The sequence below is a fragment of the Sphaerochaeta pleomorpha str. Grapes genome (assembly GCF_000236685.1).
GTDB classification, from domain to species: domain Bacteria; phylum Spirochaetota; class Spirochaetia; order Sphaerochaetales; family Sphaerochaetaceae; genus Sphaerochaeta; species Sphaerochaeta pleomorpha.
Map to the genome: position 1 here is coordinate 1,093,940 of NC_016633.1, position 230,686 is coordinate 1,324,625.

Here is a 230,686-nt window from a genome sequence, read left to right on the forward strand (position 1 = left end):
CTAGGAACACCACTTGGGTCAAGGACAACCATTGAAACATTCCTTTTGGCCCAGCCTCTCTCTGATTTTCCCCATTTTTCTTGCACTGCCAATATTACCGACACTGACAACGCATTTGCACTGATGACCGGGATCAAGACCAGCCTGACGCTCTTCAAGGATGCCACCTTCAATCCGATGGTACAAGCCAGTCTCGGACAGATGATCATCGGCAATCTCGAGCCAACAGCAAACTATCCTGAGCTCTCGTATTATTTCTATAGCAGCATAGCCACAGGGTTTGCATTGAACTTCTTTGAATCCTTTAAGATTCTCATCCTTTCCGGCTATCGTTTCGCTCCTCATGATCAAGTCATTGGTCTTGAAAGCAATGCACTCTCTTCAAAATTTTGTTCAATAAGCTTCAGGGCAGATCTAGACTGATTACGACAGCCGCAAAGGCTGAACAAGAAGAGCCAACATTGGCTGAGAACAAGGCAGGGCATATGGAACAACCATCTTGCGCATCAAAAAAATTCTTTGGCATGAATACAGAAATAGAATGCAAACTGTTCGGAGAACATGCTAAAGAGGCAATGCAGGCGATTCAATTGGAACTACACCTTCTGGAGAACCTGTGGAGCCGATACCTGCCTTCCAGCGATATTGGGAAAATCAACACAGCTGCAGGCAAAGAATTTGTTACGGTTGCTCCTGAGACATTTGCCTTACTTTCCCAGGCCAAGTCTTTCTCAAAGCTATCAGAAGGGGTTTTCAATGTGATGGTTGGTCCCTTGGTTGACCTGTGGGACTACAAACATGCAGTTAGGCCGCCTACTCGGTCAATGGTCAAAAAGGTTTTGCCATTGACCGACCCAGATGATTTGGTACTCACAGCAGACAGCTCTAGGGTGGGTCTGCGCAAGCTTGGCCAATCGATTGATGTAGGAGGTATCGCTAAAGGGTGTGCCACAGATTATTGTGTAGGCATACTCGATGCGTACGGGATTTCCTCCGCTTTCATCAATATCGGTGGAAATGTTGTAGTACGGGGAACAAAACCTGAGGGGAACCCATGGAAGGTAGGAATACGGCATCCAAGGAAACCTGACTCGATGCTTGGTGTTTTGGATGCCTGTAACACCTCAATAGTAACCTCTGGTGATTACGAACGATTCTTCATAGGCCCAAAAGGAAAAAGATGGCATCATATTCTGGATTCAACAACTGGGTACCCTGTACAATCGGCGTTCTCCAGTGTTACCGTTGTGTATGGCAATTCCCTGGTCGCGGATGCCCTTTCGACACTATTGTTTATGTCAGGGATAGAAACCGGATTGGAAATCCTGTCAAGATTCCCTGGCGCTGAAGCTGTATTCGCAGATTCCCGACTATGCGTACTGATTACACCAAACCTTGTTTCAAAATTCCATATCGCTGAACCGATGGAACTATCTGTGGTTAAAAGGAAAGAAAAAAATGAAAAACACAACAAAAAAAAGGAGTAGGAAGATGTTTTGGATTCTCATGATTATTGTATGTGCAATAGTGGCTGTTCTCATTGCCGGAATGTTGCTTGATGCACCGGGACGCAAAGAAATCGCAGAGCTGACTTTTTCTTCCATCGATTTCGATACCTTGCAGGATGGAACGTATGTGGGAGAATTCAAAGGAACAAAATCACATATGCGCGACACTCAGGTTGCAGTCGTGGTTTCCAAAGGTATTGTTTCAGATGTAAAGATTAAAAAAGGCGCCATCGACAAAAACGGAAAAGCGGTACCCCTGAAGGGGGACCAAACCATCGATCAGCTTTTTGATTCTGTACTGCAAAAGAAAACCTTCGATGTAGATGTAATCAGTGGCGCTACCCTCACTTCAAAGACACACTTGAAAGCAATGGAAAACGCCCTGATGCAATCACAGGGAAAATGAGTGCAGAAAGCGAAGTCGCGACTTTAGGCCTTCACCAGGACAGAACTTCCCAGATGGCTTTTATTGACTACGATCTGCCTGTCCAACCGTTCCTTGAGTTCGCTCACATGGGAAATGATACCCACCAGACGATTTCCCTGGGAAAGAGAGACCAAAGTCTGTATGGCCTGCTCCAACGATTCCGTGTCCAAGGCTCCGAACCCCTCATCAATGAAGAGTGTATCTATCTCCACTCCCCCGGCATAGCTTTGGATTACATCCGACAATCCGAGGGCAAGTGAGAGAGAGGCCTTGAAAGACTCTCCCCCTGACAAGGACTTAGCCGGGCGAACCCGTCCGGTATAGTGGTCAAGAACCACTATTTCCAACCCAGCCTGGGATCGGAGATCAGACGATTCCTCTTTTCTCAACAAGGCAAATCGGCCGTTTGCCATACGATTGAGCCGCTTATTGGCCTCTGACAGTATTTGATTGAAATAGGCGGCCTGCACATAGTGTTCGAACGCAATTTTCTGTTTACCTGACAACTCACCGCTTGCCGTCTTGGAGAGGTTACTGACCAGCAGATAGGTATCGCGGCTTGCCTGAACGTCTGCAAGCTCTTTGGCCAGAAAAGAGGATACCTTCTCGTTTATCCCTAGACGGGAAGACAGCGTCTGCAGATGTGCATCGAGTTGGTGCTGTTGTTCCTCTCCACCCTCCTTCTTTTGTATCAGTGCTTGCAGGTCCTCTATCCTTAGGTCTTTGGTTTCCCTCTCCAGCCGTTCAATATCCTGTTGGTTAGCCTTCAAGGCATCGCTGAATTGTGCAATGGATGTTTTCAGCTCTCTAATCTCCTGCTCACTTTTCAAAGCTGCTTGATAGGCGTAAGAATCTTCGAAACCTGAGGCCTCCACTTGCCTGGAAAAAGCCTCGCTTGCCTTCGTTTCTTCCTTTCGTGCTAGTTCCAACCGCTCTTTCTGGTCAGAAAGAAGCATCTGGTTGCCATGCTGTAGTTCCTTACATTTTTGGTAGGCTTCTGAACTTTCTTTGAATCGCTTTTTCATTGCATCCAATACCGATTGCTGTTTTGCAATCACCTTGTTTACTTCGTCTGTAGTATTGTATTCCAGTGATTGTCGCATTGTCGCCAATTCGCCCTGCACCATAGCTACAGAAGAACCGAGAACAACAAGGGCTTGCTCCTGTTTTCTCAGTTCATTCGCTTTGTTTGCCAACGATATCTCCAGTTCGGCAAGCAATGTTTTCAATTGTTTTTTCTGTTCTTCCTGTTTTCGTAATTCTGCAATAGCCTTTTCGTTTTCACTTAGTTGCAGACCTATTGTCTGCAATTTCGCTTCCACTTTTGAAAAAAGCACGGAGAGATCAGGCTCTGTCTCTTCTTCGATACCCACTACCGTGGCCATTTTGGTTACCAGAGCCCATGATTCCCTGATTTCCGTGCGTTTTGAAGACATCGATTCACTTGCGTCCTGCAAACTCTGCCTCGCCTTGTCACTTGCCTGTTTCATAGCCTGTAGCTCTGCCTCACGGGGAGCTTCAAATAACACCTTTGCTTTGTCCGGATGGATGGTAGAACCACAGACAGGGCAAGGCCTCCCCTCTTCCAGCTGAGCAGCCAGGATTCCCGCCTGTTCCCGGAAAAAGAGAGCCTCAGCCTCAAGATACGTTGTATTGCTTTCTTTGAAGGCCCCTTCCAATGCCAGGTAGCTTTCTCGAATCTTTGCATATTCCCCTATTCGCTTTTCCACTGTCTCCAAAGAAGATTGCATTTCAAGCAGATTGCATCTTGTACTCGTGAGGTTTTTATGTTCCTGAAGGCAGGATGCCAGGGCAACTTCTACATTTTCTCGTTTCTGCAATGCTTCCTGAGTGGTTTCTTTCTCTGTTTGCAACCCTTGCTGGTTGGTTTTTAGCACTTGCAGGTCAAGGTTTCCCTGCGTTTGACTAGAAACCAATGCATCCAATTTCTTCTGTTTTTCCTCCATCTGCGCATAGAGCGGAAGCGTCAGGGAAAGTCGTTCGATCAAAGAGGAGAGAGCCTCTCTGTTTTCCTCTTTTTTCGTTTCTTTTGTATAATCCTCAAGGAGGGTTTCTAGCTCCTGGTTCTGGATAACCAAAGCTTTTTCTGTCTTTTCGATTGCAAAAAGAAGCTCCTTCACGTTGGCAACTGACGTTTGGTAGGCATCCTGTAAGGGCTTGAGGGAATACAGGGCAATCTCGGCAGAACGAAGGCATACTTCATTTTTGTGGTAATCCTCGACAGAATCGAGCAAGTCCTGTTTGGTTGTCTCAGCCTTTTTTAGGTCTTTGAACTTCTGGTTGGTATATTCTGCCTGTATCATAGATGAAACTAGCTGGGAATGGTGTTGCTTGAGCTCACCTGATAGCGTCCTTACTGTCTGTAAGGCTTCCTTGTCACTTTGCACGAGCGCATGCAACTCCATTAAAATGGCAGGAGCATCATGGATGGAAGAAGTACGGCATTTCTCAGCCGATAGGATAGAGGTATCATCTTCAGGACAGGAAATACCGGCTATGTATTGCAAGATACGCAAGTCGGTATCTTCGCATTGTCTTTTAGCTTCACTTTCCTTCACTTTCAAGAGTTTTTGCACAGTCTGATAGAGTTCTGTATTGAAAACCCGCCTGAATATCGCTCCCCTGTCTTTGCTGTCTGCAAGTAGCAACTGGAGGAATTCACCCTGGGCAATCATGGAAATCTGCTTGAATTGCCCATAGGTAATGCCAAGGATGTCCACGATTTTTGCAGTCACGCTCTGGTAGCCTGTGACTATGTCGCCACTAGGGAGTTTCAATGTTGCGTCGGCAGTCTCGGTTGTAAGGCCCTCCCCTGTTTTCTTTGGACGCTCATAGCGAGGATTTCTTTCCAGTACATAGAGAAGATTTCTATGTAAGAATGTTAAGGTTACTACTGTTTTAGTATTTGCAGTGGCAAAATCACTGCGGAGCGTGTCGGCAGTACGAATTGATCCGCTTGCCTCCCCATACAGCGAGAAGGCAATGGCATCGAAAATCGTGGTCTTCCCAGAGCCTGTATCGCCGGTGATCAGAAAAATCCCTTTTCCCCCGAAAGGCGTGAAATCGACCTCAACTTTGTCAGCATAGGGGCCGAAAGCGCTCATACTCAGATGCAATGGTTTCATAGCTCTTTCCCTCCTGCCTGGGCAAACACGTCTTTTAGAACTGCAAGACCTTCGGCTGAGAGTTCTTCATTGTTTTGTTGCAGGTAAAAATCAGAGAACAGCTCGATAGGCTGTTTTCGTTCGATATCATCCGAGCAAATGGCAGTAGTTCCATTGGTTTGGCTTGTCTTGCTGTTATCAAAGTCCAATGCCATGAGGTTGGGATAGATTCTGCGCATTTGCCCTATGGCATCGTAGAGTTCTTCCTCATCAGTCAAGATTGCATGGATATAATCCTGGTTGCCGGAAACATCCTCGGTCCCCATTTGCAGTAAATGGGCAAGGGGCCCTTTGATCTCCCTCACGTCATGCAGGGGAAAAAGGTCCACGGTCCTGATTTCCCTCGTTCCCTTTTCCTTGAGTTCCACAATGGTAACCGATTTCTTCCCCCTTGCCTCAGAAAAGGAATACTTGAGGGGAGACCCGGCATAACGCAACAAACCGTTGGCCAAGGTTTGTGGTCTATGGAGATGACCAAGGGCTACATAATCAAAAAGGATGAAAGCTGAGGCGTCTACATTATCCAACCCCCCGACAGAAAGGTTTTCTGAGTCCGAATGCTCGGGCATTTCCAACCCATTGGTCACAAACTGGTGGGCAAGGAGGATATTACGCTCTGACGTATCGATCTTTGCAGTATCGAGGACCATTCTGGCTGCCTCGTCGTAGGTTTCTACCGATTGGTCCAGATAGTGGGACACCACTGCTGGTTTGATAAACGGCAGGAGAAACACATGGACGTTCCCATAGGCATCTTCCAGCAACGTCTCCTGCAGGGAACCGGTAAAGGCCCCAGCAATGAAAAGACGGTTTTTCCCAAGGATCCGGCTTCCGAATCCCAATCGCTCGGGAGAATCGTGGTTCCCGCTTATGATATAGATTGCGGGGCCCATCTCAGTCAAGCTCGTAAGAAACTCGTCAAGAAGCTCCACAGCCTCAATCGAAGGCTGGCTTTTGTCATATACGTCCCCGGCAATGAGAACAGCCTCGGCTTTTTCGTCTCTGACGATAGTGAGGATCTGGGAGAGAATGTGACGCTGGTCTTCGATCATACTGAATTCATTGACGCGCTTTCCAATATGCAAGTCAGCTATATGTAGCAGTTTCATGCTCTTTCCTTAGGTTTTGATACGAATAGGTCCATTCTACCACTTCCCCACCGATTGGCAAAACACTTACGCAATGGGGGATTGATTTCCCCCTGTAAGCTTCTGTCCGTTTTCTATACGAATACCGGGAATTGCTACATTCGCATAGATGCCCTTGGCAATGGGTATTGACCGATGAAACCAATATTCCACCACCCTGATAATCGCTGGTTTTCTCTTTTGGTACATGGAAGCATTGCAGAACGCACCGTTGACTTTTTTCTGCCTCGATTTTGAAACATTGATTGCAGTCATATGGTTAAGGAATCCTGGTCTACGATTGTACCCAGTTAAAACCTAGGCTCAGTTTTGGTGTAAATAAAGTTTCTTCTCTTGTTTTACAACCTGGTTACCAATGCATGCAAATACACACCTGTAAAAAGAATCCTTCGTAGCTGTAACATGGTTCCGAAAAGCGCATACTATGCAAAGCATACAAATCAATCAAATTTCTTCTTGACGTACCTACTCCTAGTAACAGTAAAATAGAATCCATGTATCTTTAGATAGATACCGTAAAGTACAAAGATTATAGAAAACGATCATTTCTCTATAGCCGGGTTGGTTGCCAGAAAAACGGTAACCAAGGCATAGGTATACGCAAAAAAATAATCGAAGGATTGGGAAAACAGATGGACACAAACGTACCTGCACGAGAAAAGATCGCATATACCGGGGGGCTTCTCGGACAAAACATGTTATACAATTTCATGGCAATGTATATTATGTTTTTTTTCACCGACCTTCTTAAAATCCCTACGCAAAGCGTCACTATCATTATTGTGATTGCAAGTCTGTGGGATGCTGTCAATGACCTGCTAATGGGCATGGTGGCCGACCGGACAAGCACAAGATGGGGTAAATTCAAACCATATCTGGTAATAGGACCAGTTTTGATCAGCATTACAACTATTCTCTGTTTTACCAATTTTGGCGGGTCAGCTTCGAATACCGTAATCCTAGGCGCTGTTTGCTATATCCTGTGGGGTATGTCCTATACTGTATGTGACATCCCCATATGGGCAATATCGTCTGTCATCTCTCCAGACCAATACCAAAGGAACAAAATGGTCACGCTTGGGAAGGTCGGGGGTACAATCGGTACGGTCATAGTCTCAGTCGGTAGTGTACTGCTCTTGAACGCATTGGGGGGAGAGAGAACGGCAAACGCATATACAAAATCTGCAAGCATCATCGCTCTTGTGGGTTGCATCTTGATGATTACCACCGGATTGACCGTAAAAGAAAGGATTCTCCCCGCAAAAAAGGGTGTTCCGTTTAAGAAAAATATTCATACAATCATCGATAACAAACCCTTACTTGCCTTGATGGGGTCGTTGCTTTTGGTAAATCTGGTCAACAACCTGCGTCAGGTAAGCCAGATGTACTTTGCCCTCTATGTCTGGGGCGATGCCGGTTATATCACCTTTATGGGGTTGAGCTTGGTCATCGGGATGTTGTTTGGCATGATTATCTCCCCAAGACTCATACAAACCTATGATAAAAAGAAAATATTCATTGTAGCCTGTGTTTTAGGGAGTTTTTTCAGTGCCCTGCCCTTTATTGTAGATGCAACAAATGTGGTGTTAGGGCTTTTGTCCTTGGGTTTCAGTTTTACCTTTACCGGGATTACCACAATTGTGAGCACTTCCATGCTTATGGATGCCATTGATTATTCGGAATGGAAACTGGGATTCCGGGGGGAAGGTATCGTGTTTTCGACCAATACGTTCCTAAACAAATTAAGCGGAACCATCGCAAAATGGTTTCTTGGCCTCAGCATGATCAGCATGCACTATGTCGAAAATATGCCAATTAACGATACCGTACAGAAGGGATTTGGCTTCATCATGTATATGTTACCGGCAATCTGCTTTTTAGCTACGATTTTACCGATACTCTTGTATAAAATGAAGCCCAAGGAAATTAATTCAATACGCGAAGAACTAATGCTGCGAAGAAAGTAACAATCATACCAACTACAAGGAAGGACAATAAGAATGGATATAAACCAATTTTTTTCCACCCCTGACATCACCAGAATGAAACATATTCTGTGTATCCAGCCCCATCCGGATGACAATGAGATCGGAATGGGAGGAATCATTGCAGCGCTTGCAAAGAAAGGATGTACGATTGAGTACCTGACGGTAACCAATGGGGATTTAGGACTCACCGATCCCACTCTTACCTGTGAGACGCTGGCCAAGTTACGAAGACAGGAAGCAATTGCCGCAGGAAAAAAACTTGGGGTTTCCCAATTTCATTTTCTCGATCACGGTGACGGATCGTTGGAAAGCATCCCCACCCTTGCAGCGGAAATTGCCAAAGTGATCCGTACCATTCAGCCAGAGGCGATTTTCTGCCCCGACCCCTGGGCACCCTATGAAGCACATAATGATCATATTGTTACCGGAAAAGCAGCCAGCCAAGCATTTATCAGTTCTGCTTTACTGCAGTATCCGCGGGGAACAAAGACAAACAGCTGGCAGGTACAGGCCATAGGGTTTTATTTTACTAATAATGTAAACACAGTAATCGATATTACCGATACCTTTGCCTTGAAATTCGAGGCGATTGCAGAACACAAGACACAGATGAATGACCAGATGCTGGCTTTGTTTACCGCCTATTTCCAGATGCGTGGGCAAAAACTTGCAAGTGGCCACGACTTTTCCTTGGGGGAAGGTTTAAAAGTACTGCGTCCAGAACATATGCACTGCTTCGCAGAGGCAAATGATATCTGACTAAAAGACTGTTTCTCCAAAAAACTATCGAGCTACGAATCAAAGAGTTGGGATTCTCCTGACTCTTTTGTGCTTTTTCTTCACGCTTTAGATTCCCCCATCTGAGTGAATAACCCTGGTGTTTCCTTTACCACTACTATGGCCTCTGCTGACTTCTGCGACCGACCAGTGCACGTCGCTTTGACACTCCGTGTACCTTGTCCCCGTCATCACCGATATTGCAGGCTGGGAGACAGGCCGCAGACCTCCCCGGTTAAGAACAATAACTTTCATCCCATGTAGCCACTGGATTTACCAATTTGACTTCGCGGTCGGACTTCATCACTTTGTGCAGACTCGTCCTGCCAACCGGCCTTGTATCCAGTTTCTGTTCGTTGGCCCGGGATTTTGCCTCCGGCTTCCTTCACACAGTCACTCGCATGATTGCACTTGCCTTTGGCTAGTAGTTCTGATATTTCCCATGACCCAGTTATTGCCCATGCCGGGCAAACCAAAAAAGGCAAGCATTCCATTTCTGGTCTGCTTGCCTTTGGGCGATATTGGGTTTGAACCAACGACTTCCACCATGTCAAGGTGGCACTCTCCCACTGAGTTAACCGCCCGTTGTTCGCGATGCGACAAGACGGATAATAAAGGATATTTCAAAATCTGTCTAGAGGGGTTCTGAAAAAAAGTAAATCACTAGCCTAAATCCCAGCAATTCAGTATGTTATCAACAAGGAGTAATAAACCTATGAAAACCGAAATTTTGACTTCAGGTATGCATTGTAATGGATGTGAGAATAGAATGGTCAAAGCCCTCAAGGGCCTTGAAGATATAAAGGACGCAAAGGCCGATGCAAAAACCGGCAAGGTCGTGATAAAGCACTCCAAGGAAGAGACAATCACGGAGGCAAAAACCTTGATCGGGGAAATTGGCTTTGAGGTACTGAGTACATGAAAGAAGTAAACGTAGGAATAGGAGGTATGGTATGTGCCTCCTGCAGTTCTGCAGTGGAGAAGACATTGAACAAGTTACCTGGCATCGATATTGCCCAGGTAAACCTTGCAACGGAAACTGCCTCGATCAAATTCGATGAGGCCAAATTGACGTTTGAGCAGATTAAAAGTGCTGTAGACAGAATCGGGTATTCTATCATCGAAAAAGAAACCGAGGCTGAAAAAACTGCAAAAAAAGCACAGGAACTCCAAAACCTAAAGAATCGTTTGATCATCTCTTCGATCCTTACGGTATTCCTGCTTTATTTTGCAATGGGACCGATGGTAGGCATCAAGGTCCCGTTCACGCCCATAATCCAAGCCTATATCCAGCTGGTGCTCTGTATAGGTACTATGTTCAGCGGTTCAGCCTTTTTCACAAAGGGCTTTAAGAGTCTCTTCAAGAGAGAACCGAATATGGATAGCCTGGTTGCAATCGGGACGACTGCAAGCTTTTTGTACAGTCTCTGGGGAATCGTGCAGCTTTCGATGGGAAACCATATGGCTGCCCATGCACTGTATTTTGAAGGCGCAGGGACTATCCTCACCTTGGTCATGCTCGGTCGTTACCTGGAAAACCGTTCCAAAGGTAAAACCGGCGAAGCTATCCGGAAACTTATGGAACTTGCACCTTCCAAAGCCACGATACTCAAAGATGGCAACCAAGTTATTGTTGACGCTGCCTCTGTGGCAGTCGATGACATCGTACTGGTAAAACCCGGGGAGAAGCTTCCAGTCGATGGGGTTGTCCTTTCCGGTGCTTCCTCTATCGATGAATCGCTGTTAACCGGCGAGAGTCTTCCCGTTGAAAAATCTTTGGGTAGCAATGTCTACGCTGCGACGATTAACACCACCGGGACCCTGCAATACAGGGCAAGCAAGGTAGGATCTGACACTGCGTTGGCAAATATCATCAATCTTGTCCAGGAAGCCCAGGGCTCGAAGGCTCCTATTGCGCGTGTTGCAGACAAAATTTCCGGGGTTTTCGTTCCCGTGGTCATGGGAATTTCAGTACTGACTTTTCTTGCCTGGATGCTTGGTGGTACGTCCTTCGACACTGCAATTATCAGGGCAGTAAGCGTTCTGGTCATAGCCTGTCCCTGTTCTCTCGGCCTTGCAACCCCGATTGCCATCATGGTTTCTTCGGGCAAAGGTGCAAAACTCGGCATTCTGTTTAGGCATGCCGCTGCAATTGAGCAACTCAAAACGGTACAGACAGTTCTTTTCGATAAGACGGGGACTCTCACCGAGGGTAAGCCTGTGGTTACCGACATGATCGGTGATGACACAACCCTTCTACTCAGGCTTGCTGCCAGCGTAGAGAACAACAGCGAACATCCTCTTTCCAGGGCTGTTGTCTTGAAAGCCGAACAAGAACACTATGAACTGTTTGAAACCAAAGATTTCAAGGCTACTATCGGAAAAGGTATCGAAGCCACAGTTGAAGGAATGCAGATAAAGATCGGTAACCTGGCAATGATGGAAACCTATGGCATCATTATCGATGCAAAGGCTAACCAACAGTTGCTTGACCTTTCAGACCAAGGGAAAACCCCTCTTCTCGTAGCTAAGGACGATAAACTTTTCGGTATCATTGCCGTAGCCGATACCTTGAAAAAAGAAACAGCACAGGCAATCGAGATGCTCAGGAGACAAGGCATTAAAACGGTTATGCTTACCGGCGACAACGAACGGACTGCCAGGGCAATTGCCAAGCAGGCAGGCATAGACGAGTACCTGGCTGGCCAGCTTCCTGGGCAGAAAGAACAGACGGTAACCGAATTTGCCAAAAAAGGAACGGTAGCCATGGTTGGAGACGGTATCAACGATGCCCCGGCCCTGGCAAAAGCTGACATTGGAATAGCTGTGGGTAGTGCCACTGACGTAGCAAGGGAGACTGCCGATGTTGTATTGGTCAGGAACAACCTCCAGGACGTTGGAAAAGCTTTCTTGCTTTCAAAGGCAACGATGCGTAATATCCATCAGAACCTCTTCTGGGCGTTCTTCTATAACATATTGGGAATCCCAGTGGCAGCAGGGCTGCTTACCCTCTTTGGCGGTCCGCAGCTCAGCCCGATGCTTGCAGCCTTTGCTATGTCCATGTCCAGTGTGTGTGTGGTAACCAACGCCTTGAGACTCAACAGGTTCAAGTAGGAAGAAATACCGATAGCTAGCATTCTGATGCTAGAAAAATTTGAACCGAGAAAAGCAACTTCTCTCACAAAAAAGACTTTCAGAACCAGCCCTTGGCATTGCCAGGGGCTGATGTCTATCTGAGCGAAAGTAGAAAGCTTGAAATCTCACTATTTTCATTTATACTAAAAGTCATATTTGTATATTTTTATTACAGGAGGCCACGTATGTACAAAAAGATTTCATTAGTCGTGTTCATCGCAATTATCATGTTTCTCTTTGCCGGTTGTGACCCCAGCATTGGACTTGCCTTCGACGACATCAAAGGGGAATGGGAATTTCCAGCAGATGCCAGTGACGATTACGGACCCCATATCAGCATAATGGAATCAGAGGGAGACAAAATGCTGGACATTTCCTGGTATGATGGATCTGATTTTTATTTTTGCTATGGAGACGGGTCTTATGACAATGGAACGTTTTCCTTGACCTATGGCTATAGCATCGACTACTTCGATCCATTAATCACAGATACCTCAGGCAGCGGCGCTACCGTAACGGTGACTTTCACCTATGCCAATAGCAAATTGAAAGCTGTTTGCTCAGGGACAGGCCCTCTGAATGGAAAGACTTTCAACCTTGGGGTATTAGCTCCGTAATCGAGACTCAATAGTGAATCTTATACACAGGAAATCTTTTTCAAGAAAGGTTTCCTGTTTTTTATTCTATTTTCATACTTTCTACCGAAACGCAGCAAAGTGCCCCAGAGTTTATACTGGCATGCCATCAGATAACAAAACCACCTAAAACAGATATCTGCAGTAATATGCAGCATATTGGTTCTCTCTGTTTCCTCAGGTTCTGCTCTCCTTTGGTAATATCCAATACCTTGGCCCATAAACAATTGGTATTATACTGAAATATGGGTTCATAGAAATTTTGTTTAGGAGGAAACCTCTATATAAGAATCATTTTATTGATAAGCATCGTATGTGCACTAGCTTTTTTTACCGGTTGTGACTCGAAAATTGGCGGAGTCAGTTACGACGACCTCCTTGGAACCTGGGTCTTCCCGCCCTATGTACAAGACTGTCCTTTATCTTGGTACAAGAGACTGCAGGAGACAAAACGCTAGATATCACCTAGTATGTTGGAACCGATCGCCAGTACTGTCAGGTAGAAGGGACATACAGCCAATGTGAATTCACGGGAACCTATGACTACAAGATAGCCAACAACAGTTTGCTATCGATCGGCGATGGCCAAGACCAAAGCATCACAGTAGTCTTTACTGTTTCCGTAGACGAACTCAAAATAGTCTGTTCCAGATAGGGGCCACTCAATAGGAAAACCTATGGGAAAAAGACACTTTCCCCATACATTTGACGTAGTATTTTGAAAATCGTACGTATCTCACAAACCTATCGAGTGTGCCTGATAGGTTATTTTTTTTTGCTTCACTCAGTCCAAACAGGTTCCTAACCCCATTATTCCCCAGCAATTCAGAATAGAGCGAGTAGTTTCCAATTTCCCACCGGATACGACCAGCCAATATTGAGGGCGAACGATGCATAGCCTCCACTTCTTGCCTAATCTTCTCGGTCGTCCAAAGGGAACTGTCTGCCAGTTCTTTATCCCTCCCCTTTCCTAATGGAGAGAAACAAAATTCAGCTATTTGCTTTTGATTTGCATTACATTTGCCTTATGGCTGGCTCTCCCCACTCGATCTTCCTGCCCTGTAGACGTTCACAGAAAGCAAAAAACCAAGAAGCAATAACAAAGAAGACAGTAACAAGGCAAGTTTCAAACTGTATGACTCTGCAATGATTGCAACCAGATAGGGGAATACCATCCTTCCTAAGGTACCACACAGGATATAAAAAACGGAAACGAATGCAGTGTTGGCAGGAAACCAGGAAGAAGCTTCAACAATGAACAAGGGTATGGTTGCCCCTGCGCCAAATCCACTGAGCGCGATGGCTCCATAGGCAATGGCCACATTGGGGGAAAGCAAGGCACCGCATAAGGCAACAAAGGATAAGGCCATCCCTCCGGCTGTAAGCAATAGCGGGTGTAAACCCCTATGGAGCAAAACAGGGGCAATCAGACGCATACAGGCAATTCCAACCCAAAAGCTCATCATTGTGGCTGCCACCATAGACGGAGTTGCATGAAAAGAGGTTTCTATATAGAGCGGGAGCCAACTGGTACAGGTCTGTTGACTTGCCATATACAGCATGAGCACCAGGCAATAGAGGAGAAACCTCTTGTTACGAAGGATTACCTTGGCAGGAAGTTTTTCCCGGTTTTCATGCTGGTCTTGGATCTCTTGTTGCCCTTTTAAGGATCCTTTGTCCCTTTGCAAACCTACAAGGAGCAACATAAGCAACAGAAACCCACAGATAGCATATCCAAAATGCCAGGACGGGCCCTTGAATGGAAGTATCAGATACCCAGAGGTGAGAGCCCCGAGGCTATAGACAAAATGAAGGATGGGAATATAGGTAGAGCGTTTATCGGGAAAGCGGCCTGCAAGGTAGGCATTTGACCCGCTATCGACATAAAACCCACCAAATCCCAGACAAGCAAAAATGACAAACAGCATGCTCTTCGAGGGAAAAAAGACAAGGGTCCCAAGCGCGAGGCCCATGACTATAACCCCGAGCCGTAAGATGGATGCTTCCTTGAGTCTCTTGAGCACAACAGGAGAAAGGATTATTCCCAAAAAGGCACCTGCTTGGAGGATACTGAGCAACGATCCCATTTGAGAAAGGGGTAAGGCTGTTGTGTCCATAATCGCACTAGCCAGTGTCCCGAATATGGTAACCGAAACGGAATACACGAAGAACCCCAGAAAAATGATAACCGGTGTCATGCTACCTCCCCAAAAAAAGTGGCCCTTGAGGGCCAACAGCTACAGTGAAAATGGCTGCACCCCGGTTTTTCCGGGATGCAGTGGAGATTCACAATCCTAGAATACAGAATCCTTGTCGTAGAACTGGCTGACATTACTCTTGTCTACCAATACGGAAGGAAGCACAACAGCCGTCGGTGCCTTGGCGGTATTGAAGTCAGAGGATTTCTTGCCTTCGGCAACATCAAGACAGTAAGCGATTGCATCATATACCATGCTCGGATGGTAGGTTGCAGTTGCTTTTACCAGAGGATCATCATGCATGATCATCTCATAGGCAGCCTTGGAACCGGCTCCGCCGAATACCAGTTTGATATCCTTGCGTCCGCTTTCTTTGATAGCCTGCAAGACACCGGTCATGACATCGTCGTCCTGACAGAACACTGCATGGATCTCAGGATACTTCTGCAGATAGTTTTCCATCAGCTCGAGACCTTTCTGGGTCGACCAGTCAGAAAAATCATAGGCACGGCCACCGGCGAGGTTGACCAAGGAAGCATCCTTGCCCATCTCGTCGAAGAAGGCATTCATTCTCTCGCCGTCGATAACAACAGGCATTCCGCCCATCGCTACATACTTGGTGAGGTTGTTCTTCTTCATATAGTCGCGTACATAGATTCCGGAGACTTTGCCCATTTCCTTATTGTTTCCAGCGAGGTTGATATACCCAAAGGAAGTGTCAGTCAAACCACGGTCGACAACAATAACCTTTACGCCAGAATCGTGGGCTTCTTTTACCACTGGGGTAAGAGGTGCTGATTCATGGGGAAGGATAACCAGATAATCCATGCCCCAGACCATCAAGTCTTCGACATCGGAAAGCTGTTTTGCATATCCATCAGCATGCAATACCTTGAACTCATACTTGCCAGGATACTTTGCTTCAAAATCTTTTACTGCCTTTTCAGCCCACCAGCCGACACCACCTGTCCATCCATGATCGGGGGAAGGAACTGCGATACCAATTTTGGGAATGGCATTTTTTGTTTCCGCAGCACCGGCTGCGAAAGCAAAACCAACAGTCAAAACTAAACAAAGCACGAGTAAAAACGCTTTTTTCATCCTTTTTCCTCCAAAATTCCTTTTGTTATTTACCATTGTTGTTGTACTGAAGCAGTACAGCAACAATAATCACAAGACCCTTGACAGCCTGCTGCAGGAAGGCACTGATACCTCCCATGACAAGCATGTTGTTTATGATACCGAGCATAACGGCACCCATCATGGTCCCGATTATGCTACCCTTTCCACCGCTCATCAGCGTACCACCGATGACAGCTGCGGCAATCGCATCCATTTCATAGCCCGTGCAATCACTGGGGTTGATACAATTCAATCTACTCGACCACATCAAGGCAGTTACCCCAACAGTCAATCCGGTTATGATGTAGGGAATCATTTTTACCAGTTTGACATTTATCGCAGAATACTTGGCTACCTGCTCATTGCTACCCGTTGCACAGATGTACCGTCCAAAAGCCGTGTGGTTGAGCACCACATGCAAGAGTATACCGACGGCAAAAAAGCACCAGACAGGAATAGGCAACCGCAAGAACACCCCACTCCCGATTCTCCCATAGAGCGTATTCTCAGAGAGAATATTGCCGGCATTGGAAAAATACTGGATCAAGGACCTAAAAATGGACATGGTTCCCAGTGTCACGATAAACGGAGCCATCTTGAACTTGGCTACCATGATTCCGTTCAAAGCACCACAGACCATACCCAGAACCAAGCTGAATAAAATGGTAAGGGCAATTCCCAGAATTGACTCAGGCCCAAAGAGGTTCAGAAAATAAATCGATATGCCCCCTACAAAGGCGCACATGGAGCCGACACTTAGATCAATCCCCCCCGAAATTATTACCATGGTCATTCCAAGGCCAATTATCCCCGTATAGGAAATCTGCCGCAGAATATTGGTAAGGTTCCTGATCCTCAGAAAATTAGGCCATCCGACAAAGGCGGCTATGACAAACAGGACTACAAACGCCATTCCCAAAGAATGATCCTTTATTTTGAAATCCTTGAAGTAGGTTGCTACAGTCTTCTCACCCATCTTGTTAATTCCCCTTCTTGATCCCGGTAGCATTGAACATAATATTCTCTTCGGTTATTTCGTCGCCTTCCAGGCAATCGGCGATGTGACCTTCCTTCATTACATAGACTCGGCTGCAAAGTCCGATAATCTCTTCCATTTCTGAGGAGATCAAAATGCAACTTATCCCCGACTCAGCCAACGCATGGATGAACTCATAGATTTCACGTTTTGCGTTGATATCGATACCCCGGGTGGGTTCATCAAGTATCAGAATCTGGGGTTCAGTATCCATCCAACGGGCCAGATACACCTTCTGTTGGTTCCCTCCGCTGAAATACTTGAGTTCCATCTTTTTGGAAGCCGCCACTACCTTGAATTCATCTATATAGTGGTTAGCCGACAGATCCTCGGCTGCTTTGTCTATGAAACCATGCCTTACATATTTATCAGGCAGGGAAATCAAGGAAATATTTTTAGGGATATCAAATCCTTGGACTATTCCCTTTCCTTGCCGGTCCTCGCTGATGTATCCAAGCTTATGGTCGACTGCATCCCTTGCATTCTTGATTTTCACTATCTCGCCATTCAGCAAAACAGTACCCTTTTCCAGCCTCCTAAGCCCCATAAGGGCTTCCATCGTTTCGGTCCGCCCAGCCCCTACAAGACCTGCAAAGCCAAGGATTTCACCTTTACGCAAGGTAAAACTGACATCCTTGAGCAGGTTGGCAATACAGAAATGGCCTACCTCGAGGATTACGGTATTCTCTGCCCGTTTCAATTTGGGAGGAAATACCTGGCTGAAATCCCTTCCTACCATTTTCCTGGCAAGGTCATGCTCATCGACCTCTGCAATATCGTCAACGCTGATAAGCTTACCATCGCGAAATACCGTAACCCGGTCACAAATGGTTTTCACCTCATGGAGTTTGTGGGAGACAAACACCATGGTGACACCCTTTTCACGCAGGTTCCTCATGAGGTCAAACAGAATTTCTACCTCATGCCCAGTCAAAGTGGTCGTAGGCTCATCAAAAATGAGGATTCGAGCATCGAGGATCATGGCCTTCGAGATTTCGACCATCTGTTTTTCAGCGACACTCAAGTCACTGACCAGCTTATCTACGTCAACAGGCATTTTGAGCCTGTCAAGCTGTTCCCTCGCTTTCAATCGCATCAGTTTCTTGTCGAGCAATAGTCCTTTATGGATTTCATTGCCGAGAAATATGTTCTCATACACCGTCAGTGAATTGATAAGGTTGAATTCCTGCGGAACAATGCCGATACCCAGTTTCTTCCCGGTTATATAATCAGGAATATCTACCAACTCGCCGTTGAGCAGTACCTGACCCTCGGTCGGTTGGTAGATTCCGCAGATTATTTTGATAAGCGTGGACTTTCCCGCCCCGTTTTCCCCGATCAGACCCATTACTTCCCCTTCGCGGATACCAAAGGTAATCTGATCCAAAACACGGACGGAAGAAAATTCCTTGCTGATTCCATCGAGATAGAGGATGTCTCTTGAATCGACGATTCCTTTCATCAATTCTCCATGGCTCCGTCGAAATCAACGTTCGAAGGATCGAAGTTAATCTTCCGGGACAAAGCCAAAGCCTCGGTAGCCCCGAAAATCCTATCCATCCCGTTGTCTTCCCATTCTACTGACAAGGGTCCCTTGTACCCGGCGGCATTCGCTTCACGGATGATCATGTCAAAATTGACATCCCCGTGTCCCGGCGAAACAAAGTTCCAACCACGGCGTAGGTCACCGAATTGGATATGGGAACCCAGAATGCCACTTCTGCCGTCAAGCTTCACATAGCAGTCCTTGATATGGACATGATAGATGCGTTTTGCGAAATCCCGGAAGAAGAGAGCCGGGTCCAAGCCCTGCCACTGCAGATGACTGGGATCGAAGTTGATACCCAAAGCTGCACGATGCGAGAATTTCTGCAACAATCGTTCGGTCGAATAGTAATCATAGGCTATTTCGGACGGATGTACTTCAAGGGCAAATTTGACGCCCTGCCTGTCAAATTCGTCAAGGATGGGGGTCCATAGTTCATAGATTTCCTGATACCCGGCCTCTACCATCATTTCACTGGTAGAAGGGAATGAATAGAGAAACTTCCAGATGGGGGAACCCATGAATCCGGTAACCACCGAACATCCCATATTCTTTGCAGCCTGGGCGGTATACATCATTTGCTGGATACCCCAGTCCCTGATCGCCTGGTCATTGCCACTCAGTTTCTTCGGGGCAAAGCCTGCAAGCCGCGGATCACCAAAGGCGTCGCCTACGCACTGGCCACCAAGATGGTTTCCCAAGGCAAAGCACTGCAGGTTGTATTTCTTCAGGATTGCTTTTTTCTCTGCAATGTAGGAAGGGTCCTTTGCCCCCTTCTCGACATCCATATGGTCTCCCCAGCAAGCAATCTCGACACCGTCATAGCCAATTTCGCTTACGGTCTTACAAACCTGTTCAAACGGAAGGTCTGCCCACTGTCCGGTAAAAATCGTTATAGGTCTAGCCATTGCAAATACTCCTTCTTTCCAAATTTTAGCCCAAGGTCACCCATGAAGCGCCCTGGTTGCTGCTCTCTACACACTTGTTGATAAACACAACCCCATCAAGCCCCATTTCGATACTGGGGAAATCGAGGTCGGAAGGAACAAGGTTTTCACCGCTCAGTTTCTTTGCCAAAGCACGGATGTAGGCCTTATAGATATTGGCAAAGGCCTCGAACAACCCTTCAGGATGCCCTGCAGGGATTCTGGAATAGCTCTGGGCGCTCTCACAGAAAGCATCCCGGCCCCGGCTCCATCGTTGCTGGGGACCATCGGATGGGGTGTAGAGGAAATGGTCGGGGTCTTCCTGGAACCATTCAAGGCCACCTTTCTCCCCATAGATCCGTACACGTAGGCCATTGTCATTCCCAAAGGCAATCTGGCTGGACCAGTAGAGGCCTTTTGCCCCTCCCTTGAATTCCACCATGACCGAGGCATTATCGTCCAGAGTCCGTCCTTCTACGATTCTATCCAGGCGGGCACAGACACGCTCGATTTTCAAACCGGTAATATTTGCCACCAGATTCTCTATATGGCTTCCGATATCGCCGAGGCAATTGGAAATACCGGCAACCTTTGGATCCATCCGCCAGGGAGCCAGTTTGCTTGTTTCATCAACCGGGGTACCAAGCCAACCTTGGGGATATTCGCCATTGACAAATTTTATCTTGCCAAGGACCCCATCACTGACCATCTGCCGCATTTGCTTGACAGCGGGGTACCCGCTATAGGTGTAGGTAATACCAAAAAGCAAATCTTTTTCCTTGCAGATGGTTACCAGTTCCTGGCTCTGTTCGATCGTCCAGGTGAGGGGCTTATCGCATACGACGTTGATGCCATTCATAAGAAAGGCCTTGCACACTTCATAATGCGATATGTTCGGGGTAACACAGACGACAAAGGAAATGCCGTCTTCCCGCTTCGCTTCCTGTTCTGCCATTTCGAGGTAATTGGTGTAAAGCCTGTCAGGAGCAACACCCAATTCGGCTCCGAAGGCTTTCGACTTCTCCGCATCGCGGGAAAAACAACCGGCGCAAAGCGTTGCCAGACCATCAATCCTGATGGCTTTCCTGTGCACATCCCCGATAAACGCCCCGCTTCCTCCTCCTACCATCCCATAGTTAAGTGGTTTCATATTGCCTCCAATGCACGCGCGTGCATAATTAGTAAAAAAAACAAAAAGGTAATAAACTCAATAAAACTATGGTACCACAAATCTGAAAGTTCGCAAGTGTAAAAACAAGGTAACGGTAACGATAGATTACCCCTGATACCATTGCAAGGGAAAAAGGACAGCCGTCATCTTTGCCTATAAACAGTAAGGATTGCAGCTGTCATTAGTAACACGTGAGCGAAACCAAGACCCTCTCGGTAGAGGGAAAGTGGCAAATCATAGGTTAAAAATTTTCGTTATCACCATGTCCGGCAAAATATAAATTATTTGTCTTCCACCTTTCCAGTCTACAGAATCCCCAGGGAATATAGATGCCTAGAGTGATTATACAAAGAATGATTATCAATAACCAAGTTCCAAAAAGCCCTCCCCCAGTACCTTTGAAAACCAATTGCTTATTCTCAATATATGTATTCTTTGCTTTCCATTTCTGGACTGCACATTCTGCCCAAGGATAAAAAAGTCCTAGCGTAAGCGTGGTTAATACCGTTGTCCAAATGCAAAGCCAAAAATACGAACCACCGGTACCTCTGAATTCAAATCTTCCAAATGGCATACATTCCTCCAAATATTTATGAAGCTATTATTCTATGCTATCAGAGATATTCGGTAAAAACAATGAAACTATAACAGATTTCAGACACGGATTTCTGGCAAGGTACGATTCTCAAGGGAATATACTCTGGGGCATGTTTTTTTAATAAAAAGCTTATCATTCCGAACTGTGTTGCTTTGAAGCCTTTTACGCCCAGGGATTACTTGTACATTTTCAATAGGACCCAAATCTATTGGAATTGCTGTACGTGCCTATCGTAAGACTTCCCTATGATGAAAAAGCCTCTGGGTTCAGTACTTCCCCTATAAGGGGCGACTTACTGCCATAGGCTAGTTACTAACATCGTCATGCAAACCTATAAACAAGTATTACTTGACCTTAGGGGAACCCTACAAGCCAGGCTTACCGATCAAGGTTCAGTTCCGATCACATTGCTGCAAATACCGTAACGAATCCAATTTTTGTTCATACTTATTGAAAAAGGTAGTCTCCATCGACTCTATGTCGATACAGCCTTCATACGCATCCTGCGTCAAAATAGCCTTTATGGAAGCCCAATCGGTATCACCCAGGCCGGGCAGAACCGGGGTTATGGCTTTTCTGGATGAGTAGATGCCAATCTCAGAAAGCAATTGCCTGTTAACCGTGGCATCCTTGCCATGTACATGCTTCACTTTGCCCTTCCATCGCAAGAGTTGGGCCAAAGGGTCGAGAAAAGCTTCCACTTGGTGGCAGGGTTCCCATTCCAGGCCCAGTTTCCCGTCATCCAAGGCATTGAACATCAAAGACCAGGCTTCATCGTTGATCGCTATATTCCAGTTTCCCCGTTTCCAAAGGTCTCCCATGCGGCAGTTCTCAAAAAGCAGACCCTTGCATTCTTTCTTATATGCTATCTCAAGAAGGGAAGAAAAGGTTTCTTTCCAAGCTGACAGGGAGTGTTCGACACTGTTACCGGGGACCCGCCCGGCGAACCCGGTTACATATGGTGACCCAAACAGCGAGGCATGGCTTATGAGTTCTTTCCAGGCAGTGAGCGTCTCTTCATTTCCTAAAGGGTTTCCAAATATGGAAAGGGCTGAAACCTCTAAAGAAGAGGCTCTAACCAAGTCGGCAAGGTTTTCCAGGTCCACAGGACCAAGGCTTCCCCAGAACGAAATGGCAAGGGTTTCGAAACCGCTACGAGACAAAGCAGAGAGGGAATCGGCAGTGATCTCCTCAATTTTCAACAGAGCTCCAATCTTTATTGGCATTGCAGCATGTCCTCCAAGACGTTTTGGGCGAATATCCCGTCAGCAAGGTCAGGATGGGCCGAAATCCCTGTATCTACCCAACGGGTAAACAGCTCGTAGGTCGAGAGAACAGCAGGTCCTGCGAGCGTTTCTTCACGTCCGTCAGTATACACCACAGTGACCGTATTGCGGGATAAGGTTGAATCAAAACGAACAGTAGCCAACGAACCGTGGACAACCAAAGAGAGCGCATCGTCAAACCCTGAAGCTACCTGGGAACAATGCAGCTTACAGGGAATGGCATCTCCTACAAGCAAGGTTCCCTCATAGTCGACCAGAGCGGGAGGAAGGTCGGGGGAGGATTCCAAAAAGAAGGTGTCGAAGAGGCTTGGTTCAAGGGAGATGGTTTTTGTATCAACGAGGTCTTTGAGAGTCACCAAGCGTCGGCTTTCCTGAAAGCTAACTTGGTTGAAGACAAAATGGAGCAGATCGATCAAATGACTGCCAAGGTCTGCAAGGCAACCTCCCCGGCTTACGGAAGGCTGGAGGCGCCACATCCAACGCGGAGTGGTTCTCCAATCCCCCCAAGCGGAGGTAAGCACCCAGCTTTGCAGGTAATGTATCTCAACAAGCAAGATATCACCCAAAGCCTTAGATAAAACAACGTTTCTAAGAGCATGCATTGCCCCTATATTGCGTTTAGAGAAGTTTATCATAGCAGGAACCCTTGCTTTGCCTGCAGCGTCTCCTATGGCGTTTACGTGGTCTTTGTTATAGCCAAGTGGCTTCTCGCAAAAGAGTGCAAACCCATGATCAAGTCCTTCCAGGCAACAATCTTTGTGGCTGATATCGGAAGTGGCACAGGAAATGGCATCTGCCAGCCCGACAAAGGCAGAGAGATTCTCAAAAGAATCAGAGGAGTGTGTAATTCCATATCGTTCACAGAAGGCTTTCCTGTGTGCACTGTTATGGTCGACCGCCCCAACTATTTCTGTACCTGACTCGATAAACTTCTTGGCCTGGTAGGAGCCCATGCCGCCACATCCGACTATGACCAGTTTCATTGAAAACCTCCACATACAGCGGTAGATTTCCTTATCATAAAACCTGTATCTACCCAACGCTGCTCTGGAAGGGTACCTTTTTGGATCATATCTATGACCATATTTGCGGCAAGCTTCCCCATTTCGGTAATCGGATGGTCGACTGTGGTCAGCGGAGGGGAGCTGGTTCCTGCAAGTTGAAAATTATCGTACCCGATAACCGAGATTTCCTGGGGGATCTTTATCCCGTGTTCAAGGCAGGCCTGCATGAAACCGAAAGCCTGGCGGTCACTGGCGGTCATGACCAAGGAAGGACGTCTACCAAAGGAGGAGAGGGCTTCGAATCCGGAACTCCGTGAAAAGTTACCTTCGACTATCTGAATATCAAGATGGTATTGCGCTGCGAGGGTTTCGAAAACTGCAAGTCTGTCCTTTCCGTTCTTGAATCGCAAATCCCCGGTTATATATCCGATAGAATGATGCCCGAGAGTTACTGCATGTTCAAAAGCCAGGGCCATTCCCTTGTCTGGCCGGGCATACACACTTGCTGCCCCGTCATGGTAGTTGTTTACCAGTACCAAGGGGATTTTGTGTTCGAGCATCGAATCCAATTCCGGGAAATCATCTTTGGTGATGGCGAATACCAATCCGTCATAACTATGGGAGTTTATCAGTTCATTGTAGGTCCTATATTTCCCTAGGTGTTTCTCAAAGACTATGCCGATGTTATAGCCCCGATCCATCGAGCCTAAAAGCAGACCATCGAGCAGAGAGGGGAAATAAGGACGGGTAAAGGGCATGATGTTTCGGTAATAGGGGACAACGAACCCGAGGGTAAAGCTTTTGTTGCTCGCAAACAGCGTAGCGGTACGGGAGGGAAAATACCCGAGTATTTCTGCCTGTTCCCGTACTTTCTTCTTTATTTCCTCACTGATAAGGGGAGAATCGTTGAGTGCACGTGATACTGTCGATTCCGACACCCCTGCACTCTTTGCAACTTCAGCCCTTCCTACTTGTTTTCCCATACTACCTCGTCAGACCCAGTTTCTAGGTCATTGTATAGGGGTAATGGGGAATTAGCAAGAAAAGCAAGAAACGGCCAATCAAATCGAGGTGACGGCATAGGACATTCTTCTCAAATGGACGCAAACGCCACAACCTTTGATACGGCTTTGCACTTTTTACATACGTTGGCTAGTCAATCCTGACAAACCCAAAACGCAAAACATTCTAGCACCCCAGCCAGGGGTAAGAGTGGTATACTTTTAGCACAAGAGAAAGGGGTCTCAACCGTATGGATATACAAGTTGAAAGAGTTCCATTAAAAGACAAACCAATTCTGGATAATTTGCTATCCATGTATTGCTATGAATGGTCCCAGTATGACAAGTCCGACGTTAATTCCCAGGGCTCCTATGGGTACAGGATTGGTGAATATTGGGAAAATGAAAAGTTCCATCCTTTTGTTATAAAAGTCGACGGTGTACTTGCAGGGTTCGTATTGGTAAATAATGAATTCGATATCCATACAGACTACGACTATGCAATGGCAGAGTTCTTCATCATGTACAAATACCGCCATTTAGGAATAGGCCGATATGTAGCACATATGATATTTGATAGATTCCCTGGTAAGTGGGAATTGAAAAGGCATCCCCATAATCTTGCCTCGGTACTGTTCTGGGATAAAATCGTTGCAGCATACACACAAGGTAATTTCGAGATCATCAGGTCCTGTCCCAACGTACTGTACCATGACGGGACGTGTGCCGACATCCTCTCCTTTGAGAATTGATCAAGCCAATTTGAAAAGAATATTCACTCAGCGAAGAATATGGGCTTTCTTGGATGCTTCCAAAAATGAATCTACTGTATATGAAATGAGAATTGAAGCTATTACATCCAATGCCAGATCTTCAACTGTCTTGAACCGTATACAGGATTTTCCCATGTTGAGTTTCTTTCCAGCCTTGGCAAAACCCTCGACAATCAATTTGGTATTTTCCTCACTGAGATAGGCAGCGGTAAGATACAGCGAACAATGATGCTTCTGGGCTGACAGGGCCGCATACATGAGTGGTTGCCTGTTATAGGTTGAAGGGTTGCGCTTGATAGGGACTTCATAGGTTATCATCCCCCATCTTATGTTCTCTTCGATTCCAGAAGGTATGTGGGCGAGAATAAACTCCCTGACAGAGGATAGGACTTCCTTCTGGACAGGAAGCTGAGAAGCCAGGTACTCATCGACTGTAGTTGCATCTGAATGCATAGAGTCCCTCCCCTGCAAGCAGGATACGACACAGGGCGAGGATTATCAAGCATAAGAAATTATATGGGTCATACCCCTATAATGTAAAAGTGACCCATCAACGATGGGCCACTCATATTAACAGGATTTAGAAACCAGAAGACTGGTTACTGACTCTGTCTTTAGGAAACTAGAATGTGATTTTTACAGAAGGAGTCAAGGTAAAATCGCCATCGATGACATAAGCGCCATCAAGAGCATACTTTACACCACCCATGGTGTAATTTGCACCTGCACCAATTTTGGTGGAGATGTTGGAAAGGTCAGTGAGAGTAACAGAAGCGGAAAGACCGACATTCTCGATACCAGCATAGGAAGCAGAAACCTTAAGGTTGCTAGTTCCGTCGAAGAGCTGATATTCAGTCCAGCCACTTACGTCTCCATAAGAAGCACTCAAAGCAGCAAGCAGGTTGTTTTCTTTCTGTCCGAGGAAGTATGTGTCAATGGCTGAAGCCTTGAGACCGAAGTCAAGACCGGCAAGAGCTGCAACATCTACACAAACTGAACCGCCAATAGCACCATCTGCATCAATTGTGGAAGTCCACTTGTTTTCTGCATAGTTGGTATAAGCAACAGCAGCAGATACACCATCAACTGGAGCAAACTTTGCACTCAAACCGAAAGGTTTGTTGACCTTGTCGGTAGGATCTGCAGTTGCATTAACAGTAACCATAGAACCATAACCAACAGTTACAGAAGTGGAGTAAGCACCCTTCTGGCGAACCTTGTAACCTTCGTCACCAACGGTACCGTTAGGATCAGAATATACATTGAGGCCACTCATGGTGCCACTGTTTCCGATTGCCAAAGTAATGGTTACATCACCCATGTCAGTTCCCTGAGCAGCAAGAGCTTTGTCAAGGTAGATAGTACCAGTGCCTTTAACAGCATTGTCATCACCAAAAGTAAAAAGATCACTTGCAACAGCAACTTTCCAGAAATCACCAGTAATGGCAAGACCATCAGTATTAATTTCAGGGGTGTTTGCAACAGTGATTGCTGATGTCCCTGAAGTATACGTGTAGCCAGCCTTAAAGGATCCAGTCAATGTGACAGGAGCAGCAACCAAGGAAGCTGCAACTATGAGAGCCAGAGCCAGAGTCAATACAAACTTTTTCTTCATGACGTAAATCTCCATTTTTTTTGCGTGAGAGTTAATTTGTAACATCAGTATGTCGATGCAATTTGTAAGTAGAATGGAAGAAACTTGACGGAATTGTGTATTAATGTGGGTGGAACTTGTATAATATAGAAGTAATGTGAACAAATAGGTAGTATATGTAGTTATTGTGTTCGGATACCCTATTTATGAAGAAAATGAGAAGGTTACACCGACATTATCAGATACTCTGTCAAGATTCTTGAAGTCCTTAACTGGTTCTATTATCATATAATTATGATATACCTTATAGCCTCTGACATCCATGGAAGTGCATATTTTACGCATAAACTCATCGATGCCTACATGAAAAATGATGCTTCCCGTTTAATCCTCCTTGGTGATATTCTTTACCACGGCCCAAGAAATGACCTACCCCTCGAGTATAACCCCAAAAAAACATATGCGCTACTAAATATGTACAGAGATTCTATTCTTTGTGTGAGAGGCAATTGCGATGCAGAAGTAGACCAGATGGTATTGGAGTTTCCCCTCATGGCAGACTACGCTACCCTTTTTCTGGAGGAATTGGGAGGAAGGATGATCTATCTTACCCATGGTCATCATTTCAATGCGGATAACCTCCCCCCTATGCAAAAAGGAGACATCCTCATAAATGGACACACACACCTACCTGTGGCAAAGGAAGAGAATGGATTTGTTTTTTTGAACCCAGGTTCAATATCGATCCCCAAGGGGGGATGGCCAAACAGTTATATATTATATAAGGATAGAACCTTTACGGTCCTTGACTTCGAAGACAATGTACTCATGAGCCTTACCATTTCAGGGTAACAACAACTGTTTTTCCCTTCTGCTCAATGGTGGCTTTGCCACCGTGGAGCCTCATGATTTGATTGACAATAGGCAATCCAAGGCCGCTTCCACCAGTGCTGCGTCCTACATCGCCCCTCGTCCAGGGTTCAAAGAAATCGACCCCTTCACGGAGAACCCCGTCGTTGGAGATGATCATAGAGTTTTCCCTGATTTCCCACACAATAGCCTTCGCCCCTGACTGAATGGCATTGGACAGCAGGGCTTGCGTTGCCTTCTGCAAAAGCGCTTCATCACCCTGAAGAGCCGGATTGCCATACTTTACCGTGACAAGATTGTTCTGTTGTGGAGAAAATTGATCCAACACGCTCTCTACAAACTCCTGCGAGTCGAAACTCCTGACTATGGCCTTTGCATCGGGACTCTGCAGATTTGCATAGAGCACCACTGAGGCAATCCGTTCCGAAAGCTCATCGTTTTCCTTCTTGATCATCGCAATAGTCTCTTCATTGAGGGGAAACACCCCGTCTACAATACCATCGAGGGCCAGCTTCATCGAAGTAACCGGCGTATTGAGATCATGGCTGATCCCTCTCAGCCAAACCTGCCGGCTTTCCTTGTTTCTCAATAGCGTATCGTCCAGCTGCCTGATCGATTCGTTTATAACCAATTGCTCGTCAATCTTTGTATCAGGGAGAGAAACTCCGTTCTCCCCGCTACTGAGCCTACCCAAGGCAGACTGGATCCCCTTGGTGTACTGTTCACCTTTTCGGGAAAGCGAAGCTGCCATCATGAGCGAAATAAGCACAGCCAACGGTATCGACCATAAAAAAGGTCCCATCAGGCCAAAAAGCAACCTGCTCGTACTTTTATAGGTGAAAGGAGTGAAGGTCAAAACATCAACATTGCAGATTGTCTCATTGTTGTAGATAACATTGAAGCTACCGGCAATATCACTGGCCCGTACCTCGGGAGGCAACAGGATAGTTTCCGACTTCTCACTCTTCTGCTTGGTTTTCATAGTCGAGACAACACCGTCGAGATTGATAATCTTCAACGAATAGACCTCGGACTGCTGCTTCACCGAGGTGAAACCATCCTTGTCTACCATTTTGCTAGCAGGGGACAGGTTCCCGAAATAACTCGAACCATCATGGAACATGACCTCAGCAGGAACTTTGAAACCGATGGAATTCTGAGGCAGGTCATCCCCTCGCCGGGTCTTTCCGAAAGCAACGGCCACAGAACCATCGGGATTCCGCAAATATAGGCCGCTAACCCGGTCATCGGCAGAACTGACCAGGACCCTTATGATATTGGCGATAGACCATCCACTTTCAGGCATTTCCGCTTCCAACCGGCTGGAAAACGTTTCGAGATACTCCTGGAATACGGTGTCGGTCCATTCCTTGCGCTGCCTTTCCCCATTGAAAAAAAACACAGCAATCTGGATTGCCAGAAATACTGCGACTACAGCAACAAAACCGAAAAACAGCCTGAAGAATTGTTTTCTCATTCCACCACACTTTCTTTGCGATACCCGATGAACCGATACCCGTAGCCCCTGACTGTCTCGATCCATTGGGCCTCGCCCAGTTTGGAGCGGATATTCTTGATATGGGTATCGACGATGCGTTCATAGGAATCAAAATTGTAATCGAAACACTGCTCGAGAATCTGGGCACGGGTAACCAAATGATGGGAATTCTTCACCAGGTAGCCAAGGATACGCCATTCTGCGGCAGTAAAGATCACATCTACGCCATCTACGGTAAGCCGGTGCTCCTTGGTGTCGAACATCATGATATGGTCGCCACTGTAAAGCAGTCCATCGTCAGCACTCTTCGCCTTGGTATGATTGAATCTCCTAATCACAGCTTGGACGCGCAAAACCAATTCCTTGGGCGAAAAAGGCTTTGAAATATAGTCATCAGCACCAAGCTCGAATCCCATGATCCTATCGCTTTCCTCGGTGCGTGCGGTCATAAAGATGACAGGGCAGTCATACTGGGCCTTGATCTGTTTGACAAAAGAAAAACCATCTCCGTCAGGAAGCATGACATCCTGGATCAGAAGCGCTGGCACAAAACGGGCAAAAGCTTCCTTTGCAGCAGCCAAGGTTGAAAAACCCTGGACTTTATAGCCGGAAAGCTCCAGATATTGCTTAACCCCTTCGCGGATCAAATCATGGTCTTCAACCACATAGATTACGTTCACGTTTTCAGAGGATGCATCCATTCCTTATTACCTATTCCTTGTCTTCAGAGGCTACTACAGCATGGGAAGCTGTGCTATGGCCGGCAAAACGATATCCGTATCCTCTGACCGTCTCAATCCACTGGGATCCAAGCGGCCCCATTTTTGCCCGCATATTCTTCACGTGGGTGTCTACGATTCGGTCATACGATTCAAAGCTATAATCAAAACAATGCTCCAAAATCTGGGAGCGGGTGATGAGAATCCCGCTATTGCTCACCAGATAACTCATGATCCGCCATTCAGCAGCGGTGAGGGGAACCTGTTTGCCATCGATGGAGAATAGATGGGAAACCTCGTCGAGCTGCATTATGGAATTCCCCATTACCCAGGTCGAACCGCTGCGGAAAGCAGAAACGCTCACATCGATACGCCTGAACAACGCATGGACCCTCAGCACCAGTTCCTTGGAGGAGAAAGGCTTACAGATATAGTCGTCGGCTCCAAGCTCAAAGCCCAGGATCCGGTCGCTCTCGGCAATCCTTCCTGAGACAAAAATGACCGGGAATACATAATTCTGCTTCAACTTCTTGATATAGGAAAAACCATCGCCATCGGGAAGGTTTACATCCAACAACAACAAATCGGGCACTTGCCTGGCAATTGCCAACTGGACCCCATGCAGCTCCTCAAAGGCCTGAACCTCGTACCCCGACAATTCCAAGTACTGTTTCATTCCCTCTCGGTCACTGGCATTAGCATCTACGATATATATCAGTTTCATATTTGTAACGTCACCATACCTTTCATATTCTGGCAAGAGTCAGCCAGTACTCAACATATTACTACACAATTACCACTTATACTCTATAAATAATCATCACAGTGTGAGGATTGTGTCAAATCATTCATAGATTCTTTGGGCACAGACTTATCCTTTCCAATCTATTCATTAAAAACTGATACTAACGGTGAGCCCCCTCCTTGTTGCAAACGAATTCCCTGCACGGTACACTGGCAACGTGAAAAAGAGACACCCCACCCTTATCGTGGATTTAAGCATATTCTTGCTCTGCATTGCCATTCTCATTCTGCTTTTTGCAAACCAACAGAGCAAAGGAGGCGGGTACCTGCAGGTCGAAAGCCCAGGCGGAACCTACCGGTATAGCCTGGCCACAGACACACATTTCCATGTATCAGGCCCGCTCGGGGAGACCGAAATCGAGATCGCAGGGGGGAAAGCCCGGATCGTAGACTCACCCTGTCCCACTAAAAGCTGCACCCGCCAACTTCCCATCTCAACGGGAAACGGTTGGGTCGCCTGCCTGCCCAACCAGATACTCTTGACCATCGTCTCTTCCCCAGACCAAAGTGCGGAGGTTGATGATGTCGCGAATTGAACGAAAAATTGCTTTTGTCGCAGCTACCACCCTCCTGTGTGCAACCTTGGAATACCTTATTCCAAAACCCCTGCCGTTTCTCAAGCTCGGGCTGGCGAACTTGCCGTTGCTCATCTGCCTGGAGTTTTTTACCTTCAAGCAATTCTTCATCCTATTGCTACTCAAATCTATCGGGCAGGGGTTTGTGAGCGGGACATTGTTTTCGTACCTCTTTCTCATATCACTTGCCGGCACGCTATCCAGCGGTATCATCATGAAGGCTTTGAAAAGCCTGTTCAAAGACCGAATCTCCCTTGTAGGCTGCAGCCTGGCAGGGGCAATGGCCAGCAATTTCGCCCAGTTGCAAGTCGCCTCCGTCGTTGCCTATGGGAAAGCTATCTGGGTGGCTGCCCCCCTGATGCTCTCAATCGGTCTTGCAAGCAGTTTTGTCCTCGGCCTTCTGGCTCAAATCTATCAACAAAGGGGAACGATACCCGCTCTGTTGCAAACAGATACGCTCGAACTCTCGCTCCCGCTTATGCAGGAACGGGAACACAATGCATCGGTAGCGATTGCTTCCCTACTGTGCATATTGGCAATCTTGCTGGTTGACCAATTCCCGGCCCTTGCCCTCATTACCCTGCTTATGTATGTCCTGCAATTTATCGCCCACCGCAGGATACTGGTCATCCCCCCGTTGATGCTGCTGTTTTCCATGGTCCTGCTCAGCCTGTTTGAACCCAACGGCAAAGTCCTGCTGTCCATCGGATCGGTTGCCCTCACCGATGGTGCGCTCAACCTTGCCCTGGTCAAGGCCCTGCGCTTGGTATGCCTGCTCAGTGCAAGCCAATGTATCAGCGCAAGCAACCCGAATCTCAAGGGCAGGCTGCTTGCCTATATTCCTTTGACCTTAGGGTATTTCAACCTTCTCTCCTCCTCGTTTAAAAGCGGAGGAGGCTCGCTTATCGAACGAGTCGATAGAGCCCTTATAGCTACTGCAAGTGGGGAACATACCGTTACGGTACGCGGGAAAAAAGCAGCAAGGACCATTTCGAAGCCACTTTTCTCCCTTGTTTCTTTTTGCGTATGTTCTGTAGCAATTCTCAGTAAATTCTTGTTTTAAGTAATTTATTTCACATTATTTAAACATAATAGTATTTTATTTACAATTAATTCAAACTTTCTTATCATTGTTATTTCTAATCATGCAATCTCCACATGCTATAGTTTAATATTTATATTTTTTTATCTATTTCATATTGACCTTATTAGATAAAAATTTATATATTCAAGCCATCTAACAACCAGGAGCTTAACCATGGCAGACAAAGAAAAAAAATCAGAGCCATTCGAAGGACAAGCAGACTTGCAAAACTTGATCGAACGCGTAAAACGCGCCCAGATCAAATTTGCTACCTATTCACAGGAACAGGTTGACGCTATTTTCAGGGCAGCGGCCATCGCTGCAAATGATGCTCGGATCTCCCTAGCCCAACAAGCCGTAGCAGAGACAGGCATGGGAATCATTGAAGACAAAGTAATCAAGAACCACTTTTCCGCTGAGTATATTTTCCATAAATACAAAGACGATAAAACCTGTGGCATCATCGAGAAGGACTCAGCGTTCGGAATCCAGAAGATTGCAGAGCCAAAAGGGGTCATCTGCGCTATCATCCCTACAACCAATCCTACCTCCACAGCTATCTTCAAGAGCCTCATCAGCCTCAAGACCCGTAATGCAATCATCTTCAGTCCCCATCCCAGGGCGAAGAACTGTACGTGCAATGCGGCGCGCATCATCCTGGAAGCCGCTGTGAAAGCCGGTGCTCCCGAGGACATTGTCGGCTGGATCGATGCACCCTCGATGGAAAAAACCGACTACCTCATGAAAAGCCCCTTGGTAAACCTCATCCTCGCTACCGGCGGCCCTGCCATGGTGAAAAGTGCCTATTCCTCCGGCAAACCGGCTATCGGCGTAGGACCTGGAAACACCCCTGCCCTTATTGAAAAGAGTGCGAATATCAAAATGGCTGTCAGCTCGATCCTTATGTCAAAGACCTTTGACAACGGCGTCGTATGCGCCAGCGAACAATCCATAATCTGCCACAAAGATATCTATGAGGAAGTAAAGAAGGAACTTGCCGACCGCGGAGCTGCTTTCCTTGATAAAGAGCAGGCTGATAAACTCGGTTCGGTTATCATTGACAAGAAAAGGGGAACGGTAAACCCGGCAATCGTTGGACAAAGCGCCTCCACTATCGCCAACCTTGCAGGTTTCGCTGTAGCCGCGAATGCTAAGGTCCTTATCGCTGAAGTCTCTGACATTAGCGAATCAGAACCCTTTGCCCATGAAAAACTCAGCCCGGTGCTTGCCATGTACAAGTGCGATAATTTTGGCGATGGGACCGACAAGGCTGCTAAACTGGTGGCTTTAGGTGGCTTTGGGCACACCAGCGTCCTGTATATCGATGAAACGGAACAGGATAAAATTGATACCTTTGGCAAAACGGTAAAAACCAGCAGGGTCTTGGTTAACATGCCGGCAAGCCAGGGAGCTATCGGGGACATCTACAATTTCATGCTCGAGCCTTCCCTTACCCTCGGTTGTGGATCCTGGGGAAACAACTCCATCAGCGAAAACGTCGGTCCAAAACACCTTTTGAACATCAAGACCGAAGCCTGCAGGAGGGAAAACATGCTCTGGTTCAAACTGCCTCCCAAAATCTATTTCAAATTTGGTTGTCTGCCCATTGCATTGCAGGAACTGAAAGGCAAGAAACGTGCCTTTATCATCACCGATGCCTTCCTGTTCAACAGCGGCATGGTAGAAAAAATTACCTCTGTCCTTGAACCGCTCGGAATCGAATGCGAATGCTTCCACCAAGTCAAACCCGACCCGACCCTTGCCACTATTACCGAGGGAATGAATATCATGAATGCCTTCAAGCCTGATGTGCTCATTGGCCTTGGCGGCGGATCCCCGATGGATGCCGCAAAGATCATGTGGTTGCTGTATGAACATCCCGAGGTAAAATTCGAAGGCCTTGCCCTGCGCTTCATGGACATCCAAAAGAGAATCTACGCCTTCCCCAACATGGGCAAGAAAGCGGAATTGGTATGCATCCCCACTACCAGCGGAACTGGTAGCGAAGTCACCCCGTTTGCCATCATCACCGATGAAAAAACCGGCATGAAATGGGCAATCGCCGACTATGCACTCACCCCCACGATGGCAATCGTGGACAGCGAGCTGGCTATGGGACAACCTAAGGGCCTGACTGCAAGTTGCGGTGTTGATGTCTTGACCCATGCCCTGGAAGCCTTGGCTTCAAGCATGTCCACCGATTTTACCAACGGACTCTCACTCGAGGCTGCCAGGATTATCTTCAAGTATCTTCCGACCGCCTACCGTGACGGCACTGACAAAAAAGCAAGGGAAAAAGTGCACGATGCCTCCACCATGGCCGGCATGGCCTTCTCCAACGCTTTCCTCGGGCTCTGTCATTCGATGGCACACAAGCTGGGGGCGGCCTTCCATGTACCCCATGGGATGGCAAACGCACTGCTCTTGACCAACATTATCCGCTATAACGCTACGGACAACCCGATCAAGCAGGCAGCATTCCCCCAGTATGAGTTCCCTTCGGCAGTAAGCCGGTATGCCAGGGCAGCAGACTACATTGCCATGCAGGTCAATGACCAGAGCAACACCCCTTACATTTCGGTAAGGCAGGATGCGAATCAGGATGAGAAAGTTGAGGCATTGATTGCGGGCATCGAAAAGCTGAAAGACGAGCTCAACATTCCCAAGTCTATCAAAGACTGGGGTGTGGACGAGGCATCCTTTTTGGCTATGGTCGATGAACTGTCGGTACGGGCATTCGACGACCAATGTACTGGAAGCAATCCCCGTTACCCACTGATCAGCGAGATCAAGCAACTATACCTTGATAGCTTCTATGGGAAAAAGTGGACCGAAAACAGATAGAAAAAGAACATAATCACCTTACTTGGGCTATCGCAGGGACATCCTTGCGGTAGCCTTTTCTCTGCAAGCCGTTACAGAATCCCAATCGAAAAAAACATACTGAAAAACTTAGTCAGGTAACATAAAACTGACTATCAACATTTTTTGCTACGGAAATACAATTTCTATGATTGCCTTGCACGTATATATAGAAAGCAGGTACCAGGTAAGAAATCCTCAAATTCCACGCCCTTTTGTACAGCCATGTTTGCCCAACATGGTACAGCTTTCTTTTTGTGCACGTAAATGATTCGAAATATGTTGAATAACAGCCTCATTTCGAAAAATGTCTAGCACTTACACTTGGCTTCATCCTCAAGACCGTAATGAAAGACAGGCGGCGGCGCAAGTATTGAAGCTCAAATTTTCCCAAAGCAACCTAGAACCAGGATGTCCCTTTCCAATCAGCAATCCTTCCCTACTCAATTCCGCTTCTGTACAAACCCTCCCTTCTTCAGCTACTATAGTCCCATGTTTGACTGTAAGCTCATTTGCACCGATATAGACGGAACCCTCCTGAATAGCGAACACCGCATCAGCGAAGAAAACAAGAAAGCCATCCAACTGGCAGTAAGCAAGAATATCCTTGTCTCTTTGGTGAGCGGAAGAATTGCGGGAAGCCTTGCTGTACTGCAGAGAGAACTTGGCATCACTGGCCCTTTGGGGTGTTATAGTGGCAGCCTTGTGCTTGATGGAGAAGAAATCTTGGCCTCCCACCCCATTACCAACGACCAGGCAAGAAGGATTCTCGCTTCCCTTGCCTCTTCAGGTCTGCAAGCCATCATTTTTGGCAAAGACCAGTGGTTTATCGACACAAGAGGAAAATGGCATGACAAGGAGGCGAATGTATCCCAGTATCCGGGAAAGGTCTGTAATTTTGCCTCTTTGTTGGATACTTGGGACAAGGAAGGAAAAACCCCCTATAAAATCCTATGCATGAGCGAAGACACGACACTAGTGCAAGAAGCGGAATTGCGATTACATCCTCTTTTCTCTTGTGAACTGAACATCTTCCGATCCTCTCCGCACTATCTGGAAATCTCTGCAAAGGGAATCGACAAGGGACATGCAGTGCATGCAATCTGTAAAAAATATGGGTTTTCTCCCTCGCAGGTCATGGCAGTAGGTGACTTCTACAATGACCTGGGCATGTTCCGTGAGGCAGGCTATTCTGTTGCCATGGGCAATGCCCCTTCAGATATCAAGAGCCAGGCAGATACGGTAACCCTCTCGAACAACGAGCATGGCCTCGCTGTCGCAATTCAGGCAATCCTATGAAAAAGAGCATCTCACTTTCACTCTACAAGGGACTGCCTCAGCCCATCTATGTGCTTTTCTTCGCCACAGTCATCAATGGCATAGGCATCTTTGTCTATCCGTTTCTGGCCCTCTATTTGACTCAACGCCTCCATTACTCTGCCTGGGAGGCGGGTCGGTTCATGACCTTTGCCTCGGTACTCTATATTCCGGGTTCCTTTATCGGAAGCAAACTTGCCGACAGTTTTGGGCGAAAACCCGTTATGGTGGTATTCCAGCTCTTGATGGATTTCTGCTTTATCCTTTGCGGCTTTTTAGAAGGCTCTGCGATCGTACCCTACCTTGTTCTTCTGGGCCTGTTCTTTGACGGGGCTGTCGACCCAGCCCGGGAAGCGCTTAAAACCGATGTGACAAACCAGGAAAACAGACAGGTTTCCTTCTCGCTCATCTACCTGGGCCACAACCTTGGGTATGCCTGCGGTCCGGTTATCGCCGGATATCTCTTCTACAAGGCTCCCCAATGGATATTCTGGGGTAATGCCCTGGCTGGAATCTTCTCGATCATCCTGGTACTAGCAAAGGTAAAGGAAAGCAACCCAACCCACGAACAGCTCGAGGAAAGCAAAAAATCCAATTCCACAGAAAAAGCAGAGGATGGCGGATTGCTCAAAGCCTTGCTCACGCGGCCTACCCTGTTGCTGTTTGCTTTTTTCGTGACCTTTTACAGCTTTGCCTACAGCCAGACGCTCTTTGCCCTTCCCCTCTGGACCACTGAGCTATTCCAAACAAACGGAGCAACAATCTATGGCCTGATGATGACTGTCAATGCACTTGTGGTAGTTTTCTTCACGCCGCTTTTCGTCAGTGCCTTACGGTCGAACCATCCTTTGCTCAATACCGCTATCGCAGGTCTGCTCTACGCCCTTGGTTTCTCGCTTCTGGCATTGGCAAAGGTACCCACTGCATTTTATCTGCTGGCTGTGGTTTTCACGTTTGGTGAAATCATATCTGCAACCAACGAACAGTTCCATGTGGCCAACAACACCCCGATGAGCCATCGAGCGCGTTTCAGTGCAATATTGCCAATTATCATGGGAACCGGGCATGCAATCGCACCCATGGTTGCAGGCACAATCATAGAAAAGTATTCGATGGGATGGGTATGGATAACCGCAGGAGCATCGGCGCTTTTCGGCGCGCTCGGGATCACCTCGCTCTATCTCTATGATTGTCGCAAGAAAAAGAAGAAAGCCCTGTGCTAAAAAGAAGCCCCTGGAAGTATCCAGAGGCTTTTCAATTCCTTAGCTGAGCAAAGCAAGTAATGTTTCAACTGCTTCTTTGGGAAAGAGCTCACCCTGGTCCTTTTCAAGCAACCCCTGCAAAAAGGCTCTGACCTCCTCACTCTGGGGCAACATGAACCCTGCCTCCCTCAGGCAATCCTCTGCCATAATCCTATTCGATTTCTCGAAAGCCTTTGCCAATTGACGTTCAAGCGGATTGGACGAAGTCTTTGCAATTACGGCGGCAAAGTGTTCCTGGGCAACCTTGTTTTCTGCCATCACACGCAAAAAAGCTTTCATTTCCCTGCTTTTCTCCTGCGGAGGCGCATAGTTGTCATACACAAAATAGAGGGCATGGGAAGGACAAGCATCCACACAAAGACGGCAACCATCCAGGCATTTTGTAAAATCGACCTGTCCATCCTCAGTGTCGGTAGCCCCGGTGGGACATACAAACAGACATAGACAGTCTTTGGTACAAAGGTTGATATTTCTCGCTGCATGCATTATTGGGCCTCCCTTACTACTTGAGAGAATCGAGACCGGGGAGCTTTGCAGATTGGGCAAATCTCAGGCGGTGCATCGGAAACGGTAACAAACCCGCAAATCTCACACACAAAGACTTTCGTGTCCTGCAACAACTCGTCTTTCATTTTCTCCTGCCTATCCAAAAGCGATTTCAAGAGTTTTGAGACTTTCTCACCCCAAACCAAAGCCCTGAGCGCCCCTCGATCACCTTCAAGGGTGGCCTGTTCCTTTCCCTTTGGGTATCCTGCCGACAAATCCTTCATGACCAAAGGCATCAAATCCTGCATTTGCTGGCTTTCCGGGGGAATGACCCCTACCAGATAGAACTCTGCCAATTGGGTAAAAAGGAGTTCCTCCTTCTTTCGCAACTGCTTTGCACACGCCTTGGCAAGATTAGAACAAAGGGCTCCTAATTCACTGCGAGACATCTCATGTAATGTTTCCATACGGCAGTCTCCTCTTACGTTCTCTTGCTACCAGTATATCACACATAAAGTTACCTGATAAAATAGCATTTTTCTTAAAAGAAGCCCTTCCTCCAGGCACAACAAACCTAACAAAAAACCACAAACTGGATTATTTTGTCCATATGTTGCATTTCTAACATATTTTGTACTTTTTTACAAATAATTCACTATAAGTGACAATATTTCGACACGTGTCTAATTTGTATTGCTATGATTTCCTATGAACATCCCACAAATTGGACTGATAATCAAAAAACTCAGAATTGAACTGCATATGACCCAGCAGGAATTGATAGAAAAAGCGTATTTAACCAGAAGCCAGATTTACTATATTGAAACCTGTAAAAAAATACCCCGAAAGCCAACCTTGGATAACATCTGCCTGGCTCTCGGGATAAGTTATTGCGAACTGATCAACTATCAATACTCGTTCGATTCTTCGACACCAAGCATATCTTCAATGGAAGCCCCCGGGGCTACCATAGGGTAAACCTTGTCGTCAAGAGGTATCTCACAATCGATAACAACAGGCTCATGCAAATCGAACGCAGCCTGGAGGATTGCCAAAGGGTCATCCTCCTTATGTATATGCATACCATGGACCCCAAAGGCCTTGGCAAGCATAACCCAGTCTACAGGTGTATCGAGAGTGGTTTCGCTATAGCGTTTATCAAAGAACAACGTCTGCCACTGGCGTACCATCCCAAGGGTCTGGTTGTTCATCAGCAAGATGATTACCGGCAATTTATACCTGGCAATGGTTGCCAGCTCATTGCAGTTCATCCTGAAACAACCGTCCCCGGCAACGTTCACGACCCTGCTGCCAGGATTACCGCATTGCGCCCCGATGGCAGCCCCTGTTCCATAGCCCATGGTCCCCAGTCCACCACTGGTCATAAAATGACCAGGCAATTCATGCTTGAGAAACTGAGCCGCCCACATCTGGTTCTGCCCTACCTCGGTTGCAACAAACGACCCCGGGGGCATAACCTTCTGTAACGCGCCAAGGATTTCCTTGGGCCGTATGCTCTCGCCCTCTACCCTTATGGGATAGCGCTTCTTATAAGACTGGACCTGCTCCATCCATTTGCCATGTTCAAGCGTCTTTTCGATGCGCTTGTTGAGCTCAGTGAGAACAACCTTAACATCGCCCACGACATGACAGAACGTCTTTATATTCTTGTCTATCTCTGCCGGGTCGACATCTATCTGTACAATCTTAGCATTACGGGCAAAGGCGCTGGCCTTGCTTACCACACGGTCGCTGAACCGTGCCCCGATAACAATAAGCAGGTCGCAGGCAGAAACACACATATTGGACACTTTCGTCCCATGCATACCAACCATACCGGTAAACCGTTCGCTGTAGGAGCTTACGGCGCCGCAACCCATCAAGGAAACACAGGCAGGGGCATCGATCAAAGAAAGGAACTTTTCAAGTTCATCCGAAGCCTTCCCCCTGATTACCCCGCCACCTACATAACACATAGGCCTTGCAGCATGCTGTATCAGATCGAGGGCCTGTTCGAGGCTTTTCTCGCTGAGCCGTTCCGTCCTAGGCAGGATCTCTTTGGGGACGGAAGGTTCATAGTCACACTGGTGCTGGGTAATATCCTTGGGAAGGTCGACAAGCACAGGACCTGGCCTTCCTTCCTGGGCAATCCTGAAGGCAGAGCGGATTGTCTCGGCAAGCTCACAAACATCCTTCACAATGAAATTATGCTTGGTTACCGGCATGGTAATACCGGAGATATCGACTTCCTGGAAACTATCCCGTCCCAGCAAAGGTACCGGAACATTTCCGGTAAGAGCAACCAGGGGAACACTGTCCATATAGGCAGTGGCAATACCGGTTACCAGATTGGTCGCCCCCGGTCCGCTCGTGGCAATACAGACGCCGACTTTCCCCGTTGAACGGGCATACCCGTCGGCAGCGTGGCTGGCCCCTTGTTCATGGGCGGTCAGGATATGGGTTATCCTGTCTTTGTTCTTGTACAACGCATCATAGAGGGGCAATACCGAACCACCGGGATATCCGAATACGGTATCGACGCCCTGTTCCACCAAACATTCAATAATTATCTGGGCACCGGTTATCTGCATGGTATGTTCTCCTATTTTTTTAAACGATCAATCCTTGAATACTGCACCGCTTGCGGCACTGGTAACCTGCTTGGCATAACGGGCCAAGTACCCCGTCGTAATCGGTGAAGGTTTGCACTTCCACCGCTCTTTTCGTTCAGCCAGAGTTGCCTCGTCGACCAACAATTCGAGTTTTCCCTTGGTGATGTCTATGCTGATACTATCTCCTTCCTCAATCAGTGCGATAGGCCCGCCTTCAGCAGCTTCAGGGCTTACATGCCCTATGGAAGCTCCCCGCGTAGCCCCACTGAACCGTCCATCGGTAATGAGCGCCACTTCCTTGTCCAGGCCCATACCCGCAATGGCAGAAGTCGGGGAAAGCATCTCTCTCATCCCCGGGCCACCCTTTGGCCCTTCATAACGGATAACCACGACATCACCGCTTTTGATCTTTCCACCGAAAATAGCCTTGATGACATCCTCTTCGCTTTCAAAGACCCTTGCAGGCCCCTGATGCACAAGCATCTTGGCATCGACGGCACTTCGTTTTACCACGGCCCCATCGGGGGCAAGGTTGCCACGGAGCACTGCAATGCCCCCGGTTACCGAATAGGGGTTGTCAATCGGCCTGACGACCTCTGGGTCATAGTTTTTGGCGCTGCCATACAGTTCCCCGATTGTCCTGCAACTAACGGTAGGGAGGTCAGGGTTTAGCAATCCCTTTTTCCCCAGCTCATGCATGACTGCCATAACGCCGCCTGCTCGGTACAAGTCCTCGATATGGTGTTTGCCTGCCGGGGCAAGGTGGCAGAGGTTGGGAACCTTTGCACTTATCTCGTTCGCCAGGAAAATATCGAGATCGACATGCGCCTCATGGGCGATTGCAGGGATGTGGAGCATGGTGTTGGTACTGCAGCCAAGGGCCATATCCACAGCCAGGGCATTCTTGAATGCCTCGAGTGTAAGGATATCCAACGGCCTGATGTTCTTTTTGAGCAATTCCATGATCATGTACCCGGCTTCCTTGGCCAGACGGTCGCGTGCACTGTACACAGCCGGGATCGTCCCGTTGCCAACCAAGCCCATCCCGATAGCCTCGGTAAGGCAGTTCATGCTGTTTGCCGTGTACATTCCGCTGCAAGACCCGCAGGTAGGACAGGCGTTGTCCTCATAGCTGTGAAGCTGTTCATCACTCATGGTCCCGGCAGCATGGCTTCCTACAGCCTCGAAAACCGTAGAGAGGCTCATGCCACAGCTATCGCCCCCCGGTACATGGCCGGCGAGCATAGCCCCGCCGGAAACAAAAATGGAAGGGATGTTCATACGGCAGGCAGCCATCAGCATCCCCGGGACTATCTTGTCACAGTTAGGTACGAATACCAGGGCGTCAAAAGGATGGGCGGTAGCCATTATCTCGATCGAATCGGCAATAAGCTCGCGGCTTGCCAAAGAATATTTCATCCCGGTATGGCCCATCGCGATGCCATCGCATACCCCGATAACCGGGAAGGAAACAGGATTCCCCCCAGCTGCTCGCACACCACTCTTTACTGCATCTACGATGCGGTTCAGATGGACATGCCCCGGGATAATCTCATTTGCCCCGTTGACGATGCCTATCATAGGCATATGTATCTCACGGTCAGTCCACCCAAGGGCCTTCATCAAAGACCTGTGTGGTGCTTTTTCGACTCCCTCGGTCATCACTGAAGATCGTTTCTTGCTATCGTCCATGCTTTTTCCTCCCCTGTTACAGGGCCTGGGCGATCAAGTCACCCATCTCTTTTGTACCGACCTTTTTCATCGATTCGGTATAGATGTCTGCGGTGCGGTACCCCGCATCGAGAACTTTCGAAACAGAATCTTCGATTGCCGCTGCCTCTGATTCCATCGAAAAAGAGTAGCGGAGCATCATCGCCACCGAAAGGATGGTGGCAATGGGATTTGCGATATCCATCCCTGCAATGTCGGGGGCACTGCCATGAATAGGCTCGTACATGCCGAAACTATCGCCACGCAGGGAAGCCGAAGGCAACATCCCGATCGAACCGGTAATCTGCGAGGCTTCATCACTGAGGATATCGCCAAACATATTCTCGGTCACGATGACATCGAACTGCCGAGGGTTGCGCACCAGCTGCATGGCCGCATTGTCCACGTAGAGGTGGTTGACCGCAACATCCGGGTATTCGCTTGCAAGGTGTTCCACAATCTCCCTCCACAGCTGGCTGGAATTGAGAATGTTCGCCTTGTCGACGGAAGTCAGTCTCTTCTTGCGTTTCTGCGCGATTTCAAAGCCCTTGCGTACGATACGCTCGATTTCAGCTGTGGTATAACTCATCGTGTCATAGGCCTTGTCACCATCACGGCCGCGCTCGCCGAAGTAGATTCCGCCGGTGAGTTCACGCACTACCATAATGTCCAGGCCTTCGCCGACAATCTCATTCTTCAGGGGACAGGCATCGGCAAGCTGTTTGTACAGGATTGCCGGACGGAGGTTGCAGAACAACCCCATCCCGCCGCGAAGGCCCAAAAGGGCTTTTTCCGGACGGAGGTCGCTCGCTACCTTGTCCCACTTCGGACCCCCGACGGCGCCAAGGAGAACACTGTCACTCTTGCTGCAGCCGGCCAGGGTTTCCTCGCTGAGGGGTTTCCCGGTCGCATCGATGGCACAGCCACCTGCAAGGTAGGTATCATAGGTAAAGGTATGGCCGAACTTTTTTCCAACCACATCGAGGACTTTGACTGCCTCAGCGACAATGTCCGGTCCGATCCCGTCTCCGGGAACCAATGCTATATGTTTTTTCATTTTGCACCTTCCTTGGCTTGTTTGGAAATATAGCCTGCAAGGCCACCGGCAGCAATCAAATCCTGCATAAAGGGAGGAAAGGGCTCAGCCTGGAAGGTCTTGCCACTGGTCTCGTCGGTAATCTTACCGGTAGAGAAATCCACCGACACTACATCACCTGCCTTGATCGAATCACAGGCTTCGGGGCACTCAAGGATCGGGAGCCCGATGTTAATCGAGTTCCTGTAGAAAATGCGGGCGAACGTGCGGGCGATGACGCAGGAGATGCCGCTTTCCTTGATGGCTATCGGGGCATGCTCACGGCTGGACCCACAACCAAAGTTCTTGTCGGCTACGATGATATCCCCGCTTTTCACCTGTTTGATAAAATCGGCATCGATGTCTTCCATGCAATGGCTTGCAAGTTCCTTGTGGTTGGAGGTATTGAGATACCTCGCAGGGATGATGACGTCGGTATCGACGTTATCCCCATATCTGAAAACGCTACCTTTAGCCTGCATTATCGTCCCTCCTGTACTTTTTTCGGGTCTGCAATGTACCCTTCGATGGCACTTGCCGCGGCTACAGCCGGACTTGCAAGATATACTTCACTCTTCACATGGCCCATGCGGCCTACAAAATTCCTGTTTGTCGTGCTCACTGCCCGCTCCCCATCGGCGAGGATGCCCATATGCCCGCCGAGACAAGGTCCGCAGGTCGGGGTAGAAACAGCACAGCCACTATCAATGAAAATATCGAAAAGCCCGTCGTGCATGGCTTCTTTCCAGATTTTCTGGGTTGCCGGCAAAATGATGCACCTGACCCAAGGGGCGATTTTCTTTCCCTTGAGAATCGAGGCTGCCATCTGCAGGTCGCTGAGGTGCCCGTTGGTACAGGAACCGATGACAACCTGGTCGATTTTTACCTCACCCACATTATCGATAGTACGGGTATTGGAAGGGAGATGAGGAAAGGAGACCGTACTCTTGATGGTTGAAAGATCGATATCGATAACCCTGTCATACTCGGCATCGCTGTCTGCCTCATAGATTACCGGTTTGCGTTTGCAATGGGCCTCGAGATATGCAAGGGTGGTCGCGTCAACGGGAAAAATCCCGTTCTTGGCCCCGGCCTCAATGGCCATGTTGGCCACGGTGAAACGGTCATCCATGCTCATATTGGCAACGCCTTCGCCTACGAACTCCATGCTCTGGTACAAAGCCCCGTCGACCCCGATCATACCGATAATGTGCAAGATAAGGTCCTTGCCACAGATATACGGGGAAAACCTTCCGCTGAGGTTGAATTTAATGGCGGTGGGGACTTTGAACCAGGCCTTCCCGATTGCCATGCCACAGGCCATGTCAGTAGAACCGACACCAGTGGAGAAAGCCCCGAGGGCCCCGTACGTACAGGTATGGCTATCGGCCCCGATGACCAGATCCCCTGCACCTACCAGTCCTTTCTCGGGAAGCAAGGCATGCTCGATACCCATCTGCCCGACATCGAAATAATTGGTGATTCCCTGTTCTCCTGCAAAGGAGCGCAGACATTTGCACTGCTCGGCCGCCTTGATATCCTTGTTAGGGGCAAAGTGGTCGGGAACCAAGGCTACTTTCTCTTTGTCAAATACCTTGTCCTGCCCGAACTTTGAAAATTCGTTTATGGCTACGGGAGCAGTGATATCGTTTCCCAGCACCAAGTCAAGGTTTGCCATGATGAGCTGTCCCGGTCTGACCGAGTCCAGGTTTGCATGGTGTGCCAAGATTTTCTGCGTCATTGTCATGCCCATATTAGAAGGTCTCCTTAGTTGCTATCGTCCGAGGGTACGATTCCGTCGGCGATTAATTTGTATTCGATACTATCACTCAAAGCCAGCCAGCTGGCCTCGATTATGTCCTTGCTTACCCCGATTGTCGACCATGTCGATTCCCCGTCTGTGGAATCAATCAGAACCCTAACCTTGGAGGCGGTCGCCCCTGCGGTATCGAGTACGCGAACCTTGTAATCAGTGAGGTGCACGCTTTTAAGTGTCGGGTAGAACTGTTCCAAAACCTTACGCAAAGCCTGGTCCAGCGCATTGACAGGACCTTCTCCCTCTGCCGCGGTTATGGCACTTTCCCCTTTGACCTTCACTTTTACCACCGCGGCGTGGGAAGCGTCGCTGAGCGGATCCAGATAGGGACTGCTCCCGATGGTCTGGTAGTGGACCAGGGTAAAGAACGGCCGGTACAGCTTCAGATGCCTGCGGATAACCAAGTCAAAGGAACTCTCGGCTCCTTCGAACTGGTAGCCTTCGGCCTCAAGTTTCTTCAGCTCCTCCATCAAAGAAATGGTCAGGGGATTGTCTTTATCCAATTCAGGGGCCACTTTGTGTATTCTCTTGAGCATGAGGGCCCGGCCTGCTACCTCGCTCATCAGAAGCCTTCGTTCATTACCAACAGAGGTAGGGTCGATATGCTCGAACGAAGAAGGACTCTTGCCAACCCCGTCGATGTGCATGCCGCCCTTGTGGGCAAAGGCACTTACTCCGATAAACGGCGCAGTGTGGGGAATCCTGACATTGCTTATCTCGGCAACTTTGCGTGAGATTCCTGTCAGTTGTTCCAGACTTTGCCCGTTGAGGCAATCATAGCCCATCTTGGCAGAGAGAATCCCGGCTACGGAAAACAGGCAGGCGTTGCCACAGCGCTCACCGAAACCCAGCAGGGTTCCCTGGACCTGGACGGCTCCTGCCTGGACTGCAGCTATGGAAGAGGCGACGGCACAGCCAATGTCATCATGGGTATGGATTCCCAAGGGAATATTGGGTAACAGCTCCCCCACTTCACGAGTTATGCTGCCGACAGTCTCGCTAAGGGTGCCGCCTCGGGTATCACAAAGGACCAAGGTCGTTGCACCGCCTCGCAGTGCAGCTTTCAGCGTCTCCATGGCGTAGGAAGGATTGGCAAGGTAACCGTCGAAAAAATGCTCGGCGTCGTAGAAAACCTCACTTCCAGAATCACAGACAAACCGGACACTGTCCTCGATCATCTGCAAATTCTCCCCCAATGAGGTCTTGATGATATCAGTTACATGGAAATCCCAGCTCTTTCCGAAAATTGAGGTTATCTCTGTTTTGCTAGCAATCAGGGAGGCCAGGTTGGCATCCTCGCTTGCAGCTATGTTCTTCCGTCTCGTGGAACCGAACGATACCAGTTTTGCATGCTTCAGCTTCAGATCACGGGTCCGTTGGAAAAATTCAAGGTCTTTGGGGTTCGAACCTGGATTTCCAGCCTCGATGTATTTCACCCCGAGCGTATCAAGGGCGAGTACAATCTTGACTTTATCCTCAACGGAAAAGCTGATCCCCTCCCCTTGGCTTCCGTCACGAAGCGTGGAGTCAAACAAGTCGATTATATTATTCATGTTCGTCGCCCCTTTTCTTGTCACTATGCTCGCTGAGCATATCGTTCTCGAAAGAATGCAATGCAGAAGCTGCTTTCACTCCGATACCGGAAGGGGGAAGGGAATCATCAAGCATCCTGTTCACGGCTGCAAGGCAGGAAAGGATGGAAGCCTCGATTACATCGGTACTGACTCCTCGCCCACGGTAACATCCCCGTTCGTCACTGATTTTCACCAACACTTCGCCAAGGGCGTCCCTGTGCTCGGTAACGGCCTGCAGGCTGTAGTCTTCCAAGCCGAACGGATGGCGGATGATTTTCTCGACAGCCCGCAGGGAGGCATACACAGGGCCGGTCCCGCAGGCAACTTCCTGATATTTCTTCCCCCCTTTGCGCAAGGTAACGCAAGCGGTGCTGGTCATCATGTTGCCACTGTTGACAACAAAGGAATCGAGTTCCCAGGTAATGGAAGAAGGAACATTGGTGCTTTCTACCAAGGCAATGAGATCTTTGTCAGTAATGGTCTTTTTCCGGTCGGCAAGGTTTTTGAATTCGCCGAAAAGCCGTGTGACTTCCTCGCTTGAGAGGGCGTATCCCAAATCCTCAAGCCGTTTCTCGAACGCATGCTGGCCGCTGTGTTTGCCCAGGACCAGGGAGGTGGTGAGGACCCCGACGCTCTCAGGGGTCATAATTTCATAGGTAAGGCTGTTTGCCATCATCCCATGCTGGTGGATACCGCTCTCATGGGCAAAAGCATTGGAGCCGACAATAGCCTTGGACGGCGAAATCTTAACCCCGGTTATGGAAGAAAGAAGCCTTGCAGAGCGATAGATTTCCTCTGTCTTTATGGCATTTACATAGGGGTACTCGTCATTACGGGTCCGCATTATCATGGCCAGTTCCTCAAGCGAGGCATTGCCAGAGCGTTCCCCGATGCCGCAAAGCGTGCATTCGGCCTGCCTTGCCCCGGCTTTGAGGCCGGCGAGCGTATTGGCTATGCCCAAGCCAAGGTCATTGTGGCAATGGACAGCAATGATTGCCTTGTCAATGTTGGGGACCTTGTGCATGACGGTGCTGACCATCTTAAAGGTATCATCGGGAGTGGCGTAACCGACAGTATCGGGAAGGTTGATAACCGAAGCCCCGGCTGCAATGGCCCTTTCCACGACCCGGCACAGGTAGTCGAGATCGGTCCTAGAGGCATCCTCACAGGAGAATTCTACCTCCGGGCAAAGGTTGCGGGCATAGGCAACCATTTTCTCGGCTTTTTCCAGAGCCTGCTGACGGCTCATTTTCAATTTGTATTCCAAATGGATATCGCTGGTAGCCAGAAAGGTATGGACCCTTGGCCTCCTTGCTTCCTTTATCGATTCCCAGGCAGCATCGATATCCTTGGGCAGCGCCCTGGCAAGGGCGGCTACCGTCACGTTTTTTACCGCGCGGCTGATAGCCTGCACACTTGCAAAGTCCCCAGGGGAAGCAATGGAAAAGCCCGCTTCTAGGATGTCCACACCAAGGGATTCAAGTTGCATTGCCATACGAATTTTCTCGTCAAGGTTCATGCTATAGCCAGGGGCCTGCTCGCCGTCTCTCAATGTAGTGTCAAAGATGTAGATTCGTTCTTTTTCCATTCTGTCCTTCCCTGTGGGTATGTAGATTATGCTGCCTTATTTTTTCAACCAGCTCATCAGAGAGCGGAGTTTCTTGCCGGTTGATTCAAGCAGGCTTTCAGATTCGATACGCTTCTTTGCATTGAAATAGGGCCTGTTAACCTGGTTTTCCAAAAGCCAGTTGCGGGCGAACGTACCTTCCTGGATATCAGTAAGGACTCCTTTCATGGCTTTCTTGGTATCCTCGGTGATAATCTTGCTTCCGGTAATATAGTCACCATATTCGGCTGTATCGCTGATGGAATAGCGCATATAGGAAAGACCGCCCTGGTTGATCAAGTCAACGATGAGCTTCATTTCATGACAGCATTCGAAATAGGCCATCTCAGGCTGGTAACCGGCTTCCACGAGAGTATCGAATCCTGCCTTGATAAGGGCAGAGACACCACCGCAGAGTACTGCCTGTTCACCAAAAAGGTCAGTCTCAGTCTCTTCCTTGAAGGAAGTCTCGAAAATTCCGGCCCTACCGGCCCCGAGTCCCTTTGCATAGGCCAAGGCAATTTCCTTTGAGTCTCCGCTGGGGTCCTGGTGAAGGGCGATGAGACAGGGTACTCCCTTTCCTTCCTGGAACTGGGTGCGAACCGTGTGACCTGGGCCCTTAGGGGCAATCATGATTACGTTGACATCGGCTGGGGGTTTGATCTGGCCAAAATGGATATTGAAACCATGGGCGAAAGCGAGGTATTTGCCCTTGGAAAGGCCAGGGAGAATGCTTTCATAATAAATCTTTGACTGTTTTTCGTCGGGAAGCAGCATCATGATGACGTCTGCCATCTTTGCAGCTTCGGCAGCGGTTGCAACCTGCAAACCGGCTTCCTCGGCAATTGCCCAGCTGGGTGAACCCTTATACAGACCGACAACAACATCAACGCCACTTTCGTGCAGGTTCAATGCATGTGCATGCCCTTGGCTACCATACCCGATGATGGCGACCTTTTTCTTCTCAAGCCTCGAGAGATCTGCGTCAGAATCATAATACATAGTGCTCATTGTTTCCTATCCTTCGGCCTTCAGGCCTTGATATCTAAAGCGCCTTACTGGCGTTGCGTACTAGTTGTCATCCTCACTGAAACTGATGGAACTCAAAGGACGGGCCCCGCGTTCAAGGGCAGTTATACCGGTGCGGGCCATCTCCACGATACCATAGGGTTGCATGAGATCGAGAAAGGATTTGATCTTGTCAAGGCTACCTGTCATCTCCAACGTAACCGTTGTTGCAGTCACATCGATAATCTTGGCCTTGAAAATCTCGGCAAGCTCGACTACCTGGGTCCTGCTGGAATCTTTGGTATTTACCTTCACCATGACCAATTCACGTTGCAAGGACTTGGTCTGGGTCATTTCATAGACCCGTTTCACATCCACAAGCTTGCCGACCTGCTTCTTGATCTGGTCTACGACAGCGCGGTCTCCGCTGACCACGATAGTGATGCGGCTGAATTCCTCGTTTTCCGTTTCACCGACGGAGAGACAATCAATATTGTAACCCCTGCGGCTAAACAACGAAACAACTCTCATCAAGACGCCCGGATGGTTGTTTACCAGTATGGCTAGGGTGTAACGTTCTTCACTATTATGCATTTTTGACTCCTTCGTAGTGATATCTGGGTATAAGCTATTGCTCCCTCAGGCGGGGAGTTCTCCACGGACCATACGGAAAATATTTCCGCTGCCGTGGTTATAGAATAATAATGCTTACTAGAATTAGAATAATTACGAGGGGGAAGACGAGAAGGAGGAGGTTGGAAAGAATGGTATCGCAGGCTAGAAGGGAGAGCAAAGAAGAAAAAGATGACGTACGGGACGCATATGTCATGGCACAGGTAGTAGAACTATCCTGCATCATCCGATTCCTTTTTGATGTCCGGTGTTTTTGGAACACCTGCCTTGCAAACGCTTTCACGATACACTCCTCAAAAACCGACAACGAATGCCGTTCTCTGTTTTTATCCCTCTTTCGCTAGTCGTGTCAACCCTGATATTCCATAAATGGAATGTTTATGCAAAAAAAATTCTAAAACATCGACATATTGAACCCTTTCCGCTTTGTAAGTACAATTCGCCCTATGGAAAAAATGCCCCGTAAGAACAAAAGGAAGTCGCTTTTCACCAAATTGTTTTCCAACTTCATGGTCGTCCTCATCATTCCACTAGGTCTCTTTGCCTCATACTATACTCTTAATGGGGATAGAAACCAAGCTCGCTATCTGAAAGGCCAAACCAGTACCATTGTCAAATCGGATGCCGATACACTTTCCTCTGTGATTGAAGCTTACCGGCACAAAGCATATCTGCTTTCCACCGACCCCTTGGTCATATCGATACTGCAGGAAGATTCCCTCGATGCAAATTCACCCTCTTCGCGCAAGCTTTACCAACTCCTGTTCGACGTAATGAAAGGTGACACGTACCTTGCCAGTACACACATTATCTCCAACTCGGGAAAAGTCAGGGTCTCGACCCATGAATTTCCAGAGGTCTATGACCTGCGCTACCAGGGAAACGACTGGGACCTCGGAAACGTAATCACGCAAAACGAAAAAGCTTCACCCACCGCCTCGACAATAAGCATTACCAGCCCGCGAGTGGCAGAGACCGGCAGATTGGTCATTGCCTCGATTTTACGGCGTGTATACGACAGAGAGGGAACAGTCTATGGCTATCTGGTGGTAGATATCTATTCTGATGCTCTTACCGCAGACATAAACAAAAGCCTTCTGCTCGGCGAGGAACTGCTGTTTGACACCTCTCATTACTATGCAACCTCTTTGATCCACTCAGAGAAACACGGAACCTTCGAACAGTTCCCGCTCCTTGCCGAGCTCAAGGGTAATTTCTCGCGCAATGTCAGCCAGTTCAACGATACGATCCTCGCCATAGAACCCATAGAGGGAACAAGTTTGAGCCTTGCGGGCTCCATATCATCTGTCCCCTTCCAGCAAAACCTCAACCAATGGCTCTTTGCTTTCGGTATCATGATGGGAATCGGAATCGTCCTCGCAGCCTTTTTGTCCTACTTTTTCTCCAGGACCATTGCCAGGCCCATCGGGAATCTCGCCTTATCGATGAAAGCGGTGGAAGAAGGCAACTTGAACACAAAGGGTGAAGATATGGCAATTTTGGAATTTGCCCAGCTCGACCACTCTTTCAATGCCATGGTGCTACAGATTATAAGCCTTTTGCAGATAACCCGCGAAGAACAGGCAAACCTCGCAGAAGCGGAGCGTCAAGCCCTGGAAAGCCAGATGAACCCGCATTTTCTCTTCAACACACTCAATACGATCAAGGCTCTTGCAAAGTTGCACGGGGAAGAGGAGATTTACACCATTACGATCAAACTGGGAAAACTCTTGCGTTCAACCATCGATAACCACAAGAGTGAATGCAGCCTCAAGGAAAGTATGAGCCTCGTTGATTCCTATCTTACTATCCAAAAAATCCGTTTTGGTGATAAACTGCATGTCGAAACACAAATAGAGGAAAGTTGCCTTGAGGTAATGACTCCAAAGCTCATCATCCAGCCTTTGGTCGAGAACTCAATCGTACACGGGCTTGAACCGAAGGCGGGCGAGTGGAATATTTCAGTCAAGATCAGGAGAGAGGAAAGCATGGTTTTCCTCTGCATCGAGGATGACGGTATCGGATTTCCACCGGGAAGTCTTCCAACCAACCTCGATGACCTTGCCAACTCAACCCACGTTGGTGTATACAATGTATATCGGCGTCTTGTCTTAAAATATGGAAAACAAATGACGTTTTCCTTAACCTCACAAGAAGGGCTGGGAACACTCGTTACCATGTCATTTCCAGCCGGGCAATAAAGAAGGGAGTACATCATGAGTTATAGTGTTATTTTCGTTGAAGACGAGCAGATAGTCCGTGAGGAAATCATCTCATCCATCCGTTGGAAACTCCTTGGGTTGGATTTAGTCGCCACTGCCACCGATGGAATCGAGGGAGAGAGGCTGATCAAGCAACACGAACCCGATATTGTACTCACCGATATCCGGCTTCCTGGCATCGACGGACTTACCATGCTTTCCCGGTGCCCGATCAATCATGCAATCATCCTCAGCGGACATACAGATTTCAATTACATGAAACAGGCTATCCGACTCGGCGTGTTCGATTACCTGCTTAAGCCGGTAGACAACGAAGAGCTGGAAGAAACACTTGCAAACCTTGTAAAGAAAATGGAAGAGGAAGACCGCGATTACGAGCAATTGAAAAAGTCTAAGGAAGCAACTTCCTCCGAACTCATTCCCTTGCCCCGCGGCGTGAACAACCATGTCATTGACAGTACTATCAGTTTTATCGCTGAAAACTACTCTTCCCCTGTTGGATTGCAGGAAGCAGCCACATTTTTGGAATTGTCAGAGAGCCACCTTTCACGCCTCTTCAAGGAAGTGACAGGCCTTAATTTCCTGCAATACCTCAATGCTTGGAGAATCAACAAGGCAGTCGAGTTAATGAAAGACCCCAAGCGGAATATCGGTGAGATTGCCACGAACTGCGGTTTCCCCACTCCCGGGTACTTTGCCAAGATTTTCAAACGCTTTTCAGGGGTAACCCCAACCCAGTACAGGGATGAGCATAGTTCGAAATAGGCAAGGAAATATCCTAATTATACGATTGGTAACCTATACGATGCTTACTGCTCATTTTTACGGTAACACCCCATAAAGAGACAGGGTCCGGTTTTCACCGGACCCATTCTTTTCATGCATTGCTTTATCAAGTTTCTTCAAGACCCAAAGACCTCGTTCAGTTTTTCACTGGCACTCTTTGCATAGCCATCCACATAGAGCAGGCATTTTATGCCAAGCTTTGATGCACTCTCGATGTTTTCCTCGTAGTCGTCAATGAAATAAGCCTTGGAGGCCTTGCACCCCTCTTTTTCAAGTATGTATTCGAAGAACTGTCGTGCAGGTTTCGAAACACCCATCTCGTGGGAGGCATAGGCTTTGTCAAAAAGGGCAAGGGCACCCATTCTCTCGATTATCTCCCAATGGGGTGCAAAGGTATTGGAACCGCAAACTACGCGCTTTCCCTCCTTTGAAAGCCTTTTGAGCAAGGCAACCATCTCCTCATTGAATACAGGGGTAAACTCCTGGGCAAAGGGCTCTCCCTCGACCGTGATGCCGAACTTATGTTTGACATGGCCCCAGTAATCGCTTGTTGAGATAAAACCATCCATCATTGGGGAATTGTAACTTTGATAATCCTCAATGAACTCTTTCTCATTAAGATGCCATTTCCTTGCGACTTTCTTGAGCATATGGATATTTTTTATTACCACATTTCCCATATCGAAGATAAACAGGGTGCAACCCTCGGTTTTGTCACTCCAAGAAGTAAACAAAGGACGGTAAACACTTTCGTCTTCCAAAGAATCTGCACAATAGTCAGCTTTCAAGGAAGTGCCTACACCAAAGGTCCCATACCCCATGCGTTTGGCCTCGTCAAGTATTTCCTGTTTATCGGAAAACAACAGGCATCGATTCATTGGAAGGTTCCCCGTTTGAAGGGGGAACTTTCCAAGGGGGATCTTCTCGCTTGCAAGTCTCTGCTCAAACGATGGCAGAAGCAGGCAGGAAGAAGAAAAAGCTTCACAACAGATATCAAACATGGTCACCCCTTTCTGGATTCAAATACGGCAGAGCCACCGATAAAATATTTCGTCAAAGACATAAACAATATAAACATAGGAATGGAGGCAAGGAGGGCCGCTGCCATCATGGCACCTTCATCAGTGCTCCGTTCCTGGGCAAAGGTAGAGATATACTGCGGAATCGTCTTCATCTTGTCGCTCTGGCTGACCAAAAGAGGCCAGAGCAGGTTGTCCCACTGGCTTCTGAAGGAAAGGATCGCCAGCGTTGCAATAACCGGTTTGCAGTTTGGGAAAACGATTTTCCAGAAAATTCCCAGTTCGCCCATCCCATCAACGCGGGAAGCATCGAGGAATTCGGTCGGGAAGGTGGTGAGATATTGCTTCATCTGGAAAACCCCGAAGGCACTTACCAAAAACGGCAGGATCAAACCGATATAGGAGTTCTGGATATGGAGTTTCATAACGACCATATACAAGGGAATCATAATGGCTTCGAACGGAATCATCATGGTCGCCATGATCATCATGAACACCGTATTACGTCCCTTGAATCTGAATTTGGCAAGACCATAGCCGGTAAGGGAAGCGATGAGTACCGTGGTAATGGCAACTGCTATGCTGATGATCAGGGAGTTCGAAATATTGCGCACGAATATATATGTCCCGTCGTTCCCTTGGATTGCCTTGGCAAAATTCTCCCAGTGGAATTCTTTTGGAACCCACCGGTAGGGCATCTGCAATATTTCCTTGGAAGTCATCACTGAAGCGGTAAGCATGAAAAGAATCGGCATCAGGGTAAAAATGAGCATTCCCAGGAGAACGACAAATATAAGCACTTTTGGCAGGGTAATTTTCTTTTGTATCTGCATTCTGATCTCCTAGTATTCCACGCTGTCGCTGTTGGTCGTCTTGAATTGGAACAAGGTAAGGATCAACATCAGGATAAAGAGCACGACACTCATTGCACTTGCCCGCCCAAGGTATTGCTGCTGGATACCAGTTACATAGATGTTAAATGTAATGACATTGATAGGTGCACGGGGAGCTCCATTGGAATAGAGCATATACTGAGTGCTGAAGGTCTTCAGGCACTGCAACATTGCCATGACCGAAACAAGGACAACTGTCGGTTTGAGCAAAGGCAGGGTGATTCTCCAGAAACTGTTCCATTTATTGGCCCCGTCAATCGTGGCAGCCTCATAAATTGTAGGAGGAATAGAGGCAAGGCCCGTGATGAAGAGAATAACAAAATAGCCTATATATTTCCAGAAATATATAACCATGGTAGATACCTGTTCCATAATCGGGTCTACCAGCCACTTATGGTCGACTCCCGGGGTGTTCAGCAGGTTGTTCATCCATTGGTTTCCCAACCCGCGGGGATCGAAGATGATCATCCAGATTGCAGCTGCGACAACCGAGGAGAGAATAGCCGGGCAATAATAGGCAATCTGTAAAAATCTCTTGGTTCCATTTTTGGAAAGGTTGCTGATAAAGACAGCCAGCAACAAGCTGATAATCAAAAGGGGAATAAAGGTACCGACAGTAAAGACCAGCGTCGACTTCAAGGAATTAAGGAATGATAATTCATTGCCTGCTGTTGCCGGATTGAAAAGCCGGGCATAGTTTCCCAGTCCCAAAAAATCGGGAGCCGCTTTGCTTAAAGCCTTCTTGTTAAAGAAACTGGTATAGAAAGCATTGATTATCGGGTAAAAACTGAATACTGAAAAGAATAACAGGGAGGGAACGACAAAGGCAAAACCCCAGCGCGCCTGTTTCTTTTCGATGCCGTAGCTCTTCTTTGAACCCATGGTGGTCTACTCCTAGGAAAAGGACAAATCATGTCCTGATAATAATGTTGGATGTAAGGTTAAACTTGAATGCCCTTAAGACGAAGCAATCAATAATAATAATAAAAAAAAGGGGGGGGGTGTTGAAGGAAAAAGAGAAAGCATCTGCCGGGATTACTCCCGGCAGAATAGGAGAACACGATACTACTGCTCGTCAATGATTTCCTGTGCGGAAGCCTTGAGGGTAGCCAGAGCCTTTTCAGGACTGACACCACTGAGCATCACTGATTCAACGGCATTGCGGATCAAAGTCTGGATTTCTGCAGAATTCTCGCCGAAATAGATCATGTGGGAACGGGCCATGTCATTGATAAATACGTCACTGTAAGGCATGTTCTTGAGCGTATCGGAAGCAAATAGAGCCTTGGTAGGCTGAATGATGTTTCCACCACGGGTCAAGTAGTCTTCACCATGGCTGAGCAAGAATCCTGCGAGTTTCCAGGAGGCCTTCTGCACTGCTGCCGATGAATCGACATTTACCATGAAATAGTGGCCATAGAAGCAAGAAGCAACATCTTTGACTGCATCCTTGAAGGTTGGGAAAGGAATAACCATCCATTCGCCGCTCTTGAAGAATTCGGGATTGTCAGCTTCGATACGACCTTCCTGATACAGACCGGAATGGGCCATTGCCATGTCATTGTTGTCCAGATCGAACAATTTACGTGCATTCTTGTAGGTAGGGGAGCCGAGGTTGCGACCACTTGGGCCCCATTCCTGCATAAAGGTAAGAGCTTTGATCCAGGCATCGTCGCCTACGATTGCAGTCTTGCCGTCGGCACTGAGAAGTTCGCCACCAAGCTGTTCTACCATAGGAACAAAGAAAGTCAGATAGTACGGATACCTGAAGTCATAACCACGACGAATGAGGATGTCACCATCACGGATAACGAGTTTCTCGGAAATGTCAGCCATTTCTTCCCAAGTCTTGGGATAATCCTTTTCGGGATCGAGACCGGCATCGCGGAAAATCTTCTTATTAAGATAGATGCTCCAGTTGGTCAGTTCGAGGGGCAAGCCATAGACTTCACCGTCTACAGTTACAGCATCGAGTACACCAGGCATATACTTGTTAAGCAAGTCCTGCATGTTGGCATATCCGGCAGCCTTGTAGTCAACAGGTGCAACGCGCTTGTTGGTTATGTAGGCATACTGGTTCTCGATGGGCAGGTTGAACATATCGGGTCCCTGGTTGGCTGCAAATGCAGTCTGAACCAATTCAATCTGCTTCACGGAAGCCTGGGTTGAACGGACAACGGTAATATTCGGGTTAGCTGCAGTGAACTGGTCGATCAACTCAGTCTCAAGTGCAGTTCTTGCTGGGTCCTCATGAGTCCAGTACTGGATGGTCACGGGAGCATTTTCATCTACGACGGTTTCCTTGGCGCCCTGGGCGAACAAAGAAAGTGGCATGGCTATCATACAAGCAGCCAAGAGAACTAACGTTTTCTTCATAAAGACCTCCTAAAGTCTTGCTACTTGTATTTTACAGGTAGAATCCCATTACTCAAGACAAAGGTTTTGTTGTTATTAACCCGTTTTTGTGACAAGAATAATACTACCATGAAACACTTTTACCATTCCAACGGAAAGCTTTTGTGAACATTTATTGCACATCGTCAAGAGAACCGGCAAATTGCAAAGAAAAAAGCTAAAAAATGTTCCTTTGTGAAGCAAAATCATTCCAAAAGAACAATCAAGACTGGAGTTTATGCCCTGTACGCATAAAAGAAGCAAGTTTTTCCATTGTCTCGCTCGATATATCATGTTCGATTAAACAGGCATCCTGTTCTGCAACTATGGGGTCCACCCCCAATATATCGTGGAGAAAACTGGTCAGGGTCTTGTGTCGGAAATAGACCTGTGAAGCCTTCAGCCTACCCTTTTCGGTCAGCTCGATATCACCGTAGGCCTGTTGGGTCACATACCCATCGGCGCCGAGAACTTTCATCGCCCGATTTACACTTGGCTTGGACACACCTAGGCGAAGAGCGACATCTGTCGTTCTGACTTTTGTTTTTTCCTGGCCAATTGCCAATATCGCCTCTAGGTAATCTTCCCCGGATTTCTGCATTCTGTGATGGTAGCATGCATCGGGGAATTTGTCATCATTTCCCAACGGGAATATAAAAGGAGGAAATGGCCATTGACAATAATGTTTGTTTCAGCTAACTTATTTACAGAAAGAAGAGGTACCTAAAAACTATGGGAAAGACAATGGACCAATTGGCAATAGGCCAAAGTGCTGCGATAGGCTCGATAAACGCCCCTAAACAGCTAAAAAGAAGGCTTATGGATATGGGGTTCACAAAGGGTGTCAACGTTTCCGTGGTCAAGCTGGCTCCAATGGGCGATCCCATGGAAGTCGAACTTCGAGGCTACAACCTCTGTTTGCGAAAAGCAGAAGCCAGTGTAATAGAACTGAGGTAATCCATGAAAACTCTTGCTCTCGTGGGCAATCCCAACTGTGGGAAGACTACCTTGTTCAATCAACTGACCGGTACAACCGCATATGTAGGCAACTGGCCTGGGGTTACCGTAGAGAAAAAGGAAGGTATCTGGAATGGCAACCGGGTACTGGACCTCCCCGGGATCTATTCGCTTTCCCCCTACTCTCCCGAGGAAAAGCTTACCCGTAGGTATATCCTCGACGAGGGTCCCGATTTAATCATAGACTTGATCGATGCTACCAATCTGGAAAGAAGCCTCTACCTGACAACCCAGCTTGCTGAGCTCGGGCACCCTGTGCTTCTGGTATTGAATATGGGGGACCTTCTGGAAAAAGAAGGCATTACCATCAACACCAAGACGCTTTCTATGATGACCGGATGCCATGTGGTGCAGATTTCCGCAAGTAAAGGGGAAGGTCTTGAGGCCTTTTCCCGGGAAGTGGAAAAAGTCCTTGATGAAAACAAACTCCCGGCCTTACCGCTTTTCTCCAATTCTGTCGAAAAATACATATCCCAGATTGTGAGCGACGATTTTATCCATAATATTCCTATTGGGCGTCCCCAGCGCTGGGCCTCCATAAAGCTTCTCGAAGATGATGAATTATTCCTTTCGACCATGCCCCCTATCCCTGAAGAAACAGCAAAGACCCTTCAGGAGGCAAGAATCGCCCTGCAGAACCATTATGGCGATGACATCGAGGCGATTATCATCGACCAACGCTACAAGGTTGCCGAAAAGATTTCCGCTGACTGCCAGACAAGGATAGCACAGAAAAAGAAATTCTCCTTTGACACCATTGCCACGAGCAAATGGGGTGCAATCCCGCTTTTCATTGCCATAATGGCAGGTGTTTTCTACCTCTCGATCGGATTGGTCGGGGGAATCACCACCTCTTGGCTGGAATCAGGATTTGACTGGCTCGGCCAGTCGCTGCATACCTTTTTGCACATGATGGGCGTCCTCCCCTTGCTCTCCGGTTTGCTCATCGATGGCATTATCGCAGGAGTGGGGAGCGTGCTGACATTCGTTCCCCAGCTCTTCGTCCTGTTCCTGCTTTTAAGCATCCTTGAAGACTGCGGGTACATGGCCAGGATTGCCTTTATCATGGACAGGCTCATGCGATCCATCGGGCTTTCGGGGAAATCCATCATCCCGATGGTCATCGGTACCGGTTGTTCAGTCCCTGCAATCATGTGTACCAGGACGATAGAACACCAGAAACAGAGGGAACTGACGGTGGTGGTAACCCCTTTCATCCCCTGTGGGGCAAAGATGCCCGTATTCGCTTTGATGATAACCTACTTCTTCCCGGGAAGATGGTATATCGCCCCGCTTGTATATTTCGTGGGAATCCTGGCAGTTATCATCACCGGTTTGCTTAGCCAAGCCCTGGACAAACACAAGGAAAAAAATGCTTTTATACTCGAACTGCCCCGCTATCAGATACCGACGGCAAAAAACGTATGGTTGCAGACAAAGGAAAGAATCCGTGGATTCATCCTTAAGGCAGGCACGGTCATTCTCCTTTCCTCTGCGATTATCTACTTGTTGCAATCCTATTCCTTTACGTTTCAAAGCGTCGAGGCTGACAGCAGCATGCTAGCACTGATCGGTAAACTGATAGCCCCTTTGTTCATCCCCCTAGGCTTTGGATTCTGGCAGGCCAGTGTGGCCTTGCTAACAGGGATTGCAGCCAAAGAATCAATTGTAAGTACCTTGTCGGTGACCATCGGAAGTGCAGGACTCTCTTCGTTCTTTACCCCTGCCTCGGCTCTCTCCTTTATGGTATTCATCCTTCTTTCCTCCCCTTGCATAGCGGCTCTCAGTGCCATGGCAAAGGAGCTGGGAAGCAGAAAGAAGTTCTTTTTTGCCATCCTTTGGCAGACTGGATTCGCCTATCTCGCAGCCCTGCTGTCCTATGGCTTGGGCTCTCTGATACTGTGAGGTGTCTATGGTAGTGTTCGCTAATATAGTGGTAGCCCTTCTGATTGCATTTTTACTCTATCTTGCGATCCGTACTGTCTACCGGCAAAGAAAAGAAGGTGGTTGCGGTTCCTGCAGAAAATGCATCGCCTCCTGTGATGGAACCCACACCTGTCCTTCCTCAGGGTGCAAAGGCTGTGAATTTTCGGGTTCTTGCCATAAATGATATTCACTGAGTGAATATTTATGCATCAAGTCTGGATATTTTCCTCTATCCAAGATACACTTTTCAAAACTGCCCATCACACTTTTGGGATACTTGGATTTAGGAGAAATACGCAATGAAAAAAACAACGATCATTCTTGCAGCAATGCTTCTGGTGGCTTCTTCCCTCTTTGCCGCCGGTGCAAAGGAACAGGCTGGGGATAATTCCCTTCAGAAAGCTCTCGATAAAGGTAAACTGGTCGTCGGGCTTGACGATTCCTTCCCTCCCATGGGTTTCCGCAACGAAGCCAATGAAATCGTAGGATTTGACGTAGACCTTGCAAAAGAAGTCTGCAGCCGCCTGGGAATCGAAGCAGTTTTCCAACCTATCGATTGGAATGCCAAGGAACAGGAACTGAATACCGGAAACATTGACTGTATCTGGAACGGTTTCACCATCACCGAGGACCGTCTTGCCAATATGACGTTCACAAGTCCCTATGTCAGCAATGCCCAGGTTGTTGTTGTCAAAGGCGATTCCCCTTACACCACACTAGCCTCCCTTGCAGGCAAAAAACTTGGCTACCAGGCAGGTTCCTCAGCTGCCGAGGCTGTTGACGGAAGCCCAGAATTCAAGAAATCCCTGAAGCAGATTGTCGAGTTCAAAGAGAACCTTACCGGTCTCATGGATTTGGAAATCGGCGGGATCGACGCTTTGGTCATCGACTTGCTTGTTGCAAATGATAACATCAACCGCAGCGGAAAGGATTTCAAGATCCTGAGCGAAACCCTTAGCTCCGAGGACTATGGAATTGGGTTCCGCAAGGGCGAGCAGAAACTTGCCGATGGCGTCTGGGCTGAGCTCGTTGCCATGGACAAAGACGGTACCCTTGCAAAGATCGCAACCCAATGGTTCGGTGCCGATATCACTGTTGTCGGAAAATAAAGAATAATGCTATGATGGCGGGGAGCTTGGCTCCCCGTTTTCTTTTTTACCGGGAGAATATCTTTTTTACTCATGAACCTCTAGGAGAACACCATGGGACAACTGCTGTTGCAGATGCTGGGGGCAACCCTTACCAGCCTAAAAATATTCGTATTGACGTTGGCTTTTGCCCTCCCATTGGGCATTCTCATCGCCAAGGGACGGATGTCCAAGAACCGATTGGTATCAAATCTTGTCAACATCTACATCATGATTATGCGGGGAACCCCCCTGATTCTCCAGTTGATATTTGTATATTTCGCACCGTATTATGTGTTTGGAACCTCCTATGACCGGTTTACCGCGGTTATCGTAGGGTTTGTAATCAACTATGCGGCCTACTTTGCCGAAATCTACCGGGGAGGGATCCAAGCCATTCCCCGTGGTCAGTACGAGGCAAGCCATGTCCTTGGGTTTTCCAAGGCCCATACCTTTACCCATATCGTAGCACCCCAGGTAGTAAAAAGAATTATTCCCGCAATGGGCAACGAGGTAATCACCTTGGTAAAAGATACAGCCCTTGCACAGACCATTGGGGTCGCGGAGCTTTTCAGGGTTGCCCAGAACGCCTCGGCCAGGCAATTTTCGACCATGCCCATTTTCATAGCCGGGGTTTTCTATTTCCTCATGAACGGAATCGTTTCAAGACTCTTCGATCGACTCGAGAGAAAACTCAATTACTACAACTAGGAGGCCTGGGATGGATATTATTTCGGTTGAAAACCTGGAAAAGAGTTTTGACGGACTTGGAGTACTCAAAGGCATTTCCTTCACATTGCAGAAAGGAGAGGTTCTTTCTATAATCGGTCCTTCGGGGAGCGGAAAAAGCACCATGCTACGGTGCATAAACCAACTCGAACCCATAGACGGTGGTTCGATTTCTGTCTGCGGGGACACGATGGTAACTACCGACGCACAGGGTAAGGTAGTATATGCAAACAAAGAGATTCTCAAAGCAGTGAGACTCCATTGCGGGATGGTTTTCCAGAATTTCAACCTGTTTCCCCATATGAATGTCCTGCATAACATTACCGAAGCACAGATTTTTGTTTTGAAAAAGACAAAGGAAGAAGCAGAGGCAAATGCCAGGCTCCTTTTGAAAAAAATGGGTCTTGAAGATAAGGAAAACGCCTATCCCTGCCAACTTTCAGGGGGCCAGCAACAGAGAGTGTCCATTGCCAGGGCCCTCGCCCTCAAGCCGGAAGTGCTCTGTTTCGATGAACCCACCAGTGCACTAGACCCGGAACTGACAGGGGAAATCCTCAATGTCATCAAAGCCCTTGCCCAGGAAAAAATGACCATGATCGTAGTAACCCACGAAATGACCTTTGCCCGGGATATCTCAGACAGGGTCATTTTCATGGATGACGGACAGATAGTCGAGGAAGGAAATCCCAATGAGTTGTTCAACAACCCCCAGAACCCAAGGACCAAGAAATTCCTGAATCGTTTCGAGTAGGGAAACAGCACTAAGCCTTGAGCAAAGACCCTGCGCAAATACCTGTGGGATTACCCTCATACAGCGCAATTTTTCCATTCACCATTACCAGATGCAAGCCATCTGGTTTTGCTTTTGGTGTCGTTGCCGTGGAATTATCCCGTATGGTATTCGGATCGAACAAAACCAGGTCAGCCTTGAGCCCAAATGCTATCCGTCCCCTATCATAAAAGCCCAGCCGCGAGGCAGTCTCCCCGGTCATTTTGTGGATCATCTGTTCCAACGCCATCACGTGTTTCTGCCTCCAATAGCGATCGAGGAAATGTACGGCAGCCTGGAAGGACCTGGGATGGCACTTTGTTCCCCCGTAGAGTGCATCGGTACCGAAACACATCAAGGGATGGGTCATGATTCGCTTCAGTGATTCCTGGCTTTGGGTGATATCAGTCATGACAGCCGAGCCTTTTTCTTCTTTGAGCAAATCGAAAAACGCATCAAAAGGTCCTTGTTGCCGCTCGCTTGCAATATCAGCGAGGGTCATGCCTTCATATTGCGGATTGCTGTCAATGGTAATGGCTGTGATATTGTCCCAGCCACAGAGCTCATAGAGGCTATCCCAACCGACCGGGTCTCTCATCATGGCTTTTATGGCTTCCCGTTCCCGGGGACTGTCCAGAAGTTTCTGCAAATCGTGCCTGTCCAACCGCAAATACTGTGGTGGCAACAAACTAAACAGACTGGTTGAACCATATTCATACGGATATTGGTCAAATAATACGTCAAGGCCACTGAGTCTGGCATCTTCGATGAGCGTGAGCATCTGATCGACAAGGTGCTGGTTCTCTCTCCCAATTGCCTTGAGATGACTTACTTCGAGTCGGACTTTCGTGTATTTGGCAAGGTCGATCACTTCCTCCAGGGCTGAGAGTACATCGTCGCCCTCACATCGCATATGGACGGCAAACAACCGGTCGTATTTCTGCGTCACCTCAAGCAAGGCTAAAAGCTCGCCCCTGCTGGCAAACAGGCACGGAGCATAATAGAGCCCGCTGGAAAAACCGAGACATCCCTGTTCATAACTCTCTTCTAGCAGTCGGCACATGGTCTGCACTTCCACTGAATTTGCACTCCGATTGGGGTTTCCCTCAATAGAACGGCACCTCAATGCGCTATGGGATTGCAAAAACGCCATGTTCGTCCCGCTGCCCTTTTTACCAAGCTCTGCACAATAGCTGTCGAAATCTTTCCATCCAAAGGGAGCGTAATGACCAAGGACATCACGGGTATAGGCGTAGAGCACCTCATCGTTAGGCTTTGCAGGGAACACCCCGATCCCACAGTTTCCTGAAACCTCAGTGGTAATACCCTGCCCGATCTTTGCTTCCATCGAAGGGTTTCTCAACACTTCCAGTTCACTATGGGCATGAATATCGATAAACCCAGGGCAGAGCACGAGGCCTGTTGCATCGATTACCTTACCAGAGGGTTCCCCTCCGTTATTGAATATTCTTTCTATTTTATCATTCTTGACTGCCACGTCACCCTGATAGGGTTCGCTTCCTGTTCCATCGATAATCGTGGCATTCTGAAAATACACATCAAAGGCCATGTAACGTCTCCTTAGGTAACAATTTTGTAAGCTCATATAATAAAGACTGTTCAAGCATTCTTACGACATTCTGGTAATTGCCCCGTTTGCGGGTAAGCATAAGGGAGGCCTTGAATTCATCCAGATGACTGGGATCGACCAATACCGGGGGATACCCGCCAAATAACAATTCCCCTCCGAGAACCAAGGTTGCAAATACACTGCAATAGTGCTCGAACGGACAGATACGAAGCAGCTCCCCGTACAAAAAAAGAGCACGGACCAAGGGATGGAGATGAATCCATTCGTTTTCGTATTGATTCATGAGGATTTCCATCTGGACTGAGACAGGAAACAACCGCAGATCATTGCCTTGGGGGTTGGCAGGGGGAATGGAAACTTTCCGGTACAGGGCAAGGTCTTCATCGTCGATCCCCTGCATCATGGTCCTGTAAAGAGTGGAAAGCCGTTGTTCATTGAACGTTGAGCTCTCTTTTTTCAGACCCTTGCAAGGCCCAAGACCTGTTTCCTGTACAAACCGCAGCAAGATTGAGCGGCAATTCAAAGCCAAGAGCTGAGTTTCCATAGCGAGATCAGGAACGAACTCCCCTCCAAACAGCAGGGAAAGCTGATCACTCGTTACAGCTATGCCTTCACAGGCAAAACTACTCTCGATAAAACGTAAAATAAGTTTTTTATAATCGCCGAGGAAAGTTGTCTCGTTGCCTTTCATGCAAGAGAGCTGTTTCTGCAGAGTATCAAGTCGAGAAAGATCGAGAGACCCAAACCGAAGTTCGAAGTTTTTCAAGTGCCTCAGCTGACGACCATCCCCAGGCTTTAAGGAAGTCAGAGGTATGTTCCAGGCCCATCCGGAACGGACGACACCTTCGATACGTCCTTCTGAGCAAAGGATACGTACCCTTCGCTCGGAAATATCCCATTTTTGAGCTGCCTGCCTAACACTCATGAACATCTTACGTTACTACCTTAAATATACTATTCCTATGTAGGAGTAATACCATGGATTCAGCCCAATAGCAATATATTCCATTTTTATCAGGGCTTTACCTTGGGAGGAAATATCGGAATAATGGATGGGGAAGGGAACTGCCTTCCAATTTCTTTGGGAGGGAACTATATGGATCAGTACGATGTCATTATCGTGGGGAGCGGACCTGCAGGGATGGGAGCAGCCTTCACGATTGCTGCACAGAAACCAAACATAAAAATATTGATATTGGATCGGGAAAAATTCTCTACCGGTGGAATGCGTAATGACTGCAAGATGAATTTCACCTTTCCTATTGGCTTTCCTGTCGAGTATTGGACAGAAGGGGTTGCAAACAGATATCTCGAACAGGTAGTGGATTTTCTGAAGCCTGACTTTCTCAACCAGACAAATATCGAAACCTATCAGAAACGAGCAGAGCGCCTCGGGTGCAGCCTGCTTCAGATTCGCCAGACCCATCTAGGCACCGACGGTGGTTTGGCCTTGATCAAGAAATTGCTTGCCCAGCTGGCCGACCTTGGTGTTGACCTTGCCCTCGGAGAAGCAATGGAGCAAGTCAACCCTGCAGAAAAATCCATCACTACCGAAAAACGGGAAATCGGGTACAAAGCCCTTCTCGTAGCCCCAGGTAGAAAAGGATTCCACTTCCTGCAGGATGTAATGTCGACCCTTTCGGTCCCCTTTGTAGACAATATCGTCGATATCGGGATTCGTTTGGAAACAAGAATCGAACACTATCCCATTGTCAAAGACTATTATGACCCAAAATTCTATTTTCCTGAAAAAGTCAGGACTTTCTGCACCAATAGCGGTAATGCCCACGTGGTGAAAGAACGCTATGCAACAAGCAGGGGGGACCAGTGGCTCTCTGTCAACGGACATGCCTTTGCCCCAGATTTCAGGCATGACAATGGCCTGGTAAATTTCGCTATTCTCAAAACGGTACGGTTTACGGCCCCACTTGCCAGCGGGCAGGCGTTTGCAGAGAATCTCGGACTGCAAGCCTCTTTGATGGGTGGGGGGAAACCGCTTATGCAACGGGTCGGCGATTTCCGCCTTGGCTCACGAAGCAGAGAAGAAAGCTTCAGCAAGGATCTCTATGATTTCGAACCTTCCCTGCGTGACTGCTGCCCTGGCGACATATCTTTGGCAATGCCGGCAAAAATTCTCAGGGCAATCTGGAAAGCCATGAAGAACCTCGATACCATCGTGCCGGGAGTCCTGCATCCTTCCACTATCATGTACTACCCTGAGATCAAGCTATATGCCAACAAACCGACCTATCTTGACGAACACTTCAAGGTTCACGAAGCGGTATGGTTCGCAGGCGACGGGGCGGGGACCAGCCGCGGCATAACCGGGGCCTGGGCCAGCGGGATCCGTGCGGCCGAAGGGATACTCGAAACCTTATAAGGTAAAATCAAACCGGTTGTTCAACCAAGTGGTACAAAGCCCCACCCATTGCTGACAGGCTGTGTTGGGTGTCCCTACCTCTTGGTTGCACATTGAAAGGCCATGGACTCCTTCACTGAACAAGTGTAGCTCAAAAGGGACATTTTGGCGCTGCAAGGCCGAGGCAAGCTGAAGACTGTTTTCTACCGGCACAGAGGCATCGGTGACCGTATGCCAGATAAAAGAAGGAACAGTGGTTGACGACACCTGGTTCTCCAGGCAAAACAACGCTCGGTCGGCTTCAAGTTTTCCACTCACCCAGTCCGCACTTTCCTGATGACAAAACTCACCGGTAGAAATTACCGGGTAGCAAAGCACAGCGGCATCGGGTCGGTTCAATCCGTCCTTTGTATCAAAAACCGCTTTCAAACGAGGGTGGTCATGCAAAATAGCCAAAGAGGCTGCAACATGACCCCCTGCACTGAATCCCATGATGGCAATATGATAGGGATCACACATCCAAGGAACCGAATGCTCCCGTATCTTGATGATTGCATCGCTTGCCTCAATCAAAGGATTGAGGTTGGAAGCCTCGTCTCGCACAGAATAATCGAGAATGAACACATTATATCCCAGAGATAGAAAATATAAGGCAACGGGATCACGTTCCCGTTCGCTTCTGAACCGATAGGCTCCGCCTGGGCAAATGACTATCGAAGGACGAATATTGCGAATTCCTCCGTCCTGGGTGAACGATTGAAGATATCCTGTCAAGGGAACCTGATTTTTTCCTACTGCCGTCTGTATGATTTTCATGGAGAAAATAATAACACAAAAATCAAGAGTAGTATCTCAGGAAATTGTTTTTTGGTTATCCCTGATCCAAGAAACCAATTGCTCATAGGGAAGCGCTTTTGCATAATAAAAACCCTGGAGATAATTGCAACCTATTGCATGCAGGTATTCGATTTTTTCCATAGTATCGACACCTTCTGCTACAACCTTGAGACCAAGGTCCTGGCAAAGCTCTACAAGCCCCTTGATCATGCAGCGGGTATGTTCTGAGAACGGTATTTTGTCGATAAACATTTTGTCAATCTTGATACTATCGGCCGGAATATTTTCCAGATAGGCAAAGGAAGACAACCCGGTCCCGAAATCATCGATTGACAGTTTGCATCCGAGTTCTTTCAGCTTGAAGAGATTTCCCAAAGCTTGCTCAGGAGAGTTCATAATAGCGGTTTCGGTAACCTCAAAAATCAAATTACCCGGTGTTATTTCCTTTTCCTGAAGCAATGACTGAACAAAAGAAACCAACTTTGGATTCTCAAGGGTATTTGCAGACAGATTGATAGAGCAATGCAGATTCGGAAAAATCAGATTGAGGGTTTGTAGATGTTTAAGAGCCTCTTCCAAAACCCAGTTCTGCACGATTTCTATATACGGGGTGTTTTCCACCAAGGGAATAAAAAAGGCAGGGGAGAGAGAACCAAAAACAGGGCTATTCCATCTGAGCAAAGCTTCCACCCCGACGATTGAATCTGAAGCAGTGGTTACTATCGGCTGGAAAGCCAACGTACATTGATTCTCCTGTATCGCCAGGGGAACGCTTCCGATGATAGCCAAGTTACGTTTCGAAATCTTTTCAAACCCATCTTGGAAATGCATGTAGAACGTTTTCTCCTGGTAGGCTGCTATAGAGGCAATCTGTGCCTGGTTGAGCAATTCAATAGGATCCAACCCTTCAATCGTATGGGTTGCTGACCCCATATGGATATCCAGATAATAGGGGATGGAATCTATGACTATTGGAAATGCGTTAAATTGCAGGCTTTTCCGTTCTATTTCTTCATTACTCGGGAATTCCCCTACATAAAAATAGGAGAGGGTTTCCCTGAAAATCTGGAACCCAACAAGATTCTTATTACTCTTCTGTTGTAAAATCGCCTTTGAGGTTGCATAGATGCATTTATCTGCCACTTCTTTCCCGAAGGTAGATAAAATACTGTCGTAATTGCTTACCTGAAAAACCCCGAGACAGCAAAGCTCTTCTCCCTTATGGGTTGCAGACAAGGAGTCGAGCGCTGCAATCAGGGCAATCTGGTTATCCATTCCTGTGTCTGCATTATGGGTGTCTGACCACCTTTTTAAAGCAAAATGCTTTTTGAGATACAAGGAAATACACCCTTGCAACAATCCTATGGCGATAAAAATGCAACATCGACAAATCCAGTTCGCCGATGTCTGCATACTACCGTTGGCAACATCCAAAGGCATGAGGGGACCAAGAAGAAACCCTCCTCCCAAAGCTGCAAAAAAACCACCCCATACATCAAAGGCAAAGGCAGCAAGGAGAATGGGAATATACATGGTATGGGAAAAAACGTAGGTCAATCCACCGGTAACAAAAACCAGCCAGGTAGAAAAAACAATAAGGAGGCAAATGAGCAAAAGCTGCCAGAAAACCATGGATGCAGTCCGGTGTAATACGAGGCTTTCCAAAAAATCTTTATGCTTCACGCTTCATCCTTTTATTTGCCATACAAAAATCAGAGTATCAATTGCAAACAGGGGGTCACTTCAAGGTTACCCCTTGTTTTAAGCCAATGTATTCGACATCACACAACCCATAGTACAGAAAATACAGATAGGATAAAAGATTCCTCAAATCGAAAAAAGAAATAATTTGCCAGTCTTCCAATAACAGAGGGCAACATCTCTTCAAACCGGCAATCCTTGCCAGGGAAAGTTAAAAACCGTTACTATGTTTGCAATGGAAGAATATTCGTTTTCCCGTTTATCTGTATGGATATCGTGTTTTCTTTCTACTGTTTTCCCGTCTACCTATTTATTTTGTTTTTATTGAGGAGTGCTACAATATGGAAAGAGTTATCATGGATGTCGACACCGGTCTTGATGATGCGGTAGCAATAGTATTGGCCGCAGGGTCAGAACAAATACAGATTGAAGGAATCGTTGCGGTTTGTGGAAACATGGGTTTGGAATATACCTTGGAGAATACACTCAACGTATGTGATCTGCTTGATATCACGGCCCCTGTCTACAAGGGTGCAGACCGTCCCCTTCTGCGTGACAAGGTTGACGCAGGGGAATTCCATGGCAAGACGGGACTTGACGGCCCTGTTTTTCCTCCCAGGAAAAAACAAGTCACCAAGGGTCTTGGTGTCCAATATATTATTGATACAGTCCTTGCCAACCCCAATCAAATCAACCTGGTTGCAGTAGGACCGCTTACCGACATTGCCCTTGCCATTCGGGTCGAACCAAAAGTAGCCTTGCTTGCCAAGCGAATCGTAATCATGGGCGGTTCTTTCTCAAGGGGGAACGTTACCGAATTTGCTGAATTCAATACCTATGCAGACCCTGAGGCAGCACAGATTGTGTTTACCAGCGGGGCAAACCTCTTCCTTTTCCCCCTCGACTGCACGATGCAGGTCAGGCTGAGCAAAGAAAGGCTTGCAAGCTACCATGCAATGCATAAAAAGGCCTCAACGATGGTTAGCGCCTGCATGGATACCTATATGTACAATTATGAGCGTTTCAACCAAGGATTGCCGGTATTGCACGACCCCCTGTGCATCGCGTTTCTAATCGACCCTACCCTTTTCGGTCTGCACAGAAAAGAAGTAACGGTTGAACTGGCAGAAAAAAAGGAATATGGGAGAACCCTAGCAGGTAAAGACTGTACAAACGGAGGTGTTTCAGTGGCTTTGCAGGCAAAGACTGAGGGATTCTGGGCACTGATGGATAGTGCCCTTGCAACACTTCAGTGATACACCACAAGGTTTTGTACGCTTTCACGGATCTTTGGCCTTGTCTCTTCTGCTGGGTACCCGAAGGTAGTCACCAGCGAAACCAGCCAATCGGAAGGGAAAAGGCCAAGCAAGGCAAGGACCTTGCTTTCATCGAACCCTTCTATGGCACAAGACTGAATCCCCTGCAATGCTGCACAGGTCATCATGTTTGCTACTGCCAGGTAGCCTTGGCTTCTCGACCAGCAGTCAAGTCTGTTGTGCTCTGACAAAAAAGCATGGTAGGGTCGAAAATCCTCAATGAAGTCAGAGAGGTTTCCGGGAAACCGGGAACCTTTTTCCTTGACTGGTCTTCCGTCTGGGTCGTACCAGGGTGCCGGTCTGGCAAGCGTTACGATGCTCACTGCGGCAGTCCTTACCGATTCCTGGTCAAAACAGGCATGATACAGCTTTTCTTTCACTTCTTGGGACTGGACAACATGGAAAGCCCACATTTCAAGGCCGAAGGAAGTCGGTGTCAGGCGTGCCGATTCAAGGATTTCCTGGAGAGCCGGGTTCTCGATTGCTCGGTTTTCATAGAGTTTGCAGGCAAACCTTGTTTGCATGGCTTCAAGAAAGGTCATAGCATGCCCCAAGCCGTTTCCAAGGCTGTTTCGATCATAGGATACAAGGCTGGGATACGTTGGGTATCGGCCAAGCCTTCTTTGGAGACACAGCTATCGGTCATGGTAAGAATCGAAAAGGCTTTCTTTTTCGACCAGGCTGCAGTGGAATACAAGGCATAGGTCTCCATATCCTGCGCTAGGGCTCCAAGACGTGCCCACTGTCTCCAACTATCTTCTCCCAAGGCGTTGTACGAGGAGAAAAGGTCGCTCGAGAAGACCATTCCGGCATGAAATGTAAAACCTCTGTCCTGTGCAGTTTGTATGGATGAAAGCAACAAGGAACTGTCGCAACAGGGACTGAGTGTGCCCTTGAGGTTGTATTGGTGAGCCCAGGCTGAGTCAGTACTGGCTGTCATTGCAAAGACCAAGTCACCTACCCCTACTTCACTTTGGAGTCCACCGCAGGTACCGATACGAATTATCGCCTCGACCTCATATTCGTTATACAGTTCATAGCTGTAGATACCGATCGAAGGTCCTCCCATGCCAGTGGAAAGGACACTTACTTCTTTCCCCTTGTACAGTCCGGTATAGCCGAGCACATTGCGGACATCGGTAACCAGCCTGCTTTGATCGAGGAACTTCTCGGCAACCAGTTTTGCCCGGAGGGGGTCTCCTGGGGCAAGCACAATCTTTGCAATATCGCCTTTCTTTGCCCTGTTATGGGGTGTCATCAGGAAGCTCCTTTCTCATAGGCCTTGCCGGCTGCACTCGGTGCATAGTTCTTTCCACTGAAAAGAACCAGTGCAACAAGGGTGACCACATACGGCAAGATATTGAAGACTTCGGTAGGGAGGACCCTCAAGGCCGGGATATTGTTGGCAATGATTGCAAAGGCCTGGGCTGTCCCGAAGAGGAACGCAGCCCCCATTACCCCTAGAGGTCTCCATCTCCCGAAGGAAACAGCGGCCAAAGCGATGAACCCTCGTCCGTTAATGGTATTCGAGGTATACTGGATGGTCTGGGTCAAGACACAGCAACCACCGGCAAGGCCTGCAAGGCAACCTGAGGTAAAGACAGCAAGGTAGCGTATCTTCTTCACGTTGATACCGACGCTTTCGGCAGCACTCGGGTGCTCTCCGCAAGCGCGTAGGTGCATCCCGAACGGAAGTTTATAGAGGACAAACCAGGAAATAGCCACAATTGCGATCGCCAGGTAAGCCGTGGGATAGATTCCCAGCGCATCGGTCTGCATGCCCATTCTGAACTCCCTGGTCCTATCGGCAGAGAAAAGAATCTGGGAGGCAAATATGGTGACCCCTGCAGAGAGCAGGTTGATACCAGTCCCGCTGATAGTCTGGTCTGCATTGAGATTGATAGCCGCCACGGCATGGATAAGGGAGAACAAGCCCCCTGCCAGGGCTCCTGAGAACAAGGCAACGAATATGGACAGGGAATGGGGAACCCCTGCAGATTCCATAATGACATGGGAAGCGGCGGCAGTACAGGCCCCAATCGCCATAAGTCCTTCGAGGGCAATGTTTACGACTCCCGACTTCTCACAGATCATACCGCCGATGGCAGTGATGAGAATGGGGGAAACAATCATCAGAATAGAAGGAAGCATACCTATGATTGTACTCATTTCGTTATAACCTCCTTCTGCAATTGTCTCTTGTCGAGGTATTCCTGATATATCTTCAAGGCAGAACGGAGAGCTATGAATATTACGATCAGGCCCTGAATGATAAAGGTGATTTCCTTGGGAATCTGCTTACCCTGCATCAAAGCCTGTGCATTTTTAAGCATTCCGAAGAGAAAACCTGCCAACATTGTGCCACCTGCTGTACTATTGCCGACCAAGGCAACGGCAATACCGTCGAATCCATAGTTATCCATCCCGGAAAGAACCCTTCCGTATTTGAATGAGCCAAGGGCGACAATCCCGCCGGCAAGCCCGGCGAACGCCCCGCTTATTGCCATCGAGATGGCAATGCTTTTCACTACAGGGATTCCACTGGCCCTTGCAGCTTCCTTGTTGAATCCGGTGGCACGCATCCCAAAGCCTAGATTGGTCTTTTCCATGATAAACCAGAAGAGAATGACGGCAATGAACATAAGAAAGATACCATTGTTGAGCAGGGAATTATGAGTCAATCTCTGGAAGGTTGTGTTTCCGATCAAAGCGGTTTCCGGAAAGTTTGCGGTTTTATAGGTGGAAGCCCCTGGCAACTGCAAACAGATTATCCTGGATAGATACAGGGCTATATAGTTGAGCATAATGGTCGATACAACTTCGGAGACCTCGTATTTTGCCTTGAGGATACCGACAACCCCACCCCACAGGGCTCCAATGAGAATGGCACAGAAAATTGCCAAAACCCAGTGGAGAAAAGGAATCTGGGGCCCTAGCAGGGCAACGACCTGTGCGATGGTCATGCCCATGATATATTGCCCTTCACCTCCGATATTGAACAATCCTACCCGGTTGGCAAATCCCATTGAGAGTCCACAAAGAATAAAGGGTACGGAATAGTTGAGCGTTTCACCGATGTAACGGACATTCATTTTCCCATTGTCGATATTGTACCCGGTCAAAGACTGGAAGATTGCCTTGTACATATTCAAGGGATTCTTCCCTACCAGGGCAACGAGGATGGTTCCACATAAAAAGCCAAGCAGAACAACCAGGACAGATACTGCCCCATCAGACTGGAACAGTCTTTTCTTTTGCAGGGAAGCTTGCTTTGTTGCTTTCATTGTTTGCCTCCATCTTTTCTGGAACCGGCCATCATCATACCGATTTCCCGTTCGGTAACCTCATTCTGGTTGTTTACCGCCACGATACTCCCCTTGCTTATGGTAGCTATCCGGTCACAGAGGTTCATGATTTCATCTAATTCAAAGGAGACAAGCAACACAGCCCGGCCTTTCCCCCGTTCATCGATGATCCTCTTGCGGATGTATTCAATGGCCCCTACGTCAAGGCCACGTGTTGGCTGGGCGATGACAAGGATTTTCGGCGAAAGCGAGATTTCGCGCGCAATGATTACTTTCTGCTGGTTCCCTCCCGAGAGGCTTCCCGCCGGGGTCTGTGAACCCTCACCGCAACGAACATCAAATTCCTTGACCAGCCGATCTGCGGTTTCGCTCATCTTATGATAATTGAGCAGGCCATACTGATTGCTATAGGGGGTTTTGTAATAGTTTTTCAGGGCAAGGTTCTCGCTGATGGAGAATTCACCAATGAGCCCGTATTTATGCCGGTCCTCGGGAATATACCCCATTCCCTTTTCTATACGGGAGCGAATGGACAAATCGGTGATATCCTCACCGTCAAGGAAGATTTTTCCCGAGCTGACAGGGGAAAGCCCTGTCAAGGCAGACAAAAGTTCTCCTTGACCATTGCCGTCTACCCCTGCAATTCCGACAATCTGCCCTTCTTTCACCTCAAGGCTCAGGTCTTTGACCTTCTGAAAACCCGAAGGGTCTTTGACAGTGACATGCTCAATGGAAAGCACGACTTTCCCGGCTTTCTTCTCTGGCTTGTCGATTTCGAATTTAACTGAGCGGCCTACCATCATTTCTGCAAGGTCCTGCTCCGATACATCGCCAACCTCAACAGTACCGATGTATTTTCCACGGCGAAGCACAGTACATCGGTCTGCGACGTCTTTGATTTCCTTGAGTTTGTGGGTGATTAGAATGATGGTTTTGCCTTCCTGTTGCAGACGGCGGAGAATCTCCATCAATTCATCGATCTCCTGGGGGGTCAATACAGCCGTAGGTTCATCGAATATGATGATCTTGGCATTTCTGTACAGGGTTTTGAGAATCTCTACCCGTTGTTGCTGCCCTACTGTGATGTTTTCGATGAGTTCCTTGGGGTCAACGGAGAGGCCGTATTTCTCGGACAATTGCTGTACCCTTTTTTCGGCACTCCCGAGGTCGAGGACCCCACCCCTTTTTCTCGGTTCCATACCAAGTACGATATTTTCTGTGACGGTATAATTCTGCACCAGTTTGAAATGCTGATGCACCATCCCAATACCCAATTCGGTTGCAACATTGGGGTTCTTTATCTCTACCTGCTTGCCGTGAAGCGATATTGTTCCATAGTCGGCGCTATAGGCTCCGAACAGAATAGACATCAAGGTTGATTTCCCTGCCCCGTTCTCACCGAGCAAAGCATGTATTTCCCTATCACGAACCTGAAGGGTAACTTTGTCGTTGGCTATTACCCCAGGGAATGTTTTTGTGATGCCAACCATTTCGATCGCGTAGTCTTGCATCCTTGGCTCCTTACAAAAGCTCCCTCTTTGGACACTGTTGCCAATATCCAAGAAGAGAGCCGGCAGAATCTCTGCCGGCAAAAACCTAACAGTTCGCCATAAAGTATTTGTTAGTCATCAAGAGCGGAAAGACCGGCTGGGACGGCCCCGTTTGCAAGGGCTTCCTTATAGGTCTTGTACAACTTGATTTTCCCACTGATCACGTCAGCTTTTGCTGCTTCAACCTGCTTGACCACAGAAGCGGCAAGTTTGGGGTTCGACTGGGAATATCCGACGCCGTCGTCTGCCATGCCCATCTGGACTACACCACCACGGAAGGTACCGTCTTCGACTTCCTTGAGCACTTTCAAGGAGGAGCTTTCGACTCTCTTGATCATGGAAGTTAAGACTGCGCTGTCCTTGCCAGCATAGATTCCGTCTTCATACTGGTCACTATCGACTCCGATTGCCCAGATGTCCTTGCCCTGCATCCTGTATTCCTTGGCTTGGGCGATGGTTCCGTTGCCGGTTCCGCCAGCTGCGCTGAAGATGCAGTACACCCCCATGTCATACCAGTTTTTGGCTTGGGCTTTTGCCAATTCAGGTTTGCCCCAGTCGTTAGCATAGTAGTCATAGATTTTTGCATTCGGGAAAACAGAGAGAATTCCCTGTACATAGCCGACTTCAAACTTGGTAATGGTTGCCCCTGGCACGCCACCAATGAAACCAAACTTCGGATCTGCAATCCCATCTGCCTTGGCTTGCAAGGCGGCAGCGAGTCCAACCAGATAGGAACCCTGCTCTTCTGAATAGATGAATTCCTGCACATTTGGCTGTCCAACCCAATCGACATCGACAATGACGAATTTCTGGTCAGGATACTGTGGGGCTACTTCCCCGAGGGCATCTGCCCAAGTAAAACCGGTAACCATGATTACGTCATAGCCTTCATCGGCAGCCTGGCGAAGATTCGGAATATACATATCCTGGGTCTGGGCTGTCACTACGTCATACAACTTACCGCGATTGGTAGGATTGGCTACAGTATCACCATAGTAGGCAACGATACCTCTCCAGGCAGCGGCATTGAAAGACTTGTCGTCGATACCGGTAGCATCGGTGAGTAATCGAATGGTGGGCTTACCGCCGGCAGCGGGGGCAGCCGCTTCTTTGGATCCTTGTGCGAATACGCACATACCCACAAGCAAAATCAAGAAAACCGTACACATTTTCTTCATGGAAACTCTCCTTAGAAATAGAATACATGAGATGTAACAAGCATTGTACCACAGGTGGGGAGAAAAAGTAGCTCTGTTTACGGTGAATATTCCTAAGCCAAGTCTGAAAAAGGTTTACAAAATATAAGTTTTTATTGCCAGCGCAACCCCGTCTTGGTCATTCGAGGCAGTATGCACGTGGGCATGCAGTTTGGTCTCTGGCAGGGAATTTTCCATGGCAACGGCCAGGCCTGCAAGGTCGAACATGGGAATGTCATTCAGGCCATCGCCGATAACCATAAGATCGGAGCGAGTCTTCCCAAGCAGGGAGAGAAGGACTTCAAGGGATCCTGCCTTGTGCACATTGGGGGCTGTTATCTCCATGAAACAGGGTTCGGAGAAGGAGGCAAGGGCCTTATCTTTCAAAAGAATCTGCAAGGCAGCCTGTGCCGGGGCAAGCAATTCGGGTTTTCCTACGATCATAACCTTGCTCTGGGGTGTAAGCACTGCTTCTTTCATATTTTTGATGTACTTGATGGGAATGGAATTGTTGAAGGCTTCTTTTTTTACATAGGGGTCGTCGGGACAGTCGGTAATGACTCCTTCGCTGTCATAGCAGAGAAAGGCAAGATGGTGCTCTCTGGCAAAGTCAATAGCCTGGTATATCTGCTCCAGCTCCACGTCTTTTTCCCATACGGTCTCCCCGGTCTTGCAGGAAACAATCTTTGCACCGTTATAGGCCAGCATATATCCGCCGAGCCGAAACAAATCCAATTGGCGGGCAATGGGTTCAACCCCAAGCAACGGCCTGCCCGAGGCAAGCACGATGGTCACCCCTTTGTCTATCGCTGCATGTATAGCCTGCTTTGAGGCTGTTGTTATGTTCTTCTGGGAATCGGTGAGTGTGCCATCAAGATCGAGGGCGAGTACTGTATAAGGCATGCGTACCTTCCTTGCAAAGATAAAATCGGGGATAAAACGCCCCTTTCCAACAATGCAAGGTATATCATGAAGGGGTTTGGTTATGCTACAAGGTAGTTGGACGATCTCAGGAACAACTGCAACAGCAACAAGACTCTTCTTTTTTAACCTTGGACGAATATATCCGTATCAACTCCAGGATATCAGGGGAACAACAGCTATGGGAAGGATTCAGAACCTTGCAGTTACCCCCTGTACAGGCCTTTGTTGCTTCCTGGATTTTTGCAAGCGAATCGTTTCCCCTCTCGATGGCAGATACGATGGTACCTTTGTCGACTTGCTTGCAGTAACAAACCATTTCAGTTCCGGGCGCCGTTTTCCAATCCATACTAATCACACTCCCTGGTTTTCCAGAATTCTACCCTATTTGCAGGGGAAAAATTAGAAACCGAAAACTGAATTCATTGGCAGTCCTTCAAAATATTACCCAAAGGTTATCACCCATAGGAAAACCTCTTTTTCGACAAGTTCAAGGCAAACAGTATAATAATAGTCTCTCTTTTTTCGTTGGGGCATTTACACGTGCCGTTTATCTTACCGTACCAACAAGCAAAAAATACTAAAAGATTCCTTGGTTTCTTAATCCCAGGAAAAACACCTACGCCTTTCCTTTCAAAACCTGCTGATAAAAAAAACTCCTTGAATCTAATAACTTAAGATATAAGGAGTTTCTTTATTGAATTGTCTATCGGGCAGAGAGGATTTGAACCTCCGACCCCCTGGTCCCGAACCAGGTGCGCTAGCCCCTGCGCTACTACCCGTCAGCTTGATAGCCGACGTCCAATATAGCTTTTGCCTACTTTATTGTCAATATGAATCCGAGGGGGGCTTCTGTTTTCCTGCGGTATTCATTGACAGGGCGTATTCGAAATGGTATTTTTCATAAGAATGTCCGCGAAGGCGGAAAATGCATGGGAACAAAGAGGTTTATGATGTCTTCTAATGACGATACGACTGAAAAGAAAACCGACGGGGTTTCAAAAGAAAACAAGAGCGTAACCATCAAAAAGAATGGGGACGGAGCAAAAGACCAGAAGGCAATGGCAATCAAACCTAAGAAAAAGGTTACTATTGGATGGGTCATGGGGATGATAATCCTGATTCTCATCGCAATTTCCTTTGTGCTTGCCCCGGCTATCGAAGCCCTTGTAGGAAGAAACCAATCCAATGAAATTGTCTTCGGCCAATACGGTAAGGACAATATCAAATATACAAGCAACAACTATTTCTATGACCAGGTCCAGAGCTATGCCAGCCAATATAAGACCACAGATGGCAATAGCACCCAGACACTCTATCAGATTTGGAAAAGTGCCTATGACAGTACCGTCATTTTCACTGCCGTCAACCAGATGGCAAAAAAACTGAACATCATTGCAGCCGATGAAGTAGTCAACCGGGCAATCATCAACAGCGGAAGCTACAATAAAGACGGAAAATTTGATGTCGATACGTTCCAGAAAGCCTCTGCAGAAACCAAGGCTTCCATAGACAGGTCGATCAGAAGAGCCGTTCCCTACCAGATTGTCGTAGATGATATCGGAAGCGTTCTTTCCTCCGAAGCCGAGGCTGATTATGTTTCTGCTATGTCAGCAGACAACAGGACGTTCAGATATGTCTCCCTCGATGCTTCCCTCTACCCTGACCAGAAAGCCAGCGAATATGCCTTGATGAACAAACAACTGTTCTACAGCATGGATCTGAGTGTCATTTCCGTGGAGACCGAGGAAGAAGCCACCACCCTTGCAAGCGCAATTGCAAGCGGAGAAAAGACCTTTGAAGCTGCAGCAACAGAGTCCAGCAAAGATTCCTATGCCGAAGCCGAAGGAAAGGTTGGCAATATTTTCTACTATGGACTGCTTCCAAACATAAAAGACGCTGAGAAAGCCACCCAGTTTCTCACTGCCAAGTCTGGCGATGTCATCGGCCCTGTGGAAAGCAACAGCGGCTGGGCCCTGTATCGTCTCAACTCGGATCCCGAGGAAGCCGATTATACCAATCCAGCAACCCTTTCAAGCGTAAAGGCCTATCTTGCCTACAACGACGAAGCTATTATCAGCGATTACCTCTCTTCCCTTGCCGACCAGTTTGCAGCCGATGCTGCCAATGGTTTTGACGAAGCCGCAGAAAAAGCAAACCTTACGGTCAACGAAGTTGGGGCAACTCCCTTGAATATCAGTTCCAGCCAGTACCTGAACTCCTTCACCAACACGGATGCCAAGGGTCTCCTTGCCTCTGTAGCTACCGATGAAGCAACGGGAAAACTGCTCTTCTCAGAACCTGTCGGATCGATTGTCAAACCGATCAAAAACGGTTCAGCCTATCTTGTGGTCAAGGTTGAGACCGAAACCCAGGACGAGGGAATGAGCAACTATGTAAAGATGTTCTACAACTACCTGAGCAGTTCACAGAACCAACAGGACCTTGCACAGGCTGTCTTTGCTTCGGACAATTTCAAGGATAACTTCCTTACTACGTTCCTCAATGTAATTATCGGAAACTCATCGAACTAAAAAGTTCTCCCATGAAAGAAGCTGGCATACGTGCCAGCTTTTTTTATCCTTTTTCCCAATGAGCATGGAATTTGGCATTTCATTATGATACCTTATTTTTATTAAGCCATGAAAAATCAACACCGCACATCTATCATAGTTTTCGCTTGCCTTCTTCTTGTCCTGGGGTTTCTCTCCTATTCGGTCATCGATCGGTTGCTGAACACAAAAACCTTCGAATCGGTTGACAGGGAAACCGAAGTGTTTCAGATACCCCAACACCCATACTCTGAAAAAGAGGCGGAGACAGCCGGGAATGCTTTTCCCCTCGAATATCCTGAGGATGGCAAATTCACGATTCTCTGGGGAACGGATTTTCATCTCAGAAGGGGTCCCTTTGCAAACAGGGACAAGATATATTCGCTTCTTGAAAAAGCCTTCGCTGAAACAGATCCTGACCTTACCGTCATAACAGGCGATTTATTATTCAGTTTCAATGGGAAAGCCATGCTTTCAGAATTCGCCGCCTTTATGGAAAAAAACAAACAGTATTGGGCATATTGCCTTGGAAACCATGACGGGGAATATACGTATACCAGAAAACAACTCGCTTCCCAACTTGCAGAATATCCCCATGCTTTGTTCAGCAGTGGCGAAGACTGGGTTCTAGGTGAAAGTAACTATGTCATTACCCTCACCGAACAGGGAAAACCTGTACAGGCTTTGGTATTTCTCGATTCCCACGATGCAAGGGCATATGCAAAGCGCATAGGACCCGATTACATCTATCCTTCACAGGTCGCTTGGTACCGGTGGGTATCAGAGGGACTGGGAAAAGTTCCTCTCTATACGTTCTTCCATATCCCCTTGCCCGAATATAAAGAACTTTGGGAAAGCGGGAAGGCCGAGGGCCTCCAGCACGATTCGAAAATCAACGCACCCCTTGAAAATAGTGGTTTCTTCGAAGCTATGGTTGAGGATGGAGACACCGTAGCGACATTCTGCGGACATGACCATCTCAATGATTTCTCCGGGAACCTGGAGGGAATAGAGCTGGTAACCGGGCGTAGTGCCAGCTATGGTTCCTATGGCGCCTCTGATTTCCCCAAGGGGGTAAAGACCCTTACGCTTTACCGTAATAAAACCCCTTTTGCCATGCATACCTACACTATTGATGACTGGCAGCTGTAAACGTTGGTTGCAATTCTTGGTTTCAGCGCTACAATAGTCTGAGGAGCGACCAATGCAACATGAAGTGAAAAGACCAATTCCCTTACTTGACCGAAAAGGACATCTTGTTGAAGCAGGCTGGGCACGCCATCCTGTGTTTGCCTATGACCGCAAGGCTATCAAGGCAACGGCCTGGAAGATCAAGGAATGGGACTATTATGCAATTGTCAATCATGCCAAAGGGTACGCTGTTACCGCTACAATGAGCGACCTTGGTTATGCTTCTCTTTTCGCCCTCTCCTACATCGACTTCAACCGAGGAGCCTGTGCCCAGAAGGATGCAATTTCTTTTCTGACCTTTGGAAAGCTCGGCCTAAGCAAAACATCAACGGAAGACTCCCAGATTTCCTGGGCAAACAAAACCCTACGTTTCGCGTTCATTAAGAAAGGTGCCCAGCGCCATCTGCTGTTTGCCTGCCCTTCACTTGAGCTTCCCGATGGTTCCGTGGGACTGGATGTATCTGTAACCTTGACGCAGGACCCTCATATGGAAACCATGAATATCGCTACGAGCTGGGAAGAAAAACGCAAGGCCTTTTACCTGAATGAGAAGGTGAACTGCATGCCTGCCAAGGGTACCATACGAAGAGGAATGGAACAGGAACACCTCCAGGACGGGGATGCCTGGGGGGTGTTGGATTGGGGAAGAGGAAGATGGACCTACCAGAATCGTTGGTATTGGGGATCTGCATCAGGGCTTTTGGAAAATGTCCCCTTCGGTTTCAATATCGGATACGGGTTCAGCGACAGAACATGTGCAAGCGAGAATGTTTTGTTCTATAATGGAAAGATACATAAACTCGATGATGTTGTTTTTCATATACCCGAGACAGGATATAGGGAACCATGGACATTCAGCAGCAACGACAACAGGTTCAACCTTTCTTTCAAGCCTGCGGTGGACAGGGCTTCTACCACAGACTTCATTGTGATAAAATCAAACCAGCACCAAGTATTCGGGTGGTTCTCGGGAACGGTTGTTCTCGATGACAAAACTGAACTTTTCCTCGATGCCTTTCCAGGGTTTGCAGAAGATGTGGCCAACCGGTGGTAAATAATTGGGGAAAATATACGATGCCTTTGTCTTGAAACAACTTGCTCATTTGTATAGACTAGATAGGTATCACTTATTTTCGAGGCTATTACTAGGTAATTCAGCCACATATATCACAGGAGATCCATGCCAGATTTAACCCACTTTGCGGAACTAGGATTGTCCGCACAAACAATCGCAGCACTTGAGGCGAAAGGGTTCGAGGAACCTACAAAAATACAGGCCGCCTGTATTCCCCTTCTTCTCAAAGACCAAGTAGATGTTATCGGCCAAGCACAAACAGGAACAGGCAAAACTGCCGCCTTTGGCCTTCCCATTCTAGAAATCGTTGACCCCAATGCATACCAGGTACAAGCTTTGATTCTCGCTCCGACAAGGGAACTTGCCGTTCAGAACGCCGAAGAAATCAATTCCCTAAAAGGAAATAGACGCCTTGAAATTGCCGCAGTATATGGCGGTGCTTCCATGGATTTGCAGCTTCGCAAATTACGCAGGGGTGTACATGTTGTCGTAGGAACCCCCGGTCGTATCCTTGACCATTTGAGAAGGGGTTCTCTCAATCTCGAGCACTTGAAGTTTGTAGTTCTCGATGAAGCCGATGAAATGTTAGACATGGGCTTTGTCGATGATATCGAGGAAGTGCTCAAGCAGACCCCGGTAGAAAAGCGAATGCTTTGTTTCTCTGCCACAATGCCTGCCCCTATCAAGCGCCTTGCAGAAAAGTTCATGAGAAATCCTGAATTTGTGCAGATCCAGCAGGATATAAACACGAGCAACCTTACCGACCAGATTTATTTCGAAGTCCGTGAAGGTGACAAGTTTGAGGCTTTGACCAGAATCATAGACATGGAAGAGGATTTCTATGGCCTTATCTTCTGCCGGACAAAAGTCCAGTGTGATGAAATTGGACAGAAGCTCAATGCCCGTGGTTATGATGCAGAACCTTTACATGGAGACCTTTCACAGAAACAACGTGAATTGATTCTCCAAAAGATGAAGAATCGTACGATTAGCATCGTAGTAGCTACCGATGTAGCCGCACGAGGAATCGACATCTCCGATTTGACCCATGTAATCAACTACTCATTGCCTGAAGATCCGGAATCATACATCCACCGTGTTGGACGTACCGGTCGTGCAGGTAAAAAGGGTGTAGCCATTACCTTTGTCGGCCCACGTGAGTTCAATCGTTTCGCCTTTATCAAAAAAGTATCCAAGAACGATATCCGTAGGGAATCGGTTCCCGAGGCTTCCGAGATTATCGGAATCAAACGTGCCAGGATTTTAAGCAAATTGACTGAAATCCTTGCTGAGGAACACGATCCGAACGATACCTTCCTTCCCCTTGCCCAACAGCTTCTGGAAGACAATACCCCCGAACAGGTTGTTTTGACTTTGCTCAACCACTTCTACAAAGATGAACTTGACGAAGCCAAGTACAAGAACATCGGACAAGGTGGCGGAGATCGCGAACAGAGACGAGATTCCCGTTATTCCGAAGAAGCCGGTTTTACCCGCTTGTTCATTGCACGGGGACGCAAAGATGGCTTGGACAAACGCAGACTTATTGATTACCTCATCGAGCAGGTAGGTGCACGCGACCAGGACCTCCAGGATGTATCGGTTCGTGATGACTTCTCTTTTGTCTCTGCTCCCTTGCAGGTGGCTGAGAGAATCCTCCAGACTTTCTCTGACCGGAGTTCTGAGGGAAGGCCCCTTATTACCAGGGCTAAACCTGATAATCCAAACGGGAAAAACCTTTCTGGAAGAACCAGGTATGATGATCGTCCGGCCAGAAGTGGACGCGGTGGTTATGAAGACCGTCCCCGTGGTGGTGGAGGCAGACGTTCCCGTGACGACTACCAGCCCTACGGCCGGGACACCCATGGCGGAGAAGACGAACGAAGCCGAAGCGATGAAGGCTCTGAACGCCCGTATCGCAGTGAAGGCTCCAGCCGTCCCCATGGAATGTACTCAGGATCAGGAAAGGGGAAAGCATTCCCCAAGTCACGGTCCAACAGTAATGGCAAGAAATGGTAAATTGCAATTGATGCAAGAAAGGCACCCCGCGGGGTGCCTTTTTATACTAGCTATCATCTAGATTCTGGTTTTCAGTGACTGGCCGATTATTTGCAGGCTATACAGATATTGTTTGCGTCGAACCAAGAAAGCCAGCAGGAAAAACCCCAGATAGATACACCAGCCCAAAAGCCCTTTGACAATCCAACTCGCATAGATAAAAACAACCGAAGAAACTACCAACAGTATAATCTCACCGTAATCGTTGAGAGCCATCAGGTGCTGGACATACAGGTCTGCAATGATGCACCTGAGGGAAAGCAAGATGACAATCGAGAAAAGACTCAACGTAATGTCTTTGCATATCCCAATGGTTATCAGCGTCGAAACCACAGAAAGCACCACCATTGCCAGGTTGATCCACAACATGGATTGTTCCTTTCGGAAGGCCTTCAAGAACGAACTGAGCAACAGCGAAGTACGTGATTCAAACAGGCAGATGGGAAAAAGGATGGCAAGATAGGAAATTCCTTCCTTATACTGGGGAAGAAGATAATTCAAGCCGAGTTGCAAAGGATAGAAAACCAACAGAAGCAATATAACGGGAAATGATATGGAAGACCCCATGGTGTGAAATACGACAGGAAGCTTCGATCGGTCGCTTTGCTTAAGCAACGGAAAGAGAACCATGCTGATCTGGTTGATAAACAACACGATTGACTGAGCGGTAACCAAAGCGAAGGAGACCATGCCAAAGGTAGCAATATCCCATTCCTTGGAAACTGCAAACTGGACAATGCCAATGATCAACATACTGGCAACCGTGGCGAACATAAGCTTGAACCCTACCCCCAGATTCTCCTTGGCCTCTTTAAGACTTACAGAGAGGGGAACACCCTTGGTAAACAGGATATCCCTACAGTGATACCCCAGCCAAAACAGGGTAACACCCTTTGCCAGGAAGTCGGCAAGTATCAGATAATGGAACTCCCTTCTTCCGGTGAACAGAAATACAAGGATAAGGGCGACATTGAGCAGACGCTCATGGACGAGATTACGCGCATATTCGCTAATCCTCCCGATTCCCTGCAAAAGATACTGGAGCATCACCCTTGGTAGATATACAAGACAATTCAACCCAACGCAAAATAGTATAAGCCGTTCATCCAGATGTTTCAAAAAAACCAAAGCGTAGAACGATATTCCCAAAAACAGCAGGAATTCGAATACGGAATAGAGCCAGAACTGGGAGTGAACCACAGCACTGTCAATCTCATTCGCACTTTGGCCTCCATAACGGAGATACATGCCATCAGCCCATCCGAAATGGAAATAGATTGCATAACCCACGTAGAATATATACAGTTGCCAGTAGCCGAACTGCGAAACATCCAAGAAAGCGGGTATCAACAACCCCATAGAGGTAGTAGCAACTGCACTCATTGCATTCGCCGACAAGGAGTAGGAAAACTTCCTGACTGCGTTTTTCAATGACAGTTTTAATTTTGGTCCTTCATCTCGATCATTCACTGCGGGTTAATCATTCCGAATCATAGAAGCTATGTCAATCGTACAATTGAGGATTCCCTGACAAATACATTTTTGAATTTGAACATCCTACATGCAAACAACCGAAAGTAAAAATTGTAACACGAAACATGCAAGCTCTTTTCTCCTTTTTTCAACACGTAAAAAACACCATTTCCAAAGGGTTCCATTTCCTTTGCCTGCTATGATATGATACTGTCGATTGCCAAGCAGTTCTGCCCTTTTCCAAAGTAAAGAATAAACCGGCATTTCCTGTTTAAGGAGTACCATGAAAAAAGATTTCCTTTCCCTTGTCGGGAAACACAATAAGCTGACTTTGGTTATAATTGCCATCATTACCTGCTTTTTTCTTTACCAGGCTTCTTCCCTTACCTTAAATGGTGACTACGGGAGTCTGCTCCCCAATGGCGGGGAGCAGGAACAGTATAGTGGGGGAACAACCCCTACCCCAACACTCCCTGCCCCGACCGTTGAGGCTACAGCTGAAACACCTAGCATTCTCGAGACTCAGGTATTGACCCCTTCAGGCAATGGCCACCTTCTTTCAGCCGATGCCCAGCCCTTCAATGGATCCATCGAAGGGGAAGAGGACTATCCCCCTACCACAACCTATCTGGTAATGGTGGAATCGAAGGACCTTTATACACCCGAAAACCTCACCTTGATCGAAAACACGATGGCCAAGCTTAGCAGTACACGGGAACTGGGAGAAAGCACCTCCCTGCTGAGTTTCGTCACCATGGAGAAAAAAGGCTCACGGTTAATGACTGTCCCCTTTTCCCCCCACAGGGGAACCGATCCCTGGACTGAGGAGGAAGCAGCTACCTTGAGAAAAAGGGCCGAACAAGACCCTATCATTTCTGATTACCTGGTCAGTGAAGACCTGACCTGCATGCTGTTCTCCTTTGGGACTTCTTCTTTGGACCCCGCGCAGGAAGCACATCTTTCAAGTCTTTTACAACCGCTCAGGGATAAAGGGATACAGATTTCCATCAACGGAGGGGCTGTTATCAACAACAAGTTGATGTATTACCTGAACAAAGACCTCGGAACCCTATTAGGACTCTGTTGCCTTGCGATTCTTCTGGTTTATTACCTGAGCTTCAGGGCAAAGAGGAGCATGCTACTCCCCTTCTCCATGTCCCTGATAGGGATTATCTGGACCCTCGGTACTATGAAACTATTGGGCTATAGCCTCACTATCGTGAACATAGTAACCCCCTGTATGGTTCTCAACCTGGGTTCTTCCTATGCCATCCATGTGATAAGCGAATATTATTCTGATTTTACCAAAGGGATTTCCCCTATAGAATCGACACGCAAGATACTCAAAACCATCGCCATGGCCTGCTTGACCACAGTGATAGGTTTTTTGAGCCTGACCTTGTCAAAAACCCCTGCCCTGAGAGAATTCGGCGTAGCCGTCGGCATCGGGGTTACCTACTGCGCAATCCTTGCGGCAACCTATATTCCTGCACTGCTTACGATGGTAACCCCTCCCAAGCCACATCAGGTAAAGACTTATTCCCATGGGTTCCTTTCCAAATCGGTTTCCTATCTGAGCGAAGTGGTTATCAAACGTTGGTATGTGTTCTTCCTTCTCTGGATCGTGGTCATCTTTGGGTTTGTCGTAACGAAAGACCATATCAGGATCAATACAAACTACATGTCCTATCTGCCAAAGAAAGATGTATTTGGACAGAGTTCAAGGCATTTTGCCCAGAAAATGGGCGGTGATAGCCCGTTCATCGTTACGATTGAAGCACCTGAAGGTACAAAAAACTTCTTCCTCGAGGCAGGAAACCTTGAAAAGGTATACCAGTATGAGCAGACTGTACGAGAAAAAAGCAACGACATCCAACAGATCATTTCATTCTCGTCCTATGTCAGCTTTGCCAACAAGGTCTATAGCGGAACAGAGGGGATACCGACTTCTTCAGGCCTGATGAACCTCTTGAGCAGAATGGTAGTACTCATGAGCAAACAGACTGGAACGAACTTGAGTTCCATACTCGATGGAGATGCTTCAACTCTCAATTTGATAATCCAGAACTACGATTCGGTAGACAAAGACCTAAGCACTATCAGCAGTTCTTCTCGGATAGAGAAGGTCTTGAAAGACTACCTGCCTTTACTTCCCGACGGGACAAAGGTTTCCATCGGGGGAGATCCGCATCTCTCTTTGCGTTTTTCAAACACCCTGCTCGCAGACCAGAGAACAAGCACCTATGCAAGTTATCTCCTCGTCTTTATTGTGGTTCTCATTGCCTTTAAGTCTTTGTACAGTGCTTTCTATTCCATGATACCGATCCTTACAGGAGTCATGGCAAACTATATTTTCATGTATTTTTTAGACATCCCCTTCGATATGGTTACGGTAAGCTTTGCTTCGGTTGCTGTCGGGGCAGGTATAGACGATGCAATCCATTTCCTCATTCGCTTCAGGGAAAAGCAGAAACTGGAGCACCTTCCGGTCAGCCAGATGCTTCACGAAACCATCATAGAGACCGGTCGTCCGATTATACTGACTACCCTTTCCATAGTAACGGGAATGTTGATGTTTACCTTTGCCTCCTATACCCCGATCAAGTACTTTGGAAGCCTGATGGCCATTGCCCTGATAAACTGTATGCTATCGACACTCTTGATTATGCCTGCGGCAATCGTGATGGTCGAAAAGCTAAAGCACAAATTCGGGAGAGCCTAGTACAGACAGACAATACAAACAGAAAAGGAACCGGAAGGACTTACATCCGCTTCTTTTTCTGTTTGTCTAAATAGGTTTCATAGAGTGCTAACAGATGTTCTCCCCATACTTCCCTGCAAAATTTTTTTGCAGTTGCGAGCGTATAGGCATGAAAACGATTCCAGAGTTCCTTGTCCGATACCAAAGCAGTTGCATAACGAACAAATTCTTCTTCATTGCAGAAGGAGAATCCGTTCAATCCTTCTTCAAGGGAAAATTCAAGCGAGGGATCTTTTCTGAAAAGCAAAGGCAACCCACTGGATATCGCTTCAATGGCTATCATAGGCTGGGTCTCGCTGACTGAGGAACTGACAAAGGAATCTGCTAGCCGGTAGTATTTCCAGACCTGGCTCGGTTCAATGGGACCACTGAATTTAATCACGCTCTCAAGGCCCAACGCTTTTACTTGGCTTTCAAGATTTTCTCTCTCAGCTCCTCCCCCTACAATCAACAACCTTGCAAGGGGTTGTACCGGGGAAAGTGCCGCAAAATGGTCTATGGTCTCCTTGATGTTCTTTTCGGCAGCAAGGCGACAGATGGAAACGAATACGAAATTCTCGGGGGTGAAAGAAAAGTCCTTACGCATACGTTGCCGTTCGTTTTCGGGAAAGTCCTGTGTAAATTTGGAAATATCGATCCCTGACGGAAGCAGTTCGAATGGCTTCTGGATTCCATAGCCTCTTAGCATTTCCCTGTTCTTCGAGGAAGGGCTGATAATGCAATCAACGGTTTTCAAGCGTGAACGAACAACCCTTCCAATGAACCAATCCCAAACCTTCTGGTTCTTTATATAGTTCTTCCCATAGGTGGGGAAATCGGTATGACAGGTATGGATCAACGGGCAGGAAAGTTCTTTTACAATCCGACGTGCAAAAACCATGGAAAAAAATTCCCCGTTGGAGTGCACGATATCGGGTTTCCAGGCGATCACCTTTTTTACAATGGGGTCATGGAAAAAAAAGGTATTGTAGGAGTCTGGATAGAAGCGTACCCTGCTAGCCTTTATATGGTAGATATTATCCTCAAAGTAGGTTTTTCTTTCAGGGCCGATTACCAGAATCCTTACCTCATGACCTAGGGAACGGAGTACGTCACATTGGTTTCTTATAACAGTAGCCACCCCAGTTACGATGGGAAAATAAAATTCTGTAGTAATAAGTATCTTCATAGAAAATCAACTTCCTTTCCTTATTCTCACAGTATACTTGCTGAAAACCCTATGCAAGCAAGGTGAGATGATTTGTGTCAGTATACATGACAAGTACACTAAAAATCTGTTACCCTTCTCATAGAAATATGATTTTTTCAAGAAACCCAAAAGGCACTGGTTTGCAGTAATACATCGATTACGGCAAGAACAGAATGCCAGCTAGTAAAAGGATTATGCATGCGCGCTGCTATGATATATGTAAATGCCGGGAAAGGTCATTATGTACCGGCAAAAGCCCTCGCAGATAGTATGAACGGAGAAGGCCATGTTGCTACAGTCGAGGATTTGTTTGTTATTTGCGAAGCTCCCTTCTGGGAATGGTATTGCAAATATGAGTGGCGGTTCATGTTGCACCACCCCAGACTGGAACGAATCAACCACAGTATAGACGATACTAAGGTAAGTGCTGCCTTGATCAGATATTTTTCGGTCCATACCCAGGTACGGAAACATTTCCTCGCCTGGTATGAAAAGACAAAGCCGGACTTCATCGTCTGCACAAATTTCCTTGGGGGAAATATCATCACTCCTATTGTGCAGTCGCTGAAGTTGGACATTCCCGTTTTCAGTTATGCGGCAGATGCTTTTAACAATCCTACGGCAGGATACAACAAGGCAATCGATCTGCTATACATTCCGACGTTTATAGGCAAGGAACTTGTCATTGCAAAAGGGCAACCGGCAGACAAAGTCAAGGTATGTCCGTTTCCCCTGCAGTCAGGAATCCAAAAACTCAAGCCGCTTACAAAACAGGAAGCACGAGAGAAACTGGGTTTGCAGGACACTTTCACTGTTTTGCTCAACTTCGGGGGAGAAGGCATCGGGAATACCGATTTCCTGGAAGAAGTCGCAAAAAGAGGTCTCAACTGGCAAGTTGTCGTTGTGGGTAAGCTCTCCATGACTACCGCTTTCAAATTCTCGCTTTTCCTGGAGAAACACCCCCTTTTCAATCTCAAGACCCCGGGGTTTGTCGACAATATAGGCGAGTATATATATGCCTGTGATATACAGGCAGGGAAGGCAGGGGCCAATTCCTTGATGGAGTCTTTGGCGCTCAAGCGGCCTTTCCTTGTCTCAAATCTCTTGTATGCTGCCCGTGATACCGGATCTTTTCTGAACAAGCACAAGGTCGGCTGGGTTGAAGACAATGTTAAAAAACAGGTCGATATCGTCGAGCACTATTTTGGGGACAGACAGGAGCAGATAGCGATGAGTGAACGATTCAGCCAGCTTCCCCTCCAGTTTGACAGCGAGGCCTTTATACATATGATATTCGAGGATGTCAAAGCGTTCAAAGCAGGAAAATAGTGTTGTAGGATTTGGAAATTTCAGTGTCGGCACGAAAGGCACTTGTCGTTTATACATATATCACTTATTATAGGAAAATCATGCGAATAGCGTTTTTATACGTCGACGCAGGGAAAGGTCACCTTACCCCTGCCATTGCATTGTCCGACGCCTTTCAAAGACTTGGTCATGCTACAATTGTTGAAAATCTCCTTTTAGTTTGCAAAGCCCCGGTATTCAACTGGATGAGCAAACATAATTGGAGGTTTCTTTTACATTTTCCGAAACTTGAACACGTTGTCGATTCAAATTCGGATGTACCGGTAAATGCCCGGTCTATTCGTTTTGCGGCAACCCATTTCCATGGGGTAAAGGATTTCAAGGAATGGTATGACAGGGAAAAACCTGAGTGCATTGTAATTACCCATTTTGCAGGCGCCAATATCATTACCCCGATCGTAAAAAAACTCCATTTGGATATTCCGGTTTTTGTCTATGCAGCCGATGTTTTCTTCAATTTGAAAGTCGGGGTAAACCCACAGCTGGACAAACTCTATATTTGCACGCAGATAGGACGAGACATTGTAATCCATAATGGACAACCGGCAAATACCATTAAAATCTGCCCTTTTCCGCTGAAAAGCTCTATCCAGCTCTTCACCCCCTTAACCCAAAAGGAAGCACGGTTAAAACTCGGTCTGAAGGATCAATTTACGGTGCTCTTGAATCTTGGGGGAGAAGGAATCGGAAATACCGATTTCCTGGAGGAAGTCGTAAAGAGAAAGCTCCCCTGGCAGGTAGTAACCGTGGGAAAACTCAGCAAATCGACAGCCCAGAATTACAAGCGTTTCAGAAAGAAGCATCCGGATTTTAATTTGAGGACTCCTGGATTCGTAGATAATATCAATGAATATATCTGTGCCTGTGATGTGCAAGCTGGCAAGGCGGGAGCTAACGCCTTGATGGAATCATTGTATCTCAAGCGTCCTTTCCTAGTCTCTGAGCTCCTCTACACCGCGTTGCCGACGAAGGAATTCATGGCTTTATATGCTGTAGGATGGACTGAGAACGATGTCAAGAAACAGGTATCCATTCTCCAATCCTATTATCAGGATACAAATGCCCAGAAGATTATGTCACAGAGATTCTCTACCCTCCCCATGACTTTCGACAGCGATGCTTTCGCAAAGATGATTATTTCCGATATTGAAGAATATCATCTCAAAAAAAGTCATCACAAGGGCTAAAAATTCCAAGGGAGAATATTCTTTTCTTTACAACCCACCCAGGGTTGGTTAGAATCATATAAAAGTCTTTTTGGGGAGATATGCTTGGAACGATTATTTCTTGGCATTGAAAAGCATAATACTGCGGTTTTGCTAATCATCCTTGCAATAACACTTGCCATGGGTGCGGTTATTCCGCGTCTTCATCTCGACACTGATTATTTGAATCTGCTTCCACCGGATGCTGAACAAGAAGCTATCAAAAAAGAAATTCTCGGCAGCAGGGAAGAGTATCCAAACAACCTCTACTTCATGATTGAGGGAAACAACATTTTCACGCCGGAGGCCCTTGGGGCTACAGAAGCGGTTGCAACACAAATTGCGGAGTTTGAGGAAATAGGAAATAGCCTCTCCCCTTTTTCTTTCTTTACCATACAAAAGAAAGGAACCCGCCTGGCAACCATTCCGTTATCACCCCATAAGGCAGGCTCACCCTGGAGTGAGGAAGAAGCCTCTGTATTCAGGCAACGAATCATAGCGGATGACATGGTACGGGGTCTGATCAGTTCCCCTGAAAGTGATGCCTTGCTGTTTTTCTTTGAAGTCAAAAACCTTAAAAATTCACAGAAAGCCTTTGACACCAAACTATCGCAAATCGTACATCAATTGGATGCCTATGGAACCGTGTACCTTATTGGGAATCAGATATTCGAAGACAGGCTCTCTTTCTATCTCTCCCATGACCTTACCCTTCTGCTAGGTATTTGCCTGATAGTCATCCTTGTGCTTTATTACTTGTCCTTCAGGGCAAAACGTGCCGTCCTGATTCCTTTCTCCCTCTCTCTTATCGGAATTATCTGGACCCTGGGAACAATGACTTTGCTCGGGTATTCGTTGACCATTGTCAATATCATTACCCCCTGTATGGTTCTCATACTCGGGTCTTCCTATTCAATCCATGTTATCAGCGAATACTTTCGCTCGTTTTCCCGAAACAACAACAAGGAAACGTTCCAGCTAGAACTAGCAAAATCGTTGGGAAGAATTAACAAAACCATTATCTCAGCCTGCCTGACCACTGTCCTTGGGTTTCTCAGCCTGCTGAGTTGCCAGATTCCCGCTTTCAAGGAACTTGGCATTGCGGTTTCTTTGGGAATTTCCTATTGTGCCATTCTCTCTTTGACCTATATTCCTGCCTGGCTGAGTATCACGCCACTGCCAAAGGCAAAGCAACTGCATGTATTCAAACATGGCATTATCCCAAGATTGGTAAAAATAACCAGCCGCATAGTCGTTCGGTTCTGGTGGATATTCATTCTTTCGATGATTCTTGTTCTTGCGGGGTATGGCTATACCCGGGACAAAATCGCAGTAAAGACAGACTACATGGCCTATTACCCCTCCGATGATCAGTTAATCCACGATGCCATTGCCTTTGCAAAGAAAATGGGAGGGACAGAGCCCCATTACATTACGCTCACAGCCCCTGAGGGCGAGGCAGGGTATTTCTATCGTCCGGAAATATTGGAGAAGATTTATTCGTTCGAGACGTCTCTCGTGCAGCAGGATGAGGATATAAACCAAATATTATCCTTCAGCCAGTATGTGGCTTTCCTTAATAAAGTCTATTCTGGAAAAGAAGAAATCCCCGATAGCCCTGGACTCATTCTTATGCTTTCCCGATTGATGACTGTGATAAAAAACCAAGCGAAGAATGCTAATATAAATGCACTTATCAATGAAGATGCCACGAAGATGACTATTACGGTTCGGTATTATGATAGTGCTGAACAGAGTTGGCAAAGCATTAACAGCGTGAGGAATCTGGAACAGGCAATGAAAGCCAACAGCGCAAAGCTACCCGAGGACGTTTCTGTTCTTGACTGGGGAGTAGGGGTTGAAGGGACCCGGCTGACCAAAACGATTATCTCTGACCAACAGAAATCCATGATAATCTCGTTCCTGCTGGTATTCCTTATTGTCTGTTTTCAATTCCATTCTGTGCTCTACGGTATCTTCGCTATCATCCCCATCCTTACCGGGGTCATGGGCAACTATACAATCATGTACCTGTTGGATATTCCCTTCGATGTAGTGACCAGTATTTTTGCCTCGGTTACTGTGGGAACAGGAGTAGATAACGCCATTCACTTCCTTGTGCGTTTCAACAACCGCAAAAACAGACATCCCAATCAACCGCTGAGGGTAATCATTGAGCATACCCTCCAAGAGACAGGACGCCCGATAGTACTTACCAGCAGTTCAATCATATTGGGCATGCTTGTATTGACCCTTGCCAGCTTTGCGCCCATTCAATATTTCGGCCTTTTACTGGCAATCGCCTTGCTGACAACTACCCTTTCAACGCTCTTCACCCTACCGTCTTGCATGATTGCCTTTCATATATGCAAACATGCAATCGAAAAAAGAAAACAGAAAGCTATTTGAAACAGTAGCTCATCCCCATATTCAGTTGCAAATCATGAGAAAAGGTAGAATCGTTATAAACCGAAAGGAAATCAATACCCCCAGTTAGCTCCCACTTACTGGAAAGCATCTTGGAACCCGAAACTCCCAGATTGAATGCCAGGATGCTATTGCCTGACGGGGATAGGCCGTCTCTATCTTTTTCCCAAAGACTGTCCATGGTAAGAGGCCCATCTACCATAGCAAAGAGCCGTCCCTCCATTGACCAGTCGTTATATTTCTTAAACCCGGCTACCAGGTTTCCAACAATCGAATCTCCACCGTATTGATACCCCATGTAGCTCTGGTCATAGATCACCCTATCGGGAGAAGAAAGCCAACGTCTAATTGCAACTACAAAGTTCAAGGTATCGCTTGAATCTGCATTTGATTGATTGGAGTCGCCGTCTTCACTTCTCAGATAAAGATAGGGATCGGTATAGACTCCCTCAAGGTTTGCGTAGAACATTCCCCCAAACGCCGGACGGACTGTTTTGACCCCGAACATAAAGCCGACTGCATTGGGGTGCCTGCCGCTTGGCAGGTTCTGCTCAACGCTCCCAAAGGCATATTCATCGACAACGAGCTGAGAATAGATATTCCAGAATTGAAAAGGCGTATAATCGAGTTCAAGGGAAGCAATAGAGTTTGCATTACTCCTGATAACATAGTTATGGTAGATCATGAAGGGATTGAGCACCCGTAAATCAAGATTCCCCTCTTCACTCTGGTACATAATCCCTTCATTAAGGGCAATGCCAAGTTTGTTGTCAAACAGTCTCCACTCAAACCGGTGGGCCATGAACATTTTCAAGCCAACCAGGGAACGCCCCTGGGAATAGCTGGAAGGAGCGGTATACAAAGTAGAAACATCGACACCTAACCCCAAAGCAGCTATGGCAGCAGCTTCGGCAGCAGTTGTCTCTTCTGAAGAATTATCATCAATACCATTCTGGTTGCTGTCCCAGATTTCATCCGGATGGGGGAAAAACGAAGTCACAAAGGTATATTTGAAATTCTTGCCGTAGGCAGTGAACCTGCCTTGGTTATGATATTCTACCTGCTTACCCAAAAGGAAGTTACCGGTAGTTCCGGGCCCCCAGGACAATTGGTCTCTTCCTATTTCAAATCCCCAACCTTCACCCCCGAAAGAGGCAAAAGCTCGGTAGGGCACATTCCCATCAAGGGAAAGGGGCTCATCCTGCCAGAAGTTATAGGCATTTGTCGTGATTGCATAGGTACCGTAGAGCGAAGAAGATCCGTTTACAGGATTCTCGAAAGCATTATATTTCTTGTTTTTCAGCTCGATATCGGAAAAGGCATAGAATTTGCCGGCAAGGGAGATTTCCAAGGGTACGGACACAAGGGGTGAACGCTTGTCGTAGTTGTAATACCAATCATTGTTTTCAGTGAAATCGGTAATGTTGGTATGGAGGTAGGACTCAAGGGCTACGGTAGCTCCTATAGAGAAGGAAGGCAGCGATGCCCCCAATTCCGTGGAAACATACTGATAGGTTGTTCTCTCATCTGCGTTGAGCTTGCTCTTTTCAATGCGGCTAAGCATTAACGAAAGCTCATCCCCACTCCAAGGTCCTGCTGTAGAAGGCAAAGAAAGGCCTTGTGAGATATACAGGTATTCCAATGCCTCATAGAAGGGAGAATCTACAGGATAGATTTTCTGTGAATTCACTTCCCTCGCAGCAAACAAAGAAACAGTTGAAAGCAGGAACACCAAAATGCAAAAAGAAACCCTCTGCTGTTTCATTGCAAACCGCCAGAGTAAAAATTGCTCGTTACGTTCCTAGAAGAACAACCCCATCCCGATAGAAATCTCGAACTCAACATCATGCATGGAAATTTCATGGTCAATTGCCTTCTTTACATCTTGGAGATTTACCCCTAAAGACCCCCGTATGGGGAAACTTGGGAACTTGTCAAATATAACATAGCCCTCGGCCCCTGCGGTAGCCAAAACCAAAGGTTTTCCTACGCTATCAGGATCATTGAGCACCCCTATATCCATAAAGGGGGAAGCATAGGTATGGGCGAAGTTCTTCAAGGTAATGAACGTCATGGAAAGGTTCATATTCAACACTGCAACATAGGTATCACTGTCTGCAGAGAGTAATTTGTTGCTATGCAAAATCCCCCTGAAATAATCAGCTAGGTTTTCATCTGAGTCGGAAGGGAGGAAAGCCTTCTTGGTATCGGAAACAAACCCTGTAAAACGGACTGAAGGATTGAAGTGTTTGGAAGCAAATAAAAACCAGGTTGCATGACCTTCGAGTTGCCAATACTGGCTGGATGCATACTCTTCTTGTGGATAGATGTCGGTGGTATAGGTTAGCGAAGCAGAGTAGCCCTTTCGGAAATTCCCTTGCCAATTGATCTTCGATCTGCTCAGGTTGGAAGAAAACAGGTAGGAATACCCGATCGGGTTCAAAGAGGGATCATAATGCAGAAATGCCCCAAGGGAAGAATAGAGTGAAAAACTCAGCGGAAGTGAAAACCCAGTACCCAGGGTTGTTCCCAGATCTAATGAGGAGATTGTCTCATCTCCAATCGTAGCGTTCGTCTCAGCGGAGATATTAAAATCGATGGGATGGGAAAAGAGAGACAGATTGTGTTGCCTGAGGTAGGTCAACGTATAGATATTCTCTGAACTTGCCGTATAGGTTATCTGGTTAGATAAGGAATAGAGTGCCTCAGACTGGATAAAAGGACCGAGGTTGGTTATCAATTCAAGGGTAGTGGGATTCCAGGTCTGGTAATCTGAAGACGGATTGAAGGTTGCCGAAGGATTTATGCTGAAGGGAATACCAAACAGGTGTAAATTCTTCCAGTCAATATCGAAGGAAAAATCACCGGAGGAATCGCTATTCTTCGTATTGCTGTAATCGAAGGAGAAATCAAGAAAGGAAGAGCCGACAGGTAATGATGAAACCGTCATTTCCAGATAATCTTCCCTGTTGTCCCAGCCACTCAGACCACCGTTACCCTGTGAAATATGCCCGACCATATACAGGTCAGCAAAAGTCCCGAATAGATTCTTATCATACAATTTCATACCGATGCGCAACCCGGTAGTATCATTGTCATATTTGGCATAGGGAAGAGGAAGCATGGTAAAAGCGTCATCTATACTGAAATGAACATCATAGTAGGCAACACCCTTCGCATAGGAGGCAAGTTGATAGGTGTAGGAAACTTCGCTGAATATTCGCTTATTGTCTAGGGTTTGTTTCTTTGCATCCAAGTTTTCAACTAAGGCCTCTATTGAAAGGAATACAGGCTCCTTTTCTGGTACTATTGCATTTCTCAGTGCAAATTCCTTGGTTTTACCTTTTACGTTGAAAGTATAGGAAGCTATAGTATAGCCAGTTACCTGGTCAGTAGAGACCAAAGCCTCTCCTGCAAAAAGGGGAGATAGAAAAAAGAGAAAAACAAGGCAAACAATACCAATTCTTATAAATCGCCTATGCATAAAACCTCTTAAAAAACTTATATAATTTTTATATGTAACTAAAGCAGGCTAGTAGGATAGTAGGATTCACCGGATGTGTCAATTGCACGGTATTTCTTACAATACTTCAAACTAGTAAACAAAATGCAAGCCTCTTCCCCTCATCCCAATGCCATTGAAAAACCTTTTTCTTTCTATTCAAGAAACAAATGTTTCCTCTTAAAAACAAAAAGATACATTCAAAGAAACTGAGCCTATAATCAGATCTTTCAATATGCTTCCATGTATGACAACAATACAGATTGCACATAATTACAACAAGGTAAAAGGAATTTTACATAAAGTGCTATTTTTTGAGCCTGGAATATTTGAGAAGTCCATGGAATGTATAGGAAAGGAAATATCCGCATGACCGCGCTATGTCCAGATTGAGAAATTGACGATAGACAATCCATCGATCATGTGCAGCCTTCACTTTATTACCTGAGCGATTTTTCTCGTACACCCTATACTTAACCAAAGGGGAAGTATACCCAATGGCTTTGAACCCTTCCCGCAATAGAGTCAACCAGTAGACAAAATCCTCATGGGAAAACGTTCCATCCATTGCATAGAATTTACAAATTTCTGTTTTCATTACCACGGAGGAACAGAGTATAAAGTTTTCTTTGAGTAAATCAGACAACGTACAGGAATCAGGCACCAGCTTGGCCTTGCCAATCTCTGTTCCCTCTCCATTTATGAAAGAATAGGAACTATACGAGAAATCACCGAGACCTTTCTCTAAAAGCGCTATCTGGGTCTCAATCTTCTGGGGTGCCCAGAGATCATCGCTGTCAAGGAATGCACAATACAAGCCCTTTGCCTCCGCAAAGGCCTTGTTCCGGGCCTCTGCAACCCCGCCGTTTTGCGAAAGGGAGATGCATCGGACCCGTTTATCCCTGGCTGCCAACTCCTGCATGACTAAAGCAGTATTGTCAGAGGAACAGTCATCGACAATTAGGATTTCCAGATTGGAATAGGTCTGGGCAAGTGCAGATTCAACACTTTCACAAAGCGTATGTTCACAGTTGTAGGCGGGAACAATTACTGAACAAAGCATCTCGTTTTCCATTGCGCAGACCTCCTTGGCCACTAGAAGAATATTTTGGCTCCTACTGTCAAAGCATTATCATACACGGGGTCATTCCAAGCAGAGAAAACTGTGTTCATACCATCAGGATCACTGCTGACAATATCCCTTGCCCAAGTTGTAGTGAACCGATAGGCTGCATTCATTTCTATTGGCATATCGGGTAGTTTTTTGTTCACTTCCAGTTGCAATGTAAGCGCATGCTCGAAGATATTTGACCAGAATGCCTTTGCCGGGTAGTCCCCGTAATGCTCATAGAACATGTACTGGGCGATATCATATCCATACTGGCCACTACGAGCCTGATACTTCACCGTAGAACAGGTAGTCCAACCTTTTTCAAAAGCCATATCGAGTTGTAGCAGGAATTCCTGGGAGTTGGGGTTGAGAGGATACCCGATGGGCTCCCCTTTGTTCACATAAGAGGACTCTGTAGTGGTCTCATATATGGAGTACTGCCCATCCTTTCTTACAATCTTGATTCGGCCATCGGAGGTAAACCTTGTACCATCTCCACTAAAGACCAAGGTTTCTTCCTCAGCGTCATGTTTTTCACCACGGACCGTCTGTACAGTGACCGAACTCGGGGAAATGGGTGTAATTGTATTTCCCCTATCTGTGGTAATAGCTTCAGACGAAACCGCTGGAACATCAATCGTGGCTACCTTCTCCATGGTCGGATAATGCGAATAGAAGAACGGGGCAATATAGGTCCATTGGAAAGTCAAAGCAGAAAAAGAACCTAGGGCAAGAGGGATTACCACGCCTGCTTGCATGGCCATGATATTCCTCGGGGCGGTAAGCATGGTTTTCAAGCTTCCGATATCATGCATTTCGGACGCGGCTAAAGCCCCATAGAACCTTGCTTTTCCAGCAATGGTATAATTCACATCAAGGCCGGCTAAAACATCATCCAAATCGCCAAGGGTGTTCTGTTCGAACATATAGACAGCCAGTGGGTTGAGATACCCTAACTCAAAACGTTTTTTCCAGACAACCGACTCATACAGGGAAAACGTAAGATTCGGCAGAAGATCAACTTCGACCCGGTGGGAACTGATGTTGTTATCAAACCGGTAATTTGATTTATCATGCATCCAATCAGAGAAGAACGCATCACCATCAATTGTGTCGAGAGAAAAAATCCCCAAAGAGCCTGTCATCACCGAATACCTGAGCCAATGGGAAAGCTCAACCTCGGCCTCTACCCCATCGATTGTCCGCGCAGAACCTGAAATCAACAAATTGTTTAAACCAGGACCCCAGTCTCTTCGTATGGAACCCCACCGAAGGTTTACATCTCCGCCGAGAAAGGAAGCTGAGAGTTCTGGAAACATCGACAAGCCTGAATAGAAATCAAGTGCAGGCAGAGTAGTCAGCTGGGATCCCCCATCAAGCAATTGCATATAGAAACCTTCGCAGGGGATCGTAAATTCAGTGGGAAGGAAAACCCGGTTGTTTATCTTGTCTACCAACAATCCGAAATTCATATTCAGGGAAATAGTATCCCCAAGATCACCCTTGAGAAAAGCCAAAACGGAATTGCGGGAGTCATATTCATTGGTCCCAAGGAGGAATGTCTGTGAAGTAGTTAATTCAACCCCCATGGATGCACCGATATTTCTTTTCTCATCATACGTTCTGATAAATCCAGTAGAAAGGACTTCATCAAAGCCATGTTCTGCCTTGCCATAGGCCAGGGTAAATTCAGCGAGCAAGGCAGTAATCTCTTGGTTCTCTGCCGAAGAGATACGGTCTCCCTGTTCCTGGATTTCAGTAAGCAGTCTCATGATTTTATCTGCACTATAGGGCCTTGTTGCAACCTGCCTGTCGATCAAACCACGTATTTCGGCCACATCGAGAAGCCGGTAGACCCTATGCCCTATGGGGACGGAGGAGTGGATAGCTGCAGAGAGAGGAGCTACAACCAATAGCACCAAAACGAAACCGAAAAGCACTTTTTTCAGAACACCTGATTTTTTCATTTTCCCTTGCTCCCCTTACTTTGTTTCTGCGTTAAGTTGTTCCCAAAACCACTGTTGCAAGGCTGTAATCCTCCGTCTGAAAGCAGATGGAAGGTCGACGACATAGCCCAATATATTAATTTCGGGGTCCTTGTCGTCGATAGTCGATAAACTGAATATAAGCAATCCCTTGTCCAGTTGATAGGTTGCCATGGACATGGCAAGCTTATCTTTTGGAACCGCAGTAATCAGATTGAAAACCTTCAGGGTACTGACATTCTTTATTTCTACGAAAATCTCTTGTTCGCTATTCGTATAGATATGATGGTAACGGTTCCCGCCGAAGGTAGAATCCTTCTGGTACACATAGCTTTCGGCATGCAAGGGAAACTCGGTAACTACAGGGTCAGCAAGATGCACATTGAGGTTCTTATCATCCTCCATGTAATAGCATTTTTCAATGAGAACCTTTGGCTTATCCCCTGCCCTGTGAGAAATATAGGTAATACCGACCTGAGTCGAAAGCGCCCTGAGCTTGTTAAAAACAACCAGCTGCCTTTGGTTACTATCCAAATCCTTAAGATTATCTGGGTAGGGGATATAGCTTACCGCGGCAATGGAGAAGCTGTTTTCCTTTGCTTCTGCCTCGAAAGCCTGTTGATAGGCCTTTGAACCGACAGGTGCCAACTGCTTCACGGTCCCCCCATTCAGCGTTTTTGCACTGATGATTTCTCCCTCGAGAAGCATTTGGAGAGTCTTCTCATCCAAATCAGGCAAAGCCGATTGCAATGTAGGCAGTGCCGTTAGGGTTGCGAGAAGACAAAACAAGAAAAAACAAATACCAAGCAATTTTTTTTGCATGAAAACTATCTCCAGATATTAATAAGCATTTTCGTTCACGAAGCCTCTGAAGAACGTAAAAAACACAATCTTCATATCAAACAAGGCACTCCAGTTGCGAATATAATACAGATCAAACTCAATACGCCTTTCAAGGGAAGTATTCCCTCTCCATCCATTAACCTGAGCCCAGCCGGAAATCCCGGCCTTGGCACGATGCCTCATCCTATATCCTGGTATTTCACTATTGAACCGTTCCACTAGTTCAGGACGTTCAGGCCTTGGACCGATAAGACTCATGGAACCACCGATGACATTGAACAACTGGGGAAGTTCATCCAGACTCGTACGACGAAGAAATCTGCCTATTTTGGTAATCCTAGGGTCATTTTCTTCTGTCCAATGCACAGCTCCTTCAGCCATATCGGTACGCATGCTTCTAAATTTATACATAGTAAATACTTTTTCATCTCTCGTCACCCTCCTCTGTTTGAAGATTATGGGTCCTGGAGAGCTAATCTTAATGAGAATCGAAATAATCAAGAAAACGGGAGAAAGCAGTAAAACAGCCACAGAACAGGAAGTAATATCAAAAAGCCTCTTCTCAAATCGCTGAAAAACCCCAATCTCGGCAGCATTGAGATGTAACATCGGAATCCATCGGAAGTCAGAAATCTTCGTTCCAATGTACGACTCGGGAATTGATGGCAGCAAGGCAACTTTTTGCTCAAGCAAATCCAAACCCTGGGCAACCATTTCCTGTTGACGGTCATATTCCCTTCCAGGATATCCAATTACCACATTATCTGGTTTGGTCTTAGTAACTGCCTCACGCAATGATGCTGCTTCAATCTGGGCACACCCGGGCAAAGACACACCTTTGCTATCGTATTGCCCCACAATATTGACCCCAGCACCGCATACCCGAACCAATGCTTTCTGATATTCTTGGAGTTTATCGCCAAAGCCGACAAGCAATACCCTCTGGGTAAAACGACCTTTCCTGTACGCCTTTTTTATAGCGCCTGCAATAATCGTACGTTCGAGGATGAGCAAAAAAACCGCAAATATAAAAAACAGGGCAATCGTGATACGACTGACTTTGCTCGGAAAGAAATAATACAGGATTACCACCAATAAGAGAAAAACCTGAAATGCACTGGTAAAAATCCAAGAGGTTTCTTTCCTCCAAGACCTGTCCAGAGTCTGGTCATATAGCTTATTCTTGCTAAAGAAAAAGAAAAACATAACCAAAACAAGCACCGAAAGACTTAGAAAAAGTGAAAGGGAATCCCTCCGGCCACCAGGAAGAACGTAAAACCGTAAATAATATGCAAGAAACCAAGAGACGAGGATAGCGATACTATCGGCAATAATCTTTCCGATCACCAAGGACTGTTTAAATCTTCTCAACATTACATTACCTTTTCGAATACAAACCAATTCACAGCAGTATCGATACAACTATTTTGCCTGTCAACCTGCTTCCATACATATTTCTTACTCATACCCTACTAAAGTTTTGAGAATCGAAGGTATAGGTTCTTTGCAAATCTACGCCGCTTGCTTCCCCTTGGAAACACACGTTCCCGAAAAGAAACAGAACCTTTTTTTTGTCCCTGGTCCACCATGGAGAGCACCCTGTCATAAAATGACGAGCGCTTTGCATAGTCCCAGAACAAATAGGCGAAGTCGGAAGAAGAGTCGTCCCAAGGTTTCTGAAACCCTGCATAGTGGATAATCTTTGGATTCTCCCTTGCTACCAGATAGGAACGGGAAATTGCATGGGGAGCTTGCATAATAAGAGGAAGCCTTTTCTGGGCACAGTCAACCACAACATTCCAAGACATATCGAGAAGCGCTATCCTGCCCTTGCATTCCTTATTGAGAATATCCTGGTCGTTATATCGATATTTCCTTTTACTAGCAAGCAGCAGCCATTCATCGATTGAGTGTACAGCCTTTATTCCCTGTAAATCTATTACCAGCACTCCAGCTTGAAAATAGGGATCCTGCTTCCCTAATCCCACGACCGTTTCGATATACGAGGTTAACAAGGCATCATGTCCGCGAAGCCCCGCAATCTCAGCTTCCAAGGTAGCCCCAAGAACCATTCCCTTAAGGTCGGTAGCATATAAATCGGCAACATCTGCATTGATCACAGTATCACAGTCGAGGTAGAGTACCTTCTCATAGCCACTGAGGATATCTGCAATAAGAAAACGGTAGTAGGTCTCATAACTGATATGGTCCGTAGGGTTTTTCTGCAACTGGCGACCCGATAGCATACCCGTTGGGTCAAAAAACCGAAGGGAGACATTCTCCCTTCCGCCAACCATCATTTCCAACCTCTGTTTTGAATCCACAGAAAGGGAAGATTCCAAAATAACCACATCATAGCAATGCTTTGCTGAACAATGCTCAAGCATCGACTGCAGGCAAACACCAAGGGCGGGTGCAAAAAATTCATTCGAGGCAAACACAACCGGGACAGCCTTTGTAAAAGCCGGGACAAGGAAGAACGGGGTATCGGCATGCTCGAACCGCACACAACCCAACTCCCGTGTCCTCAAAGCCGGATTTTCTTTTTTCTTTTGATCATAGAAAATTCGTGTCAGGCTATTTCCCACGAACGAGACAATCTCCAATTGGGAAAGAGAATAGGAACCCATATCAATTTTTTCACAAAACCGATCGAGAATGCCAAATAGGAATTCGCCATATTCCATGAACAAGTCTTTCTTAAAAAATGAAATGGCATGCTCGCTTAACAACTGCCCGGAAAAATAATCTTGGGTAGCCTGCAAATAACGGGGAAAAAAGGTTTTTACCAAATCCAGAAGAACAGGAATCGTGTTTGCATCCCAAAAAGATTGACTTTCAGCAAATTTCGATACGCTGGAAAAGGAAGGGGATTGTTTCTTTACCCGTTGCGGCGTAGAGATAACCATATCCTGGCCTGCAACAAATGTTTCAAGGTAGGTATCAGAGTCCAGGCCATACGCCTTGCAGGCTGCTCTTGTCAGATAGGGCTCCTGTATCACGCTTGCCTTATCCTGGGAGAAATTCAAATACAGGTCCTGTGTAAAAAACCCGATATAGTGAAAATCATTATGAGCCAAAGCCCAACGTATCATTGAGCAAAAGGAAGCGTAGCCCCCCATGCCCTCATCTTCGGGGAAAGGAAGAAAAACTGAGGAGGGAGCAATTGGAGCATTCTTGTGGCATAGCACAAGAAACGTTATCGTTGACATTATTTCTCTCAACTTTGTACTAATTATTAATGCAAATCAGCAATATGTTTCGTCATAATAGCACCTTTGCCACTATTCAGAAACCATCCGTTGGTATCAAAAACCAAATCGATACTAGTCAGGTACGGAAAAAATAACTATAAGGTACAATAACCCTCTATCAGATATGGAGATGGTCATCATACCGGTCACTGAGAATTTTCCGGCAATAGGAACCCTTTTGCTTGAGAATCTTCGAACCACGGGTTATCTTGCACAGCGAAATCTTATAGTTTGCCGCAATCTCCCGCTGGGGAATACCACGATACAAATCTTTCATCAGATTCCAGCGCAATGTAAAATCCTTTTGTTCACCAGCAGTAAACAATTCTTCAAAAAGTTGTTTCATCGACTTCTCATCGGTAATATTGGTAAATATCTTAATCAAATCGTCATAGTCGGTTTGCATAGCAGCCTCCAAGCTCTCATTAGATTCTACAAACAGAAATCAATGCGGTCAAGCAAACCTATTTCCAAAGTACTCATTGCCGATTATACTCGCAACCAAAGGAGTCATCATGAAAGAGAGAGAATTGAGCGCCTCTACGACCCGGTTCCTCATGCAAATGCAAGCCAACGAACTAACGGAACACTTGGTATACGCTAAAATTGCAAATCACATGAAAAACGAACACAACAAAGCCGTATTGCTTCGGATTTCCGAAGAGGAAATGAAGCATGCAAAAATCTGGGAAAACATCACCGGGCAAAAAGCAAAACCCAAGAAAAGAAAAGCCTCCTGGTTGCATTTTCTCAGTTACATCCTTGGCTTCACTTTTGTGCTTAAAAAAATGGAAAACGGAGAGGATAATGCATCCAAAGGCTATTCTTCCTTAATCGACCAGCTTCCCGAGGCACAGAAAATTGCGGACGATGAAAAACGCCATGAGACAGAACTCATTGCCATGCTTGACGAAGAACGACTCCAGTATATCGGGTCTATGGTCCTTGGCCTCAGTGACGCGCTCGTAGAACTCTCTGGAACCCTCGCAGGATTGACCTTTGCCCTCCAGAATACCCGCCTGATAGCCCTTTCGGGGCTTATTACCGGAATTTCTGCAACGCTTTCCATGGCTTCCAGCGAATATTTATCCGCAAAGAACAGCGGCGACAAGAATGCAGCAAAGAGCAGCATGTACACAGGCATTGCCTATGTCTTTACGGTTGCCTTCATGGTACTTCCCTACCTGGTATTCTCCTCCTATGTCCTGGCACTTGTAGTGATGATGGTAACTGTTGTAATCATTATCATGCTTTTCACCTATTATACCTCGGTGGCCAAAGACCTTCCCTTTGGCAAACGGTTTTTGGAAATGGCAGGTATCAGCCTTACAGTCGCTGCCATATCGTTCTGCATCGGAATTCTTGTAAAGAAATTCCTAGGAATTGAGATATAACCATGAAATACATCCCTTTTTTTGATAGAGACCTAGCCCAGATTGCCCTTGGCTGTGACCATTACGGAGAAACCATCAGCGAAGAAATCTCATTCGCCCAAATGGATGCATATGTTGAGGCAGGAGGAAACCTGCTCGATACAGCCCATGTATATGGACAGGACAAAGCAGGGGAAAGCTCAACAAGTGAACTGGTTATCGGTAAATGGTTGAAAGCGAACGGGATGAGAAAGGAACTGACTGTCGTATCAAAAGGATGCCACCCCTTCAAGGATGACTTGCACCGCTCCAGGCTCAATGAGAAAGACATGCTTGAGGATATCGAAAAAACTCTTGAGCAACTTGGCACCGATTCTGTGGATATCTGGTATTTCCATAGGGACAATCTACAGCTCAAGGCATCAGAAATCCTTGATATGGGAAGCGTCCTGATTAAAAAGGGTATGGTAAAACACCTAGGGACTTCCAATTGGACAACAGAAAGGATAGAAGAGGCCAATACGTGGGCAAAAGCCCATGACAAACCGGCTTTTTCCATCAGCGAGATCCAATGGAGCCTTGCAAGGTGCACTCCCCTCACCTGGGGAGACGATACGTTGGTCTGCATGACGGAAAAACAGCAAATATGGTATGAGAAAAACAATTTTCCTGTAATGTGCTTTGCCTCCCAGGCAAAAGGGCTTTTCTCAAAAGTCATCGCAGGGACTGAGAATACTCTGAGCAAACAGGCCAGAAGCCGCTTCCTCACCGAGGGAAACCTTGCGCTGGTTCCAAAATGCAAAGCCTTATCCGAGGAACTTGGCGTTACCCCTGCAGCAATCTGTATGGCCTACCTTACCAGTATGAAAAACCCAACCATTGCCATTGCAGGGTCTTCGCGCCTTTCCCAGATTACCGACACCCTTAGCGGTGCAGACTTGACTCTAACTGAAGACCAACTCCGTTCACTTCGATGATCCGATACAGAACAGGGATAGCCCTAACTCTTATTTCATCATGTTTCTTTGGACTGATGGGCCTCTTCAACAGGATAGCTCTCGAGGGGGGGGTCAGTCTCTTTGAACGGATTACCCTTCGTTTTTTCCTGGCCTCCTTGATTCTCTTCGCCCTGATCAAAATACAGGGCAAAAAGATGGCCCTGCCAAAAGGATTTGGGTTACGGCTGATTCTTTCCTCCTCGCTCTTTTTCGGGGGTACAAGTTTCTTTCTTTTCTATTCCTATCTCTTTATTCCTACTTCCTTGACGACTACCTTGCATTTCACCTACCCACTTCTTATTTTGGGGGGAAATATCCTCCTGGACGGGGCGCGCCCTTCGCTTCTACAGAAAATCGGTACCGCCTTGTCGATTGCAGGGTTGTTATTTGCCCTGAGGCCTGGTTCTGGGGACCAGAGCATTAACAGTTTCGGCATCTTTCTCGCCCTTGCCTCAGCGGTAACTTTCTTGCTGTATGTCCGTTTTCTCTCAAAAAAAGAGAGCAAAGACATGGATAATACCGTACTGATGTTTTATGTCCTTTTATTTTCAGCTCTTGCTTGGTCGTTTCCAACCCTGTTCCTTATACTGAAAAACGGGCATGGACCCTTGGTATGGTCAAAGGCTATCGTGGGACTCTTAGGACTGGCAGTTCCCTCCACCGCCCTTGCTTGCACCTTTTTCTCTTTGGGGGTAAGAAGCATCGGGTCAGACAAAGCCTCTATTCTCAGTGTCTTCGAACCGCTAACCTCCATTCTCGCCGGGGTGGTACTGCTCGGAGAAAAACTTCCCTCCACATTTGCCCTCGGGGCATTCCTTATTCTTTGTGGTTCTTATCTCGTTTCCAAATCCAAGTCAGATACAGTTTGCCTTGCACCTATCGCCTAGGAGTCTTGCCAGTATGGAACAATCTTTTTCACAACCCCTATCGTTTCTTTTCATCATATTCCTTGCCAATATCCTTAAACGATTCGGAATATTCGGAAAAGATGATTTTAAAGTGCTCGCGAAGATAACCTTGAACGTAACGCTTCCCGCCGCAATTATTGCCAGCTTCGATTCATTCTCCATGGATTATACTTTGTTCATCCTTGTCGGCTATGGAATTTTGGCAAACGTCATCCTGATGGGAGTTGCTTACTGGATAATGCGAAAGGAATCAAACAACAAGAAGGCCTATGCACTGCTCAATGGGGCCACCTATAATATAGGGAATTTTTCGTTTCCCTTCATCCAAGGACTCTTCGGGGCCCCCGGACTGGTTGTCGCAGCTCTCTTCGACCTTGGCAATGCACTCATGACCACTGGATTCACCTATTCCATTGCATCTTCGACCGCGGGCGGGACAAGGCCCAGCCCCAAAGACCTTGCAAAGAAACTCTTGGAATCTGCACCTTTCGATACCTATCTGGTCATGTTGACACTTTCGTTTTTTAACCTTCACCTACCATTGGTACTCTCACAGACTATGCAGATGATAGGAAAAGCAAACCCGATCATAGCAATGTTCATGATCGGGTTGATGCTTGATATACATTTCGAAAAAGACTGGATCAGGGACTCAATCAAGATTCTTTCCATCCGCTTGCTATCGGGAATAGCTTTCTCAGCAGCAATCTGGTACTTCACCCCGTTGGATACCGTGGTAAAGATTACCCTAGTCCTGATTTTCTTCTCCCCGATCTCAACGATCTCTGCTGCATTTACCGAGCGATGTACCCATGACGGACGGTTGTCATCCTTCACGACATCCCTTTCCGTAATTGCAAGCATTGGTCTTTACCTGTTCCTTATCCCGTTGCTTATGGCCTAACCGAACAGGTAGGAATTGAGCAGGTTGTTCAGATATTCCTGTTTGCCACTGTGCTGTACGATTTGTGCATTTCTGCCCATCTCGGCAAGGGTTGCAAAATCCATCTTCCCTGCCTCGAACAGATTGCCGTTTCCCGCATCAAAAGATGCATAACGATTCTTTACCAAGGAATCGAACTTCCCGTCCTCGATAATCCTGTTGGCAATTTCCAGACCAAGGGCGAAACTATCCATGCCTCCGATATGGGCAATGAACAAGTCTTCCAGGTCAGTGGAATTCCTCCTGCGCTTTGCGTCGAAGTTCAAACCGCCATCTTTGAGTCCACCCTGACGGAGGATGACCAACATCGCGGAAACAGTCTCGTAGACATTTGAGGGGAATTCATCGGTATCCCAACCATTCTGGGCATCACCCTGGTTGGCATCGACACTTCCCAGCATGTGGTTGTCGGCACAGACCTGCAGGTCATGGGCAAACGTATGGCCGGCCAGTGTCGCATGGTTAGCCTCGATATTGCACTTGAAATCGGCCTCAAGCCCAAATTCCCTGATAAAGGCAATTGCAGTCTGGGCATCGTAGTCATATTGGTGCTTGGAAGGTTCCATCGGTTTAGGTTCGATAAGGAAGGTGCCTTTGAAACCAATACTCCGGCCATAATCGCGTGCCATGGCAAGGAAACGGCCAAGATGTTCACGTTCCCGCTTCATATCAGTGTTGAGCAATGACATATACCCTTCACGGCCACCCCAGAAAACATAATTGCTACCGCCAAGCTGCACATTTACATCCAGGCAATTTTTTACCTGCAGGGCTGCACGGGAAACAACGGCGAAGTCAGGATTGGTTGCTGCCCCATTCATATAGAAAGGATGGCTGAAAGCATTGGCAGTATTCCAGAGCAACTTGACCCCGGTGGCCTTCTGCCTGGCAAGCAGGACGTCGGCAACCTTATGGTAGTTCTTCTCATAGGTCTTTGCATCGTCACTCATCGGAGCGACATCTGCATCATGGAAGCAGTAGTACTGGGTACCGAGCTTCGTAAAGAATTCAAAGGCTGCATCAGCCTTGGCAAAAGCCTCGGTCATAGGGTCTTTGTCTGCGAAAGGAAACGTAATCGTTGCGCTTCCGAAGGGATCGGCTCCATTCGCACAGAAACTATGCCAATAGGCGGTGGCAAATCTCAGATGTTCTGCCATGGTCTTGGTACCGATTTTCTTATCGGCGTCATAATACCTGAAGGCGAGTGGATTATCACTGCCTTTTCCCTCAAACTGAATCTTCCCGATTCCCTTGAAGTATTCCTTGTCACCTACAAAATATTCCATATCTCTTCCTCCTAACTGAATATTGCTCGCATAGACTCTACATATGTTTGATAACGGCCATAGGCATGCTCATAGGCCTCTTTGACTGATACATCCACTTCACAACGTTTGGAATCATCGAACTTGACATGTTCTGCGATGAGGTCTGCAAGGCTACCTCCCTGCAGGGTCCACAGAGCCTGCAGGGCTGCCCCGAAGGCAGCACTCTCTGTCACCTGGGGGACATCGACAGGAAGCTGCATGACATCGCACGTAATTCTCCGCCAGATTGGGCTTTTGGCCCCTCCCCCGGTAAGGATCAAGCGCTTGGGGACAAACCCAAGTTCCCGGAAAGCATCAAGGCCACCCTTCATTGCATAGACAGAACTTTCCAAGGCGGCCCGGGCAATATTCTCGGGTTTCATATTGGTGAGGTCAAACCCTGCAAGCACACCCTTTCCATGGGGAAAGTTAGGAACCCGCTCACCATTGAAATAGGGAAGCATGGTAACCCCGTTGCAGCCAATGGGTGCCTGCCCGGCCAAGGCATCCAATTGCTTGACATCATATCCAAAAAGCGAACGGACCTGCTCCGTGGTAATGGTGCAGTTCATCGTACAAAGCAAGGGAAGATAGCCCCCACTCGAGGAACAGAAAGCAGCCAGGCGTCCCTGTCGGTCGGCAACACAGCTGTCGCTGTAACCGAACAAAGTCCCGCTGGTCCCCATGCTCATAGTCAAGGTACCACCCTGGACACACCCTGTCCCTATGGCTCCCATCATATTGTCCCCACCGCCGGTGGAAACGACGACATCCAGGCCAAGACCCAGCTCAGCGGCAACCTTTCCCTGGACCGTACCACAGGAAGACCCTTCTTTGATAAGACTGGGAAGCATACCCAGCAGGTCCCTTTCATCGTCAATGGCCGCGAGAACTTCCTTGCTCCACTGTTTGGTGCGTACATCGAGCATGGCCGTACCAGAGGCATCGCCTGCTTCCATGGTATAGTTCCCGGTCAAATAGAAATTGATATAATCATGGGGCAACAGAATGTGGGCAAGCTTTGCATACGCTACACTGTTGTTTTCTTTCAAAGAAAGCACTTTTGAGGCGGTGTAACCGGGAAGAATCTGGTTTCCCAGCAGTGCAAAGACTGCATCCTCACCACCGAGACGTCGGGTCAAGGTATCGCATTGTCTGGAGGTCGAGGTATCACACCAGAGTTTTACAGGGGCCAAGACCTGGCCATCCTTGTCCAAGGGGACAAAGCCATGTTGCTGGCCGGATACACCGAGGGCAACAATGTGTTTTTTAATTTCTGCAGGTATCTGGGCAAAACATGACTTGATAGCCTCGATATACCATGAGGCTTCCTGCTCCCTGCTCCCGTCATCCCGGCTATCGAGGTTATGGGGTGCACTGGTAACAAGAACAACGTCTTTCTTTTGAACATCATAGCAGAGAACCTTCGTGCTCTGCGTTCCAGTATCAATTCCGGCAACAATTTGCATAGAAGCTCCTTTATATAGCTTCAGCATCATCCAAATCAGACGACTTTACCATAGACAGGATTGGAAAAACATATGTATTATTGACATATGGAAATGTTGGACGCGGTCTTTGTCTACCAAATGCATGAAATCAAGGAACTACTCTGGCACCAACGGGTCCACAGCCATGAATATGGACAGTTCGAACTGCATTATTTTGTAAGTGGTTATGGCACATTCTCAAACGGGCCAAAGCGGTACGCCATTTTTCCCGGAGCCCTGTTCATCACAGGAGGAGAAACACTTCACAGCATCGAGGCCGATGTGCAGGAAAGCCTTACCTATTATGCAACCCTTATCCAGAGCCCTGAGGAAATCTTGCTTGTAAGCAGGCTCCAGGAGAAGAATCCCCTGAATATCGGAACTAAATGGCGTTTTTTCTTCGAGGAAGTAAGGGACAAAGGCCTCAGCCCCAACTCGGAGCTACGCCTCAGTGCCTGCCATCAGATTTTAGGTCTTTTGTATAACCTGCTTGCGGGAACTGCCTCAGAAGATCCGGTGGAAGAAAACGTCTGTCTGGAAAAGGCAATCAGGTATATGCAACGCCATGTGTTCGATAAGCTGACCCTTGAGCAGATAGCGGGGCATGTCCAACTTGATGCGTCTTATTTCATCAGGCTCTTTAAAAAACGTATGAACACGACTCCAATGAAATATTATACGAATCTCCAGCTGGAAGCGGCCCGGTCGCTGCTGGCATGCAGTAATCTTTCAATCAAAGAGATAGCTGCAAAACTGCAGTTCTGCTCTGAATTCCATTTCTCCAAGCGATTCAAACAATCAACGGGACTATCCCCCTCGATGTATCGGAAGACCCACCTACAGCTTCTGGGGAACTGACAGCTGAAAACAGATTCTGTCTGGACGTATTTCTTCTACTTGTTCCCGGTTCTACCAAATCACTTACGTGACAACTCCAAGGAAATTCTCTTGGTGTCTTTTGTCACACCTTCACCTATGCCACAGGCTGCAAAACCTCTAAAACCGCAATAGGCTTACCTATTTATATTTTAATCCTTGTCACAAGTTAGAAATCAGAGCGAAAAACCCTTTTTCAGACATGGTATAAGTGCATGTTACCTATCACTTATTACATACACATCTTATTACATATGACATTCTGTAACTTATTATAATATAATGATTTATATAAAATTTTCCTTGACATCTACTTTTCCAGAACCTACTATATAGATGTAACAAGAGAGAAGTTAAAGGAGATGCAAGATGGTAAAAAAGTTAGCTAGTCTGCTATTGATAGCCCTTCTGATGGCCATATTTGCAACCTCTTTGTTCGCAACTCCCGAACCAGTGGTGGTCAGACTCCATGGATACATTCCTGAGACCACGACGTTTAAAACAACCGATTCAGGGTTTGAAGTTATTTCCAATGCAAACAACTTCACCTATTCGGTTATCCAGGGAAACGGAACTTCATCGCTTTTTATCGTTGCAAAGTAACTATTAAGCGGGTCCGGACAGACAAGCTTGCATAATAGGAGTCAGTGATCAGGAAAAGTCACTGGCTCCTTTCTTTATAAAAAAAACCTCCAAGTCTCAAACCTGGAGGCAAAAAAACAAGTCTATACACAGGCCTAGCAGAACACCTCGCTCGCAAAAGGAATCGAGGCCATGGCCCCACTTTTCGAAACGGCAAGGCCTGAAGCCTTACAAGAAAAATTCAAAGCCTTTTCAGTTCCATAGCCCTTCGACCTTGCAGCAAGGAAATACCCGATGAACGTATCCCCTGCCCCTGTCGTATCGACTACGGGCTGGTCGTAGATAGGTGCATGCAGGCGAATATCTTTAAAACCATAATAGGCCCCTGCCTTTCCAGCAGTGAGGACAATCTCGGCCTTCGGGAATTTCCTCACAAGTATTTCGAGCGTCTGGACATAAGGAACATCAATTTCTAGGCCGGCAAGTGAAGCTCCCTCTATTTCGTTCAGGACAAGGATATCAACCAATTGCAGGGGAAGCTGAGCGATCTTTTCATCGAAGGGAGCAGTGTTCAAACAGATTGTCATACCCCTTTGCTTGGCTTTTTCTATCAAGTAGGACGTATGGACAATCTCATTTTGCAGAACCAGGCAATCCCCTGCTTCAAAATGGGTCAAGGTTTCATCAATCTCCTTTTGTTCAATCGCATGATTGCCACCACCGAATAGCACAATTGCATTCTGCCGGTTTTTATCCAACTGAATAAGAGCTTGCCCGGTTGAGCCCTCATAGTGCCTGACAAAGGAAGTGTCGACCCCGTAGGATTTCAATAATTCCACGAGAAATTGACCATCACTGCCGACTTTACCCCCGTGAAACACCTGGGCTCCTGCCTTTGCCAGAGCTGCACTCTGGTTGGCTCCTTTTCCCCCTGCACTTTTCACAAGATTGGTACTGGAGAGCGTTTCCCCTGGTTTCACCACATGGTCGACAGAGAAAATCAAATCAATGTTGATAGATCCATAGTTCAGAAATTTCATATTGGCTCCTATAGCAAGGGAGCGGTCAACCGAAGTGCCGTACCCATTAGTTTTTTATAGAATGGAATAGAATACAGATATTCCATTGTTATTTCCTGGCATACATCCAAGGTTTGCTCAATATCCTCTCTCACTGTCTGTATCACCGAAGAACCATAAAACAGTACTCCGTTTTCAAAGTGCAGGTAGAATGAACGGTAATCCATGTTTATTGTCCCGATAATTGCAACCTTGTCGTCAGAGACAAACATTTTCGCATGGATAAACCCAGGTGTATACTCAAAAATCTTAACCCCGGCCTCAAGCAGGACCTTATAATTGTCTCTCGTGACAGCAAAGACATACCATTTATCAGGCATATGGGGGGTAATGATACGAACATCCACCCCGCTCTGGGCTGCGATTTTCAAGGCAGTTATCATTTCATTATCCAAGACAAGATAGGGAGTAGTGATCCACACATAATCCTTGGCCATGCTGATTATCTGGATATAGGCATTTTCAGCGACGTTCTGGTTATCCAACGGATTATCCGCAAACGGCTGGACAAATCCGTCGGTCTTCCCCGAATATGTCGGTCGAAACAATGAAAAATCATAACTACGGTGATTGGAAAAAGACCATAGCTGGAGAAACATCAACGTGAGGTTCCATACCGCATCACCTTTCAGTTTTACCGCAGTGTCTTTCCAATGCCCGTAGGATACTTTTCTATTGGCATATTCGTCAGCGATATTCACCCCTCCGGTGTATCCGACATTTCCATCTATCACCAAGACTTTCCTATGGTCACGACTGTTAAGCCTGCTATTGAGATGGGCTCGCATCGGATTGAAGGCAATGGTCTCAAACCCAAGGGAACGGAGTTTTCGTTCGTAGTGGGAGGGGACGTTAACGATAGATCCTACATCATCGAACATAATAAAGATGGTCACTCCCTCATTTTTCTTTTCGAGAAGGATTGCAAGGATGGCGTCCCAGACCTCTCCCATGCCGATAATGAAGAATTCAAGAAAAATAAAATTCTTTGCTTTTTTCAGTTCTTCGAGTACATCGAGTACCCAATCCTCCCCCAACGCGAAATACTGGACCTCAGTATTGCACCAGAGAGGGAAACCGCTGATATTGGAAATATACTGCCCTTGACGTGCAAGGTTCGGATCATAGGAAGTGAGGGCTTTCATAGGCAAGCCATCATGTACAGGGACTTTCTCCATTCCTTTTTTATGTAGTTCGTTGTATTCATGGAACCAACGTTTCAACACGACACTCATCTTTCGGTTTCCGAACAGGATGTAGAAAATCCCGCCATACAGGGGTATGACCATGAAAATAAGCATCCACCCGATTTTATAGGCAGGATTGAGGTCTCTCGTTACTACGAACAAGGCCATTACAATCGAAAAAGTAGAGAAAATCTGTATCCAAAGGGAATCGTTTTTTGCATAACCAAGAACCCTGACAAGTACATCAATCTGAAAAATAACGAGTACGATTGAAATAAACAGCCTTCCTGTCAGGAATTTCAGCAGTTTTCGCATATGAACCCGTCCCCCTTGAATCTCGTGAGTATATCACAGTGCCCATACATACACAAATTGACGAACGCAGAGAAGATTGTAGAAGCTCAATGCTGCATTGAAAACTCACAACCGCAATACTGTTGACGGTAGAGATCAAGGTCTCTACTCATTACCAGACTCCTGTCAAAACCGCCTTTTTTCTTGAAGTCAATCTTTTCAAACAGGGGGAATTGTTCCCCGATATCAAAAATCAACTTACTGTTTTTAAACCGGCTTACGGTGAGAGTCGTACAGAAATGCTTGAATCCAAGTTCCTCGGCCTTTGCCGAGGCCTGCCTCAGGTTGTACAGGAAACATTTCTCACAACGCTTGCCGCCTTCCCTCTCCTGTTCCAGCCCGGCTACTGAAGAAAGCCATGAGGCATGGTCCTGTTCCTCCCTGATTACGCGAAGGTGGAAAAAATCGGCAACCTTAAGGAGCTCTGCAAATCGCTTATCAGCTTCACTTGCAGGATAAATATTGCTATTGCTAAAAAATATTACAGGTTTCCAGCCTTCACTGAGAAGGCGCTCTATACTTGCGGTACTACAGGGGCCACAACAAGCGTGGACCAATATTTCATTTTCATCCATACCGATACTGTACATCTCAAGTATTTCTCTTGCAACCATCTACCTTTAAGGTTACATTTGTTATGCTATCGATTTGAGGAGTTTCCATGAAGAAAAACAACAATCTGGGACTTTGGTTGTCCCTTCTCATCATTCTTGGCATCACATTACTACCTGTTTCCCTTTTGCAGAAGGCGTTGCTGGTAGTGCTCTTTATCGGAGGACTGGCCTTCTGGAAGCGTGCGCTTCTCTTTTATATACAGGCCAACAAATATGCTGTGAACAGCGACAGTACAAAGTGGGAAAAAGCCTGGCCATTATACCAGAAAGCCTTGCGCAATGGGCTGAATTCGAGTTTTGCTGTCACTGCGGCAAGCATGTATCTTCAGCGGGGTGACTATAATGTCGGACGGCAAATCCTCGAAGATTACCTGGCTAAACCGGAGAAAAAGAAGGATGCTACACTGGTATTCATTGCAAAGACCATGGTCTCCATGGCCTATTGGATCGATGGCGACCTGGACAAAGCCATCAAAACCGTACAGCAAGTGTATGAAGCCGGTTATAGGGACAAGAACCTGTTTATCAATTATGGTACTTATGTCCTGGAAAAAGGCGATTTGAAGACAGCAAGAACCTTGGTAAAGGAAGCAGCCCACTTTGAAAGCACCAGCCCCGGTATCATGGATAACCGCGGATGGCTTGCTCTTTTGGAAGGCAACTGGGAAGAGGCTATTCCTTTGTACAGGGAGCTGATAGCAAGAGGCCCGAAATTCCCAGAACCTTATGTTCATGCCGCCCAGATAAAAATCCATTATGGCAAAGTCGGGGAAGCCCTGCAGTTACTCGACAAAGCAATCGATGCACGCTTTTCCAATACTTCGGGAATGAAAAAAGAAAAGCTCGAACAGTTGAGAGCCAGGCTTGCAGACTTTGACACCAGAATGGCCGCAGCCAAAGAGATTGATGCCAATACTGCTAAAGTTGCTTCAGGCGAGCTTCCCCCTCATACAACCAACTCGTTTGCAAGGGAAGAAGGATCTGTCCTTTCTGGTTTCGCAAAGGAACCTGAAACGGAAAAGGTTGCCGAAATCCTCGTATCCGAGGAAGGCGAGAGAATTCCCAACACCGAACTTACACAAGCCGATATCGAGTATGCAAAAAAGCATAACCTCGAGTAACGGCATCACCTTGGGAAAACGGGTCAGTTCGTAAGAAACTGGCCCGTTTCTATTTCTAGAGGGTAATATTGAAGGCAAATCCCCAGACTATTGAATCGACCGATTGATCCCAGCCGCCATAGATGGTAAGGGGCAATTTCCTGATACCCAATAGAGAAAATTCGGTATGGAGTTCCAATCCCATGGACATGCTGGGCATCCACCCTTCGGATTTCTGGTACCAGAGAAAATCAAAATAGGTTGCAATGGACGAATTCTCCAGGATAAACAGCTCGGCAAAGGAGGGGGAAAAGGAAACCGGCTTATACCCGAGCAGCATATTTGCAGCGATCAGGTAATTCGTAGCATTGGTTGATACGGTCAGATCATGCCCCTGCGAACGAATTGTTGCATTATTTGTCCTGAATCGGTCGGAAAGGAAATAAGGGACATCACCATTGCCATCCAAGGCAAACCGCAGGGATGTTGAAAGGTCTGCAAACAGTCCTGTTTTTGTCTCCTGTACCCCTAGATTGGCGTTAGCCGCGATAAAAGGGCGAAACTGCTTAAAATCTCCCAACATTTGGTAGAACAATCCAATCTTGACGGCCGAAATATTCCACCCGGGATTGCCAGACAAGGTAAAGAGTGATTCTATGCCCGAATTGAACAGATATCGTGACCCATCCCAATATTCTGCGGAATCGGCATTTTGGGGATTGGAAATTGTTTCCAAGCCTTGCAGGAGAGAAATCCTGAGCTGGGCATCTTGGAAAAGGAACCTTCCTTCAAGATTTTCCCTTGCATAGAAAACAGGGCTGTTTGTAGCGATGTCATACAGGGCATTCCCTGCCAAAGATGCCTTAAAGTGATCAAACAAGAAATAATCAACCTTAGCCAGGAGCGTCGGATTGAGAGAGAATCTGCTGTTTGAGTTTGCCTGGAACCCCATGCCGGCATTCGTTGAGAATAGCAAATCGCCAGCACGCAGGGTATATCTCACCCCAGCGGTGTTATCATCCTTCAAAAAGGAAGTATCCTCTGCAATATAATCCGACTCAAGCCCTAATCCCAGAATATGGGAACGGGAATATTGTTTTATATGGGAGTAAATCCGGTAGGATTTTTGTTCTGCCTCTATCCTGTCTCCCATAGCAGTCTGCCGCTCGAGCTCTTCCTCGTTCGGGATTACCAAACCTTTGTATAGACCAGCCAGTTTGTCCTGTTGTAAAGCTGCAGAGGCATACCCTTTCTCGCTCAGTTCCTTGACAGCTGCAAAATCCATGAAGGAAAAATCCTCCACGTCGCAGCGGATCCAGACCACTTCATCCAGATGCTTTTTAAGTTCCTCGACCCCTTTTCTACGTTTGGCAATGTCAATCGACACATTGAGGATGGTCAAGGGATTACGGAGATTCAAGGTATCAACATCGTAAAAGGTTGTGGAAACAATGACAGAGTCTGCATATGCATAGGCCAGGTCAAGTGGAACAATATTGGTTATCCCTCCATCGATAAGAAGGTGACCTTTGAATTCAACTGGAGGGAAATATATGGGAAGGGCATAGGCTGCAGTCAAGACTGTGTAGAAATCACCTTCGGAAATCTGGACCTGGCGTTTGGTTGCAAGATCTTCGGTTACCACCATGATGGGGATCTCGAGGTTTTCCAATTGCAGCTCCGGTCCCAAAATCGAAGCGAGTTTTGCAACAAATCGAGAAGAATTGAGGAGGCCACCTTCCAAGGGGAAAGTCAGGTCGAACAATGTTTGCAACGAGACATTGGATATTGCCTCATAAATCTGGCCAGGAGACATACCTGCGGCATACAGAAGGCCTACGATGCTTCCCATTGAGTTGCTGATGATAAAATCAGGGACTATGCCCTGTTCCTCGAGGTATTTCAAGACTCCGACATGGGCAAAAGCCCTTGCAGACCCACCGGAAAGCACCAGACCGACAGGAGTTCGTTCTCCCTTTGTACGGTCAAGGATTCTCTGTCTGAAAGCTGCGTCACCATATTGGATTGGTACATTCGCCGACAGGATATCGCCTGAGGCATTTGAGGGTAAGGCAACAGAGACCTCAGCAAAGAGAGAATTGCAGCCAATGACTAGCATTAGCATGAAAAAAACCACGTTATATAACCTTTTCACCATAGCCTCCGAATACAGATACTGTAGTCCAAATAGCTCTAAAAGACAATCTTTTGCGAACACCTTGCTTTTTTTCAAAACTGGTGTTGCTTTTTCCTAGGGGATTTGATAACATGGTCAACGCTGATGCCGGCGTGGTGAAATTGGTAGACACGTCAGACTCAAAATCTGATGGATGCATAATCCGTATCGGTTCGATTCCGATCGCCGGTAAACGAAAAAGTAGAATATCTTTTTACACTGAATGGAATTGCTAATAAGCAGTTCCATTTTTTGTGCCCAAAATTGTGCCCAAAACCTATTTACAACGATTCCATTTGGTGCTTTTATTGATTTATGAACATGAAAACACCATATCGATTTCTGAAAAAATAAGGCAGGAACATCGAAGTCGTGTTCCGGCATATCCCAGGGAAACGATTATCTACGGGTACCGGGGATATGGTCGAAGCCGTCAAGTTTGCCGAAACATATATACGCAATGAAGGAAGAATTCTAGAAAAAATGCCAACCTTCAAGCAATTCGCCGAAGGTTTCTTCACCCCGGATGATCCGCAAGGTGTACGTATGCGGGACAAAATGCGCAACAAGCAAAGCGGTGAAATGGACTATCAGAACAAACAGCGTTTTCTTGACCGCTATTTGATCCCGGAATTCGGCGACTATCTGCTGGACTCCATCACTCCTGTAATAATAGAAGATTACATACTCGAGATGGTGAGCTTCAAGGACCATCGTACGCCACTTTCTGACGATACGAAAAACAAAGCCCTGGTATGTATGCGAAAAGTATTCCATGAAGCAGAGCGAAAACGAATTGTCCGCGACAACCCTGCCGAAAAAGTCGGGATGATCAATGCCAGGAGCAAGGAACGAAAACCCTTTAGCCCTACGGTATTTGTCAACGTAGTTTTCGCCATTTTTTATAAACAATTTCAGCAAACAGCCTTTTCTGCCGGACGGTAGAATGCCGTTACCGCTGGGAGTGCATAGGTTCTGGTTTTTCCCTTTCTCCAGCGTTCCGGATGAGCGGCTTTTGCCTCTATGATTGTCTTGTTTCGTTCGGAATACAACTGTTGGGCCTCGCCCTTCCTTACCTGTATAGGGGTAACGTAGGACAGGCCTGAGTGTAGATGGCAACTGTTGTACCAAGCGACGAAATCGGCGTACCAGATCCTTGCGGTGGAAATCGTAGAAAATTGCTTTGGGTAACCCACCGAGTATTTGAGTGTCCTGTGCCAGGATTCTATGAATGCGTTGTCATTGCTGCAGCGGGGCCTCGAATAGCTCCGGCTGATGAACAGCGAATCAAGGAATACAGCCAGTGTCATGCCCCGCATCGGGTGGCCGTTATCGCCGTTTTGTTGAATTCAACAAAACACCGATTTCAACGATAAATTAGTTTTGCCGAGACCTGTCAGTAATCTTTCCGTTGCCTAGAATTACCAACAAAGATTCGGCAAAATCATTTATCTATAATCCCATAAGCCGCTTGAGAATTTGGGGGTCTTCCCAGTCCTTACTTGTTCCTACCACGTTAGGATTCGCTTTCTCCACTGCCGCGGTGATCATGGCAAGATTGGCTGTGGCATAATGCGATATGCTGGAAGAATCAGCATGACCGAGGAATTTGGCCACATTCTCCAACGGCATCCCGTTCAGGTACAGGTGCATGGCACGGGTCGACCTCATCAGATGAGGGTGTATGCCAGAAAGAACCTCGATGCAAGTTTTGCTTGCCTCTTCCCCATGCTTCTTGAGCAATACGGCAATGGCATCTGTAGACAACTTCGAAGGCCCATTTCGCTTCCTAGCATAAAACAACGGCCTCTTGGGATCCTTTGTAGGATGAAACATGTGGATGTAGGCATTGAGATGGGCTACCGTCTTCTCCATCAACGGTATCAGCCTGGTCTTGTTCCCCTTTCCCGTAAGCACTACATAGCATGGAGAGGCTTCCAGATGGAGAGATCCAAACTGCACATCAACCAACTCCTGTACCCGGCATCCGGTATCATACATGAAGATCATAATCATACAATCTCTTCTTCCCAGCCTTGTATTGGGGTCTGGAGCCAAGAGCAAAACTTTGAGAGCCTTCTCTGAAAGGTATTCCACAGGCTTTTGCTCTTCCCTGGCTTTGGGCATGGTCCTGATTGATTGGTAGGTGGCATACAGGGGTACATACTCATCTGCACAATAGCGGAGAAAACTTTTCAGGATTGAGAGCCTGAGGTTACATGTAGAGTCCGCAAGCTCATCTACCAAATGCAGGTGTGCTATGAACTCCTTGACATTATCCCTGGTGAAATGATCCAAGGAAAGAAGCGAGGCCTCAACATTTCGGTGCTTACTCATGTAGGAGACAAAGGAGTACAACCCATACCGGTAGGTCTCAATCGTCCCTTTGCTCATTCTTCTGACATCCTTCAGGTAGACGTCAAAGTAATCCGTTACAAGACGCCACAGGTCAGCCTTTTTAGTCTTAGCCATGGCTCACCTCCGGCAGGTTGTCCCCAAGCTTTCCATACAGACGCTCGAAGACTGGAAAGAATTCAGGTACCCAATGCAGATAATACTCGGTATTTTCAATGCAAGAATGTCCAAGATACAGCCTGAGGTAAGGCAGCAGGGCATACACATCCTTTCCATCCTCAATCCATGTGTTGATGTTCCTGAATACAAAATGATGCCTCAGGTCATACAACCTGGCATTGTTCCCATTGGAGGATTGCCCTATGCCTGCATCCCTTAGGATGTGACTGAATGCAATTGAAAGGGAGGAACATTTGTAACTGTCATTAGCTTTTGTAGGAAAGAAATATTTTCTTTCTGGCAAGCGTTTCTGCATGATGAGGTCATATTGCTTCAATTCCAACAGCAACATCTCTCCAATTGGCAACCTCCTGTCCCTATAGGTCTTTGTCCCCTTGATGTCGAGCCATCCATGTTCCAGATCTACATCCCCGACCAGAAGTTTCCTAGCTTCTCCAGGCCTGAGCCCGCAGCAATGGATGGTTGAGAACAGTTGTGGAAGCACATACTGTCTGCTCATCGCTTGGGAAACCGGGTGGAGGGAACCCATGACCTCGTCAGAGAAGAGTTTTCTTAGCTCATCCTCAGCAAAGAAATAGGGAACATAATCAGGGACTTTTGGGCAAATGCCGTAGGGAAGGACGTATTGGTCGCTTTCCCCGATTGATTGTAGGTATCTTCCCAGATAGCGTACCAGCAGGATCCTACAGACCTGGCGCTGGACGGACTCCTCATCCAACCTGCATATCCACCCGGAGAGCCTCTCCTTGGTAAGCAATGGAGGATACTGGTGTGAATCCCAATATGTGTCGAACATCTTTGTATAGAACAGCAAGGAGCCAGACTTGTGGGAGTACATATAATGTTCATCAAATCTTTCTATCCTTGAAGCCAGGCTGCTGATATAGCTCATACCGTTGCCCCCTTGTAGTAAGGGGCAAGGCAACACGGCCTGATCTTCTCATATTCGACGGTGGTATAGATAGTGGTCGAATCCATATCCTTATGACCAAGCATGTTGCTGATGGTTCCCAAAGGTACCCAATTCTGCAGCTGTTTCGATGCTGCATGATGTCTCAGCAGATGTGATCCTTTCCGCTTGGAATCCCGAATCCCAAGTTCAGCAAAAACCCTCCGGATAATTGCATATATGGCAGAATGCCCTCCAAGTTTATGATAGGGTTCACGATATGATAAAAATACATAACGAATATTGCTTCTAGGTCGCTCCTCCAGTAGATATTTCTGCATACAGTTGCCTATGACAGGCAAGAGAGGGAGAACCAACAGGTTCCGGGTCTTTGACTGAACTAATGACAAGGTCCCTTTGATCCAGTCTATATTTTCCAGTTTCAAGTTTATGATATCATTGGCCCTGACACCGAGATAGTAGGTCAATGAAAGAATTGTCCTATCCTTCCAGGAGCCATTCCCATTGCAAATGTAGCTGGAGATGGCTGCATCCTCCTCTATTTCAAGCATGGGGATGATGGGAGTATGCCGGGGACAATTGGTTGGTATTGCTTGAAATATTGCACCCTCATAGCCCAAATACCAGAAAAACTTTCGCATGGCAGAGGCTGCAACACGAATATTAGTCGATACCCATGTGCCTCTCAACACCTCAAAGAAAGAAATGACCAAGGATCCATTGATTTCTGCGATGTTATGAATATCATTTGCACCCAGATGATTGAGAAACTGGGTTGCTACGTTCCTGTAGCTGTCAATAGTAAAGACTGACTTCCCTTCAGATTGCAGGTATGCCAGGTATTGTTTCAGCACAGGCTTGAAGGTATCCTGGATAAGGACTGTCTTGGTAACGTTATATCGGAGATACTCATCGTGAATTGTTCCTGTTTCCAGATAACATAGCATGCGAGAATAGGTAGGATAAGCAATTATACTGGTTTTTCCCTGCCTGATGAGTTCATTTGCCTGGTATCTGACAGCTTCGAGCAACCCCATTCCTTCTTCAAGCGGTTGTTGCAACTCCTTCTCTACCCTTAGATAGCAAAGTTCATATAATCGCAAGGTGGCTTTGTTAAGATAGCGGGTTTGGTCATAGTCCTGCAGAACTTTCAAAACTGCTGACAATTGTTCCATACAATATTCTCCTTTGGATGAATACAGTATGTAGTCATTTCAGATATTGGCGTGAAAAGATTTTGCCGAATCCCTAGTGTTAATTCTAGGCAACAGAAAGATTACTGACAGGTCTCGGCAAAACTAATTTATCGTTGAAATCGCCGTTTTGTTGAATTCAACAAAACGGCGATAATGGGGCTGCCATGAGGGATGAGCGGCTCAAACTGGGTTGCGCGGCACTGGAGGTGAATTTCACCCATGCCAAGCCATACACCCCCACAGGAAAGGCGAAGATCGAGCGTTTCTATTCCACGGTAAGAATGCAGTTCCTGCCCACCCTGGGGGAAAAACCCCTTGAGCTGTTCGAGCTGAACCGGCGCTGGCAGAAATATGTCGAGGAATACAACGGTAGAGTCCATTCCGGGATAGGGATGTCGCCGCTGCAATGTTATCTTTCAGAGGTGGAGGCAGTAAGGCCGGCACCCCAGGACCTTCCCCGGCTTTTCCGCAGCAGGGAGACCCGGACGGTAAGCAAAGCCAGGACCGTCAGCCTGAACTCGGTACTGCTGGAGGTTCCCCTCGGCTACACCGGTCGAAAGATCGACCTCCGGTTTACCTCTATGGAAAACGTGGAGGCCTTCTATGACGGCAGGAGCCTCGGATTCCTCAAACCGGTCGACCTGCATGCCAATTCAAGGGCCCAGAGGATGATGCCATGCATCCAGAGCGGGGCGGAGGTACGGCCATGAATACAGACATCCGTACCTTCTACGGGTTCAGGCAGACCCCCTTTTCCCCGGATATACGGCCCGACCAGATGTATCTGCTCTCCGGGATGGTGGAGATCAGCAAACGCATACAGTTCGCCGTCCAGAACAACATGTATTTCACCGTCATAGGCGACGTAGGGGCCGGCAAGTCCACCTCCCTTCGCTATGCACTCCACCAGCTACCACAAAAAAGCTATCAGGTCATCGACCTGGTAGGCGGACAATGGGGGTTTGTAGAGGTCCTCAGGCAGTGCATGGCTTCGCTCGGCATCCATACGAGGACAAACCAGCCGTCCTCGATGCTCAGGCAGATCCATGAGGTTTTCGACCTCATCCGCAACGACGGCAAGCGTCCCGTATTGTTTGTCGACGAGGCGCACCTTTTCCAGACCGACGTGTTTGCCCAGCTCCACCTCATAAGCCAGCAGAACCTGGCAAAGGCCATCGTCATGTGCGGGCAGGATGGTTTGTTCGAGAAACTCCGCAACCCGCAGGCGCGCCCTCTCATGAACAGGGTTATCGACGGCTACAACCTCCGCAATCTCACACAGGACGAATGTTTCGGGTACATAGACCATCATCTGAAGGTAATAGGAGGTTGCAACTCCGATATCTTCGAGAAGCCCGCATTGATAGCAATCGGCCAGGTTTCCGCGGGAATCCCGCGGAATATCAATTCGGTCTGCTTGCTTGCCCTCGGTTACGGGATGGATCATGGGACAACATCCATCTCGGCAGAGACGATCAGAAATGTTTCACGCAATTGGTGGGAGTGACCCATGATATCACACTGTCATGATAGGGATGGTTCCTGGCAACGCAACGCGACCAGTGACCTGTGGGATGAGAATGGCCGATGGGTATCGCCCGATGATCCCCGTTACCAGGATTACTGGGAAGCCTGGGTAGATAGCTTGGATTCATCGAATACTCACGAAGAGCCTAGAACGGAGGATGAACCGTTCTGAGATCCTCCCCTGAATTTGTTTTCCTGGCCCCCCTTCGGGGGCCTCTTTCATGCATTGTTCGCTATAGCGCAATTAGCAAATATTCACTTCAACAGATTGTGTAAAATTTGCTATAGATTAAAGTGCTAGGTAACAACTCCGAAGGCAAAGGCCACTGTCACCGTTGCCGGCAAGAGTTATGAGATCGAGACCGATCTTCCCAACGAGGTCAAGGAACAAATCCTCGAAGATCTCTCCGAAAAGATCGGATTCCTGCTGGAGGTCGGAGAAAACGGGTTTCCACAGCCTCCGGAGCAGAGGGACTCCGATGAAAACGACGGTACGGAGGCAACGAACTGACGATGGACAACATGGCTGTGATTGCACAGATATTCCTCCAACGGCCATTGCTGTACTGGATCGGCCCGTTGTTCCTGCTGGGAATTCTGCTCAAGCAGATTCCGAACCTGGGCAACCGATGGATAACGCTGATCCTGTTCCTGGCAGCGTTCCTCATTGCCTCGGCATGGGGGATGCAGAATACGACGGCCACGGAAACGGTGCCGAGAATCATCGATATCTTTCTCAAGAACGGATTGGGACAAGGGTTTTTGATGGCAGCGTCGTCGGCCTGGGCATGGGATACCTGGCACGGATTCGAAAAGAACCAGAAAGGAAAGAAGGAGAACAAGGAAAAATGAATGATACGTCAAAGAAGCAAGGCAGCCACAGCTTCGTACGGAACCTGTTGGTATTCGGTTCCAGCGTATTGGCCGGGATGCTGTTCAATATTCCGTTCGGTTGGCAGAGCATGCTCGACTTCATGACCCAGATCATGATCTTCACGGTAATCACGATCGTGGCCGGGGATATCTGGTACAAGGTCGTAGAGGATCGGGACAAGATAATCTGGCAATATTGGATTGGTATCGCAGCTACATTGGGAGCGGATTTCTGCTTCCTGACTGCAAGCAAGACCACTTCATTCGGGTCCATGTGGATATGGCTCTGCATCACGACCTTCGTGGGGTTGTTGGCGGGTCTGTGGTGGGCTTTTGTCTATGCAAAGGCAATCGATACCGATACGCAGGAAGAGATCGTCTCCAAGACGACCTCGAGTAAGACTTCATCGGAAACGGAGGGTGCATGATGTGTGGAAGAGTCTCAAGAAAACATGGAGATTCCTGGTTACGAACCGCAAGTATCTTGCTGGTGCTGTCGTTGGCAGCCTTGCCGCTGGGAGCCTGGCCTACGAGGCAGGCAAGCGGGCAACAGACTCAGATACAAGTCGCAGTACCGGACCAGACGAAAACGGGACAATCAGCGGTAGCGACGGAAACGCCATCCCTGGGCACAACGTCGCTGGAACAGTTGCAGAGCAGCTCGACGGCTCTCTCGCAAGCGCAGAGCGAACTGCTGGCATACTTGAAAAGCGCAGACAACGCAGACGCGAGCGACTTGACGGAACTGAAGGCGACTCTTGAACAGGTCAAGAACCTGGTATCCATCCAGCAGGCGGCCTACTCTGACCTGCAGGAGCAATACCGGACTGATCTTGCCGCGGTTCAGGATAAGTACTCATCCCTGCAGGACGATTATAAGAAGCTTTCCAAGCAGTACGACAATACAGTCCTTGCCCTGGGAAAAGCCCAGGGGTCCGATAAGACAATCAAGCAATATCGGGCGACATTCGGGGGATCGGTGCTCTATAACTCTGAGGACAAGCAGATGGGATACGGTGCCGACATAGGCATAAGGTTCCTGGGGCCTCTATCACTTACAGGCGGGGCGGTCTATTATCCTGACAAGGGCCTCGATGGCCTGACATTCAAGGCAGGGATTGGCTGGTCGTTCTGATAACGAGCTCATTTATGTAGTATTGGGGAGTTTCGGCTCCCCTTTCCCCTTTTGGGATATATGGGGTTATATTGGATATAGAAATATTTTGCTAATAAAAAGGAGGGCATGTCATGAAAATTCCAAGAAGACTGACTATCGCATCTTCTTTTTTCTGGTGACAGTCTTCATGAATGATGTAGTCATATTGCACAAAGATGTGGTTATTGTTCTTTCGAAATAATTTTTCTTGCAAATTATAAATGATTGCAACATACTTACGAAGTATTAATCAACTATTTTAAATAAAATAATTTTTTGAGGAAAAAATGGTTTTAAATGGTTTACATGCAACAACAGCTAGTAATTATCAAAATATTTGTTGTGAAGGCTTTAAAAGTGGAACAGGCTTACGTGGTTCTGGAGTATATTTCTGGGACGATGAAGAAGGCCTAGCCTATGAATTATCATGTAACTGGTATGATTATAGTTTAAATAAACTCAAAGCTTATAAAGATTGCGAAAATAAAGAAATGGTTATTATTTTGGGGCAATGGGATATCGAGGAGAATGAGTTTATTGACCTTGAAGCACGAGAATTACGAGTTGAAATATATCAAACCGGTATTGCTTTGAAAATTGATATGACAAATAGAAGCAATCTATGTGGATTGTTTGATGCTTTTATTAAAAGATTTGAAATAGAGATAGGATGTCAAATAAAAGTTATGGGAGTTGGTGTTTCTCCATTATCAAAAGATTATTCACCAAATTATCCCTGTCAGGTATTAGGACCACCCTATTGCTATATTGTTAGAGATGCAGGCATAATAAGGCATAGCCTATACAGGAGGACATGATGAAAAATTCTCTAAGAGTACAAAAAACTATAAAAAAAGTACTCGAAGAAATGAGAAGGATGTCTCCAGAAGAATTCCAAGAGGAACTCAGCCATTCAATTGATGGTGAGTTTGCTCAACTTCTAGACAAATCAGGAATGTTTGAGGCAACTAGTGATCGTGATTTTTCTGTAAGCAATATTCTCGAGCAGAAAGAATTTATCGAAGTTTTGCCTTTTGCTACTATTAATAGTTTTTTAGTAAATGAGGGAACAGAATATATTACAATTGTTCATCCAAAAAACCCTATTCTTCATTCGGAGAATAGGGTATTCTATAATGAAATAAGTTGTGAAGGATATTCCGTATGGACACAAAAAGCCGCATAGTTGCTGATTTTCAATTTATAGGCTACAAAGTAGATAACATTAAATTTTCTGTAATCCCGTCTGTGACTATATTACAGCGAAGAGAAATTTGTAATGAAGACAGTTTTCAATTTAAACTAAATATCCGTTCGCCCCAAAGGCTTTCCAATTCTGATAATGAGATTGCTTATGTTGGTGGTCTTGATATCAAAGTGAGAATACTAACCACTATAAATGATAAGAAAAAAGTGATAGCTAAAGGAAATTTTGGCATCGCTGGTGTGTTTAAAAAAATTGGTGATATGCCTAAAGCCCAAGAAGAATATATGGTAAAGGCAACAATACCTTCAATTTTATTAGGATACTTAAGAAGCACAATATCATCGACCTTTGCCAATGCAGGGTTTGGAAGTTTTATCATACCGCTAATAAATATTAGCAATATTGTAAAAGATACAAATATACAAATTGTTGATGCTCAGGGAACTCCTGTAGAACTCTAATTTCGGATATCACAAAGATTATACTATGTGAGATTATAAAACGAAGGGGTTAACTGAAATTAATCCCAGAGTATTTTAACCTTTCGGTTGCTTCTCCCATCGCTTTTTCACATAATTTAGATACTCGAGATTTTTCGTTGCACCGCAAATTTCTCCTAGTTCACGACCAGTTCTTGTCAGAAGGATTGATTCTACAGGGAGTGAATAGAATTCTTGATCACCATCCTTCGTAGATTGCAAAGGAATATCTCCTTCTTCATCAAAATACTCATAGTTCATTACTGATTCATCAGAAATCAGCCCCAAAGTTTTAAATCCTGTTTTAATTTGTTTCTTTATCAGCCCTAAAGATTCTAGTTGAATAGTATCAAAATATGAAATACCAAGAATTCGTTCAGTCTCATCATTTTCAATATAATATGCAGAAAGCAAACCTCCAAATTTGAAAAAACATGATCCAAATCTTGTGAATAATTGCGCAGTTCCTTTATCCAACTGTTCAACGATCACCAAAGTTTGTCGAGAGAACGATCCAGGGCAATTAAATTCACCGGCTATTATTTTAGCCCATAAATGCTGCATCTCATCATCAGAAGAAATCGATGATTTCTCAAAGTGTAATCTTAGCCAATCTTGATCGACCTTATTAGGATTGAAAGTTGAGGACGAAACTTTAAAATTTGGAATAGCTTTATTAAGGACACCTTGATAATTATCATGCTTAATATAATTCATTCGCATAATTGATTGGGATTCTTTCTTGGTAAAACCAAATAAAGTTCTCATACGGATGAGATCTGTCATAGCTTCTGCCTTTGCCTTTCTCTTTACGCGAGTGGGTTCATATATTACACCAGTAGCATTAGCAATTTTTATTATTGCCGTATTTATTGGTTCTGCAAGTTTGGAAATAGTTTCTAGCAGATCTTCAGGTTCTTTCATTTTCTATCCTTTCGTTGAAGTGATAATTTTCACTTCATTCCACTAAATATTATTTACTTCCTAATGTGCGTAAATTTCGGAATCAGAACTTACAACAGGGCAATAATAGCTTACGACATTCTACTTTCATGTATTCCTCTCCAAGATTAAATACTATTGCAATGATAAATGCATTTTCTGTCTAAGCAAATTTTTTCTACCGTGAGAAATTGAACTTCGCAAAACCGATTCACCAAATCCTTTGTCCAATTCTTCAGTAGAGATGTTCTTGCAAGCTTGAAGACAGGCAATCACGCGTTCTTTTGAGTAGCCTGGAACCTGGCTTAGTCCCAGATCATAAAAAGTCTCGATATCAAGCTCTATGGAATCAATTGTCAATGTTTGCTGCTTATTTTCAAGCATTCCGGCAACTCCTCCTTTTTACTGTACTATGAAAAAACTATAACCAAAAGCTATTTTTCGTTTTGGAACAAAGATATTTGGCTACCTTGTTAAATTGTTATAGATTTATTTGTTTATGGAAAAGGAAAGTATATCCTGAAAAACACTCCCCTGTGCTTGCCATAATACTTCTATTAACAAAAATCAAAAAATAATAATCTACTAGTGATATTTCCTTTATTCTCTAAAGAAGTTATTCTTCTAAATTTGAAGGAGTTATAATTATGGCTAAAAAAATAATTATTGTTTTCTTGATAGCTGTGGTTTCTATTGCCTCTCTTTTTTCCGAAGATGTTATCTTCCTTTCTGACGATATAAATATCAAATACGAAAATGATATATGGGATAAGCTTATGGATGATTCAGTTAAAGTAATTACTGTTCTCTCTATGTATCAAAATCAGGGGTATGTATCTTTGTTTAATTCAGATGCTTTAGGTGATTTTGAAATCATATATTTATCGGAAGAAGGTCGTGGCATATTAACAAACATGATTAATAAATATTTGAATTGGGAGACCTTGGCTATTACTAAGGGTGTTTCTATTTCAAAAGATATTCCAGACTTGAAAATTCCTGTTTTCGCATATTATTCATTGATGAAAGAGCCCCATACTGTAAAGGGTCTGACACTTACTGCTAGTTTTTATTCTACTTCACCGAAAATACATTACTTAATACTTGAAACAGATGAAAAAAAAGTTGCAGATAATGACTTTCTTACTTATAAGATGGATTCTTGGTATTTTGATCATGAAGCAGCTATTGCTTTGGAAAAATCACTTACAAAAGAAAATATTGAAACAAAAATTGATGAGTATAACAAACAAGAAGATATTGAATCTGAATTTGTTTAATAAAACAATTTGTTGTGTTGTCATCGGGAGCTTTGAACCATTATATTTTTACTAAAAATGATGTGCCCTCTTTGTGCCCATTCCTTGATATACATACTCTATTCTATAAATGCAAAATGCCCATTTGGTGGTACAAAATAAAGATTCTCTGATAATAAATCGGAAGATGCTGCCGATCGCCGGTAATTTGGTAACAAACTCCTTACATTGTAGGGAGTTTTTTTTATTCCCGTAAAATCATGATTTGAACCCAGTTAGAGCCAGCTTTCTTGCCCACCTTCCCCTTCCTTTGCTATAGTGAGCCCCATGTATAGGATTATGTTCGTATGTCACGGCAACATTTGCAGGAGCACCATGGCCGAGTTCATGTTGAAGGATATGGTAGGCAAGCTCGGACTATCAGATCAATTCTGCATTGCATCCTCGGCTACCAGCCGTGAAGAAATAGGAAACGGGATTCATCCTGGCACAAAGGCCAAACTCAGGGAACAAGGAATCGCTTTTGCAAACCACAGGGCAATTCAGTTGCGTAGCAGCGATTATGATTCGTATGACCTGCTGCTTGGCATGGATGAGAACAACAAGAGAAACATGCTTCGGATCTTTTGCTCTGACCCCCAGGAAAAAATCCATCGCTTGCTTGACTACACCCCCTCACCCCGCGATATTGCAGACCCCTGGTATACGGAGAACTTCGAGGCAACCTTTAAAGATATAAGGCAAGGATGCCTTGGTCTGTTGGATTATCTGGCTAGTAAAAACCGCTAAAGTCCATTACCAAATATACAGGTCAACGGGCAACTTGTCTTTTTTATACTGATAGAAATACCGATAGCCGGTTCTCCAGGTAACCCACTGGAGGGTTTCTTCATATGCGGGGTCCTCACGGTCCTTGAGACAGGCCAGATTTTGCTCATACCCGTAGGGACCGCCGCTGTCTTCCGGAGGAGCTTGTCCTATCATTTCCAAAAGCGTTGCATGCAAGGTACTGCCGGTAATTTCTCTCTCAAAGATGATTTCATGTTGCCAACTGTCACCGAAATCATACAGGTAGGTACAGCTTTTCTTCTCAGGGAATACATCCTTGAGCAGGACATGACTTTCCTCCCGTATCTGTATCCCGTCACCATACAGACCAATCTCATCATCAAAATCATCCATGGTTATTTTATCGTTATTTCCTAGACTGAACTCATGGAGGTGACAATTCTGCCATTCAAATATCTCTTGCAAAATGGTATGAAACTGGAAAAAGGAAATACAGGAGGGAACGATCAACCTACGAAACACATTCTCATGCTCCAACTCCAAAGTAACAGATACCTGCAAAGAAGGGACAACCGCTTGCAGATTGCCTTCCAAACCGCAAATATCCTGCATTGCCATCTGAAAAACCTGGCAGATCTTCAATCGATCCTGCCTGTCTCTATACATTCGCGAACATCTAAGCGAAAGAGCTGACTGAAATATAGTTTTTTCATCGAGAAACCTAGCATTGAATTGAGCGTCTCGCACAAGGGCGTTCATTTTTGAAGTCATGCTTCGATTCGCACTCTGGGAATAACCGACATCCCCTGCCATCTCGAAATATCGGCGAATCATTTTTTCGCTGACACCCTCCATAAGGAAAGCCCTTTTGATAGCCTCTTGTAACAAAGCCTCTATTCTTGCCATATCCTTTGGCTTAAGCCGGTAGAGAAATACGCAGTAATGGGTAAGGTTATTCATAGCCATGACAACCTTGTGTCTGTTCCAAATGCAGTAGTTGACATGCCAGGCGAAGAAGCTGTCCTCATCACCAGTCCTTGGTAGCAAATCACCGCTTTTTTCTCCCAGATTGTCAAGCATAGCCTTCGTACATTGGTATTTCATTTACTCACTCCCTGCTAATAGTAACACCACATACAAAAAACTTCTATTTTTCTTTCAGAAAAGAGGTTGCTTTCCTTTGTGTTTTTCATGCCAAGAGAAAACCCTCATACGGTCACACAGCAAAAAAGTACAGGAACCGTAGCCAAGGAAAGGTAGGATAAAAGAATGAAACAGAAAGATTTTTCTTTGTTACCCTGATAACAAGATGTACAATGAGCAAAGAAACTATTGCCTTCCAAAAAACAAAAGGAGTTGTTATGGAAAAGGAAATGAAAAAAAAGGTGAAAGGGCCTTTGGGGTGGTATTTTAATTTCAACCTGCTTTACAGGATTCTCATCGGCTTGGTCCTCGGGGCAGTTCTTGGCCTCATCTTCAAGGAAAAAATCCTTTGGGTCTCACCCTTCGGGGCTTTGTTCGTCCGTCTGCTCAAGATGATCATGATGCCAATCATTCTTTCGACCATCATCGTAGGAGCCTCCTCGGTCAGTCCCGCCAATCTCGGGAAAACAGGGATCAGGATTATCCTGCTCTACCTTGCAACCTCGGCCTTCGCAGTATCGATAGGCCTTTTGATGGGCGCAATCTTCAGGCCAAGTGCTGACCTGGCTTCCCTCTCTGTAGATGCTGCAATCAAAACAGCTACAGCAGTACCTCTTTCAACCACGTTGATCAACATTGTCCCGACTAGCTATGCGCAGGCTGTTGTCAATGAAAACGTCCTCCCGGTTATTTTCTTCTCGCTCCTGTTTGGTATCGGGATCTCATACTTGCGTGTCTCAACCGATGCACGTTCAAAGAAATTAGGAAACGCGGTTTTCGATTTCTTTGACGGAGTCTCCACCATCATGATGAAAATGATCAGTGGTATCATGGAATATGCACCGATAGGCGTAATAGCCCTTGTAGCCGAAGTCTTTGCAAAGAATGGATCGAAGGTAGTAGGATCTTTGGGTATTGTCACCCTTGCCACCTTCCTTGGCTATGCAATCCATATCTGCATTATCTACCTGGGACTGCTTGCCCTGAACAAACTCAGTATCAAGACCTTCTTCCATGAAGCAAAAAACCCCTTCATAACCGGTTTTGTCACCCGTAGCTCGAACGGAACGTTGCCAATCACCATTAAGGCTGCCGAAAACCTTGGGGTACAGAAAGACATCTATTCGTTCTCCCTACCTCTCGGGGCGACGATCAACATGGATGGTACGGCAATCTACCAGGGAGTATGTGCAACATTCATTGCCCTCAGCGCAACGGGACAGGGATTTACCCTTGCCCAGATGGGCTTGATAATAGTGACAGCAACCCTTGCCTCGATTGGAACGGCAGGGGTCCCAGGTGCCGGAGCTATCATGCTTTTGATGGTTCTGGATGCCGTCGGCCTCCCTGTTGTTGCAGGAACCCCCATTGCCGGAGCCTATGCAATGATTCTCGGAATCGACGCTATTCTCGACATGGGAAGAACAGCCTTGAATGTAACAGGAGACCTTACCTGTACGACTGTCACCGCAAAAATGCTCAAAGAACTCGATATGACCTGCTGGAACAACAAGGCATAAGGCTAGTATCACAGGTAAAAGGAATGCAGGTTTTTCCGGCATTCCTTTTTTATGCCTTGACCACTGCCAAATAAATAGATAGTCTCTATTTAGAACACTTTCAAAATAGGAGCACTATGGGATTTCCAGAAACCATCAAAGCAATTGCAGACCCTGCCAGAAGGGAAATTCTTCTCATGCTCAAAGCGGGAAAACTTTCTGCCGGGGAAATTTCAGCCCAACTGGGCGATTTATCAGCACCTACCGTTTCCTACCATCTCTCCCAACTAAAAAAAGCCTCCCTGATTACCGAAACAAAATATAAAAATTTTATTTACTATGAATTGAATGCATCGGTATTTGAAGAAATCATGATCTGGTGTGCCCAATTCACAAGGGAAAATGAACATGAAACATAGAATCAATGCAACACTGATTGTATCCACCCTGCTCTGTCTCCTTCCTATGGTTCTTTCAGCCTTGCTTTTCAATAGGCTTCCGGACCAAATTGCAATCCATTTCGACATACAGGGGAAAGCTGATGGGTTTGCCTCGAAAGCCTTTGCTGCATTTGGTATCCCGCTCATCCTGGCAGGTTTGAACATCATAGTTCAGATTATCCTGGAAAGTGACCCCAAAAAAAACAACGGACAGCCTTTACGGTTCCTGTCAAAATGGCTCATAGCCTGTTTGGGTATCTTCATCATCCCCATGACCCTGTTCATTTCCCTAGGCTATGCCATACGCGTACAGACATTTGTCACCGTCTTTGTTTCGCTGGTGTTCATCATCACCGGTAATTACCTACCAAAATGCAAACAGAACTTCACCGTAGGCATCAGACTTCCCTGGACGCTAAACAGCGAAGAGAACTGGTACAAAACCCACAGGGTTGCAGGATGGGTCTGGACTATCGGGGGGATGGTACTGTTACTCTCCAGCCTTACCTCTTTTCTGCCTGCGGTAACCCTATTCACGGTCTTGACCCTACTGGTCTCAATTCCGGCAGCATATTCCTATCAACTCTATCGCAAAGGGCTCTCCGACTAGAGATATTTCTCAATATTCCGTTTATGTTCCTCATAGGTCTTTGCCAGGTGGATTGCCTTGTCCGTACCATGGAGATAGTAAAAATAGTCAGTCGACTGGGGAAAACAGGCCGCTTCGATTGCTTGCAGCGAAGGACTGCTGATACCACTGGGGGGCAAACCCGTTTTTCTTCTCGTGTTATAGGGAGTCTGCTGTTCCAGCGCTGAGGAAGGTATTGGTTTTTCCCAGTCATTCAACTCATAACGGGTCGTAGCATCGATGCCGAGAGGCTGGTCAGCATCCAACCTATTATAGATAACCGAAGCGATCAGCGGCATTTCTCTCGGGTCTTGTGTCTCGGCTTGAATCATAGAGGCAACAATGAGTACTGCATCGACACCATAGAGGGACACCCGTTCAGAATCCAAATAAGGCTTGAGCCCCTGCAACATTGCCTCAAACATGGAAAGAGCCAGATTTTTTGCAGCAGCATCCTGTTTTATGGAATATGTTCCGCTAAGCAGCCATCCTTCACTGAAGGAGAGGCCATAAGCAACTTTCAAGTCTTCCGAAGCTTGGAAAAACTCTCCGCTTTTGGCATACCCACGGTTGGCCAGATAGATATCGATTGCCGCAATAGTATACCCAGGGGGTATCGTCACCGATACCATCAGGCTGTTGGAAGTGAGCTGGTTCGCAATCGACTCATTATCCATATCGGCTTGCATCAGATAGGAACCGCTCCTGAGTACGGAGGCAAGGTTCTGGGAAACCAGAAAGTCAAGGAGTTTTTGACCATCAAGGGTTACCCCTTGCTGTTCCAGCAAAGAACAAACCTGCCGTGCAGTCATCCCAGGGATAATCTGGATGGCTAGGGCTTCCCGTTGCACGCTCTGCATACTGGAGGGGACATGATCCTCAGCAAGTAGCAAGGTTTCGGGTTTTCTGGTCTCAAAATATAAAACCACACAAATGATGCAAATAATTGCCGAGAGAATGAAGGCTATTGGTTTCAAGATGGTAAGTAAAGAGGGCCGATAGCCTTTCCTCTTGCCCAAGGGAGGTGGCTGAATTGTCTTACGGATAGCCTCTTTCTTGGGTTTTTCCGGCAAGCCTTGCACAACAGGATTGGCAATTCTTTTTACCGTCCGGACAATTGTTTGCTTCTTGACCGTCGGTTTTTTCGATACTTTGACAGTACTTGCCTTTGCTGTTTTTGTGACAGGTTTCTCTGAATCTATGGGTTTGGCTACCCCAGCAGGGACTTTTATAGTCACTTTCCTCGAAGAAACCTGAGGTTTCTTCCTTACTGCAGGTTTTTCGACAGGAGCTTTAGCAGAGGCCTTGAGGATAATCTTCCCACTGGTTGGTCCCGTACTTTTTGGTTTCCGGTCTTTTTGCGTAGCAGATAGCTTGGGATCCAAAAGCGATTGCTTGTCATCTTCTTTATTCGCCATGGTAGTCCAAAGCCTTCTGGGGCATCATTGAGGTGATTTTCTGGCGTTTAGCCTCAATGTTTTGCTGAACCTGGCTGATTTGCCGGTTCGCAGCATCAATCTGGGCATTGAGGTGTGCAACCTTTTGGTTGTCGAGCTCAATCTGTGCCTGGAGTTCCTCTACTTTCATCATGTTCTGCAACTGAAGAATGTCCTTTTCAAGTTGGGCAATCCTCCTCAGATGCAGCGAGATCTGATCTATCAGGGAAATTGCCTTCTGGCCAACTGTCCAACTGGAGATATCGGAAGGTAGGGTTTCGTATAAGGCCCGTCCAAACACAGAGGCAACTTTGTCTCGCTCTTTCCCATAGGCGATACATTGATTTTTACTTTGTTCAAGTTGCCGGTGGGGACTGTCAACCTCTTGGTCCTTCATTTTCGCGACCGCATTCCGATGAATTGACAATTCCTCCATCAAATCCTGCTGCCGTTTCTGGAACACCGCAATCTCCTGGACAAGGGATTTAGTCCCCAATCCAGGTATATCGGCCTCACAACCAACTTCCACCAAGGCGGCCCCTGCCTTGGCAAACTGGGGAAGCACTTTCTTTCTCTGGCTCTCAAGCAACGAGGAAAGAACCTTTGCCTTCAATTTTGCTTTGCTACGGACAAAGGGAGATGTATCCGTTATACCTTTGCCTGCTTCGAAAAAAGCTTTTTCCAAGCCCTTGGTCCTTTGTGAATGGCCTTCAAAAAACGGGGAACAAATCTCTAGCAGGTAATCGGCCAACGTCTCCGCCCCATAGGCTTCATAGGCAATAGCCCCAAGTCGGGAAAACAGCTTCTCAGCGGGAATATTCAAGGATTTTATATCATTTTCAATTTGTTTTATTTTCCGGGAACGGTCTTCCAGCTGGCTTACGAACTGGTGGAGCCTTTCATAGGCTTTTTCTGCCTCCAGGGAACGTACTTCCAGTTTTTGGAATGCAAGGAATTCGTCATGGCAATATCCAAGAGGAGTAACCTGTTCAATAGTTGCGATTGTTTTTCCAAGGTCGGCATACAACACGAACAAATCGTTGCGGTGTCCTTCGATTTCTTTTTGTTTTCCGAGGATGTCAGCCTGTAAATTTCCCATACCACGATAGTATCACAGAAACCAGCCAACAGGTAAAGCAAGCAAACCCTACCAAGAGGGTCAAATAACAGGGAAAATCCACCTTTCCTTGACAAAGAGATGACCTGTTGGGTATTCTGAATCCAAACTGCTCAGGGATGGGAAGTCTTTATGTAAAAAATAAGAAAAGCAACCTACCCTGAATAGACTTGGAAGGATTTCCTGTATGCATTGCCAGAATGCCTCGCCTTCCATGCAAGGTGTGACCGGATGAAGACCCGATTGTGAGAAGATGGGCTTCAGACGGTATCCACTTGATTGCCCAAGGTTCTATTCCTTGCTACGGGCAATAAGGCCGGCGCGACGTCGTCTGTAGGTATGTATTCCCGCGGCCGGGAGTATATCCAGGACATTCCGTCTGGCTAGAAAGGAAACAAAATTAGCCCGCACCTACCCAACTGGCATGTGCAGAGCGGGAAATCGATTATCAAGGAGACCTGTTCATGGAAAATGACAACAAGAGCACCCCTAATGAAGAAGACATTCTCGTAGGGAAAATTCAGGTGCTCGCTGGAAAAACAAAGGCCGACCCGAATCCTGACGAACTGGAACAGTTGAAAAAACTGATCAAGAAGAATGTTCCCTTCACGCTTCGCAGTTATTTCATGGCCTATCTGCTTCGAGAGATGCTTGGGGCAAATACTCCAAAAAGCAAAACCCCGGCTCCAAAGCGCGCACCACAGGCAAAAAAAGCCACAAAACCCACCCCTGCTGCACCTAAGGCAAAAGAAGAAGCCGGTGCTGCAAAACAGACTACCGAACGGGCTCTTCCCGAAGGGGCTAGAACCCTCTACCTCAACATTGGCAAAATGAAAAGATTGTATGCAAAGGAACTTTCCCAATTGCTTCAGACTGAATTGGGTGTTACCAGAGAGGAAATCTTCAGTATTCGCATCCATGACAAGTATTCGTTCATTTCGATGAGCGAAGAAAATTGCGAAAAAGCAATTGCTACCTTGAACGGTATGGACATCAAAGGCCGTACTGCAGCTGTAAGCTATTCAAACAAGGAGTAAAGGATGTTCGTAGAGTGTATCGTTGTTGGGCCGTACCAGACTAATTGTTACATTATGGGCAATGAGGAAACTTCCAGTGCATGGATTATCGATCCAGGCAATGAAGGCGATACCATCATCCGCCATATTTTGGCCCGCAACGTTACACCTGTAGCTGCCTTGCTTACCCATTGTCACTGGGACCATATTACTGCACTGGGTACCCTCAAAGAGAAATGGCCTCTTTTGGAAATTCTTGTTTCCAAAGAGGACTCTCAGTTCCTGGGCAAGGATGCTTACCGGCTGCTCTGCGAAACCTGCTTTGATAAGACATTCCTCCAGCAATACAAAGAGGAATTACTGCAATTGCCGTCATCCACTGGATTCCTTACCGATGGCCAGTTCCTTCAGGATTCACACCTCAAGGTCATACAGACCCCGGGACATACTCCTGGAGGTATTTGCCTCTATCACGAAGAAGGTCAGTTCCTGTTTTCCGGTGACACCCTGTTTGCCGGAAGCATCGGCCGCACTGACCTCTTTGGAGGATCCTACCCAAAAATTGTTGAAAGTTGCAATCGACTGCTTACACTTCCCTCTGAGGTCCAGGTACTGCCTGGGCATGGCCCCATGACTACTATTGGAGCAGAACGCACAAATCCCTATCTTTAATTTTTCAATGCCAATTAATTGACACCTGTTAATTTTATCCATATAGTGCGGCCTTATATAAAGAAAGAAAGTGGAGCCGCAATGAAAGATACCCTTGGCATTGAAAAATTAATTGCTTTTTCCCAAGCAAAGGAAACCCCGCTCATCGTTATTGATCTTGCCCAGATCAAAGACAATTACCAAGAACTCACCACCCTGTTTCCCCAGGCTTCGATCTACTATGCAGTGAAGGCGAATCCAGCAGTGGAAATCCTTTCGCTCCTAGATTCCCAGAAGTCTAATTTTGATGTCGCTTCACGGTACGAACTGGATCAACTCTTGGCTTTAGGCGTCGAAGGAAGCAGGATAAGCTTTGGCAACACAATCAAAAAAGCCACTGATATTGCCTATTTTTATGAAAAAGGTGTCAGACTCTTTGCCTCTGACAGCGAGCAAGATATCAGAAACCTCGCAGAACATGCACCGAACAGCAAAATCTACGTAAGGCTTCTCCCTGAGGAAAGTTCCTCAGCAGACTGGCCGTTATCAAGGAAATTCGGATGCAGTACCGAAATGGCGTTCGATTTAATCGTATTGGCTCAAAAGCTGGGACTGGAACCCTTTGGGCTCTCCTTCCATGTAGGAAGCCAGCAACGTGATATCGAACAATGGGGTAATGCAATTTCCCGCTGTGCAGCCCTTGCAAAAGAACTCAAGGAAACAAAACAGATTGAGATCAGAATGCTCAATATGGGGGGAGGGTTTCCTGCAACCTACAAACTCCCGAACGCACCCTTGGAAGAGTATGCTTCAAAAATCAATTTTTACCTGGAGAGGGAATTCGGCGACGATCACCTGCAGATAATCATCGAACCGGGAAGGTCATTGGCAGCAGATAGCGGCACGCTGGTAACGCAAGTCATTTTGGTGTCGAAAAAAAGCACGGGAGGCACCCCTCGCTGGGTCTATGTGGATGCCGGCTTGTTCAATGGAATGATTGAAACCCTTGATGAATCGATTAAATATCGTATTGTTTCCGAAAAGACAGGCCCAACGGACAACGTTATCCTCGCTGGGCCTACCTGTGACAGTATGGATGTCATGTATGAAAAGGAAAAAGTTGAACTACCCTTGGATCTTAAGCAGGGAGACCGGCTATATATCCGGTCTGCCGGGGCTTATACAGCAAGCTATGCCTCCGTGGCCTTCAATGGATTTCCCCCCATACAAACATTTTTCCTGCAATGATAGAAAAAAGTATCCCCCACTGACAACAATGGGCCAAATCAATGGCCCATTATATTATCTATGGCCGGGAATTTCCTCGGCATTCTTGCATTCAAAGCATAAGACCGCATAGGGTATGGCCCTAAGTCTCTGTTCAGGTATCTTTTTACCGCATTTCAAACAAAGACCATACCTACCGTTATGGATTCGAGCCAATGCATTTTCAATTGCTTTTAGGCGTGAAGCCTCATGCTTGTTTATGGCTTCCATTTTTTTGAAGGCAATATCATCGGCAGCCACATCGATACTATCCTTGATACCCATGGAATTTACCATATCCCTGAAGTCAACATTATCCTCGGTAAGCTTATCAAGCAACTCCTTACGCATTGAAATCAGCTCCTGTTCCATTTCATGTGAGAAAGTCTCGGCCACAGTTTGCCTCCTCGAAGGTACGAACCATCGTCCCTTGGATTTTTTATGCAATAAAGATGTCTATAACCTAACCAAGAGTCAAGCACATTACAACAGTTTTTGCGTAATTACCTGATTTTCCCTATATTTTTACCATGGATACCAGAACATAACGCCTTTTGCGAAGCGTTCATACAGGCTGAGTGTCAGCCAAGAGGCAAAAACTATAAGTACCAAAAAGTCTATCAACCTCAAGGGAGTAGCTAAAAACCAGGTACGTTTTCTGTTTTTTCCGAAGCCGCGCAATACCATTGCATTGGTAACAACATCAATACGGTCGAGGCTGGACAATACCAGCGGAGCCAATATCTTTCCCACGGAAGCGATTCGTTTCTTCAAGGGGACATTCTTGGAAACATCGACGCCCCTGGCCATCTGGGCATGCAAGATGTGGACATAGCTTGAGGTAACCTCGGGAAGATACCGCATCGAAAGGCCTACTGCATACGATGTCCGGTATCGGACCCCGATACGGTTGAGAGACGAGGAAAAATGCGAGGGATGGGTGCAGGTGACAAATAAAAGGGCAACAGGGAAAATAGCAAAATATTTGAGACAGACGACCACCAGGTAGAAAAGCGTCTCCACTGTCAACGCATACCTAGCCCCTGTTGATCCTAAAAGAATTGTACGGGTACCGAGATAAATCGTCCCCTGCCCAGGGGAAAACAGAAAGATAAAGAAAGCATTTACCAGTATCACATAACACATGGCAAGAATAAACGGTCGGAATTTCTTCATCGGGACCTTGCAGGAAGCAAGGCAAATCTGTGCTATGGCCACGGAGGGAATAAGTATGCGGATATCGAACGTGGTCAGGCAGAGGATAATCCATCCGATAAAAAACAAGAGTTTGGTAACGCCATTGAGTCGGTGGACCCAAGAATCGGTAGGTTCATAATGCAGGCCGAATCCGAATTTCTTGCCCGATTTCGGTTCCCGTATGACTTTCTGGGATTTCTTTGCCTTCTTATGGGCAACCCTGGGTGCTGGCAATTCCCTCATTTTCCTGATCGGTTTCCCTTCAGGACGTTTGTCCTTTTCACTTCGAATAAAGCAGTCGATAAAAGAGGGAATATCTTCTATGTTGCACCGCTGAGCCAGCGTATAAAGGCTGGTCACCGTAAGGTTTGCCTTCTGTAAAAGTATTCGGTCGGCAAATACCTCGCTCACCCGTTTGTCACAGAGTAGGTTGCCGTCACATAAAACCAAGGAACGGCTGGTATATTCCAAAGCCAAATGCATATCATGGGTGATAAAGAGAATGGTTATGCCGGTTTCCCTGTTCAGTGTGCATAAAAATTCCATCAAGGCAGTATAGCGCACATAGTCCTGCCCTGATGTCGGTTCATCGAGAATTAGCACCTTGGGGTTCATAACCAGAATGGAAGCAATGGTTACGCGCTTTCGCTGGCCATAACTCAAAGCTGAGATAGGCCAGGTATGATATTGCTTCAGGTTACACAGGGTAAGGACATCCATAACCCTGCCTTTGATTTCTTCTTCACCATATCCTTTCTGGCGCAGGGCAAAGGCAACCTCGTCATAAATCATCGAATGGCTGATCATATGGTTTGGGTTCTGCATGACAAACCCGATGAAGGCAGAACGTTCCGTCACAGAATCGGAATCAATACACCTATCCTCAAAGAATACATGGCCGCTATCGTTCTTGTGTATACCAGTGAGAATCTGTGCCAAGGTAGATTTCCCTGCTCCGTTTTTACCCAGTATGCTTACCATCTCCCCTTGGTCTACAGAAAAAGAGATGTGCTGCAGGACAGGAAGAACGCCATCATATGAGAAATTCACATCCTCAAGGCGAATCAATTCTGTCCCTTGTTTTTGTTTGACAGGGGTCTCTTGCCGATGATACCAAGAAAGGATCTGTTCTTTGAAAGGGGCAAGGTCAAGGGAATCGATTGAAGCGATATCCTTTGCCAGGGAAAGGTTGCAGCCACTGTGCCGCATAGCGGCAAGGTACAGGGGGTCTCGTATGCCATTCTCACTGAGAAGTGAGCCACGGAGCAAATTCTCAGGGGTCTCGTCTGCTATAAGGGTACCATCCTCGATAAGGATAACCCGGTCTACAGGACAAGACAGGACATCTTCCAGCCTATGTTCGATGATAATGATTGTTTTCCCAGTGGTCCTATGTAATTCATCAATCAAGGAAATTGCGAGTTTCCCGGTCGCCGGGTCAAGATTTGCAAGCGGTTCGTCAAACAACAGGATATCGACATCATCAACCAGAACGCCTGCAAGCGAAACCCGTTGTTTCTGGCCTCCTGAGATTTCCTGGGGACTCTGTCCGAGAAACTGGTCCATGCCCACCACATGTGCCATCTGATGCACCAAAGGAACCATTTCCTCTTGGCTGACACATTGGTTTTCAAGGGAAAAAGCAATGTCCTCAGCCACCGACAGGCCTACGAACTGGCTGTCGGTATCTTGCAGGACGGTCCCGACTTTCTTGTTTATCTCGTAGATATCGGTGGTAGCGATATCGAGGGAAGCAACGGTTACCGTTCCTTCTATTTTTCCCGGGTAGGCATTGGGTATCAAGGCATTGATACAATTGCCCAAGGTACTCTTGCCGCTTCCCGAGGGACCTACAATCAAAATCTTCTCACCCTTATAGATGGAAAGGTCCAGATGTTTGATAGTAGGTTTCTGTTGGGCTTTGTATGTAAAGGAGAAGTCTTTGAACGATATGACTGTTTCTTGCATTATAATACCTGCAGGGGAAACCCTGCAGGCTTCTACCCCACTATTTGGATTCGTCAACTATCAGATTGCTGTTATCCTTGTTCCTTTTTGCAACGAGGAACATCAGCAGGGAACCCAAGGTTCCAATGACAATCGTATTGGTGAAAGCAATAATCAGTTGTTGTGTAACAACCTTGTCCAGGGGTTCTGCGAAAAGCAGGAAATCCAGGATTGCACTGACCGAGTAGCCTATGAAGTTACCGACAAAAGCAAGCAGAATGAAAAAACCAACTTGCTTTTTGGAAAATATCCCGGTGTCAAGTGAATGCTTTGTCAGCATGGGGAAGAGCCCGATTGCGATACCGACGATTCCGCTTCCGAGCATCCAAGTGGGCCATACGCCCCAGCCGGCAAACATGTCGGTAATCCAATGGCCTAAAAATCCAACCAAGAAACCTACTATCGGACCATACAGACCAGCAAACAATGCAAGAATAGCCATAGCAGGTTTGATAGTGGTATTTGCAAATACAGGGACACTGATCAAACCGCCGAGACCATACAAAGCCGCACCAATGGCAATGATTACAACCGCTTTGACGGCTTTCATGCCTTTAGACTGTTCCATAGTTTTCCTCCTCAGGAAAGTTGATTACAAATCAGCAAATCATACCACGGATAGGGAGATAATCCACCCTTCTCCGGTTCCGATTCCATAAGTTGTAGAAAAATTCCCCTTGTTAAGGGCTATGCCCAGATTCAAAAGGCTGTTTACATAGATAAGCGGCTCCCCCTGCTTTACTTCCGTAAAACTTTTGCAGAGCCGGAGAGGGTACCCATAGACAATCCGCCCATCCTTGGTGATGGTAACCTGTAACAGCTGCCCATAGGCCAAGTGCATTTCCTCGATGAAATCGCCGCTGATATTCGTCCAGAGAGAGCCATAGCGGGCATCGAGAATGTCGATGGCACCGATGAGCGTTGTATCGTCAGCCTTTCTCCCTTTCTGAAGCTTCAGTTTGACCAAAGATTCCTGAAGAGGCCCGATATCCTCAAACTCGACAGCCCCGCAGCTGAGGCGGGCCCCTGTAAAGGCATACACATCGCGTCCGAAAAAGGTATAGCTTTTCTGGCTTCCTTCCAGGCGGTTTGCAACCTCGCTGATTTCCCGGATCTCAACAATTCCTACATGTTCGGCAATGTGGGTCAAGGTCCCGTTATCGGGGGTAACCACCAGATGCCCCGATTTGGTCAAAGCCACAATACTTTTCCGGTCGCTTCCAACCCCGGGATCTACCACACACACAAACACGGTCCCTGCCGCCCAATAGGTCATGGCCTGCATCAGGCGATAGGAAGCTTCCCAGATATTGAACTGGGGAATCTCATGGGTAAGGTCATCCAAAAGCAAACTGCTTGAAACCTTGTTTGCCACCCCGTGCATAGCGCTTACCGCTCCATCTGCCAGACCAAAGTCACTGAGAAACACTACAGTCTGGCGTCTCTGCCATTCCTTTCCCTCTACGAGGGCATTCCTGCTACTTCTGTCCATCTTTTGTTTCCTTTTGAAAGAACCGCACCAGCTTGACAGCATAGAACACCAAAGCTGCTGAAATCGATACTACCAACAGGCCAACGAGTCCCATTACCAGAAGGCTTCCCTCATAGACAAGTGCAAGTAGGATGTACCCGATGAGAAGGGAGCAGATGAGCACAATCAGAGAGACCGTAAGCGAACGCAACTGTTTTTTTGTCATGACTTGAGAAATTCCCGGATGGTCTGCAGGAACTCGGCATAGGTAGTGGAAAGTTTCAAATGTGGTTCCTCTTCCAAAATCTTCTCGGGAGCCCTGAATAGACAGCCTCCATCGGCTGTATGGATCATGGTAAGGTCATTGTAGGAATCCCCTGCGGCAAAGGTTCTGAAGTTCAAGGCCTTCAAGGCTTCGATTGCCTGGCGTTTTCCATCATTGAGCCGCATGCGATACCCTTCGATCATACCGTTTTCACCGACAATGAGGTCATTGCACCAAATCATTGGCCAATCCAATTGTTTCATCAGCGGCTGGGCGAATTCAGAAAAGGTATCACTGAGAATAACAACCTGAGTCATGCTCCGTAACTCCTGGAGGAATTCATAGGCACCCTCGAGCGGTTTCATTGTCGAAATGACATCCTGTATATCGGAAAGCTTGAGATTGTGCTGTTTGAGAATCGCAAGCCGGCTTGTCATCAGTTTATCATAGTCGGGAACCTCACGGGTAGTGAGACGTAACTGCTCGATTCCCGTTTTCTCTGCAAAATTAATCCATATTTCAGGAACCAACACACCCTCTAGGTCAAGACATACAATATCCATGGTACATTCCCTCCGTCGTTACATTTAGGAAGGAACTGGACGTAACTCTTCCTTGCGGGGAATTATCACCCAACTAGAGAGAGAATTGCAAGGGGCAAAGATGCCCCCAGATAGGCTGCAGTCTCACAAAGCACTTCGATTGCACCCAAAACGTCCCCGGTTATTCCCCCTAGGCGTTTGACACTGAGATGCCGTATACAGAAAAACAACAGGGAAGCGAGGAATAGCGACCCGACTGCAGAATAGAATGAAGGGCTGTCAAGAAAAGCGAGTACTCCCAGAAAAAGCAGAATCTGGAAAGCTGGGGCCAAGGCATGCCATTTTTTGCTCTGATCGACCAACAGTTGTGCCGTCCCACCCTCCTTACGGGCATAGGTGCAGGTTGCACAAGCCATAACCTGCATGAAACGACCAACCATTGGCGAAAACAAAAGAATCGGCCATAAAAATACAATACTTGCCACTGAAGCAACCTGTACCAACAGGACACACACCAAAGCAATGACGGCAAAGGAACCGACGTGTGAGTCTTTCATGATGGCAAGGGTCCTCTCCTTATCCCAGCCGCCGCCGAACCCATCGGCCATATCGCATAGGCCATCGAGGTGGAATCCCCTGGTCAGATAGGCCTGGAGAGCCACAATGAGGGAAGCAAGGAGAAAAGGAGAAAGAGGAAGGAGAGAAAGCAGTACGGAAAAAAAACCGAGCAGGATACCGACCAGAGGAAAATAGAACAGCATCCCGCTTTGGGTCTTGCTGTCTTTTCCCGGTACGGAAAAACGAGTCAGGGTTCTCAAGGCACTGACAAAGGGAGAAATAATCAAATTACTACACCCTTTATTGCAAGGGGAATCCCTGCAACCATCAGGATTACATTTTTTGCAATGGCGGCGATATCCTGGTTCATCCAGCCTGCAAGGTCACGGAACCTACGGCTTTCTGCATCGGCTGGGATGATACCCAGACCAGTCTCGTTGGTCACCAACACAATATCAAAAGGAGGTTTTTTCAGCAGGGTAAGCAATTCGTCCATCTGAGGATACCGCCCCTCAACGATTCCTTTATGGTACATGAGGTTGCCCATCCAGACCGTGAGACAGTCGACAACGACAACCTCCACAGAAGGAGGCAGGCTTGCAATGGCCCTGGCAATCTCCAAAGGCTCCTCAACGGTTATAAATCGATCTCCCCTGTCTGCCTGATGAGCTGCAATACGTGCTTGCATCTCTTCATCGATGGCTTCTGCAGTTGCAATAAAGGCACGGGAAGAAGTGCCATCACAGACATTGAGGGCATAATCCTGGGCAAAAGAGCTCTTTCCGCTACGACCTCCCCCTATTACCAACGACACTTGTTTTTTCAGTTTTGTCCTGATCCAGATATTCCCTGTCGTGGAAACTACCGAGGCTGGGCCCTTCCTTTTTTGTTTTCCCCTCTCCTGCATATCCTTGAAATCGATTGTAGGCATACCTATTGATCTCCTCTTTTTCCAATCATAGCATGGTTTTTTCCCAACGCTGTGAGTGAAGTGGAAAAGTCGTACTCGTTAAAAACTTCCAGGGTAAGCACTCTTTCTTTTCCGTCTGAACCTTGGCAATCCAAAGCATCGAGAAAATAGGAGATTTTTTCAGTTTTCCCTACCGCAAGGCTTTGGTGGTCTTTTCCGTCGCATACTCCATGCAGATGACAAACCCTGGTTTTGGGAAGCAAGGTAGAACAGGTTTGTTTTTCGTCATAGCCCATCAACCAGATATGCCCTATATCCAAAGTGACGGAAAGCTTGTGTTTTTCAACAAGGGGAAGAACATAGGAGAAAGGGTAACTAAGGGTTTCTACGCATACAAGCGAGGGGTCGAGGGACGAGCAGCGAAGCAGGTCTGCAAGGCTTTCATCCAAAGCATTCTGCCAGCCTTCCACATCCTGGGAAGGAACCGCTGACCAGGTATCCGGGGTCAAGTGGAGGACGTAGGCAAAAGGCTGTAACACCGCAGTAAGCTCAATAACCTTCAAGTACGTTTCCAAGCTCTTTTGCCGTTCTTGTCTGTCTCTCGAGCCTGGGAATACATCCAAGGGGAAATGCACAGTATAGGTAAGGTCATGCTCTACGGCAATGCTTCTCAATTCCTCGATCACTTGGACGGAAGGGTAATTATCCTGCCCTTCGCTCTTAAAAAGAACCAGTTCGATGTCATCAACCAAAGGGGCCAGATACCGTACGTTCGGCAAAATCTCATCCGCAAGGATATAGCTGGTCGTCCCGATTCTCACATTTTCCATTGTTACACCAGTCCTATTCTGGATAGAATTTCCGTACTGTCGGTAACCTTACCTTCACTAAAAGAAGTCATCTCAGGTAAAATCCTGCTTGCCAGGGCAACAATAGGCCAGGCCACCAGAGATCCCGTACCTTCCCCGAGCTGCATGCCAAGGTCCAAGATCGGAGAATCGAGACCAAGATAGTGCAACAGCAAGGAATGCCCATGCATACCGGAAACGTGGCAAGGAATAAGGTAGCTCTTACAGTTTGGTTCCAAGGCACAGGAGACCAAAGCCGCTGCTGTGGTGATGAATCCGTCAAGCAACACTGGCAACCCAAGTTCGCAGGCTTCAAGGATCCCCCCGGCAATAGCTGCCAGCTCAAATCCACCGAGACAAGCAAGCAATTCCAGCGCATCATCAGTCGGATAGCGTGCAATGGCTTTTTCTATGACCTCTTGCTTGTGGAGCAGTTCAGCTTCGCTGATACCGGAACCCTTTCCGGTAACCTCAAAGGGGGCATAACCGGTCAACGCAGAAGCAAGGGCAGAGGCACTGGTTGTATTGGCAACCCCCATCTCCCCAAAGGCAATAACATCGAACCCCGCCTGTCTTTTCTCCCTGACCAAGATTCTGCCCTTCTCCATCGCCTGAGTGCATTGAGCTTGCGTCATTGCAGGTTCCTTGAGAAAATTTTTCGTACCAAAGGAAACTTTTTGATCAAGTACCAAGTCCTCTTGCGTAAAAACATGGTCAACACCGACATCGACAACGGTAAGCTCGACAGCATTACAGCGGGCAAAGAGACTACAGGCTCCCCCGCCGTGGGCGAAATTCACACATTGCTGCCAGGTAATTTCTTGGGGGCTATGGGTCACCGCTTCCTCAGCGATACCATGGTCCCCGGCAAAGAGGATCAAAGCTGGTTTTCTCAGTGGTTTGGGATTAATGAGGGCAAGTTTGACGGCAAGCTCGGCGAGCACCCCAAGGCTATGGGGAGGCATTGCCTTGCCAAGCAACTGCGCAACATATAGTTCTTTTTTGTTCCTATCGACCGGGGGTACTGACATAGGTGCATTGTAAGGATTATGAGGCTGGTATGGCAAGGGAGAAAAGGATACAATGGCTTTTATGCAAACAGCAGCATATATTTTACTAGACTTCATTACTGGCATGGTCATTTCGATCATGGTGGTCTGCAATACCGAACTTGGGGTTGCCTCGACAATGGGGGTTTCCCTGATAATCAACCATATCGTGGGGTTGACCATTCTCTTTGGCATCTTGTTTTTCGGACGAAAAAACAAAACCATAAATCCTCCGAGGTCGAAAGCACCTTGGTATTTGTGGTTTAGCGGGCTCTTTGGCCTTGCCATCCTCAATTGCAACTATTACACGATAGTATACACAGGGGCATCCCTTGCCATGGCAAGCACAGTCTTCGGACAGAGTGCAGTCTCACTGGTCTATGACCTGACAGGGTTCATGGGCATGAAGAAATATACCCTCAACAAAAAGAAAATCCTCAGTCTCTCAATCTCTTTAGCCGGGATCCTCATTATGGCAAGTACGAATGAAGGTTCCTTTGCCTTCGCTTTCATCCTGCTAGGCGTGCTAGCCGGAGCTCTTACCATGACCCAGATGGTCCTCAACAGTACCTTCTCCCAATACAAGGGGTCGTTTTTTGCTGCCAGGCATAACTTTCTGGTGGGACTAGTAGCCGGAGTGCTCTTTTATTTCGTCTTTTCCCCCCAACAAACCTTCCAGGGGTTCAAGGTTATCGGCAAAATCCCTCTGCTTTTAACCGTCAGCGGGGGAACCCTTGCTGTCTTTGTCGTGGTTTCAACCAACATCGTAGTAACCAAGATCCCTGCAATCTATTCTGCCTTGCTCTTGTCTGGGGCGCAGATTCTGATGAGTCTGGCAATCGATGCTACATTCTATGACAAGTTCTCGCCAACCTTGCTCTACGGTTCCCTTTTGATGCTCATCGGAATGGCTGGAAATATTATAGCTGACAGAAGACAAAAAGTAGCTATTCCCGTTTAATCCTGTATTCTGCCTCGTTTTCCTGTACAAAGCCTTCCTTTTCCAGTTGGCTCAGACAGGACAGGATCCGTTCCTCTTCAAAAGAAGGGAGCAGGGAATAAAGTCGGTGCAAAGATTTTGGACCTGTGTCTGAAAGAATATGGATCAACAATCCCCTGATCTGGCGGTTCGAGTTCTCGAACTTCGATTGTTTCGTATAATGGGCACTGCGAGTATTTGCATTGGGCAAGAGATTCTTGAGCAAAACCCCATAATCCATAAGGGCATAGTACCAGGTTTTCATGTCGTCATTCAGGTACGAAAGCTTTACAAGCAAAGTCTCGAGTTTTTTATCGGGGACTTCAGTCTCTTCGGGAAAGAAACACGTGAGCAGGACCCTTCTGACGTTTGTTTCCAGATAGACGGCCTTTTCGTTGTAGCAGAAACAGAGGATGGCTGCCGAGGTAGACTTTCCAACCCCAGGCAAGGAAAGAATCTGCTGTATATCATTGGGGATAGTCCACCCCCACTGTTCTGTCATCTGTGCCGATTTTCTGAGATTCAAGGCTCGTCTATTGTACCCGAGACCTTTCCACTGAGCGAGCAAGGATTCGAGGGAGCTAGCGGCCAAGGCCTCGAAGGTAGGCCAGAGTTCCAAAAAGGTCTGATATTTCGGCTCGACCCGGGAGGTCTGGGTCTGTTGCAACATTACTTCCGAAAGAAGGATCCTGTAGGGATCAGAGGTATCCCTCCAGGCAAATGCACGTCCCTCTTTTTGGTAAAAATCCAAGATGAAATCACGAAAGAGTTGCATCGAGGTGGCGTCTTCACCAAAGGTGTGTCCAAGGTATTGCTGTGCAGAAACCTCATCGAGGTGTGGAAATCCATTCATCTCTTTTCGGTAAAACTCTCAGGCATAATAAAATCACCCTTCTGGTTATTTCTCTTTGCCTCGGTATCTGCAGCCTTTTCCATGGCCTCGAGCGTAGGATTTTCCCCACGCTTGCATTTATCCTGTTTTCGGAGATACCTTGAAACTGCCGTTTGTTTTTCTTTCTCCCGTTGATAGCTCTTTCCACTGCTCATCAGCACTGCCGCAGGCCTAAGTGTCTTGATATTCGCGCAGAGAATCTGCAGGACACTGGTAAGGGGTACCGATATGAACATCCCCGGAATCCCCCAGATGTATCCCCACAGGGAGAGGGAAACAAGGATGACGAACGGAGAAATATTCAACTGTCCACCCTGAAGCCTGGGATCGATGATATTGCCCAGGATTGTCTGGATACTAATCGTCAATATTGCGATATATACCACCTGTGACCAATCGGGAGCAAACTGGATGATTCCCATCAGTATTGTCACGGAGGTGATGATGATCGAGCCTATGGAAGGGATAAAATTGAAGATAAAGGCAAGCACTCCCCACAACAAGGGGAAATCGAGACCTGTGACAATGGCTGTTATGAAAAACATAATCCCTGTCAAAGCACTGAGAAGACTTTTGAGCAATAGGTATTTCGATACCTGACGGGTAATCCTCTCAAACATAACGGCCATTTTCATACCTTTGTTCCGGGGTATTGCGGCGAGGAGCTTGGGGACAAAGGATCGTCGTTCCAATAGAAGAAACAAGATAAAAATGTAGACCAGCAAGGCTACTTTTGTAATGGAAAGGAATCTTCCCGATATGCTGGTAAGGCTGTTTATCGCAAGGTTGGACCAATTTACCGGCAAAGCCGAGAGGAAAGAAGTACCTTCGGGCAAGTTAAGAATCCCTGATAGCCTTGTAGAAAGCAAGCCGTCCAAAGATGTTATTTTATCGGCATAGAAGGGGACAACCTTTACAAGGGTATCGATGGTAATGACTACGAACCAACCAAGGGCGACAAATATGAACAGCAAAAGTGCCATTACAAGGGTTATTGAGAAAAACTGGGGAATATGGAGTTTATCCATTTTCCTGACTATCGGGCTGAGGATGAGAAAAGTAAAAAAGGAAAGGACCAATGGTATCGAGACATCCTTGGATGCCTTTAATATTGCAAGAACCATGATCAAAACGATTATTCCGAGGAATATCTGCATATACCGATTGGAGGTCTGGGAGGTTTCCGTCATGAAACAACTATAGACTAGCTTGGAAAAAGCTTCAATATCTGCTATTACTGGATTCATGGATCAACGAACAAACTTAGACAGGATTCAGATTGTGCTTGTGGACACCCAGGACGGAGCCAATATCGGCTCAGTCTGTAGAGCCATGAAGACAATGGGAATCACACGCCTCGCCCTTGTCGGGGAGCGGGAATATGATGAGAACAGGGTTCGCACACTCGCCTTGCATGCAAGCGATGTATGGGAAAACAGCATACGGTATCCTTCATTGGAAGCAGCACTCGCTTCAAGTGTTCTTTCTGTGGCCTCGACTAGACGCCGCGGGAAATTCCGCAAAAACAGTGCAGTAAGTCCTGAACAATTGGCAGACATAGCGTCAAAAACAGGGGAAGGTTTGGTTTCGATTGTATTCGGCAGAGAGTCTGACGGACTCACCGACGAGGAGGTCGCCCAGTGTGCCTTGGTGGTTACCATCCCTACCAGCGACCAATTCCCGTCCCTGAACCTTTCCCAGGCGGTTCAGATTATTACCTATAATCTCTTTGACAAACTCAAACCCTGGCCTGTCGAAGCGGTTCCGGTTACCCAGGAACGTTGTGAGAAAGGCGCGGCAACTGCCGTGGGCTCCTTGGAGGAAATCGGGTATTTCAAACAACCCCAGGAAAAACTCTGGACGTACCGCTTTCTTCGGGATGTATTCGAACGGGCCTCCCTCAGTGAAAGTGAAATGCAGAAGATGGAAAAGGTCTTCGTAAAAATGTGCCGTATCAGCGCACACAAGGATGTCACAAAGGATGAATGAACCCTTCCTTACTCCCATGCCCAAGGTAATAGCACATAGGGGGGACAGTGCAAACTATCCCGAAAACACACTCCCTGCCTTTCTCAGTGCCATGGCAATGCATATCGATGTCATCGAGACTGATGTACACCTTTCCAAAGACGGGATACTGGTAATCTGGCACGATCCCACCCTTGAAAGAAACACCAATGGTTCAGGCAGGATCGAGGACCACACCCTGGAGCAGCTGAAAACCTATGATGCAGGATATACGTTTACCAAAGATGGGGGGAAAACGTTTCCCTTCAGAGGCAAAGGCGTCCAGCTCTGTACCTTTGAGGAAGCCTTGAAAGCTTGTCCTGGCCAGCGCTTCAACGTTGACCTGAAAACCAAGGATGTAGCAATCGTAGATGTTTTTATTGACATCGTACGAAGAAACAATGCAGAAAACAGGGTATTGGGAGCCTCTTTTCATCTTTCCAATCTAAAAGACCTGAGAAAAAAAGAACCCAAAATCCTTACCAGCCTCACCACCGAAGAGGTTCGGCTCCTTCTTTTCCTGCAAAAACTCCATCTGTTGCCAAAGAAAATCGGCAAAGGGAGACGAATCGTTTTTCAGGTTCCCGTGAGCCAAGGTCCCATCCATGTCGTTACCAAGGGGTTTGTCACCCAGATGCACAAGAGAAATGCAGTAATCCAAGTCTGGACTATCAACGAGCGGGAAGAAATGCAACGACTGTTTGCAATGGGCGTCGACTCCATCATGACCGACAGACCCTCCTTGGTCATAGAAGTAGCCGAAGCGATGGGTTTAAGAAAGAGCTGAAAGGAAAAACGATGAAACCTTCTGATGTATATTTTATCAACTTGCGTTGCAAGGACGGGGACTCCCGCCTGACGAAACTCGAGCGGCTTATCAAGAAAGCCGGTATCGGGAAGATCGATATGGACGGGAAATTCGTAGCCATAAAGATACATTTCGGAGAACCTGGGAATCTGGCCTTTCTCAGGCCAAACTATGCAGCTACCGTTGTACAGGTAATCAAAGAGCTGGGGGGAAGACCCTTTCTCACTGATTGCAACACGTTGTATGTGGGAGGCAGGAAAAATGCCTTGGACCATATCGATAGTGCCTATAAGAACGGATATAGCCCTTATGCAACCGGCTGCCAGGTTATCATCGCCGACGGGCTGAAAGGAACCGATGAGGCTCTTATTCCGGTTCCTAGCGGAGAATATGTCAAGGAAGCAAAGATTGGCAGGGCCCTGGCCGATGCAGATATCATTGTCTCGCTGGCACATTTCAAAGGCCATGAAGGCACCGGTTTTGGAGGTGCACTCAAGAATTTGGGCATGGGAGGCGGTTCGCGTGCAGGTAAAATGGAACAGCATAGCGATGGCAAACCGTATGTAGACCAGGACCTTTGTATCGGATGTGGCAATTGCGTGCGCATCTGTGCCCATGATGCCCCGGTAATTACAAACAGGAAAGCTTCCATTGACCATGACAAATGTGTCGGTTGCGGCCGTTGTATCGGGGTTTGCCCGAAAGATGCAGTACAACCCGGCGATGGCAGTTCCAACGACAAACTTAATTGCAAGATAAGCGAATATGCAATGGCAGTCTGTGAAGGAAAACCTAATTTCCATATCAATGTCGTAATTGATATCTCACCCTTCTGTGACTGCCATAGCGAAAATGATGTTTCTATCGTTCCCGATGTCGGGATGTTCGCTTCTTTCGACCCTGTTGCGTTGGACAGAGCCTGTGTTGATGCAGTGAATGCACAACCCCCTATCATGGGTAGCAGACTGGGAGAGGTACCCCAGACCCAATGCGACCATCTCACCAACAGCCAAAGCTCCACCAATTGGAGGGTAGGACTTGACCATGCCCAAAAAATCGGACTGGGCACCCAAGAATACCGGCTGGTAACGATACAGTAATACTAAAAACCCTACCGGTTGCCCTTAGATAGCCAATGGTCGGTTCCCAGGAACCGACCATTGTTTCATTACGTTGTTTTATAGATACAGGTACAGAATATCTGAATTATCTGAGCATCTTTTTGACATCAAGGTGATCTTGCTCGATATCCTTGAAATATTTGTACGTATCGACCTTGAGCTCACCACAGGAAGGTTCATCACAGACAATGATTGCCTTGGGGTGCAGTTGCAGGGCGCTACAGGTCCAGCTCTGGCTCACTCCGCCTTCGATGGTAGCCTGCAGGGCGCGGGCCTTCGAATGGCCATTGACCAGAATTACAACTTCCTGGCTGTCGGTAACGGTCTTTACCCCAACGGTCAGGGCCCTTTCGGGAACCATGCTGATATCATTTCCGAAAAATCTGCTGTTCATTACCTTGGTATCATAGGTCAATGATTTTACGCGGGTCCTGCTTGAGAGGGAACTGAACGGTTCATTGAAGGCAATATGGCCATCGGAACCAATGCCGCCAAGGAACAGCCGGATACCGCCAAAGGAGGCAATGGAAGCCTCATAGGCAGCACATTCGGCTTCGAGGTCAGGAGCGTTTCCATCGAGGATATGCACATTCTCTTTCTTTATATCTATATGGCTGAATAAATTTCCCCACATAAAGGTGTAATAGCTCTGCTCATGGTCTCTCGGTATTCCCACATATTCATCCATATTGAAGGTTACTACATGAGCAAACGATACATACCCGCTTTTATTGAGCCTGATCAACTCCGCATACGTACCAAGGGGGGACGAACCGGTAGGAAGTCCAAGTACGAAGGGTTTCGCTTCGGTGGGTTTGAAAGCATTGATGCTATTTGCTATATGTCTTGCTGCCCATAAAGACAGGTTTTCATAATCGTTTTGAATGATGACGCGCATATTGACTCCTTTTGTCCCTATAGTATCCCCAAACGACTGACGATTCAATCGCTTTTGCAATGTTGTCAGATAGCTTCCTCGATAATACCGCCACAAAGAATGGTATCCCCAGCATACAGGACCAGGGACTGCCCAGTGGTCGCAGCCTTTATATCCAAAGAGAACACTGCGGTGATGGAACCATCTTCACCCTGGTGGGCCACGGCCTCGCTGGGATACCCTGTCGACCTGATCTTGGCCTGGACCTGCTGGGTCCCCTCAAGGTGATCCACAGAGCCCCATACAACAGTATTTGCGGTAACGGAGCGCTGGAAGGTGTCTTCTTCGAATCCGACCACAACCTCGTTGGTCTGGGGTCTCAAAGAAAGGACATAGAGGGGTCGTTCGGCAGCTATCCCAAGGCCTTTGCGCTGTCCGATGGTATAATGCCAGATTCCCTCATGCTGTCCCAGTACAGTCCCTTTGCTGTCGACGATATTTCCTCTTTTATTGGTTACATCCAACAAGTCGGTATAGTCCCCGCCGTAAAAATCCTGGCTTTCTTCCTGATATACATCATGGAATCCTTGTTCCACATCAATTTTCCGGACATCTTCCTTGACCATTTCCCCCAGGGGGAAAAGAGTGGATGCAAGCTGTTCCTGGCTGAGTCTATAGAGAAAATAGGACTGGTCCTTTTTCAGATCGACAGCCCTCTTTATACCATAGCGACCGTCTTTCTCGACGATCCTTGCATAATGCCCGGTCGCAAACTTATCAAACTGGATTCCTTTCTCCCGGGCATAGTCAACCATTGCACCGAATTTAATCTTCGCATTGCACCATACACAGGGGTTCGGGGTCCTTCCGTTGAGATATTCATCCTGGAAATCCTTGAGGACTACCCTTTCATAGAGATCGCTCAGATCGAGTACCTGATGCTCAATCCCTATTTTATCGCAGATTATCTTTGTTTTTTTTATATCTTCCGTCTTTTCAGGCGCAAAGCAGCTATTTGATTTTTTAGGTGCCGGTAGGTCAGCCTTACCATTCCAGATAGTCATGGTAACGCCGACAACTTCATGGCCCATCTGCTTGAGTAGATAGGCAGCTACCGACGAGTCGATACCACCACTCATGCCTACGAGAACTTTCATTAGGACCTCCAAAAAAAATTGTATTGTCGTCAGATTATACAAGAACCGCCTTGGAATTCCAAGGCGGCTCTAACAAGCGAGAGCGACGGGACTCGAACCCGCGATCTACGGCGTGACAGGCCGTCGCGATAACCAGCTTCGCTACGCCCTCGTAGCAAGGAGAAGCTACACTATCCAAACAGTTTTGTCAACAACTCGGGATCTGGCACCCGTCCACTTCGCAAATTTTATAAAGGCAATGATATACTGTAGCTAATCGGAAACCTCTAGCATAGCTAGGGGTACATACGTTCCGCTGCAACTGCCCAAGGGAAAATCCCCTGAAACCAAAATCCATGGATAGGTCAGAATAGACAAGAACCGCCTTGGAATTTCCAAGGCGGTTCAAACAAGCGAGAGCGACGGGACTCGAACCCGCGATCTACGGCGTGACAGGCCGTCGCGATAACCAGCTTCGCTACGCCCTCGTAGCAAGGAGAAACTACACTATCCAAAAAGTTTTGTCAACAACCCTTCAAAAAAAAATCATTCTCTCAGTTCCTATGCATTGCAATCTTGCATTAAAACAGAGTCAGATTCCAAAAATTGATTCTATGCCAAAGAGGATAATAAAGCCCTTTGGAAAACCTGTTTCCTTCAAGCTTAACAATATAAGAAGAAACAAAACACTACGGATGACCGGGTTGCCAAGAAACGCCCCCTCGCCTTATGCTGACTGGGAACCGGGATTAGCAAGGAATGTTTATGGCATAATGTTCTTTAAAATTGTTGCACTTTGTTGTATTATACGAACAGCTAGTTTGTTTTTACATGCTTTCATACCTATTTTCCCATAGGATTCCCTTGCCGGGGCAATGCATTGCAACCTATGGAATAACAGAGAAACGAGTGACTAGATTCAATGTAAATGAAAACTACATATTCCTAATGCATACAGAAAAGGGGGGTATATGAACATAATCGGAACACCTTTGAACAGGGTAGATGCACATGAGAAAGTTTCAGGTAAAGCAAAATATACAAGCGATTTGGTCACAGGCCATGCGTTGATAGCAAAAGTTTTGCATAGCACCATCGCAAACGGAGTGGTCAAATCCTTCGACCTCACTGAGGCCTGGGCAGTTAGCGGGGTTATCGACATCGTAACGTGTTTCGATGTACCGGACATCCAGTTCCCCACAGCCGGGCATCCATGGTCGACAGAAAAGAAACATCAGGATATTGCGGACAGGAAACTACTGAACAAACGAGTCAGGTTTTATGGCGATGACATTGCAGCGGTAATTGCGGAAGATGAAATCTCAGCAATCGAGGCAGTAAGGAAAATCAAGGTTACCTACGAGCAATACGCTCCAATCCTCACCATCGAGGATGCAATGAAGAGCGGTGCCATGGCAATCCATGAAGAGAAACCAGACAATGTAGTCGTCAAATCTTCCTATGAGGTCGGTTCCTTCGACGAAGCTAGCAAAGAACCTGACCTGATCAAAATCGAAGGCGACTACGACACCCCTATCGTCCAGCATTGCCATATTGAGAATGCAAACTCATTCGCCTATATGGAGAATGGTAAAATCGTCGTGGTTAGCTCCACCCAAATCCCACACATTGTCCGCAGGGTATGTTCCCAGGCCCTTGGCATCGGGCATGGCGATATCCGGATTATCAAGCCCTATATAGGGGGAGGATTCGGAAACAAGCAGGATGCACTCACCGAGCCGCTGAATGCCTTTCTTACCACACGGGTGGGAGGACGGCTTGTCCACTTGGAATACACCAGGGAAGAAACCTTCAACTGCACAAGGGTTCGCCATGCAATGAAATTCCATATCGTCAGTTATGTCCGCAAGGACGGAAGCTTTGCAGCCCGTTCCATCGTTGCTTACTCCAACCAAGGCGCTTATGCTTCGCATGCACACGCTTTAGTTGCCAATGCAGTCAACGGCTTCCGTATGATGTACCCGGTAGGGGCTATCAAGGGTGAGGCCTACACCGTCTACACCAACCTGCCTACCGCAGGGGCCATGCGTGCCTATGGAATTCCCCAGATCGGTTTTGCTCTGGAGTCCCACATCGAGGACATTGTTTCAAAAGCAGGTTTCGACTCCATCGCTTTCAGGAAACAAAACATGATGAAACTCGGGTATGTCGACCCGGGTACTACCATCACCTGCCATTCCACGGGATTGGACGAATGCATCGACAAGGGGGAGCACTATCTCCACTACAAGGAAAAACGCGCACTCTATGCAAACCAGACCGGCCCTGTCAGAAAAGGTGTCGGAATGGCTATATTCAACTACAAGACAGGCGTCTATCCCATAGCGCTCGAAACTTCTGCCTGCCGTATGCTTCTCAACCAAGATGGGTCGTTACAGCTGCAGATGGGAGCGACTGAGATCGGCCAGGGGGCAGACACTGTCTTCTCCATGATGGCCGCCGAGACCATTGGCCTATCTGTCGACAAAGTGCATATCATCAGTAAACAAGATACCGATGTAACCCCCTATGATACAGGTGCCTATGCATCCAGGCAGACGTATGTTGCCGGGATGGCGGTTAAAAAGACAGCCGAAAGTTTCAAGGCAAAGCTCCTTGAATTTGCAGCTTTCATGTTGAAGAAAGAAGCCTTCGACCTGGATATCAAAGATAACTTCATTGTCCACAAAAACAAGGATGAGCATTTGCTTTCTGTCGCAGAAGTGGCTATGGAATCCTGCTATAGCATGACGAACTCCCGACACATCGCCGCAGAAGAAACCCATCACTGTACGGACAACACCTACTCCTTCGGCGTCTGTTTTGTCGAAATCGAGGTCGATATCCCTATGTGCCAGGTACGGGTACTCGATATCATCAACGTCCATGATTCAGGTAGGATTATCAACCACCAGACAGCCCAGGGGCAGGTGCATGGCGGCATGAGCATGGGTCTTGGCTACGGACTGTATGAACATCTGGAATTTGACAAGAAGACCGGACGGATGCTGAACGACAATCTCCTTGACTATAAGTTGATGACAGCGCTCGACACTCCGGAACTACAGGTCGCATTCGTTGAGACAGAGGATCCTACAGGGCCTTACGGGAACAAATCGTTGGGAGAACCACCTGTAATTCCCGTGGCCCCTGCTATACGCAATGCCCTGCTCAACGCTACCGGCGTTGCAGTCGATTCGATTCCTCTCAATCCCGAGAAACTGTTCTTTGCGTTTGAGAATGCAGGATTAATCAAATAAAGGAAGAAGAGAATGTACGATTTCAATACCTTATATGAAGCAAGTTCCGTTGAAGATGCACTGAGACTCAAAAAGGAACATCCCCAGGCCCGTATTCTTGCAGGAGGAAGCGATATCCTTATTGGGATTCGCGACGGCAAGCTTGCAGGATGCGACCTCATCAGCATCTATGCCCTTGATGATCTGCGTGGCATCTGCCTGGAAGACGACGGGACCCTGCTTATCAGACCGCTTACCAGTTTCACCAATATCACGATGCACCCCCTGATCAAAGAGCACCTCCCTGTCCTGGGTGAGGCAGTCGACCAGATCGGAGGCCCACAGATACGAAACATCGGGACTATCGGGGGAAATATCTGCAATGGAGTCACCAGCGCAGATTCTGCCTCCACCCTCAAAGCCTATGATGCAGTTCTCGAGCTGACAAGCCTCGAGGGGGTACGATCCCTTCCGTATGCAGATTTCAACCTCGGGGCAGGCAAAGTCGATCTTCGAAGCGGAGAAATGCTCACAGGCATACGCATCAGAAAGGAAAGCTGGGAAAACACCTACGGCAACTACATCAAGTACTCGATGCGCAGGGCAATGGATATCGCAACACTTGCCTGTTCGGTAAATGTCAGGCTGACAGAAGATAAAAAGCGGATAGACAGGCTTCGCATCGCATTCGGTGTTGCAGCCCCCACCCCGATTCGTGCTTTCACCGCAGAAAAAAGCGCACAGGGACATTTGCTTGACAAGGAACTCCTAACCTTAGTCAGCGAGGGAGCCTTGGCAGACGTCATGCCGAGAAGCAGCTGGAGAGCCTCCAAAGAATTCAGGCTCCATCTGGTCGAAGAGCTCGCACGGCGCGCAACCATAGTTTCAATCGAAAAAGCAGGAGGAAATATCAATGGCTAGGAAATTGGTTACATGCACTATCAATGGTAAAAAAAGAGAACATTCTGTAGACATCCGTTCCTCCCTTTCGGATATGCTTCGTGGCGAGGAAGGGCTTGACAGCGTAAAACATGGTTGTGACGTTGGCGAATGCGGTGCATGCACCGTACTCATTGACGGACAGCCGTTCAATTCATGCATATATCTCGCTATTTGGGCTGAAGGAAAAACCATATTGACCTTGGAGGGTCTCAGCGATACCAAAGGTACCATCTCTGATATTCAGCAGGCTTTCATAGATGAGGGGGCCGTACAATGTGGGTTCTGTACCCCTGGGTTCATTATGTCGTCGTTGCCGATCATAGATAGTGACGAGGCTATAAGCAGAGACGAGATCCGCAAGCAGATTTCCGGCAATCTCTGCAGGTGCACTGGTTACGAGAACATCGTCAATGCCATCGAGAAAACCCAGAAGAAACGAATAGAAGAGAAAAAAGCTTCCAAAGAACAAGAGTAGTTGCAGACTCTGTAGACAAGGAAGGTTTTTACCTGGAAGGAAGGGGAAGTGAAGTCCGGAAAACGGATTGCCACTTCCCTTTGCTTTTTGCAATGGTTTTCACCAGACTTTCCCAAAAGCTCTGGTTGCAACCCGCTATTTCCTCTTCTATACTGCAACCAAGGAGCCATCATGCAAGAAACCATCCTGCTTTTTTTCCAGAACATTGCGAATCCCTTCCTGGATTCCTTCGCGAATATCTGTTCCGCCCTCGGTGAACAAACCTTTGTAATTGCTTTTATTGTGGCAATACTCTGGTGCTTTGACAAGAAAAAGGGATTTGTCATCTGCTCATCGATGCTCTTCAGCGTAACTTCGATGGGAATCCTGAAAGCAATCGTACGGGCTCCGAGACCTTTTACCGTCCTCCCTTCCATCGCAGGCAAACGCCTGGCAACGGCTACCGGCTACTCATTCCCTTCAGGGCATACGACAACGGCTGCCTCATTTTATTCAGCCCTTGCCGTAGCCTATAAAAAACGCACTCTCAGCATTATCAGTGCCATTATGATCATATTGGTAGGAACCAGTAGACTCTATCTTGGTGTTCACTGGCCTATAGACGTGTTCGGGGGATTGGTTCTTGGCGTTTCCATCAGCCTACTTGCCTCATCAAAACTCAGCAAGCTCTATGAGGACAAAAAAAAGAGATACAGGTTCTCTCTCACCCTTGGCTCCATAGTGCTTGTAGCAGGCTCTATCCTAGCAATCCTGCTGCAAGCGGGACTGGTTGACGAGGTAGCTTTTTCTGATCTCATGAAAACCCTGGTTCTATCAGGAGGTGGATACCTTGGCTTTGCCTTGGAAGCCAAGAAAGTGAATTACAGCACCGAGGGGACGGCAGGAAGGAAAATCATCAGATTCCTTGCCGGTCTTGCAGGGGTCCTTGCCATTATGGCACTGAAACTGATAATACCCTCTTCCCTCTACTTTTTAGGATCGATGCTGCGGTATGCCTTGATCGGGTTCTGGGCAACAGGGCTCTACCCTCTTATAGGAAAAAGTCTTTTCTGAGATTCTCGATGGTTTTGGGCTCAATGCCCTTGGTTATGAGAAACCTGCGTAGGTCAAGCATTTCATTGAGGTGCCCCGAGCATTCCTTATGCAGGATTTTCCCGCACATTATGGCATCGTCAAGAGCATAGTGTGCTTGGTAGACCAACCCGAAATGGTCGCACAGGAACGTCAGTTTATAGCTGGGTATCTCGGGCCAAACCTTGCGGGCTATCGTATACGTACACAGATAGTGCATGGCTCTAGTCTCGATATCGTAGGACTCGAGACATCCTTTGAGCACTTTCATGTCAAAGGCCGCATTGTGGGCAACAAGGATGTCCTTTGCAATGAATTCTTTCATGGCAGGCCATACCGAATCGAATTCGCCGGCAGAGAGGCACGCGTCACTGTCTAGATGATGTACAGCTGTCATTCCCGGGTCAAAATAGGGATGTTTTGGTCGTATAAGGCTATAATAGCTGTCAAGAAGGGTTCCTTCCTCATCAAAGCGGGCCAGCGCTACGGCACAGGCCCCTCCCTCATAGCTGTTTGCAGTTTCAAAATCAAGTGCTACATAATTCATTTTTGTTTTCCTAGCATAATCGAGAGAATCGTTTTATCCGTCTCTGCCATGCCTTCATGGCTGAGCCGTGACAGGAAGCCCATGCTTTCCAGGCTATCCTTGCCAACAATGCCACTTTCACTACCGGGGGAGAATCCGCGGAAAGCCAGCTTACAGGCAAGGCAGGCAGCCTCTACGCAGGAATAGATTTTCAAGGCGCAGGTCATCTTCGCCCCGTCACAGATAATCCCGGTCAGGTTTCCAATCATTGTATTGATTGCCCTATCCATCACAGCAATATCTCCATCAAGCAGATAGACAAGGCCGCAGGCACAGCCGATTGCAGCCGTAAAGGCTCCACAAAGTGCGCTGAGACGATCTTTTCGTGCAGTCAGGGAGAGACCGACCAGTTCACTGACAACCAAGGCCTTGGCCAGTTTTTCGTCACTGGAATGCAGATACCGGGCAACTACAGCCAGAGGGACAGTAAGGGTAATCCCTTGGTTCCCGCTTCCACTGTTGATTATTACAGGAAGAGGACAGCCTGCCATCCGGGCATCGCTTGCAGCTGCGGCAAGGGAGGATGCAAGGCTAAATGCCTCAGCAAGGCTTTTAGGATCGGCATGCAGATCCTCACCGGCAATTTTACCAACCGAGAGCCCGTATTGGTTCTGGATTGCATGCAAAGCAATAGCCATATTGGTTTCTTTTGCCTCGAGCATCAACACCAGGACCTCTGCTTCTGCACTAGCTGCATAGGTAACGATGTCACTCAGCGATGCCGATTTTATGATATTTTCATCAAGACCCTCAAGAGGGGTGGTACAGTTGTCAACCGGAAGGTCCAGCAATACCGTTCCGTCTATTTCCAGATGGCTGAACCGGTCATGTTCACCACTGATAACGGCAACTGCCAAATGGGCATCCTTATGAGCGGTAACACTGATATACAGTGCGGGAATATTTTCCTGTATCGTAAGCTTTACCGACAGATCTTTTGCCAAGGCAAGCTGGGTTTCTTCAATCTTACTGAGAATGCTCAGGCCCTTTTCGACTGACCCTCCGCAAGCGCCAAGGGCCACAGCTGCCTGGATGCCCTTCAGTTCACAGTTTGGCAAGCCGACTCCCATGGCATTCTTAACCATGTCACGGGAGGTCGAGACTTCCACTGAAGAGGGAATCATGCCAAGCAATTCCGTCGCCTTCGCTCCGGCAAGCGCGGAGGCCGCCGGCTCAGTACAGCCCATCGCCGGTCTCATTTCTTTCTTAAGCAATGCATAAAATTTGTCCATGGGAAGACTATACCATTTGAAGGCATAGTGTTCCAAGACAAGCAAGGGCTCTTTTACCGGGGAACCTCTGCAATGAAAAGAGTACCTTCGACCTCCAGATGATAATCTGCAAGGGAAGCAGCTACTACGTAGCATTCACCCTTTTTTATGGTTGCAGACCCTTCTTCGCAGGTAAAAGACACCTGTCCCTCGGTGCAGAACAGTAATTCGATACTCTTCCTGTTATGGATATCATACGTACCTGTCTTGCAAACCTTCAATAGAAATTCTTCGGTTGGAGTAAGGATATGGATGCGACCGGATTTCCCTTTCAGCTGGGGCGCACAATCAGCCTGTTTGCTCTTGATATCCAGAACCTTCATCAGCTCTTTCACATCGACTTTCTTATGCGTCAACCCGCCTCGAAGGACATTGTCAGAGGCACTCATCAATTCGATACCGTTACCGAGTACATAGGCATGAAGGGTCCGAGGCTCAAGGAACAAGGCTTCACCTGGGTGAAGGTGTTTGACATTCAGCAAAAACGGGGAGAAAAGTCCCGGGTCCTCGGGAAAAGCCCCATAGCAGGAAAGGGCGATGCCCTTGCTCTCCAGAAAACGTCCATCTCCGGAGGCAAAGGGGAGCTCTTCCATTTTCTTCAGGGAGGTGATGTACTCTGCAATGCAGTCTTGCAGATCTTCCTTGTCCAGGGTATAGAGCTTTTCGAATATCTTACCTATCTCTTTGTCAGGATCAGGCGAAAGTTCATCGATATCCGAGAAATATCGGCCATAGCTCTCTGGAAGAAGCATGGTAAAAGCTGCAACAATTTGGCTGAGAGGACGAAAGGCACACATTGCCGTTACCGGGGTCAAGGCATAGATTACCTCAGCTTTCCTGTTTGGGTCCTTATAGTTCCATTGGTCCTTGGGAAGCCTGGAATGAATCGGTTCTTCCCGAATCCATCCTTCCTTGGCTTGGGATGCAGAGGGATGGCACTGTATGGACAAGGGCCTGTCAATGGCAAGCACTTTCAGCAACAGGGGAAGCACAGGCCCGAAATAATCCAAGTGTTCCTGTCCAAACCAGTTCAAACTATCATTGGCAAGGAATTGTGAAAGTTTTTCACCGGTGCCCACTACGGTAGCCTCACCGCTTTCATGGGTACCCATCCAAAGCTCAGCCTTAGGATTTCCGTCTTCGCTGATACCGAGTAAATTAGGGATAAACGAGACATTTCCCCAATCGTATTCCTTGACTTGGGGTTTGATTTGGATATATTTCATGCAAGCCTCCGCTTCTGATTATAGAAGGCTTGACTCCCTATAGCAAGTAAAAGCCCGCCAAACGGCGGGCTCTGTCTGAAAGAAACAACTACTAGGCCTTGTAGATTCTTGGCAGGAACACCAAGGCAAGGACAAAGGCACCTAGGGCTGCCAGCCAGGCAACAAACAGATTCAGGAAAATACCACCGATAAGGAACCCAATAAAGGCACATACGGCACAGGTAATTGCATAGGGCATCTGTGTTGCAACATGTTCGAGGTGAGGACACCCGGCACCTGTAGAGGAGAGAATGGTAGTATCGCTTATCGGGGAAGCATGATCTCCAAAGACAGACCCGCCAAGCACTGCGCTGATACTGATAAGCACACTGTTGAGCATTGCTCCATCCATCAAGCCCTTAGCCTGGGCAAGGCCAACTACGATTGGCATTACAATCGGAATCATGATGGCAAAAGTCCCCCAGGAAGTACCGGTGGAGAAAGAGATCAAGGCAGAGAGTGCAAAGGCAATGACAGGAATCAGGGCAATGGGGAACCCACCGCCAACAACCACTTCAGAAAGGTAGGCAGCCAAGCCAAGCCCACCGTCTTCCGGACTGCTCTTGATAACTGAACCGATAGTCCAGGCCATGGTCAGGATGATGAGAGCAGGAACCATTGATTTGATTCCGTCGCCGATGGCATCGCTTGCGCTCTTGATCGTAAAGAGTTTGCGTACGGTATAGTAGATATAGGTAATCAGCAGTGTAAAGATTACTGCATAGAACAGTGCCATCGAGGCATCGGTGTTGTTGAATGCATCACCCAGGCTCATGGAACCCATTGCAGCCCCAAGGGAGGTGATCGATTCACCGTCTATAGCACCAAGGTAAGTAGTCATAGGGAAGAGAATGACCGCAGAGGCAATAAGAACGAGAATCGGGAAAAGCATGTCCATCGGACGGGCTTTCGAAGAATTCTGCTCCCCTTCCACTTCAATCTCACCGGGGGCAGGACCGTAGTCTTCGTTGTAAAGCTTTCCGGTTTCCTTGGCATATTTGATACTCTTTGCCATTGGACCGAAGTTTCGGCCAGTCAAAATGAGGGTAAGGACCATGATCAACGTCAGAATTGCATAAATGTTAAAAGGAACCGACCGCATGAAAAATTCGAATTCGCTGATCCCCAATGAAGAAAATCCTTCGGAACCCTTAACGATCGACATGACAGTAATGACCCAACTGGAAATTGGAACCAAGATACACACAGGAGCTGCCGTAGAATCGAGGATATAGGCAAGCTGTGCACGGGGTACATTGTTTTTGTCGGTAATAGGGCGCATGACCGTCCCTACCGCAAGGCTGTTGAAATAGTCATCGATAAAAATCACAAGGCCACAGAACCAAGCCATCAGAAGGCTGGTCTTTGGGCTATTGAGCTTGTCTGCAGCCCATCTTCCGAAGGCCCTTGCAGAACCGGTCTTGCTCAACATTCCCACCAAGCCACCAAGCAAGGCACAGAACAAGAAGATTCGGATATTCCATCCGTCGTTGAGTGAGCCTGCGAGCATATCGGTCAGGTTGAGGATTGCAATAATCGGATTGCCACCGGCAACAATCAAAGTACCGGAAAGAATGCCGAGAAACAACGAAACCATCACGTCTTTTGTTATAAAAGCCAGCGTAATGGTCAAAACTGGTGGAATAAGACCCCAAATTCCAAAACTTACCATAGGAACCTCTCTATCAGGTGAATAACACCTTGTGTAATTGTCTGACTATATCATGACATTCGTTACAAAGTACAGATTTTTCTGTTCAATATGTGGCTTTTTTAAATCTTTTGTTATCTATATAACACTATTTGAACTAGAGCGAGGACACAATAAAGAAGGGATGCCTCCCCAAATAAAGAAAGGACATCCCAATAGCATAAAAAGGGTATAACCGTCAGCAATCCTAGTTTGTAACAGAAAGGATCCAAGAGGATAGCAAGGAAAGCACTGAGGGATCGATTGTAGTCTCTATGGTTTCATACTCAGTTGGCTGTCCGGTTATGGCAGGCTGCAGCAAATGGTTCAACCCATCGAGAACCTTGACGCTTACCTCCATATTCCCATTCGAAGCAAGGGCTTGCTGCAGTGAAGAGACATTTCTCTCGGTGGGGACCTGTAGGTCTTTGGTTCCGGATACAATCAAGACCGGGCAGGAAACCCTGGAAAAATAGGTTACCGGGTCAAGGGCCAGAAAGGTGAGATACCAAGGGGAAAGCAAAGCATTCACCTGCTCTAGCGCTTTTTCAGCAGGATATCCACTTGCCATGAGCATTGCTTCAAGAGACAGCTTCCGAGCCTCGAGACTTACAGAGGAGTCAAGGGCAGTCGTATACAGTTTCTTATTGGTAGCAATAATAGCTTCAATCTGTTCTTCGCTGAACCCCTGCCCCTGCACAAGCGCTCTGGTCTGCTGCAATACGAGGTCCATTCCTGCAAGTCCAGGCCCACTCAACAGAATTACAAAAGCAACCGAAGGATTGTCTGCTGCAAGGATTCCTGCAATGATGGCACCTTCACTATGGCCCAAAACCCCAATGGTATCCTGTTGCACATATTCTTTTGTTTTTAAAAAGGAAAGGACGGATGCTGCATCGTCGGCAAAATCAAGGGAGGTAGCGTTCTTTCCATCACCTCCAGACTGAGCGAATCCCCGGTCATCATAACGAATTACCACGATGCCGGCTTTGGTCAACGCATCGGCAATGACAAGAAACGGCTTATGGCCTAAAATTTCCTCGTTCCTGTCTTGGAGCCCTGAACCCGTTACCAGGATGACGCAAGGATGTTTCGCCTTGTCATCGGGACGGGTTATGGTACCTGCGAGGGAGAAGCCGTTTGCCGTCGGTATCGAGACATCTTCCGAAATATAAGGATACGGGGCGACAACTTCCTGCAGACGATGGGAAACCGTATGGTTTTTTTCCAAAACCAAAGGGAGCAATGCCCCACCCTGGGAAAAAGTTCCTTCTATTGTATTTGGGGATGCAGTTGCGTCGAGAAGGCCGGTAAAAGTTGCCTGCAATGCGGCAATATCAAAGGTAATTGATCCTGTTGCCTCATCAAAGACGGTTGTATGTACCTGCAAGGAATCAATTGCTTGTTGCCGAATTGAGAGAAACGAGGAGTATCCATCAGGTGCGGTAACAACCTCAAACTGAAGTAGTAGTTGTATATCCCCTGGCAAAGGCAGGGAACCTTCCCACCAACCGGTAATATCGGGCACGGTTTTCACCTCCTCAGGAATCTCAGGGGGGAGCACTTCTGCTTTCTCTACACTGGTACAGGAAACGAAAGATAGTAGTATTGCAATCAAGAACAACAATGAACCGAGACGATTTCCTTTCATAGGGATTCTCCATGGTAGCGACTACGTTGACAATCTATTTTTAATATTTTCTAAATAGACAGTAAACCTATCACCTTTTACAGTCAAGGGAAAGATAGGTGAATACCAAAAAATTGCCCTCATTTGCAGTGAGGGCAATCTACGAAACATGAGAGGAAAGTACGCCTATCTGGAAAGGAGAGAGAACCGGAGAGAAACCGCATCGATGGGTTTGCTCCCAATCTGATCTCCATATTCCATTGTGTAGTAGGCGGCATCGAGGTGGAATATCAAGAGGTCGAAGCCGACTCCGAAGGACTGATACCCCTGGCTCAAGCCGTAGCGCAGGTCAAGAATCGAAAGTAACCGTACCGAAGCTCCGAGATGGGTGCGTTCAAAGAATGCCCTCTGCAGTTCTGCTTCGCTCAAATCTGCAAGACCCATGATATCGAGTACATCCACTGAGATGATCGGTTTGAGTAAGGCTCCAAGTTTCGGTGCCCAGGTCAGGCCTCCGTTGAGGCTCCAACCAGCATCGGTGGTGAATGTTTCACTGGTGAAAGGATCTGAGTTGGTATCGTCAACAAAGGATTCTCCCAATACTTCCTTGCTCCAGTCGTTGATTGACTGGTAGGTAGACATGTAGTAGGTTCCATTGAAGTTCCTTGCAACTGCAGAAAGCGTAAGGCCCAAGGGGAAGTTCAAGTTCATACCTACATTTACAGGGAACGAATACCCTGCAATGAGAGGAACGTCATTGAGATAGCTATCAAGAGGGTCTGCACCATCATCACCAAGCATTTCGGTAATGGAGCTTGCACTCTGTTTCTCGAGGTACATCTTGTAGATCGCCTTTCCTGAAACACCAAGGTCAATGCTCATTACATCGGGAATGGCATTAATGCGGAAACCCAGACCAGCAGTGGCTGCCATGGTAACCTGTGCGATCAGGTTGGTCGATGTCAAATCTGCACTGGTCTTATAACTCATCAACCGTTCCTGAGCCTCAAGGCCTAAGCCGAAATTTCCAAGGCCAAGCACGAAAGACACATCGGTAGTCAGCACATCGCCATAATTCTTCCCAATTACACCAAGGAAATCTTGTGCCGCTTCTACCAAGGAGCCTTCATCAAGAGCCTCGAACATTCCACTTTCAAGGATAGCGCTCGGGTTGAAGGCCGTCACCGTTATCGCAGGAATGGAAATTTTCAATCCTCCTGAGCCCAGGTTTGCAGGGTTCAATAGGAAACTGTCATAGTAACCGGTAATACCAAGGCCTGCACCGCCCATTCCCATGACCCGGGTGCTGGTTCCCATAAAGGGTTCAGCAGTCTGTGCATAGGCATCTGTTGTCGGTTCGTAAATCGAAGTTGCAACAAGGGGTGCTGTAACCAGAAGGACCAAAGCAATTATTATAAACAGGTGCTTTTTGTTTTTCATTCTGTTCCTCCTACTCTACCAAACTGTCATACCAAGCTTGTAGATTATTAGCATTGGTAGTATCAAGCAAATCATCTAACACTCCGTCCAGCTGGGGTATTCTATTGATACTGTTGATTGTCTTGAGATTATTCACCAGAGCCTCAAAGAAATCATAGCCAAGGGAATCAAGGTATCCAGGCATCTCATTCTCAATGACAAAACCAAGTCCTGTCGAATCGAAATCTCCTAGGGAATCAGTGGTTGCCAAGGTCCCTGAGATCAACTTCGGATTAGCAGTCAGATAGACTGCGATAATCGAGGCAGGGGTAGCTGTCGTGGAAGCAGTCTTCTTATCCTGATAGAAATCCTCAAACTCGGTGATAGCTACCGACAGCACATATTTAACCAAGGTACTGGAATCAAAGACAACTTCAGTGGGGACAACCCCTGATCGGCTCATCAAGACCAGCGCCTGTTCAAGGCCTGCGCGGTAGATCTGCTGGTTAAGGAGGAAACTCTGGTACTGTGGTTCTGTAAAGGTATAGCTACCATTTGCAAAGGAACCACCTAACAAGCTGATAATCCTCGGTGCCAATCTATTGATTGTCTGGATATAAGCTCCTGTATCAGATAAGGAAATATCCTTTGTTCCCTTGGTAAGGTCCTCAATCAGACTTCCAAAGTCAACCTGGCCAAAGAAGTCGATATTTGCTGCACCGGAAAGTTCTTCTGCCACCTGGGCTGCAAAGAGAGCATCATCAACAATAGATAGTATTTGGGTTTGATTCTCCGCTAGGGTAGCATCATCGAGATTAGCCAAATCACCACCTGTAGCAATACCTTGCAAGGTAGTAACTACATTGTTAACTAGGTTGGTCATTAGCTGCATAGTCAGCACATCAGCCTGGGTCATCGTCGTAGGAGCTGTGATATTCAATCTACCCAACGCGGTACCAAGGGCTGTAGACATTGTAAGGCTCGTCTGTAATTGAGCAACCGTTGCATTGAAAACAGCAATTGAACCAGTGGCGGCAGTCACCTGGGCAAGAGTCGCAGGCTGGGAGAGTGTTTCGACCAAAGCGGTTCTCTGAGTTGGAGAATTGAAAGCCTCGGCAAGGTCAGATTCCAACTCTTCCTGTTCATCGGCATCCTGGGGTGCCAACGTAACCAAATCCCCGGAACTTGGAACACTTATAGGTAAGGTCCCAACGTTGACAGAAGCATTGGTCCCATCACTGGTATTGGTTTCTGTGGTACCTGCCCCGGTTCCGATGTCTGCCACAACTGCAGCAGCAGCCTCTGCCTCGGCAGTATTGGCTTCAAGAAGCCCATTTTCCAAGAATACATTTCCGGAAACATTATCCATCAGGTCTGCAATCTGTGAGCGGATATCCGCGTCACACGATATGAACGTTAGCGCAAGAATTGACACTAACAGAAGAAGCACTAGCGATCTTTTTTTCATGAGGCCCTCCTTAAACTATTGGGAAACAAAAACAAGGTAATCTGTATAAATCCTCTTAAAATATCCTATACCCTCAGTCGTTTTTCAAGAGAAGTATACCGACATATCAATAAATTCAACAACTATATACATATAAAACTCACTTATGGCATAAGCGTTACACAAATATTCACATTTGTCCATTGTCCCATAGCAAAATTAAGCGGGACCAGTTTGATCCCGCCAAAAATAGTGCTACAAGATTAATGCTTAGGTAACAAATCAATACTTAGAAATAGAGCTCTTTCACGACCTTCAGGTTCTCTTCCCTGTTTTCAAGCTCACCTGCATACAGGGTATCGATTCTCTCTTTGTAGAATTCAACGGTCTTGTACCTGACCAACTTCATCGTCGAGTTGACAAGCCCGTCGGCTTCGCTGAACGGTTTTGCGATAAGGGCAAAACGTGAGGGCAACCAGATATTCGGAATGGCTTTGGCAAATTGCTCATAGGACCTAAGTTCGGTAATGATGGCATCCAAGGCAGATTCCGCATCCTTACAGCCTTTCTCCTCAAGCAAACGCTTGACCACATCATCCTGCAAGGTGACAAGGGCTGTGGTAATCATCTGGTGGTCGTTGTACACCATTAACTGGTTGAGAATGTCAAGGTTATTTACCATGACTTCCTCGACTTCCTCTGGGCTGTACTTCTCTCCGTCCTTGGCAATGAGCAAAGCCTTTGCCCTTCCGGTAACGACGAGAAAACCATCTTCGTCGAAATACCCGAGATCCCCGGTCCAGAGCCAGCCATCACGGAGGGCCTCAGCCGATGCTGTCGGGTTCTTGAAATACCCTTTCATGACATTGTCGCCTTGAATGACCAACTCGCCACGTTGCCCTACTTTTGCTTCATGGGTATCATCAAGCATGATTTTACATTTTTCGGAGGCTGCGACCATGCCGCTGGTACCGAACTTGTACCTCAGGGGACTGTTGCTGCTGATAATCGGGGCTGCCTCAGTAAGGCCATAGCCTTGATAGACAGGCAGGCCGATGGCAGCAAAGAATTTCTGTTGCTTGGCTTCAAGTAAGGCCCCGCCGCCAACACAATACTGCATCCTGTTTCCAAAAATTTCCCTCAGCTTCGGGAACACCAGCTTATTGGCCAACGTATAGGGAAGCCAGGTCTTGAATCGGACAGCCCTGCTCGCCTTATGAAATCCATCGCCATTGCGCAGGATCCCTGCTTCCAGGCCACGATTGAAAATCCCTTCGATGAACGGGCCTTTCTGGTGAATCCCCTGGGTCATTTTTTTCATAAAATTACCGGTAATGGAAGGAACCGTCATCAAAAAGAGAGGGTTCACCTCCAAAAGGTTTTTGGGGAAGTTTCGGATAATGGAAGCATTCGAGCCCCGGGCATCAACAAAATGCAAGGTAATTCCGCGGATCAAAGCCGTGTAGATACCTACCGTATGGGCAAAGGAATGGTCTACCGGTAATACTACCAGCGTTTCCATCTGGGCGTCAGGCAATTTGAACAGCTCAACGGCGTCGTGGCTGTTGGTCCAATAGTTCAGGTGGGTGAGCATGATGCCCTTCGGGTTGCCGGTGGTCCCACTGGTATAGCAAATATTTACTGTATCGTTTTCCTCTATGCTGGCTTCTACTTTCTTGACCAGATCGTTCTGCTTTTCAAGGGCTTTCTTACCCAACGAAAGCAAAGCACCCCAGGATAAGAAATCCTCGCCTTCTTTCCACCCTGATTCCTCAGCTTGGGCTTTTAGGCGATCGTCCATCTCATCTAAATACACAAAAAGCACCTTATGGTCAAACATGGGCATTGCCTTGGCCGTATTTGCGAGGGTATTGCTACTCACGGCAAGCGCTACAGCTTCGCTGTGGTTTACCCTAAAGGCAATTTCCTCGGGAGTTAACTTTATGGAAAGGGGAACACTGATACCCCTGGCTTTGATTACACCCAGCTCGAAGGTTACCCATTGGGTTTTCCCTTCACTAAGGATACCGATAGTCTGCTCGCTCTTCATTCCGCGGGAAAGAAGCAAAGCTGCGACTTGGTCGGAAATTTCATCAGCCTGAACAAAAGAACAGGCTTCCCACCCCTGATCGGTTTTTACATTGGTATAAGCGCGTCCGGCATATTTATTTGCCGCCTCATGCAACATTGCAACAATTGTCCTCTCCATGGCAGTTTTCTCCAAATCAGAACCTTGTAAACGTAGATAGCTATATTTCTATGTTTACACGTATACTCCAATTGTCAGAAAAAAGCAACGAAAAAGCAAATTACCTACAGGTGGGGAAAGGTTCCCTGCAAAGGATATACGTTTTTTCCATTATGCCTAGAAAGCCGCTTCTATGTCATTTTCCACTGCAAATTCGTAGAGGGAACCGTTAAAAATATTCGTACACCTTCCGATAACCGTACCATCCTCAAGGACACAGATCCCACGACACCAGAGATTTGCAGAACCGGGTTTAGTCTGCAAAACCTCGCAAATCTCTTCGTTCGAAACAACCGCTGCTACAGCTCCTCTCCTGAAATGGCACTTCTGACCATATACTTGGTACATCGATTCAAAAAAAGAGATTGACAAGCAAGGTTGTCCCAAGGGATACACATCTTTGAACCGTTCGCAAACATAATAATCACTGAGTACTGCGGGAATTCCGTTTTTCGCCCCAAGGACCTTGAAATGCCAGAGCATAGGCCAAGTTGAGCCTGATAGCAGGCCTATCAGTTTATTGTCAGTTGGGGATGCCGCAATTTTTTCACTCAGCAAAATCTTATATTGATATGCATTGGCAACCTGGGGAAAATCTGGATGTGATTTTACCTCAGAGGCTCCTATGAGCTCGCGTTGGGAAAGCACAAAAGACCCTTTTCCCCTTGTCCTTGCTATATATCCATTGGATACCAAACCCTTGAGGGCCCTGCGTATCGTGACCCTGGAGACCCCGTACTGCGTGCATAATTCCATTTCGGTTGGTATTTGTGAGCCATCGCCCCATTCCCCGCCAATAATCTTCATTTGAAGACGCGTGAAAACTGCCTGAAATTTTAAAGCCATCAGTATTCCTCCGTTAGTGCAAGTTCGGGAGTTGCTACCGTTTGAGTATACTACGCTATTTGGCAAAGAGCACTAGTAACATACCCTTACAATACAAATTTTTTTACATTTAATATAATCATTCAGTACACTAATATCTCTTAAAGCCATTTTATTCAGTTTTAATTCATACACAATGTATTCAACGGAAGCACAAATCCAATACAAGGAACTGCTGCATGAAACCAAAGATAGGACAAATTCTTTATACCCACTGGGTTGCTGCAATCATTTCCAACAGAATTGAATCTAACCCTTTTTTATAGATACACATAGAAATCCTTGACCCTTTATTTCCGACAAGGGAGCATATATACTGAAAGGCCGAGGGACGATTATGTAAATAGTCAGGTATATGAGGGGGAAACCTATGGCTTACGTTGAACCGTATGATGCCTTGGATGAAAAAACCAAGGATATTTCCAGGGCCATTACCAGTCTCAAAGAAGAAATCGAGGCTGTGGATTGGTACAACCAACGGGTAAACACCTGCAAGGACCAAGAGCTGAAAGAGGTTATGGCCCATAACAGGGATGAAGAAATCGAACATGCCACTATGCATCTGGAATGGCTCAGGCGCAACATGGAAGGCTGGGACAAAAACCTAAAAACCTTTTTGTTCCGTTCAGGTTCCCTGCTGGAGGCAGAGACCGACCAAAAAGCAGATACATCGCTTTCACCTTCTTTGGGTATCGGGACGTTGAAATCAGAACAGGCATAACGAGGAGGAATTTGACATGGATATGTTCAAAAGGGAATTGGCTCCTTTATCTCTGCAAGGATGGAAAGAAATAGAAAACAGGGCAAAGGAAATATTACTGACGCATCTCACCGCAAGAAAGGTCGTAAAAGTATTGGGGCCGAAAGGAATTGATTATACTGCAGTCAGCGAAGGACGCCTAAAGCTGTGCGATGATGGGGAAGTAAAGGCAGGTTTCTACATGGTCAAACCCCTTGTAGAGGCACGTGTACAGTTTTCGCTCAACCGCTGGGAAATCGACAATCTGGACAGGGGTGCAAAGGATATCGACTTCGGAGGTTTGGACAAAGCCATTGCCAATCTAGCCGAATTCGAGGAAAAGGCTCTCTTCGAGGGTTATGAGCTCGGGGGAATAAAAGGTTTGCGGCAGGCTTCCACCAATAAAACCCTTGTACTGGGAAACACGGCACAAGAAACCCTGGCAGCCTTGACCGAGGGAATAATTATTCTCAAGCAACATTTCGCCACGAGCCCCTACGCTCTCATTGTCGGTACGAAAACCTGGATTTCGCTGCACAAGGACGTTGCAGGCCTCCCTCTTATCGAAAGGGTAGAAAGACTGCTTGGGGGAAAGGTTGTCCATGCCCTGACTTTGGAAGGTGCACTACTCATTCCCTTTGACGATCCCTCGATTGAGATGACCATAGGACAGGACTTTGCCCTCGGATATGAAATGCATGACTCAAAAGAGGTACGGTTATTCGCTACCGAGTCTTTCACCTTCAGGGTTTTGGATCCAAAGAGAATCGTCCCCTACAAAGCCTAAAGAAAAGGAAACCCCCATTCCGCTTAATACGGATTGGGGGTTGATCGAGCGCCAGAAGGGAATCGAACCCTCGTCACATGCTTGGGAAGCACGAGCACTAACCATTGTGCGACTGGCGCATCTTGCAAGATAATAGCACAAGACAGCTTTATTTGTAAATAGCATTCAGAAAGCTTTTAGACAACAGTTTTTGACGGTGAAAAAGCAAAAAAGCCATATTTGGTTTGACAGCTCCTTTATGTAGGGTTACACTTACGCTCAGATAAAATAATTTGGAGGCATCATGGCCACAGTACAACTGAAAAACATTTGCAAGGTGTACGAAGGTGGAGTGAAGGCCGTCGACAATGTAAACATCGACGTTAAAGATCGGGACTTTGTAGTCTTGGTCGGTCCTTCAGGTTGTGGAAAATCCACAACTCTCCGCATGATCGCTGGTTTGGAAGACATCACCAGCGGCGAATTGTACATTGATGGGAATCTTGTAAACGACGTTCCCCCGAAAGACAGGGACATAGCAATGGTATTCCAGAACTATGCTCTGTATCCGCATATGACCGTATATGATAACATGGCATTCGGTCTGAAAATCCGCAAATTCCCCAAGGAAGAAATTGATCAGCGCGTTCGCGAAGCTGCAAAAATCCTGGAAATTGAAGAATTGCTCGACAGAAAGCCAAAAGCTCTTTCTGGTGGACAGAGACAGCGTGTAGCCGTAGGCCGTGCAATCGTCAGAAAACCAAAGGTATTCCTTTTTGACGAACCTCTCTCCAACTTGGATGCAAAGCTCCGTGTCCAGATGCGTGCAGAGATTTCCTCATTGCATAATCGTCTTAAGGCAACCATGATTTACGTCACCCATGACCAGGTTGAAGCACTTACCATGGCTACCCAGATTGTTGTCATGAAGTTTGGTGTAATCCAGCAGATTGGTGGACCTCTTCCGTTGTACAACGAGCCTAACAACAAGTTTGTTGCCGGATTCATCGGTTCCCCACCAATGAACTTCCTGGAAACCGCTGTAGAAGCAGATGGTACCGATATCTATGTCAATGAAGGTTCTTTCCGCCTCAAGGTCAATGCAGAGCAGAAAAAGTTCTTGACACCTTATGTAGGCAAGAGTGTTACCTTTGGTATTCGCCCTGAGGATGTAACTTTCAGCCATACTCCAAAAGATGGTGAGACCATTGACGGCCATGTAAGTGTTGTCGAACCCCTCGGTTCCGAGACCCATGTCTATGTTGCAACAACCAAGAGCCAGGTAATCGGAAAGATCGACCCGAATATTACTATTGCAGTCGATACCAAGATCTCCTTGATCCCGGATATTGCAAAAGCAAAATTCTTTGACCTTGAAACCGAAGCGGTAATCAATTCTTCAAAGAAAGCTGCAAAGAAATAACCAGCAGACAAGTAATTCGCCGGTCCAGAAATGGGCCGGTTTTTTTATTGCCGATTCCCTACCATAAAGGAGGAGGTCTCTATTGACTGCATAGTTTCACAGGGTTGATGATATATTTCAGAAGTCCCTTCTTCCTACATTCACCATATCGGGCATGAATTTCTTAGGTGTCATTGACCTGTAAAAGGAAAAATGGAGTAACAAATGAGAAAATCACTGATAATTCTTTTCATTTTTTCGCTTTTTATCACATCGGCACTGGTCGCCGGGCCTGTTGAAAACCTCTATACATTGATCGTTCCCCAGACTTCTAGCCGTTTGTTCTTCAATGGGGGGCTGGGAAGTCCTGTTATCAGCGACAAAATTGATGATGTAGTAGAAATCAACATGGGATTCGACCCATTTGACCTTTCCATCGCAACAGGGGTCCAGGCCACATATGTATATGGGAAGCAAACACTTGACGATTCTCTTGCAATCGATACCGTAGCTAACCTGACACTTTCAGATACCCTATCCAATCTATATTTCGAGGGGACCGGGTCATATAAAAGCTATACCCTTAACCTGCAGGAATACCTAGGGTTCTATGATTTTTCCTTACATGCTCGCCTCAATACAAACCTCTCATCAAATACAGTAACCACAGTTCTTGATTTGGATCCAAAAGGAGCAATTGGCATAGGAAGGAGTTACTCTATTACAACGCTGAAGCAAATCGAATTAATGTTCAAATACCTTGCCATTCCCCTTACTGAACAAACCATACGAACTGCAGCAGAATTCCTCTATACACGTGAAAACAGGCTTTCACGATATTCAGATGACAATCGTCTCAATTTCACTACCTATTACAGGGACCTTGCCCAGGCTTTGAATGTTCCAGATAAAGTCCTGAATCTTATATATATAGACCAATCCCAGGAATTTGCCTTCGAAAGGGCACGGTTCGACGACCTACGGTACGGATGGGAAGCCCAGCTTGCAATAGAACCAAAATTCCATCTGGAAACCGGTTCCAGTTACAGCAAAACAGATGTAATCCTAAGCGGGGAATATGCTGCCTTCTTCATGGAAAATAGGCTTCATTGCCAAGCAAACGGATCAATAGGCGTAGCCTATTCTTCACAAGGATCACAGGGGTTTTCTTTTAGGACAACATTGGGCGGTCGAGCAAGGTATCTTCCCCAGAACTATCACTGGTGGGTTGATTCTGGCATGCAAGTTGTTTTCGATACCACTGATTCTCCAAAATTCCACATGCAATTGAACGGAGAGTTGAATTATATGCTCACTCCCAATTTTGTTACCTATGCAGGACTTGAAGTATACAATACTTTCAAGGATTACATGTTGTATGCCGGTGGACGGTATCGTATCTGGTAAAAAAGTATCAGGTATACCATTTTTATACAGAATACTACATGCATTTGAGATACTAATGCTATTGCAAATGAAAGCTGCCCATCAGGCAGCTTTCCTATAAGAATGTACTGGCGAGAAATCCTAGAAAAGTGCCTTGTACAGGCTCTTCACTGCATCTTGCGCTTTTTCTGAATCGACTCCGATGAGAAGGGAGGTATCGGAAGAACCGTAGTTAAGGAAATTAAGCTTGATATTCGATTCAGCCAAGGCTGTGGCACAATTTGCAATCAGGTTGCTGTCTTCCATAACCCCATTCCCTACGACTCCAACAATGGCATGGCCTTTGTCCACTTCAATAGAATCCAAGGCGAATTCGCTTTTCAACCGGGTGCACATTGCATTGACGACACTATCGCTAGCCTGGGAGGTTTCAAAAAACCAGACAATGCTATCGACCCCAAAAAGGGAGAAGGACGGTCTGATACCAAAGATATGCAACATAGTCAGCAAGGCGTGACGGATACCTGATTTCTTAAAAAGCATCAGTTTTCTAAGCCGGACCCTACTGAATCCATTCTTTGCAGAAATTCCGACAAGAGGGTTTTCACCGATTTCCCTCGAAGGGACAATCACAGTTCCCCTGTCCAAGGGAAAATTTGTATTTTTGACATTGATAGGAATACCACAGGAGACAACAGGAGCTATGGCTTCTTCATGGAAAACCCCAGCACCTACCCCTGCGAGCTCCCTTACCTCACGGTAGGACATAGTCGCAACTACCTTGGCATCTTCAACCAAGCGTGGATCTACAGAGAAAACCCCTGAAACATCCGTCCAGTTCTCGTATATGGAGGCATTTACCGCCCTCGAAAGAATCGCACCGGTAATATCGGAACCTCCTCGACTGAAGGTTTTGACATTTCCTTCAGTGTCAGCACCATAAAAACCCGGTACAATATAATGCTGCCCTTTCTTGATTGCCAAATCAAGGTTTTTCCAAGTCGATTCATGAACCGTCCCATCATGGTTAATGACGATTGCAGGGTCAGTATCTAGGAAATTCCAACCGAAAAAGGTTGCGACCAGACGGGCTGAAAGATATTCCCCACGGCTTGCAGAATACTCTGCACCATGTCCTGCATCGATCATTTGCCTGACTTCTTCCAATACCGGGAGGAAGGGTTTTTCATCCATCCCCAAGTCTGCAAGAATATCGGTATAGCGCGAAGCCACCTTCTTGAAAAGGGAGCGGCAGGAAAGCCCTTGCTGGACCAAGGCATTACAGGCATACAGCATATCGGTGACCTTCTCGTCATCTTTGCTTCTGCGACCTGGAGCAGATACCACGACGACTTGTCTTTCAGGATCAGCATCGACAATCGACTTCACTTTCCGTATCTGCGTTGCATCCGCAACCGAGCTTCCGCCAAATTTACATACTATCATGGGGGGATACCTCACTGGGGGTTTATTGTTTTACTGTCTGGTATTGTATTGAACAGTAGGTACTTGTGCAAGAGAATGCGCATCAGACTATGTTCGCTTATCAAAAAGAGACTCTCCCAACTACCCGATAGAGGTCCAATGTTCCTTTACATATATTTTTGGTTATGCTATGACGTTACTGTCATCATGCATTGATGAAAGGAATACCTGTGCTACAGAAACAAGAAAACAAAATGGGAATTCTCCCTGTCCCCAGACTAGTCCTCTCGATGTCCATACCCATCATGATCAGCATGCTTATACAGGCTTTATATAACATTGTTGACAGCATGTTCGTAGCAAGGGTAAGCGAAGAGGCTTTGACCGCAGTATCCCTGGCCTTCCCCATCCAGAACCTGGTCATAGCTGTTGCGATAGGCACATCCATAGGAATCAACTCGCTGCTCTCGCGCAGTCTTGGAGCAAAAAATATCGAAACAGCAGAAAAGGCTGCAAACAACGGTATTGTATTGGGATTGCTCAGCTGGATCGTCTTCGCAATCCTCGGCCTGACTTTGTCCAAAAACTTCTTTGCCTTGTTTACGGACAATCCTACGCTCTTGAAGATGGGAACCCAGTACATTTCAGTTTGCCTTGTTTTCTCTTTGGGAATTTTTATCGACATTACCTGTGAACGCATCCTCCAAGCAACCGGCGATACTATCCATCCCATGATTATCCAGAGCATCGGAGCCATTTCAAACATCATACTCGACCCTATCATGATCTTTGGGTTATTTGGGTTCCCTGCCTTGGGAATATTCGGTGCTGCCATTGCAACGGTCATATCACAGCATATCTCGGCCTTGCTGGCCATCTATTATGTAAGGCGAAACACGGAAGTCCAGATACAGGCAAGATTCTTCAAGCTAGAGAAAAAAATCGTCTTAGCCATATATGCAGTCGGTATTCCCACGATCATCATGCAAGCGATAGGGACCCTTATGGTAACAAGCCTCAATAAGATCATTATAGGCTATGGCATATCGGCAGTAGCGGTCTTCGGAATCTATTTCAAGGTGCAGTCCTTTATCTTCATGCCGGTATTCGGGCTGAACTCCGGCATGATCCCTGTCATTGGGTTCAATTACGGGGCAAAGCAACCAAAGAGAATCATGGAGGCACTGAAAGTCGGAATTTCCATTTCCGTTTCAATCATGGCTATCGGGATGTTTATTTTCCTGGCCTTCCCCCATGTGCTATTGAGTTGGTTCAATGCCTCACCCGAAATGCTGGCAATCGGGATAGTTGCCTTGCCAAGGATAAGCCTCTGCTTTCTCAGTGCCGGTATCTGCATTGTGCTTGGAGCACTTTTCCAGGCAACCGGGGACGGATATATCAGTATGATTATTTCCATCACAAGACAAATGGTTTTCCTTCTTCCCTCTGCTTACTTTCTTGGTAAATTCTTTGGCCTCGATGCAATCTGGTTTTCCTTTATCATTGCAGAGTCATCATCCTTTTTTCTATCTCTATTCTTTTTCAAACAAGAATACACAAAGAAACTCAAACCGCTCTATGTAAAAAAAGACCCAGTCCTCGTTGAAACAGAGGAAACCAGGTCATAGAACCAAAAGAGAACAGCCCCACAAGGTGAGGCTGCTTTGTAATCTTATTCCCACTCAATAGTCCCCGGGGGTTTGCTCGTGATATCGTAGAGGACACGGTTTACCCCACTGACCTCATTGCAGATCCTGCTTGAAGCTCTCTGCAGAACTTCAGGGGGGAACCTGAACCAGTCAGCAGTCATTGCATCCTCGCTCGTAACAGCCCTTAGGGAACATACTTCCTCATAGGTGCGTTCATCGCCCTGGACCCCGACACTCTTGACGGGAAGCAAACAGGCCAAGGCCTGCCAGATATCGTCATAGAGGCCTGCCTTCCTGATCTCATCGATAAAAATTGCATCGACATCACGAAGGGTATCGAGACGTTCCTTGGTGATTTCCCCGACACAGCGAACGCCAAGCCCGGGACCGGGGAACGGATGACGGGTAACCATTTCCTCGGGAAGCCCCAGCTCCCTTCCGAGTTGCCTTACTTCATCCTTGAACAGTTCACGTAACGGTTCGAGAAGTTCCCATTTCAAGTCTTCAGGCAAACCACCTACGTTATGGTGGCTTTTTATCGTTGCAGAAGGCCCTCCTGAAGGGCTCTTGCTCTCGATTACATCCGGATAGAGTGTCCCCTGTGCCAGAAAAGAAATTTCACCTGCGTTCCTTGCTTCGTTGTAGAAGGTGTCGACAAACAGCTTGCCAATGATCTTGCGCTTTGCCTCAGGTTCAGAAACACCATGGAGAGCGGAAAGGAATGCCTGCTCGGCATCGGCATACTGCAATCTGATATTGTAATTGTCGCGGAACACTTTCTGGACCATCTCGGCTTCACCTTTCCGAAGCAAACCGTTATTGACAAATACGCAGACCAGCTGGTCGCCTATCGCCCGATGGATCAACACAGCGGCAACAGCAGAGTCTACGCCACCGGAAAGTCCGCAGAGAACCTGTTTGTCACCGACCTTTGAACGAATATCTTCGATCGCTGTGTTTACAAAGGAACCCATATCCCAGTCGGTGGCAGCTTTACACACAGTAAGTACAAAGTTGGAAAGGATTTGTTTCCCTTGAGCACTATGGACTACCTCTGGGTGAAACTGGACCCCATAGAACTGCTTACCTGCATTTTCTATTACTGTATAGGGACAGTTGAAGGTGCTGCCGGTGGTTTCGAACCCTGCAGGAATAGACATGACCGAATCACCATGGCTCATCCAGACCCTTGAATTCTCACTGATTCCCCTAAGTAGGACAGAATCTTTTCCAAGAAGCTGGAGATCGGCAAAACCGTATTCCCGTTTCTCGGGTCTCTGCACCGAGCCACCATTCTGCACGCTCAAGACCTGCAGGCCATAACAGATCCCCAGAATGGGAATTCCGAGGTCATAGATGGCGGCATCAGGGCGGGGAGACCCTTCTGCACTCACGCTGGCAGGGCCACCGGAAAAGATGATGCCTTTGGGTTGCATCTGTTTCAGTTCCTCGGCACTGATGGTATAGGGGACAATTTGACTGTATACGTGCAACTCTCGTACGCGCCGGGCGATGAGCTGGCTGTACTGGGCACCAAAATCAAGTACGACTACAGTGTCATGGGAGAACTTTTGCATTGAATGCTCCTGAATAATCTAGTATTACGGGGAGTATACCTGATACTCCTGAATTTATTTACCAAGCCAAGCCACGAACAGGTGGATAGGCTCTCTGTACAGCATAGGAAACCGCCAAACCCAAAACGACACCAACCCCACTCTGGGCAATGTTTCCGGGGACCTCAGCAGCCGCTACGCTGAAACCGCTGATAAAGATTCCTGAAAGTACGAAATAACCAAGCGTTACCGTTGCGACACATACGATTCCTGCAAGCAGTTTCTTGACGGCCGGAATGGCTTTATCAGATTCTTGCCTCACGATGAGAGCAACCAAAAACCCTTCGACTCCATGGACCACGAAAGAAATCGGAGCCCACTGGGCATACCCACTGATCAAATCGGCAATGGCGGTTCCAAGACCACCGGCGATGAAAGCCGTCCAGGGCCCAAAGGTAAAGGCAATAAAGCAAATAGCTACATCACAAAGATTAAGATATCCTTTTGCCGTAGGAATACGAACAATCATGGTAAAAACCACAACCACTGCGGTCAAGACCGCCACAACAGCAACTTTCAGTGCATTTTTCTTTTCTTGCAAGTTTATACCCTCAATACTACTGGATTTTACAGATATACCAGAGAATCAAGGGAATGATAACTGAAACAACAAATTGGGTAAAGGTATGCCTATACGATTCAAGGGAATGGTAACTGCTTCGTTTTTCGCTTCTGCCAAAGCCACGTTGCTCCAGGCTCATGGCAAGGTTCGGAATCGAGCGCAGGGCGACAACCAGGGCGCTGGTAAGGGTTGGTACCAAGTTTGAAAGCCTTGAGAAAATATTCTTTTTCCCTTCTCCCTCCCCTGCCTCACGCAACCGATGGGAATCGGCAATCTGTATGAAACTATCTGCGATGAAGGGTATGTAGGTAAAGGCAAGTGTTATGACCAGCGAAGCTTTATAGGGAAGCCTGTACCATCGCAAGGCAAGCATGACTTCGTTCATCCGTGTGGTGGCAAATAGCAGGGTACAGACATAGGTAATGCCTATAAAACGGCCGGCAAGCCTGGTCGCCTGCAAAAGCCCTTCCTTCGTCACAAAAACAAACGATCCGAAAGATATAAGGCTCTGGCCGGAACGCACATTGAAGGGGATGAATAAAACCATGAAAACCAGCATAGGAAGAATAGACAGGAAGGTTTTCCAGCTTTGCTCAAGCCCGGTATTTATGGTTCCCACTACGATTATCAGAAAAACCACCCCATAGAGTCCTGTCAGGGTGACTGGAAGAAAGAACCAGACACAGAACAAAACCAGCAGCAGGACCTTCGCACGTGGATCAAAACGATAGAGAAATGAATTTCCGGCAACAAACGTATTGGTTGTCATTGGCACCCCAGCTTTCCATCTGTAATGGCAAAGGTAGTACGGGAGACCAAGGATGCAAAATTCTGGTCATGGGTTATCAAGAGGATGCCGGCACCGTTACGACGTAACCGGGTAATTATCTTAAGGGCCGTAGCATAGGTAAGGGCATTATCCAGTTCATCGAGAATGTAGAAAGGTCGGTCCAGAAGGTAATAGACCGCGGCCTGGAGTGCCTTTCTCAAGGGATAACTCATTGTCGAGGGGGTATCCTCCAGTTCAAGGTCAAAAAGAATCGCACAGTCACTCACCATTTTTTCGATTTCGGCGGCAGAAAGGTTTTTCCGGCGTTTCAATGACCAGGAAAGCTCTTCGCGTACGGTTGGGAGAAATATCTGCAGGTCAGGGTTTTGAAACAGATAGCCAACTGTCCTGTTGAGGGTTTTTGCAGAGACAATTTTGCCGTCGAGTGTAAATTCCCCTTCACTGGGTACATCGAGGCCGCAGAGAAGCCTGCTGAACGTACTCTTTCCGCTTCCGTTCGGACCAACCAAGGTAGAGAGGTCTCCACTGGAAAGGGAGAAAGAGGGTACTGCAAGGGTAAAAGGTTTCTCATCGATGGAACTCACCCGTGAACGGGTAGTTTTCAGGGCGGAACAGGTAAGGGTTTGGCGTCTAGGGACTTGAATGACCTGTTCCTCGAGGGGGTTCGGCAGATCATCCCCACAGAGATGGGAAAAGGATTGAAGGATCTCCTGTTTTTCACCAAAACGTAGTTTGCCGTTCTCGATCAGGGCATATCGATCGAAAAGTCCTTCAAACTGTGAAAGATACCGGGAGGCCAGTACCAAAACCGTGTGGTTGTCTTCCTTGATTTTTTCAGCAAGGAGAGAGCGCCAACGAAGATCCAGGTCATCAAAGGATTCATCCAGTATCCAAAAGGTAGGGTTTATCACCTGTTGCACTGCAAGCAGCACCCGTTTTCTTTCCCCCCCGCTCAGTTCTTGTTCACTCGAACCTCGCATGGGAAGCAAGTCCCACTGGGCAAGGGCCTCATCGACCCTTCGCTCTATGGTTTTTCTGTCAAGGCCGAGGGATTCCAAAGGAAAGGCCAACTCATCCTCTACACTTGTAGCAATGAACTGTTCCTGTGGGTCCTGTGATACGTACCCACAATCGAGGAGCAAATCCCACGGCTCAGTAAGGGAAAGGTCTTTTCCACATATAGTGACACTTCCTTGGAGATCACCTTGGATATATTTGGGGCATACATCGCTCAAAATACGGGCAAACGTACTTTTACCCCCATCAAAAGGGGCAAGCAACAAGGTTTTACTATTTTTCGGGAAGGTACAATCAAGGTGTTCGAGAACCGGTCTGTTTGGTTTCCCTGTCCAGGAACGGTAGGTAAAACTGAGGTCCTTGACGATGGCAGTGTCATTCATTGGCGAGCCTAACTGAGTTGGAGAAGTTCGTCATGCCGCCTGGATATTTCACCATAGACAACTTGGGGAAGTGTCTCCAGTTCCTCAGGGGTAAGATTTGCGGTTGAAATCGGTTTACCGATTGACAGCCTGGCATGGACCCGTTTGAACCCATGGATAGTTTCCAAGCCATCCCGGGTTCCCTGTATGGTCAAAGGAACGATGATAGCTTTCGCACGGGTTGCAAGTTTCAGGCTTCCTGCCTTCATTTCACCGATTTGGCCTGTTTTACTCCTAGTCCCTTCGGGGAATATGAGCATCGGTTTACCTTGCTTGAGTTTCTGCACCCCTGCAAGGATTGCCTTGACGGCTGAATGGGGGCTATTCCGATCAATGAAGATGCATCCAATCGCCATGCACCAGAAATTCACAATGGGAACTTTTCTCAGTTCCGCCTTTGCAATGATACAGGCCCAAAGATTTGCAGGACCGACAAATGCGATAATGTCCAACATACTGTGATGATTGGCTACAAAACAAACATTCTTCTCGGAGGGGAGATTTTCCCTTCCGTCTACAGAAACCGACACCCCAAGCATAAACAGGCTGAACTGTGATATTCCATGCCCACAGATCCGCAGCCAGCGTTCGGCACTCTTGTCAGCCTTGAAGACCTTGAGAATTCCAGCTGGAACAAAGGCATATATCGTTGAAAGAATTAACAATGGTATTACGAACAGGTAGGCTATTGCCATTCGGATATAATGCATACACTTCCTCGATTACGAAAAATCTTGCTTGCTATAAAGTTTTGCATACTGGCCACCTTTGGCCAAAAGCTCGGTATGCGTCCCTTCCTCAATTAGTTTACCTTTATCAAGGACAAAAATACAATCAGCATTCTTTACCGTTGTGAGCCGATGCGCAATTACGATTGCGGTCCTCCCATGGGAAAGCCTGCTGAAAGCTTCGGTAATCAATTCCTCGCTTTCACTGTCGAGACTGCTTGTCGCTTCATCAAAGATAAGTATCGGAGGGTTTTTCAGAAAGACCCTTGCTATAGAAATGCGTTGCTTCTGGCCACCCGAGAGCAAAGTCCCACGCTCACCTACCTGGGTATCCAGCCCATCAGGGAGACTCCTGACGAATGAACCGAGGTTTGCGGCATCAAGGGCAGCATACATTTCGGAATCGGAAGCATCTACCTTTCCGTAGCGGAGGTTTTCCCTGATGGTGTCATCGAAAAGAAACACGTTCTGCTGCACAAAGCCAATATTCTGGTGCAAGGAGCTTTGTCGTACATCTGCCACATCCTGCCCATCGATAAGTACTTTACCAGAAGCAGCCTCGTAGAATCGGGGAATAAGTGATGCAAAGGTACTCTTTCCGGCCCCTGATTCCCCGACCAAGGCAACTGTAGAGCCTCCTTTGATCGTAAGGCAGATATCATCAAGGATTGTCTCGACAGAGCTTTCATACTGGAAGGTAACCTGGTCATAGGTAACATTTCCCTCTGTAACGACCAGGGGAACGGCATTTTTCTTGTCTGTGATGGAAGGCTGCTCATCCATTACCTGGGTAAACCGCTCGAAGGAAGCCATACCCTGTTGCAACTGTTCGGTAAAGTTAATCAAACGGTCGATAGGGGGAAGGACTACCCCGACATAGAGGATAAAGGCAACCAAATCATACGCTTGGACTTTTCCCAGGAGAATCAGCAAGGCCCCGCCAGCGATGGTGCAAAAATAGTACAGGTCTCTGAAAAGTCCGAGTATGGAGTGATAACTTCCCATGACCTTATACTGTTGCATTTTGCTATCGCGCAATACGTTGTTGACATTATCGAATTTCTTGGACTGGTACTCTTCCCTGCTGAAGGACTTGACTTCACGTATACCTTGCAGGGAATTTTCCACGGTGCTGTTCACATCAGCGACCGTTCGCCTGACTTCCCTGAAGGTCTGTTTCATTTTCAGGCCGTAATGGACCCCATAGAACACCATGATCGGCAAGGGGATCAGGGAAACCAAAGAAAGGGAGACATTATAGGAAAACATAATGATATAGGAACCGAGGATTGTCGCCAGACTGATCAACAGGTCTTCCGGTGCGTGGTGGGCTGTCTCGGTTATCTGGAACAAGTCATTGGTAATCCTGCTCATCACATGACCGGTCTTCGTCTTGTCAAAATACCCGAAGGAAAGTTTCTGCAGATGCGAGAACAATTCGCTACGCATGTCGTTTTCCATCTGGACTCCCAGGATATGTCCCCAGGTAACCCTGATATACTGGCAGACAGCCTGCAGGATATAAATGAGCAACATTACCCCGAAAATAATGAACATAGTACGGACATTACCCTCGGGAATCTCGGTTTTCAAGAGCTGCCGGGTCAGAGAAGGAAACAGGATAGAAAGAAAGGAAGAAAACACAGCTACCCCCATATCAAGGAAAAATAGTCCTTTATATGGGCGGTAGTAAGAAATAAAACGCTTGAGCATATCAGTGTTTCTTCCCAAAAAGTCTCGCAAAGAATCCTTTTTTCGGCAAAGGTTTTTCAACAGTGACAGGAGGTTTTACCGGGGAAACGGTTTTTTTCTGAACAGGTTTCTTCTGGGCAGGTTCTCTTCTGTTGGCTGCAGGGGAAGCAGGTGCAGAACCAGATTCTCCCTTGTACTGCTGCTTGTAGTATGCCAATCTTTCTTCCAAAGAAAGATTCTGGATTTCTGCATAGCTCTTGGAGCCTGTTTTACGTCTTGGTGCTGGATTCGAAGGACGGGCTGCAAGGGGCTGGCGGGGTTTGGTCGCAGCAGTCCTTGGCTCGTTGACCCTTGGCTCACTGGCAGGTTTACCGGCATATTTGCCAGCAGGACGGGCAGGACCTCTTCTGGCAGGTCCACTTGCATCCCTTCTTGGCGGGGCAGATCTCCTTGAGGGAGAAGATGTAGGGCGTCCATTTCTGCTACGACCACCTCGATCAGGGGAAGAAGCATATTCGTCGTTGCTTACCAAATCGCGGAAAGAGTATTTGGCACTCTTGTCCTCGACTACAGGCAATTCGCCTTCCGCAGGCCAAATTACAGGAATTTTCATCTGGATATAGTTTTCGATCGGTTCAAGGCCAAATACATACTCTTCATCGGCCAAGGTAATGGACTTGCCTGTTTTCCCGGCGCGGGCAGTTCGCCCTATTCGATGAACATAACTCTCGAAATCGTCGGGGATGTCATAGTTGACTACCAGCTGGAGATCGTCGATCTGGAGTCCTCTAGCAGCTACGTCAGTGGCCACAAGGAATTTGATCGTCCCATCTTTCATCTTATCGATGGTTTCCAGGCGTTTCGACTGGGGAAGGTCTCCCATCAGGTACTTTGAGGCATATCCATTGAGCGACAACCGTTTGGCAACCTCTATGCAACGTGCCTTGGTGTTTGTGAAAACCAAGCAGTTTTCTGGGTTTTCCCTATGCAGGAGCTGGAGAAGCAAACCGAATTTCTCATCCTTGGAAATATGGTACAGCTCCTGGGTAATTGCATTTACGGTTATTTCCTCGGGCTGGACCTCGACTTCTACAGGACTATTCATGAAAGACCAGGCAAGATTGCGCACCCTGGTTCCCAAAGTCGCCGAGAACAGCATGGTCTGCCTTTCTTTGGCCGGCCTCAGCAGGCTGAACATTTTCTGGACATCAGGATAAAACCCCATGTCAAAGAGCCGGTCTGCCTCATCGACAACAAAGGTATCGAACTGGCGGAAATCAATCTTATGCATCTTCTGGTAATCCAGGATTCTTCCCGGGGTACAGACAAAGATATCACACCCTTTCTCGATCAAGGCATCCTGCTTTCCATACCCGACCCCTCCATAAAAACAACCTACCGTCAGTCCCTCGATGGCTGAAGACAGTTTTGCCGTATCTTCGTCAATTTGGACAGCCAGTTCCCTGGTCGGGGCTACGATCAAAGCTTTTGGAAGGGGTTTCCCTTCTTTCTGTGCCGTCACATATTTTTGGAGGATAGAAAGAACATATACGGCAGTTTTTCCGCTACCAGTCTTTGACTGGACCATAACATCTCGGTAGGCAAGGCTAATTGGAAGGATTTTCTCCTGTACCTCGGTACAATCGCTAAATCCTGCAGCCTCGATACCTTTGAGCACCTGCTCACTTAAGGGTAATTCAGTAAATTTCATGGATACTATATATCGCCTTTATAATAATTTGCCAACACACAACAGAAAGGGAGAAAATACATTTACTCCCTTTCTACAAGATAGATTAAAATAACAGTATTGTCCACCTCCACAAGGAGACGGCAAAAACACTCAGTCCTCTAGCTCCCATTCCCTTACCTGATGGCAGATAGCAAGGGTCCTCGTAAACGGACCGGCAAAGCTTTTCCCATCGACAGAGTATATCGGCATAGCCGCCATACTGGTGGCGGAGATAAACAATTCATCGTACAACCCGGAACGGACATCCTTTGCCAAAGGGGATTCGTAGACAACCTCTATGCCATTTTTAAGCGCAGCCTGGACAACCCGGTCCCGGGTTACCCCCAGCAACACCTTTTCAGAGGGAGCTGTATACAGCTTACCTTCCCTGAAGGCAAAGAAATTGCTACGCGTCCCCTCCAGGATTTCCCCTTCCCTATTGACTAGAAGTGCTTCAAATCCACCTTGGCGGCGGGCAGCTTCAAGAGCCATATAATTCAACAGCAGATTCCCTGTCTTACAGGATGGCATCAATCGTTCGCCTTCATAGGTAAAGGTTACAACTCCTTCTCTGTAATAGCTATCAGGGTATGAAATCAGAGGTGCTGCCGTTATAAAACATTGAGGATCCTTGCCCCCGACAACAAGGATACGTACAGAAGCTTCCACCAAGGAATCCACCTGTATGAGAGCATGTACCCAGTTTGTCAATTCCTCGTTGGTGAATGAATGGGAAAGGAAGATGCCCTCACAGGACTTGTCCAATCGCCTCAAATGATCGGCAAGATGTACAGGTCTCCCCTTGATGACCCGAATGGATTCATAGGTAGAAAACCCAAACTGCACTTCCCTGTTTGTCACACTGAGTGTGGCGTCCGCTTCCTTAATGATAACCCCGTTCCGTACGGCATGTTCAGCGACCATTGCATTCCTTCTTTTACGATGGATATTTAATCAATTCCCTGGGCTTGCTCCCATTCGGAGGCCCGACATATCCCATCTCTTCCATCTGCTCTACCAGACGTGCAGCCCGGTTGTACCCTATCTTAAGCCTTCGCTGCAAGTAGGAAGCTGAAGCACAACGCCTTTCGACAACAATCTGGAGGGCTTTTTCCATCAGCGCATCATCATCGTTCCCTTCAACTTCATCAGACGAAGCATCACTGCTGTCAACATTTTCATCCTCGAAGAAGGAATCGTCGATAAAATCCTGGACTCCCTGGGTACTTGCGAACCTGACCACTTCCTCGACTTCATTGTCACTCAGATAAGCCCCTTGGATGCGCATGGGAATCGGATCGGTACTTGCAACATAGAGCATATCGCCCTTACCAAGTAACTTTTCTGCTCCGCCTTCATCGATAATGATCCGGCTATCGGTCGTACTGGTAACGGCAAAAGCGATTCGAGTAGGTATATTGCTTTTTATCACCCCGGTAATGACATCGACAGAGGGGCGCTGCGTCGCCAGAATCAGATGTATCCCGACTGCCCTGCTCATGGCAGCCAGACGGGAAACTTTGTTCTCCAGCTCCTTGCCCACCGTATGCATCAAGTCGGCAAACTCATCTATGACCACGACAATGAACGGGAGTTTTTCCCTTGCAAGATGACTTTCCTCAATCTTTTCATTATAGCCGGTGATATTTCGCGCGTTTATCCCTTGCAGCAGCCGATACCTCCTATCCATCTCATATAGACAGAAATCGAAGGCCTTGAGCGTCTTCTTAGGATCTGTGATGACCGGGGTCAAAAGATGTGGGATGCCATTGTAGATGTTCAGCTCCACAATTTTGGGATCTACAAGAATGAGTCTCACTTCTTTCGGGCTCTTACGGAATAATATGGAGCAGATCATCGAATTGACACAGACGCTCTTGCCACTTCCGGTAGACCCTGCAATGAGAAGATGCGGGGCTTTCTCGACATCGATGACAATAGGCTCCCCAAGAAGGTTCTTACCGAGAACCATGGGGATATTGCCCCTTTTCTGGTCCATGGAAGGAAGCATCTCCTTGAAACCGATGATATCGCGTTTCCTGTTTGGGATTTCTATTCCAACGGCAGAGCGCCCGGGTATCGGGGCAACGATGCGTACCTGCAGTGCTGCAAGGCTGAGGGCTATGTTATCTGCAAGGCTGACGATTGTATTCACCCTGACCCCGGGGGCAGGAAGAATCTCAAACATGGTTACGGTAGGCCCCCGTACAATGCTGACCAACTCAACCCTCACGTTGAATTCCATAAGAGTAGCAACCAGCTTGTCCCCTCTCTCCAAGGTCTCCGTGTCAATTACATTTCCGGTTTTGGGATACCTCACCAGGATTTCCTCGGGAGGAAAGCGGTATATAAGCCTTCCTTTATTGATCAGTGCACTGCCACTTCCGTTCGAGGAAGCGAGACCGCCCACCCCGCTTGCTGTATCAATGTCGAGATCACCTTCCAGTACCTCAGAAATAGGGGGTACATCATCCGAAAACCCTCCATTGATAGGTTTGGCGGTGCTCAAAGGAGCAAAAAACTCTGGGCGTTCAGTCTTCGGCTCGTCAAAAGAGGGTCTGACGGAAATGACCTGGTCCCGTATGGAAATCGTAGCTTTCCCGCTCTCCTCGGCAGGGAGTTGCAAAGATTCCTTTTCTCTTCTTTCCAAGGAGGGACTTCCCATAGAAACCTTGACTTCAACGGGATTGGCAATCGTAACAGAAGCAGGGGTTTCAGGCCGAGAAAACAAACCATGGTCTTCTGTTTCTTCCACGGCCCTTGCAAGCATTCCCTTGGCTTTTCCTGTCCTCTTGGGAACAGGCTCGCTATGGGCTGCAGGATTCTTCCCTATGACCTCCAAGGCTGCCTGGAGAAAGCCTGAAAGCGGTTCATGTTTCCTTTCATCGGATTTTGCTTTCTTTTTCTCTGTCCTGGTTTCGTCTTTTTCTACCTTGCGTTCCCGCATGTGTTCTTCTTTGATAGTCTGGAGAGCCCCTATACTGGCAAGTCCATAAGAAGGGGTGGGCGCCAACTCCTCTACATCGATGATATCTTTGTTGGCAACTGCTCTCTCGGGCGATCGTGCAAGGCTATTGAGAGGGGGAACTTCCATAACCTGGGGGAATTCCATTTTCCCTGAGAAATCCTTTTCCTCTGGTTTCTGTTTTTGTTTGAGTACAACGATAGCCTCATCCTCAGTAAGTTTTTCCTGCCGTTTCTTTTCTGAGGCCAATCTTCTCTTTTCTCCCCGCGAAAGGGAGGAGGTATCAATTTTCTGGCCAGCTTGCATCTGCTTCAGTTTCAAGGCAAAAGCCTTTTTCTTTCGGTAATGCCGGTCAAGGATATCGCCTATTAGGGTGAGGGCAACAAAAAGGCCAGTCTCGAAAAGGAAGGCTAGGACCACTTTGAGGGAAGCTGTATGCAACGTGGCACCATTTGCAAACAGAAAATCCATAATCACCTTCGGGCGGCCTGTCTGCTGAAGCATCTGAGCCAGGAGGTATACGGTAAAATACATGAGTGCGGTTACCGGAATCAACACGAAGGAAAAAGGTTTGCGGCCCCTGAAAGAAAAAGCCATGCAAGCCCAGAGGATAAGCAGAAAACAGAAAGGAATAAGTCCAAAAGGATTAGCCAATGCCGAAAAACCAATATACGGGGCCAGCCATTGCAAAAATCCAGTGAGAAAAGATGCTTTTACACTGAACAGAGGTAACACAATCCCCAATGACAACACCATTGCCAAAAAGAGTGACAAAAAGCCAAAAACCAATGAAAAACGACCTTTTCCTTTGTTCAAAACATTCTCCTCATGCAAAACCCCAATATCATTGAAACAACAAACCCATCCTCAGGTATCACCCCTTGTGCAAGATACAGAGCATTCGCTGGGCATCGAGATACGGTACGGACAAAGAGACCTGGCTCACAGTCCATTTACTCTTGCATTGTTTCTCAACTTGCTCCAACTCCATTCGGAGCTGGTCTTCCTGCCCCTTATAGGCACAGATCACCCCATCGGGAGCCAGGATTGGCTCGACGGCATCAAGGATATCATACAATGGGTGGAAAGCCCTGAAAGTTACCAAATCGAAAGAACCTTTGACTTGCGAGAGGTCTTGGTCATACACACTGACCCTATCGCTCAGGCGGCATAGGACAAGGGCATTATTGAGAAACCCCACCCTACGGCCCATACGTTCAACCAAGGTAAACCGGTAATCCCGCAATGCAATTGCCAAGGGAATGCCAGGCAACCCGGCCCCCGAGCCAAGGTCGGCGATGGTTGGGTCTTGTTTGCCTGAAAGCAAATCCAGAATTGTAGGGACAGAGGACAGGCTATCGACAATATGCTTGGTAATCAATTCATTCCCGCTTGCACCTACAAGCTTATAGGTGGGGTTCCACAGTTCAAGCTCCTTAATGTAGGTGGAAAGCTGAGCATATTGGGTATCATCAAACTGCAGACCAAGCTGGTCGATGGAATCATGCAACAGGTTGTCATACGTTGCCATGGCGGCCTCCCTTGCCAACATGCAGGATAAGGATTGCAAGATCGCTGGTACGGACCCCGTTTATCCTGCTCGCCTGCCCAACGGAGCGTGGCTTTATTGTCTTGAGTTTTTCCCTGGACTCTGCGCTTAGTCCCTCAAGGGTCCCATAGTCGAGGGTATCGGGAATCAAAAGGCCTTCCAGTTTCTCGAACCGTGAAACCTGCCGGTCCTGCCGGTGGATATATCCCTCGTACTTTATATCGAGTTCAACCTGGTAACGGGTAGGTTCATCAAACGCATCCAATTCGGGAATAGAGGACCTCAGGTCATCTATTGTCACTTCAGGCATTTTCAGGGCAGTGAGGGCGGTTTTCTGTTCATACTTATGTTTGGAAAGCAAGTCCTTCACGGCCTCAATCTTTTCCATTTTCTGTTTCAGGCGTTCCAATTTTTCCTCGCTCTGCAAGCCGACTGAATACCCTTTTCCAGTCAAGCGCTGGTCACAGGTATCATGGCGGAGATTCAACCGGTATTCTGCCCTGCTGGTAAACATCCTATACGGTTCCTTGGTTCCCATGGTCACCAGATCGTCAATCAAAACGCCGGTATAGGCTTCATTGCGGGAAAGAACCAGCGGTTTTTCGCCCTTCAATTTCTGGGCGGCATTGATTCCGGCCATCAAACCCTGGCAGGCTGCTTCCTCATATCCGCTGGTACCGTTGGTTTGTCCTGCAACGAACAGATTCCCAACATGCTTGCTCTCCAAGGATGCATAGAGGTTCTGGGGATCGAGGTAGTCGTACTCCACTGCATAGGCAGGGCGCATAATCTGGGCATGCTCGAGGCCTGCAATGCTATGGATAAAGTCCCACTGGACATCCTCAGGCAAGGAGGAGGAGATGCCGTTGAGATACATTTCCTCGGTACCGACCCCCTCCGGTTCCACAAAGATCTGGTGCCGGTCCCTATCTGGGAACCGGACTACCTTATCCTCGATGGAAGGGCAATAGCGTGGACCTTTGCCTACGATTTTCCCTCCATACAGAGGGGAACGGTGGATATTGTCTCTAATTATCTGATGGGTTTTGTCGTTGGTCCAGGTAATATGGCAAGGAAGCATGGGGCGCTCCACGCTGTCATAATCGAAACTGAAGGGCATCAAAACGGGATCACCGTCCTGCAGTTCCATTTTCTCAAAATCCAGCGAACTTTTACGTACCCTGGCGGGGGTACCCGTCTTCAGTCTTCCCACTGGGAATCCTTTCTCACGTAAGGCTGTCCCCAAGCCCATGGCTGCCGGCTCATCAAGACGGCCAAAGGGTGCATCGTATTCCCCGATGAAAATCCGCCCTTCCATAAATGTACCGGTAGTGAGGACCATCACCTTGCAGGAAATGACATGACCACGTGCAGTTTTGACCCCCACCAGGTTTTTCCCTTCCTTGTCCAAGACCAAATCGACAACGGTGTCCATAAATAGGGAGAGATTACTCTGGCTTTCCAACGTTTCTTTTGCGAGGCGGGCATAGGTGAATTTATCAGCCTGGGCACGGGGTGCCTGCACTGCAGGACCCCTACGACGGTTGAGAATCCTATATTGAATCATTGAATGGTCGATCAAGTGGGCCATTTCACCCCCGAGAGCATCGACTTCCCTTACTATATTTCCCTTTGAAAGCCCCCCGATTGCAGGATTGCAGGACAAACGCCCGATTGCATCCAGATTCTGGGTAATCAAAAGAGTGCTGAAACCAATTCTCGAGAGGGCCAGAGATGCCTCGATTCCGGCATGGCCCCCTCCCACTACTATTGCATCATAATCCATAGTTACTTCCCTACGCAAAATCCGCTGAATATCTTTTGAAGGATATCCGCGGGGGTGACTTCCCCGGTAAGTTCTCCGAGACTCTGCATTGCTTCACCCAACTCCGCGGCTACAATGTCCAACGGAATATCCAATTCAACAAGGGCTATCGCCCTTTGAACAGCTTCACTTGCCTGGAGCAACAGAACTTTCTGCCGCTCCGATTCGATTACCACCTGGTCTTCCCCTGTCGTGGGCAACCCCTGCCGCAGGCGTTTTGCAATGGCACTTGCCAATGCGGCTATTCCTTCCCCGCTCTGGGCACTGACAGAAAGACTGCCTTGCGGGGCTTTGGCCAAATCGCTCTTATTGAAAACGACAAGGGTTTTGTCATCAGAGCGATAACTCTGCTGTACCTCGGTGCTATCGACAAGATAGACAACCAAGTCGGCCTGGTCTATCAGTTGCTCGGTTCTTTTGATACCCTCTGCCTCGATAGTGTCACTGCTCTCGCGCAACCCGGCAGTGTCATAAAGCCGGACAGGGATTCCTTCAAAGGAACAATCTGCCTCGATATAATCTCGGGTAGTTCCCTTGGTCGCGCTTACTATCGACCGTTGTTGTTTAAGCAAAAGGTTGAAAAGCGAGCTTTTCCCTGCATTGGTGGCCCCTGCAAGGACAACCCTTGCCCCTTGGCCATAGAGGCGTCCGACCGAATAGGAAGAGGCAAGCCTTTCAAGGGCAATTTCTACTTCCTGGAGCCGGGACAGAGGAAACACGAACTCATCAAGTTCATCCTCTGCATAGTCCAGCTGCACCTCGACGGCTGCCAAAACAACAAGCAAGTCTTCCTTGACTGCTGAAATCCTATCTTTAAGAGACCCTTCCAACCGTGAAAGGGCCATAGCCTGGCTCCGCGGGCTCTGGGCTGCAACCAGTTCTTGTACTGCCTCGGCCTGGGTTAAGTCCATTCTCCCATGCAAAAAAGCACGGAAGGTAAACTCGCCACCCTGGGCAGGGCGCAAACCGATACGCTTGAACAAAGCAAGCAATTTCTGAAGCCCCGGCAGCGACCCATGGCAGGTAAACTCAACAGATTCCTCCAAAGTATACCCATGCCCATGCGTATAGACAGCCGCGACAACCTCATCGAGGTTCTCTCCATTTTGCCCATCGGTTATGAACCCATGGACCAACGTGGCATTCTTAGCCTGCAACAAAGCCTTCGGACGGGAAAAACATTCCCCCAAAGCCTTTCTGCAACCTTCACCGCTGACACGGATTACGGCCAAAGCACTCTGGGCCCAGGCTGTTGCCAATGCATATATTATATCGTCAGTATTATAACTTTCCATGTCGAGCAGTATACTGTAGTGGCGGCAGACCTTGCAACAAGAGCATCTCATTGGATATGATACCGCCATGGATATTTCTGCAAAAAATGCGGCTCTTCTTCGAAGCCGCCTATACAAATCGATGCGTTCCTTTTTCGACGAACGGTCGTATACCGAAGTCGATACTCCTTCGCTGTCCCCTGACCTCATCCCAGAGCCAACGATAGAGAATTTCGGAACCCGTTTTGACAATGAATTCATAGGTTCTTTGGATATGTATCTGATTCCCTCCCCTGAGGTTTTCATGAAAAAACTGATTGCAGCCGGTTTTGGAAGCATATATCAGTTCAGCCACTGTTTCCGCAACTGCGAACAGATAGGCAAGATACACAATCCTGAGTTCTCTATGCTCGAATATTATACGGTAGGGGCGGACGAACAGGATTCCATCGAAATTACCGCAGAATTGCTTGCAAAGACCGCCTTGCCCAACTGCCCGACGCACTTGTTGCCACCCTTCAACCATTTGACTGTGGAAGAAGCCATGTGGCGCTATGCCCAGGTAGACTTGGAAAAGAACCAGAGCCAGAAAAATCTTGCCAATGAGGCAAGGCGGCTCGGTTTGCATCTCGGAACCGAACCGGAGAGCTGGGAAGACACCTTCAACAGGATTTTTTTGACTTTTGTCGAACCAAACCTGCCCCAGGATAAGCCTTTGGTGCTCGACCGATACCCAGCCCAGATTGAATGTTTGGCAAAACGTGAGGGAAATTATAGAAAACGCTGGGAAATGTATGCGGGTGGCATAGAAATTGCGAACTGTTACGATGAAGAACGAGAGGTAGCGGTGATAGAGGCATATTATCGCCAAGAGTATGCCAAACTTATCCAACAGCGAACAATCAAGCAGTCGGTCATCCCTGATACAGACCCTTCCTTTGCTACTTTGTTCACCACTTTCCCCCAGTGTTCAGGTGTTGCTTTGGGGATGGACAGGTTGCTGATGCTACAGTTGGGAAAAACCAGCCTTGAGGGGGTGATTCTTTTTCCTATTTCTGGTATGCTTGGCAACGGTAAAAATTGTAATATTTAACATACGAGGTAATTAGCATGATTAAAGCAGGTCAAATCGAAAAGGGAACAGCCCTTCTCATTAAAGGACAGCCCTTTGTTTGCATCGACCGTGAATTTGTAAACCCCGGTAAAGGATCGGCCTTTGTTCGTCTGAAACTCAAGAGCCCCTCAAGTGGCCAGACCCTCAGCGAAACCATGAAGAGCCAGGACAATGCCGAGGATATCATGGTTGTGGATCGCGATTGCCAATATCTGTTCAATGATGGCGAAAGCTTCCACTTCATGCTGACTGATACATACGACCAGATTGAAGTCCCTATGGTAAACTTCCCCGACTATCAGTTCATCATGAAAGACGGTGAAACCTATCGCTGCACATTCTGGGAAACCCAGCTTCTCGATATCCAGGTCCCACCCAAGGTAATCTTTTTGGTAGCCGAGGCAGAGGAAGCCGTCAAAGGCGACACTGTCCAGGGAGCAACCAAATATGTGGTGACCGAGACAGGCCTCAAGGTTCGAGTTCCCATTTTCATCAAACAGGGTGAAAAGATCAGGGTAAACACCGAAACCAAGGAATACCTGGAACGGGTCAACAGCTAGAAAAAGTGGTTTTCCATCGCAATAAAAGAGCCAGCACGTGCCGGCTCTTTTATTATGTCCCTATATGTGCATACTTTTCAGCAGACAGAGACAGGAAACCGCTAAGGGGGGGACTCCCTGTCTCAATACCTGGGCAACAGGTACGCTCTGGTATCGTATCAGCCAACCAGAAGGCTTATGTCATCCTCAACATTGGAAATACCGGCAATTCCGAAGTTCTCAACCAATACGTTTGCAACGTTAGGAGACAGGAAGGCAGGAAGCGTAGGTCCGAGATGAATGTTCTTCACCCCAAGGGACAATAACGCCAACAGCACGATGACAGCTTTCTGTTCATACCAGGCAATATTGTAAGCGATCGGAAGTTCGTTGATATCGTCCAGGGCAAACACTTCTTTGAGCTTGAGGGCAATGAGAGCCAAAGAGTAGGAATCATTGCACTGACCGGCATCGAGCACACGGGGAATACCACCGATATCGCCAAGATTGAGCTTGATATATTTGTACTTTGCACAACCAGCGGTAAGGATTACGGTATCCTTGGGTAGGGCCTTTGCAAATTCTGTGTAGTAATCCCTCGATTTCGAACGTCCGTCACAGCCGGCCATGACTACAAACTTCTTTATCGCCCCGCTCTTCACGGCATCGACAACCTTGTCTGCCAAAGCGAACACCTGGTTGTGGGCAAAACCGCCGACCAGCTTACCAGTCTCAAGTTCTGTTGGGGCTTCACATTTCTTGGCCATTTCAATGATCTGGGAGAAATCTTTTGTCTCTCCGATATCGCCACCAATATGCTTGACCCCGGGGAACCCTGTAGCACCGGTAGTAAAGATGCGGTCTTTATAGGAAGCATCGGGTGCAACGATACAGTTGGTGGTCATCAAGATCGGGCCATTGAACGAAGCGAATTCCTGCTTTTGCTTCCACCAGGCGTTACCGTAGTTACCGACAAAATTCGGATATTTCTTGAATGCAGGGTAGTAATGGGCGGGAAGCATTTCCGAGTGGGTATATACATCTACCCCGGTCCCTTGGGTCTGTTCCAACAACATCTTTAAGTCACGCAAATCATGTCCTGAGATCAGAATCCCAGGGTTTTTACCAACACCAAGCTTGACCTCGGTAATTTCAGGATTGCCGTAAGCACCTGTATTTGCACTATCAAGCAAAGCCATTCCGGTCACACCCCACTTACCTGTTTCCAACGTGAGGGCTACAAGCTCATCCACGCTCTTTTTTTCAAGCAAAGCGGCAAGGGAACTTTGGATAAAGCTATCGAGGGCCTCATCATCCTTGATAAGGACGTTGGCATGTTTGCTATAGGCAGAGACTCCCTTCAAACCGTAGGTAATCAGTTCCTTGAGACTCCTTATATCCTCATTTTTCTCGGAAAGGACACCGATTGACCTTGCCTTATCTTCAATGGTACGTCTGTCGCTCTCTACATATAAGGCTGCCTCACTAAGGTTTGAAGCATCAGCAAGCTGGGCGATAAGCCTGGTTTTCATATCAATGGTAAGCAGAATCCTTGTATAGATTGCCTGGTCATCGAAATTGGCATTGGTAATGGTGCTGAACAGGTTGAACGTTACCAGATGGTTGACCTCAGATCCTACGTCCTTGCCTTCACTGCGCAAACGGGTCGAAACCTGGCTCAAGCCTTTGGTTACCCATACAAGCATATCCATCAGGTTCGAGACTTCTGCAGATTTTCCACAGACACCGGCGAGCGTACAGCCACTATTGCGTGCTGTTTCCTGGCATTGGTAACAAAACATTTTTGAATCCATATTAGCTCTCCTTCTCATTCTAGAAAATTACGATCAGGAACATTTTGAAACGTTCGGGGGCAACTATTGCGTGAGGATGCTTAGCTGGCATGAGAATCGATTCGCCTGCCTTGAGGATATGTTTTTCCCCGTCTATGGTAACCTCACCTTTCCCATCAAGGGCGACTACCAAGGCATCACCTCCACTTTCATGGCTGCTTATCTCCTCACCTTTTTCAAAAGCAAACAAGGTCAGACTATGATTTTGGTCTTGTGCAAGGGTCTTGCTGACAACCTGGCCGCTTTGATAACTTACCTGCTGGGCAAAATCCAAGACTTTCGCATATTCGAAATTTTTGATTTTCATACTCATCCTCCTGGGATTTTTAGTATCAACACCCCTAGTGTAGAAGGAAAGAACTGTACAGTATGTTGTTTTTCCAACATCAATAAATTTTACCACCAAAAAAACAAAGCCAGTAATCGTCTTCTGATTGCTGGCTTCTCATATGCATGGTGATGTGTTTAGGGTATTTACCAAGTCTTTACCTTGACTGTAATAGTATTTGTATTCTGGTCTGATTGCACTTCACAGTGGAAATTTCTGTTATTTGATGAGATTACTACACCACCTTCTGAGGAATCGACATGCGAAGTCTTAGGGACCTTACCATGCAGATATAAATTCGAAGCCCCTTGGGAGAAAATGGAAAAGGAGAAGAGACTCAGCAAAACAAGAAAAAGGAATAGTTTCAAAACCTTTGACATCGAATCCCTCCATAATTATTCAAGGTATCTGCCTACAAGCATAGAAGCCCTGAGGGTTGCTGTCAAGCAATAATGTTTTTTATTTCTTTTTATGTATATAATTATATTTTACTTTAAGTTATAAATCCAGATAAACCCATGCATTTTACAAGCCTTGAACAGACCTATCCAAACATCCTATACTTGCTTCATTCGTTTGTCTGGAGTAGAAATTTGGGAATCTTTGAATTGATATTGGTCTCTATAGGGTTGGCAATGGACGCCTTTGCAGTTTCCCTGTGCAAGGGTTTGCGAATGAAAACTATAAACTACCGGCAAGGTGCGATTATTTCCTTTACCTTCGGTTTTTTCCAGGCCTTGATGCCTTTGCTCGGATGGACCTTGGGTCTCCAGTTTGAAAAGTATATTACCACATTCGACCATTGGATTGCCTTTGTCCTTCTTTTTGCCATCGGGGGTAAGATGCTCTGGGATGCATTCCATGAGGATGGATCGTGCCCGATCGGAGAAAACGAAAGGATCAAAGTAAAGGAACTTTTCCTATTGGCAATCGCAACAAGTATCGATGCATTGGCTGTTGGCATTACCCTTGCTTTTTTGAAGGTAGACATACTCCTGTCAGTATCGTTGATCGGGATAATCACCTTTGCAATATCGTTTTTCGGAGTTGTGCTTGGACACAGGTTCGGAACCAGGTTCCAAGGCAAGGCCGAGATGGCAGGCGGAATAGTCCTCATCCTGATCGGGATAAAAATCTTATGCTCCCACCTTGGTATCCTCATGTTTTAAACGGACAAACCTCCGCTTGTACAGAGAAAAAAGGCCAAATACCAATGCATGGTAATTTTGGCCTTTTTTTACTTTTTTTACTTTCTTGCAGTCTTCTTATTTAAGTACTTTTTGAGCATCATCTTCCGGTTCACCCCGATGGACATGACCCATCAGAATATAGGCGATGAACATCGATACGGCACCATACAGGAAAATTGCCCTGAAGCCGAATGCATCGATGAAAGCACCTGTAATCGGTGGTGAGATGATTGAAGCCAACTGACTGAAGAAATAATACAGCCCGGTGTATATACCTACTGTCTGATAGGTAGACATCTGCCAAAGCATCGGAAAACTGTTGGTGACAATCGAGACCCAGAAAATGCCAAACAAGAACAAAAGCGCCCAGAAAGTGTATTGTCTGAGGGAAGCTCCCAAGGAAGCAGTCAAAGGGTCATGGAAGAAAATGAACACGAGGATGGCGAAAATGCAGACCAAGGAAGTCCTGATCGTTTTCTTTCTTCCTATGCGGTGGGCAAGTACTCCAGATGGAATCGCAAAGATTGCATAGGCAATGCCAACCATGCCTGCGGCAAGGGAGGCCGTTCCGCTGCTGGTCTGGAGGATATCCTTTGAATAGAGCCCGACAAAGGGAAGAATCCCCTGGTACCCGATAAACCAGAAAAGCAAAGAAAGGAGAATAAACAGCGCACTCTTATCCTGTTCCTTGAAAATAACACGCAAGGAATGGAGTATGGGCACAGACTTCTCGCTTTCACCCACATTTAACGCTTTCTTTTCTTTCACAAAGCTAAAAAGCAGAATAACTGCGATAACAACAAGCACCCCTGAGATAGGGAAAGCCAAAATATCTTTTTGCAATCCGTACCCCGGAACCATGACTGGGACATCCATCAGCCTGGCAAGGCCGACAGTACCTACAATGGTTGCGATTCCCCCCATCGTATTAATAACACCGTTTGCCTCGCTTCTGAGATCGCCAGGTACCATATCCGGCATCAAAGCTACAACAGGACCCCGTACCGCCTGCTTGAACAGGTTCAAACCGAAAACCAGGACGATCAACATCCAGAGACTGCTTAAAGCCGCAAAAGGGATAAGCCCGAAAGCAACAGCGGTCAAGGGAAGACAAATGACAATAAAAGGCATACGTCTTCCGATCTTTGTATGGGTGCGGTCGCTCAAGGCACTGAAAACAGGAATCAGAAAAATTGCAAGCACATTATCCAGAGTCATGATGGACCCGATCAAAGCCTTTGATTCAACAAAACGGGAGAGAAATATTGGAATGAAAGTATCGTACAGGGGGTCCATAAGACCCATGGTAAAAAACCCAAGCCCGATAAGGAAGGTTGTAAGATAATACCCCTGCAACCCTTTCTTTTTGCTTTTTTCTACAGTGGCCATTTGTGTCTCCTAACATATGAAACATTTTGACCTAGTGTATCATAAAAAGGGACACTTGCAGTGAAAAATCCAGACTTGCTGCCCTCAAAAAGCAACAGGAAACACCCAAACACAAGGAAGACCAAATCATTACAAGAGATGCAAAGGCATTGCCCCAAGATTGTCGGCTTCTTTCCAGATACTGGACGAAAACGCTCCTTTGCTGTAAACCACAGGGATGGAACAAGAGAAACAAGACCATACCATAAGGAGTATGGCAAAACTAGGGTCGCTTTTGACCCTCAGTGAGGATGAAAAGACTTTTCAGGAAGGGAAACAAGCCTTACCTGTTGCAATAAACCCCTATTTTTTCAACCTGATCGATCCCAAGGACCCAAAGGACCCCTTGCGCAGGCAGGTTGTACCTACCCGTTTTGAACAAATAGAAAACAGGGGCGAAGATATCGATCCGCTTGAGGAAATTGACCATAGTATCACCGAAAGACTGATACACCGGTATGAAAACAGAGTTGCCTTTCTCGTAACCGATATCTGTCCCCTCTATTGTAGGCATTGTTTCCGTCGCCGGTTCACCGGTACGTTTAACGGTCCAGCAACCAGAAGACAGATAGAAGAAGCCGCCGAATATATACAGCAACATCCCAAGGTCAAGGAAATCCTGTTGACAGGAGGGGATATGATGACCCTTTCTGATTCCAGGATCGATGAAATGGTTACCATATTCCGTACGGCACGTCCTGACTTGATCATTCGTCTTTGCACCCGTACCCCTGCTACCTGGCCACAGAGAATCACCGATGACCTGATTGCTATTTTCAAGAAGCATTCGACGGCACCGTTTTATGTGATGACCCAGTTCAATCACCCCCGGGAGCTGACAGAAGAGGCAAAGATTGCCATTTCCAGGTTTGTCGATGCCGGGATTCCAGCCATGAACCAGACGGTCCTGCTCAGGGGGGTCAATGACTCGGTAGATACCCTTGAGGAACTTTGCAACAAGCTTCTGGCTAACAGGGTGAAACCCTACTACCTCTTCCAAGGAGACTTGGTCTCAGGAACAGCCCATTTCAGGGTTCCTCTCATACGTGGCATGGAAATCGAAGAAGAATTGCACCGGCGGCTTTCGGGGCTGGCAATGCCCTCGTATACGGTCGACCTACCCGAAGGAGGGGGAAAAGTCCCCTTGGCAAAATGCTACATCGAAGGAAATGACGGACAAGGTACCTGGAAAATAAGAACGCCCGAGGGAGGGGTCAGGTATTACCAAGACCCTCCATCAGGCGACTGATGAAAATCAGATATTCTTGTATTACTCTACTGCGTTGAGTCGTTCAAGAATCTGATCAATGGCCAGTTTACGGATTTCATCGCGCTTTTGGTCATATTCGGTGGGTTCAATGAAAACCACAGGCTCTTTTTCAGAGAATACCGGCACCGTAACCACAGGTAAGGATACCTTAGCCTTCGCAGGCTCAATTATGGTGGCAGCAGGGACAACCGTGGCAGCTTCAGCGACAACCTCGGGAGAAACAACAGGAGCAATTACAGGGGCAACCGTGGCAGGTTTGGCGACAACCTCGGGAGAACCTACAGGGGCAATTGCAGGGGCAACTGTGACAGGGTTGGCAACAACCTCGGGAGAAACAACAGGGGTCTTTGCCACAGAAGGCTTTGCAGGGGCTGCAGGAACAATAGTAGTTGGCTTCACGGTTTCTACCATGGAATCAACCATACTTTTGGCAGGTTTTTCCAGGGAATCCAGAATAGAGGGAACCAAGTCGGCTACTATGCGGTCACGGTAAGTGCCATAAAGGGCAACAAGCTGTTGCTCATCAAGCACCTGGGGAAAGTAAGGTTTCAGTTCTTCGGCGAAATAGGGCATATAGGTTTCTTTGTTATCTGTCAGGTCTTTATAGACCCCCTCTACGACCTGCGGCAACAGAAGGTCGACCAACTGGGGAATATAGGCTGACACTTCATTGGAAATCTCACCCTTCAGAATAGAGACCTGCCCTTCCAATTGTGTAGCGGACGCTTGCTTGAGATCGGACGTAAGCTGTGCAAACCTTGCATCGAATTCTTTCTGGATCGTGTCCTTGAAAACAGCCAATGACGAAGCTATCTCTTCGTTCATGACACTTTCCCGATAATTGGCGAAAGCCGTTTGCATTGCTGGGGAAAGCTTCTCAACCAACACAGGTTCCAACCTATCGACAAACAAAGCCAGTACCTGGTCATCATTGGCAAACCGGTCTTTGAGTTTTTCATACAAATCATCTTCCAGTGAGAGTGAAAGTTCTTTCTTCAAGGAAGGTAAAAGCTGCTGGGCAAGTTCTTTCTGGTCAACCGTAATGTCAGAAGTGGCCTCTTTTGAGAGTCTGAGGGGCTCGCCAATCTCCAAAAGAGGTTGTAGTTGCCTCTGTTTGGCAAGGTCCAGCATTTCATTGGAAACGCCCGGACGTAAATACCAAACCCCTGCAAATACAAAGATTGCCAAAACCGAAGTAATGACGAGCATATTAATCCGTACCGATTTCTTCATGTCAAACCCTCATCCAAAGAAAATTCCTTCATTTGCCTGAAACTCCGATTCCTATCCTAGCACAATACTGTACAACTTGTCGATGAATTATCACCGAAGGGCCACCATTGCGCATCTTCTCGACAGGCACCCCCTGGGTAAAATTATTCCAGACAATATCCTTCTGGGCCCTCTCACGTGCCAAAAAACGTCTGAAACCAAGGTGATCTCTCTTTCTTGAACGAAAAAAACGTACCAGAAAGGGAACTTTGACAAATACGATATGGTCGCACAACCTATCGAGCCCCATCCTATGGAGCAATGCGGCATTGAGTACAATCCCCTTTGCCCCATTCTTCTCAGCCTCTGCAATACGGTCTTGGCAAAGACCTACCATCGTAGGATGGGTGATAGCTTCCAACTGTTTCAAAAGGGAAGCATCACTAAACACCAAAACCCCGAGAGCTTTCCTGTTTACCGTATCTTCCGTTATCACAGAATCTCCGAAGGCCTGCCGGATCGCAGGTACATTTTTTGCAAGGGCCTCATGCCCGAGCAAATCCACATCGACTACGAGACACCCTTGTTTCTCGAATTCCCTGGCAAACAGGTTCTTTCCGGCACAGGCACGCCCAGACAACCCAATTACCAACATCAGTGTATATCTCCCCAGTTTTCCCCGGTCTCCATGCTTACCTTCAGTGGAATTGAAAGCTTCACAGCCCCCTCCATTGCCTCTTTGACCAGACCTTTCACCAGTTCCAGTTCTGCAAAGGGAACCTCAAAGACCAGTTCGTCATGGATTTGCAATAAGAGCTTAGTTTGCAAGGCATGGGCTGACAATGCACTGTCGATACGAAGCATTGCCATTTTCATGATATCGGCCGCACTACCTTGGATGACCGTATTTACCGAGATGCGCTGGGCTTTGGCACGCTCACCTCCGTTTCTGCTATGGATTTCATTGATCGTCCGCACATGCCCCAGAATCGTAGTGACATATCCATCGGTCTCAGCTTTTCTTTTTGTCTGTTCCACGAAGGCCTGAACTGCGCTGTAGCGCTCAAAATACTGCTGGATGAACTGTTTTGCTTCCGTGTGGGGAATCTGCAGGTCCATCGCCAGGCTGTGTGCGCTCATCCCGTACATGACACCAAAGTTAATCGTCTTGGCTATCCTGCGCTGGTCGGAGGACACTTGCTCGAAGGGAACGTTGAAAATCAAGGCTGCGGTAGCCCGGTGGACATCGACCCCATTGGCAAAAGCATCCTTGAGCCCTGGGTCATCGGCCATATGGGCAAGGACAACCAGTTCAATCTGCGAATAGTCTGCCGAAAGGAAGATGCAGCCTTTTTTCGGGACAAACGAGGACCGTATCCTTCTCCCCTCCTCCGTGCGGACTGGAATGTTCTGCAAATTGGGGTCCTTGCAGGAGAGTCTGCCCGTTTCCGTCCCGGTCTGGGAAAAAGAAGGGTGAATCCTCCCGGTTTTCTCGTTAATCTGCAAGGGGAGCTTATCGATATAGGTATTCTTCAGCTTGCTCAGCATCCGGTAATGCAAGACCAAGGCAACTTCCTCATAGGTTTCAGCCAAGGGTTCCAACACATCGGTTGAGGTCGAGAACCCTGACTTGGTCTTCGCCCCGGTAGGGATTTCCCTCTCTACGAATAACACTTCCTGCAGTTGTTTAGGCGAATTGAGATTAAATACATGCCCACAGATTTCAAAAACCTTAGCCTCGGTCTCGGCCAATCTTTTTTCAAATTCCTCGGTCAACGGTTCAAGCAGGGTCCTATCAAGGAATATTCCATTCATCTCCATATTTGCGATAATGAGCAGAAGAGGCATCTCAACCTCCTCCATCAGGCGATAGAGATCCCTGGCAACCAACAACTCCTTGAACAGGTTGTAGAGCCTCCAGGTAATGTCCGAGTCCTCGGCCCCGTAGGCAACAACCAGATCCTGGGGGAGGTCGCTCAGTAATTTCCCTTTCGGGACAATATCGGTGTAATGGATTGTCTTGTAACCCAAATATTTTTCGCTGAGGTAGTCCATGTTGAAAACACCGGTGCTGTCGAGAAGCCAAGCGGCAACCATGGTATCGAAAACAACGCGTTTGGGCCGGACTCCCCAGTTCACAAGTACTTCATAGTCGTATTTGATATTCTGTCCCACTATGGCAATTCTTCCATTGGGAAGATAGTCATTGAGGACGGAACGGATGGCATCATCGGTGAACAAACGTTTCCCTTCGCTTACCAGCGGGACATAGTAGGCAATCTTTTCTTTCCAGCTGAAGGAAAAACCGATGGGGATGGCAACCATTGAGTCAATGGAGGTGGTCTCAAGGTCAAAGGCCATCAAAGCCGATTCTTTCTCCGCCAAGGCTAACAACTCCTTGAGCCGGGGCAAGGAGGTGACTGCCTCGTAGCTTCCTTTCTCTGCAGATACCATTTCACTAGCTGCAGCCTTGGGTTCTTCTGTCACTTTTTGCGTAGCCACAGGTTTGACCGAGCCGGAGATTCGTTCCAGGTCCCTTGCAAGGCTCTTCATACCGATTCCTTCAAACAAGGGGATCGCGGCACTGTAGTCTACATCGTCCAAGAGGTACTGGGAGGTATCGAAAGAGTCGACCTCGAATAAATCATCTCTGAGCTGGATGAGGGTCTTGCTGAGCTTGGCGCTTTCCTTTCCTTCTTCCAGCTTCGCCTGGATACCCTTGGAGCAAAGGCGCAGGTTCGCATAGATTCCGTCAAGAGAATCAAATTGCTGCAATAGCTTGGCAGCACCCTTCTCCCCGATTCCTTTGACGCCGGGGACATTGTCAGAGGCGTCTCCGAGCAACGTCAGGTAATCTACCATTTGTTTGGGGGTTATGCCAAATTCTTCAACGACTTCCTTTTCTCCCCAGAGCTTATAGAATTTCTCATTCTTCTTTGCCGGGCGCAAGGCAAAGGTATGTTCATCTACCAATTGCAACAGATCCTTGTCACCTGTAAACATGATGGTATCGACACCATGACGGGTAGCCTGTTCTGAAAGGGTTGCTATGATATCGTCTGCCTCGACCCCAATCATGGCAATTGAGGGAATATCCATTGCCTTGAGAATGTCATTGATCAGGGGAACCTGAGCATGCAGGTCCTCAGGGGCAGCATCACGGTTGGCCTTGTACGCAGGATACATTTCATGGCGAAACGTAAGGCCTTTGCTGTCCATTGCCACCACAAGGTAGTCAGGCTTATATTCGCGCATAATCTTTAAGACCGTTGTGAAAAAACCATAGACTGCGGATACATTGTTTCCTTTGGTATCTTTCATCGGATTATTGAAAAACCCGTAATAGGAACGATATATAAGCCCATACCCATCAATAATATAGAGCTTTTTACCCGTAGGCATAACAGAAGGTTTCGATTTCACTTCGCTTTCCTCCGTCCGTTTCTCTATAACAACAGGAGGCCGCAGTGCTGCTTCCCTTTCCAAGGCTTTTTGATCAAAATCGTCTTTTCCAAACAGTTCAAAGGAATCGCTCAATGTATTACTCCCCTATGGTAATGGTCAATGTATCATATGCCGGACGAATATCTTGCGGAAGTTCGCCTTCGAGCTTCCCATGACTCAAATCATGGCACATATGGGTTAAAAAAGTTCTTCTGGCCCCAACCTTGTGGGCAAACGCAGTTGCTTCGAATACGCACCAATGCGTGGGATGAGGACTATATCGTAGGGAACCCACGACAAGCGTATCGACCCCTTGAAAATACGGCAGGCTTTCCGAAGGTATGCCGCTACAATCGGTTGCATAAATAAAGGAACCTATCCTAAAGGCGAAAATGCGTTGGTTCCCATGGAAAATAGGAATCGGCAATACAGGGAAACCTGCTATCGAGACCTCCTTGTAGGGCTCGAGTATATTCACTTCCAAATGGGGAACTCCCCCCGCCTCATCAAATTTCCCCAAGACATAATTAAATCTTGTCTGGATAGTCTGGGAAACTTCCCCCGAGCAGTAAACCGGAAGACTCTCATTGCGGCAAAACACCCGCAGATCATCTATCCCGTTGAAATGGTCGGCATGGTCATGGGTATACAGCACCCCGTCAAGCCGCTTTATCCCGGACCTAAGGGCTTGGAGTCTGAACTCGGGTGTAGTATCGATGAGCAAAGAATGCTCCCCCTGGGTAAGGAGGATGCTGCTTCGGTACCGTTTGTCACGCGAATCGGTCGACCTACACACTGGGCATTCACACCCAATGACAGGAATACCATGACTGGTTCCCGTTCCAAGGAAAGTTACAGAGAATTCTTTCATTTCACGCTATCCGTGACGGTCTTAACTGCATCCTTGAGTGCTGTTTCCCCTTGCTTGGCCGCATCTTTGAGTTTTGACTGGATTTCCTCACTTTTCAGCAAATCCTGAAGTTTGTCGATCGACTGCTTCGTAAACTCAGGGCTGGAAGTAACAGTATCAACAGCAGTCTGTACTGCATTGTCCACCTGGGTACTTACCGTTTGCTTTCCTCTTTCGGAAAAACTGACACCAAGAAAATGCCCGCTTAGGGTAGGAACAAAAAAGTACAGGATAAAAAACGATACTAAAGCCGTAATCAATGCGGTAAGGAAGGAACGGGTAAAACCTCTATTGGCCATGGCAAAACTCCTTTGCCCTACTGTACCATACTTGGTGAAGGGCGAAAAGCAACACAGGCCCGGATTTCTCCGGGCCTGCATAAAATGCAATACTATACCTTACAGAAGTGAGAAGAGAAGGGAAACACCGAACTTCCCGCTATTGGTATCAGCTTTGAACAGTCTGTCAATTTCACTGTAGTTTTCAAATGTATACGTGCTATCTACAGTGTAGTTTACCCCAAGCATGATACTTCCCAGATTGAAATCAAGGGTAGCACGGTAGGAAACAGGTGACTTGATGAATGCATCGCCGAAGTTATTCCAGTTTTCGATACTTGTGTTGTCACTGGCATAGACAAAGGCATTGCCATCTTTGTCAATCAAAACGCGGAAGCGGGGTCCCATGCCAAAGCCGAGACGGGCTAAGCCAAGGAGGTCAAGGGAAATACCACCAGTCGTCAAAACAGATAGTTCGTGGTTCGAAGACGAATCCTCGGGAGGAGTGTACATACCTATTACGTCAACCTCGGCAAGCAAGAACTTGACACGGAGGTCTGCACCGAAGGTGTAGTTGGAAATGTCTGTCAAACCGCTGAAATCCCCATCATTGAATTGCGCGACAACTTCATCTCCAGTTACATTGTACATTGCAGTCGCACCAATGCTCAAATCTGCGATAGCAGCACTTAACACAGCTGGGAGAAGTACACATACGACAATAAGCGATACTAAAAACTTCTTCTTCATAACATACCCCTTGTTTACTGAAATTATCAGTTACTCTACTAATTACAACAAATGCTAAAACATTTTCAGGGACAACGCAAGGGAAAGTGTACTGTCTTTCAATTGGAACATTTTCCACCAAGACTGTGAATCTGCAACTGTTTCCAACGTTGCAGCGCTTTCCATCAAATACCGCACATGAAATCCAACGGAACCCAATTCGGTTGCAACCCCTGCCATCAGATACACAGGAGACTGCATGGTTGCCTCGAAAACGCCCGTACTGGAAGTCGAAGCCGGCGATTTATCTGCCAGTTCATAATAAGAGGTTCTGTTATCTTCCCCGGAAAGGACATACATGATACTGGCACCGAAACCCAGTTCCAAATGCAACAGGTCACCAACCAAAGGAGTGTTTATCCCTGCCATCCCGATAAGCAATGCCCCCTGCCCTTCATCACTGCACTGGCTCGGGAAAACAAAGACCTGTGCCTGCAAGAAAGACATACGAACCAGAAGTTCCCCACCGAATTTCCAATTCTCGCCATTGCTCATCTGGGAGAAATAACCGGAATCATCGGATGGAGAATAAGCGCCACCGAAACCTAGACTTACGTCATAGAAACTCCGGGCACTCAAGGAAAAGGGTACTATCAGACAAATGGCCAAAATGACCAGGGCTCTCTTTTTCATAAAAACTCTGCTGCGCTCCTCATTTCTATAACAGGATAAGGGGTAGTAGGGATACATAATTTTGTGTTTTTTTTAAAAAACTCCGGCCGCAAATCATGAAAGCAGGTCAAGTTCAGTTTTCCACAAGGCCACTGAAGCATCGCTGGGCATTCTCCAGTCCCCTCTCGGAGAAAGGGTAACAGAACCAACCTTTGGGCCATCGGGCAAACAGGATCGTTTGAATTGCTGGCTAAAAAAACGCCTATAGAACGTGAATAACCATTTTTTAATTACTGTTCTCTCATACTTTTCACCAAAAGCCGCGATGGCCAGGCGATAGACTTTCCGCGGAGAAGATCCCCAACGTACAATCTGGTAGAGGAAAAAGTCATGCAGTTCATAGGGCCCCACAATATCCTCGGTTACCTGGCTTATAGTACCTTCGGATGTAGAAGGAAGCAGTTCGGGACTCACCGGGGTCGCTACCACATCAAGGAGTACTTTCTTGAGCCTGTCTTCGCTTTTCATGGCGACAAAACTGACCAAGTGGCGCACCAGGGTCTTTGGGACAGAACAGTTGACCCCATACATGGACATATGGTCCCCATTATAGGTAGCCCAGCCTAAAGCCAGTTCCGAGAGATCCCCGGTTCCCACCACCATTCCATTGCATTTGTTGGCAAAGTCCATTAAAACCTGGGTCCTTTCCCTTGCCTGACAATTCTCATAGGTGACATCAAGGGTTTTCCCATCGTGCCCGATGTCCTTGAAATGCTGCAACACTGCCTTGCTGATGGGAATAGTCGTAAGGCTGACACCCAATTCCCTGGCAAGGACCACAGCATTGGATTTTGTCCTTCTGGTTGTCCCGAAGCAGGGCATGGTAATGGCCTGGATCCCTTTTCTGTCCAGTTTAAGTGAGTCAAAGGCTTCTACGCACACCAGAAGGGCCAAGGTAGAATCCAAGCCGCCTGAAAGCCCGATGACAACGTTTTTGCACATAGTATGTTCCAGGCGTTTCTTCAAGCCGAGGGACTGCAACGTCATTATCTTCTCGCACCGGATTTCCCTCATCGCAGGGTCAGAGGGTACAAACGGGGAAGGATCTACAAACCGCGTAAGGATGGTTTTGGTCTCTTCAAGGGTAAAAGGCACGAAGATATATTCCCCCGATCCTTGGTCGAAGGTATTGACCCGCATCCTTTCAAGGGCCAGTTTCCCGGTATCGATCTGGGTTATAAGCAATTCCCCATTGGAATTGAATTGTTCACCCAGCAATATTCCGTTTTCATAGATCAGGTTATGACCACAGAAAACAAGGTCGGTCGAGGACTCCCCATAGCCTGCATCGCTATAGATATAGGAACAGATGAGTTTGGCACTCTGCGAGGAGACCAGATTCCTCCGGTATTGCTTTTTCCCTACCAACTCATCGCTGGCCGAACAGTTTGCAATGACGGTGGCCCCGGCGAGGGCTAAACCTGTACTGGGGCTCAAGGGAACCCAGAGGTCCTCACAAATCTCGACACCCAGGACGAATTCGGGAACATTAGCGCAGGCAAAGAGCAGATGGGTCCCGAAAAGGCACCGTTGTCCGCCAAGTTCAACTTCGCGGGTTTTCTCATCAGGGGTGCTGAACCAACGCCTTTCATAATATTCCTGGTAGTTCGGGATATTCTTTTTTGGCACGATCCCAAGGATTTTCCCTTTGTGCACTACCACGCCACAGTTATACAGATGCCCAAAGAACACCAAGGGAGCACCAAAGACCACTACCAAATCATAGGAAGCAGAATACGCAGCCACTTCAGCTACAGCATTCCTGGCTTCTCTTTGGAGGGTCCGCTGCAAAAAAAGATCCCCACAGGTGTATCCAGTAATTACCAACTCAGGCAGTACCAGAAGCGAAAGGTGCTGTTCACCCGCTTTGGCAATGCCTTCCTTGATCGATTCCATATTGAATTTACAATCTGCCACCTTGACTGCAGCCGAATAGGCCGCACAGGAAATAAATCCGTCATTCATCGTTACAGCTCCTTGCGGTCAAGCACTACAGCCACTTCCTGGTGAAAGGTTTGGGGATACAAATCAAAAACCTTCAATACGCTTGCAGTATATCCTTGCTCTGAAAACCGTTGCAAGTCTCTTGAAAGCGTTACGCTATTACAGGAAATATATATGATCCTTGCAGGTTTCCACTTTGCAATCTGGGCAGGCACCGAATCTTCCAGACCGGTACGGGGAGGGTCTACCACAACAGTATCGACCACCCGTTTCTTTGACTTCCCCCATTGCTCGACGGAATCGGTAAAAAACTCCACATCGGGTATGTTTCTCTTTGCCAGGCTAAGACAGAGCCTGTCTCGTTCCACGCTGACAATCTTCCTTCCCTTCTGGGACAGAAAGGAGCTGAAGGTGCCAACCCCGCTGTACAGGTCCATCACCTCGTTGCCAAGGCAATAGGACTGGACAAACTGCCCCATTTGCCCCAACAAATACCTGTTTCCCTGGAAAAATACATTTGCAGAGACCCAAAAGCCATGGCCATCGACGGTGGCAAGCACTGCCTCATCTCCAAACGATATTTTCTTGTCCCCCGCAAAGGCATTGATTTCGACATAGGGGGTTTTACTGGATTTCTGGGAAAACCTCGTTTTACGGGCAACCTCAAGTATGGCATTCTTCCTGGCCAAAACCTCGTTGAGAGCATCGACAAGGATGGGACAGGACCTAATGGGCACCAAGGTGTTACTCTTCTTGGCAAGGAACCCTATATCATTGGAAGCGAGGTCCACATGGAAGCGTACCCGACTCCGGTATGCCCAAAAAGGACCACCTACGGTCGGTTCTATGTTCAGGGAACCGGAGCTGACAGAACCAATTCTCGACAGATTATCCAAAACAAGGTTCAGTTTGGCTTCCGCTTGTCGTTCACTTGCAAGGTGTTGCAGATCACAGCCTCCGCAGATGCCATAATAGGGACAAGGGGGGTCTACCCTGTCTTTTGAAGGTTCAAGGACTTTCGTCGTATGTGCGTTGATGTAGCCTTTCTTCACCTGATCGATTTCATAGGCAACCAATTCACCGCTCAAAGCTCCCTGGACAAATAGGCTCTCACCCGTTTCAAGACGGGTAAAGCCACTCCCCCCCTGGACTAATTTCTCTATTCTAGCAACCATTGGAAAACTCTTTGACATACGTCGCGATGAGATCCATTCCCTGCTGCCAAAACTGTTCACTGGTGATGTCGCATCCCATCGTAGAGGCAACATGCATGGCACTATCGCTGCCTGTCTTTTCGAGCAAGGCAACATATTTATCGGGAAATCCCTGGGGATCTTTTGCCCTTTCGGCATAGAGGCCGAGCGCAAATAACTGCCCAAAGGCATACGGGTAGTTATAGAACGAGAAGTCACTGTTGTAATAGTGGCCTTTCACCGCCCACATATAGGGGTGATAGACATCAAGGCCTTCGCCATAGGTCCTTTTCTGGCATTCGACCATAAGAGAAGAAAGCTGGTCAGCTGTCAATTCATGATCAGAGCGCTGCGCGAACACTTCCTGTTCAAAATAGAAACGGCACAGGATATCGACACAGACCTGGCAGGCATCCTGCAAGAAATGTTCGACCAGGGTGTACCGTTGCTCAGCTGTACAATTGCTGACAGCTCCCTGGAATACAATATATTCGCTGAAAATGGAGGCTGTTTCTGCCAAGGTCATCGGATAGGTTCTCAGCAGATGACTCTTTGGCAACACGATACTGTCATGGTAGGCATGCCCTAGCTCATGGGCAAGCGTCGAAACCCCATTGAACGAATAATCGAAATTGGAAAGGATGCGACTGGTCTGGGCAATGGGAAAACAGGTATCGTAAGCCCCTCCAACCTTTCCTTTTCTTGGCTCGGGGTCAATCCATCCCTCTGTAAATGCCTTTTGGGCAAACCTGCCCATATCGGGGCTGAAGGAGGAGAATTGCTCAATGATAAAAGATTTTGCATCCTCCCAGCAATAGCGTTTCCCTCCCTTGCCGACTGGGGCAAACAGATCGTAGAAAGCACAGTGTTCCAGGCCCAGTGCTGAAGCCTTGGCCTTCAGATAGGACTGAAACAGGGGAAGGTTTTTCTCCAAGGTTCCTATAAGGGCCGAAAGGGTTTTCCCATCGATTCTAGACTGGGAGAGCGAACGACTGAGTGGGCTTTCGTAACGCCTTGCCTTGTCGAGGGTCAACGTCGTTCCCTTCACCCCATTGAGCGAGGCGGCAAAGGCCGTTTCATAGGTTTTCCAGACTGACAGTTCTTTCTCAAAAGCTTTGCAGCGGATCGTTCGGTCTGCATTGAAAGCCTCATTGCGAAGCTCGATTACGGTCTTGCTTGTCTGCTCATCCCACTGAGTACTGGCAGAGGAAGACAACGATTCCTGCAGGCGGGAAAAAGCCTCGGTACCGCTCCTGTTCAGATCGGAAGCCAAATCCTCCATTTCAGCAGAAAGCAAATGGGACTGGCGTTCAAAAAGCTCCCCGATGACATAGCAATAGGACTCAAGCGGCTGCCCCTTTTCGGTAAGGGATAGGACCCTCTCCTTTTCTTGGGCAAGAAAATTCAGCATCACAACGTCCAGATGCTGGACAGAGAGATATATTTCCCCGACTTGGTTCACTGCTTTAAGAAACACGGGGTTCGTAGTTTCTGTAGTAAGGCAACAGGAAGTGTAGGCATCGAGGTTCTCATAGTAGTCGAGTATCAATTCATAGTCTTTGACAGCCTGGCAGAGATCATAGGAAACCGAGGATAGGTTTTGCTCCAGGGTTTTGCAAAGGGAAACGACCTTCTGTAGGTCAGAGCAGAATTCCATACTATCTGCAGATGGATAAATTGGGCTTAAGTCCCAACGAGGTAATGTAGCCATAGTGAGTACTCCTTCACCGTCATATAGTACCTCTGGCGAGGTAAAAGTCAACCGCCGTTACAGATTCAAACCATACTCTGCAATTTTGTTGATAAGCGTTCTTCTGCTTATCCCCAGTTCCTCAGCGGCGTGGGTCCTGTTGCCCTCCCACCTGTGCAGGGCGTGGATAATGGCGTCGACCTCGGCATCCCTGAGACTTTTCGCCTCGGAGTCCTCCGCCGAGGGAGAGGACTTCTCCTGGGATTTCATAGAGACCGATCCCCTGAGGTCCAGATCATCGGCTTGGATTTCCTGTCCATCGGCAAAGATAACGGCGCGTTCGAGAATATTTTCAAGTTCCCTGACATTTCCAAAAAAATCATGGGCACAGAGTAGCTGCAGGGCATCTGAACTGAACCCGGTTACCTTATGGCCCATCTGATAGTTCAAACGCCTGAGAATACCTGCCGATAACAAGGGAATGTCTTCTCTCCGGTCCCGAAGGGGAGGAATCTGGATTCTTACTACATTCAACCGATAGAACAGGTCTTCGCGGAATTTACCTTCCCTCACCATCTGTTCAAGGTCTTTGTTTGTCGCTGCAATAATACGGGCATTGATGGGCATGGGGGTTGTTCCCCCCAGGCGGGTGATTTTACGGTCCTGCAGGACGCGAAGGATCTTGACCTGCAGGGAAAGAGGCATGTCGCCGATTTCATCGAGAAAAAGCGTGCCCCCACTGGCAAGTTCAAACATTCCGGTCTTTCTGCTGGCTGCGCCGGTGAAAGCTCCTTTCTCATAACCGAACAGTTCGCTCTCCAAAAGGTTTTCGGGGACTCCCCCGATATTTATGGCAACAAAGGGACCTTCGCTGACCAAAGAGAAAGCGTGTATTTCCCTGGCTACGACCTCTTTGCCTGTCCCGCTTTCCCCGGTGATCAAAACCGTCGAGCTGGTGTCCGAGATTCTGGCAATGATTTCCTTGATCTTCTTGATAGCAGGGCTATCCCCGACAAACACCTTTTTGTCATCTTCACTGCTGTTTCTGGTTTCCGACTCTACGAGGTTTCTCAGATTCTGGGCCTCGACGAGCTTCTTCAACCTGATCACCAGTTCCTCCGGGTCGAAGGGTTTGACAATATAATCCTGGGCCCCTTCCTTCAAGGCAGATACCGCGTCGCTGATATCGCCATGGGCACTGATCATAATGACAGGCATCCTGAAACCTTCCTGCCGTATCCAGATGATAAGGGAAAGGCCATCCATCCCTGGCATTTTCAAATCGACCAGACAGGCATCATAGGGGTTCTCTTTGAGCATTCTCTGGGCCGAAAGCCCATTTTCTGCGCAGTCACTCTCAATACCATCGAGACTGAGATAGCGATGCATCAAATCACGGATATTCGGTTCATCGTCTACAATCAGGATTTTCATATAGTTTCCTCTTCAAGCAATTTCGTACTATGGATGGAATGAGGAAGAATTACCTCAGCAACAGTTCCACCCCCCTCCCTGGCATACAGCCGGATATTCCCACCCCTGGCCTTCACAAACTGGCTGGATATAGAAAGCCCGATACCCGATCCATGGATTTTCGTCGTAAAGAAAGGATCAAATATCTTCTTCTCGTCCCCTGCCTTGATACCATCCCCACGGTCCAGGACAAATATGTGGAGATAGCCCTTCTTATCCTCGAAAATATCGATTTCAACCTGCGGGTCCCTGTCAGTACAACTCTCCAGTGCGTTTTTCAAAAGGTTCTCGAAAACTGAGCGGGCACGGTCGACATCGATGAGAATTTTGGCATGTTCACTACAGGTGAATTTTATTGGTTTGTCAAACCGTCTGATCAATGTGGTGAAAAGCTCATTGAGATCGACGGTAACGGGAGTTCCCAGGGGATTGCGCAAAAAGTCACTTACCTTGTTGGTAAGCTGGGTGAGGCGAAGCACTTCCTGCTCGATGAGCACAAGGTCAGAAAGATTTTCTTTGGGGAGAATTTTCTTGAGCAAGGCCAGTTGGATGGTAATTGCGCTCAGGGGGTTCTTGATTTCATGGGTCAAAGTCCTTGCCGCCTGCCCGAGGTTGACCAGGCTTTCCTGCTTTGCCAGCGTTTCCCGATAGTGGCGGTTATTGCCATAGATGCGCAAAACCAGCAAAAACAGACCGATGAGGATAAAGGTCGATACTATGCTGATTATCCTGACCATGACAAGGCGATGGTGATACTGCTGCCCGTCGAACAGGATATACAGGACATCCGGGAAATCAATAGGGGAAGGGAGCAATCCATTCTCAGAAAGGGTAAGTTCACCGGTATCAAGCAAAATGGTAAGACGGGAATACCGGATGTATTCAATCATCCCCGATTCTGTATTATACGTTGCCGTTCCGGTTTCCATATTCCCTTTTGTGGAGGTATTGGAAAAGATTTCCAAGGGAATGGTAAGGGGGACATTGCCGAGACTCAAGACTTTCTTGCCGGTGGAACTGTATACTCCGATTCCACTGATGCCTTCATCCTGCATCGTTTTCATCGCCTTGGAGGAACTGTCCTGCAACGCGAGGAAAACAGAATTGAACGAACGCTCCGCTTCGGATTGCATCCTCAGTTCTTCCCTGTCCATGATGGCTGTGGTAAGGAAAATTACCAATCCGATCAGGACCAGGAAGGCGAACGACAAAGAAGGGATGACAAAAATAGGTTCCCTCCCATCGACAATCATCCAGTGTGATTTATTCCCTCTCATGCTTTCTCCAAGGACTTCTACTCATAATTCAAAGCTTCGATCGGATCCAATTTTGATGCTTTCATGGCTGGATACCAGCCAAAAAACACTCCCACAAACATGGAAAATCCCATTGCAAGTATGAACGAGCTGTATGATAAATGCAACGACCATTTCATGACGTTGGTTACTGCAAGGCTCAACAAGGAGCCTAAAAGGATTCCCAAGATGCCCCCGATGAGCGTCAAGGTTATAGCTTCCGAGATAAACTGGCCACGTATTACATTGGGAGAAGCTCCCAGGGCCTTTCGGATTCCGATCTCCTTGGTTCTCTCAGCCACGGAAACAAGCATGATATTCATGATTCCGATTCCACCGACTAGCAGACTGATCGCGGCGATGGCAGCGAGGAACGCGCTGAACGTCCCGGTTATCTCATTTGCCATCTCAGCAAGGGTTGCCGGGCTGAACAGGTTATATCCATCGGTACCAACCAGATCGTCAAGGAATTCGGTCACTTTGTCAGACACTGCAATCGTATCATATCCCTGCGCAACCTTCATGACATAGGACCCTACACTGGTCGTATTCCTGAATCGCTGCTCATAGGTGTTGTAGGGAATGAATACGCTACCGTCATAGGAGAGGTTGAACGTTGCATCCTTTGCAGCCAGAACCCCTATTACCTGATAGCTTTTAGCCTGGTTGCGGAAAATACTGACGTACTGGCCAAGGGCATTACCGTCAGGAAACAATTCATCCGCGATGTCTTTGCCCAGGACCACAACCTGACGTCGGTTGATATTATCGAGCTCAGAGAAGAAAGCTCCCTCGTCATACTCGAGCTTCAGGACCGTCCCATAGCCGGAAGGGACCCCGGTTACCGTTGCGTTTATATTTTGCTGACCATTGCGTATCTGGGCGTTGCTATTGTTCTGGGGAAGAATGATTTCAAGCCCCTCAATATTTTTCATCAGGGTATTGCTGAAATCCTCCGTAAACGTCCCTGTGGTACGTTGTCCGTAGGAAGGATATACGGTCACGAGATCTAAGCCCCCGACAGCAATGCTTTCGGTGATGCTTTTTGAGGCACTGTCCCCGATGGTAAGGATGGCAACAACGGAGGCCACCCCGATGACAATACCCAAAAGGGAAAGGGCCGTGCGGAGTTTGCTGCCACGCATTGCGGAAAAAGCGAGTTTTATGTTTTCGAAAATCATGCTACTCCTCCAACTTTCCGTCGCGGATGCGGATCTGGCGCAGACAGCGCATTCCCAATTCTCGGTCATGGGTGACAAAGACCACGGTGCGGCCTTCACTGTTCAGCTCTTCAAAAAGCTCCATTATCTGGTTCCCTGTCTTGGAGTCGAGGGCCCCGGTCGGTTCATCGGCAAGCAGGATGGCTGGATTGTTTACCAACGCCCGTGCAATTGCCACGCGCTGCTTTTGGCCTCCTGACAATTCGTTTGGCCTGTGGTGCATACGGTCGGAAAGCCCTACCCGCTCCAAAGCCTGCATAGCCTGTTGCTTGCGTTCCTTGACCCCCATCCCGGCATAGAGCAACGGGGTGATGACATTTTCCAGGGCAGTCATCTTGCCAAGCAGGTTGAACTGCTGGAACACAAAGCCGACTTTTTGGTTACGGATATAGGCCAATTCGGTCTCATTCAGGCCTGCGGTATTCTCCGAATCTATATTGATCAAACCACTTGTTGGCGTATCAAGACAACCGATGAGGTTCATCATCGTTGACTTGCCACTCCCGGAAGGTCCCATGATGGAGGTGAATTCCCCCCTTTTTATATCGACACTCACCCCGTCGAGGGCTTTTACGATATAGTCCCCGACAAGAAAATAGCGTCTGACATCTTGCAACTGAATTACACTGTTTGCCATCGGTATTCCTTAAAAATTCCTTGGTGGCTGTCCACCATTTTGTGGGGAATTGCCACCACCTGTCATCGCTGCAAAAGCTGAAGCAGAGGTATCTGTCTTTCGGATCACCAGGGTATCACCTACTTTCAGGTCCCCAGTCAGTAATTGACAAATTCCTTCTCCGAGGTATTTGACGGTGACAGTCACTTTCTCGGTAGAACCATCTGCAAGTTTTTTGGTAACCGTGCTGGTTCCCCTGTTCGTAGTAACGGCACTCTGGGGAAGCAGAGTCAAGGTAACCTGTCCTTCTACCACGATCGTGCCATCAAAGGTAAAACCGGGAGCCAGGTTCTTGGGGGGATTGTCAATGGTTATCTCGACGTCCATAACCCCGATTCCCTGGGTAGTATAGCGACCTAGCATTGGGATGTAGGTCACGACGCCCTGCAGGGTTTCCCCGGGAAGGGAATCGAACACCAACGAGGCCGTTTGGCCAACCATCACATATTGCATGTCGATTTCGTCGATTTCCACGGTAGCCTTGAGTTTTGATCGGTCAATAATGGTCATTGCTGTTTTGCCAGCCTCAAAATAATCGCCTTCACTGACTGCTACATCGGCAACGACACCGTCGAAACTTGCATAGGCTTGGGTGTAGTCGAGGTTGTTTATGGCGTTTTTCAGCTGGAGGTTAAGTAGTTCAAGGTCGCGTTGGCTGCCGTTGAGCTGGGCGGTTTCTATATCTGCCTTGAGTTTTGCCACGGCATACTGCGCATTGGTATTATCAATGGCGACAAGCGAATCACCTTTCTTGACCGTATCCCCTTCTTTGACGGAAACCTTGGTTATGGTTCCTGTCGATCGCAGGATTACCGCCTGGGTGTCATTGGGTTCCACATAGCCCGAAAGGTCAATCGTGGTCGTGTAGGAATTTTCATATACCTTGGCTTCCACTTCCTTGACGGTAGAGGAAGGGGCTTTTTTCTCATTCCAGGGAAGATAACCGTTCTCTTTGTAAAAAGAATAGGTAAGGTAGGAAGAGACAAGAAGGGCAATGACCAAGACCCAGGTAATGGTCCTTTTTATTCTCCTCTGCCGTAATTTTTTCCGGAGTTGGTTGCGCACTTGGTTCTCAGTGCTCATTTCATTGACAGGTTCATTCATCATGTATCATCTCCCTCAGAGTTGTAGACTATGTATTTTGTTTTGCAAAACCAGGCCATTGAGCAGCTGGATGTTTGCCTCATAGGAATCCAGTTCCACGGTAAAGGCAGCATCTTCTACGTCACTAAGACGTGCAAGTCCTTTCTCCAGCAAAGTCCTTTGCTGCTGCAACACCTGAGTGTGATAAAGAACGGTGTTTTCCATCAACGCCTGGGCAAGGTTCCAAGCGGCGATTTCCCCGTTCAGCGAAGAAGCATCGTAGAGATATTTTGTCAGGGCATTGCTGTAATCGATCTGGGCCAACATGACCTGGTTCTCGAGTTTCTGCATATTAAGCTTATCTACCAAGGAGGTACTGTTGTTGTTCCAGGAACCCGAGACGGTCAAAGTCGGGGTAAAATCGCCGGAATCAAAATTATAACTTCCCGAGGCAGATGCGCCAAGGGAAAAAGTCTTGGCAGAAAATTGCCCCCCGATTGAACCTTTGACCCTGGTAATATCGGAACCTATCGTGTTAGCGGTTGTAACATTGGTAGAGGGAACGGAAACCGAACCACTCAAGCCCAAGGTCCTGTTAGTCTGTTTGGCTTGTTCAAATTTCAGGTCTTCCTTGGCAATATCCCAGGCCAGGGCCTTGAGAGCTACAGAGGTATTCCCCTTGGGATTGGGCGTAAAGGAAAGATCGGGAACAGGGATGTCACTCACTCCCTCCCAGACGAGTCCGGTAAGGACTGTATATTGCTGTTTTACAAGTGTGGCATTCGACTGGAAACTTGCCAGGGAACTGCGCAGGCTTTCCAGCGTATTCATCTTTCCTTGGTAGGAAAGACTCTTTTCATCCATTGTCTTGAGCTTGAGGGAGTTTTCGATTTCAGTCTTGAGGTCTGCAATCTTTTTCTCGGTTTCCTTGATAGATTTCTCAATAGTGAGCAACGAGATGACCTGCTCGAAAAGAGAGGACTGGAAACTGGTAACATTGCTATCGTAGGTATAATTTCCCAGAAGCGAATTCTGCTTGCTTAAAAGGGTAGATCGTTCATCACCGGTTTCCCCATACGTAATGGTGTGACCGGCAGCGACATAGGGGGAAATAGAATACCCAGAATTGGAGGGCATACATTGCGTGGACCCAGTCCCTACAGTGATGCTCGTATCCCCCTCATCGGGAAGGGTGAACGTCACCGAGGCATCGCTCGTACCGAAAATATAGCCATCGAGGGTATTGTCATAGGTAGTGCTGACTTCACCGCTTTTCACCTCGATTCCCAGCTGGTTTTCAGAATCACTGATGGAGACTGCAAGGTCACTATTGCTTTTTATCAGTTGATAACTTTGTATCTGGCTGCTTGAGGCCAAGGCCTTCTGGACAATATCACTCAGGCTTGCACTGAAAAGGGGGATAATCCCCAAGGCGAATACAAGCAACGAGGTAAGTGCCCTCGTATAATTCTTCTGCATCACAACTGTTCTCCTACCATGCATCTTTAGTAATGAATCGCTTTTATAATCGTATATTTTTCAGGATTGGGGTAACAAAAACCAATAAAAACACAATAAATCACAATCCTTACAATAAATGTTGACCGCCATCGACCCGTAACGTCTCCCCGGTCACAAAGTAAGAGGAGAGGAGAAACCAAACCGCCTCGCAGACTGCAGAGGGGTTGCCAGTGGTTTTCAACGGGAGTTTTTGTGCCATCTGGGAAAAATACTGACCGTCGTCAAACGGAAGAATCAGTCCCGGGGCAACCTCATTTACCCGTACCGTAGGGGCAAGGGCTATAGCAAGGGCCTTGGTCTCCCCCGCCAAAGCACCTTTGGAACAATAATAAGAAGGACGGGAGGCTGTCGGGTTGGAGAGCCTGGTATCGGTGATATTCACCACCGAGCCTGAAGCCTGCCTCGCTTTCAGGTGCAAGTAGAGATATTTGGCAAGAAAAAACGGAGCTGCTGCATGCAATGCCATATCCTGCTGCCAGGTTGCAACGTCAACTTCCTCTATGCTTTTTCTGGAAAACACGGAGGCACTATTGACCAAACCGTCTACTCTGCCAAAAGGCTCGACAAACCGGGAAAACAGATCCTGGAGACGTGAGGTATCACAAAGGTCGCCCTGTACAACAGCAACCCCAAACCCTTTCCCCTCCAGTTCTTTTTGTAGGGATACAGCTTCGGTAAAGCTCGTATTGCAATGCAATACCAGACGGCATCCTTTCTGGGCAAGGAATAGCGCTATTTCCCTTCCTACCCTCTTCGCTGAGCCTGTTACAATAATTACGTCACCTTTATCCATACCGCAACTATAGCGATGTTGTTGCCGATTGACAATTGCAACAGTATATTCAAAGTGTGGCAAACAGACAGAACGGTATTGTAAGGAATATAATCAATGGAAAATAACGTACACGATAATAGCCAGGAATTCTCCCATCACGAAAAAGATTGGAAAGATGAATTCAAGAAACGATTCTCCCAGGAACCAGGGGTTCACCTCGGGGGAAATGACCCGAAGAACAAAAAGAAATTTACGTTTTCGTTCTGGTATTTCTTTATAATCCTCTTGGTATTCATTGCCTTGAATACCTTTATGGTAACAAAAAGCAGCAATGTCTATTCTGTAGACTATAACCAGTTCAAAGCCCTTGTCTCGAACGGGACTATCAAACGGGTAGAAATCCAGGATGAAAAATATATAGGGTATTCTTTTACCAAGGAACAGGCCGTAAATGACCTGAAGGGTATCGTGAGCGACCCGTCCTCGGCCACCGATTCGATGGGTCTCTTGCAGTCCTTCAGTACCTATATCGTGAATGATCCCTCATTTATTCCGCTTTTGGATACCTATAAGGTTGAGTATTATGCCACGGCCCCGGAAAAACCCGGCATACTCTCCTCACTCCTTTCCTTTATCCTTCCCATGGTGTTTGTCTTGTTGATCTGGAGATTCCTGTTTTCCAAGATGGGACAGGGCGGACAGGGAGTACTATCCTTCAACCAGAACAAGTCGAAAATCGTTGCAGAAGGCGATACTGGTGTCAGGTTTGACGATGTTGCCGGTGCAGATGAAAGTAAATATGAGTTGGAAGAGGTCGTCGACTTCCTCAAACACCCGGAAAAATATACCGAGATCGGTGGTAAAATCCCCAAGGGTGTCTTGTTGGTAGGTCCTCCCGGAACGGGAAAAACCTTGTTGGCAAAAGCAGTTGCCGGTGAAGCCGGGGTGCCGTTTTTCAAGATGAGTGGCGCAGACTTTGTAGAGATGTTTGTCGGTGTAGGTGCTGCAAGGGTTCGCGACCTGTTCAAACAAGCCCGTGAGAATTCCCCCTGTATCATATTCATAGACGAAATAGATGCAATCGGAAGATCTAGGGTTTCGGCAGGTATCGGGGGAAATGACGAACGCGAGCAGACCC

Annotated in this window: 209 protein-coding genes and 6 tRNA genes (2 of these 215 cut by a window edge); 80 read left to right on the forward strand and 135 right to left on the reverse strand. The window is 47.2% G+C overall.

Annotation, left to right across the window (positions count from 1 at the left end; translation table 11 throughout):
* The 3 genes from SPIGRAPES_RS04935 to SPIGRAPES_RS04945 form a co-directional block, all read left to right on the forward strand.
* Positions 1 to 423, forward strand: partial view of a hypothetical protein gene (locus SPIGRAPES_RS04935; protein ID WP_014269670.1) — the 3' portion only. It extends 153 nt beyond the left edge of the window; only the last 423 of its 576 coding nucleotides appear in the window; the start codon falls outside the window, past its left edge; it ends in the stop codon at positions 421 to 423.
* Positions 424 to 524: 101 nt separating this feature from the next.
* A complete protein-coding gene (locus SPIGRAPES_RS04940; protein WP_172635065.1) occupies positions 525 to 1,487 on the forward strand; it encodes an FAD:protein FMN transferase in 963 nt (320 codons plus the stop codon).
* A 4-nt stretch (positions 1,488 to 1,491) separates the two neighbouring features.
* Positions 1,492 to 1,914, forward strand: coding sequence for an FMN-binding protein (locus SPIGRAPES_RS04945; RefSeq protein ID WP_014269672.1), 423 nt, complete (start codon positions 1,492 to 1,494; stop codon positions 1,912 to 1,914).
* Between the two features lie 23 nt (positions 1,915 to 1,937).
* On the opposite strand, the gene SPIGRAPES_RS04950 is transcribed toward SPIGRAPES_RS04945, so the two are convergent.
* From SPIGRAPES_RS04950 to SPIGRAPES_RS04960, 3 genes are all read right to left on the reverse strand, one after another.
* Positions 1,938 to 5,081 (reverse strand): AAA family ATPase, encoded by a 3,144-nt coding sequence (locus SPIGRAPES_RS04950; protein ID WP_014269673.1) that lies wholly within the window; start codon positions 5,079 to 5,081, stop codon positions 1,938 to 1,940.
* A complete protein-coding gene (locus SPIGRAPES_RS04955) occupies positions 5,078 to 6,229 on the reverse strand; it encodes an exonuclease SbcCD subunit D (protein WP_014269674.1) in 1,152 nt (383 codons plus the stop codon). Before SPIGRAPES_RS04955 ends, SPIGRAPES_RS04950 begins: the two co-directional genes overlap by 4 nt.
* Positions 6,230 to 6,295: 66 nt before the next feature.
* Positions 6,296 to 6,523, reverse strand: coding sequence for a hypothetical protein (locus SPIGRAPES_RS04960; RefSeq protein ID WP_014269675.1), 228 nt, complete (start codon positions 6,521 to 6,523; stop codon positions 6,296 to 6,298).
* Between the two features lie 377 nt (positions 6,524 to 6,900).
* Between SPIGRAPES_RS04960 and SPIGRAPES_RS04965 the strand changes: the two genes are divergently transcribed.
* Both SPIGRAPES_RS04965 and SPIGRAPES_RS04970 read left to right on the forward strand, forming a co-directional pair.
* Complete coding sequence (locus tag SPIGRAPES_RS04965; RefSeq protein WP_014269676.1) at positions 6,901 to 8,235, forward strand: MFS transporter; 1,335 nt, start codon at positions 6,901 to 6,903, stop codon at positions 8,233 to 8,235.
* Positions 8,236 to 8,268: 33 nt separating this feature from the next.
* Positions 8,269 to 9,015, forward strand: coding sequence for a PIG-L deacetylase family protein (locus SPIGRAPES_RS04970; protein WP_014269677.1), 747 nt, complete (start codon positions 8,269 to 8,271; stop codon positions 9,013 to 9,015).
* A gap of 530 nt (positions 9,016 to 9,545) precedes the next feature.
* Here SPIGRAPES_RS04970 and SPIGRAPES_RS04980 read toward each other — a convergent pair.
* Positions 9,546 to 9,617 (reverse strand) — tRNA-Val (locus tag SPIGRAPES_RS04980).
* Between the two features lie 131 nt (positions 9,618 to 9,748).
* Here SPIGRAPES_RS04980 and SPIGRAPES_RS04985 point away from each other — a divergent pair.
* From SPIGRAPES_RS04985 to SPIGRAPES_RS04995, 3 genes are all read left to right on the forward strand, one after another.
* Positions 9,749 to 9,955 carry a heavy-metal-associated domain-containing protein gene (locus tag SPIGRAPES_RS04985; RefSeq protein WP_014269678.1) on the forward strand — a complete coding sequence of 69 codons (207 nt, stop codon included), beginning with the start codon at positions 9,749 to 9,751 and terminating at the stop codon, positions 9,953 to 9,955.
* On the forward strand, positions 9,952 to 12,147 hold the full coding sequence (locus tag SPIGRAPES_RS04990; RefSeq protein ID WP_014269679.1) for a heavy metal translocating P-type ATPase: 2,196 nt from the start codon (positions 9,952 to 9,954) through the stop codon (positions 12,145 to 12,147). The genes SPIGRAPES_RS04985 and SPIGRAPES_RS04990 overlap by 4 nt, the downstream gene beginning before the upstream one ends.
* 206 nt (positions 12,148 to 12,353) lie before the next feature.
* Complete coding sequence (locus tag SPIGRAPES_RS04995) at positions 12,354 to 12,785, forward strand: hypothetical protein (protein ID WP_014269680.1); 432 nt, start codon at positions 12,354 to 12,356, stop codon at positions 12,783 to 12,785.
* Between the two features lie 1,043 nt (positions 12,786 to 13,828).
* On the opposite strand, the gene SPIGRAPES_RS05000 is transcribed toward SPIGRAPES_RS04995, so the two are convergent.
* The 10 genes from SPIGRAPES_RS05000 to SPIGRAPES_RS05045 all read right to left on the reverse strand — a co-directional run bounded on the left by SPIGRAPES_RS05000 (position 13,829) and on the right by SPIGRAPES_RS05045 (position 24,673).
* On the reverse strand, positions 13,829 to 15,001 hold the full coding sequence (locus SPIGRAPES_RS05000) for an MFS transporter (RefSeq protein WP_014269681.1): 1,173 nt from the start codon (positions 14,999 to 15,001) through the stop codon (positions 13,829 to 13,831).
* Between the two features lie 96 nt (positions 15,002 to 15,097).
* Entirely contained in the window at positions 15,098 to 16,102 is a 1,005-nt protein-coding gene (locus tag SPIGRAPES_RS05005) for a substrate-binding domain-containing protein (protein WP_014269682.1), read from the reverse strand.
* A 25-nt stretch (positions 16,103 to 16,127) separates the two neighbouring features.
* Positions 16,128 to 17,099 (reverse strand): ABC transporter permease, encoded by a 972-nt coding sequence (locus SPIGRAPES_RS05010; RefSeq protein WP_014269683.1) that lies wholly within the window; start codon positions 17,097 to 17,099, stop codon positions 16,128 to 16,130.
* Positions 17,100 to 17,103: 4 nt separating this feature from the next.
* Positions 17,104 to 18,621 (reverse strand): sugar ABC transporter ATP-binding protein, encoded by a 1,518-nt coding sequence (locus SPIGRAPES_RS05015; protein ID WP_014269684.1) that lies wholly within the window; start codon positions 18,619 to 18,621, stop codon positions 17,104 to 17,106.
* The gene (locus tag SPIGRAPES_RS05020) at positions 18,621 to 19,613 is read right to left on the reverse strand and encodes a sugar phosphate isomerase/epimerase family protein (protein WP_014269685.1); all 993 of its coding nucleotides are present in this window, start codon (positions 19,611 to 19,613) and stop codon (positions 18,621 to 18,623) included. The genes SPIGRAPES_RS05015 and SPIGRAPES_RS05020 overlap by 1 nt, the downstream gene beginning before the upstream one ends.
* A 25-nt stretch (positions 19,614 to 19,638) precedes the next feature.
* Positions 19,639 to 20,781 carry a Gfo/Idh/MocA family protein gene (locus SPIGRAPES_RS05025; protein WP_014269686.1) on the reverse strand — a complete coding sequence of 381 codons (1,143 nt, stop codon included), beginning with the start codon at positions 20,779 to 20,781 and terminating at the stop codon, positions 19,639 to 19,641.
* A gap of 262 nt (positions 20,782 to 21,043) precedes the next feature.
* On the reverse strand, positions 21,044 to 21,376 hold the full coding sequence (locus SPIGRAPES_RS17560) for a DUF898 family protein (RefSeq protein WP_014269687.1): 333 nt from the start codon (positions 21,374 to 21,376) through the stop codon (positions 21,044 to 21,046).
* Positions 21,377 to 21,792: 416 nt separating this feature from the next.
* The gene (locus SPIGRAPES_RS05035) at positions 21,793 to 22,626 is read right to left on the reverse strand and encodes a sugar phosphate isomerase/epimerase family protein (protein WP_014269688.1); all 834 of its coding nucleotides are present in this window, start codon (positions 22,624 to 22,626) and stop codon (positions 21,793 to 21,795) included.
* The gene (locus SPIGRAPES_RS05040; RefSeq protein ID WP_014269689.1) at positions 22,617 to 23,669 is read right to left on the reverse strand and encodes a Gfo/Idh/MocA family protein; all 1,053 of its coding nucleotides are present in this window, start codon (positions 23,667 to 23,669) and stop codon (positions 22,617 to 22,619) included. The genes SPIGRAPES_RS05035 and SPIGRAPES_RS05040 overlap by 10 nt, the downstream gene beginning before the upstream one ends.
* Complete coding sequence (locus SPIGRAPES_RS05045) at positions 23,666 to 24,673, reverse strand: LacI family DNA-binding transcriptional regulator (protein WP_014269690.1); 1,008 nt, start codon at positions 24,671 to 24,673, stop codon at positions 23,666 to 23,668. Before SPIGRAPES_RS05045 ends, SPIGRAPES_RS05040 begins: the two co-directional genes overlap by 4 nt.
* Before the next feature lie 269 nt (positions 24,674 to 24,942).
* On the opposite strand from SPIGRAPES_RS05045, the gene SPIGRAPES_RS05050 reads away from it, so the two are divergent.
* Positions 24,943 to 25,443, forward strand: coding sequence for a GNAT family N-acetyltransferase (locus SPIGRAPES_RS05050; RefSeq protein ID WP_014269691.1), 501 nt, complete (start codon positions 24,943 to 24,945; stop codon positions 25,441 to 25,443).
* A 27-nt stretch (positions 25,444 to 25,470) separates the two neighbouring features.
* Here SPIGRAPES_RS05050 and SPIGRAPES_RS05055 read toward each other — a convergent pair whose 3' ends face one another.
* Together SPIGRAPES_RS05055 and SPIGRAPES_RS05060 are read right to left on the reverse strand one after the other, a co-directional pair.
* Positions 25,471 to 25,917 carry an iron chaperone gene (locus SPIGRAPES_RS05055; RefSeq protein ID WP_014269692.1) on the reverse strand — a complete coding sequence of 149 codons (447 nt, stop codon included), beginning with the start codon at positions 25,915 to 25,917 and terminating at the stop codon, positions 25,471 to 25,473.
* Positions 25,918 to 26,086: 169 nt separating this feature from the next.
* Positions 26,087 to 27,079, reverse strand: a complete 993-nt coding sequence (locus tag SPIGRAPES_RS05060; protein WP_014269693.1) for a hypothetical protein — start codon at positions 27,077 to 27,079, stop codon at positions 26,087 to 26,089.
* 273 nt (positions 27,080 to 27,352) lie between these two features.
* Here SPIGRAPES_RS05060 and yfcE point away from each other — a divergent pair, with 273 nt between their 5' ends.
* On the forward strand, positions 27,353 to 27,910 hold the full coding sequence (gene yfcE, locus SPIGRAPES_RS05065) for a phosphodiesterase (protein WP_014269694.1): 558 nt from the start codon (positions 27,353 to 27,355) through the stop codon (positions 27,908 to 27,910).
* On the opposite strand, the gene SPIGRAPES_RS05070 is transcribed toward yfcE, so the two are convergent.
* The 3 genes from SPIGRAPES_RS05070 to SPIGRAPES_RS05080 are packed head-to-tail and all read right to left on the reverse strand — an operon-like array spanning position 27,894 to position 30,869.
* On the reverse strand, positions 27,894 to 29,405 hold the full coding sequence (locus SPIGRAPES_RS05070; RefSeq protein ID WP_014269695.1) for a sensor histidine kinase: 1,512 nt from the start codon (positions 29,403 to 29,405) through the stop codon (positions 27,894 to 27,896). The two genes, yfcE and SPIGRAPES_RS05070, sit on opposite strands and share 17 nt — an antisense overlap.
* On the reverse strand, positions 29,402 to 30,127 hold the full coding sequence (locus SPIGRAPES_RS05075; RefSeq protein WP_014269696.1) for a response regulator transcription factor: 726 nt from the start codon (positions 30,125 to 30,127) through the stop codon (positions 29,402 to 29,404). The genes SPIGRAPES_RS05070 and SPIGRAPES_RS05075 overlap by 4 nt, the downstream gene beginning before the upstream one ends.
* A gap of 10 nt (positions 30,128 to 30,137) precedes the next feature.
* Positions 30,138 to 30,869 (reverse strand): response regulator transcription factor, encoded by a 732-nt coding sequence (locus tag SPIGRAPES_RS05080; RefSeq protein WP_014269697.1) that lies wholly within the window; start codon positions 30,867 to 30,869, stop codon positions 30,138 to 30,140.
* A 238-nt stretch (positions 30,870 to 31,107) separates the two neighbouring features.
* Here SPIGRAPES_RS05080 and SPIGRAPES_RS05085 point away from each other — a divergent pair, with 238 nt between their 5' ends.
* The 5 genes from SPIGRAPES_RS05085 (at position 31,108) to SPIGRAPES_RS05105 (ending at position 38,010) form a co-directional block, all read left to right on the forward strand.
* Positions 31,108 to 31,485 (forward strand): NusG domain II-containing protein, encoded by a 378-nt coding sequence (locus SPIGRAPES_RS05085; RefSeq protein ID WP_155816655.1) that lies wholly within the window; start codon positions 31,108 to 31,110, stop codon positions 31,483 to 31,485.
* Positions 31,472 to 32,587 carry a Gx transporter family protein gene (locus SPIGRAPES_RS05090; protein ID WP_014269699.1) on the forward strand — a complete coding sequence of 372 codons (1,116 nt, stop codon included), beginning with the start codon at positions 31,472 to 31,474 and terminating at the stop codon, positions 32,585 to 32,587. Before SPIGRAPES_RS05085 ends, SPIGRAPES_RS05090 begins: the two co-directional genes overlap by 14 nt.
* Before the next feature lie 195 nt (positions 32,588 to 32,782).
* The gene (gene adhE, locus SPIGRAPES_RS05095) at positions 32,783 to 35,452 is read left to right on the forward strand and encodes a bifunctional acetaldehyde-CoA/alcohol dehydrogenase (protein WP_014269700.1); all 2,670 of its coding nucleotides are present in this window, start codon (positions 32,783 to 32,785) and stop codon (positions 35,450 to 35,452) included.
* 510 nt (positions 35,453 to 35,962) lie between these two features.
* Positions 35,963 to 36,769 carry a Cof-type HAD-IIB family hydrolase gene (locus SPIGRAPES_RS05100; RefSeq protein WP_014269701.1) on the forward strand — a complete coding sequence of 269 codons (807 nt, stop codon included), beginning with the start codon at positions 35,963 to 35,965 and terminating at the stop codon, positions 36,767 to 36,769.
* Positions 36,766 to 38,010, forward strand: coding sequence for an MFS transporter (locus SPIGRAPES_RS05105; protein WP_014269702.1), 1,245 nt, complete (start codon positions 36,766 to 36,768; stop codon positions 38,008 to 38,010). Before SPIGRAPES_RS05100 ends, SPIGRAPES_RS05105 begins: the two co-directional genes overlap by 4 nt.
* 39 nt (positions 38,011 to 38,049) lie before the next feature.
* Here the strand turns inward: SPIGRAPES_RS05105 and SPIGRAPES_RS05110 are convergent, their stop codons facing one another.
* Both SPIGRAPES_RS05110 and SPIGRAPES_RS05115 read right to left on the reverse strand, forming a co-directional pair.
* Positions 38,050 to 38,535 (reverse strand): 4Fe-4S dicluster domain-containing protein, encoded by a 486-nt coding sequence (locus SPIGRAPES_RS05110; protein WP_014269703.1) that lies wholly within the window; start codon positions 38,533 to 38,535, stop codon positions 38,050 to 38,052.
* The gene (locus SPIGRAPES_RS05115; RefSeq protein ID WP_014269704.1) at positions 38,535 to 39,002 is read right to left on the reverse strand and encodes a rubredoxin-like domain-containing protein; all 468 of its coding nucleotides are present in this window, start codon (positions 39,000 to 39,002) and stop codon (positions 38,535 to 38,537) included. Before SPIGRAPES_RS05115 ends, SPIGRAPES_RS05110 begins: the two co-directional genes overlap by 1 nt.
* Before the next feature lie 241 nt (positions 39,003 to 39,243).
* On the opposite strand from SPIGRAPES_RS05115, the gene SPIGRAPES_RS16785 reads away from it, so the two are divergent.
* Positions 39,244 to 39,513 carry a helix-turn-helix transcriptional regulator gene (locus SPIGRAPES_RS16785; protein ID WP_014269705.1) on the forward strand — a complete coding sequence of 90 codons (270 nt, stop codon included), beginning with the start codon at positions 39,244 to 39,246 and terminating at the stop codon, positions 39,511 to 39,513.
* On the opposite strand, the gene ilvB is transcribed toward SPIGRAPES_RS16785, so the two are convergent.
* Genes ilvB through ilvN form a run of 9 tightly spaced genes read right to left on the reverse strand, consistent with a single transcriptional unit; the run spans position 39,444 to position 50,530 of the window.
* Positions 39,444 to 41,126, reverse strand: coding sequence for a biosynthetic-type acetolactate synthase large subunit (gene ilvB / locus SPIGRAPES_RS05120; RefSeq protein ID WP_014269706.1), 1,683 nt, complete (start codon positions 41,124 to 41,126; stop codon positions 39,444 to 39,446). The genes SPIGRAPES_RS16785 and ilvB overlap by 70 nt on opposite strands.
* A gap of 27 nt (positions 41,127 to 41,153) precedes the next feature.
* On the reverse strand, positions 41,154 to 42,839 hold the full coding sequence (gene ilvD, locus SPIGRAPES_RS05125) for a dihydroxy-acid dehydratase (RefSeq protein WP_014269707.1): 1,686 nt from the start codon (positions 42,837 to 42,839) through the stop codon (positions 41,154 to 41,156).
* A gap of 16 nt (positions 42,840 to 42,855) precedes the next feature.
* On the reverse strand, positions 42,856 to 43,914 hold the full coding sequence (gene leuB, locus SPIGRAPES_RS05130; protein ID WP_014269708.1) for a 3-isopropylmalate dehydrogenase: 1,059 nt from the start codon (positions 43,912 to 43,914) through the stop codon (positions 42,856 to 42,858).
* Positions 43,911 to 44,414, reverse strand: coding sequence for a 3-isopropylmalate dehydratase small subunit (gene leuD / locus SPIGRAPES_RS05135; protein ID WP_014269709.1), 504 nt, complete (start codon positions 44,412 to 44,414; stop codon positions 43,911 to 43,913). The genes leuB and leuD overlap by 4 nt, the downstream gene beginning before the upstream one ends.
* A complete protein-coding gene (leuC, locus tag SPIGRAPES_RS05140) occupies positions 44,414 to 45,685 on the reverse strand; it encodes a 3-isopropylmalate dehydratase large subunit (RefSeq protein WP_014269710.1) in 1,272 nt (423 codons plus the stop codon). The genes leuD and leuC overlap by 1 nt, the downstream gene beginning before the upstream one ends.
* Before the next feature lie 14 nt (positions 45,686 to 45,699).
* Positions 45,700 to 47,301: a citramalate synthase gene (gene cimA, locus SPIGRAPES_RS05145; RefSeq protein WP_014269711.1), complete on the reverse strand. Its 1,602-nt coding sequence runs from the start codon at positions 47,299 to 47,301 to the stop codon at positions 45,700 to 45,702.
* Positions 47,294 to 48,910, reverse strand: coding sequence for a 2-isopropylmalate synthase (locus SPIGRAPES_RS05150; protein ID WP_014269712.1), 1,617 nt, complete (start codon positions 48,908 to 48,910; stop codon positions 47,294 to 47,296). The genes cimA and SPIGRAPES_RS05150 overlap by 8 nt, the downstream gene beginning before the upstream one ends.
* Before the next feature lie 36 nt (positions 48,911 to 48,946).
* On the reverse strand, positions 48,947 to 49,939 hold the full coding sequence (ilvC, locus tag SPIGRAPES_RS05155; protein WP_014269713.1) for a ketol-acid reductoisomerase: 993 nt from the start codon (positions 49,937 to 49,939) through the stop codon (positions 48,947 to 48,949).
* A 60-nt stretch (positions 49,940 to 49,999) separates the two neighbouring features.
* Positions 50,000 to 50,530, reverse strand: coding sequence for an acetolactate synthase small subunit (gene ilvN, locus SPIGRAPES_RS05160; RefSeq protein WP_014269714.1), 531 nt, complete (start codon positions 50,528 to 50,530; stop codon positions 50,000 to 50,002).
* 170 nt (positions 50,531 to 50,700) lie between these two features.
* Between ilvN and SPIGRAPES_RS05165 the strand changes: the two genes are divergently transcribed.
* The 3 genes from SPIGRAPES_RS05165 to SPIGRAPES_RS05175 all read left to right on the forward strand — a co-directional run bounded on the left by SPIGRAPES_RS05165 (position 50,701) and on the right by SPIGRAPES_RS05175 (position 53,556).
* Positions 50,701 to 50,913, forward strand: coding sequence for a hypothetical protein (locus SPIGRAPES_RS05165; protein WP_014269715.1), 213 nt, complete (start codon positions 50,701 to 50,703; stop codon positions 50,911 to 50,913).
* Between the two features lie 102 nt (positions 50,914 to 51,015).
* On the forward strand, positions 51,016 to 52,770 hold the full coding sequence (locus SPIGRAPES_RS05170; RefSeq protein WP_014269716.1) for a cache domain-containing sensor histidine kinase: 1,755 nt from the start codon (positions 51,016 to 51,018) through the stop codon (positions 52,768 to 52,770).
* Positions 52,771 to 52,785: 15 nt separating this feature from the next.
* Entirely contained in the window at positions 52,786 to 53,556 is a 771-nt protein-coding gene (locus tag SPIGRAPES_RS05175; RefSeq protein WP_014269717.1) for a response regulator transcription factor, read from the forward strand.
* A gap of 137 nt (positions 53,557 to 53,693) precedes the next feature.
* Here SPIGRAPES_RS05175 and SPIGRAPES_RS16465 read toward each other — a convergent pair whose 3' ends face one another.
* The 5 genes from SPIGRAPES_RS16465 to SPIGRAPES_RS05200 all read right to left on the reverse strand — a co-directional run bounded on the left by SPIGRAPES_RS16465 (position 53,694) and on the right by SPIGRAPES_RS05200 (position 58,484).
* Entirely contained in the window at positions 53,694 to 54,578 is an 885-nt protein-coding gene (locus SPIGRAPES_RS16465; protein ID WP_014269718.1) for an HAD family hydrolase, read from the reverse strand.
* A 2-nt stretch (positions 54,579 to 54,580) separates the two neighbouring features.
* A complete protein-coding gene (locus tag SPIGRAPES_RS05185; RefSeq protein WP_014269719.1) occupies positions 54,581 to 55,429 on the reverse strand; it encodes a carbohydrate ABC transporter permease in 849 nt (282 codons plus the stop codon).
* 9 nt (positions 55,430 to 55,438) lie between these two features.
* A complete protein-coding gene (locus SPIGRAPES_RS05190; protein ID WP_014269720.1) occupies positions 55,439 to 56,371 on the reverse strand; it encodes a carbohydrate ABC transporter permease in 933 nt (310 codons plus the stop codon).
* A gap of 183 nt (positions 56,372 to 56,554) precedes the next feature.
* Positions 56,555 to 57,865 carry an ABC transporter substrate-binding protein gene (locus tag SPIGRAPES_RS05195; protein ID WP_014269721.1) on the reverse strand — a complete coding sequence of 437 codons (1,311 nt, stop codon included), beginning with the start codon at positions 57,863 to 57,865 and terminating at the stop codon, positions 56,555 to 56,557.
* A 241-nt stretch (positions 57,866 to 58,106) separates the two neighbouring features.
* Entirely contained in the window at positions 58,107 to 58,484 is a 378-nt protein-coding gene (locus SPIGRAPES_RS05200; RefSeq protein WP_014269722.1) for a metal-dependent transcriptional regulator, read from the reverse strand.
* A 131-nt stretch (positions 58,485 to 58,615) separates the two neighbouring features.
* Between SPIGRAPES_RS05200 and SPIGRAPES_RS05205 the strand changes: the two genes are divergently transcribed.
* The 6 genes from SPIGRAPES_RS05205 (at position 58,616) to SPIGRAPES_RS05230 (ending at position 63,433) form a co-directional block, all read left to right on the forward strand.
* Positions 58,616 to 58,840, forward strand: coding sequence for a FeoA family protein (locus SPIGRAPES_RS05205; RefSeq protein WP_014269723.1), 225 nt, complete (start codon positions 58,616 to 58,618; stop codon positions 58,838 to 58,840).
* A 3-nt stretch (positions 58,841 to 58,843) separates the two neighbouring features.
* Complete coding sequence (feoB, locus tag SPIGRAPES_RS05210; protein ID WP_014269724.1) at positions 58,844 to 60,805, forward strand: ferrous iron transport protein B; 1,962 nt, start codon at positions 58,844 to 58,846, stop codon at positions 60,803 to 60,805.
* Between the two features lie 7 nt (positions 60,806 to 60,812).
* On the forward strand, positions 60,813 to 61,010 hold the full coding sequence (locus SPIGRAPES_RS17625; RefSeq protein WP_014269725.1) for a FeoB-associated Cys-rich membrane protein: 198 nt from the start codon (positions 60,813 to 60,815) through the stop codon (positions 61,008 to 61,010).
* 115 nt (positions 61,011 to 61,125) lie between these two features.
* Positions 61,126 to 61,935 carry an amino acid ABC transporter substrate-binding protein gene (locus SPIGRAPES_RS05220; RefSeq protein ID WP_014269726.1) on the forward strand — a complete coding sequence of 270 codons (810 nt, stop codon included), beginning with the start codon at positions 61,126 to 61,128 and terminating at the stop codon, positions 61,933 to 61,935.
* A gap of 93 nt (positions 61,936 to 62,028) precedes the next feature.
* On the forward strand, positions 62,029 to 62,664 hold the full coding sequence (locus SPIGRAPES_RS05225; RefSeq protein WP_014269727.1) for an amino acid ABC transporter permease: 636 nt from the start codon (positions 62,029 to 62,031) through the stop codon (positions 62,662 to 62,664).
* 10 nt (positions 62,665 to 62,674) lie between these two features.
* Complete coding sequence (locus tag SPIGRAPES_RS05230; protein ID WP_014269728.1) at positions 62,675 to 63,433, forward strand: amino acid ABC transporter ATP-binding protein; 759 nt, start codon at positions 62,675 to 62,677, stop codon at positions 63,431 to 63,433.
* 10 nt (positions 63,434 to 63,443) lie between these two features.
* Here the strand turns inward: SPIGRAPES_RS05230 and SPIGRAPES_RS05235 are convergent, their stop codons facing one another.
* Together SPIGRAPES_RS05235 and SPIGRAPES_RS05240 are read right to left on the reverse strand one after the other, a co-directional pair.
* Positions 63,444 to 65,021: an N-acyl-D-amino-acid deacylase family protein gene (locus SPIGRAPES_RS05235; RefSeq protein WP_014269729.1), complete on the reverse strand. Its 1,578-nt coding sequence runs from the start codon at positions 65,019 to 65,021 to the stop codon at positions 63,444 to 63,446.
* Positions 65,011 to 65,967, reverse strand: a complete 957-nt coding sequence (locus SPIGRAPES_RS05240) for a Fic family protein (RefSeq protein WP_155816657.1) — start codon at positions 65,965 to 65,967, stop codon at positions 65,011 to 65,013. Before SPIGRAPES_RS05240 ends, SPIGRAPES_RS05235 begins: the two co-directional genes overlap by 11 nt.
* A gap of 171 nt (positions 65,968 to 66,138) precedes the next feature.
* On the opposite strand from SPIGRAPES_RS05240, the gene SPIGRAPES_RS05245 reads away from it, so the two are divergent.
* Positions 66,139 to 67,422 (forward strand): NAD(P)/FAD-dependent oxidoreductase, encoded by a 1,284-nt coding sequence (locus SPIGRAPES_RS05245; protein WP_014269731.1) that lies wholly within the window; start codon positions 66,139 to 66,141, stop codon positions 67,420 to 67,422.
* Here the strand turns inward: SPIGRAPES_RS05245 and SPIGRAPES_RS05250 are convergent.
* Both SPIGRAPES_RS05250 and SPIGRAPES_RS05255 read right to left on the reverse strand, forming a co-directional pair.
* Positions 67,417 to 68,217, reverse strand: coding sequence for an alpha/beta hydrolase (locus tag SPIGRAPES_RS05250; RefSeq protein WP_014269732.1), 801 nt, complete (start codon positions 68,215 to 68,217; stop codon positions 67,417 to 67,419). The genes SPIGRAPES_RS05245 and SPIGRAPES_RS05250 overlap by 6 nt on opposite strands.
* A 36-nt stretch (positions 68,218 to 68,253) precedes the next feature.
* Positions 68,254 to 69,921 carry an EAL domain-containing protein gene (locus tag SPIGRAPES_RS05255; RefSeq protein WP_014269733.1) on the reverse strand — a complete coding sequence of 556 codons (1,668 nt, stop codon included), beginning with the start codon at positions 69,919 to 69,921 and terminating at the stop codon, positions 68,254 to 68,256.
* A 359-nt stretch (positions 69,922 to 70,280) separates the two neighbouring features.
* On the opposite strand from SPIGRAPES_RS05255, the gene SPIGRAPES_RS05260 reads away from it, so the two are divergent.
* Positions 70,281 to 71,195, forward strand: coding sequence for a nucleoside hydrolase (locus tag SPIGRAPES_RS05260; protein WP_014269734.1), 915 nt, complete (start codon positions 70,281 to 70,283; stop codon positions 71,193 to 71,195).
* On the opposite strand, the gene SPIGRAPES_RS05265 is transcribed toward SPIGRAPES_RS05260, so the two are convergent.
* The 9 genes from SPIGRAPES_RS05265 to SPIGRAPES_RS05305 all read right to left on the reverse strand — a co-directional run bounded on the left by SPIGRAPES_RS05265 (position 71,189) and on the right by SPIGRAPES_RS05305 (position 79,009).
* Positions 71,189 to 71,797, reverse strand: coding sequence for a nitroreductase family protein (locus SPIGRAPES_RS05265; protein WP_014269735.1), 609 nt, complete (start codon positions 71,795 to 71,797; stop codon positions 71,189 to 71,191). The two genes, SPIGRAPES_RS05260 and SPIGRAPES_RS05265, sit on opposite strands and share 7 nt — an antisense overlap.
* Entirely contained in the window at positions 71,794 to 72,513 is a 720-nt protein-coding gene (deoD, locus tag SPIGRAPES_RS05270; protein WP_014269736.1) for a purine-nucleoside phosphorylase, read from the reverse strand. The genes SPIGRAPES_RS05265 and deoD overlap by 4 nt, the downstream gene beginning before the upstream one ends.
* The gene (locus tag SPIGRAPES_RS05275; RefSeq protein WP_014269737.1) at positions 72,513 to 73,424 is read right to left on the reverse strand and encodes an ABC transporter permease; all 912 of its coding nucleotides are present in this window, start codon (positions 73,422 to 73,424) and stop codon (positions 72,513 to 72,515) included. The genes deoD and SPIGRAPES_RS05275 overlap by 1 nt, the downstream gene beginning before the upstream one ends.
* A complete protein-coding gene (locus SPIGRAPES_RS05280; protein ID WP_014269738.1) occupies positions 73,421 to 74,539 on the reverse strand; it encodes an ABC transporter permease in 1,119 nt (372 codons plus the stop codon). The genes SPIGRAPES_RS05275 and SPIGRAPES_RS05280 overlap by 4 nt, the downstream gene beginning before the upstream one ends.
* Positions 74,536 to 76,071 carry an ABC transporter ATP-binding protein gene (locus tag SPIGRAPES_RS05285; protein WP_014269739.1) on the reverse strand — a complete coding sequence of 512 codons (1,536 nt, stop codon included), beginning with the start codon at positions 76,069 to 76,071 and terminating at the stop codon, positions 74,536 to 74,538. The genes SPIGRAPES_RS05280 and SPIGRAPES_RS05285 overlap by 4 nt, the downstream gene beginning before the upstream one ends.
* 110 nt (positions 76,072 to 76,181) lie before the next feature.
* A complete protein-coding gene (locus SPIGRAPES_RS05290; RefSeq protein ID WP_014269740.1) occupies positions 76,182 to 77,288 on the reverse strand; it encodes a BMP family lipoprotein in 1,107 nt (368 codons plus the stop codon).
* Between the two features lie 114 nt (positions 77,289 to 77,402).
* The gene (locus tag SPIGRAPES_RS05295; RefSeq protein WP_014269741.1) at positions 77,403 to 78,209 is read right to left on the reverse strand and encodes a Cof-type HAD-IIB family hydrolase; all 807 of its coding nucleotides are present in this window, start codon (positions 78,207 to 78,209) and stop codon (positions 77,403 to 77,405) included.
* Between the two features lie 106 nt (positions 78,210 to 78,315).
* Positions 78,316 to 78,576 (reverse strand): (2Fe-2S)-binding protein, encoded by a 261-nt coding sequence (locus tag SPIGRAPES_RS16790; RefSeq protein ID WP_155816658.1) that lies wholly within the window; start codon positions 78,574 to 78,576, stop codon positions 78,316 to 78,318.
* Positions 78,577 to 78,936: 360 nt separating this feature from the next.
* Positions 78,937 to 79,009: transfer RNA gene (locus tag SPIGRAPES_RS05305), tRNA-Pro, on the reverse strand.
* Positions 79,010 to 79,159: 150 nt separating this feature from the next.
* Between SPIGRAPES_RS05305 and SPIGRAPES_RS05310 the strand changes: the two genes are divergently transcribed.
* The 4 genes from SPIGRAPES_RS05310 (at position 79,160) to SPIGRAPES_RS05325 (ending at position 85,064) form a co-directional block, all read left to right on the forward strand.
* Positions 79,160 to 80,761, forward strand: a complete 1,602-nt coding sequence (locus SPIGRAPES_RS05310; protein WP_014269743.1) for a peptidylprolyl isomerase — start codon at positions 79,160 to 79,162, stop codon at positions 80,759 to 80,761.
* Positions 80,762 to 80,869: 108 nt separating this feature from the next.
* On the forward strand, positions 80,870 to 81,931 hold the full coding sequence (locus SPIGRAPES_RS05315) for a metallophosphoesterase (RefSeq protein WP_014269744.1): 1,062 nt from the start codon (positions 80,870 to 80,872) through the stop codon (positions 81,929 to 81,931).
* A 52-nt stretch (positions 81,932 to 81,983) separates the two neighbouring features.
* Complete coding sequence (locus SPIGRAPES_RS05320) at positions 81,984 to 83,024, forward strand: DUF2804 domain-containing protein (RefSeq protein ID WP_014269745.1); 1,041 nt, start codon at positions 81,984 to 81,986, stop codon at positions 83,022 to 83,024.
* A gap of 126 nt (positions 83,025 to 83,150) precedes the next feature.
* On the forward strand, positions 83,151 to 85,064 hold the full coding sequence (locus tag SPIGRAPES_RS05325; RefSeq protein WP_014269746.1) for a DEAD/DEAH box helicase: 1,914 nt from the start codon (positions 83,151 to 83,153) through the stop codon (positions 85,062 to 85,064).
* A 57-nt stretch (positions 85,065 to 85,121) separates the two neighbouring features.
* On the opposite strand, the gene SPIGRAPES_RS05330 is transcribed toward SPIGRAPES_RS05325, so the two are convergent.
* Positions 85,122 to 86,573 (reverse strand): lipopolysaccharide biosynthesis protein, encoded by a 1,452-nt coding sequence (locus SPIGRAPES_RS05330; protein ID WP_155816659.1) that lies wholly within the window; start codon positions 86,571 to 86,573, stop codon positions 85,122 to 85,124.
* Positions 86,574 to 86,859: 286 nt separating this feature from the next.
* Here SPIGRAPES_RS05330 and SPIGRAPES_RS05340 point away from each other — a divergent pair, with 286 nt between their 5' ends.
* Positions 86,860 to 89,298, forward strand: a complete 2,439-nt coding sequence (locus SPIGRAPES_RS05340; RefSeq protein ID WP_014269749.1) for an efflux RND transporter permease subunit — start codon at positions 86,860 to 86,862, stop codon at positions 89,296 to 89,298.
* Between the two features lie 40 nt (positions 89,299 to 89,338).
* On the opposite strand, the gene SPIGRAPES_RS05345 is transcribed toward SPIGRAPES_RS05340, so the two are convergent.
* Positions 89,339 to 90,505: a glycosyltransferase gene (locus SPIGRAPES_RS05345; RefSeq protein ID WP_014269750.1), complete on the reverse strand. Its 1,167-nt coding sequence runs from the start codon at positions 90,503 to 90,505 to the stop codon at positions 89,339 to 89,341.
* A 231-nt stretch (positions 90,506 to 90,736) separates the two neighbouring features.
* Here SPIGRAPES_RS05345 and SPIGRAPES_RS05350 point away from each other — a divergent pair, with 231 nt between their 5' ends.
* The 3 genes from SPIGRAPES_RS05350 to SPIGRAPES_RS05360 all read left to right on the forward strand — a co-directional run bounded on the left by SPIGRAPES_RS05350 (position 90,737) and on the right by SPIGRAPES_RS05360 (position 95,508).
* A complete protein-coding gene (locus SPIGRAPES_RS05350) occupies positions 90,737 to 91,855 on the forward strand; it encodes a glycosyltransferase family protein (RefSeq protein ID WP_245535468.1) in 1,119 nt (372 codons plus the stop codon).
* Between the two features lie 80 nt (positions 91,856 to 91,935).
* On the forward strand, positions 91,936 to 93,081 hold the full coding sequence (locus SPIGRAPES_RS05355) for a glycosyltransferase family protein (RefSeq protein WP_014269752.1): 1,146 nt from the start codon (positions 91,936 to 91,938) through the stop codon (positions 93,079 to 93,081).
* Between the two features lie 84 nt (positions 93,082 to 93,165).
* Positions 93,166 to 95,508: an efflux RND transporter permease subunit gene (locus tag SPIGRAPES_RS05360; RefSeq protein ID WP_014269753.1), complete on the forward strand. Its 2,343-nt coding sequence runs from the start codon at positions 93,166 to 93,168 to the stop codon at positions 95,506 to 95,508.
* Here the strand turns inward: SPIGRAPES_RS05360 and SPIGRAPES_RS05365 are convergent.
* The 8 genes from SPIGRAPES_RS05365 to SPIGRAPES_RS05400 form a co-directional block, all read right to left on the reverse strand.
* The gene (locus SPIGRAPES_RS05365; protein WP_014269754.1) at positions 95,501 to 97,291 is read right to left on the reverse strand and encodes a hypothetical protein; all 1,791 of its coding nucleotides are present in this window, start codon (positions 97,289 to 97,291) and stop codon (positions 95,501 to 95,503) included. The two genes, SPIGRAPES_RS05360 and SPIGRAPES_RS05365, sit on opposite strands and share 8 nt — an antisense overlap.
* A 36-nt stretch (positions 97,292 to 97,327) precedes the next feature.
* Positions 97,328 to 99,010 carry a hypothetical protein gene (locus SPIGRAPES_RS05370; RefSeq protein ID WP_014269755.1) on the reverse strand — a complete coding sequence of 561 codons (1,683 nt, stop codon included), beginning with the start codon at positions 99,008 to 99,010 and terminating at the stop codon, positions 97,328 to 97,330.
* A 325-nt stretch (positions 99,011 to 99,335) separates the two neighbouring features.
* A complete protein-coding gene (locus SPIGRAPES_RS05375; RefSeq protein ID WP_014269756.1) occupies positions 99,336 to 100,103 on the reverse strand; it encodes a glycosyltransferase family 2 protein in 768 nt (255 codons plus the stop codon).
* Positions 100,104 to 100,123: 20 nt separating this feature from the next.
* Positions 100,124 to 102,106, reverse strand: a complete 1,983-nt coding sequence (locus SPIGRAPES_RS05380) for a hypothetical protein (protein ID WP_014269757.1) — start codon at positions 102,104 to 102,106, stop codon at positions 100,124 to 100,126.
* A 15-nt stretch (positions 102,107 to 102,121) separates the two neighbouring features.
* Positions 102,122 to 102,946: a DUF6675 family protein gene (locus SPIGRAPES_RS05385; RefSeq protein WP_014269758.1), complete on the reverse strand. Its 825-nt coding sequence runs from the start codon at positions 102,944 to 102,946 to the stop codon at positions 102,122 to 102,124.
* 18 nt (positions 102,947 to 102,964) lie between these two features.
* On the reverse strand, positions 102,965 to 104,341 hold the full coding sequence (locus SPIGRAPES_RS05390; RefSeq protein WP_014269759.1) for an undecaprenyl-phosphate glucose phosphotransferase: 1,377 nt from the start codon (positions 104,339 to 104,341) through the stop codon (positions 102,965 to 102,967).
* A gap of 98 nt (positions 104,342 to 104,439) precedes the next feature.
* Positions 104,440 to 106,179 (reverse strand): glycosyltransferase, encoded by a 1,740-nt coding sequence (locus tag SPIGRAPES_RS05395; RefSeq protein ID WP_014269760.1) that lies wholly within the window; start codon positions 106,177 to 106,179, stop codon positions 104,440 to 104,442.
* Positions 106,180 to 106,339: 160 nt separating this feature from the next.
* Complete coding sequence (locus SPIGRAPES_RS05400; protein WP_014269761.1) at positions 106,340 to 106,627, reverse strand: Trp family transcriptional regulator; 288 nt, start codon at positions 106,625 to 106,627, stop codon at positions 106,340 to 106,342.
* Positions 106,628 to 106,736: 109 nt separating this feature from the next.
* Here SPIGRAPES_RS05400 and SPIGRAPES_RS05405 point away from each other — a divergent pair, with 109 nt between their 5' ends.
* The 4 genes from SPIGRAPES_RS05405 to SPIGRAPES_RS05420 are packed head-to-tail and all read left to right on the forward strand — an operon-like array spanning position 106,737 to position 110,404.
* Positions 106,737 to 107,615 carry a VIT1/CCC1 transporter family protein gene (locus SPIGRAPES_RS05405; protein ID WP_014269762.1) on the forward strand — a complete coding sequence of 293 codons (879 nt, stop codon included), beginning with the start codon at positions 106,737 to 106,739 and terminating at the stop codon, positions 107,613 to 107,615.
* Between the two features lie 2 nt (positions 107,616 to 107,617).
* Positions 107,618 to 108,571 carry an aldo/keto reductase gene (locus tag SPIGRAPES_RS05410; RefSeq protein WP_014269763.1) on the forward strand — a complete coding sequence of 318 codons (954 nt, stop codon included), beginning with the start codon at positions 107,618 to 107,620 and terminating at the stop codon, positions 108,569 to 108,571.
* Entirely contained in the window at positions 108,568 to 109,479 is a 912-nt protein-coding gene (locus SPIGRAPES_RS05415; RefSeq protein WP_014269764.1) for a DMT family transporter, read from the forward strand. Before SPIGRAPES_RS05410 ends, SPIGRAPES_RS05415 begins: the two co-directional genes overlap by 4 nt.
* A gap of 13 nt (positions 109,480 to 109,492) precedes the next feature.
* Entirely contained in the window at positions 109,493 to 110,404 is a 912-nt protein-coding gene (locus SPIGRAPES_RS05420; RefSeq protein ID WP_014269765.1) for an AEC family transporter, read from the forward strand.
* On the opposite strand, the gene xylA is transcribed toward SPIGRAPES_RS05420, so the two are convergent.
* Positions 110,401 to 111,729 (reverse strand): xylose isomerase, encoded by a 1,329-nt coding sequence (gene xylA / locus SPIGRAPES_RS05425; RefSeq protein ID WP_014269766.1) that lies wholly within the window; start codon positions 111,727 to 111,729, stop codon positions 110,401 to 110,403. The two genes, SPIGRAPES_RS05420 and xylA, sit on opposite strands and share 4 nt — an antisense overlap.
* An 11-nt stretch (positions 111,730 to 111,740) precedes the next feature.
* The gene (gene xylB / locus SPIGRAPES_RS05430; RefSeq protein ID WP_014269767.1) at positions 111,741 to 113,219 is read right to left on the reverse strand and encodes a xylulokinase; all 1,479 of its coding nucleotides are present in this window, start codon (positions 113,217 to 113,219) and stop codon (positions 111,741 to 111,743) included.
* 87 nt (positions 113,220 to 113,306) lie between these two features.
* Between xylB and SPIGRAPES_RS05435 the strand changes: the two genes are divergently transcribed.
* Together SPIGRAPES_RS05435 and SPIGRAPES_RS05440 are read left to right on the forward strand one after the other, a co-directional pair.
* A complete protein-coding gene (locus tag SPIGRAPES_RS05435; RefSeq protein WP_014269768.1) occupies positions 113,307 to 114,098 on the forward strand; it encodes an AraC family transcriptional regulator in 792 nt (263 codons plus the stop codon).
* 387 nt (positions 114,099 to 114,485) lie between these two features.
* On the forward strand, positions 114,486 to 114,719 hold the full coding sequence (locus SPIGRAPES_RS05440) for a hypothetical protein (protein ID WP_014269769.1): 234 nt from the start codon (positions 114,486 to 114,488) through the stop codon (positions 114,717 to 114,719).
* Positions 114,720 to 114,853: 134 nt separating this feature from the next.
* Here the strand turns inward: SPIGRAPES_RS05440 and SPIGRAPES_RS05445 are convergent, their stop codons facing one another.
* From SPIGRAPES_RS05445 to SPIGRAPES_RS05455, 3 genes are all read right to left on the reverse strand, one after another.
* A complete protein-coding gene (locus SPIGRAPES_RS05445) occupies positions 114,854 to 115,738 on the reverse strand; it encodes a ribokinase (RefSeq protein ID WP_014269770.1) in 885 nt (294 codons plus the stop codon).
* Positions 115,739 to 115,746: 8 nt separating this feature from the next.
* A complete protein-coding gene (gene cls / locus SPIGRAPES_RS05450; protein WP_014269771.1) occupies positions 115,747 to 117,279 on the reverse strand; it encodes a cardiolipin synthase in 1,533 nt (510 codons plus the stop codon).
* An 86-nt stretch (positions 117,280 to 117,365) separates the two neighbouring features.
* Positions 117,366 to 117,893: an epoxyqueuosine reductase QueH gene (locus tag SPIGRAPES_RS05455; RefSeq protein WP_155816661.1), complete on the reverse strand. Its 528-nt coding sequence runs from the start codon at positions 117,891 to 117,893 to the stop codon at positions 117,366 to 117,368.
* 86 nt (positions 117,894 to 117,979) lie between these two features.
* Here SPIGRAPES_RS05455 and SPIGRAPES_RS05460 point away from each other — a divergent pair, with 86 nt between their 5' ends.
* A complete protein-coding gene (locus SPIGRAPES_RS05460; protein ID WP_014269773.1) occupies positions 117,980 to 119,053 on the forward strand; it encodes a tetratricopeptide repeat protein in 1,074 nt (357 codons plus the stop codon).
* Between the two features lie 55 nt (positions 119,054 to 119,108).
* On the opposite strand, the gene SPIGRAPES_RS05465 is transcribed toward SPIGRAPES_RS05460, so the two are convergent.
* A complete protein-coding gene (locus tag SPIGRAPES_RS05465; RefSeq protein WP_014269774.1) occupies positions 119,109 to 121,187 on the reverse strand; it encodes a patatin-like phospholipase family protein in 2,079 nt (692 codons plus the stop codon).
* A 128-nt stretch (positions 121,188 to 121,315) separates the two neighbouring features.
* Between SPIGRAPES_RS05465 and SPIGRAPES_RS05470 the strand changes: the two genes are divergently transcribed.
* Together SPIGRAPES_RS05470 and SPIGRAPES_RS05475 are read left to right on the forward strand one after the other, a co-directional pair.
* Positions 121,316 to 121,400, forward strand: a tRNA-Leu gene (locus SPIGRAPES_RS05470).
* Positions 121,401 to 121,691: 291 nt separating this feature from the next.
* The gene (locus SPIGRAPES_RS05475; RefSeq protein ID WP_215904770.1) at positions 121,692 to 122,153 is read left to right on the forward strand and encodes a phage integrase SAM-like domain-containing protein; all 462 of its coding nucleotides are present in this window, start codon (positions 121,692 to 121,694) and stop codon (positions 122,151 to 122,153) included.
* Here SPIGRAPES_RS05475 and SPIGRAPES_RS16795 read toward each other — a convergent pair.
* The 5 genes from SPIGRAPES_RS16795 to SPIGRAPES_RS16960 form a co-directional block, all read right to left on the reverse strand.
* A complete protein-coding gene (locus tag SPIGRAPES_RS16795; protein WP_081468751.1) occupies positions 122,123 to 122,527 on the reverse strand; it encodes an integrase core domain-containing protein in 405 nt (134 codons plus the stop codon). The genes SPIGRAPES_RS05475 and SPIGRAPES_RS16795 overlap by 31 nt on opposite strands.
* A 133-nt stretch (positions 122,528 to 122,660) precedes the next feature.
* Positions 122,661 to 123,680 (reverse strand): site-specific integrase, encoded by a 1,020-nt coding sequence (locus SPIGRAPES_RS05480; protein ID WP_014269776.1) that lies wholly within the window; start codon positions 123,678 to 123,680, stop codon positions 122,661 to 122,663.
* Positions 123,673 to 124,635 carry a tyrosine-type recombinase/integrase gene (locus SPIGRAPES_RS16470; protein WP_014269777.1) on the reverse strand — a complete coding sequence of 321 codons (963 nt, stop codon included), beginning with the start codon at positions 124,633 to 124,635 and terminating at the stop codon, positions 123,673 to 123,675. The genes SPIGRAPES_RS05480 and SPIGRAPES_RS16470 overlap by 8 nt, the downstream gene beginning before the upstream one ends.
* Entirely contained in the window at positions 124,632 to 125,828 is a 1,197-nt protein-coding gene (locus tag SPIGRAPES_RS16475; protein WP_014269778.1) for a tyrosine-type recombinase/integrase, read from the reverse strand. The genes SPIGRAPES_RS16470 and SPIGRAPES_RS16475 overlap by 4 nt, the downstream gene beginning before the upstream one ends.
* Positions 125,829 to 125,956: 128 nt before the next feature.
* Positions 125,957 to 126,229, reverse strand: coding sequence for a hypothetical protein (locus SPIGRAPES_RS16960; RefSeq protein WP_155816663.1), 273 nt, complete (start codon positions 126,227 to 126,229; stop codon positions 125,957 to 125,959).
* A 12-nt stretch (positions 126,230 to 126,241) separates the two neighbouring features.
* On the opposite strand from SPIGRAPES_RS16960, the gene SPIGRAPES_RS16965 reads away from it, so the two are divergent.
* From SPIGRAPES_RS16965 to SPIGRAPES_RS16970, 3 genes are read left to right on the forward strand one after another with little or no spacing between them, the layout of a single operon-like run.
* Entirely contained in the window at positions 126,242 to 126,559 is a 318-nt protein-coding gene (locus SPIGRAPES_RS16965) for a hypothetical protein (protein WP_155816664.1), read from the forward strand.
* Positions 126,556 to 127,356: an ExeA family protein gene (locus SPIGRAPES_RS05500; protein WP_014269779.1), complete on the forward strand. Its 801-nt coding sequence runs from the start codon at positions 126,556 to 126,558 to the stop codon at positions 127,354 to 127,356. Before SPIGRAPES_RS16965 ends, SPIGRAPES_RS05500 begins: the two co-directional genes overlap by 4 nt.
* Before the next feature lie 3 nt (positions 127,357 to 127,359).
* The gene (locus SPIGRAPES_RS16970) at positions 127,360 to 127,548 is read left to right on the forward strand and encodes a hypothetical protein (RefSeq protein ID WP_014269780.1); all 189 of its coding nucleotides are present in this window, start codon (positions 127,360 to 127,362) and stop codon (positions 127,546 to 127,548) included.
* Positions 127,549 to 127,665: 117 nt separating this feature from the next.
* Here SPIGRAPES_RS16970 and SPIGRAPES_RS16975 read toward each other — a convergent pair whose 3' ends face one another.
* A complete protein-coding gene (locus SPIGRAPES_RS16975; RefSeq protein ID WP_155816665.1) occupies positions 127,666 to 127,914 on the reverse strand; it encodes a hypothetical protein in 249 nt (82 codons plus the stop codon).
* On the opposite strand from SPIGRAPES_RS16975, the gene SPIGRAPES_RS05505 reads away from it, so the two are divergent.
* The 6 genes from SPIGRAPES_RS05505 (at position 127,899) to SPIGRAPES_RS05535 (ending at position 131,073) form a co-directional block, all read left to right on the forward strand.
* Positions 127,899 to 128,228 (forward strand): hypothetical protein, encoded by a 330-nt coding sequence (locus tag SPIGRAPES_RS05505; protein WP_155816666.1) that lies wholly within the window; start codon positions 127,899 to 127,901, stop codon positions 128,226 to 128,228. The genes SPIGRAPES_RS16975 and SPIGRAPES_RS05505 overlap by 16 nt on opposite strands.
* The gene (locus tag SPIGRAPES_RS05510) at positions 128,225 to 128,677 is read left to right on the forward strand and encodes a hypothetical protein (protein WP_014269782.1); all 453 of its coding nucleotides are present in this window, start codon (positions 128,225 to 128,227) and stop codon (positions 128,675 to 128,677) included. Before SPIGRAPES_RS05505 ends, SPIGRAPES_RS05510 begins: the two co-directional genes overlap by 4 nt.
* A complete protein-coding gene (locus tag SPIGRAPES_RS05515; RefSeq protein ID WP_041384467.1) occupies positions 128,674 to 129,384 on the forward strand; it encodes a hypothetical protein in 711 nt (236 codons plus the stop codon). Before SPIGRAPES_RS05510 ends, SPIGRAPES_RS05515 begins: the two co-directional genes overlap by 4 nt.
* Positions 129,385 to 129,692: 308 nt before the next feature.
* Entirely contained in the window at positions 129,693 to 130,223 is a 531-nt protein-coding gene (locus tag SPIGRAPES_RS05525; RefSeq protein ID WP_014269784.1) for a hypothetical protein, read from the forward strand.
* Positions 130,223 to 130,591, forward strand: coding sequence for a hypothetical protein (locus SPIGRAPES_RS05530; protein WP_014269785.1), 369 nt, complete (start codon positions 130,223 to 130,225; stop codon positions 130,589 to 130,591). Before SPIGRAPES_RS05525 ends, SPIGRAPES_RS05530 begins: the two co-directional genes overlap by 1 nt.
* Positions 130,570 to 131,073: a protein-export chaperone SecB gene (locus tag SPIGRAPES_RS05535; protein WP_014269786.1), complete on the forward strand. Its 504-nt coding sequence runs from the start codon at positions 130,570 to 130,572 to the stop codon at positions 131,071 to 131,073. The genes SPIGRAPES_RS05530 and SPIGRAPES_RS05535 overlap by 22 nt, the downstream gene beginning before the upstream one ends.
* A gap of 75 nt (positions 131,074 to 131,148) precedes the next feature.
* On the opposite strand, the gene SPIGRAPES_RS05540 is transcribed toward SPIGRAPES_RS05535, so the two are convergent.
* Positions 131,149 to 132,015, reverse strand: coding sequence for a DUF2806 domain-containing protein (locus tag SPIGRAPES_RS05540; protein WP_014269787.1), 867 nt, complete (start codon positions 132,013 to 132,015; stop codon positions 131,149 to 131,151).
* Between the two features lie 153 nt (positions 132,016 to 132,168).
* Positions 132,169 to 132,417: a hypothetical protein gene (locus tag SPIGRAPES_RS05545; protein ID WP_014269788.1), complete on the reverse strand. Its 249-nt coding sequence runs from the start codon at positions 132,415 to 132,417 to the stop codon at positions 132,169 to 132,171.
* Between the two features lie 263 nt (positions 132,418 to 132,680).
* Here SPIGRAPES_RS05545 and SPIGRAPES_RS05550 point away from each other — a divergent pair, with 263 nt between their 5' ends.
* Entirely contained in the window at positions 132,681 to 133,313 is a 633-nt protein-coding gene (locus SPIGRAPES_RS05550) for a hypothetical protein (protein ID WP_014269789.1), read from the forward strand.
* Between the two features lie 318 nt (positions 133,314 to 133,631).
* Positions 133,632 to 134,081 (forward strand): low molecular weight protein-tyrosine-phosphatase, encoded by a 450-nt coding sequence (locus SPIGRAPES_RS05555; RefSeq protein WP_281047915.1) that lies wholly within the window; start codon positions 133,632 to 133,634, stop codon positions 134,079 to 134,081.
* Between the two features lie 6 nt (positions 134,082 to 134,087).
* Here the strand turns inward: SPIGRAPES_RS05555 and SPIGRAPES_RS05560 are convergent, their stop codons facing one another.
* Positions 134,088 to 135,185, reverse strand: coding sequence for a plasmid pRiA4b ORF-3 family protein (locus SPIGRAPES_RS05560; protein WP_014269791.1), 1,098 nt, complete (start codon positions 135,183 to 135,185; stop codon positions 134,088 to 134,090).
* A 257-nt stretch (positions 135,186 to 135,442) separates the two neighbouring features.
* Here SPIGRAPES_RS05560 and SPIGRAPES_RS05565 point away from each other — a divergent pair, with 257 nt between their 5' ends.
* The 3 genes from SPIGRAPES_RS05565 (at position 135,443) to SPIGRAPES_RS05575 (ending at position 137,773) form a co-directional block, all read left to right on the forward strand.
* A complete protein-coding gene (locus SPIGRAPES_RS05565; RefSeq protein ID WP_014269792.1) occupies positions 135,443 to 136,744 on the forward strand; it encodes a dicarboxylate/amino acid:cation symporter in 1,302 nt (433 codons plus the stop codon).
* A 116-nt stretch (positions 136,745 to 136,860) separates the two neighbouring features.
* Positions 136,861 to 137,142, forward strand: a complete 282-nt coding sequence (locus SPIGRAPES_RS05570; RefSeq protein WP_014269793.1) for an autorepressor SdpR family transcription factor — start codon at positions 136,861 to 136,863, stop codon at positions 137,140 to 137,142.
* Positions 137,132 to 137,773 carry an SdpI family protein gene (locus tag SPIGRAPES_RS05575; protein ID WP_014269794.1) on the forward strand — a complete coding sequence of 214 codons (642 nt, stop codon included), beginning with the start codon at positions 137,132 to 137,134 and terminating at the stop codon, positions 137,771 to 137,773. The genes SPIGRAPES_RS05570 and SPIGRAPES_RS05575 overlap by 11 nt, the downstream gene beginning before the upstream one ends.
* On the opposite strand, the gene mltG is transcribed toward SPIGRAPES_RS05575, so the two are convergent.
* Positions 137,770 to 139,209: an endolytic transglycosylase MltG gene (gene mltG, locus SPIGRAPES_RS16480; protein WP_014269795.1), complete on the reverse strand. Its 1,440-nt coding sequence runs from the start codon at positions 139,207 to 139,209 to the stop codon at positions 137,770 to 137,772. The genes SPIGRAPES_RS05575 and mltG overlap by 4 nt on opposite strands.
* Entirely contained in the window at positions 139,199 to 140,326 is a 1,128-nt protein-coding gene (locus tag SPIGRAPES_RS05585) for a hypothetical protein (protein ID WP_014269796.1), read from the reverse strand. Before SPIGRAPES_RS05585 ends, mltG begins: the two co-directional genes overlap by 11 nt.
* Before the next feature lie 482 nt (positions 140,327 to 140,808).
* Here SPIGRAPES_RS05585 and SPIGRAPES_RS05590 point away from each other — a divergent pair, with 482 nt between their 5' ends.
* The 3 genes from SPIGRAPES_RS05590 to SPIGRAPES_RS05600 all read left to right on the forward strand — a co-directional run bounded on the left by SPIGRAPES_RS05590 (position 140,809) and on the right by SPIGRAPES_RS05600 (position 143,259).
* Positions 140,809 to 141,381, forward strand: a complete 573-nt coding sequence (locus SPIGRAPES_RS05590; protein WP_014269797.1) for a DbpA RNA binding domain-containing protein — start codon at positions 140,809 to 140,811, stop codon at positions 141,379 to 141,381.
* A 3-nt stretch (positions 141,382 to 141,384) separates the two neighbouring features.
* A complete protein-coding gene (locus tag SPIGRAPES_RS05595) occupies positions 141,385 to 142,032 on the forward strand; it encodes an MBL fold metallo-hydrolase (RefSeq protein ID WP_014269798.1) in 648 nt (215 codons plus the stop codon).
* An 81-nt stretch (positions 142,033 to 142,113) separates the two neighbouring features.
* Positions 142,114 to 143,259, forward strand: a complete 1,146-nt coding sequence (locus tag SPIGRAPES_RS05600) for a type III PLP-dependent enzyme (RefSeq protein ID WP_014269799.1) — start codon at positions 142,114 to 142,116, stop codon at positions 143,257 to 143,259.
* Positions 143,260 to 143,313: 54 nt separating this feature from the next.
* Here SPIGRAPES_RS05600 and SPIGRAPES_RS05605 read toward each other — a convergent pair whose 3' ends face one another.
* The 10 genes from SPIGRAPES_RS05605 to cobT form a co-directional block, all read right to left on the reverse strand.
* Positions 143,314 to 143,673: a TraR/DksA family transcriptional regulator gene (locus SPIGRAPES_RS05605; protein ID WP_014269800.1), complete on the reverse strand. Its 360-nt coding sequence runs from the start codon at positions 143,671 to 143,673 to the stop codon at positions 143,314 to 143,316.
* Between the two features lie 129 nt (positions 143,674 to 143,802).
* The gene (locus SPIGRAPES_RS05610) at positions 143,803 to 146,499 is read right to left on the reverse strand and encodes an energy-coupling factor transporter ATPase (RefSeq protein ID WP_342626413.1); all 2,697 of its coding nucleotides are present in this window, start codon (positions 146,497 to 146,499) and stop codon (positions 143,803 to 143,805) included.
* Positions 146,483 to 147,049 (reverse strand): ECF-type riboflavin transporter substrate-binding protein, encoded by a 567-nt coding sequence (locus tag SPIGRAPES_RS05615; RefSeq protein WP_014269802.1) that lies wholly within the window; start codon positions 147,047 to 147,049, stop codon positions 146,483 to 146,485. The genes SPIGRAPES_RS05610 and SPIGRAPES_RS05615 overlap by 17 nt, the downstream gene beginning before the upstream one ends.
* Positions 147,050 to 147,088: 39 nt before the next feature.
* Positions 147,089 to 147,973, reverse strand: a complete 885-nt coding sequence (locus SPIGRAPES_RS05620) for an SAM hydrolase/SAM-dependent halogenase family protein (protein WP_014269803.1) — start codon at positions 147,971 to 147,973, stop codon at positions 147,089 to 147,091.
* Positions 147,960 to 148,178: a hypothetical protein gene (locus SPIGRAPES_RS05625; RefSeq protein ID WP_014269804.1), complete on the reverse strand. Its 219-nt coding sequence runs from the start codon at positions 148,176 to 148,178 to the stop codon at positions 147,960 to 147,962. The genes SPIGRAPES_RS05620 and SPIGRAPES_RS05625 overlap by 14 nt, the downstream gene beginning before the upstream one ends.
* Positions 148,175 to 148,780 carry a bifunctional phosphoserine phosphatase/homoserine phosphotransferase ThrH gene (gene thrH, locus SPIGRAPES_RS05630; RefSeq protein WP_014269805.1) on the reverse strand — a complete coding sequence of 202 codons (606 nt, stop codon included), beginning with the start codon at positions 148,778 to 148,780 and terminating at the stop codon, positions 148,175 to 148,177. Before thrH ends, SPIGRAPES_RS05625 begins: the two co-directional genes overlap by 4 nt.
* A 65-nt stretch (positions 148,781 to 148,845) precedes the next feature.
* On the reverse strand, positions 148,846 to 149,604 hold the full coding sequence (locus SPIGRAPES_RS05635) for an adenosylcobinamide-GDP ribazoletransferase (protein ID WP_014269806.1): 759 nt from the start codon (positions 149,602 to 149,604) through the stop codon (positions 148,846 to 148,848).
* The gene (cobU, locus tag SPIGRAPES_RS05640; RefSeq protein ID WP_014269807.1) at positions 149,601 to 150,248 is read right to left on the reverse strand and encodes a bifunctional adenosylcobinamide kinase/adenosylcobinamide-phosphate guanylyltransferase; all 648 of its coding nucleotides are present in this window, start codon (positions 150,246 to 150,248) and stop codon (positions 149,601 to 149,603) included. Before cobU ends, SPIGRAPES_RS05635 begins: the two co-directional genes overlap by 4 nt.
* Positions 150,249 to 150,250: 2 nt before the next feature.
* Positions 150,251 to 151,057 (reverse strand): cobamide remodeling phosphodiesterase CbiR, encoded by an 807-nt coding sequence (gene cbiR / locus SPIGRAPES_RS05645; protein ID WP_014269808.1) that lies wholly within the window; start codon positions 151,055 to 151,057, stop codon positions 150,251 to 150,253.
* A gap of 2 nt (positions 151,058 to 151,059) precedes the next feature.
* On the reverse strand, positions 151,060 to 152,106 hold the full coding sequence (gene cobT, locus SPIGRAPES_RS05650; protein ID WP_014269809.1) for a nicotinate-nucleotide--dimethylbenzimidazole phosphoribosyltransferase: 1,047 nt from the start codon (positions 152,104 to 152,106) through the stop codon (positions 151,060 to 151,062).
* A 52-nt stretch (positions 152,107 to 152,158) separates the two neighbouring features.
* Here cobT and SPIGRAPES_RS05655 point away from each other — a divergent pair, with 52 nt between their 5' ends.
* The gene (locus SPIGRAPES_RS05655) at positions 152,159 to 153,085 is read left to right on the forward strand and encodes a DMT family transporter (RefSeq protein ID WP_014269810.1); all 927 of its coding nucleotides are present in this window, start codon (positions 152,159 to 152,161) and stop codon (positions 153,083 to 153,085) included.
* Here the strand turns inward: SPIGRAPES_RS05655 and SPIGRAPES_RS05660 are convergent.
* Both SPIGRAPES_RS05660 and SPIGRAPES_RS05665 read right to left on the reverse strand, forming a co-directional pair.
* Entirely contained in the window at positions 153,072 to 153,956 is an 885-nt protein-coding gene (locus tag SPIGRAPES_RS05660) for an HhH-GPD family protein (RefSeq protein ID WP_014269811.1), read from the reverse strand. The genes SPIGRAPES_RS05655 and SPIGRAPES_RS05660 overlap by 14 nt on opposite strands.
* Positions 153,953 to 155,242, reverse strand: a complete 1,290-nt coding sequence (locus SPIGRAPES_RS05665) for an AI-2E family transporter (protein ID WP_014269812.1) — start codon at positions 155,240 to 155,242, stop codon at positions 153,953 to 153,955. Before SPIGRAPES_RS05665 ends, SPIGRAPES_RS05660 begins: the two co-directional genes overlap by 4 nt.
* Here SPIGRAPES_RS05665 and SPIGRAPES_RS05670 point away from each other — a divergent pair.
* From SPIGRAPES_RS05670 to SPIGRAPES_RS05680, 3 genes are read left to right on the forward strand one after another with little or no spacing between them, the layout of a single operon-like run.
* On the forward strand, positions 155,241 to 155,984 hold the full coding sequence (locus tag SPIGRAPES_RS05670; RefSeq protein ID WP_014269813.1) for an RNA methyltransferase: 744 nt from the start codon (positions 155,241 to 155,243) through the stop codon (positions 155,982 to 155,984). The two genes, SPIGRAPES_RS05665 and SPIGRAPES_RS05670, sit on opposite strands and share 2 nt — an antisense overlap.
* Positions 155,977 to 156,789, forward strand: a complete 813-nt coding sequence (locus SPIGRAPES_RS05675) for a glycerophosphodiester phosphodiesterase family protein (RefSeq protein WP_014269814.1) — start codon at positions 155,977 to 155,979, stop codon at positions 156,787 to 156,789. The genes SPIGRAPES_RS05670 and SPIGRAPES_RS05675 overlap by 8 nt, the downstream gene beginning before the upstream one ends.
* A gap of 11 nt (positions 156,790 to 156,800) precedes the next feature.
* The gene (locus SPIGRAPES_RS05680; RefSeq protein WP_014269815.1) at positions 156,801 to 157,910 is read left to right on the forward strand and encodes a DUF362 domain-containing protein; all 1,110 of its coding nucleotides are present in this window, start codon (positions 156,801 to 156,803) and stop codon (positions 157,908 to 157,910) included.
* A 106-nt stretch (positions 157,911 to 158,016) separates the two neighbouring features.
* Here SPIGRAPES_RS05680 and nagB read toward each other — a convergent pair whose 3' ends face one another.
* The 4 genes from nagB to SPIGRAPES_RS05700 form a co-directional block, all read right to left on the reverse strand.
* The gene (nagB, locus tag SPIGRAPES_RS05685; RefSeq protein WP_014269816.1) at positions 158,017 to 158,829 is read right to left on the reverse strand and encodes a glucosamine-6-phosphate deaminase; all 813 of its coding nucleotides are present in this window, start codon (positions 158,827 to 158,829) and stop codon (positions 158,017 to 158,019) included.
* Positions 158,830 to 158,894: 65 nt separating this feature from the next.
* Positions 158,895 to 159,965, reverse strand: a complete 1,071-nt coding sequence (gene mnmA, locus SPIGRAPES_RS05690) for a tRNA 2-thiouridine(34) synthase MnmA (protein WP_014269817.1) — start codon at positions 159,963 to 159,965, stop codon at positions 158,895 to 158,897.
* A 77-nt stretch (positions 159,966 to 160,042) separates the two neighbouring features.
* Positions 160,043 to 160,116 (reverse strand) — tRNA-Asp (locus SPIGRAPES_RS05695).
* Between the two features lie 242 nt (positions 160,117 to 160,358).
* Positions 160,359 to 160,432, reverse strand: a tRNA-Asp gene (locus SPIGRAPES_RS05700).
* A 126-nt stretch (positions 160,433 to 160,558) separates the two neighbouring features.
* Here SPIGRAPES_RS05700 and SPIGRAPES_RS16980 point away from each other — a divergent pair.
* The 5 genes from SPIGRAPES_RS16980 to SPIGRAPES_RS05720 all read left to right on the forward strand — a co-directional run bounded on the left by SPIGRAPES_RS16980 (position 160,559) and on the right by SPIGRAPES_RS05720 (position 165,653).
* The gene (locus SPIGRAPES_RS16980; protein ID WP_155816667.1) at positions 160,559 to 160,801 is read left to right on the forward strand and encodes a hypothetical protein; all 243 of its coding nucleotides are present in this window, start codon (positions 160,559 to 160,561) and stop codon (positions 160,799 to 160,801) included.
* Between the two features lie 114 nt (positions 160,802 to 160,915).
* Complete coding sequence (gene xdhA, locus SPIGRAPES_RS05705) at positions 160,916 to 163,204, forward strand: xanthine dehydrogenase subunit XdhA (RefSeq protein WP_014269818.1); 2,289 nt, start codon at positions 160,916 to 160,918, stop codon at positions 163,202 to 163,204.
* A gap of 12 nt (positions 163,205 to 163,216) precedes the next feature.
* On the forward strand, positions 163,217 to 164,104 hold the full coding sequence (gene xdhB, locus SPIGRAPES_RS05710) for a xanthine dehydrogenase subunit XdhB (RefSeq protein ID WP_014269819.1): 888 nt from the start codon (positions 163,217 to 163,219) through the stop codon (positions 164,102 to 164,104).
* A complete protein-coding gene (gene xdhC, locus SPIGRAPES_RS05715; RefSeq protein ID WP_014269820.1) occupies positions 164,097 to 164,600 on the forward strand; it encodes a xanthine dehydrogenase subunit XdhC in 504 nt (167 codons plus the stop codon). Before xdhB ends, xdhC begins: the two co-directional genes overlap by 8 nt.
* Before the next feature lie 171 nt (positions 164,601 to 164,771).
* Positions 164,772 to 165,653: a phosphatase PAP2 family protein gene (locus SPIGRAPES_RS05720; protein WP_014269821.1), complete on the forward strand. Its 882-nt coding sequence runs from the start codon at positions 164,772 to 164,774 to the stop codon at positions 165,651 to 165,653.
* Here SPIGRAPES_RS05720 and SPIGRAPES_RS05725 read toward each other — a convergent pair.
* The 9 genes from SPIGRAPES_RS05725 to SPIGRAPES_RS05765 all read right to left on the reverse strand — a co-directional run bounded on the left by SPIGRAPES_RS05725 (position 165,631) and on the right by SPIGRAPES_RS05765 (position 178,073).
* Positions 165,631 to 166,218 (reverse strand): 3'-5' exonuclease, encoded by a 588-nt coding sequence (locus SPIGRAPES_RS05725; protein ID WP_014269822.1) that lies wholly within the window; start codon positions 166,216 to 166,218, stop codon positions 165,631 to 165,633. The genes SPIGRAPES_RS05720 and SPIGRAPES_RS05725 overlap by 23 nt on opposite strands.
* Positions 166,215 to 167,489 carry an L-cysteine desulfidase family protein gene (locus SPIGRAPES_RS05730; RefSeq protein WP_014269823.1) on the reverse strand — a complete coding sequence of 425 codons (1,275 nt, stop codon included), beginning with the start codon at positions 167,487 to 167,489 and terminating at the stop codon, positions 166,215 to 166,217. Before SPIGRAPES_RS05730 ends, SPIGRAPES_RS05725 begins: the two co-directional genes overlap by 4 nt.
* Before the next feature lie 53 nt (positions 167,490 to 167,542).
* Positions 167,543 to 168,754, reverse strand: coding sequence for a mannose-6-phosphate isomerase, class I (gene manA, locus SPIGRAPES_RS05735; protein WP_014269824.1), 1,212 nt, complete (start codon positions 168,752 to 168,754; stop codon positions 167,543 to 167,545).
* Between the two features lie 91 nt (positions 168,755 to 168,845).
* Complete coding sequence (locus SPIGRAPES_RS05740) at positions 168,846 to 170,465, reverse strand: Na+/H+ antiporter NhaC family protein (protein WP_014269825.1); 1,620 nt, start codon at positions 170,463 to 170,465, stop codon at positions 168,846 to 168,848.
* Between the two features lie 226 nt (positions 170,466 to 170,691).
* Entirely contained in the window at positions 170,692 to 172,134 is a 1,443-nt protein-coding gene (locus tag SPIGRAPES_RS05745; RefSeq protein WP_014269826.1) for an alpha/beta hydrolase family protein, read from the reverse strand.
* Positions 172,135 to 172,299: 165 nt separating this feature from the next.
* A complete protein-coding gene (locus SPIGRAPES_RS05750) occupies positions 172,300 to 173,553 on the reverse strand; it encodes a hypothetical protein (RefSeq protein WP_014269827.1) in 1,254 nt (417 codons plus the stop codon).
* Positions 173,554 to 173,563: 10 nt separating this feature from the next.
* On the reverse strand, positions 173,564 to 175,000 hold the full coding sequence (locus SPIGRAPES_RS05755; RefSeq protein WP_014269828.1) for a hypothetical protein: 1,437 nt from the start codon (positions 174,998 to 175,000) through the stop codon (positions 173,564 to 173,566).
* Between the two features lie 268 nt (positions 175,001 to 175,268).
* Positions 175,269 to 177,188, reverse strand: a complete 1,920-nt coding sequence (locus tag SPIGRAPES_RS05760; RefSeq protein ID WP_014269829.1) for an AMP-dependent synthetase/ligase — start codon at positions 177,186 to 177,188, stop codon at positions 175,269 to 175,271.
* Between the two features lie 156 nt (positions 177,189 to 177,344).
* On the reverse strand, positions 177,345 to 178,073 hold the full coding sequence (locus SPIGRAPES_RS05765) for a GntR family transcriptional regulator (protein WP_014269830.1): 729 nt from the start codon (positions 178,071 to 178,073) through the stop codon (positions 177,345 to 177,347).
* Between the two features lie 409 nt (positions 178,074 to 178,482).
* Between SPIGRAPES_RS05765 and SPIGRAPES_RS05770 the strand changes: the two genes are divergently transcribed.
* Together SPIGRAPES_RS05770 and SPIGRAPES_RS05775 are read left to right on the forward strand one after the other, a co-directional pair.
* Positions 178,483 to 178,833 (forward strand): encapsulin-associated ferritin-like protein, encoded by a 351-nt coding sequence (locus tag SPIGRAPES_RS05770; protein ID WP_014269831.1) that lies wholly within the window; start codon positions 178,483 to 178,485, stop codon positions 178,831 to 178,833.
* Positions 178,834 to 178,849: 16 nt separating this feature from the next.
* A complete protein-coding gene (locus SPIGRAPES_RS05775) occupies positions 178,850 to 179,638 on the forward strand; it encodes a family 1 encapsulin nanocompartment shell protein (protein WP_014269832.1) in 789 nt (262 codons plus the stop codon).
* 47 nt (positions 179,639 to 179,685) lie between these two features.
* On the opposite strand, the gene SPIGRAPES_RS05780 is transcribed toward SPIGRAPES_RS05775, so the two are convergent.
* Positions 179,686 to 179,757 (reverse strand) — tRNA-Gly (locus tag SPIGRAPES_RS05780).
* A 164-nt stretch (positions 179,758 to 179,921) separates the two neighbouring features.
* Here SPIGRAPES_RS05780 and SPIGRAPES_RS05785 point away from each other — a divergent pair.
* Positions 179,922 to 181,040, forward strand: a complete 1,119-nt coding sequence (locus tag SPIGRAPES_RS05785; RefSeq protein WP_014269833.1) for an ABC transporter ATP-binding protein — start codon at positions 179,922 to 179,924, stop codon at positions 181,038 to 181,040.
* 204 nt (positions 181,041 to 181,244) lie between these two features.
* Entirely contained in the window at positions 181,245 to 182,426 is a 1,182-nt protein-coding gene (locus SPIGRAPES_RS05790) for a hypothetical protein (RefSeq protein ID WP_014269834.1), read from the forward strand.
* A gap of 120 nt (positions 182,427 to 182,546) precedes the next feature.
* Here SPIGRAPES_RS05790 and SPIGRAPES_RS05795 read toward each other — a convergent pair whose 3' ends face one another.
* A complete protein-coding gene (locus tag SPIGRAPES_RS05795; protein WP_014269835.1) occupies positions 182,547 to 183,851 on the reverse strand; it encodes an aspartate kinase in 1,305 nt (434 codons plus the stop codon).
* Positions 183,852 to 184,060: 209 nt separating this feature from the next.
* Between SPIGRAPES_RS05795 and SPIGRAPES_RS05800 the strand changes: the two genes are divergently transcribed.
* The gene (locus tag SPIGRAPES_RS05800; RefSeq protein ID WP_014269836.1) at positions 184,061 to 185,458 is read left to right on the forward strand and encodes an MATE family efflux transporter; all 1,398 of its coding nucleotides are present in this window, start codon (positions 184,061 to 184,063) and stop codon (positions 185,456 to 185,458) included.
* A 44-nt stretch (positions 185,459 to 185,502) separates the two neighbouring features.
* Here SPIGRAPES_RS05800 and guaA read toward each other — a convergent pair whose 3' ends face one another.
* The 12 genes from guaA to mnmE all read right to left on the reverse strand — a co-directional run bounded on the left by guaA (position 185,503) and on the right by mnmE (position 201,672).
* Positions 185,503 to 187,056, reverse strand: coding sequence for a glutamine-hydrolyzing GMP synthase (gene guaA / locus SPIGRAPES_RS05805; protein WP_014269837.1), 1,554 nt, complete (start codon positions 187,054 to 187,056; stop codon positions 185,503 to 185,505).
* 58 nt (positions 187,057 to 187,114) lie between these two features.
* The gene (locus tag SPIGRAPES_RS05810; protein ID WP_014269838.1) at positions 187,115 to 187,636 is read right to left on the reverse strand and encodes an ECF transporter S component; all 522 of its coding nucleotides are present in this window, start codon (positions 187,634 to 187,636) and stop codon (positions 187,115 to 187,117) included.
* Between the two features lie 16 nt (positions 187,637 to 187,652).
* On the reverse strand, positions 187,653 to 188,426 hold the full coding sequence (locus SPIGRAPES_RS05815) for an energy-coupling factor transporter transmembrane component T family protein (RefSeq protein ID WP_014269839.1): 774 nt from the start codon (positions 188,424 to 188,426) through the stop codon (positions 187,653 to 187,655).
* The gene (locus tag SPIGRAPES_RS05820) at positions 188,423 to 189,847 is read right to left on the reverse strand and encodes an ATP-binding cassette domain-containing protein (protein WP_014269840.1); all 1,425 of its coding nucleotides are present in this window, start codon (positions 189,845 to 189,847) and stop codon (positions 188,423 to 188,425) included. The genes SPIGRAPES_RS05815 and SPIGRAPES_RS05820 overlap by 4 nt, the downstream gene beginning before the upstream one ends.
* Before the next feature lie 8 nt (positions 189,848 to 189,855).
* Positions 189,856 to 190,596 (reverse strand): lysophospholipid acyltransferase family protein, encoded by a 741-nt coding sequence (locus tag SPIGRAPES_RS05825; RefSeq protein WP_014269841.1) that lies wholly within the window; start codon positions 190,594 to 190,596, stop codon positions 189,856 to 189,858.
* Positions 190,597 to 190,608: 12 nt separating this feature from the next.
* Complete coding sequence (locus SPIGRAPES_RS05830; protein WP_245535469.1) at positions 190,609 to 192,258, reverse strand: ABC transporter ATP-binding protein; 1,650 nt, start codon at positions 192,256 to 192,258, stop codon at positions 190,609 to 190,611.
* Between the two features lie 70 nt (positions 192,259 to 192,328).
* Positions 192,329 to 194,017 carry a DEAD/DEAH box helicase gene (locus SPIGRAPES_RS05835; RefSeq protein WP_014269843.1) on the reverse strand — a complete coding sequence of 563 codons (1,689 nt, stop codon included), beginning with the start codon at positions 194,015 to 194,017 and terminating at the stop codon, positions 192,329 to 192,331.
* A gap of 132 nt (positions 194,018 to 194,149) precedes the next feature.
* Entirely contained in the window at positions 194,150 to 194,962 is an 813-nt protein-coding gene (locus SPIGRAPES_RS05840; RefSeq protein WP_014269844.1) for an aminotransferase class IV, read from the reverse strand.
* A gap of 13 nt (positions 194,963 to 194,975) precedes the next feature.
* Positions 194,976 to 197,819 carry a DNA translocase FtsK gene (locus tag SPIGRAPES_RS05845; protein ID WP_014269845.1) on the reverse strand — a complete coding sequence of 948 codons (2,844 nt, stop codon included), beginning with the start codon at positions 197,817 to 197,819 and terminating at the stop codon, positions 194,976 to 194,978.
* Between the two features lie 58 nt (positions 197,820 to 197,877).
* On the reverse strand, positions 197,878 to 198,534 hold the full coding sequence (gene rsmG / locus SPIGRAPES_RS05850; protein ID WP_014269846.1) for a 16S rRNA (guanine(527)-N(7))-methyltransferase RsmG: 657 nt from the start codon (positions 198,532 to 198,534) through the stop codon (positions 197,878 to 197,880).
* Positions 198,521 to 200,338, reverse strand: a complete 1,818-nt coding sequence (gene mnmG, locus SPIGRAPES_RS05855; RefSeq protein WP_014269847.1) for a tRNA uridine-5-carboxymethylaminomethyl(34) synthesis enzyme MnmG — start codon at positions 200,336 to 200,338, stop codon at positions 198,521 to 198,523. Before mnmG ends, rsmG begins: the two co-directional genes overlap by 14 nt.
* A gap of 2 nt (positions 200,339 to 200,340) precedes the next feature.
* Positions 200,341 to 201,672, reverse strand: coding sequence for a tRNA uridine-5-carboxymethylaminomethyl(34) synthesis GTPase MnmE (mnmE, locus tag SPIGRAPES_RS05860; protein ID WP_155816669.1), 1,332 nt, complete (start codon positions 201,670 to 201,672; stop codon positions 200,341 to 200,343).
* A gap of 67 nt (positions 201,673 to 201,739) precedes the next feature.
* Between mnmE and SPIGRAPES_RS05865 the strand changes: the two genes are divergently transcribed.
* A complete protein-coding gene (locus SPIGRAPES_RS05865; protein ID WP_014269849.1) occupies positions 201,740 to 202,744 on the forward strand; it encodes an amino acid--tRNA ligase-related protein in 1,005 nt (334 codons plus the stop codon).
* Positions 202,745 to 202,761: 17 nt separating this feature from the next.
* Positions 202,762 to 203,325 (forward strand): elongation factor P, encoded by a 564-nt coding sequence (gene efp / locus SPIGRAPES_RS05870; protein ID WP_014269850.1) that lies wholly within the window; start codon positions 202,762 to 202,764, stop codon positions 203,323 to 203,325.
* Positions 203,326 to 203,483: 158 nt separating this feature from the next.
* On the opposite strand, the gene hcp is transcribed toward efp, so the two are convergent.
* From hcp to SPIGRAPES_RS05885, 3 genes are all read right to left on the reverse strand, one after another.
* A complete protein-coding gene (hcp, locus tag SPIGRAPES_RS05875) occupies positions 203,484 to 205,118 on the reverse strand; it encodes a hydroxylamine reductase (RefSeq protein ID WP_014269851.1) in 1,635 nt (544 codons plus the stop codon).
* 19 nt (positions 205,119 to 205,137) lie between these two features.
* A complete protein-coding gene (locus SPIGRAPES_RS05880) occupies positions 205,138 to 205,464 on the reverse strand; it encodes a cupin domain-containing protein (RefSeq protein WP_014269852.1) in 327 nt (108 codons plus the stop codon).
* Positions 205,465 to 205,631: 167 nt separating this feature from the next.
* Positions 205,632 to 205,865 (reverse strand): hypothetical protein, encoded by a 234-nt coding sequence (locus tag SPIGRAPES_RS05885; RefSeq protein WP_014269853.1) that lies wholly within the window; start codon positions 205,863 to 205,865, stop codon positions 205,632 to 205,634.
* Positions 205,866 to 206,078: 213 nt separating this feature from the next.
* Between SPIGRAPES_RS05885 and SPIGRAPES_RS05890 the strand changes: the two genes are divergently transcribed.
* Positions 206,079 to 206,654, forward strand: a complete 576-nt coding sequence (locus SPIGRAPES_RS05890; protein ID WP_041384478.1) for a manganese efflux pump MntP — start codon at positions 206,079 to 206,081, stop codon at positions 206,652 to 206,654.
* Positions 206,655 to 206,750: 96 nt separating this feature from the next.
* On the opposite strand, the gene SPIGRAPES_RS05895 is transcribed toward SPIGRAPES_RS05890, so the two are convergent.
* A complete protein-coding gene (locus SPIGRAPES_RS05895) occupies positions 206,751 to 208,064 on the reverse strand; it encodes an MFS transporter (protein WP_014269855.1) in 1,314 nt (437 codons plus the stop codon).
* Positions 208,065 to 208,281: 217 nt separating this feature from the next.
* Here SPIGRAPES_RS05895 and SPIGRAPES_RS05900 point away from each other — a divergent pair, with 217 nt between their 5' ends.
* Entirely contained in the window at positions 208,282 to 209,352 is a 1,071-nt protein-coding gene (locus SPIGRAPES_RS05900; protein ID WP_014269856.1) for a KamA family radical SAM protein, read from the forward strand.
* A gap of 21 nt (positions 209,353 to 209,373) precedes the next feature.
* Here the strand turns inward: SPIGRAPES_RS05900 and SPIGRAPES_RS05905 are convergent, their stop codons facing one another.
* The 17 genes from SPIGRAPES_RS05905 to SPIGRAPES_RS05985 all read right to left on the reverse strand — a co-directional run bounded on the left by SPIGRAPES_RS05905 (position 209,374) and on the right by SPIGRAPES_RS05985 (position 229,566).
* On the reverse strand, positions 209,374 to 210,606 hold the full coding sequence (locus SPIGRAPES_RS05905; RefSeq protein ID WP_014269857.1) for a hypothetical protein: 1,233 nt from the start codon (positions 210,604 to 210,606) through the stop codon (positions 209,374 to 209,376).
* A 28-nt stretch (positions 210,607 to 210,634) separates the two neighbouring features.
* Positions 210,635 to 211,240 (reverse strand): dephospho-CoA kinase, encoded by a 606-nt coding sequence (gene coaE, locus SPIGRAPES_RS05910; RefSeq protein ID WP_014269858.1) that lies wholly within the window; start codon positions 211,238 to 211,240, stop codon positions 210,635 to 210,637.
* Positions 211,240 to 214,122, reverse strand: coding sequence for a DNA polymerase I (gene polA / locus SPIGRAPES_RS05915; protein ID WP_014269859.1), 2,883 nt, complete (start codon positions 214,120 to 214,122; stop codon positions 211,240 to 211,242). The genes coaE and polA overlap by 1 nt, the downstream gene beginning before the upstream one ends.
* Before the next feature lie 4 nt (positions 214,123 to 214,126).
* Positions 214,127 to 214,900, reverse strand: coding sequence for an MBL fold metallo-hydrolase (locus tag SPIGRAPES_RS05920; protein WP_014269860.1), 774 nt, complete (start codon positions 214,898 to 214,900; stop codon positions 214,127 to 214,129).
* Positions 214,897 to 215,238, reverse strand: a complete 342-nt coding sequence (locus SPIGRAPES_RS05925; RefSeq protein WP_014269861.1) for a hypothetical protein — start codon at positions 215,236 to 215,238, stop codon at positions 214,897 to 214,899. The genes SPIGRAPES_RS05920 and SPIGRAPES_RS05925 overlap by 4 nt, the downstream gene beginning before the upstream one ends.
* 99 nt (positions 215,239 to 215,337) lie before the next feature.
* Positions 215,338 to 215,967, reverse strand: coding sequence for a hypothetical protein (locus tag SPIGRAPES_RS05930; protein WP_014269862.1), 630 nt, complete (start codon positions 215,965 to 215,967; stop codon positions 215,338 to 215,340).
* A gap of 54 nt (positions 215,968 to 216,021) precedes the next feature.
* Entirely contained in the window at positions 216,022 to 216,639 is a 618-nt protein-coding gene (locus tag SPIGRAPES_RS05935; protein ID WP_014269863.1) for a hypothetical protein, read from the reverse strand.
* 93 nt (positions 216,640 to 216,732) lie between these two features.
* Positions 216,733 to 218,643 (reverse strand): NAD(+) synthase, encoded by a 1,911-nt coding sequence (locus tag SPIGRAPES_RS05940; RefSeq protein ID WP_014269864.1) that lies wholly within the window; start codon positions 218,641 to 218,643, stop codon positions 216,733 to 216,735.
* Positions 218,644 to 218,645: 2 nt separating this feature from the next.
* Positions 218,646 to 219,797: a class I SAM-dependent RNA methyltransferase gene (locus SPIGRAPES_RS05945; protein ID WP_014269865.1), complete on the reverse strand. Its 1,152-nt coding sequence runs from the start codon at positions 219,795 to 219,797 to the stop codon at positions 218,646 to 218,648.
* Positions 219,787 to 221,526, reverse strand: a complete 1,740-nt coding sequence (locus SPIGRAPES_RS05950; protein WP_014269866.1) for a M3 family oligoendopeptidase — start codon at positions 221,524 to 221,526, stop codon at positions 219,787 to 219,789. The genes SPIGRAPES_RS05945 and SPIGRAPES_RS05950 overlap by 11 nt, the downstream gene beginning before the upstream one ends.
* Positions 221,527 to 221,583: 57 nt before the next feature.
* Entirely contained in the window at positions 221,584 to 222,939 is a 1,356-nt protein-coding gene (locus tag SPIGRAPES_RS05955) for a sigma-54-dependent transcriptional regulator (protein WP_014269867.1), read from the reverse strand.
* Positions 222,936 to 224,255, reverse strand: a complete 1,320-nt coding sequence (locus SPIGRAPES_RS05960) for a sensor histidine kinase (RefSeq protein ID WP_014269868.1) — start codon at positions 224,253 to 224,255, stop codon at positions 222,936 to 222,938. The genes SPIGRAPES_RS05955 and SPIGRAPES_RS05960 overlap by 4 nt, the downstream gene beginning before the upstream one ends.
* A 17-nt stretch (positions 224,256 to 224,272) precedes the next feature.
* The gene (locus SPIGRAPES_RS05965; RefSeq protein WP_014269869.1) at positions 224,273 to 225,454 is read right to left on the reverse strand and encodes an ABC transporter permease; all 1,182 of its coding nucleotides are present in this window, start codon (positions 225,452 to 225,454) and stop codon (positions 224,273 to 224,275) included.
* A gap of 1 nt (position 225,455) precedes the next feature.
* The gene (locus SPIGRAPES_RS05970) at positions 225,456 to 226,130 is read right to left on the reverse strand and encodes an ABC transporter ATP-binding protein (protein ID WP_014269870.1); all 675 of its coding nucleotides are present in this window, start codon (positions 226,128 to 226,130) and stop codon (positions 225,456 to 225,458) included.
* 9 nt (positions 226,131 to 226,139) lie between these two features.
* Entirely contained in the window at positions 226,140 to 227,276 is a 1,137-nt protein-coding gene (locus SPIGRAPES_RS05975) for an efflux RND transporter periplasmic adaptor subunit (RefSeq protein ID WP_014269871.1), read from the reverse strand.
* Positions 227,277 to 227,288: 12 nt separating this feature from the next.
* Complete coding sequence (locus SPIGRAPES_RS05980) at positions 227,289 to 228,731, reverse strand: hypothetical protein (protein WP_014269872.1); 1,443 nt, start codon at positions 228,729 to 228,731, stop codon at positions 227,289 to 227,291.
* 109 nt (positions 228,732 to 228,840) lie between these two features.
* The gene (locus SPIGRAPES_RS05985; protein WP_014269873.1) at positions 228,841 to 229,566 is read right to left on the reverse strand and encodes an SDR family oxidoreductase; all 726 of its coding nucleotides are present in this window, start codon (positions 229,564 to 229,566) and stop codon (positions 228,841 to 228,843) included.
* 96 nt (positions 229,567 to 229,662) lie between these two features.
* Between SPIGRAPES_RS05985 and ftsH the strand changes: the two genes are divergently transcribed.
* Positions 229,663 to 230,686 carry the 5' portion of an ATP-dependent zinc metalloprotease FtsH gene (gene ftsH / locus SPIGRAPES_RS05990; RefSeq protein WP_014269874.1) on the forward strand. The gene runs 965 nt beyond the window's last position, so only the first 1,024 of its 1,989 coding nucleotides appear in the window; it begins with the start codon at positions 229,663 to 229,665; its stop codon lies off the right edge, out of view.

Bases quoted from the DNA above. Each gene is read 5' to 3' on its own strand.
- SPIGRAPES_RS05240 (WP_155816657.1), bottom strand. From the start codon at position 65,967: ATGAGTGTTAGGCAGGCAGCTCAAAAATGGGATATTTCCGAGCGAAGG.
- SPIGRAPES_RS05720 (WP_014269821.1), top strand. From the start codon at position 164,772: ATGCAAGAAACCATCCTGCTTTTTTTCCAGAACATTGCGAATCCCTTC.
- ilvN (WP_014269714.1), bottom strand. From the start codon at position 50,530: ATGCATAATAGTGAAGAACGTTACACCCTAGCCATACTGGTAAACAAC.
- mnmA (WP_014269817.1), bottom strand. From the start codon at position 159,965: ATGAAAGTTCTCGTAGGCATGAGTGGTGGTATCGACTCGTCGGTAGCT.
- xdhB (WP_014269819.1), top strand. From the start codon at position 163,217: ATGTACGATTTCAATACCTTATATGAAGCAAGTTCCGTTGAAGATGCA.
- SPIGRAPES_RS05385 (WP_014269758.1), bottom strand. From the start codon at position 102,946: ATGCAAAAAAAATTGCTTGGTATTTGTTTTTTCTTGTTTTGTCTTCTC.
- SPIGRAPES_RS05680 (WP_014269815.1), top strand. From the start codon at position 156,801: ATGAAACCTTCTGATGTATATTTTATCAACTTGCGTTGCAAGGACGGG.
- SPIGRAPES_RS05010 (WP_014269683.1), bottom strand. From the start codon at position 17,099: ATGGGTGAGAAGACTGTAGCAACCTACTTCAAGGATTTCAAAATAAAG.
- SPIGRAPES_RS05940 (WP_014269864.1), bottom strand. From the start codon at position 218,643: ATGAATGACGGATTTATTTCCTGTGCGGCCTATTCGGCTGCAGTCAAG.
- ilvB (WP_014269706.1), bottom strand. From the start codon at position 41,126: ATGCAGATAACCGGTGCCCAGATAATTATTGAATGTTTGGTGGAACAG.
- SPIGRAPES_RS05165 (WP_014269715.1), top strand. From the start codon at position 50,701: ATGGTATCGCAGGCTAGAAGGGAGAGCAAAGAAGAAAAAGATGACGTA.
- SPIGRAPES_RS05020 (WP_014269685.1), bottom strand. From the start codon at position 19,613: ATGGCTAGACCTATAACGATTTTTACCGGACAGTGGGCAGACCTTCCG.
- SPIGRAPES_RS05230 (WP_014269728.1), top strand. From the start codon at position 62,675: ATGGATATTATTTCGGTTGAAAACCTGGAAAAGAGTTTTGACGGACTT.
- yfcE (WP_014269694.1), top strand. From the start codon at position 27,353: ATGATATACCTTATAGCCTCTGACATCCATGGAAGTGCATATTTTACG.
- SPIGRAPES_RS05460 (WP_014269773.1), top strand. From the start codon at position 117,980: ATGAAGAAAAACAACAATCTGGGACTTTGGTTGTCCCTTCTCATCATT.
- SPIGRAPES_RS05380 (WP_014269757.1), bottom strand. From the start codon at position 102,106: ATGAAAAAATCAGGTGTTCTGAAAAAAGTGCTTTTCGGTTTCGTTTTG.
- SPIGRAPES_RS05150 (WP_014269712.1), bottom strand. From the start codon at position 48,910: ATGGAAAAAGAACGAATCTACATCTTTGACACTACATTGAGAGACGGC.
- SPIGRAPES_RS05655 (WP_014269810.1), top strand. From the start codon at position 152,159: ATGGCTTTTATGCAAACAGCAGCATATATTTTACTAGACTTCATTACT.
- SPIGRAPES_RS04955 (WP_014269674.1), bottom strand. From the start codon at position 6,229: ATGAAACTGCTACATATAGCTGACTTGCATATTGGAAAGCGCGTCAAT.
- SPIGRAPES_RS05350 (WP_245535468.1), top strand. From the start codon at position 90,737: ATGATATATGTAAATGCCGGGAAAGGTCATTATGTACCGGCAAAAGCC.
- SPIGRAPES_RS05205 (WP_014269723.1), top strand. From the start codon at position 58,616: ATGGGAAAGACAATGGACCAATTGGCAATAGGCCAAAGTGCTGCGATA.
- SPIGRAPES_RS05575 (WP_014269794.1), top strand. From the start codon at position 137,132: ATGAAACATAGAATCAATGCAACACTGATTGTATCCACCCTGCTCTGT.
- mnmG (WP_014269847.1), bottom strand. From the start codon at position 200,338: ATGGATTATGATGCAATAGTAGTGGGAGGGGGCCATGCCGGAATCGAG.
- cimA (WP_014269711.1), bottom strand. From the start codon at position 47,301: ATGAATAATATAATCGACTTGTTTGACTCCACGCTTCGTGACGGAAGC.
- SPIGRAPES_RS05280 (WP_014269738.1), bottom strand. From the start codon at position 74,539: ATGAAAGCAACAAAGCAAGCTTCCCTGCAAAAGAAAAGACTGTTCCAG.
- SPIGRAPES_RS05970 (WP_014269870.1), bottom strand. From the start codon at position 226,130: ATGGCAAACAGTGTAATTCAGTTGCAAGATGTCAGACGCTATTTTCTT.
- SPIGRAPES_RS05455 (WP_155816661.1), bottom strand. From the start codon at position 117,893: ATGGATGAAAATGAAATATTGGTCCACGCTTGTTGTGGCCCCTGTAGT.
- SPIGRAPES_RS05945 (WP_014269865.1), bottom strand. From the start codon at position 219,797: ATGGTTGCTAGAATAGAGAAATTAGTCCAGGGGGGGAGTGGCTTTACC.
- SPIGRAPES_RS16965 (WP_155816664.1), top strand. From the start codon at position 126,242: ATGTCGCCGCTGCAATGTTATCTTTCAGAGGTGGAGGCAGTAAGGCCG.
- SPIGRAPES_RS05220 (WP_014269726.1), top strand. From the start codon at position 61,126: ATGAAAAAAACAACGATCATTCTTGCAGCAATGCTTCTGGTGGCTTCT.
- SPIGRAPES_RS05525 (WP_014269784.1), top strand. From the start codon at position 129,693: ATGGTTTTAAATGGTTTACATGCAACAACAGCTAGTAATTATCAAAAT.
- guaA (WP_014269837.1), bottom strand. From the start codon at position 187,056: ATGCAAAAGTTCTCCCATGACACTGTAGTCGTACTTGATTTTGGTGCC.
- SPIGRAPES_RS05565 (WP_014269792.1), top strand. From the start codon at position 135,443: ATGGAAAAGGAAATGAAAAAAAAGGTGAAAGGGCCTTTGGGGTGGTAT.
- SPIGRAPES_RS05935 (WP_014269863.1), bottom strand. From the start codon at position 216,639: ATGAAAAAGAGAGCCCTGGTCATTTTGGCCATTTGTCTGATAGTACCC.
- SPIGRAPES_RS05925 (WP_014269861.1), bottom strand. From the start codon at position 215,238: ATGGCCAATAGAGGTTTTACCCGTTCCTTCCTTACCGCATTGATTACG.
- SPIGRAPES_RS05775 (WP_014269832.1), top strand. From the start codon at position 178,850: ATGGATATGTTCAAAAGGGAATTGGCTCCTTTATCTCTGCAAGGATGG.
- SPIGRAPES_RS16465 (WP_014269718.1), bottom strand. From the start codon at position 54,578: ATGTTTGATATCTGTTGTGAAGCTTTTTCTTCTTCCTGCCTGCTTCTG.
- SPIGRAPES_RS16790 (WP_155816658.1), bottom strand. From the start codon at position 78,576: ATGGATTGGAAAACGGCGCCCGGAACTGAAATGGTTTGTTACTGCAAG.
- SPIGRAPES_RS17560 (WP_014269687.1), bottom strand. From the start codon at position 21,376: ATGCCATTTGGAAGATTTGAATTCAGAGGTACCGGTGGTTCGTATTTT.
- SPIGRAPES_RS05730 (WP_014269823.1), bottom strand. From the start codon at position 167,489: ATGGACAAATTTTATGCATTGCTTAAGAAAGAAATGAGACCGGCGATG.
- SPIGRAPES_RS05620 (WP_014269803.1), bottom strand. From the start codon at position 147,973: ATGGACAGAAGTAGCAGGAATGCCCTCGTAGAGGGAAAGGAATGGCAG.
- SPIGRAPES_RS05750 (WP_014269827.1), bottom strand. From the start codon at position 173,553: ATGAAAAACAAAAAGCACCTGTTTATAATAATTGCTTTGGTCCTTCTG.
- SPIGRAPES_RS05760 (WP_014269829.1), bottom strand. From the start codon at position 177,188: ATGGAGAGGACAATTGTTGCAATGTTGCATGAGGCGGCAAATAAATAT.
- SPIGRAPES_RS05550 (WP_014269789.1), top strand. From the start codon at position 132,681: ATGGCTAAAAAAATAATTATTGTTTTCTTGATAGCTGTGGTTTCTATT.
- SPIGRAPES_RS04995 (WP_014269680.1), top strand. From the start codon at position 12,354: ATGTACAAAAAGATTTCATTAGTCGTGTTCATCGCAATTATCATGTTT.
- SPIGRAPES_RS05110 (WP_014269703.1), bottom strand. From the start codon at position 38,535: ATGCATGCAGCGAGAAATATCAACCTTTGTACCAAAGACTGTCTATGT.
- cobU (WP_014269807.1), bottom strand. From the start codon at position 150,248: ATGCCTACAATCGATTTCAAGGATATGCAGGAGAGGGGAAAACAAAAA.
- SPIGRAPES_RS05115 (WP_014269704.1), bottom strand. From the start codon at position 39,002: ATGGAAACATTACATGAGATGTCTCGCAGTGAATTAGGAGCCCTTTGT.
- ilvD (WP_014269707.1), bottom strand. From the start codon at position 42,839: ATGGACGATAGCAAGAAACGATCTTCAGTGATGACCGAGGGAGTCGAA.
- SPIGRAPES_RS05225 (WP_014269727.1), top strand. From the start codon at position 62,029: ATGGGACAACTGCTGTTGCAGATGCTGGGGGCAACCCTTACCAGCCTA.
- SPIGRAPES_RS05585 (WP_014269796.1), bottom strand. From the start codon at position 140,326: ATGGGAAATTTACAGGCTGACATCCTCGGAAAACAAAAAGAAATCGAA.
- SPIGRAPES_RS05285 (WP_014269739.1), bottom strand. From the start codon at position 76,071: ATGCAAGACTACGCGATCGAAATGGTTGGCATCACAAAAACATTCCCT.
- SPIGRAPES_RS05665 (WP_014269812.1), bottom strand. From the start codon at position 155,242: ATGAATCCAGTAATAGCAGATATTGAAGCTTTTTCCAAGCTAGTCTAT.
- cobT (WP_014269809.1), bottom strand. From the start codon at position 152,106: ATGTCAGTACCCCCGGTCGATAGGAACAAAAAAGAACTATATGTTGCG.
- SPIGRAPES_RS05540 (WP_014269787.1), bottom strand. From the start codon at position 132,015: ATGAAAGAACCTGAAGATCTGCTAGAAACTATTTCCAAACTTGCAGAA.
- SPIGRAPES_RS04940 (WP_172635065.1), top strand. From the start codon at position 525: ATGAATACAGAAATAGAATGCAAACTGTTCGGAGAACATGCTAAAGAG.
- SPIGRAPES_RS05015 (WP_014269684.1), bottom strand. From the start codon at position 18,621: ATGAAAGGAATCGTCGATTCAAGAGACATCCTCTATCTCGATGGAATC.
- SPIGRAPES_RS05535 (WP_014269786.1), top strand. From the start codon at position 130,570: ATGGACACAAAAAGCCGCATAGTTGCTGATTTTCAATTTATAGGCTAC.
- SPIGRAPES_RS05815 (WP_014269839.1), bottom strand. From the start codon at position 188,426: ATGACAACCAATACGTTTGTTGCCGGAAATTCATTTCTCTATCGTTTT.
- SPIGRAPES_RS04970 (WP_014269677.1), top strand. From the start codon at position 8,269: ATGGATATAAACCAATTTTTTTCCACCCCTGACATCACCAGAATGAAA.
- SPIGRAPES_RS05825 (WP_014269841.1), bottom strand. From the start codon at position 190,596: ATGCATTATATCCGAATGGCAATAGCCTACCTGTTCGTAATACCATTG.
- hcp (WP_014269851.1), bottom strand. From the start codon at position 205,118: ATGGATTCAAAAATGTTTTGTTACCAATGCCAGGAAACAGCACGCAAT.
- SPIGRAPES_RS05400 (WP_014269761.1), bottom strand. From the start codon at position 106,627: ATGCAAACCGACTATGACGATTTGATTAAGATATTTACCAATATTACC.
- SPIGRAPES_RS05950 (WP_014269866.1), bottom strand. From the start codon at position 221,526: ATGGCTACATTACCTCGTTGGGACTTAAGCCCAATTTATCCATCTGCA.
- SPIGRAPES_RS05960 (WP_014269868.1), bottom strand. From the start codon at position 224,255: ATGAGAGGGAATAAATCACACTGGATGATTGTCGATGGGAGGGAACCT.
- rsmG (WP_014269846.1), bottom strand. From the start codon at position 198,534: ATGGCAACGTATGACAACCTGTTGCATGATTCCATCGACCAGCTTGGT.
- SPIGRAPES_RS05790 (WP_014269834.1), top strand. From the start codon at position 181,245: ATGAGAAAATCACTGATAATTCTTTTCATTTTTTCGCTTTTTATCACA.
- SPIGRAPES_RS05060 (WP_014269693.1), bottom strand. From the start codon at position 27,079: ATGAAGAAAAAGTTTGTATTGACTCTGGCTCTGGCTCTCATAGTTGCA.
- SPIGRAPES_RS05005 (WP_014269682.1), bottom strand. From the start codon at position 16,102: ATGAAAAAAGCGTTTTTACTCGTGCTTTGTTTAGTTTTGACTGTTGGT.
- SPIGRAPES_RS16970 (WP_014269780.1), top strand. From the start codon at position 127,360: ATGATATCACACTGTCATGATAGGGATGGTTCCTGGCAACGCAACGCG.
- xylB (WP_014269767.1), bottom strand. From the start codon at position 113,219: ATGCAAATTGTTGCCGGAATTGATACTGGAACGCAGAGCACGAAGGTT.
- SPIGRAPES_RS05530 (WP_014269785.1), top strand. From the start codon at position 130,223: ATGAAAAATTCTCTAAGAGTACAAAAAACTATAAAAAAAGTACTCGAA.
- xdhA (WP_014269818.1), top strand. From the start codon at position 160,916: ATGAACATAATCGGAACACCTTTGAACAGGGTAGATGCACATGAGAAA.
- SPIGRAPES_RS05355 (WP_014269752.1), top strand. From the start codon at position 91,936: ATGCGAATAGCGTTTTTATACGTCGACGCAGGGAAAGGTCACCTTACC.
- SPIGRAPES_RS05980 (WP_014269872.1), bottom strand. From the start codon at position 228,731: ATGCAGAAGAATTATACGAGGGCACTTACCTCGTTGCTTGTATTCGCC.
- SPIGRAPES_RS05175 (WP_014269717.1), top strand. From the start codon at position 52,786: ATGAGTTATAGTGTTATTTTCGTTGAAGACGAGCAGATAGTCCGTGAG.
- SPIGRAPES_RS05445 (WP_014269770.1), bottom strand. From the start codon at position 115,738: ATGAAATTTCTGAACTATGGATCTATCAACATTGATTTGATTTTCTCT.
- SPIGRAPES_RS05865 (WP_014269849.1), top strand. From the start codon at position 201,740: ATGGATATTTCTGCAAAAAATGCGGCTCTTCTTCGAAGCCGCCTATAC.
- SPIGRAPES_RS05200 (WP_014269722.1), bottom strand. From the start codon at position 58,484: ATGCAGAAATCCGGGGAAGATTACCTAGAGGCGATATTGGCAATTGGC.
- SPIGRAPES_RS05310 (WP_014269743.1), top strand. From the start codon at position 79,160: ATGGGAACAAAGAGGTTTATGATGTCTTCTAATGACGATACGACTGAA.
- nagB (WP_014269816.1), bottom strand. From the start codon at position 158,829: ATGCGCGTCATCATTCAAAACGATTATGAAAACCTGTCTTTATGGGCA.
- SPIGRAPES_RS04960 (WP_014269675.1), bottom strand. From the start codon at position 6,523: ATGACTGCAATCAATGTTTCAAAATCGAGGCAGAAAAAAGTCAACGGT.
- SPIGRAPES_RS05515 (WP_041384467.1), top strand. From the start codon at position 128,674: ATGATGTGTGGAAGAGTCTCAAGAAAACATGGAGATTCCTGGTTACGA.
- SPIGRAPES_RS05590 (WP_014269797.1), top strand. From the start codon at position 140,809: ATGGAAAATGACAACAAGAGCACCCCTAATGAAGAAGACATTCTCGTA.
- SPIGRAPES_RS17625 (WP_014269725.1), top strand. From the start codon at position 60,813: ATGGTAGTGTTCGCTAATATAGTGGTAGCCCTTCTGATTGCATTTTTA.
- SPIGRAPES_RS05615 (WP_014269802.1), bottom strand. From the start codon at position 147,049: ATGGAACAGTCTAAAGGCATGAAAGCCGTCAAAGCGGTTGTAATCATT.
- cbiR (WP_014269808.1), bottom strand. From the start codon at position 151,057: ATGGAAAATGTGAGAATCGGGACGACCAGCTATATCCTTGCGGATGAG.
- SPIGRAPES_RS05675 (WP_014269814.1), top strand. From the start codon at position 155,977: ATGAATGAACCCTTCCTTACTCCCATGCCCAAGGTAATAGCACATAGG.
- SPIGRAPES_RS05260 (WP_014269734.1), top strand. From the start codon at position 70,281: ATGGAAAGAGTTATCATGGATGTCGACACCGGTCTTGATGATGCGGTA.
- SPIGRAPES_RS16470 (WP_014269777.1), bottom strand. From the start codon at position 124,635: ATGAGCTATATCAGCAGCCTGGCTTCAAGGATAGAAAGATTTGATGAA.
- SPIGRAPES_RS05420 (WP_014269765.1), top strand. From the start codon at position 109,493: ATGGAACAATCTTTTTCACAACCCCTATCGTTTCTTTTCATCATATTC.
- SPIGRAPES_RS05290 (WP_014269740.1), bottom strand. From the start codon at position 77,288: ATGAAGAAAATGTGTACGGTTTTCTTGATTTTGCTTGTGGGTATGTGC.
- SPIGRAPES_RS05405 (WP_014269762.1), top strand. From the start codon at position 106,737: ATGAAAGAGAGAGAATTGAGCGCCTCTACGACCCGGTTCCTCATGCAA.
- SPIGRAPES_RS05055 (WP_014269692.1), bottom strand. From the start codon at position 25,917: ATGCATTCAGATGCAACTACAGTCGATGAGTACCTGGCTTCTCAGCTT.
- SPIGRAPES_RS05560 (WP_014269791.1), bottom strand. From the start codon at position 135,185: ATGAAATACCAATGTACGAAGGCTATGCTTGACAATCTGGGAGAAAAA.
- SPIGRAPES_RS05395 (WP_014269760.1), bottom strand. From the start codon at position 106,179: ATGTCAACGATAACGTTTCTTGTGCTATGCCACAAGAATGCTCCAATT.
- SPIGRAPES_RS05740 (WP_014269825.1), bottom strand. From the start codon at position 170,465: ATGGTAAGTTTTGGAATTTGGGGTCTTATTCCACCAGTTTTGACCATT.
- SPIGRAPES_RS04945 (WP_014269672.1), top strand. From the start codon at position 1,492: ATGTTTTGGATTCTCATGATTATTGTATGTGCAATAGTGGCTGTTCTC.
- SPIGRAPES_RS05885 (WP_014269853.1), bottom strand. From the start codon at position 205,865: ATGTCAAAGGTTTTGAAACTATTCCTTTTTCTTGTTTTGCTGAGTCTC.
- SPIGRAPES_RS05895 (WP_014269855.1), bottom strand. From the start codon at position 208,064: ATGGCCACTGTAGAAAAAAGCAAAAAGAAAGGGTTGCAGGGGTATTAT.
- SPIGRAPES_RS05365 (WP_014269754.1), bottom strand. From the start codon at position 97,291: ATGAAACAGCAGAGGGTTTCTTTTTGCATTTTGGTGTTCCTGCTTTCA.
- SPIGRAPES_RS05820 (WP_014269840.1), bottom strand. From the start codon at position 189,847: ATGAATGACACTGCCATCGTCAAGGACCTCAGTTTTACCTACCGTTCC.
- SPIGRAPES_RS05505 (WP_155816666.1), top strand. From the start codon at position 127,899: ATGGCTGTGATTGCACAGATATTCCTCCAACGGCCATTGCTGTACTGG.
- SPIGRAPES_RS16960 (WP_155816663.1), bottom strand. From the start codon at position 126,229: ATGGACTCTACCGTTGTATTCCTCGACATATTTCTGCCAGCGCCGGTT.
- leuB (WP_014269708.1), bottom strand. From the start codon at position 43,914: ATGAAAAAACATATAGCATTGGTTCCCGGAGACGGGATCGGACCGGAC.
- SPIGRAPES_RS05415 (WP_014269764.1), top strand. From the start codon at position 108,568: ATGATCCGATACAGAACAGGGATAGCCCTAACTCTTATTTCATCATGT.
- SPIGRAPES_RS05245 (WP_014269731.1), top strand. From the start codon at position 66,139: ATGGATCAGTACGATGTCATTATCGTGGGGAGCGGACCTGCAGGGATG.
- SPIGRAPES_RS05080 (WP_014269697.1), bottom strand. From the start codon at position 30,869: ATGAAACTGATATATATCGTAGATGCTAATGCCAGTGACCGAGAGGGA.
- xylA (WP_014269766.1), bottom strand. From the start codon at position 111,729: ATGGAATATTTTGTAGGTGACAAGGAATACTTCAAGGGAATCGGGAAG.
- SPIGRAPES_RS05725 (WP_014269822.1), bottom strand. From the start codon at position 166,218: ATGAATTATGTAGCACTTGATTTTGAAACTGCAAACAGCTATGAGGGA.
- efp (WP_014269850.1), top strand. From the start codon at position 202,762: ATGATTAAAGCAGGTCAAATCGAAAAGGGAACAGCCCTTCTCATTAAA.
- SPIGRAPES_RS05975 (WP_014269871.1), bottom strand. From the start codon at position 227,276: ATGATGAATGAACCTGTCAATGAAATGAGCACTGAGAACCAAGTGCGC.
- SPIGRAPES_RS05510 (WP_014269782.1), top strand. From the start codon at position 128,225: ATGAATGATACGTCAAAGAAGCAAGGCAGCCACAGCTTCGTACGGAAC.
- SPIGRAPES_RS05315 (WP_014269744.1), top strand. From the start codon at position 80,870: ATGAAAAATCAACACCGCACATCTATCATAGTTTTCGCTTGCCTTCTT.
- SPIGRAPES_RS05795 (WP_014269835.1), bottom strand. From the start codon at position 183,851: ATGATAGTATGTAAATTTGGCGGAAGCTCGGTTGCGGATGCAACGCAG.
- SPIGRAPES_RS05045 (WP_014269690.1), bottom strand. From the start codon at position 24,673: ATGGGAAAACAAGTAGGAAGGGCTGAAGTTGCAAAGAGTGCAGGGGTG.
- SPIGRAPES_RS05500 (WP_014269779.1), top strand. From the start codon at position 126,556: ATGAATACAGACATCCGTACCTTCTACGGGTTCAGGCAGACCCCCTTT.
- SPIGRAPES_RS05480 (WP_014269776.1), bottom strand. From the start codon at position 123,680: ATGGCTAAGACTAAAAAGGCTGACCTGTGGCGTCTTGTAACGGATTAC.
- adhE (WP_014269700.1), top strand. From the start codon at position 32,783: ATGGCAGACAAAGAAAAAAAATCAGAGCCATTCGAAGGACAAGCAGAC.
- deoD (WP_014269736.1), bottom strand. From the start codon at position 72,513: ATGACACCCCATAACAGGGCAAAGAAAGGCGATATTGCAAAGATTGTG.
- SPIGRAPES_RS05765 (WP_014269830.1), bottom strand. From the start codon at position 178,073: ATGGCTTTAAAATTTCAGGCAGTTTTCACGCGTCTTCAAATGAAGATT.
- SPIGRAPES_RS05900 (WP_014269856.1), top strand. From the start codon at position 208,282: ATGGAACAAGAGAAACAAGACCATACCATAAGGAGTATGGCAAAACTA.
- SPIGRAPES_RS16785 (WP_014269705.1), top strand. From the start codon at position 39,244: ATGAACATCCCACAAATTGGACTGATAATCAAAAAACTCAGAATTGAA.
- SPIGRAPES_RS05390 (WP_014269759.1), bottom strand. From the start codon at position 104,341: ATGTTGAGAAGATTTAAACAGTCCTTGGTGATCGGAAAGATTATTGCC.
- SPIGRAPES_RS05195 (WP_014269721.1), bottom strand. From the start codon at position 57,865: ATGAAGAAAACGTTAGTTCTCTTGGCTGCTTGTATGATAGCCATGCCA.
- SPIGRAPES_RS05190 (WP_014269720.1), bottom strand. From the start codon at position 56,371: ATGGGTTCAAAGAAGAGCTACGGCATCGAAAAGAAACAGGCGCGCTGG.
- SPIGRAPES_RS16475 (WP_014269778.1), bottom strand. From the start codon at position 125,828: ATGGAACAATTGTCAGCAGTTTTGAAAGTTCTGCAGGACTATGACCAA.
- SPIGRAPES_RS05410 (WP_014269763.1), top strand. From the start codon at position 107,618: ATGAAATACATCCCTTTTTTTGATAGAGACCTAGCCCAGATTGCCCTT.
- SPIGRAPES_RS05955 (WP_014269867.1), bottom strand. From the start codon at position 222,939: ATGAAAATCCTGATTGTAGACGATGAACCGAATATCCGTGATTTGATG.
- manA (WP_014269824.1), bottom strand. From the start codon at position 168,754: ATGAAATATATCCAAATCAAACCCCAAGTCAAGGAATACGATTGGGGA.
- SPIGRAPES_RS05170 (WP_014269716.1), top strand. From the start codon at position 51,016: ATGGAAAAAATGCCCCGTAAGAACAAAAGGAAGTCGCTTTTCACCAAA.
- SPIGRAPES_RS05435 (WP_014269768.1), top strand. From the start codon at position 113,307: ATGGAAATGTTGGACGCGGTCTTTGTCTACCAAATGCATGAAATCAAG.
- SPIGRAPES_RS05440 (WP_014269769.1), top strand. From the start codon at position 114,486: ATGGTAAAAAAGTTAGCTAGTCTGCTATTGATAGCCCTTCTGATGGCC.
- SPIGRAPES_RS05840 (WP_014269844.1), bottom strand. From the start codon at position 194,962: ATGGTCGCTGAACATGCCGTACGGAACGGGGTTATCATTAAGGAAGCG.
- SPIGRAPES_RS05625 (WP_014269804.1), bottom strand. From the start codon at position 148,178: ATGACAAAAAAACAGTTGCGTTCGCTTACGGTCTCTCTGATTGTGCTC.
- mnmE (WP_155816669.1), bottom strand. From the start codon at position 201,672: ATGGAAAGTTATAATACTGACGATATAATATATGCATTGGCAACAGCC.
- SPIGRAPES_RS05755 (WP_014269828.1), bottom strand. From the start codon at position 175,000: ATGAAAAAAAGATCGCTAGTGCTTCTTCTGTTAGTGTCAATTCTTGCG.
- SPIGRAPES_RS05475 (WP_215904770.1), top strand. From the start codon at position 121,692: ATGCCAACCTTCAAGCAATTCGCCGAAGGTTTCTTCACCCCGGATGAT.
- SPIGRAPES_RS05570 (WP_014269793.1), top strand. From the start codon at position 136,861: ATGGGATTTCCAGAAACCATCAAAGCAATTGCAGACCCTGCCAGAAGG.
- feoB (WP_014269724.1), top strand. From the start codon at position 58,844: ATGAAAACTCTTGCTCTCGTGGGCAATCCCAACTGTGGGAAGACTACC.
- SPIGRAPES_RS04985 (WP_014269678.1), top strand. From the start codon at position 9,749: ATGAAAACCGAAATTTTGACTTCAGGTATGCATTGTAATGGATGTGAG.
- mltG (WP_014269795.1), bottom strand. From the start codon at position 139,209: ATGGCGAATAAAGAAGATGACAAGCAATCGCTTTTGGATCCCAAGCTA.
- SPIGRAPES_RS16795 (WP_081468751.1), bottom strand. From the start codon at position 122,527: ATGCGGGGCATGACACTGGCTGTATTCCTTGATTCGCTGTTCATCAGC.
- SPIGRAPES_RS05965 (WP_014269869.1), bottom strand. From the start codon at position 225,454: ATGATTTTCGAAAACATAAAACTCGCTTTTTCCGCAATGCGTGGCAGC.
- SPIGRAPES_RS05265 (WP_014269735.1), bottom strand. From the start codon at position 71,797: ATGACCTTTCTTGAAGCCATGCAAACAAGGTTTGCCTGCAAACTCTAT.
- SPIGRAPES_RS05035 (WP_014269688.1), bottom strand. From the start codon at position 22,626: ATGCCAATAAAGATTGGAGCTCTGTTGAAAATTGAGGAGATCACTGCC.
- SPIGRAPES_RS05050 (WP_014269691.1), top strand. From the start codon at position 24,943: ATGGATATACAAGTTGAAAGAGTTCCATTAAAAGACAAACCAATTCTG.
- SPIGRAPES_RS05185 (WP_014269719.1), bottom strand. From the start codon at position 55,429: ATGCAGATACAAAAGAAAATTACCCTGCCAAAAGTGCTTATATTTGTC.
- SPIGRAPES_RS04990 (WP_014269679.1), top strand. From the start codon at position 9,952: ATGAAAGAAGTAAACGTAGGAATAGGAGGTATGGTATGTGCCTCCTGC.
- leuD (WP_014269709.1), bottom strand. From the start codon at position 44,414: ATGCAGGCTAAAGGTAGCGTTTTCAGATATGGGGATAACGTCGATACC.
- SPIGRAPES_RS05595 (WP_014269798.1), top strand. From the start codon at position 141,385: ATGTTCGTAGAGTGTATCGTTGTTGGGCCGTACCAGACTAATTGTTAC.
- SPIGRAPES_RS05100 (WP_014269701.1), top strand. From the start codon at position 35,963: ATGTTTGACTGTAAGCTCATTTGCACCGATATAGACGGAACCCTCCTG.
- SPIGRAPES_RS05835 (WP_014269843.1), bottom strand. From the start codon at position 194,017: ATGAAATTTACTGAATTACCCTTAAGTGAGCAGGTGCTCAAAGGTATC.
- SPIGRAPES_RS05340 (WP_014269749.1), top strand. From the start codon at position 86,860: ATGAAAAAAGATTTCCTTTCCCTTGTCGGGAAACACAATAAGCTGACT.
- cls (WP_014269771.1), bottom strand. From the start codon at position 117,279: ATGCGAAAACTGCTGAAATTCCTGACAGGAAGGCTGTTTATTTCAATC.
- thrH (WP_014269805.1), bottom strand. From the start codon at position 148,780: ATGGATATTGTATGTCTTGACCTAGAGGGTGTGTTGGTTCCTGAAATA.
- SPIGRAPES_RS05545 (WP_014269788.1), bottom strand. From the start codon at position 132,417: ATGCTTGAAAATAAGCAGCAAACATTGACAATTGATTCCATAGAGCTT.
- SPIGRAPES_RS05325 (WP_014269746.1), top strand. From the start codon at position 83,151: ATGCCAGATTTAACCCACTTTGCGGAACTAGGATTGTCCGCACAAACA.
- SPIGRAPES_RS05930 (WP_014269862.1), bottom strand. From the start codon at position 215,967: ATGAAGAAGAAGTTTTTAGTATCGCTTATTGTCGTATGTGTACTTCTC.
- leuC (WP_014269710.1), bottom strand. From the start codon at position 45,685: ATGGGCATGACAATGACGCAGAAAATCTTGGCACACCATGCAAACCTG.
- coaE (WP_014269858.1), bottom strand. From the start codon at position 211,240: ATGTTGGTAATTGGGTTGTCTGGGCGTGCCTGTGCCGGAAAGAACCTG.
- SPIGRAPES_RS05250 (WP_014269732.1), bottom strand. From the start codon at position 68,217: ATGAAAATCATACAGACGGCAGTAGGAAAAAATCAGGTTCCCTTGACA.
- ilvC (WP_014269713.1), bottom strand. From the start codon at position 49,939: ATGAGCACTATGTATTATGATTCTGACGCAGATCTCTCGAGGCTTGAG.
- SPIGRAPES_RS05375 (WP_014269756.1), bottom strand. From the start codon at position 100,103: ATGGAAAACGAGATGCTTTGTTCAGTAATTGTTCCCGCCTACAACTGT.
- SPIGRAPES_RS05235 (WP_014269729.1), bottom strand. From the start codon at position 65,021: ATGGCCTTTGATGTGTATTTTCAGAATGCCACGATTATCGATGGAACA.
- SPIGRAPES_RS05600 (WP_014269799.1), top strand. From the start codon at position 142,114: ATGAAAGATACCCTTGGCATTGAAAAATTAATTGCTTTTTCCCAAGCA.
- SPIGRAPES_RS05670 (WP_014269813.1), top strand. From the start codon at position 155,241: ATGGATCAACGAACAAACTTAGACAGGATTCAGATTGTGCTTGTGGAC.
- SPIGRAPES_RS05320 (WP_014269745.1), top strand. From the start codon at position 81,984: ATGCAACATGAAGTGAAAAGACCAATTCCCTTACTTGACCGAAAAGGA.
- SPIGRAPES_RS05040 (WP_014269689.1), bottom strand. From the start codon at position 23,669: ATGAAACTGGTCATAGTCGGATGTGGCGGCATGGGCTCCTACCAGGCC.
- SPIGRAPES_RS05660 (WP_014269811.1), bottom strand. From the start codon at position 153,956: ATGAATGGATTTCCACACCTCGATGAGGTTTCTGCACAGCAATACCTT.
- SPIGRAPES_RS05275 (WP_014269737.1), bottom strand. From the start codon at position 73,424: ATGAGTACAATCATAGGTATGCTTCCTTCTATTCTGATGATTGTTTCC.
- SPIGRAPES_RS05770 (WP_014269831.1), top strand. From the start codon at position 178,483: ATGGCTTACGTTGAACCGTATGATGCCTTGGATGAAAAAACCAAGGAT.
- SPIGRAPES_RS05075 (WP_014269696.1), bottom strand. From the start codon at position 30,127: ATGGATGCATCCTCTGAAAACGTGAACGTAATCTATGTGGTTGAAGAC.
- SPIGRAPES_RS05785 (WP_014269833.1), top strand. From the start codon at position 179,922: ATGGCCACAGTACAACTGAAAAACATTTGCAAGGTGTACGAAGGTGGA.
- SPIGRAPES_RS05295 (WP_014269741.1), bottom strand. From the start codon at position 78,209: ATGCCTTATACAGTACTCGCCCTCGATCTTGATGGCACACTCACCGAT.
- SPIGRAPES_RS05370 (WP_014269755.1), bottom strand. From the start codon at position 99,010: ATGCATAGGCGATTTATAAGAATTGGTATTGTTTGCCTTGTTTTTCTC.
- SPIGRAPES_RS05905 (WP_014269857.1), bottom strand. From the start codon at position 210,606: ATGAAGAAATCGGTACGGATTAATATGCTCGTCATTACTTCGGTTTTG.
- SPIGRAPES_RS05000 (WP_014269681.1), bottom strand. From the start codon at position 15,001: ATGACACCGGTTATCATTTTTCTGGGGTTCTTCGTGTATTCCGTTTCG.
- SPIGRAPES_RS05105 (WP_014269702.1), top strand. From the start codon at position 36,766: ATGAAAAAGAGCATCTCACTTTCACTCTACAAGGGACTGCCTCAGCCC.
- SPIGRAPES_RS05090 (WP_014269699.1), top strand. From the start codon at position 31,472: ATGTCGCGAATTGAACGAAAAATTGCTTTTGTCGCAGCTACCACCCTC.
- SPIGRAPES_RS05555 (WP_281047915.1), top strand. From the start codon at position 133,632: ATGTTCGTATGTCACGGCAACATTTGCAGGAGCACCATGGCCGAGTTC.
- SPIGRAPES_RS05920 (WP_014269860.1), bottom strand. From the start codon at position 214,900: ATGAAAGAATTCTCTGTAACTTTCCTTGGAACGGGAACCAGTCATGGT.
- SPIGRAPES_RS04965 (WP_014269676.1), top strand. From the start codon at position 6,901: ATGGACACAAACGTACCTGCACGAGAAAAGATCGCATATACCGGGGGG.
- SPIGRAPES_RS04950 (WP_014269673.1), bottom strand. From the start codon at position 5,081: ATGAAACCATTGCATCTGAGTATGAGCGCTTTCGGCCCCTATGCTGAC.
- SPIGRAPES_RS05985 (WP_014269873.1), bottom strand. From the start codon at position 229,566: ATGGATAAAGGTGACGTAATTATTGTAACAGGCTCAGCGAAGAGGGTA.
- SPIGRAPES_RS05025 (WP_014269686.1), bottom strand. From the start codon at position 20,781: ATGAAACCACTTAACTATGGGATGGTAGGAGGAGGAAGCGGGGCGTTT.
- SPIGRAPES_RS05745 (WP_014269826.1), bottom strand. From the start codon at position 172,134: ATGAAAGGAAATCGTCTCGGTTCATTGTTGTTCTTGATTGCAATACTA.
- SPIGRAPES_RS05880 (WP_014269852.1), bottom strand. From the start codon at position 205,464: ATGAAAATCAAAAATTTCGAATATGCGAAAGTCTTGGATTTTGCCCAG.
- xdhC (WP_014269820.1), top strand. From the start codon at position 164,097: ATGGCTAGGAAATTGGTTACATGCACTATCAATGGTAAAAAAAGAGAA.
- SPIGRAPES_RS05345 (WP_014269750.1), bottom strand. From the start codon at position 90,505: ATGAAGATACTTATTACTACAGAATTTTATTTTCCCATCGTAACTGGG.
- SPIGRAPES_RS05070 (WP_014269695.1), bottom strand. From the start codon at position 29,405: ATGAGAAAACAATTCTTCAGGCTGTTTTTCGGTTTTGTTGCTGTAGTC.
- SPIGRAPES_RS16980 (WP_155816667.1), top strand. From the start codon at position 160,559: ATGCCAAAGAGGATAATAAAGCCCTTTGGAAAACCTGTTTCCTTCAAG.